163 protein-coding genes, 1 tRNA gene, 2 rRNA genes and 3 pseudogenes are annotated in these 183,461 nt (G+C 72.6%); 103 read left to right on the top strand and 66 right to left on the bottom strand.

What is annotated here, in order from left to right; genetic code table 11:
- The 4 genes from AB0P17_RS13465 to AB0P17_RS13450 form a co-directional block, all read left to right on the top strand.
- Window positions 1-74 (top strand): 23S ribosomal RNA (locus AB0P17_RS13465); the annotation flags it as partial.
- A gap of 136 nt (window positions 75-210) precedes the next feature.
- A 5S ribosomal RNA gene (gene rrf / locus AB0P17_RS13460) occupies window positions 211-327 on the top strand.
- Window positions 328-536: 209 nt separating this feature from the next.
- On the top strand, window positions 537-1,619 hold the full coding sequence (locus AB0P17_RS13455) for a hypothetical protein (RefSeq protein ID WP_365810478.1): 1,083 nt from the start codon (window positions 537-539) through the stop codon (window positions 1,617-1,619).
- Window positions 1,620-1,657: 38 nt separating this feature from the next.
- The gene (locus AB0P17_RS13450) at window positions 1,658-2,410 is read left to right on the top strand and encodes a hypothetical protein (RefSeq protein ID WP_365810521.1); all 753 of its coding nucleotides are present in this window, start codon (window positions 1,658-1,660) and stop codon (window positions 2,408-2,410) included.
- A 46-nt stretch (window positions 2,411-2,456) separates the two neighbouring features.
- Here AB0P17_RS13450 and AB0P17_RS13445 read toward each other — a convergent pair whose 3' ends face one another.
- Window positions 2,457-3,818 carry a DUF1015 domain-containing protein gene (locus AB0P17_RS13445; RefSeq protein WP_365810476.1) on the bottom strand — a complete coding sequence of 454 codons (1,362 nt, stop codon included), beginning with the start codon at window positions 3,816-3,818 and terminating at the stop codon, window positions 2,457-2,459.
- Between the two features lie 83 nt (window positions 3,819-3,901).
- On the opposite strand from AB0P17_RS13445, the gene AB0P17_RS13440 reads away from it, so the two are divergent.
- Window positions 3,902-4,930, top strand: a complete 1,029-nt coding sequence (locus AB0P17_RS13440; RefSeq protein WP_365810474.1) for an HAD-IIA family hydrolase — start codon at window positions 3,902-3,904, stop codon at window positions 4,928-4,930.
- Window positions 4,931-5,084: 154 nt separating this feature from the next.
- Here the strand turns inward: AB0P17_RS13440 and AB0P17_RS13435 are convergent, their stop codons facing one another.
- Window positions 5,085-5,972 carry a siderophore-interacting protein gene (locus AB0P17_RS13435; RefSeq protein WP_365810472.1) on the bottom strand — a complete coding sequence of 296 codons (888 nt, stop codon included), beginning with the start codon at window positions 5,970-5,972 and terminating at the stop codon, window positions 5,085-5,087.
- 286 nt (window positions 5,973-6,258) lie between these two features.
- Between AB0P17_RS13435 and AB0P17_RS13430 the strand changes: the two genes are divergently transcribed.
- Complete coding sequence (locus AB0P17_RS13430; protein WP_365810470.1) at window positions 6,259-7,134, top strand: ABC transporter ATP-binding protein; 876 nt, start codon at window positions 6,259-6,261, stop codon at window positions 7,132-7,134.
- On the opposite strand, the gene AB0P17_RS13425 is transcribed toward AB0P17_RS13430, so the two are convergent.
- Window positions 7,123-7,470: a sterol-binding protein gene (locus tag AB0P17_RS13425; RefSeq protein ID WP_365810468.1), complete on the bottom strand. Its 348-nt coding sequence runs from the start codon at window positions 7,468-7,470 to the stop codon at window positions 7,123-7,125. The genes AB0P17_RS13430 and AB0P17_RS13425 overlap by 12 nt on opposite strands.
- Window positions 7,471-7,576: 106 nt before the next feature.
- On the opposite strand from AB0P17_RS13425, the gene AB0P17_RS13420 reads away from it, so the two are divergent.
- The 8 genes from AB0P17_RS13420 (at window position 7,577) to AB0P17_RS13385 (ending at window position 17,775) form a co-directional block, all read left to right on the top strand.
- Window positions 7,577-7,837: a hypothetical protein gene (locus tag AB0P17_RS13420; protein ID WP_365810519.1), complete on the top strand. Its 261-nt coding sequence runs from the start codon at window positions 7,577-7,579 to the stop codon at window positions 7,835-7,837.
- A gap of 34 nt (window positions 7,838-7,871) precedes the next feature.
- The gene (locus tag AB0P17_RS13415; protein ID WP_365810466.1) at window positions 7,872-8,687 is read left to right on the top strand and encodes a TlyA family RNA methyltransferase; all 816 of its coding nucleotides are present in this window, start codon (window positions 7,872-7,874) and stop codon (window positions 8,685-8,687) included.
- 98 nt (window positions 8,688-8,785) lie between these two features.
- Window positions 8,786-9,703: an NAD kinase gene (locus AB0P17_RS13410; RefSeq protein WP_365810517.1), complete on the top strand. Its 918-nt coding sequence runs from the start codon at window positions 8,786-8,788 to the stop codon at window positions 9,701-9,703.
- A gap of 124 nt (window positions 9,704-9,827) precedes the next feature.
- The gene (gene recN, locus AB0P17_RS13405; RefSeq protein WP_365810465.1) at window positions 9,828-11,579 is read left to right on the top strand and encodes a DNA repair protein RecN; all 1,752 of its coding nucleotides are present in this window, start codon (window positions 9,828-9,830) and stop codon (window positions 11,577-11,579) included.
- A gap of 209 nt (window positions 11,580-11,788) precedes the next feature.
- On the top strand, window positions 11,789-12,538 hold the full coding sequence (locus AB0P17_RS13400) for a hypothetical protein (protein WP_365810464.1): 750 nt from the start codon (window positions 11,789-11,791) through the stop codon (window positions 12,536-12,538).
- Window positions 12,539-12,705: 167 nt separating this feature from the next.
- Window positions 12,706-13,797 (top strand): glycosyltransferase family 4 protein, encoded by a 1,092-nt coding sequence (locus tag AB0P17_RS13395; protein ID WP_365810463.1) that lies wholly within the window; start codon window positions 12,706-12,708, stop codon window positions 13,795-13,797.
- Window positions 13,798-13,857: 60 nt separating this feature from the next.
- Entirely contained in the window at window positions 13,858-15,945 is a 2,088-nt protein-coding gene (locus tag AB0P17_RS13390) for a tetratricopeptide repeat protein (protein WP_365810461.1), read from the top strand.
- A 126-nt stretch (window positions 15,946-16,071) separates the two neighbouring features.
- On the top strand, window positions 16,072-17,775 hold the full coding sequence (locus AB0P17_RS13385) for a hypothetical protein (RefSeq protein ID WP_365810459.1): 1,704 nt from the start codon (window positions 16,072-16,074) through the stop codon (window positions 17,773-17,775).
- Window positions 17,776-17,793: 18 nt separating this feature from the next.
- Here AB0P17_RS13385 and AB0P17_RS13380 read toward each other — a convergent pair whose 3' ends face one another.
- Window positions 17,794-19,458, bottom strand: coding sequence for a PucR family transcriptional regulator (locus tag AB0P17_RS13380; protein ID WP_365810457.1), 1,665 nt, complete (start codon window positions 19,456-19,458; stop codon window positions 17,794-17,796).
- Between the two features lie 147 nt (window positions 19,459-19,605).
- Window positions 19,606-21,414 (bottom strand): glycoside hydrolase family 15 protein, encoded by a 1,809-nt coding sequence (locus tag AB0P17_RS13375; RefSeq protein ID WP_365810516.1) that lies wholly within the window; start codon window positions 21,412-21,414, stop codon window positions 19,606-19,608.
- A gap of 431 nt (window positions 21,415-21,845) precedes the next feature.
- Between AB0P17_RS13375 and AB0P17_RS13370 the strand changes: the two genes are divergently transcribed.
- From AB0P17_RS13370 to AB0P17_RS13315, 12 genes are all read left to right on the top strand, one after another.
- Window positions 21,846-23,540 (top strand): CTP synthase, encoded by a 1,695-nt coding sequence (locus AB0P17_RS13370; RefSeq protein ID WP_365810456.1) that lies wholly within the window; start codon window positions 21,846-21,848, stop codon window positions 23,538-23,540.
- A 101-nt stretch (window positions 23,541-23,641) separates the two neighbouring features.
- A complete protein-coding gene (locus tag AB0P17_RS13365) occupies window positions 23,642-24,268 on the top strand; it encodes an NUDIX hydrolase (protein ID WP_365810453.1) in 627 nt (208 codons plus the stop codon).
- Between the two features lie 974 nt (window positions 24,269-25,242).
- Window positions 25,243-27,315, top strand: coding sequence for a tetratricopeptide repeat protein (locus AB0P17_RS13360; protein ID WP_365810514.1), 2,073 nt, complete (start codon window positions 25,243-25,245; stop codon window positions 27,313-27,315).
- 164 nt (window positions 27,316-27,479) lie between these two features.
- The gene (gene ald / locus AB0P17_RS13355; protein ID WP_365810451.1) at window positions 27,480-28,595 is read left to right on the top strand and encodes an alanine dehydrogenase; all 1,116 of its coding nucleotides are present in this window, start codon (window positions 27,480-27,482) and stop codon (window positions 28,593-28,595) included.
- A gap of 382 nt (window positions 28,596-28,977) precedes the next feature.
- The gene (locus AB0P17_RS13350; RefSeq protein WP_365810449.1) at window positions 28,978-30,099 is read left to right on the top strand and encodes a ParA family protein; all 1,122 of its coding nucleotides are present in this window, start codon (window positions 28,978-28,980) and stop codon (window positions 30,097-30,099) included.
- Window positions 30,084-30,716: a hypothetical protein gene (locus tag AB0P17_RS13345; protein WP_365810448.1), complete on the top strand. Its 633-nt coding sequence runs from the start codon at window positions 30,084-30,086 to the stop codon at window positions 30,714-30,716. The genes AB0P17_RS13350 and AB0P17_RS13345 overlap by 16 nt, the downstream gene beginning before the upstream one ends.
- 65 nt (window positions 30,717-30,781) lie before the next feature.
- A complete protein-coding gene (locus tag AB0P17_RS13340) occupies window positions 30,782-31,846 on the top strand; it encodes a segregation/condensation protein A (RefSeq protein WP_365810445.1) in 1,065 nt (354 codons plus the stop codon).
- Window positions 31,843-32,487, top strand: a complete 645-nt coding sequence (gene scpB / locus AB0P17_RS13335) for an SMC-Scp complex subunit ScpB (RefSeq protein WP_365810444.1) — start codon at window positions 31,843-31,845, stop codon at window positions 32,485-32,487. The genes AB0P17_RS13340 and scpB overlap by 4 nt, the downstream gene beginning before the upstream one ends.
- Window positions 32,487-33,704 (top strand): pseudouridine synthase, encoded by a 1,218-nt coding sequence (locus tag AB0P17_RS13330; RefSeq protein WP_365810442.1) that lies wholly within the window; start codon window positions 32,487-32,489, stop codon window positions 33,702-33,704. The genes scpB and AB0P17_RS13330 overlap by 1 nt, the downstream gene beginning before the upstream one ends.
- A 261-nt stretch (window positions 33,705-33,965) precedes the next feature.
- Window positions 33,966-34,739: an NUDIX domain-containing protein gene (locus tag AB0P17_RS13325; protein ID WP_365810440.1), complete on the top strand. Its 774-nt coding sequence runs from the start codon at window positions 33,966-33,968 to the stop codon at window positions 34,737-34,739.
- A complete protein-coding gene (locus AB0P17_RS13320; protein WP_365810438.1) occupies window positions 34,736-35,758 on the top strand; it encodes an ADP-ribosylglycohydrolase family protein in 1,023 nt (340 codons plus the stop codon). Before AB0P17_RS13325 ends, AB0P17_RS13320 begins: the two co-directional genes overlap by 4 nt.
- Before the next feature lie 3 nt (window positions 35,759-35,761).
- Window positions 35,762-36,604: a nucleotidyltransferase domain-containing protein gene (locus AB0P17_RS13315; protein WP_365810436.1), complete on the top strand. Its 843-nt coding sequence runs from the start codon at window positions 35,762-35,764 to the stop codon at window positions 36,602-36,604.
- Between the two features lie 43 nt (window positions 36,605-36,647).
- Here AB0P17_RS13315 and AB0P17_RS13310 read toward each other — a convergent pair whose 3' ends face one another.
- A complete protein-coding gene (locus tag AB0P17_RS13310; RefSeq protein WP_365810434.1) occupies window positions 36,648-37,370 on the bottom strand; it encodes a nucleotidyltransferase domain-containing protein in 723 nt (240 codons plus the stop codon).
- 87 nt (window positions 37,371-37,457) lie between these two features.
- On the opposite strand from AB0P17_RS13310, the gene aroH reads away from it, so the two are divergent.
- The 5 genes from aroH (at window position 37,458) to der (ending at window position 41,998) form a co-directional block, all read left to right on the top strand.
- Window positions 37,458-37,820, top strand: coding sequence for a chorismate mutase (gene aroH, locus AB0P17_RS13305; RefSeq protein WP_365810432.1), 363 nt, complete (start codon window positions 37,458-37,460; stop codon window positions 37,818-37,820).
- Window positions 37,817-38,902 (top strand): prephenate dehydrogenase, encoded by a 1,086-nt coding sequence (locus tag AB0P17_RS13300; RefSeq protein WP_365810430.1) that lies wholly within the window; start codon window positions 37,817-37,819, stop codon window positions 38,900-38,902. The genes aroH and AB0P17_RS13300 overlap by 4 nt, the downstream gene beginning before the upstream one ends.
- A gap of 151 nt (window positions 38,903-39,053) precedes the next feature.
- On the top strand, window positions 39,054-39,761 hold the full coding sequence (gene cmk / locus AB0P17_RS13295) for a (d)CMP kinase (protein ID WP_365810428.1): 708 nt from the start codon (window positions 39,054-39,056) through the stop codon (window positions 39,759-39,761).
- Window positions 39,758-40,465, top strand: coding sequence for a lysophospholipid acyltransferase family protein (locus AB0P17_RS13290; RefSeq protein WP_365810425.1), 708 nt, complete (start codon window positions 39,758-39,760; stop codon window positions 40,463-40,465). Before cmk ends, AB0P17_RS13290 begins: the two co-directional genes overlap by 4 nt.
- A gap of 72 nt (window positions 40,466-40,537) precedes the next feature.
- A complete protein-coding gene (gene der, locus AB0P17_RS13285) occupies window positions 40,538-41,998 on the top strand; it encodes a ribosome biogenesis GTPase Der (protein WP_365810423.1) in 1,461 nt (486 codons plus the stop codon).
- 337 nt (window positions 41,999-42,335) lie between these two features.
- On the opposite strand, the gene AB0P17_RS13280 is transcribed toward der, so the two are convergent.
- Window positions 42,336-42,791 carry a hypothetical protein gene (locus AB0P17_RS13280; RefSeq protein WP_365810420.1) on the bottom strand — a complete coding sequence of 152 codons (456 nt, stop codon included), beginning with the start codon at window positions 42,789-42,791 and terminating at the stop codon, window positions 42,336-42,338.
- Window positions 42,788-43,576, bottom strand: a complete 789-nt coding sequence (locus AB0P17_RS13275) for a hypothetical protein (protein ID WP_365810418.1) — start codon at window positions 43,574-43,576, stop codon at window positions 42,788-42,790. Before AB0P17_RS13275 ends, AB0P17_RS13280 begins: the two co-directional genes overlap by 4 nt.
- Before the next feature lie 418 nt (window positions 43,577-43,994).
- On the opposite strand from AB0P17_RS13275, the gene AB0P17_RS13270 reads away from it, so the two are divergent.
- A complete protein-coding gene (locus tag AB0P17_RS13270) occupies window positions 43,995-45,350 on the top strand; it encodes a glycosyltransferase family 4 protein (protein ID WP_365810415.1) in 1,356 nt (451 codons plus the stop codon).
- Window positions 45,351-45,632: 282 nt separating this feature from the next.
- A complete protein-coding gene (locus AB0P17_RS13265; protein WP_365810414.1) occupies window positions 45,633-45,848 on the top strand; it encodes an I78 family peptidase inhibitor in 216 nt (71 codons plus the stop codon).
- A gap of 97 nt (window positions 45,849-45,945) precedes the next feature.
- On the opposite strand, the gene AB0P17_RS13260 is transcribed toward AB0P17_RS13265, so the two are convergent.
- The gene (locus AB0P17_RS13260; RefSeq protein WP_365810412.1) at window positions 45,946-46,950 is read right to left on the bottom strand and encodes a phosphatase PAP2 family protein; all 1,005 of its coding nucleotides are present in this window, start codon (window positions 46,948-46,950) and stop codon (window positions 45,946-45,948) included.
- A 506-nt stretch (window positions 46,951-47,456) separates the two neighbouring features.
- On the opposite strand from AB0P17_RS13260, the gene AB0P17_RS13255 reads away from it, so the two are divergent.
- Window positions 47,457-49,235, top strand: coding sequence for an MFS transporter (locus tag AB0P17_RS13255; RefSeq protein WP_365810410.1), 1,779 nt, complete (start codon window positions 47,457-47,459; stop codon window positions 49,233-49,235).
- A 136-nt stretch (window positions 49,236-49,371) separates the two neighbouring features.
- Complete coding sequence (locus AB0P17_RS13250) at window positions 49,372-50,589, top strand: acyl-CoA dehydrogenase family protein (RefSeq protein WP_365810409.1); 1,218 nt, start codon at window positions 49,372-49,374, stop codon at window positions 50,587-50,589.
- A gap of 10 nt (window positions 50,590-50,599) precedes the next feature.
- Here the strand turns inward: AB0P17_RS13250 and sepF are convergent, their stop codons facing one another.
- Window positions 50,600-51,037 (bottom strand): cell division protein SepF, encoded by a 438-nt coding sequence (gene sepF, locus AB0P17_RS13245; RefSeq protein WP_365810408.1) that lies wholly within the window; start codon window positions 51,035-51,037, stop codon window positions 50,600-50,602.
- A gap of 276 nt (window positions 51,038-51,313) precedes the next feature.
- Here sepF and AB0P17_RS13240 point away from each other — a divergent pair, with 276 nt between their 5' ends.
- The 7 genes from AB0P17_RS13240 (at window position 51,314) to AB0P17_RS13210 (ending at window position 59,735) form a co-directional block, all read left to right on the top strand.
- Window positions 51,314-52,504 (top strand): DUF5685 family protein, encoded by a 1,191-nt coding sequence (locus AB0P17_RS13240; RefSeq protein ID WP_365810406.1) that lies wholly within the window; start codon window positions 51,314-51,316, stop codon window positions 52,502-52,504.
- A gap of 410 nt (window positions 52,505-52,914) precedes the next feature.
- Window positions 52,915-54,885, top strand: coding sequence for an FAD/NAD(P)-binding protein (locus tag AB0P17_RS13235; RefSeq protein WP_365810404.1), 1,971 nt, complete (start codon window positions 52,915-52,917; stop codon window positions 54,883-54,885).
- An 8-nt stretch (window positions 54,886-54,893) separates the two neighbouring features.
- Complete coding sequence (locus tag AB0P17_RS13230) at window positions 54,894-55,982, top strand: LLM class flavin-dependent oxidoreductase (protein ID WP_365810403.1); 1,089 nt, start codon at window positions 54,894-54,896, stop codon at window positions 55,980-55,982.
- The gene (locus AB0P17_RS13225) at window positions 55,979-57,091 is read left to right on the top strand and encodes an LLM class flavin-dependent oxidoreductase (RefSeq protein WP_365810401.1); all 1,113 of its coding nucleotides are present in this window, start codon (window positions 55,979-55,981) and stop codon (window positions 57,089-57,091) included. Before AB0P17_RS13230 ends, AB0P17_RS13225 begins: the two co-directional genes overlap by 4 nt.
- 13 nt (window positions 57,092-57,104) lie before the next feature.
- The gene (locus AB0P17_RS13220) at window positions 57,105-57,914 is read left to right on the top strand and encodes a DUF1684 domain-containing protein (RefSeq protein WP_365810399.1); all 810 of its coding nucleotides are present in this window, start codon (window positions 57,105-57,107) and stop codon (window positions 57,912-57,914) included.
- 297 nt (window positions 57,915-58,211) lie between these two features.
- Window positions 58,212-59,111 carry a S1 family peptidase gene (locus tag AB0P17_RS13215; protein ID WP_365810397.1) on the top strand — a complete coding sequence of 300 codons (900 nt, stop codon included), beginning with the start codon at window positions 58,212-58,214 and terminating at the stop codon, window positions 59,109-59,111.
- A gap of 144 nt (window positions 59,112-59,255) precedes the next feature.
- Window positions 59,256-59,735, top strand: a complete 480-nt coding sequence (locus tag AB0P17_RS13210; protein WP_365810395.1) for a hypothetical protein — start codon at window positions 59,256-59,258, stop codon at window positions 59,733-59,735.
- A 75-nt stretch (window positions 59,736-59,810) separates the two neighbouring features.
- On the opposite strand, the gene AB0P17_RS13205 is transcribed toward AB0P17_RS13210, so the two are convergent.
- Window positions 59,811-60,731 (bottom strand): DUF4231 domain-containing protein, encoded by a 921-nt coding sequence (locus AB0P17_RS13205; RefSeq protein WP_365810512.1) that lies wholly within the window; start codon window positions 60,729-60,731, stop codon window positions 59,811-59,813.
- A 231-nt stretch (window positions 60,732-60,962) separates the two neighbouring features.
- Between AB0P17_RS13205 and fxsA the strand changes: the two genes are divergently transcribed.
- Genes fxsA through fxsT form a run of 5 tightly spaced genes read left to right on the top strand, consistent with a single transcriptional unit; the run spans window position 60,963 to window position 69,742 of the window.
- Window positions 60,963-61,127 carry an FxSxx-COOH cyclophane-containing RiPP peptide gene (fxsA, locus tag AB0P17_RS13200; protein ID WP_365810394.1) on the top strand — a complete coding sequence of 55 codons (165 nt, stop codon included), beginning with the start codon at window positions 60,963-60,965 and terminating at the stop codon, window positions 61,125-61,127.
- Between the two features lie 53 nt (window positions 61,128-61,180).
- Complete coding sequence (gene fxsB, locus AB0P17_RS13195) at window positions 61,181-63,670, top strand: radical SAM/SPASM protein FxsB, inactivated metallohydrolase extension form (RefSeq protein WP_365810392.1); 2,490 nt, start codon at window positions 61,181-61,183, stop codon at window positions 63,668-63,670.
- Entirely contained in the window at window positions 63,654-64,436 is a 783-nt protein-coding gene (locus tag AB0P17_RS13190; RefSeq protein WP_365810389.1) for an AAC(3) family N-acetyltransferase, read from the top strand. Before fxsB ends, AB0P17_RS13190 begins: the two co-directional genes overlap by 17 nt.
- 34 nt (window positions 64,437-64,470) lie before the next feature.
- Window positions 64,471-65,802 (top strand): FxsC protein, encoded by a 1,332-nt coding sequence (gene fsxC / locus AB0P17_RS13185; protein ID WP_365810387.1) that lies wholly within the window; start codon window positions 64,471-64,473, stop codon window positions 65,800-65,802.
- A complete protein-coding gene (fxsT, locus tag AB0P17_RS13180; RefSeq protein ID WP_365810386.1) occupies window positions 65,786-69,742 on the top strand; it encodes an FxSxx-COOH system tetratricopeptide repeat protein in 3,957 nt (1,318 codons plus the stop codon). The genes fsxC and fxsT overlap by 17 nt, the downstream gene beginning before the upstream one ends.
- Window positions 69,743-69,819: 77 nt before the next feature.
- On the opposite strand, the gene AB0P17_RS13175 is transcribed toward fxsT, so the two are convergent.
- On the bottom strand, window positions 69,820-70,686 hold the full coding sequence (locus AB0P17_RS13175; protein WP_365810384.1) for an alpha/beta fold hydrolase: 867 nt from the start codon (window positions 70,684-70,686) through the stop codon (window positions 69,820-69,822).
- Window positions 70,687-71,045: 359 nt separating this feature from the next.
- Between AB0P17_RS13175 and AB0P17_RS13170 the strand changes: the two genes are divergently transcribed.
- On the top strand, window positions 71,046-72,161 hold the full coding sequence (locus AB0P17_RS13170) for a S1 family peptidase (RefSeq protein WP_365810381.1): 1,116 nt from the start codon (window positions 71,046-71,048) through the stop codon (window positions 72,159-72,161).
- Window positions 72,162-72,385: 224 nt separating this feature from the next.
- Here AB0P17_RS13170 and AB0P17_RS13165 read toward each other — a convergent pair.
- Window positions 72,386-72,721 (bottom strand): annotated as a pseudogene (locus AB0P17_RS13165) (DUF3533 domain-containing protein); the annotation flags it as partial.
- A 225-nt stretch (window positions 72,722-72,946) separates the two neighbouring features.
- On the opposite strand from AB0P17_RS13165, the gene AB0P17_RS13160 reads away from it, so the two are divergent.
- Window positions 72,947-73,828 carry an alpha/beta fold hydrolase gene (locus AB0P17_RS13160; RefSeq protein WP_365810380.1) on the top strand — a complete coding sequence of 294 codons (882 nt, stop codon included), beginning with the start codon at window positions 72,947-72,949 and terminating at the stop codon, window positions 73,826-73,828.
- Window positions 73,829-73,875: 47 nt separating this feature from the next.
- Here the strand turns inward: AB0P17_RS13160 and AB0P17_RS13155 are convergent, their stop codons facing one another.
- The gene (locus AB0P17_RS13155) at window positions 73,876-74,955 is read right to left on the bottom strand and encodes a lytic polysaccharide monooxygenase (protein WP_365810379.1); all 1,080 of its coding nucleotides are present in this window, start codon (window positions 74,953-74,955) and stop codon (window positions 73,876-73,878) included.
- A gap of 467 nt (window positions 74,956-75,422) precedes the next feature.
- Between AB0P17_RS13155 and AB0P17_RS13150 the strand changes: the two genes are divergently transcribed.
- Complete coding sequence (locus tag AB0P17_RS13150) at window positions 75,423-76,175, top strand: putative protein N(5)-glutamine methyltransferase (RefSeq protein WP_365810377.1); 753 nt, start codon at window positions 75,423-75,425, stop codon at window positions 76,173-76,175.
- A 63-nt stretch (window positions 76,176-76,238) separates the two neighbouring features.
- On the opposite strand, the gene AB0P17_RS13145 is transcribed toward AB0P17_RS13150, so the two are convergent.
- The 10 genes from AB0P17_RS13145 to AB0P17_RS13100 form a co-directional block, all read right to left on the bottom strand.
- On the bottom strand, window positions 76,239-77,594 hold the full coding sequence (locus tag AB0P17_RS13145) for a pectate lyase (protein ID WP_365810376.1): 1,356 nt from the start codon (window positions 77,592-77,594) through the stop codon (window positions 76,239-76,241).
- A 183-nt stretch (window positions 77,595-77,777) separates the two neighbouring features.
- Window positions 77,778-79,115: a sugar ABC transporter substrate-binding protein gene (locus AB0P17_RS13140; RefSeq protein ID WP_365810374.1), complete on the bottom strand. Its 1,338-nt coding sequence runs from the start codon at window positions 79,113-79,115 to the stop codon at window positions 77,778-77,780.
- Window positions 79,112-80,749, bottom strand: coding sequence for a glycoside hydrolase 43 family protein (locus AB0P17_RS13135; RefSeq protein ID WP_365810372.1), 1,638 nt, complete (start codon window positions 80,747-80,749; stop codon window positions 79,112-79,114). Before AB0P17_RS13135 ends, AB0P17_RS13140 begins: the two co-directional genes overlap by 4 nt.
- Window positions 80,746-81,636 carry a PmoA family protein gene (locus AB0P17_RS13130; protein WP_365810371.1) on the bottom strand — a complete coding sequence of 297 codons (891 nt, stop codon included), beginning with the start codon at window positions 81,634-81,636 and terminating at the stop codon, window positions 80,746-80,748. Before AB0P17_RS13130 ends, AB0P17_RS13135 begins: the two co-directional genes overlap by 4 nt.
- Entirely contained in the window at window positions 81,633-82,832 is a 1,200-nt protein-coding gene (locus AB0P17_RS13125; protein WP_365810369.1) for a Gfo/Idh/MocA family oxidoreductase, read from the bottom strand. Before AB0P17_RS13125 ends, AB0P17_RS13130 begins: the two co-directional genes overlap by 4 nt.
- Window positions 82,829-83,698: a carbohydrate ABC transporter permease gene (locus AB0P17_RS13120; protein WP_365810510.1), complete on the bottom strand. Its 870-nt coding sequence runs from the start codon at window positions 83,696-83,698 to the stop codon at window positions 82,829-82,831. The genes AB0P17_RS13125 and AB0P17_RS13120 overlap by 4 nt, the downstream gene beginning before the upstream one ends.
- A 32-nt stretch (window positions 83,699-83,730) precedes the next feature.
- Entirely contained in the window at window positions 83,731-84,684 is a 954-nt protein-coding gene (locus AB0P17_RS13115; protein WP_365810368.1) for a sugar ABC transporter permease, read from the bottom strand.
- 286 nt (window positions 84,685-84,970) lie between these two features.
- On the bottom strand, window positions 84,971-86,740 hold the full coding sequence (gene araD, locus AB0P17_RS13110) for an L-arabinonate dehydratase (protein ID WP_365810508.1): 1,770 nt from the start codon (window positions 86,738-86,740) through the stop codon (window positions 84,971-84,973).
- 5 nt (window positions 86,741-86,745) lie between these two features.
- Complete coding sequence (locus AB0P17_RS13105; protein ID WP_365810367.1) at window positions 86,746-87,657, bottom strand: dihydrodipicolinate synthase family protein; 912 nt, start codon at window positions 87,655-87,657, stop codon at window positions 86,746-86,748.
- On the bottom strand, window positions 87,644-88,300 hold the full coding sequence (locus tag AB0P17_RS13100) for a GntR family transcriptional regulator (protein ID WP_365810365.1): 657 nt from the start codon (window positions 88,298-88,300) through the stop codon (window positions 87,644-87,646). The genes AB0P17_RS13105 and AB0P17_RS13100 overlap by 14 nt, the downstream gene beginning before the upstream one ends.
- 214 nt (window positions 88,301-88,514) lie before the next feature.
- Here AB0P17_RS13100 and AB0P17_RS13095 point away from each other — a divergent pair, with 214 nt between their 5' ends.
- From AB0P17_RS13095 to AB0P17_RS13065, 7 genes are all read left to right on the top strand, one after another.
- Window positions 88,515-89,801, top strand: coding sequence for an extracellular solute-binding protein (locus AB0P17_RS13095; RefSeq protein WP_365810363.1), 1,287 nt, complete (start codon window positions 88,515-88,517; stop codon window positions 89,799-89,801).
- Window positions 89,801-90,799, top strand: a complete 999-nt coding sequence (locus AB0P17_RS13090) for a sugar ABC transporter permease (RefSeq protein WP_365810361.1) — start codon at window positions 89,801-89,803, stop codon at window positions 90,797-90,799. Before AB0P17_RS13095 ends, AB0P17_RS13090 begins: the two co-directional genes overlap by 1 nt.
- Window positions 90,796-91,737, top strand: coding sequence for a carbohydrate ABC transporter permease (locus tag AB0P17_RS13085; protein WP_365810360.1), 942 nt, complete (start codon window positions 90,796-90,798; stop codon window positions 91,735-91,737). The genes AB0P17_RS13090 and AB0P17_RS13085 overlap by 4 nt, the downstream gene beginning before the upstream one ends.
- Before the next feature lie 9 nt (window positions 91,738-91,746).
- Complete coding sequence (locus AB0P17_RS13080) at window positions 91,747-92,370, top strand: hypothetical protein (RefSeq protein ID WP_365810358.1); 624 nt, start codon at window positions 91,747-91,749, stop codon at window positions 92,368-92,370.
- 108 nt (window positions 92,371-92,478) lie between these two features.
- Window positions 92,479-95,235, top strand: coding sequence for a Tat pathway signal sequence domain protein (locus AB0P17_RS13075; protein WP_365810357.1), 2,757 nt, complete (start codon window positions 92,479-92,481; stop codon window positions 95,233-95,235).
- A 122-nt stretch (window positions 95,236-95,357) separates the two neighbouring features.
- Entirely contained in the window at window positions 95,358-96,353 is a 996-nt protein-coding gene (locus AB0P17_RS13070; RefSeq protein WP_365810506.1) for a rhamnogalacturonan acetylesterase, read from the top strand.
- A gap of 135 nt (window positions 96,354-96,488) precedes the next feature.
- Window positions 96,489-97,403 carry an SDR family oxidoreductase gene (locus AB0P17_RS13065; RefSeq protein WP_365810355.1) on the top strand — a complete coding sequence of 305 codons (915 nt, stop codon included), beginning with the start codon at window positions 96,489-96,491 and terminating at the stop codon, window positions 97,401-97,403.
- A 43-nt stretch (window positions 97,404-97,446) separates the two neighbouring features.
- Here the strand turns inward: AB0P17_RS13065 and AB0P17_RS13060 are convergent, their stop codons facing one another.
- Window positions 97,447-98,130 carry a response regulator gene (locus AB0P17_RS13060; RefSeq protein ID WP_365810504.1) on the bottom strand — a complete coding sequence of 228 codons (684 nt, stop codon included), beginning with the start codon at window positions 98,128-98,130 and terminating at the stop codon, window positions 97,447-97,449.
- Window positions 98,131-98,255: 125 nt separating this feature from the next.
- Here AB0P17_RS13060 and AB0P17_RS13055 point away from each other — a divergent pair, with 125 nt between their 5' ends.
- The 3 genes from AB0P17_RS13055 to AB0P17_RS13045 are packed head-to-tail and all read left to right on the top strand — an operon-like array spanning window position 98,256 to window position 101,311.
- Window positions 98,256-99,239: a tripartite tricarboxylate transporter substrate-binding protein gene (locus AB0P17_RS13055; protein WP_365810353.1), complete on the top strand. Its 984-nt coding sequence runs from the start codon at window positions 98,256-98,258 to the stop codon at window positions 99,237-99,239.
- Window positions 99,236-99,811, top strand: coding sequence for a tripartite tricarboxylate transporter TctB family protein (locus AB0P17_RS13050; RefSeq protein ID WP_365810352.1), 576 nt, complete (start codon window positions 99,236-99,238; stop codon window positions 99,809-99,811). The genes AB0P17_RS13055 and AB0P17_RS13050 overlap by 4 nt, the downstream gene beginning before the upstream one ends.
- A 3-nt stretch (window positions 99,812-99,814) precedes the next feature.
- Window positions 99,815-101,311, top strand: coding sequence for a tripartite tricarboxylate transporter permease (locus AB0P17_RS13045; RefSeq protein WP_365810351.1), 1,497 nt, complete (start codon window positions 99,815-99,817; stop codon window positions 101,309-101,311).
- Between the two features lie 105 nt (window positions 101,312-101,416).
- On the opposite strand, the gene AB0P17_RS13040 is transcribed toward AB0P17_RS13045, so the two are convergent.
- The 5 genes and pseudogenes from AB0P17_RS13040 to AB0P17_RS13020 all read right to left on the bottom strand — a co-directional run bounded on the left by AB0P17_RS13040 (window position 101,417) and on the right by AB0P17_RS13020 (window position 103,924).
- Window positions 101,417-102,001, bottom strand: coding sequence for an HD domain-containing protein (locus tag AB0P17_RS13040; protein ID WP_365810349.1), 585 nt, complete (start codon window positions 101,999-102,001; stop codon window positions 101,417-101,419).
- 13 nt (window positions 102,002-102,014) lie between these two features.
- Window positions 102,015-102,116 (bottom strand): annotated as a pseudogene (locus AB0P17_RS13035) (transcriptional regulator); the annotation flags it as partial.
- A gap of 20 nt (window positions 102,117-102,136) precedes the next feature.
- The gene (locus AB0P17_RS13030) at window positions 102,137-102,718 is read right to left on the bottom strand and encodes a GNAT family N-acetyltransferase (protein ID WP_365810346.1); all 582 of its coding nucleotides are present in this window, start codon (window positions 102,716-102,718) and stop codon (window positions 102,137-102,139) included.
- Window positions 102,715-103,122 carry a hypothetical protein gene (locus AB0P17_RS13025; protein ID WP_365810344.1) on the bottom strand — a complete coding sequence of 136 codons (408 nt, stop codon included), beginning with the start codon at window positions 103,120-103,122 and terminating at the stop codon, window positions 102,715-102,717. Before AB0P17_RS13025 ends, AB0P17_RS13030 begins: the two co-directional genes overlap by 4 nt.
- Window positions 103,123-103,249: 127 nt before the next feature.
- Entirely contained in the window at window positions 103,250-103,924 is a 675-nt protein-coding gene (locus tag AB0P17_RS13020; protein ID WP_365810342.1) for an HAD hydrolase-like protein, read from the bottom strand.
- Window positions 103,925-104,101: 177 nt separating this feature from the next.
- On the opposite strand from AB0P17_RS13020, the gene AB0P17_RS13015 reads away from it, so the two are divergent.
- The 4 genes from AB0P17_RS13015 to AB0P17_RS13000 all read left to right on the top strand — a co-directional run bounded on the left by AB0P17_RS13015 (window position 104,102) and on the right by AB0P17_RS13000 (window position 107,963).
- Window positions 104,102-104,725: a hypothetical protein gene (locus AB0P17_RS13015; RefSeq protein ID WP_365810339.1), complete on the top strand. Its 624-nt coding sequence runs from the start codon at window positions 104,102-104,104 to the stop codon at window positions 104,723-104,725.
- On the top strand, window positions 104,722-105,627 hold the full coding sequence (locus tag AB0P17_RS13010) for an NAD-binding protein (protein WP_365810337.1): 906 nt from the start codon (window positions 104,722-104,724) through the stop codon (window positions 105,625-105,627). The genes AB0P17_RS13015 and AB0P17_RS13010 overlap by 4 nt, the downstream gene beginning before the upstream one ends.
- On the top strand, window positions 105,624-106,757 hold the full coding sequence (locus AB0P17_RS13005; RefSeq protein ID WP_365810335.1) for a hypothetical protein: 1,134 nt from the start codon (window positions 105,624-105,626) through the stop codon (window positions 106,755-106,757). Before AB0P17_RS13010 ends, AB0P17_RS13005 begins: the two co-directional genes overlap by 4 nt.
- A gap of 114 nt (window positions 106,758-106,871) precedes the next feature.
- Complete coding sequence (locus AB0P17_RS13000; protein WP_365810333.1) at window positions 106,872-107,963, top strand: methyltransferase domain-containing protein; 1,092 nt, start codon at window positions 106,872-106,874, stop codon at window positions 107,961-107,963.
- A gap of 12 nt (window positions 107,964-107,975) precedes the next feature.
- Here the strand turns inward: AB0P17_RS13000 and AB0P17_RS12995 are convergent, their stop codons facing one another.
- A complete protein-coding gene (locus AB0P17_RS12995; protein ID WP_365810331.1) occupies window positions 107,976-108,899 on the bottom strand; it encodes a GNAT family N-acetyltransferase in 924 nt (307 codons plus the stop codon).
- A 116-nt stretch (window positions 108,900-109,015) separates the two neighbouring features.
- Here AB0P17_RS12995 and AB0P17_RS12990 point away from each other — a divergent pair, with 116 nt between their 5' ends.
- A complete protein-coding gene (locus AB0P17_RS12990) occupies window positions 109,016-109,390 on the top strand; it encodes a GntR family transcriptional regulator (protein ID WP_365810329.1) in 375 nt (124 codons plus the stop codon).
- 63 nt (window positions 109,391-109,453) lie between these two features.
- Here the strand turns inward: AB0P17_RS12990 and AB0P17_RS12985 are convergent, their stop codons facing one another.
- The 4 genes from AB0P17_RS12985 to AB0P17_RS12970 form a co-directional block, all read right to left on the bottom strand.
- The gene (locus tag AB0P17_RS12985) at window positions 109,454-110,563 is read right to left on the bottom strand and encodes a DUF5925 domain-containing protein (RefSeq protein ID WP_365810328.1); all 1,110 of its coding nucleotides are present in this window, start codon (window positions 110,561-110,563) and stop codon (window positions 109,454-109,456) included.
- Between the two features lie 132 nt (window positions 110,564-110,695).
- Window positions 110,696-111,505: a polysaccharide deacetylase family protein gene (locus tag AB0P17_RS12980; protein ID WP_365810503.1), complete on the bottom strand. Its 810-nt coding sequence runs from the start codon at window positions 111,503-111,505 to the stop codon at window positions 110,696-110,698.
- A gap of 107 nt (window positions 111,506-111,612) precedes the next feature.
- Window positions 111,613-112,692 (bottom strand): glycosyltransferase family 2 protein, encoded by a 1,080-nt coding sequence (locus tag AB0P17_RS12975; RefSeq protein WP_365810501.1) that lies wholly within the window; start codon window positions 112,690-112,692, stop codon window positions 111,613-111,615.
- Window positions 112,693-112,697: 5 nt separating this feature from the next.
- Complete coding sequence (locus AB0P17_RS12970) at window positions 112,698-113,510, bottom strand: glycosyltransferase family 2 protein (RefSeq protein ID WP_365810499.1); 813 nt, start codon at window positions 113,508-113,510, stop codon at window positions 112,698-112,700.
- 625 nt (window positions 113,511-114,135) lie between these two features.
- Between AB0P17_RS12970 and AB0P17_RS12965 the strand changes: the two genes are divergently transcribed.
- Both AB0P17_RS12965 and AB0P17_RS12960 read left to right on the top strand, forming a co-directional pair.
- A complete protein-coding gene (locus AB0P17_RS12965) occupies window positions 114,136-114,945 on the top strand; it encodes an SGNH/GDSL hydrolase family protein (protein ID WP_365810326.1) in 810 nt (269 codons plus the stop codon).
- A 253-nt stretch (window positions 114,946-115,198) separates the two neighbouring features.
- On the top strand, window positions 115,199-115,462 hold the full coding sequence (locus AB0P17_RS12960; RefSeq protein WP_365810325.1) for a hypothetical protein: 264 nt from the start codon (window positions 115,199-115,201) through the stop codon (window positions 115,460-115,462).
- Between the two features lie 192 nt (window positions 115,463-115,654).
- Here AB0P17_RS12960 and AB0P17_RS12955 read toward each other — a convergent pair whose 3' ends face one another.
- Window positions 115,655-116,437, bottom strand: a complete 783-nt coding sequence (locus AB0P17_RS12955; RefSeq protein ID WP_365810323.1) for an ABC transporter permease — start codon at window positions 116,435-116,437, stop codon at window positions 115,655-115,657.
- On the bottom strand, window positions 116,434-117,513 hold the full coding sequence (locus AB0P17_RS12950) for an ATP-binding cassette domain-containing protein (RefSeq protein ID WP_365810321.1): 1,080 nt from the start codon (window positions 117,511-117,513) through the stop codon (window positions 116,434-116,436). Before AB0P17_RS12950 ends, AB0P17_RS12955 begins: the two co-directional genes overlap by 4 nt.
- Window positions 117,514-117,577: 64 nt before the next feature.
- Here AB0P17_RS12950 and AB0P17_RS12945 point away from each other — a divergent pair, with 64 nt between their 5' ends.
- On the top strand, window positions 117,578-118,318 hold the full coding sequence (locus tag AB0P17_RS12945; protein ID WP_365810319.1) for a TetR/AcrR family transcriptional regulator: 741 nt from the start codon (window positions 117,578-117,580) through the stop codon (window positions 118,316-118,318).
- Window positions 118,319-118,359: 41 nt separating this feature from the next.
- On the opposite strand, the gene AB0P17_RS12940 is transcribed toward AB0P17_RS12945, so the two are convergent.
- The 3 genes from AB0P17_RS12940 to hmgA form a co-directional block, all read right to left on the bottom strand.
- Window positions 118,360-119,610, bottom strand: coding sequence for a type ISP restriction/modification enzyme (locus AB0P17_RS12940; protein ID WP_365810318.1), 1,251 nt, complete (start codon window positions 119,608-119,610; stop codon window positions 118,360-118,362).
- A gap of 73 nt (window positions 119,611-119,683) precedes the next feature.
- Window positions 119,684-120,463 (bottom strand): GntR family transcriptional regulator, encoded by a 780-nt coding sequence (locus AB0P17_RS12935; RefSeq protein WP_365810316.1) that lies wholly within the window; start codon window positions 120,461-120,463, stop codon window positions 119,684-119,686.
- Between the two features lie 18 nt (window positions 120,464-120,481).
- A complete protein-coding gene (gene hmgA, locus AB0P17_RS12930; protein ID WP_365810315.1) occupies window positions 120,482-121,807 on the bottom strand; it encodes a homogentisate 1,2-dioxygenase in 1,326 nt (441 codons plus the stop codon).
- A gap of 274 nt (window positions 121,808-122,081) precedes the next feature.
- Here hmgA and AB0P17_RS12925 point away from each other — a divergent pair, with 274 nt between their 5' ends.
- The 4 genes from AB0P17_RS12925 (at window position 122,082) to AB0P17_RS12910 (ending at window position 127,296) form a co-directional block, all read left to right on the top strand.
- A complete protein-coding gene (locus AB0P17_RS12925; RefSeq protein ID WP_365810497.1) occupies window positions 122,082-122,756 on the top strand; it encodes a TetR/AcrR family transcriptional regulator in 675 nt (224 codons plus the stop codon).
- Window positions 122,757-122,974: 218 nt separating this feature from the next.
- Window positions 122,975-124,474, top strand: a complete 1,500-nt coding sequence (locus AB0P17_RS12920) for a citrate:proton symporter (protein ID WP_365810314.1) — start codon at window positions 122,975-122,977, stop codon at window positions 124,472-124,474.
- Entirely contained in the window at window positions 124,474-125,838 is a 1,365-nt protein-coding gene (locus AB0P17_RS12915; RefSeq protein WP_365810313.1) for an MFS transporter, read from the top strand. Before AB0P17_RS12920 ends, AB0P17_RS12915 begins: the two co-directional genes overlap by 1 nt.
- Window positions 125,839-125,913: 75 nt before the next feature.
- Window positions 125,914-127,296, top strand: a complete 1,383-nt coding sequence (locus AB0P17_RS12910) for an ABC transporter ATP-binding protein (RefSeq protein WP_365810312.1) — start codon at window positions 125,914-125,916, stop codon at window positions 127,294-127,296.
- A gap of 99 nt (window positions 127,297-127,395) precedes the next feature.
- Here the strand turns inward: AB0P17_RS12910 and AB0P17_RS12905 are convergent, their stop codons facing one another.
- The gene (locus AB0P17_RS12905; protein WP_365810310.1) at window positions 127,396-128,415 is read right to left on the bottom strand and encodes a DMT family transporter; all 1,020 of its coding nucleotides are present in this window, start codon (window positions 128,413-128,415) and stop codon (window positions 127,396-127,398) included.
- Between the two features lie 141 nt (window positions 128,416-128,556).
- Here AB0P17_RS12905 and AB0P17_RS12900 point away from each other — a divergent pair, with 141 nt between their 5' ends.
- Window positions 128,557-128,844 (top strand): YiaA/YiaB family inner membrane protein, encoded by a 288-nt coding sequence (locus tag AB0P17_RS12900; protein ID WP_365810308.1) that lies wholly within the window; start codon window positions 128,557-128,559, stop codon window positions 128,842-128,844.
- Window positions 128,845-128,919: 75 nt separating this feature from the next.
- Window positions 128,920-129,573, top strand: coding sequence for a TetR/AcrR family transcriptional regulator (locus tag AB0P17_RS12895; RefSeq protein ID WP_365810306.1), 654 nt, complete (start codon window positions 128,920-128,922; stop codon window positions 129,571-129,573).
- Here the strand turns inward: AB0P17_RS12895 and AB0P17_RS12890 are convergent.
- Window positions 129,561-130,022, bottom strand: a complete 462-nt coding sequence (locus AB0P17_RS12890; RefSeq protein WP_365810304.1) for a MaoC family dehydratase — start codon at window positions 130,020-130,022, stop codon at window positions 129,561-129,563. The two genes, AB0P17_RS12895 and AB0P17_RS12890, sit on opposite strands and share 13 nt — an antisense overlap.
- Before the next feature lie 127 nt (window positions 130,023-130,149).
- Here AB0P17_RS12890 and soxR point away from each other — a divergent pair, with 127 nt between their 5' ends.
- Window positions 130,150-130,656: a redox-sensitive transcriptional activator SoxR gene (gene soxR, locus AB0P17_RS12885; protein ID WP_365810302.1), complete on the top strand. Its 507-nt coding sequence runs from the start codon at window positions 130,150-130,152 to the stop codon at window positions 130,654-130,656.
- Window positions 130,657-130,797: 141 nt separating this feature from the next.
- Here the strand turns inward: soxR and AB0P17_RS12880 are convergent, their stop codons facing one another.
- Window positions 130,798-131,409: a hypothetical protein gene (locus tag AB0P17_RS12880; protein WP_365810300.1), complete on the bottom strand. Its 612-nt coding sequence runs from the start codon at window positions 131,407-131,409 to the stop codon at window positions 130,798-130,800.
- A gap of 251 nt (window positions 131,410-131,660) precedes the next feature.
- On the opposite strand from AB0P17_RS12880, the gene AB0P17_RS12875 reads away from it, so the two are divergent.
- A complete protein-coding gene (locus AB0P17_RS12875; RefSeq protein ID WP_365810298.1) occupies window positions 131,661-134,492 on the top strand; it encodes a penicillin acylase family protein in 2,832 nt (943 codons plus the stop codon).
- Between the two features lie 279 nt (window positions 134,493-134,771).
- The gene (locus tag AB0P17_RS12870; protein WP_365810296.1) at window positions 134,772-135,854 is read left to right on the top strand and encodes a sugar phosphate isomerase/epimerase; all 1,083 of its coding nucleotides are present in this window, start codon (window positions 134,772-134,774) and stop codon (window positions 135,852-135,854) included.
- A 136-nt stretch (window positions 135,855-135,990) separates the two neighbouring features.
- On the opposite strand, the gene AB0P17_RS12865 is transcribed toward AB0P17_RS12870, so the two are convergent.
- Window positions 135,991-137,310 carry an MFS transporter gene (locus AB0P17_RS12865; RefSeq protein WP_365810495.1) on the bottom strand — a complete coding sequence of 440 codons (1,320 nt, stop codon included), beginning with the start codon at window positions 137,308-137,310 and terminating at the stop codon, window positions 135,991-135,993.
- A 170-nt stretch (window positions 137,311-137,480) separates the two neighbouring features.
- The gene (locus AB0P17_RS12860; RefSeq protein ID WP_365810294.1) at window positions 137,481-138,803 is read right to left on the bottom strand and encodes a DUF1343 domain-containing protein; all 1,323 of its coding nucleotides are present in this window, start codon (window positions 138,801-138,803) and stop codon (window positions 137,481-137,483) included.
- A gap of 237 nt (window positions 138,804-139,040) precedes the next feature.
- On the opposite strand from AB0P17_RS12860, the gene AB0P17_RS12855 reads away from it, so the two are divergent.
- The 5 genes from AB0P17_RS12855 (at window position 139,041) to AB0P17_RS12835 (ending at window position 143,844) form a co-directional block, all read left to right on the top strand.
- Window positions 139,041-139,805 carry an SDR family NAD(P)-dependent oxidoreductase gene (locus tag AB0P17_RS12855; RefSeq protein WP_365810293.1) on the top strand — a complete coding sequence of 255 codons (765 nt, stop codon included), beginning with the start codon at window positions 139,041-139,043 and terminating at the stop codon, window positions 139,803-139,805.
- Window positions 139,802-141,463, top strand: a complete 1,662-nt coding sequence (locus AB0P17_RS12850; RefSeq protein WP_365810292.1) for an AMP-binding protein — start codon at window positions 139,802-139,804, stop codon at window positions 141,461-141,463. The genes AB0P17_RS12855 and AB0P17_RS12850 overlap by 4 nt, the downstream gene beginning before the upstream one ends.
- Window positions 141,464-141,545: 82 nt before the next feature.
- On the top strand, window positions 141,546-142,139 hold the full coding sequence (locus AB0P17_RS12845; protein ID WP_365810290.1) for a TetR/AcrR family transcriptional regulator: 594 nt from the start codon (window positions 141,546-141,548) through the stop codon (window positions 142,137-142,139).
- Between the two features lie 172 nt (window positions 142,140-142,311).
- Window positions 142,312-142,881, top strand: a complete 570-nt coding sequence (locus tag AB0P17_RS12840; RefSeq protein WP_365810287.1) for a hypothetical protein — start codon at window positions 142,312-142,314, stop codon at window positions 142,879-142,881.
- Between the two features lie 108 nt (window positions 142,882-142,989).
- A complete protein-coding gene (locus AB0P17_RS12835) occupies window positions 142,990-143,844 on the top strand; it encodes a LuxR C-terminal-related transcriptional regulator (RefSeq protein WP_365810284.1) in 855 nt (284 codons plus the stop codon).
- A gap of 46 nt (window positions 143,845-143,890) precedes the next feature.
- On the opposite strand, the gene AB0P17_RS12830 is transcribed toward AB0P17_RS12835, so the two are convergent.
- The 3 genes from AB0P17_RS12830 to AB0P17_RS12820 all read right to left on the bottom strand — a co-directional run bounded on the left by AB0P17_RS12830 (window position 143,891) and on the right by AB0P17_RS12820 (window position 147,232).
- Window positions 143,891-145,123: an acyl-CoA dehydrogenase family protein gene (locus tag AB0P17_RS12830; protein ID WP_365810282.1), complete on the bottom strand. Its 1,233-nt coding sequence runs from the start codon at window positions 145,121-145,123 to the stop codon at window positions 143,891-143,893.
- A 9-nt stretch (window positions 145,124-145,132) separates the two neighbouring features.
- Window positions 145,133-146,155, bottom strand: a complete 1,023-nt coding sequence (locus AB0P17_RS12825) for a phosphotransferase family protein (RefSeq protein ID WP_365810280.1) — start codon at window positions 146,153-146,155, stop codon at window positions 145,133-145,135.
- Window positions 146,156-146,320: 165 nt separating this feature from the next.
- Window positions 146,321-147,232 carry an MBL fold metallo-hydrolase gene (locus tag AB0P17_RS12820; RefSeq protein ID WP_365810278.1) on the bottom strand — a complete coding sequence of 304 codons (912 nt, stop codon included), beginning with the start codon at window positions 147,230-147,232 and terminating at the stop codon, window positions 146,321-146,323.
- A gap of 196 nt (window positions 147,233-147,428) precedes the next feature.
- Here AB0P17_RS12820 and AB0P17_RS12815 point away from each other — a divergent pair, with 196 nt between their 5' ends.
- A complete protein-coding gene (locus tag AB0P17_RS12815; RefSeq protein ID WP_365810276.1) occupies window positions 147,429-148,355 on the top strand; it encodes an NADP-dependent oxidoreductase in 927 nt (308 codons plus the stop codon).
- Between the two features lie 99 nt (window positions 148,356-148,454).
- Here AB0P17_RS12815 and AB0P17_RS12810 read toward each other — a convergent pair whose 3' ends face one another.
- Genes AB0P17_RS12810 through AB0P17_RS12800 form a run of 3 tightly spaced genes read right to left on the bottom strand, consistent with a single transcriptional unit; the run spans window position 148,455 to window position 149,774 of the window.
- Window positions 148,455-148,778: a DUF202 domain-containing protein gene (locus AB0P17_RS12810; protein WP_365810274.1), complete on the bottom strand. Its 324-nt coding sequence runs from the start codon at window positions 148,776-148,778 to the stop codon at window positions 148,455-148,457.
- A complete protein-coding gene (locus AB0P17_RS12805) occupies window positions 148,775-149,167 on the bottom strand; it encodes a DUF202 domain-containing protein (RefSeq protein ID WP_365810272.1) in 393 nt (130 codons plus the stop codon). Before AB0P17_RS12805 ends, AB0P17_RS12810 begins: the two co-directional genes overlap by 4 nt.
- A gap of 10 nt (window positions 149,168-149,177) precedes the next feature.
- Window positions 149,178-149,774 (bottom strand): NUDIX domain-containing protein, encoded by a 597-nt coding sequence (locus AB0P17_RS12800; RefSeq protein ID WP_365810492.1) that lies wholly within the window; start codon window positions 149,772-149,774, stop codon window positions 149,178-149,180.
- A 102-nt stretch (window positions 149,775-149,876) separates the two neighbouring features.
- Between AB0P17_RS12800 and AB0P17_RS12795 the strand changes: the two genes are divergently transcribed.
- From AB0P17_RS12795 to AB0P17_RS12785, 3 genes are all read left to right on the top strand, one after another.
- A complete protein-coding gene (locus tag AB0P17_RS12795; protein WP_365810271.1) occupies window positions 149,877-151,532 on the top strand; it encodes an FAD-binding dehydrogenase in 1,656 nt (551 codons plus the stop codon).
- Window positions 151,533-151,781: 249 nt separating this feature from the next.
- Window positions 151,782-152,447, top strand: a complete 666-nt coding sequence (locus tag AB0P17_RS12790; protein WP_365810490.1) for a molybdopterin-dependent oxidoreductase — start codon at window positions 151,782-151,784, stop codon at window positions 152,445-152,447.
- Between the two features lie 4 nt (window positions 152,448-152,451).
- Window positions 152,452-153,114, top strand: a complete 663-nt coding sequence (locus AB0P17_RS12785) for a cytochrome b/b6 domain-containing protein (RefSeq protein WP_365810270.1) — start codon at window positions 152,452-152,454, stop codon at window positions 153,112-153,114.
- A gap of 87 nt (window positions 153,115-153,201) precedes the next feature.
- Here AB0P17_RS12785 and AB0P17_RS12780 read toward each other — a convergent pair whose 3' ends face one another.
- Both AB0P17_RS12780 and AB0P17_RS12775 read right to left on the bottom strand, forming a co-directional pair.
- Window positions 153,202-154,599, bottom strand: coding sequence for a gluconate:H+ symporter (locus tag AB0P17_RS12780; RefSeq protein WP_365810268.1), 1,398 nt, complete (start codon window positions 154,597-154,599; stop codon window positions 153,202-153,204).
- Between the two features lie 20 nt (window positions 154,600-154,619).
- Complete coding sequence (locus AB0P17_RS12775; RefSeq protein WP_365810265.1) at window positions 154,620-155,129, bottom strand: gluconokinase; 510 nt, start codon at window positions 155,127-155,129, stop codon at window positions 154,620-154,622.
- Between the two features lie 131 nt (window positions 155,130-155,260).
- Here AB0P17_RS12775 and AB0P17_RS12770 point away from each other — a divergent pair, with 131 nt between their 5' ends.
- The 3 genes from AB0P17_RS12770 (at window position 155,261) to AB0P17_RS12760 (ending at window position 157,832) form a co-directional block, all read left to right on the top strand.
- Complete coding sequence (locus AB0P17_RS12770) at window positions 155,261-155,962, top strand: FCD domain-containing protein (RefSeq protein ID WP_365810264.1); 702 nt, start codon at window positions 155,261-155,263, stop codon at window positions 155,960-155,962.
- Window positions 155,963-156,117: 155 nt separating this feature from the next.
- A complete protein-coding gene (locus AB0P17_RS12765; RefSeq protein WP_365810262.1) occupies window positions 156,118-157,203 on the top strand; it encodes an S-(hydroxymethyl)mycothiol dehydrogenase in 1,086 nt (361 codons plus the stop codon).
- A complete protein-coding gene (locus tag AB0P17_RS12760) occupies window positions 157,203-157,832 on the top strand; it encodes an MBL fold metallo-hydrolase (protein WP_365810260.1) in 630 nt (209 codons plus the stop codon). Before AB0P17_RS12765 ends, AB0P17_RS12760 begins: the two co-directional genes overlap by 1 nt.
- A gap of 55 nt (window positions 157,833-157,887) precedes the next feature.
- Here the strand turns inward: AB0P17_RS12760 and AB0P17_RS12755 are convergent, their stop codons facing one another.
- On the bottom strand, window positions 157,888-158,814 hold the full coding sequence (locus AB0P17_RS12755) for a pseudouridine synthase (protein ID WP_365810258.1): 927 nt from the start codon (window positions 158,812-158,814) through the stop codon (window positions 157,888-157,890).
- A gap of 117 nt (window positions 158,815-158,931) precedes the next feature.
- Between AB0P17_RS12755 and AB0P17_RS12750 the strand changes: the two genes are divergently transcribed.
- Window positions 158,932-159,801: a DMT family transporter gene (locus AB0P17_RS12750; RefSeq protein ID WP_365810256.1), complete on the top strand. Its 870-nt coding sequence runs from the start codon at window positions 158,932-158,934 to the stop codon at window positions 159,799-159,801.
- Window positions 159,802-159,858: 57 nt separating this feature from the next.
- Here the strand turns inward: AB0P17_RS12750 and ribA are convergent, their stop codons facing one another.
- Window positions 159,859-160,575, bottom strand: a complete 717-nt coding sequence (gene ribA / locus AB0P17_RS12745; protein WP_365810254.1) for a GTP cyclohydrolase II — start codon at window positions 160,573-160,575, stop codon at window positions 159,859-159,861.
- A 157-nt stretch (window positions 160,576-160,732) separates the two neighbouring features.
- Here ribA and AB0P17_RS12740 point away from each other — a divergent pair, with 157 nt between their 5' ends.
- Window positions 160,733-161,482 carry a creatininase family protein gene (locus tag AB0P17_RS12740; protein ID WP_365810252.1) on the top strand — a complete coding sequence of 250 codons (750 nt, stop codon included), beginning with the start codon at window positions 160,733-160,735 and terminating at the stop codon, window positions 161,480-161,482.
- Complete coding sequence (locus tag AB0P17_RS12735) at window positions 161,479-162,534, top strand: RibD family protein (protein ID WP_365810488.1); 1,056 nt, start codon at window positions 161,479-161,481, stop codon at window positions 162,532-162,534. The genes AB0P17_RS12740 and AB0P17_RS12735 overlap by 4 nt, the downstream gene beginning before the upstream one ends.
- Here AB0P17_RS12735 and AB0P17_RS12730 read toward each other — a convergent pair.
- From AB0P17_RS12730 to AB0P17_RS12710, 5 genes and pseudogenes are all read right to left on the bottom strand, one after another.
- Window positions 162,463-163,269: pseudogene (locus AB0P17_RS12730) on the bottom strand (lysylphosphatidylglycerol synthase transmembrane domain-containing protein); the annotation flags it as partial. The gene AB0P17_RS12735 and the pseudogene AB0P17_RS12730 overlap by 72 nt on opposite strands.
- A gap of 56 nt (window positions 163,270-163,325) precedes the next feature.
- Window positions 163,326-164,204: an SAM-dependent methyltransferase gene (locus AB0P17_RS12725; RefSeq protein WP_365810250.1), complete on the bottom strand. Its 879-nt coding sequence runs from the start codon at window positions 164,202-164,204 to the stop codon at window positions 163,326-163,328.
- A complete protein-coding gene (locus AB0P17_RS12720) occupies window positions 164,201-165,271 on the bottom strand; it encodes a glycosyltransferase family 4 protein (RefSeq protein ID WP_365810485.1) in 1,071 nt (356 codons plus the stop codon). The genes AB0P17_RS12725 and AB0P17_RS12720 overlap by 4 nt, the downstream gene beginning before the upstream one ends.
- 41 nt (window positions 165,272-165,312) lie before the next feature.
- A complete protein-coding gene (locus AB0P17_RS12715) occupies window positions 165,313-165,711 on the bottom strand; it encodes a 6-carboxytetrahydropterin synthase (RefSeq protein WP_365810248.1) in 399 nt (132 codons plus the stop codon).
- 158 nt (window positions 165,712-165,869) lie between these two features.
- A complete protein-coding gene (locus tag AB0P17_RS12710) occupies window positions 165,870-166,871 on the bottom strand; it encodes a zinc-binding alcohol dehydrogenase (RefSeq protein ID WP_365810246.1) in 1,002 nt (333 codons plus the stop codon).
- Between the two features lie 187 nt (window positions 166,872-167,058).
- Here AB0P17_RS12710 and AB0P17_RS12705 point away from each other — a divergent pair, with 187 nt between their 5' ends.
- Window positions 167,059-167,856 (top strand): CDP-alcohol phosphatidyltransferase family protein, encoded by a 798-nt coding sequence (locus tag AB0P17_RS12705; protein WP_365810482.1) that lies wholly within the window; start codon window positions 167,059-167,061, stop codon window positions 167,854-167,856.
- A gap of 17 nt (window positions 167,857-167,873) precedes the next feature.
- Here the strand turns inward: AB0P17_RS12705 and AB0P17_RS12700 are convergent, their stop codons facing one another.
- Window positions 167,874-168,893 carry a DUF5954 family protein gene (locus tag AB0P17_RS12700; protein WP_365810244.1) on the bottom strand — a complete coding sequence of 340 codons (1,020 nt, stop codon included), beginning with the start codon at window positions 168,891-168,893 and terminating at the stop codon, window positions 167,874-167,876.
- Between the two features lie 123 nt (window positions 168,894-169,016).
- Window positions 169,017-169,101, bottom strand: a tRNA-Leu gene (locus AB0P17_RS12695).
- Window positions 169,102-169,297: 196 nt separating this feature from the next.
- Here AB0P17_RS12695 and AB0P17_RS12690 point away from each other — a divergent pair.
- From AB0P17_RS12690 to AB0P17_RS12680, 3 genes are all read left to right on the top strand, one after another.
- A complete protein-coding gene (locus tag AB0P17_RS12690) occupies window positions 169,298-170,623 on the top strand; it encodes a M20/M25/M40 family metallo-hydrolase (RefSeq protein ID WP_365810242.1) in 1,326 nt (441 codons plus the stop codon).
- A 143-nt stretch (window positions 170,624-170,766) separates the two neighbouring features.
- The gene (locus AB0P17_RS12685) at window positions 170,767-171,000 is read left to right on the top strand and encodes a chaplin (RefSeq protein WP_365810240.1); all 234 of its coding nucleotides are present in this window, start codon (window positions 170,767-170,769) and stop codon (window positions 170,998-171,000) included.
- A 210-nt stretch (window positions 171,001-171,210) separates the two neighbouring features.
- On the top strand, window positions 171,211-172,059 hold the full coding sequence (locus AB0P17_RS12680) for a chaplin family protein (protein WP_365810238.1): 849 nt from the start codon (window positions 171,211-171,213) through the stop codon (window positions 172,057-172,059).
- A gap of 70 nt (window positions 172,060-172,129) precedes the next feature.
- On the opposite strand, the gene AB0P17_RS12675 is transcribed toward AB0P17_RS12680, so the two are convergent.
- Window positions 172,130-172,318 carry a DUF5703 family protein gene (locus tag AB0P17_RS12675; RefSeq protein ID WP_114625034.1) on the bottom strand — a complete coding sequence of 63 codons (189 nt, stop codon included), beginning with the start codon at window positions 172,316-172,318 and terminating at the stop codon, window positions 172,130-172,132.
- 47 nt (window positions 172,319-172,365) lie between these two features.
- On the opposite strand from AB0P17_RS12675, the gene AB0P17_RS12670 reads away from it, so the two are divergent.
- Complete coding sequence (locus AB0P17_RS12670) at window positions 172,366-173,022, top strand: hypothetical protein (protein ID WP_365810236.1); 657 nt, start codon at window positions 172,366-172,368, stop codon at window positions 173,020-173,022.
- 152 nt (window positions 173,023-173,174) lie between these two features.
- On the opposite strand, the gene AB0P17_RS12665 is transcribed toward AB0P17_RS12670, so the two are convergent.
- On the bottom strand, window positions 173,175-175,346 hold the full coding sequence (locus AB0P17_RS12665) for a helix-hairpin-helix domain-containing protein (protein WP_365810480.1): 2,172 nt from the start codon (window positions 175,344-175,346) through the stop codon (window positions 173,175-173,177).
- 38 nt (window positions 175,347-175,384) lie between these two features.
- On the bottom strand, window positions 175,385-176,368 hold the full coding sequence (locus AB0P17_RS12660) for an aldo/keto reductase (RefSeq protein WP_365810234.1): 984 nt from the start codon (window positions 176,366-176,368) through the stop codon (window positions 175,385-175,387).
- A 132-nt stretch (window positions 176,369-176,500) separates the two neighbouring features.
- Here AB0P17_RS12660 and AB0P17_RS12655 point away from each other — a divergent pair, with 132 nt between their 5' ends.
- Together AB0P17_RS12655 and AB0P17_RS12650 are read left to right on the top strand one after the other, a co-directional pair.
- Entirely contained in the window at window positions 176,501-177,553 is a 1,053-nt protein-coding gene (locus tag AB0P17_RS12655) for an LLM class F420-dependent oxidoreductase (protein WP_365810232.1), read from the top strand.
- 94 nt (window positions 177,554-177,647) lie between these two features.
- Window positions 177,648-178,433 carry a ferritin-like domain-containing protein gene (locus AB0P17_RS12650; protein WP_365810230.1) on the top strand — a complete coding sequence of 262 codons (786 nt, stop codon included), beginning with the start codon at window positions 177,648-177,650 and terminating at the stop codon, window positions 178,431-178,433.
- Window positions 178,434-178,475: 42 nt separating this feature from the next.
- Here AB0P17_RS12650 and AB0P17_RS12645 read toward each other — a convergent pair whose 3' ends face one another.
- Window positions 178,476-179,468 (bottom strand): magnesium and cobalt transport protein CorA, encoded by a 993-nt coding sequence (locus AB0P17_RS12645; RefSeq protein ID WP_365810228.1) that lies wholly within the window; start codon window positions 179,466-179,468, stop codon window positions 178,476-178,478.
- Between the two features lie 83 nt (window positions 179,469-179,551).
- Between AB0P17_RS12645 and AB0P17_RS12640 the strand changes: the two genes are divergently transcribed.
- The 4 genes from AB0P17_RS12640 (at window position 179,552) to mshC (ending at window position 183,251) form a co-directional block, all read left to right on the top strand.
- Window positions 179,552-180,238: a histidine phosphatase family protein gene (locus tag AB0P17_RS12640; protein WP_365810227.1), complete on the top strand. Its 687-nt coding sequence runs from the start codon at window positions 179,552-179,554 to the stop codon at window positions 180,236-180,238.
- A gap of 128 nt (window positions 180,239-180,366) precedes the next feature.
- Window positions 180,367-180,957 carry a DUF3090 domain-containing protein gene (locus tag AB0P17_RS12635; RefSeq protein WP_365810225.1) on the top strand — a complete coding sequence of 197 codons (591 nt, stop codon included), beginning with the start codon at window positions 180,367-180,369 and terminating at the stop codon, window positions 180,955-180,957.
- Window positions 180,921-181,883 carry an SCO1664 family protein gene (locus AB0P17_RS12630; protein ID WP_365810223.1) on the top strand — a complete coding sequence of 321 codons (963 nt, stop codon included), beginning with the start codon at window positions 180,921-180,923 and terminating at the stop codon, window positions 181,881-181,883. Before AB0P17_RS12635 ends, AB0P17_RS12630 begins: the two co-directional genes overlap by 37 nt.
- A 138-nt stretch (window positions 181,884-182,021) precedes the next feature.
- Window positions 182,022-183,251: a cysteine--1-D-myo-inosityl 2-amino-2-deoxy-alpha-D-glucopyranoside ligase gene (gene mshC, locus AB0P17_RS12625; protein WP_365810222.1), complete on the top strand. Its 1,230-nt coding sequence runs from the start codon at window positions 182,022-182,024 to the stop codon at window positions 183,249-183,251.
- The last annotated feature ends 210 nt before the right edge of the window (window positions 183,252-183,461 follow it).

Below are 183,461 nucleotides of genomic sequence, written 5' to 3'. Positions count from 1 at the left end.
GGTTGATAGGCCAGATGTGGAAGACCGGTAACGGTTGGAGCTGACTGGTACTAATAGGCCGAGGGCTTGTCCTCAGTTGCTCGCGTCCACTGTGTGGTTCCCGGGTTGCGAACAGTCGCACCGGTTGAACCAGTTGTACTCAATTGAAGAGTGTGCTTGTTCGCTAAGTGCCGATATCCCATATGTATGTGTGGGATGGCCCGATAGGGTTTCGGTGGTCATAGCGTGAGGGAAACGCCCGGTTACATTCCGAACCCGGAAGCTAAGCCTCACAGCGCCGATGGTACTGCAGGGGGGACCCTGTGGGAGAGTAGGACGCCGCCGAACAATCTTTCAAGGACCCGTGGTCCAGCGTTCACGCTGGGCTACGGGTCCTTTTTGTTTTGCCCTCTATTACCCGAAGCCACCGTCTCAGGCGCCCGTCGGTACCCCGACTGCGCGAGAATGGCTGCGGTACCCGAAGACAGGAGCCCAACCGATGTCCCCCAATTCCTCCGACGACCGTCCTGAGCGCGACCCGCGCCGCAGTGACAACGGTGACCGGGGCGGCTTCCGAGGCGGCCGTGACGATCGCGATCGTGGACCGCGTCGTGATGACCAGCGCGGTGGCGGGTTCCGTGGCGCGCGTGACGGTCGGCCCAGCGGTCCCCGACGCGATGACGACCGGGGTGGCCGCGCCGGCTCGGGTTCCCGCTTCGGCGGTGGCAGCAGCAGCGGTGGCGGGGGTGGCGGCGGCTACGGGCGCCGTGATGACCGGCCCAGCGGTCCGCGTCGTGACGACCGGGGCGGTGACCGGTCCGGTGGGTTCCGGCGGGATGACCGGCCTGCGTTCCGGCGGGACGACCGCCGCGACGAGCGGCCGAGTGGTCCGCGTCGTGACGACCGGGGTGGCGACCGCCGGGACGACCGGCGGGATGACCGGTCCGGTGGGTTCCGGCGTGACGACCGGCCTGCGTTCCGGCGGGATGACCGCCGCGATGAGCGGCCCGGCGGTCCGCGTCGGGACGACCGGGGTGGCGAGCGGCGGGATGAGCGGCCCGGCGGTCCCCGGCGCAGCGACGACCGTGGTGGTTTCCGGCGTGACGACCGGCGGGACGACCGCCGAGGTGACCGCCGTGACGACCGGCCGAGTGGTCCGCGTCGGGACGACCGGCGGGATGAGCGGCCCGGCGGTTTCCGGCGTGACGACCGGCCCGCGGGCCCGCGCCGCGACAACGACCGTGGCGACAGCCGTGGCGGGTTCCGCCGTGACGACAGCCGCGGCGGCGGGGGCGGTTACGGGCGCCGTGACGACCGGCCCGGCGGTCCGCGTCGTGACGACCGGGGTGGCGACCGCCGGGACGACCGGCGGGATGACCGGTCTGGTGGGTTCCGGCGTGACGACCGGCCCGGCTTCCGGCGTGATGACCGGGGCGGCCGGCCCGGTGGCCCGCGTCGTGACGAGCGGGGTGCCGACAGCCGTGGCGGCGGGGGTGGCTACGGGCGCCGTGACGACCGGCGCGACGACCGTGGCGGATACCGTGGCCGGGACGACAACCGCGGTGGCGGCTACGAGCGGCGTGACGACCGGGACCGTGACCGCGAGCCCATCAAGCGGCTGCCGATCCCGGACGACGTGACCGGCGACGAGATCGACAAGAGCGTGCGGCAGGAGCTGATGAGCCTGCCCAAGACGCTCGCGGAGGACGTCGCCCGTAACCTCGTCATGGTCGCCCAGCTCATCGACGAGGACCCCGAGCGGGCATACGCCTACTCGCGGATCGCTCTGCGGCTCGCCTCCCGTGTCGCCGCCGTGCGCGAGGCCGCCGGCTTCGCCGCGTACGCGACGCAGAAGTACTCCGAGGCGCTGGCCGAGTTCCGGGCGGCCCGGCGGATGACCGGCAGCGTGGAGCTGTGGCCCGTCATGGCCGACTGCGAGCGCGGTCTCGGCCGGCCCGAGCGGGCGATGGCCATGGCCGGCGAGCCCGAGGTGCAGAAGCTCGACAAGGCGGGGCAGGTCGAGATGCGGCTCGTCGCGGCCGGTGCGCGCAGGGACATGGGGCAGATCGACGCCGCCATCGTCACCCTGCAGAGCCCCGAGCTGGCGTCCAGCTCCGTACAGCCGTGGACCGCGCGGCTCCGCTACGCGTACGCCGACGCTCTGCTGTCGGCCGGGCGTGAGGACGAGGCGCGCGAGTGGTTCGGCAGGACCATCGAGGCGGACAAGGACGGCGCGACCGACGCGTCGGACCGGCTCGCCGAGTTGGACGGGGTCGAGTTCGTCGACGCCATGGACGAGGAGGAGGCGGAGGGGGACAACGGCGCCCCGGTCGGCAAGGACGCCGGCGCCGCCGTCCCGCCGGTGGGTGACGCGGACGCGGACGCCCTCGTCGACGAGGACATCGTGGTCGACGACGATGAGAAGCGCTGAGCGATGACAGAGGTGGGCGGTATCCCGGCAGGGGTGCCGCCCACCGTCAGTCGAAGGTGACGCTCCGCATGACCAGGCCCGTGGCCGGCTTCGGGCCGAACGACGTCGACTTGCGCGGCATGGTGACCCCTTGGCGTGCCAGCTCCCGTACGACGTCCTCGTGCACCGGGTGCATCAGGACCGCCGTGCCGCCGGTGCGCTCGGCCTGGGTGACGGCCGCCTCTGTGTCGTGGAGGTAGGAGATGTGTTCCGGGTCGTCCGGGATCCGCCAGACATGGTCCAGCAGTGTGGCGTGCAGGACCGTCGCGTCCAGCCGCTGCCAGGCGGTCGGTCGGTCGTTCCGTACCGTACGGGCCAGCAGCTCCTCGTCCGGGCGGTTCACGAGGTGGAAGCGGCCATCCCCGGCGAGCAGGAACGCGTTGCCCGTGGCCGCCGCGTCCCCCAGTGCGCCCAGCGCCTCGGGGAGCGGTCCGTCGATCGTACGGACCCGGAAGGAGCCCGCGAGCGCGTCGAGCGCCCGGCCCACCGGCAGTCCGCGCAGCAGACGGTGGATGGAACGGACCTGGAGGGGGTAGCGGGCGGTGTCGATCAGCAGGACCAGGCCGTACCCCCAGGGCCCCGCCGCCCCTGCCGGTCCCTCCGGTCCCGCCGTCGCCGCGTGTTCGTCGCGCAGCCGCAGATAGGTCGCCCAGCGGTGGTGGCCGTCGGCGATCAGGGCCTGGTGGCGGGCGAGGTCGTCGGAGACGTGTGCCAGATCCGTCGGGTCCGTGACCGCCCAGAGGCGGTGGGCGAAGCCGTCCTCCGTGGTGGTGGTGAGGAGCGGGGCCCGGCCGAGGGCGCGCTCGACGACACCCGCCGTACCGCCCGGGGGCGTCGCCGGTTCCCCGGACGGTTCCCCGGAGAGGGGGCCGGAGGGGGCGCCGTAGGTGTCGCCGCGGTACGTGAGCAGCAGCGGCTCCAGGTTCGCCGCCGTCGTCCGCAGCAGCGCCGCGCGGTCCTCCACGACGTCGGCCATCACGTCCTCGTGCGGCAGCACGATGCCGTCGGCGGGGGAGGAGAGCGCCAGGGCGCCGATGACGCCCCGCTGGAGCACCTCGCCCCTGCGCTGCTCGTACACGTAGAGCGCGGGCTCGGGGTCCGGCGCGAGGACGCCCTCCGCCAGCCACCGCTCCAGCGTCGCCGCCGCCTGGTGGTGCCGGTTCGCGGGGGTGGCGGCCTGCGGCAGGATGAGCCGGACGATGTTGTGCGGGTCCGCGGACTCCAGGTGGTGCAGTCCGTCGGGCCTGACGACGACGTCGTACGGTGGCGAGGTCACCGCGGACAGGCTGCCCACACGTTCCGGGACGTACCGGAGCCCACGGAACGGAATCAGTCGCAGACCCTTGTCCGCAGGACCTGTTGTGTTCATCCGAGCATCGTATGTGCATCGTATGGACGGGGTGGGCATGAGCGATGATCGGGTGAAAGTCCCGGACGAGGAGTGTAAGCGGCATGAGCGAGCAGAGCAGGACCAGGCCGAGCGGGAGTGCGACCGCGCTGAGCGAGGCGTACGACACGGCTCTGCTCGATCTCGACGGGGTGGTGTACGCCGGCGGGGAGGCCATCGCGCACGCCGTCGAGTCGCTGCGTACGGCCCGGGACGGGGGGATGCGGCTCGCGTACGTCACCAACAACGCGCTGCGCCCGCCGGACGCCGTCGCGGCCCATCTCACGGAGCTGGGCGTGCCCGCGGAGCCCGCTGATGTGATCACCTCGGCGCAGGCGGTCTCCCGGCTGATCGCCGAGCAGCTGCCCGCGGGGTCGAAGGTACTGGTCATCGGGGGTGACGGGCTGCGGATCGCGCTGCGCGAGCGGGGGCTGGAGCCGGTCGAGTCGGCCGAGGACGACCCGGCCGCGGTCGTACAGGGGTACGGCGGCCCCGATCTGGCGTGGGGGCGGTTCGCCGAGGCGTGCTACGCGATCAACCGGGGCGTGCCGTGGTACGCGTCCAACACCGACCTGACGATCCCCAGCGCGCGCGGGATCATGCCGGGCAACGGCGCGGCGGTGGAGGTCGTACGGATCGCCACGGGCGCCGAGCCGCAGGTCGCGGGGAAGCCGCTGCCCCCGATGCACCGGGAGACGATCCTGCGGACCGGGGCGAGGAAGGCGCTGGTCGTCGGGGACCGGCTGGACACCGACATCGAGGGGGCGTTCAACGGCGGGGTCGACTCGCTGCTCGTCCTGACCGGGGTGACGGACGGGGCGCGGCTGCTGGCCGCCGAGCCCAAGTACCGGCCGACGTATGTGGACGCCGATCTGCGCGGGCTGCTCACCGGCCAGCCCGAGGTGACGGCGGTGGGCGGCGGCTTCGGCTGCGGCGGCTGGACTGCCTCGGCCGGTACGGGCGTGCTGGTCCTGGACGGGGACGGTACGGCGCTGGACGGGCTGCGGGCGCTGTGCGCGGCGGCCTGGACGGACGCCGGTGACGGCGCGTGCGCGCTGGACGCGGGCAAGGCGCTGGCCCGGCTCGGGCTCTAGACGGGAATCCGGGGTGACAGGCGGGACTTCAGGCGGAACAGGCGGAACAGGCGGGACTTCGGGGTGACTCGTCCGGGCCGGGCTCGTGGCGGGGCTCGTGGTGGGGTGCGGGGGCCGGGCTCCGGGGCCTCGCTCGCCGGGCCGGAGGGCGGGGTCACGCCTCCTCGGCGGCCTGGAGCAGGTGGTCCTCGGAGGCGCCCCGGCGCCAGTAGCCGCTGAATTTCACCGCGCGCCGGTCGAAGCCGCGGTCCCCGACGAGGTGGCGGCGTACCGCCTTCACCGTCGCCGCCTCCCCGGCGACCCAGGCGTACGGGGTGCCGGCCGGGAGCGCGGCGGCGCGGATCGCCTCCGGGGCGGCGGGCGAGGCGTTGCGGACGAGCCAGGTGATGTCGGCGTCCGCCTTGGTGGGCAGTTCCTGACGCTCCGCCGGGTCGTGGACCTCGATCCAGACCCGGGCCGGGGTGCCCGGGGCCAGCGCGTCGAGGATGCCGGCGACGGCGGGGAGCGCGGACTCGTCGGCGGTCAGGAGGATCCAGTCGGTGTCCTCCGGCGGCCGGAAGTCGTATCCGCCGTTCTCCTCGTCGACCGGCGCCAGGACGCGGACGCGGTCGCCGGGCGCGGCGGTCCCGGCCCAGCGCGAGGCGGGCCCCGACGCGTCGCCGGAATCCGCGTGCAGCGCGAAGTCGATGACCAACTCGTCCGGTTCGCGGCGCAGTTCGCGGATCGTGTACGTACGCATGATGCCGCGCACCGCCGGGTCGAGCGCGCGCCACTCCGCGTACCAGTCGGCCACCCCCGGCTCCGGCATGACCGGCTCGGGCTGGCCGGGGTGGGGCAGGAAGAGCTTGACGCGCTGGTCCCGGCCGGCCGAGGCCATCCGCGCCAGGGCGGGGCCGCCGAGGACGATCCGTGCCATGGCGGGGGTGATCCGCTCCGCGCGGAGCACCTCCACGGTGAAGAACTGGAAGGGCGACGGGGGCGGGGGAGAGGCCGGGGAGGGGGACGGGGGCGGAGCGGTGGTGGACGGCGAAGCGTCGGTCATACGGGGAGCCTCTTCGACTTCTCGATGGCGGCGGCGAGTTGGTGCCGGAGCAGGGCGTACCCCGCGTGGCGGAGCTGTGTTCCGTCGGGCCGCGGGGCGCCCCGGCGGCCCATGCGGGGAGCCGTTCATGGTGAAGACGTCCCCGACCGAAGCATGATGCGAGGGTAGGCTAACCTAACCTCGTACTGGTCGACAGTCCCCCGGAACGGCGCGCGCAGGCTCGCCCCCTCACCCACAGCGGCAATCGGCATCGGTAATGAACCCCGCGGACACCAGGAGTACGACCATGCAGCGCCTCACCGCGGAATCGGTGACCCTCGGCTACGACCAGCGGGTCATCGCCCGCGATCTCTCCGTGGAGATTCCCGACCACTCCTTCACGGTGATCGTCGGCCCGAACGCCTGCGGCAAGTCGACCCTGCTCCGGGCCCTCTCGCGGATGCTCAAGCCGGCCGAGGGGCGCGTCCTGCTCGACGGCTCGGTCATCCATGCGATGCCCGCCAAGAAGGTCGCCAAGATCCTCGGGCTGCTCCCCCAGACGTCGATCGCGCCCGACGGCATCACCGTCGCCGACCTGGTGGCGCGCGGCCGCTACCCGCACCAGGGGCTGCTGCGCCAGTGGTCGCCGGAGGACGAGCGGATCGTCGGCGAGTCGATGGAGGCCACCGGCGTCGGTGAACTGGCCGACCGCTATGTCGACGAACTCTCCGGCGGCCAGCGCCAGCGCGTCTGGATCGCCATGGCCCTCGCGCAGCAGACGCCGCTGCTCCTGCTGGACGAGCCGACCACCTTCCTCGACATCCAGCACCAGATCGACGTACTCGACCTCTGCGCCGAACTGCACGAGAGCCAGGGCCGTACGCTCGTCGCCGTCCTGCACGACCTCAACCACGCCGCCCGGTACGCCACGCACCTCATCGCGATGCGCGACGGGCGGATCGTGGCGGAGGGCGCCCCGGCGGAGGTCGTGACGGCCGAGCGGGTGGAGGAGGTCTTCGGGCTGCGCTGCCAGGTCATCGACGACCCGGAGACGGGCACGCCGCTGGTGGTGCCGGCGGGGCGACGGGCACGGCGCAAGCCCTCGCAGGGGCCCGGGCAGCCGTACCCCGCCGGGGCGGCGGCGGAGGCGGGCCGGCAGGCCGGGGAACTGCTAGAGAAGTGACTTCAGGCGCAGCAGATCCCGGAAGCCGGCCTCCAGCCTGACCCGGCCCGCGCCCCACGCGCGGGCGAAGTTCAGTTCGCCGTCGACCAGCGCCACCAGATCGTTGCCCGTCATGGCCAGCCTGATCTGAGCGCGGTCGGGCGGCGGTCCCGGGACCGTGTCGGCCACCTCGATCCGGCCGTCCACCAGCCGCCCGGTGAACGTGATGTCCAGATCGGTGATGTGGCAGCTCAGAGAGCGGTCGAAGCCGACCGCCCGGCCGGCCTCGCCGTCGGTCCGCGCCAGATTGTCCGAGAGCTTGTCGAGTGCGCCGCGGCACTCCTCCTTCGTCGCCATCGGCACCGACGGTACCGCAGCCCTTCGCGGTAGCGTCGTGGGTATGAGTGACGTGACCGCGGACCCGGCCCCCGACCCGGCGGGCTCGACGGACCCTGCGGAGCCCATGGGCCCGGCGGGATCCGTCGGCCCCGCGGAGCCGGCCGGCCCGCCGGAACCCCGTCCCCTCGGGGTGGCCCGCACCCCGACGGGCGATGCCGGGGTGGACCGGGCGCTGGACCGGCTCGCCGACGCCGACCACCTCCCCGCCGACGGCCACATCGAGGTGTACGAGGATGTGCACGGGGGACTGCGCGACGCGCTGACCGCGCTCGACGCACGTCCCGGACCCCCCTCGCCTCCGGGGTCCCCGGGCCCGCCCCGGTGACCCCTCGCGTACGACCACAGGAGCTGAACCGAACGTGGCTGGACTGGCACGCCGCCGTCTCGATGCCGAGCTGGTACGCCGTAATCTCGCGCGGTCGCGCGAGCACGCGAGCCAGCTCATCGCCGCGGGCCGGGTGACCGTCGGCGGCACCACCGCAACCAAACCCGCCACGCAGGTGGAGACCAGCGCCGCCGTCGTCGTCAAGGCGGACGACAGCGACCCCGACTACGTCTCGCGCGGCGGCCACAAGCTCGCGGGCGCGCTCGCCGCCTTCGTACCGCTCGGCCTGGAGGTACGGGGCCGGCGCGCCCTCGACGCGGGCGCCTCCACCGGTGGGTTCACCGATGTGCTGCTGCGAGCCGGGGCCGCCCGGGTCGTCGCGGTGGACGTCGGATACGGACAACTCGCCTGGTCGCTGCGGAGCGATGAACGCGTCACCGTCAAGGACCGTACGAACGTACGTGAGTTGACGCTTGATGCGATCGAAGGGGAGCCCGTGGATCTGATCGTGGGGGATCTGTCGTTCATTCCGCTGGGGGTGGTGCTGCCGGCCCTGGTGGGCTGCGCCGCCCCCGACGCCGATCTCGTGATGATGGTCAAGCCGCAGTTCGAGGTGGGCAAGGAGCGCCTCGGCAGCGGCGGTGTGGTCCGCAGCCCCGAGCTGCGGGCCGAGGCCGTACGGAACGTGGCCCGGCGGGCGGGTGAACTCGGCCTCGGCGTACGGGGCGTCACCGCCAGTCCGCTGCCCGGCCCCTCCGGAAATGTCGAGTACTTTCTGTGGCTCCGCGCCGGGGCGCCCGAGCTGGACCCGGCGGATGTCGACCGTGCAGTGGCGGAGGGACCCCGGTGACGACGAACGCAGCCGAAGGACGCGGGGCGGCCACGGAAGGTACGGCGGCCGGGGAACGAGTGGCGGCCGGAGAGCGGCTGTGGGACGGGGAGAACGCGTTGGACGAGGAACGCGCGGCCAACGCCGACCGGACCGTCTTCCTGCTGGCCCACACCGGCCGGCCGGCGGCCATCCGCAGCGCCGAACTGGTCGTGAACGGGCTGGTGCGCAGCGGGATCGGGGTCCGGGTGCTGGACAGCGAGGCGGCCGATCTGCCGCTGCCCGACTCCGTCCAGACGGCGCCCGAGGCCATCCCCGACGCGCTGGAGGGGTGCGAGCTGCTGATCGTGCTCGGCGGGGACGGCACCCTGCTGCGCGGCGCCGCGTTCGCGCGCGCCTCAGGTGTGCCGATGCTCGGCGTCAACCTGGGCCGGGTCGGCTTCCTCGCCGAGGCGGAACGGGACGATCTGGACAAGGTCGTCGACCGGGTCGTCACTCGTGCGTATGAGGTCGAGGAGCGGATGACGATCGATGTCGTCGTCCACAGCAACGGCGATGTCGTCCACCAGGACTGGGCGCTCAACGAGGCGGCCGTCCAGAAGGTCTCGCCCGAGCGGATGCTCGAAGTCGTGCTGGAGATCGACGGCCGACCGGTCACCGGATTCGGCTGCGACGGCATCGTCTGCGCCACCCCGACCGGTTCGACCGCGTACGCCTTCTCGGCGGGCGGTCCGGTGGTCTGGCCGGAGGTCGAGGCGCTGCTGATGGTGCCGATCAGCGCCCACGCGCTCTTCGCGAAACCGCTGGTGACGTCGCCGACGACGGTGCTCGCGGTGGAGGTGCAGCAGGACACCCCGAACGGGGTGCTGTGGTGCGACGGCCGCCGGACGATCGAACTGCCCCCGGGGGCGCGGGTGGAGGTGCGGCGCGGCTCCGTCCCGGTGCGGCTGGCGCGGCTGCACCACGCCTCGTTCACCGACCGGCTGGTGGCCAAGTTCGCGCTGCCGGTCTCCGGGTGGCGCGGGGCGCCGCACTGATATCGGCCGCGTACGGTTCCGGGTGGTTCGGCCGCGTATGGGATGAATGGCGGACCACCCGGACATCGGTCCTCCAGAGAACTCGGGGGTGGGGTGCGTCGCGCACCATGTGCCGGGACCTCGTATGGTCGTCACCGTGTTGGAGGAGATGCGGATACGGTCGCTCGGGGTCATCGACGACGCGGTCGTCGAGCTGTCGCCCGGCTTCACGGCGGTGACCGGCGAGACCGGCGCGGGCAAGACCATGGTCGTCACCAGTCTGGGACTGCTGCTCGGCGGGCGCGCCGACCCCGCCCTGGTGCGGATCGGCGCGAAGTCGGCGGTGGTCGAGGGGCGGATCACGCTTGCCCCGGGCGCGCCGGCGATGCTGCGGGCCGAGGAGGCGGGCGCGGAGCTCGACGAGGGCGCGCTGCTCATCAGCAGGACCGTCTCGGCCGAGGGGCGCTCGCGCGCCCATCTCGGCGGACGCTCCGTGCCGGTGGGCATGCTGGGGGAGCTGGCGGACGACCTCGTCGCCGTGCACGGCCAGACCGACCAGCAGGGCCTGCTGCGCCCCGCGCGCCAGCGCAAGGCCCTGGACCGGTACGCGGGGGACGCGGTCGGCGCCCCGGGCGCCGCGTACGCCACCGCGTACCGCAGGCTGCGGGCCGTGGCGGCCGAGCTGGACGAGCTCACGACCCGGGCCAGGGAGCGCGCGCAGGAGGCCGATCTGCTGCGCTTCGGGCTGACCGAGATCGCGGCCGTCGAGCCCCTGGCGGGGGAGGACACCGAACTCGCCGCGGAGGCCGAGCGGCTGGGCCACGCGGAGGCCCTCGCCTCGGCCGCCTCCCTCGCCCACGCCGCGCTCGCGGGCAACCCCGAGGACCCGGAGGGTGTTGACGCGACGACCCTCGTCGGGGGTGCCGGGCGGGCCCTGGACGCGGTGAAGGCCCATGATCCGGTGCTGGCCGGGCTGGCCGACCGGATGGGGGAGATCGCGATCCTCCTGACGGACGTCGCGGGTGAACTCGCCGGATACGCGGACAATCTGGACGCCGATCCGCGCCGGCTGGCCGCCGTCGAGGAACGCCGCGCCGCGCTGACCGGGCTGACCAGGAAGTACGGCGCGGACATCGACGCCGTACTGGCCTGGTCCGAGGAGAGCGCCGCGCGGCTGACCGAGCTGGAGGGCGACGACGAGCGGATCGGCGAGCTGACGGCCGAGCGGGACGCGCTGCGCGCCGAACTCTCCGGTCTCGCCCAGGCGCTCACCGACGCCCGTACGGAGGCGGCGGCACGCTTCGCGGAGGCCGTCACCGCGGAGCTGGCCTCCCTGGCCATGCCGCACGCGCGGGTCTCGTTCGACATCCGGCAGACCGAGTCGCCGGACGAGAGCGCGGGCGTCGACGTCGGCGGGCGCTCCGTGGTCTACGGGCCGCACGGCGCCGACGAGGTCGAACTGCTGCTGGCCCCGCACCCCGGCGCCCAGCCCCGGCCGATCGCCAAGGGCGCGTCGGGCGGTGAGCTGTCGCGCGTGATGCTCGCCGTGGAGGTGGTCTTCGCCGGGTCCGACCCCGTACCGACGTATCTCTTCGACGAGGTCGACGCGGGTGTCGGCGGCAAGGCGGCGGTCGAGGTCGGCCGCAGGCTGGCGAAGCTCGCCCGGTCGGCACAGGTGGTGGTGGTCACCCACCTCCCCCAGGTCGCGGCCTTCGCGGACCGGCAGCTCCTGGTCGAGAAGACGGTCGACGGATCGGTGACGAGTTCCGGGGTGACGGTCCTGGAGGGCGAGGACCGGGTACGGGAGCTGTCGCGGATGCTCGCGGGCCAGGAGGACTCGGAGACGGCACGCGCCCACGCGGAGGAACTGCTGGCCACGGCCCGTTCGGACGCCTAGGGGCGGGCGGCCGTCGGAGCGGGTCGTCGGAGCGGACTCATGGAACGGACCGCTGGAACGGGTCGTCGGAACCGACTCATGGAACGGACCGCTGGAACGGGTCGTCGGAACCGACTCATGGAACGGGCCCTGCCGGGCGGATCCGGCAGGGCCCGTTCCGGGCAAGGCTCCCGGTCGGGGCGCGCGGCGCACGTTCTAGGGTGATCCGCATGGCCGCCAGGAAGAGCAGGACCGCCGCGTTCCTCACCGCGCTGGGCACCACCCGTGGCGTGTACGAAGTGCTCCGCTCCCGTGCGCCGGGGGAGCCCGCGCGCTGGCGGCGGAGCAACTACGCCGGGCGCACCGTGGACCTGTACGCCGGTCCCGCCACCGTCCTCGGAGCCGCCGCCGGGTCCGCGCCGGTCGGTGCGCGGGGCGCCGTCGCGCTCGCCGTCCTCGCCGCCGGTGCCTGCGGGGCGTACGACGACCGGGCCGGCGTGGGCGATCCGCGCAGGGGCTTCGCGGCGCACCTCGGCGCGTTGCGCCACGGTGAGGTGACCACCGGGGCCGTGAAGCTCCTCGGCATCGGGGCGGCGGCGCTCGCCGCGGGCGCGCTGCTCAAGGAGCGTGCCGTGGACCGGCTGCTGGCCGGTGTCGTGATCGCGGGCGGCGCGCACTGCGTCAACCTCCTCGACGTACGCCCCGGCAGGGCCTGTGTCGGGGTGCTCGCGCTCGGCGCACCCGGCCTGCTGCGCGAGGGCACCGCGGGGGCCCTGGCCGCCGTCCCCGTGGGTGCCGCCGCGGCGGTCGTCGGCGCCGACCTCGGGGAGCGGACAATGCTCGGCGACGCGGGCGCCCACGCGCTCGGCGCGGCCCTCGGCGCCGCGGTCGTCGCGGGCAACGGGCGGGCGGGGCTGGCCGTACACGCACTGGGAGTCATCGCCGGGACGGCGTACGGTGACAGGGTCGGCCGCCGGTGAGCGTGGCGCGGAACCGGGACGGCCGACCCGCGTCCTCACCCGTGTGAGTGATACCGGGCGCGGAGTTGAGGCGTCGGACACCGGAACGACGCCCCGGCGGTGCCGGAACGTGCGTACGGACTGGCATCCTTGACGCATACCCTCACCGATCCAGGAGCCTTGCCCACGTGACACAACTGCGTACGGTCCAGGTGCTGGGCGGTGGCAGCGCGGGCAGCAGCGCGCACGTCCGATCGCTGGCGGCGGGGCTGGTCGCCCGGGGCGTGCGCGTGACCGTGTGCGCCCCCGCCGAGCTCGACCGTGCCTACGATTTCAGCGGCGCCGGGGCGTACCACGTCCCGGTCGCCCGGCGCGGCGACCCGGCCTCGGTGGCGGCGCTCCGGGCGGCCTGCGCCGGAGCGGACGTGGTGCACGCGCACGGGCTGCACGCCGCCGTACGGACCGCGCTCGCCCTCGGCGGACTGAGGGTGCCGCTGGTCGTCACCTGGCACACCCGTACGGAGGCGGCGGGGCCTCGCGGCCGCCTGCTGCGGATGCTGGAACGGCGCGCGGTCAGGGCCGCCTCGGTGGTGCTCGGGGCGACCTCCGAACTGGTGGACGGGGCGCGTCGGCGGGGCGCGCGCGACGCCCGCCTCGCGCCCGTCGCGCTGCCCGCGCCCTGCCACCAGGCCGCGGGCGAGGAGAACAAGTCCCGCGCCGAACTCGGCGCGGTCGAACGCCCGTTGCTGATGGCCGTCGGCAGCCTCGTACCGGACCAGGGGTACGACACGCTCCTCGACGCCGTGGCCGGCTGGCGCCACCTGGACCCCGCCCCGCTGCTCACCATCGCGGGCGAGGGCCGGGAACGCGCCAGGCTCCAGCGCCGGATCGAGGACGACGACCTGCCCGTACAGCTCATCGGCCGCAGGGACGACATCAGCGAACTCCTCGCGACGGCGGACGTCGCCGTGCTCGCCAGCCGCTGGGAGGCCCGCTCGGTGCTGGCCCAGGAGGCGCTGCGGCTCGGCGTGCCGCTGGTCGCGACGGCGGTGGGCGCCATCCCCGAACTCGTCGGCGACGCCGCCGAACTCGTCCCGTACGGCGACGCGCCGGCCCTGGCGGAGGCGGTGACGCGCCTGCTGGCCGACCCGGAGCTGCGGGCCCGGCTCGCGACGGCGGGCCGGGCGCAGGCGGCCACCTGGCCGACGGAGGACGAGACGATCGCGCAGGTGCTGTGCGTGTACGACGAACTGACGGAGCGGGGACGCCCGGCACGCTGACCCGGCCAGGGCCTAGGGTAGGCAGCCGGAGTGGGCCGGAGCGGGCCGAGGGGAGAGCGTGTGGAGAGCCGCAGTGCCGCTGAGGGATCCGGCGGGACGGTGAGCAACACCGTCTCCGGGGACGCGGTGATCTCGGGGCCGCTGGTGCAGGCCGGATACATCGGTTCGATCACCTACCCGCCCCCGCCGCCCCCGGTGATTCCTCGCCAGCTTCCCGTCCCGCACAACGGTTTCGTCAACCGGGTCGATGAACTGACCATCCTCAAGGGAGTGCTCGCCGCCCCCGCGGGTTGCTGCGCCCAGGCGCTGGTGACCGGCCTCGGCGGGGTCGGCAAGACCGAGCTCGTGGCCCATTGGGCCAACGACCCCGAGGTGCAGGCCCGCTACCCGGGCGGACAGCTCTACGTCGACCTGGAGGACCTGCGGTACGGCGACGCCGTCGACATCGGCGGTGTCCTCGGTATCCTGCTCCGCTCGCTCAACGTGGACGAGAGCCGTATCCCGCCCACTCTCGGCGAGCGGTCCGCGCTGTTCCGCTCCGCCACCGCGCGGCGGCCGGTGCTCGTCGTGGTCGACAACGTACGCGCCGCCCCCGAGGTCAGACCGCTGCTGCCCGGCGTCGGACTCGCGGTCGTGCTCAGCCGTAGCCGGCTGGCGCCCCTGCTGCTCGACGGCGCGGTGGACGTGCCCGTCCCTCCGCTGGACAGCCGGGCCGGGGTCCGGCTCGTACGGCGCTGGCGGAGCACGGCGGCGGACGACGCGGCGGCCGAACTGGTCTCCCTCTGCGCCGGGCTGCCGCTCCTCATGCGCGCGGTCGGGGAGCGCCTGGTGGGGCAACCGCACAGGACACTGGAGGACGTGGTGCGTGAGCTGACGGACGGCACGGACGCCGGGAACGGGTCCGGCGACGGCGGGGCCGTGATGGACGCCGTCGTCGCGGGCTTCAGCGGCCCCACCCGGCGCCTCTACGACCTGCTCGGACTGCTCCCCGGCACCACCTTCACCGCGCCCCTCGCCCACGCGGCCGGCGCGGGGGAGGAGTTCGACGCCGCGCTCACCGACCTCCTCGCCGTACATCTCGTGGTCGCCATCGGCCCCCGGGGCCGCTACCGGATGCACGACGTGGTCCGCACGCACGCGCGGGCGCTCAGCAGCCGCCGGGAGGGCGCCGAGGAGCGCCGCCGCACCGTGCTGCGCGGCGTCGTGGACTTCTACGTCGCCGCCGCGGCCCGCGCCGACCGGCTGATCCTCGGCAACCGGTGGCGCCTTCAGGAGAGCCCCGCGGATCCCGGAGCCTCCGGCCCCGTACGGGACCGGCTCTTCACCACCTCCGCCGAGGCGGTGGACTGGCTGGACGACGAGCGGGACACGCTCCTCGCCGTGCTGCGCGCCGCGGACGGGGAACGGTGGTACGACGCCGTCTGGCGGCTCTGCGAGTCGCTGTGGGCACTCTTCGAGAGCCGCAAGCACTACGCCGACTGGATCGACTCGCACCGGCTGGGGATCGAGGCGGCGGCCCGGGAGGGCCGCTTCGACGCCGAGGTCAGGATGCGCAACCAACTCGCCCGCGCCCACTACGGACTGGGCGAGTACGACGACGCCAGGGACCAACTGGCCCGTGCGGAGCCCCTTCTGGAGACGCTGGCCGACCCGCGCCTCTCCGGCGCCGTACGGGAGTCGCAGGGGCTGCTGCAGCTCGCGGCCGGCGACCCGGACACCGCGGTCGAGCTGTTCCGCGGCGCGCTGGTGGCCAACGAGGGGGACACGCACGGCATCGTCGTGCAGAGCTACCACCTCGGGCAGGCGCTGATCGCCGCCGGACGGAACCAGGAGGCGGCCGACGTGCTGGCGCGGGCCGCCGCGACCGCGGCCGGGACCGGGGACGACGGGATGCGGTCGAAGACCGGCATTCAACTCGCCCGCGCGCAACGCGCCCTGGGAGACCCCGCGCTCGCCGTGCGGACGGTCACCGAGGCGGCGGTGTGGGCCGGACGGCACGGCCAGTACACCAAGCTCGACCAGGCGCTGGAACTCACGGCCGAGCTGGCCCGGGAGATCGGCGACGACCGGCTCGGACAGGAGAGCCTGGACAAACTCCGCGCACTGCGCGCCGACATGGACCTGTCCCGGCGGCCCGGCCCGGCCTGAGCCGCCCGGCCCCTCCGCCTCCGCCACCCGTCTCGTTCCGCGGCCCTCCCGTGCCCGTTCAGTACGATCACACTCGCATCCCTCTCCCCGCTCTGCACATGAGCGCAGGACCGAAACCGTCCGGAGGTGGCCGTGTTCCCGCCGCGCAGGAGCCGTGCCCGGCACGCCGGGACGCGCTGGGACACCTACGAGCCGCCCAAGGCCCAGGTCCTGGCCGTCGCCCGCACCCTGACCTCCGCGACCAGGCTGCGGGACGTGACCCGGCTGCTCCGTCCCGAGGACGGGATCGAGGTCTCGTACACCGTCAACCCCGGCTCCGCCTTCAGCGCGGGGCTGGCGGAGTACCTGGACGGGCTCGGCGTCACCGTCCTGAGCTGGCGTGAGGCCAGACGGCGGCGCTTCCACCTCGTCGTCGCCTGCGCCGTGCACCGCTCCATGTACCGCAGGGGCACCCCGCTCGTGGTGCTGCCGCACGGCGCGGGCTACAACCGGCTCGTCACCGAGTCCACCGGGGACACGTCCTCACCCGCCGGACTCTCGGCGCGCGAACTGACCCGGCGCGGCAAGGTCCTGCCGTCCTGCATCTGCGTCTCCCACGAGGAACAGATCGCCCGGCTCGCCGTCTCCTGCCCGCAGGCGGTGCCGTACGCCGTCGCCGTCGGCGACCAGTGCTTCGACCGGATCCGGGCCAGCGTGCCCCGGCGCGACATCTACCGGGAACGGCTCGGCGTCGTGGGCGGGCGGCGGCTCGTGGTCGTCCACTCGACCTGGAGCAGGCACTCCCTGCTCGGCCGCTGCCCCGATCTGCCGGAGCGGCTGCTCGCGGAGCTGCCCGCCGACGACTACGCGGTGGCGCTCGTCCTGCACCCCAACGTCTGGGCCCGCCACACCACCGACGGGGTCCTCGACCGGCTGGCCGGGGCGATGAACGCGGGGCTCCTGGTGATCCCTCCGCAGGAGGGCTGGCGGGCCACCGTGGTCGCCGGGGACTGGGTGATCGGCGACCACGGCTCCACGACCTTCTACAGCGCCGCCCTGCACCGGGTGACGCTGCTCGCCGCCACCGGGCTCGACGAACTGGACCCGGCCTCTCCCACGGCGGCCTTCGCCCGGCGGGCGCCCGCCCTCGACCCCGGCAGGCCCCTGCTCGAACAGCTGCTGAGCGCCGTGGACCGGCAGGTGCCCGGCGAGCTGGACGACGTCTTCGCCCTCCAGCTCGGCGCCAGGGGCGAGGGCGCGGAACGCACCAGGAGGAAGCTCTACTCCTTCCTCGAACACCGGGGCGTGCGCCTTCCGCCGGTGACGGAGCAGCCGGATCCGGTCCCCGACCCCCGCCCCGTCGAGCACACCGTCTCCGCCGTGTACGACATCGTCGGCGGCCGCCCGGCGGACGGGCTGGTGGAGCTGCGCCGCTGGCCGGTGATCCCCGGGCGGCACAGCACGGGCCGGGGCTTCTACGCGGCGCACGACCACGGCACGGACACCCGGTGGCGCGGATACGCCGAGGTCCTGGCGCGGACGACGGTGGAACCGGTGCAGCCCCCGGCCCGCTGGGCGGCGGCGCGGTTCGCCGCGCTCCCCGCGCTGAACGTCGCGGTCGCCGCCCTGGGCAGCCGGACGGCCCTGGTGGCGCTGCGCGACGGGACTCTCCTGGAGGCGTCCTCGGCGCGGCCGTGGGGCGAGCACCACGCGCCCCTCGACCCGGTGCTGCTGGGCGCCGCGGTGAACGTGCTGCTGGCGGACGGGTGTTCCCCGAAGGAGATCGCCGAGGGCGTGACCGTCCGTACCGGAACCCGTGATGTAAGGGTGGAGTTCACCGCCCCGGAGTGACCGGGCGGCCGGCCGCGCTCACCCGCCGGGCGTGTGGCGGCGGGCCCGGAGCGCCAGGCTCAGGGCCAGTACCGCCTGCGGATCGTCCAGGTCCGTGCCCAGCAACTCGGAGATCCGGCCCAGCCGGTTGTAGAGCGTCTGCCGGTTGAGATGCAGCTCCCGCGCCGTCTCCGCCTTGCGCCCCGCGTGCGCCAGGAAGACCTCCAGCGTCGGCAGCAACGCGGGCCTGGACGACCGGTCGTGGGCGCGCAGCGGGCCGATCGCACGGTCCACGAAGGCCGCCAGGTCCGGGTGTTCCCGCAGCCGCCACAGCAGCAGATCGATGTCGAGGCGGCGGGCGTCGTACCACGGCAGGTCCGGCAGCCCGCTCGCCGCCGCGGCCGTCTCCGCGGCGTGTCGCAGGCTCGCGCTCGCCGCGGCCCAGCCTCCCGCCACGCCCACCACGACCACCGGCGGCCGCGCGCCGGGCCGCTCCACGCCCGCGCGGGCCACGCCCGCCCGCAGTGCCGCCGCGACCCGGTCGGCCACCGCCGTACGTTCGGACTCCGCCCGCAGCCCCAGCAGCAGCGGAACCCGGCCCTCCACGGGCCGTACGCCCAGCAGCACCGGCACGCCCACCGCGGACAGCTCCTCCAGCACGGCCCCGGCCAGCACCGCCCAGTTCCCCGCCGGCGGCAGCTCGGCGCCCGGGTCCCGGTCCGCCGCCCGGTCCGGCCCCAGCCGCATCACCACCGGCAGCAACGGCCCGTCGCCCGGCCGGAAGCCCAGCACCCGCGCCCGCTCGGGGGCGTCCTCGGGGCGGATCCGGCCCTCCGCGAGATCGGTGAGGAAGTCACCGCGGCCGCGGGCCACCAGCTCCTCCTCCTGGCGCGCCTGCATCAGGACGACCGCGAGGGTGCCGGCCGCGCGCTCGGCCGCCAGCCGGTGCACCGGCAGTGCCGCCGCCGACACCGCGGGGATCACCAGCCGGGCCCGCACCGCCCCCGTACCGTGGCCGCGCCCCGCGACGTCCACCAGCACCGCGCCCGCCGGCGGCCCCGCCGCCCGGGCCGCGCGCCGGCCGCGCAGCCCCGCCCACACGTCCAGCGGATCGGCGGCCGCCGGGGCGGCGCCGGGGGCCGCCGCGTACAGGAGCCGGCCCTCCGCGGTCTCCAGGAAGACCGGATTGCCCGTGAAGTCCGCGAGGATCCGGAGCACCCGCTCCACCCCGCCCCCGTCCAGTACGGCCTCCGTGCACCGGCGGTGGACCTCCTCGGCCTGCCGCAGCAGCGCGTAGTGGCCGTTGACGATCTCGGTGTGGACCTCCTCGGTCACCGAGACGAACGGCACCTCGCGGTGGAGCTGCACCAGCGGCAGCCCGGCCGACCGCGCCGTGTCCACGAGCGCCGCCGGGAGCCGGTCGAACCGGGCGCCCAGCTCCACCACCAGGGCCGCGATGCCCCGCTCGGCGAGCCTGCGGACGAAGGCGCGCTGCTCGGCGGGTCTGCTGCCGAGGCCGAGACCGGTCGTCAGCAGCAGCTCGCCGCCCTTGAGGAGCGAGGCGATGTTCGGCGCCTCGCCCGCGTGCACCCAGCGCACCGTACGGTCCAGCGCCTCCTCGCAGGCGACCACCTCCGGCAGCCCGCCCCGGAGTCCGGGCAGCTCAAGAGCGCGCCGCACGGTGATGCCGCCCTGAGTCTCCATGGGCCGGAGGCTACTGGACGACACGCAGGTGGGGAGGGACGGACGTACGCGGAGGACCGGCGAGGACTCGGGCCCGGACGCGGGCGGGGCCCGGACGGAGGCGGCGTACACCGTCCCGTCCGGGCCCCGCCCCCTGGCGGTCGGCCGTCAGCCGCCGTACGCGCCCGACGCCGTCAGCCGCAGCGCTGTGTCGATCAGCGGCACATGGCTGAACGCCTGCGGGAAGTTGCCCACCTGCCGCTGGAGCCGGGAGTCCCACTCCTCGGCCAGCAGCCCGAGATCGTTCCGCAGCGACAGCAGCTTCTCGAAGAGCTTGCGCGCCTCGTCGACCCGCCCGATCATCGCCAGGTCGTCGGCGAGCCAGAACGAACAGGCCAGGAACGCGCCCTCGTCGCCCTCCAGACCGTCGACCCCCGCGTCCTCTCCCGACGTCGGGTAGCGCAGGACGAAACCGTCCTCCGTGGACAGCTCGCGCTGGATCGCCTCGATCGTGCCGATGACCCGCTTGTCGTCCGGCGGCAGGAAGCCCATCTGCGGGATGAGCAGCAGCGACGCGTCCAGCTCCTGGGAGCCGTACGACTGCGTGAAGGTGTTCCGCTCCTTGTCGTACCCCTTCTCGCAGACATCGCGGTGGATGTCGTCGCGCAGCTCGCGCCAGCGCTCCAGAGGCCCGTCCGCGTCGCCCGACTCGATCAGCTTGATCGTCCGGTCGACCGCGACCCACGCCATCACCTTCGAGTGCACGAAGTGCCGGCGCGGCCCGCGCACCTCCCAGATGCCCTCGTCCGGCTGGTCCCAGTGCTTCTCCAGGTAGCGGATCAGCTTGAGCTGGAGCACGGAGGCGTAGTCGTTGCGGGCCAGGCCCGTCATGTGCGCGAGATGCAGCGCCTCGGTGACCTCGCCGTACACGTCGAGCTGGAGCTGGTGCGCGGCGCCGTTGCCGACCCGGACCGGGCCGGAACGCTCGTACCCCGGCAGCCAGTCCAGCTCCGCCTCGCCGAGCTCACGCTCGCCCGCGATGCCGTACATGATCTGGAGGTTCTCCGGGTCGCCCGCCACGGCGCGCAGCAGCCACTCGCGCCAGGCGCGGGCCTCCTCGCGGTAGCCGGTGCGCAGCAGGGACGAGAGCGTGATCGCCGCGTCGCGCAGCCAGGTGTAGCGGTAGTCCCAGTTGCGGCTGCCGCCGATCTCCTCGGGCAGCGAGGTCGTCGGCGCGGCCACGATGCCGCCGGTCGGCGCGTACGTCAGCGCCTTGAGCGTGATCAGCGAACGGATCACGGCTTCCCGGTAGGGGCCGTGGTACGTGCAGTGCTCGACCCACTCGCGCCAGAACTCGGAGGTCGCCTCCAGGGAGCCCTCCGGGTCCGGCAGCGCCGGCGGCTGCCGGTGCGAGGGCTGCCAGCTGATCGTGAACGAGATCCGGTCACCGGGTGCCACGGTGAAGTCGGAGTACGTCGTCAGGTCCTTGCCGTGGGTCTCCGCCTCGGTGTCCAGCCAGACCGAGTCGGGTCCCGCGACCGCGACCGTACGATTGTCCACTTTGTGCACCCACGGCACGACGCGTCCGTAGCTGAAGCGCATCCGCAGCGCGGAGCGCATCGGCACCCGGCCGCTGACGCCCTCGACGATCCGGATGACCTGGGGAGCGCCGTCACGCGGCGGCATGAAGTCGGTCACTCTCACGGTGCCGCGCGGGGTGTCCCACTCCGACTCCAGGATCAGGGAGTCTCCGCGATAGCGGCGCCGCGTGGCCCGCGGCGGTACGGAGCCCGCGGGGTGCGCGGGTCCCAGTCGCCAGAAACCGTGCTCGTCGGTTCCCAGCAGAGCCGCGAACACGGCATGCGAGTCGAAGCGGGGCAGGCACAGCCAGTCGACTGTGCCGTCCCGGCAGACCAGGGCAGCGGTCTGCATATCTCCGATGAGTGCGTAATCCTCGATGCGCCCGGCCACGTGCATCTCCAGTCGAACGGCCACGTCCGCCCCGCGGGGCGCTTACTGCGGTCAAGGGTCGTTGACGAGCTGGTTTTCCGGGAAATCGGGCGGGGGTGGTGCCGTTTGCCGGCCGTACTCGGCAGCGAATGTTTGAGCAGGATACGACGCACCCGAGGGTTCCGCGTCACGCTCGGAAGAAGAGCGGGTCGCCGAACCTGTGGGTCTGAGGGGACGTGGGGGAAAAAGTGTGACGAGGGGGAAAGGAGGGGCGTCGACCGATGTCGCGTGGCCGGAAGCGGCCTCCCTATGTCGCTGTTACCCTGGTAGCCCGTGGACCGGTGGACTCCCTGCACAGCACAGAGACCCCGAAACCGCAGCGACGGCAGTCCCCTCACCTCTTGGCAGGGACTCCGGCACGCACACCGAACCGCGACCACGGGAGCCCCCTCTTGGCCATGCCGACACGATCCTCGACAGCCTCGACGACCAAGCACATCTTCGTCACCGGGGGTGTCGCCTCCTCCCTCGGCAAGGGCCTGACCGCCTCCAGCCTGGGCGCGCTGCTCAAGGCGCGTGGTCTGCGGGTCACGATGCAGAAGCTCGACCCGTACCTGAACGTCGACCCCGGCACGATGAATCCGTTCCAACACGGTGAGGTGTTCGTCACGAACGACGGCGCCGAGACCGACCTGGACATCGGCCACTACGAGCGCTTCCTCGACGTCGACCTCGACGGCTCGGCCAATGTCACCACCGGGCAGGTCTACTCGCAGGTCATCGCGAAGGAGCGGCGCGGCGAGTACCTGGGCGACACGGTCCAGGTCATCCCGCACATCACCAACGAGATCAAGCACCGCATCCGGCGGATGGCGGCCGGTGACGTCGACGTCGTCATCACGGAGGTGGGCGGCACGGTCGGCGACATCGAGTCGCTGCCGTTCCTGGAGACCGTCCGCCAGGTCCGCCACGAGGTGGGCCGCGACAACGTCTTCGTCGTGCACATCTCGCTGCTGCCGTACATCGGCCCGTCCGGCGAGCTGAAGACCAAGCCGACCCAGCACTCGGTGGCCGCCCTCCGGAACATCGGTATCCAGCCGGACGCGATCGTGCTGCGCGCCGACCGTGACGTGCCGCTCTCCATCAAGCGCAAGATCTCGCTGATGTGCGACGTGGACGAGGCGGCCGTGGTGGCCTGCGTGGACGCCAAGTCGATCTACGACATCCCCAAGGTGCTGCACACCGAGGGCCTGGACGCCTATGTCGTACGCAAGCTGGACCTGCCCTTCCGCGATGTGGACTGGACGGTCTGGGACGATCTGCTGGACCGCGTCCACAACCCCGACCACGAGGTCACCATCGCCCTGGTCGGCAAGTACATCGACCTCCCGGACGCGTACCTCTCCGTCACGGAGGCCATCCGCGCGGGCGGCTTCGCCAACAAGGCGCGCGTCACCGTGAAGTGGGTCACGTCGGACGACTGCAAGACGCCGGCCGGCGCCGCGAAGCAGCTCGCGGACGTCGACGGCATCCTGATCCCCGGCGGCTTCGGCGAGCGCGGCGTGACCGGCAAGGTCGGCGCGATCCAGTACGCCCGCGAGCACAAGGTGCCGCTGCTCGGCATCTGCCTCGGCCTCCAGTGCGTCGTCATCGACGCGGCGCGCAACCTGGCGGGCATCGCCGAGGCCAACTCCACCGAGTTCGACTCCGGCACCGCGCACCCGGTGATCTCCACCATGGAGGAGCAGCTCGCGTACGTGGAGGGCGCGGGGGACCTGGGCGGCACGATGCGGCTCGGTCTCTACCCGGCGAAGCTCGCCGAGGGCTCGATCGTCCGTGAGGTGTACGAGGACCAGCCGTACGTGGAGGAGCGCCACCGCCACCGCTACGAGGTGAACAACTCGTACCGCGCGGAGCTGGAGAAGAAGGCCGGTCTCGTCTTCTCGGGCACGTCCCCCGACAACAAGCTCGTCGAGTACGTCGAGTACCCGCGCACCACGCACCCCTACCTGGTCGCCACTCAGGCCCACCCGGAGCTGCGGTCCCGGCCGACGCGTCCGCACCCGCTCTTCGCGGGGCTGGTGAAGGCGGCGGTCGAGCGGCGTGAAGGGCTGCGTCAGGAGGCGGGCGAGCCGGTGGCCGCGCGGTCGTAGGCCGCGCCGCAGGCGATACGGTGGGAGCCGGGGTACGGGCCGCGTTCTGCGGGGTCCGTGCCTCGGTTTCCGCTTGTGTACCACCGTGGGAGGACGCTGCCATGACCGTCAAGGACACCCCTGAGGAATGGCGGGTCACCGCGACCACGACGCCCTTCCGCGGCAACAAGACCAGCGTCCGCACGGATGATGTGGTCATGCCCGACGGCACGGTCGTGAAGCGGGACTACCAGGTCCACCCCGGGTCCGTCGCGATCCTCGCCCTCGACGACGCGGGCCGGGTCCTGGTCCTGCGCCAGTACCGTCACCCCGTACGCCAGAAGCTCTGGGAGATCCCGGCCGGCCTGCTCGACGTGCCGGGGGAGAACCCGCTGCACGCGGCGCAGCGCGAGCTGTACGAGGAGGCGCACGTCAAGGCCGAGGACTGGCGGGTGCTCGCGGACGTCTACACGACGCCGGGCGGCTGCGACGAGGCGGTACGGGTCTTCCTCGCCCGGGAGCTGTCGGAGGCGGAGGGCGAGCGCTTCCAGGTCTCCGAGGAGGAGGCGGACATGGAGCTGGCCCGGGTGGAGCTGGCCGAGCTGGTACGGGGCGTGCTCGGCGGTGAACTGCACAACACCTGCCTCGCGGTGGGCGTCCTCTCGCTCACCGCCGCGCTGGCGGGGGACGGCATGGAGGCGCTGCGGCCCGCGGAGGCGCCGTGGCCGGCGCGGCCGTTCGAAGCCTGACGGCCGGTCGGCGGTCGTCGATCGCCCCACTGGTACATCCTCTGATCTGAAGAAAAGCTGATCCGATCGAGGGATGCACCGGCCACGCTCTCCCGATCCCGTCGCAGAGAGTGAACTACGCTCGAACCGTCCGTGCGGAGATCCGCCGGGCTCGGATCGTGCGCAGGCGGACGGGAGCGTGGCCCGTGACGGATCAGGCGGTGGACGTGAGCGGCCCCGGACGTGCGCGAGCGAAGACGCCCCAGGAACCGGGGAAGACCGCCGCCGGGCCGACGGAATCCGAGGCACCGCCGAAGAAGCGCCGCGGCCGGGCCACGTCCGCCGCGAAGAAGAAAGGTACGGCCCGGGTGAGCACCCCGGAGGGCCCCGAAGACGCGACGGACGGCGCGAGCGGTGCGGAGGGCGGCGGCCCCGCCCCGCGCCCGGCCGCCAGGACGCCCAGGACCACCCGCCCCCGGCGGAAGCCCGCCGCGCCGAAGGACGGCCAGGACCACCCCGAGCCGGTCGCACCCGCCGCGACCCGGCCGGAGCCGGAGGCAGAAGCGCGGGCCGAGGCCCGCCCCGAAGCCGAAGTCGAGCCCGAGCCGGGGGGCCCCGAGCCGGTGATGTCCTCCGTGTCCGAGCCCGAGCCGGAAGCCGAAGCCGAGCCGGAGCGTCCCGAGCCGGTCGTGCCCGATGCGCCTGACGTGCCTGACGTGCCTGCCGCGCCTCGGCCGCACCCCGCGGCCGAAGCCGAGCCGGAGCGTCCCGAGCCGGTCGTGCCTGCCGTGTCCGGGCCGGAGCCCGTGGCCGGAGTACCGGCGCAGGCCCGCCCCGAAGCCGAAACCGAAGCCGGAGCCGGAGTGGAAGCCGGGCCTGCTGGGCCGGCCGTGCCGGCTTCGCCGCCGGACCACGCACGGGACCAGGTCCACGACCAGGACCCGGGCCCGGCCGGGGACGAGCGCGTGCCCGGGGCCGTGGTCGGGGCGGGAGCTGTGGAGGGGCCGCCGGAGGGTGAACGTGCCGCGGCCGACGGGGAGTTCTTCGGGCGGCTGCGGGAACTCAAGGCACTGCACGCGGACATCGAGGGCGCCGGGCTCAACACCCTCTCCGGCCGGAAGGAACCCCGCGCGCGGGTGCTGCTGATCGCCGGGCGCCCCGGGTCCGGGCGCACCTCGCTCGCACGGGAGCTGGCCCGGCAGTTGCGGGACCGGTATCCCGACGGGATCGTACGGACCAGGCTCACCGAGTCCGGCGGCGCGCGGGTGCCCACCGAGCGGACCGCCCGCGAGATCCTCGGCGCGTTCGGCGTGGCCACGCCGCCCGGCGCGGGGGAGGACGAGCTGTCCGACATGGTGCGCGAGGCGTTGAGCGTCCGCCGGGTGCTGCTGCTCCTCGACGACGCCGCCGACGCCGGGCAGGTCGACCCGCTCGTCCCCGACAACCCGGACTGCCTGGTCGTCGCCGTCTCGCGGGGGCCGCTCACCGGGATCCCCGACGTGCGCCCCTGCACCCTCGGCGGGATGGACACCAAGGCCGCCATCGAACTGCTCACGCGGTTCACCGGCGCCGTACGGATCACCGTGGACCCACAGGCCGCGGAGTCCCTGGCGGAGGAGTGCGGCGGTCAGCCCGCCGCGCTCGTGCTGGCCGGCGGCTGGCTCGCGGCGCGTCCCATGGCGTCGGTCGCCGATGTGTCCAAGCGGCTGCGCGCCCTGCCGCACGACCCCGAGTGGCCCGTCGGGATCCGCCCGCTCGCCCGCGCCTTCCGGCTCGTGTACGAAAGCCTGCCGGGGCCCGCCGCCCGGATGCTCCGGCTGCTCGCCCTCGCGCCCGCCGGGATCACCGACGCGCACACCGCCTCGGCGCTGGCCGGCTGCTCCATGCCGGACGCCGCCGCCCTGCTGGACGACTTCGCCGTGCGGGGGCTGCTCCGTACCGCCGACGACCGGACCGCGCGGGGGACCGAGCGGCCGTACCGGTCCGACCCCGAGCGGGCCCCCCTCGATCAGTACGTCCTCCCCGGCTGCCTCGTCCCGCTGCTGCGCGTCCTGCTGGCCGAGGACCGCCCCGCCGAGGTGCAGCTCGCCCGCGCGCGGATGCTGGAGCGGACCGTACGGCTGCTCCAGTCCTGCCGTGCCGTCACCGACCCGGAGGGCTCCCCGGCCCGTACGCGGCTCGCCGGGCTGCCGCGCGCGCTGCGCTTCCCGCACACCGAGGCCGCGGCCGGGTGGCTGTACTCCCGGCAGCCCGCCCTGCTGGCCGCCGCGCGCCTCGCGGTCGCCGACGGGGAGCTCGACACCCTGGCCCGCCGGCTGGTCGCGGCCCTGGTCCGCGCGCTCGCCGCGCACCGGGGCACGGAGGCCGCCGCCCCCGAGCTGTACGGGCTCCACCAGCTCGTCCTCGACATCGCGGAGCGGCACGAGCTGTACCGGGAGCAGGCCGCCGCCCTGCTGAACATCGGCGATCTGGACGCCAGGACCGGCCGTACCCACGACGCGCTCGCGCGCTACCGCGCCGCGCTCGACGCCGGACGGGCCGCGGGCGACCTGTACGCCACCGGCCGTGCCATGGAGTCACTGGGCGGCGCCCACCAGGACCTGCGGGACTGGCAGCGGGCCGCCGACTGGTACGGGCGGGCCCTCTCCCAGCGGCTGAACCGGGGCGAGCGGGCCGACGAGGCGCGTCTGTACGGCCGACTCGGCACCGTCCACACGTACGCGGGCCGCTACGGCGAGGCCCTGCGCCACTGGCGCGCCGCCACCGCGATCCACCGCAGGCTGGGCGATCTGCCGGGCCAGGCGCGGTCGCTGAGCGAGGCGGCCCGGGTCCAGGAGTACGCGGGCCGGCCGCAGGAGTCGCTGCGTACCTGCCAGGAGGCGGTCGAGTGGGCGCGGCTCGCCGGGGACCTGCGGCTCCAGGCGGCGCTCCAGCTCCGGGTGGCGGACACGCTGGACCGGCTCGGGGATCCGGCGGCGGCCCGGCTGCACCGCGCCACCGCGGAACGCCTTCTCCTGGAAACGGAAGGAAACACCTACGAAATCCGTAGCGCTGTCGTCGAGGACTGATGCTTTGTAAGGCTAGACAGCAGGAAATCCTTCATTAGACTGGCTTTGCCGCATTCGTCAGCGGCGCCTTCCCGTGTGTCGCGTGTGTCGCGTGTACCCGGGTCTGTATGGGATTGCGTCCGGAGTCTCCGCGGAATCCCCCGAGCCAAGGACCGTGATCTGCCGTGTTGGTCGGTATCCCCCGCGAGGTCAAGAACAACGAGTTCCGGGTGGCCATCACACCCGCCGGTGTGCACGAGCTGGTGCGCCAGGGACATCAGGTCGTCGTGGAACAGGACGCCGGCACCGGCTCCTCGATCGCCGACGGCGAGTACACCGCCGCCGGCGCCCGGATCCTGCCCACCGCCGACGAGGTCTGGGCCACCGCCGACCTGCTGCTGAAGGTGAAGGAGCCGGTCGCCGAGGAGTACCACCGGCTGCGGAAGGACCAGACGCTCTTCACCTACCTGCACCTGGCCGCGTCCCGCGCCTGCACCGACGCCCTGCTGGAGTCCGGCACCACCGCCATCGCCTACGAGACGGTCGAGACCGCGAACCGCGCGCTGCCGCTGCTCGCCCCGATGTCCGAGGTCGCGGGGCGGCTGGCGCCGCAGGTGGGCGCGTACCACCTGATGCGTTCGGCCGGCGGGCGCGGTGTGCTGCCGGGCGGTGTGCCCGGTACGGCGGCGGGTCACGCCGTGGTCATCGGCGGCGGGGTCTCCGGCTGGAACGCCACCCAGATCGCCGTCGGGATGGGCTTCCACGTGACCCTGCTCGACCGGGACATCAACAAGCTGCGCGAGGCCGACCGGATCTTCGGCAGCAAGGTCCGGACCATCGTCTCCAACGCCTTCGAACTGGAGAAGGCGGTCACCGAGGCGGACCTCGTGATCGGGGCCGTGCTGATCCCGGGCGCGAAGGCGCCGAAGCTCGTCACCAACGAGCTCGTCGCCCGGATGAAGCCCGGAAGTGTACTTGTCGACATTGCGATTGATCAGGGCGGCTGCTTCGAGGACTCGCGCCCCACCACCCACGCCGAGCCGACCTTCCGGGTGCACGACTCGGTCTTCTACTGCGTGGCCAACATGCCGGGCGCCGTGCCGCACACCTCGACGTACGCCCTGACCAACGCCACCCTGCCGTACATCGTGGAGCTGGCGAACCACGGCTGGGCCGGCGCGCTGCGCCGGGACCCGGCGCTCGCCAAGGGGCTCAACATCCATGACGGCCAGGTTGTTTACCGCGAGGTGGCGGAGGCCCACGGTCTGGATCACGCCGAATTGGGAACAGTTCTCGCCTGAGACGCCAAGGTGCGTCGTCAACGTCACGCCGACGGCCGGATCTTGCCCGGCGAGGTCCGGCCGTACGTGTTCCCGCGGAGTGTGCCGCGCCCGGCCAACTCGCCTCGAACGTAACAATTTCAACCGTTTCGCAGGGTGGCGAATCCTCGCCGCCCTGCCTTGGTGAGAGGGTTGTGCGCCCTTGACAGAGGGGTGTTCGGTTGTCGACACATCGGGTCCGGTCCGGCGGATTGTGTTGCTGCGGAGTGGTGACACGCCATAGAGTCGCCAATCGTCGGCATGGTGCCACGCTGACCTATCGATAAGTTTCCTGGTCCCGTCCAAGGAGGTAAGACGACTTGTGAATGAGTCGACATTTACTCCCGGGGGTGGTCAACCAGGAATGCCGGTGAGGGGCTATGGCCCGTCGTCCGGGTTCGAGGCTGTCGGCTCCGTAGCTGTCCGCACCTTCGCCACCCACCAGCACATGACGACAGCCCACCAGATGATGGACGGCCAACACGTGAACGCCATGGCCGGCAACGAGGGTGGCCGAGAGTCCACTTCGTTCGCCGACTTCGACGAAGCGCCCGAGGGGCACTTCTACGACCCTGACGCCGAATACGAGCCGGACCCCGAATACGCGGCCACCCTCGCCCCCGACGCTGCCCGCCAGCGCCGCGAGCGGATCGGCCCGACCGGGCGCCCGCTGCCGTACTTCCCGATCCCCGGCCCGCTCACCGACCACGGCCCCGCGAAAATCATCGCGATGTGCAACCAGAAGGGCGGCGTCGGCAAGACCACGTCGACCATCAACCTGGGCGCCGCCCTCGCGGAATACGGCCGGCGTGTGCTGCTCGTCGACTTCGACCCGCAGGGAGCCCTGTCGGTCGGGCTCGGTGTGAATCCGATGGAGCTCGACCTCACCGTCTACAACCTGCTCATGGAGCGGGGCATGGCGGCCGACGAGGTGCTGCTGAAGACCGCCGTGCCCAACATGGACCTGCTGCCGAGCAACATCGACCTCTCGGCGGCCGAGGTGCAGCTCGTGAGCGAGGTCGCGCGCGAGTCCACGCTCCAGCGCGCGCTCAAGCCCCTGATGCTCGACTACGACTACATCGTGATCGACTGCCAGCCCTCGCTCGGTCTGCTGACCGTGAACGCGCTGACGGCCGCTCACAAGGTGATCGTGCCGCTGGAGTGCGAGTTCTTCGCGCTGCGCGGGGTCGCGCTGCTCACGGAGACCATCGAGAAGGTCCAGGAGCGGCTCAACCCGGAGCTGGAGCTCGACGGCATCCTCGCCACGATGTACGACTCGCGCACGGTGCACAGCCGTGAGGTGCTCGCGCGCGTCGTGGAGGCGTTCGACAATCACGTCTACCACACCGTGATCGGACGCACCGTGCGCTTCCCGGAGACCACCGTCGCCGGCGAACCCATCACCACGTACGCCTCGAACTCCGTCGGAGCCGCCGCCTATCGTCAACTCGCCAGGGAGGTGCTCGCCCGGTGTCACGCCGAGTGAGTCTGCCCGGCGCCGACGAACTGTTCCGTACGACCGGAGGCATGGCGCTGACGTCGTCGTCCCCGGCGGCGCAGCGGCGGGGCGCGAACGGCGAACCGCGGGTGCCCGCGCCGGCCGGGGAGAGCGATCCCGCCGGCGACCAGGCGGGCCCGGACGGGTCCGGGACGGCGTCCGGGGCGGCGGAGGAGCACTCCGGGCCGGACGCGGAGCCCGCCCCGGCCCAGCCGGCGCGCAGCCGCACCGCCGACGCGGAGCAGGCCGCGACCGCCGTGCAGGCCCGCAGGCCGCAGGAGGGCGGGCCCGCGGGGCCGGGCCCCGGCGGCGGTACGGGGCCGGGAACGGGGACGCAGGGCGCGCAGAACGCACAGCAGCGCCGGCAGCGGCGCGGCGCCAACCGGCGCCCCAGCGGGCGCGAACGGCACGACGAGAAGATCACGGTCTATGTCTCGGCCGAGGAACTGATGGACCTCGAACACGCCCGGCTGGTGCTGCGCGGCGAGCACGGACTCGCCGTGGACCGCGGGCGGATCGTCCGCGAGGCGGTCGCGGTCGTCCTCGCAGACCTCGAATCGCGCGGCGACGCGAGCATCCTCGTACGGCGGCTGCGCGGGCGCTGACGGTAGCCTGCGCGGGCCGCCCCACCGCTCACCGCCCCGCCGCCCCCGCCGCTCCCAGGACCGCGATGCCCCCGCCGCCCGATCCCGCCCGTCCGCCGCGCCGCCCGTTGGGCCGAGGCCCCGGCACCCCGGCGCCCGTCGCCCCCGGCCCTGAGCTGGTCGAACCGGTCGAGCCCGTCAAGCTCGTCGAGACGGTTGAGACGGTTGAGGTCCCTGAGGTCCCTGAGGCCTCCGCTGTTTCCGAGGCCGCCGAGGTCGCTGAGCCGTCGGCCGCGGACGGCGCTGACGGCGAGGACGGGGATGACGGCGGCGGGGACGAGCGGCGGTTCACCGTGCGGCTCGCCAACTTCGAGGGCCCCTTCGACCTGCTGCTCCAGCTCATCTCGAAGCACCGCATGGACGTGACCGAGGTCGCGCTCTCCCAGGTCACCGACGAGTTCATGGCCCACCTGCGGGCCATGGGCCCCGAGGGCGACCTCGACCAGACCACCGAGTTCCTGGTGGTCGCCGCGACCCTGCTCGACCTGAAGGCCGCCCGGCTGCTGCCCGCCGCCGAGATCGAGGACGAGGCGGATCTCGCGCTCCTGGAGGCGCGCGACCTGCTCTTCGCGCGGCTGCTCCAGTACCGCGCGTACAAGCGGGTCGCGGAGATCTTCGGCGAGCGGCTGGAGAGCGAGGCCCGGCGCCACCCCCGTACGGTCGGACTGGAACCGCACCACGCGGAGCTGCTGCCGGAGGTCGTCATCAGCGTCGGGGCAGAGGGGTTCGCCCGGCTCGCGGTGAAGGCGATGCAGCCGAAGCCGAGGCCGCGGGTGTACGTGGACCACATCCACGCGCCGCTGGTCTCCGTGCGGGAACAGGCCGGGATCGTCGTCGCACTGCTCCGCGAGCGCGGCGGGATGAGCTTCCGGGAACTCACCGAGGACATCTACGGCGCTGACGGCACTGGCGGCACTCTCACCGTCGTGGCACGCTTCCTGGCCCTCCTGGACCTGTACCGGGAGCGCGTCGTCGCCCTGGAGCAGGACGAGGCGCTGGGGCCGCTCATGGTCCGCTGGACAGGCGGGGACGACGGGGGCGACGGGGACAGCAGGGACAGTGAGGGCGACGACAGTGAGGAGACGGTGTGAGTGAGCGGCAGCCGCCGGGTACGGTCGCGGACCTGGAGCTCAAGCCCGCCCTGGAGGCGGTCCTCATGGTCGTCGACGAGCCCGCCACCGAGGAGCACCTCGCCAAGGTCCTCGACCGCCCCCGCGGCGCCGTCGCGGACGCGCTGCGCGCGCTGGCCGACGAGTACACCGCCCAGGGCCGCGGCTTCGAGCTGCGGCTGGTCGCCGGCGGCTGGCGCTTCTCCACGCGGCCCGAGTACACCGAGGCCGTCGAGAGCTTCGTACTCGACGGGCAGCACGCCCGGCTGACCCAGGCCGCGCTGGAGACCCTGGCGGTCGTCGCGTACCGCCAGCCGGTGAGCCGTTCGCGGGTCTCCGCCGTACGCGGAGTGAACTGTGACGGTGTCATGCGCACCCTCCTCCAGCGCGGGCTGGTGGAGGAGGCGGGCGCGGAACCCGAAACAGGTGCGATCCTGTACAGGACGACGAACTACTTTTTGGAGCGGATGGGCCTGCGCGGCCTGGACGAGCTGCCGGAGCTCGCGCCCTTCCTCCCCGAGGCGGAGGCGGTCGAGGCCGAGAGCCAGGAAGGCGTCCCGTCGTTCGATCCGGACGCGCCTGACGCCCCGGAAACCCACGCAGACGACAAGACGGAACTTTGATGCGAAGCAACGGCAGGAACAGCGGCGGCTCCGACCGGAACAGCGGAGGCGGGCGCGGCGGCGGCCGGGACGACCGGGACGGCCGGGACAACCGGGGGGCCGGCGGGCGCGACGACAGGCCCAAGCGGCCGTCCCGCCCGCGTCCCGAGGAGCGCCGTTACGACGTCGGCCGCACGGGTCCCACCGGCGGCTCCGGCGCGTCCGGCGCCCCCGGCGGCGCCCGCCGTTCCGGTGGCGCGGGAGGGGGCAGTGATTCCGGGGGGTCCGGCGGCGGCACGCGCCAGGGCGGCGGCGCCCGTGGCGCGGCGGCCAGGGGCGGCGCCAAGGGCGGCCCCAAGCCCGCGCAGGGCGGCGGCCGGGGCGGCAAGGGCGGTCCCCGGCGCGGCGCGTCCTCGCGCCCCCGTGAACTGGACGCCAAGATCGAGCAGCGCAACCGCGACCGGTACGCGGGCAAGCCCGCCATCACGACGCCCAGGACCAACCCGGGCGCCGAGCAGGAGGGCGAGCGGCTGCAGAAGGTCCTCGCCCGCGCCGGCATGGGCTCGCGCCGCGCCTGCGAGGAGCTGATCGAGCAGGCCCGCGTCGAGGTCAACGGCGAGATCGTCCTCGAACAGGGCATGCGCGTCGACCCGGAGCACGACGAGATCAAGGTCGACGGGCTGACCGTCGCCACCCAGTCGTACCTCTTCTTCGCGCTGAACAAGCCGGCCGGAGTCGTCTCCACGATGGGTGACCCCGACGGCCGGCAGAACCTCGGCGACTACGTCACCAACCGCGAGACCCGGCTCTTCCACGTCGGCCGGCTCGACACGGAGACCGAGGGCATCATCCTGCTCACCAACCACGGCGAGCTGGCCCACCGGCTGACGCACCCCAAGTACGGCGTCAAGAAGATCTACCTCGCCGCGATCCAGGGTCCGCTCCCGCGCGATCTCGGCAAGCGGCTCAAGGACGGCATCCAGCTGGAGGACGGCTACGCCAAGGCCGACCACTTCCGCGTCGTCGAGAACACCGGCAAGAACTACCTCGTGGAGGTCACCCTCCACGAGGGCCGCAAGCACATCGTCCGCCGGATGCTCGCCGAGGCCGGATTCCCGGTCGACCGTCTCGTCCGTACGTCCTTCGGCCCGATCCCGCTGGGCGACCAGAAGTCCGGCTGGCTGCGCCGCCTCACCAACACCGAGGTCGGCATGCTGATGAAGGAAGTCGGCCTCTGAGCCGTCCGGGACAGGTAGGTCTCTGTGACCACCGGTGTCCCTGACACCGGTGGTACGGAAGAGAAGCCCGCGGCCTCCATGGCCGCGGGCTTCTCCCATGGGCCGCGGGTCTCTCTCTTGTCGCGGCGGCCCGTCCCGCTTTATAGTCAACCTGACCATTAAGGAGGCGGGCGTGAGTCCACTGCTGCCCCCCACCGGTCACCGCCGGGGAACCTGGTCCCACGGGGGTGGACCAGGTTCCCCGGTTCCGCGAGGGCGACGATGAAGGCGCCCGAGCGGCGCGGCACCACGGCCGGGGACCCGCCCCCCTACGACGCGCCGCCGTACGACCCGTCCGCGTTCGAGCCCTTCGCCGTCACCGTCGACCTCGCCGTCTTCACCGTCCGCGACGGCCGGCTCCACGTCCTGCTCGTCGAGCGCGGCGAGGCCCCCTACCGGGGCGACTGGGCCCTGCCCGGCGGCTTCGTCCAGCCGAAGGAGTCCGCGGGGCAGGCCGCCCGCCGTGAACTCGCCGAGGAGACCGGCCTGTCGGAGGAGACCGCGGGCGCGCTCCACCTCGAACAGCTGCGCACCTACAGCGCCCCGGACCGCGATCCCCGGATGCGGGTCGTGTCCGTCGCGTACGCCGCCCTCGTGCCGGACCTGCCGGAGCCACGCGGCGGCGGGGACGCCGCCCGCGCCCGCTGGACCGAGTTCGGGGACCGGGGCTCCCTCGCCTTCGACCACGACGACATCCTCGCCGACGCCTACGACCGCATCGGCGCCAAGCTCGAATACACCTGTCTCGCCACGGCCTTCTGCCCGCCCGAGTTCACCCTGGGCGAGTTGCGGCAGGTCTACGAGACCGTCTGGGGCGTGGCACTCGACCGCCCCAACTTCCGGCGCAAGGTCCTCACCACGCCTGGCTTCGTCCAGGCGCTGGAAGGGCCGCCGCGCCGGACGGGTGGCCGCGGGAAACCCGCCGCGCTCTACCGCGCGGGCGCCGCCACCACGCTGCACCCACCTCTGCTGCGACCGGAAGGACGGACGGCATGATCATCGCGAGGACCCTCACCAAACAGGCCGCGACGGGCACCCTCATCGGGCTGGCGCTCGGCGACGCCCTCGGATTTCCCACCGAGTTCAGCGACGTCCCCTCGATCCTCGCCAAGTGCGGCCCCTGGCGCGAGATGGCACTGCCGAAGCCCGCCGTCGTCACGGACGACACCCAGATGACGCTCGCGTTCGCCCGCGGCATCAGGACCGCGATGGACCGCGGTGTCCTCGGACCGCTCCGCCTGGAGCGGCCCGTACGCGACGAGTTCGTCGACTGGTACCACTCCCCGGACAACAACCGCGCCCCCGGCGCCACCTGCATGAAGGCCTGCATGCTCCTCGACAGCGAGCGGCCCTGGCAGCGCGCCAGCCAGATCCACTCCAAGGGCTGCGGGGCCAACATGCGCGTCGCCCCGATCGGTCTGGTACCGGGGCTGAGTGACGAACAACGGGCGGGCGCCGCCCAGTTGCAGGCCGCCCTCACCCACGGCCACCCGACCGCCCTCGCCGCGTCCGACCTCACGGCACGCGCTGTCTACCTGCTCTCGCACGGCGGCGAGCCCGGGGCGCTGATGGGCCAGCTCCGCAGTTACGCGTACGAGAACCGCGAGCACTACCGCCAGCGCTGGCTCGGCGACCTGTGGACGTACGCCGACGACGCCTCGCCCGAGGAGTTCATCGCCCGCGGCTGGGACGACTGCCTGGAGGTCCTCGAACGCCTCCAGCAGGCCCTGCGCTTCCCCTCCCCGGAGACCGACCCCTGCCTGGCCACCGGGGACGGCTGGATCGCCGAGGAGGCCCTGGCCACCGGACTGCTCTGCTTCCTGCTCTTCCCGTCCGACCCCGTCACCGCGGTGCGCCGGGCCGCCTGCACGCGTGGCGACTCGGACTCCATCGCCTGTCTGACGGGCGCCTTCGCGGGCGCGTACCTGGGCGTGGGCGCCTGGCCCAAGGAATGGGCCGAACGCATTGAGTACCGCAGCGACCTGATGTCGCTGGGAGCCCTCTGGGACTCTTGACCCATGCGTACCGAAGAGCTGAGCGCGGACGAGCGGGACCACCCGGCGGGGCCGGACCACGCCGAGGAGCGGAGCCGTGCCGACCGCCTGCGCGCGGCCGGGCTGCCGGTCACCGACCTCGGCCCGGTCCTCGCCGCGGAGACCGACCGGCTGCTGTTCGCCACGGTCTCCGGGGCGCATCTGTACGGCTTCCCCTCCCGCGACTCGGACGTGGATGTCCGAGGTGCCCATCTGCTGCCCGTCGCCGCGCTGATCGGGCTCAGGGAGCCGGAGGAGACCCGGTCGCGGATGGCCGACCAGGACGGTGTGGAGACCGACCTCGTCACCCACGACCTGCGCAAGTTCGTCCGGCTGATGCTGCGCCGCAACGGCTACGTGCTGGAGCAGCTGCTCTCGCCGCTGGTGGTCCGTACGTCCGAGGCGCACCGGGAGCTGATCGCCCTCGCGCCCGCCGTGCTCACCAGTCACCACGCCCACCACTACGCGGGGTTCGCGCGGACGCAGTGGCGGCTGTTCGAGCGGACCGGTGAACTCAAGCCCCTGCTCTACACCTTCCGCGCGCTGCTCACCGGCGTGCATCTGATGCGGGGCGGCGGGATCCTGGCGCATCTGCCCACCCTGCTGGGGGAGGTGGCGGCGCCGGGCTATCTGCCCGAGCTGATCGCGGCCAAGGCCGAGGCCGAGCACGCCCCTGCCGCCGGGCCCGGCAGGGACCGGCTGGAACGGGACGTGGAGGCGCTGCGCGCCGTGCTGGACGAGGCGCGTTCGGCCACGGCCCTGCCGGACGGCGGCGCCGGGCACGAGGCGCTGCACGACTTCGTGGTCCGCGTCCGGCTCGCGGGCTGATCCGTACGCGTCCTCGCGGCTACGGGGCTACGGGGCCGCAGGGCTACGCGCCGGCCGAGGCGCGGCGCGTACGGATCAGGAAGTCCTCCACCCGGGCCCGGTCCGGCTCGGCCGGCAGCGGGGAGCGCCCGACCGCCTCCTCCGCCTCCGCGATCAGCCCGGCCACCCGGCGCGCCACCTCGGGCCAGGGCACCTCGCCGCGCTTGACCGCCAGCAGCGGCTCGCGCTCCGTACCGACGTCGATGACCAGTTCGCCGGTACGGAGCAGATCCCGACAGGAGGCGAGCAGCCGGAGCAGATGCATGGCGGGCTTCCAGCGCGGGGCGCCGCCGCGCCGGACGTCCGTCTCCAGCTTCCTGTGCTGGCTCTCCGCGTACCGGACGAAGGTCCCGTACGCCTGCCGCGAGAGGAACGCGTCGCGCAGCGCGAGCAGTTCGCGGCCCGTGGCGTCGACGTGCTCGACGAGCGGCGAGTGCAGGCACTCCAGGACGTTCGGGTTGGTGCGCAGCGCGAGGGAGCAGAAGCGTTCCAGCTCCCAGGAGAACTGCTCGGGCGCGGGCCCCTCGACATGGAGCGGTGGCTTCTCGAAGCCCCAGTACGACGGCGTCGGGGCGAGGAAGACCCCGCGCCGGTCGGTGTCGCTCTCCTCCGTCGCGAGCCCGAAGGCGCGCGAGCCCATGACGCACGCGTAGACGGTGTGGTCGCGGACGAGGGCCTCCGGCGAGAGGGAGGACGAGGGCGACAGGGAGGGGGAGGGCGAGGCCATGCGCGCGAGCGTACGGCCTGCGCGGGAGGCCGTCGGCCGGGAGGTCGTTAGTCTGGACGGAGCACTCGATCATTCAGGGAGAACGCGGTGGCGGTACGAGCGGTTCGCGGAGCCGTCCAGTTGGAGCGGGACGAGTCCGGGCACATGGACGAGCAGGTCAAAGCGCTCCTCACCGCCATCCTGGAGCGCAACGGGCTCACCGCCGACGACCTGATCAGCATCTGGTTCACGGCGACGCCCGACCTGCACAGCGACTTCCCGGCCGCCGCCGCGCGCGGCCTCGGCATCGTGGACGTACCGCTGATCTGCGCCCAGGAACTGGACATCGCCGGCGCCCTGCCGCGCGTCGTCCGCGTGCTCGCCCACATCGAGTCCGACCTGCCCAGGTCCGAGGTCGCGCATGTCTACCTCGGCGCCGCCGCCGCTCTGCGCAAGGACATCGCCCAGTGAGAACCGCCCTCGTCATCGGGACCGGCCTGATCGGCACCTCGGCCGCGCTGGCCCTGGCGGGCCGTGGTGTCACCGTCCACCTCAGCGACCACGACCCCTCCCGGGCCAGGACCGCCGCCGCCCTCGGCGCCGGTACGGACGAGCCGCCCGAGGGCCCCGTGGACCTGGCGATCGTCGCCGTACCGCCCCGGCACGTCGCCGCCACCCTCGCCGGGGCGATCCGCGCCGGCGTGGCCCGCGGCTACCTGGACGTCGCCAGCGTCAAGGACGGGCCCCGGCGCGAACTGGCGGCACTGGGCATCGACACCGCCGCGTACATCGGGACGCACCCCATGGCGGGCAAGGAGCGCTCGGGCCCGCTCGCCGGGACGGCCGACCTCTTCGAGGGGCGGCCCTGGGTGCTCACCCCGACCCGGGAGACCGACACCGAGGTGCTCAACCTCGCACTGGAACTGGTCTCGCTCTGCCGCGCCCTGCCCGTGGTCATGGACGCGGAGGCGCACGACCGGGCGGTGGCGCTGGTCTCGCACACCCCGCACCTCATCTCCTCGATGGTCGCGGCCCGTCTGGAGGCGGCCGACGAGAGCGCCGTACGCCTCTGCGGCCAGGGCATCCGCGACGTCACCAGGATCGCGGCCTCCGACCCCGCGATGTGGGTCGAGATCCTCTCCGCCAACGCGGGCCCGGTCGCGGAGGTGCTGGCCGCCGTCGCCGCCGACCTGGACGAGACCGTGGAGGCGCTGCGCGCGCTCCAGTCCGCCGACGAGGCGAAGCGGAGCGGCGGCGCCGCCGGCATCGAGGACGTCCTGCGGCGCGGCAACGCGGGCCGGGGCCGGGTCCCCGGCAAGCACGGCGCGGCCCCGACGGCGTACGAGGTCGTGGCGGTCCAGGTCAGCGACCGGCCGGGCGAGCTGGCCCGGATCTTCGCCGACGCCGGCCGGGCCGGGGTGAACGTCGAGGACGTACGCATCGAGCACGCGACCGGGCAGCAGGCCGGCCTGGTCCTGGTGATGGTCGAACCGGCGGCGGCGCCCGTGCTCGCCGCGGCCCTGCGCGAACGCGGCTGGTCCATCAGGCAGTGACGCCGGGACGACCCGCGGTGACCCCGGCGCGGACGCGGCGGGGTCCCGCCGAACGGGTGCGATCGGGGCCCTGAAGACTCGGTAACCTTGTGCGGGGGCGTGTGCGCGTCCCCGCACATCCCCCCGTGACTCAGGAAGGTGTCCGCCCCCCGTGGAAGCTACCCCCGCCCGGACCGCCCAGGCCGCTGTGATCGTCGCCATCGACGGGCCCTCGGGCACGGGCAAGTCGAGCACCTCCAAGGCCGTGGCCGCCCGGCTCGGGCTGAGCTACCTGGACACCGGCGCGCAGTACCGCGCGATGACCTGGTGGATGATCAGCAACGGCGTCGACGTCGAGGACACCGCCGCCGTCGCGACCGCCGCCGCCAAGCCCGTCCTGGTCTCCGGCACCGACCCGGCCGCCCCCACCATCACCGTCGACGGCGTGGACGCCGCGGGCCCGATCCGTACCCAGGAGGTCACCGCCCGGGTGAGCGCGGTCAGCGCCGTCCCGGAGGTGCGCACCCTCATCACCGCACTCCAGCGCGAGATCGCCGCCGCCGCGCCGCTCGGCATCGTGGTCGAGGGCCGCGACATCGGCACGACGGTCCTGCCGGACGCCGACCTCAAGATCTTCCTCACCGCGTCCCCGGAGGCCCGCGCGGCCCGCCGCAGCGGCGAGCTGACCGGCAAGGAGGCGACCGACGTCGCCACCACCAGGGACGCGCTGATCAAGCGGGACGCGGCCGATTCCGGGCGGAAGACGTCCCCGCTCGCCAAGGCCGCCGACGCGGTCGAGGTGGACACCACGGATCTCACACTCCAGCAGGTCATCGAGTGCGTCGTGACCCTGGTGGAGGAGAAGCGGGCCGCGCGGTGAGCCCGGCGGACGCGCCGCCCTCGAAGCGGGGCGCGGTGATCGGCAGAGGTATCGGCATCGGGCTGATGTACGGGCTGTGGAAGCCGCGGGTGCTGGGCGCCTGGCGGGTCCCGGCGAGCGGCCCCGTGATCCTCGCGGTCAACCACGCGCACAACGTCGACGGCCCGATGGTGATAGGCACCGCTCCCAGGCCGTCGCACTTCCTGGTCAAGAAGGAAGCGTTCATCGGCCCGCTCGCCCCCTGCATGCGCTTCCTCGGGCAGATCGAGGTGGACCGCTCGGTCGCCGACCGTGCCGCCATCACCGACGCGCTCCGGGTGCTCGCGGAGGGCGGGGTACTGGGGATCTTCCCCGAGGGCAGCAGGGGCGAGGGGGACTTCGCCTCGCTCCGTGCCGGGCTCGCGTATTTCGCCGTACGGTCGGGAGCACCGATCGTGCCGGTCGCGGTGCTCGGCTCCACGGAGCGCCCCGGCCGTCTGATACGGGGGCTGCCCGCGCTGCGCAGCCGCGTGGACGTCGTCTTCGGCGACGCCTTCGAGGCGGGGGACGGGAGCGGGCGCCGTACGCGCAAGGCGCTGGACGAGGCCACCGTACGGATCCAGGAGCGGCTGACCGTACACCTGGAGCACGCCCGCCGCTTCACCGGACGCACCGCGCCCGCCGAGGGCGCCGGGTCCACCGGGTCCGCCCGGACCGGGCCGTAGAAACACAGCACGACTTCAGTAGTGCGCCGCGAGACGCGGCACACCGATCACGATGAACGAGGTACGGACTTCATGAACGACCACATCGACTCCGGCGACGAGCACGGAGAGCTTGGCGACGCCGAGTACACGGACTTCATGGAGCTTGCCGCTCAGGAGGGCTTCGAGGCCGAGGAGGTGGAGGGCGCGCTGGACGAGGCCGGGCACGGCCCGCTGCCCGTCCTCGCCGTCGTCGGCCGCCCGAACGTCGGCAAGTCGACTCTCGTGAACCGGATCATCGGCCGCCGTGAGGCGGTCGTCGAGGACAAGCCGGGCGTCACCCGCGACCGGGTCACCTACGAGGCCGAGTGGGCCGGCCGCCGCTTCAAGATCGTCGACACCGGCGGCTGGGAGCAGGACGTCCTCGGCATCGACGCCTCCGTCGCCGCCCAGGCCGAGTACGCGATCGAGGCGGCCGACGCGGTGGTCTTCGTCGTGGACTCCACGGTCGGCGCCACCGACACCGACGAGGCCGTGGTACGGCTGCTGCGCAAGGCGGGCAAGCCCGTCGTGCTCTGCGCCAACAAGGTCGACGGGCAGAGCGGCGAGGCGGACGCCACCGCGCTCTGGTCGCTGGGCCTCGGCGAGCCCCACCCCGTCTCCTCGCTGCACGGCCGCGGCACCGGCGACATGCTCGACGCGGTGCTCGAAGCGCTGCCGGAGGCACCGGCGCAGACCTTCGGCACCGCGATCGGCGGCCCGCGCAGGATCGCCCTCATCGGCCGTCCGAACGTGGGCAAGTCGTCCCTGCTGAACAAGGTCGCGGGCGAGGACCGGGTCGTCGTCAACGAGATCGCGGGCACCACCCGGGACCCGGTCGACGAGCTGATCGAGCTGGGCGGCACGGTCTGGAAGTTCATCGACACCGCGGGCATCCGCCGCCGGGTCCACCTCCAGGCGGGCGCGGACTACTACGCGTCGCTGCGCACCGCCGCCGCGGTCGAGAAGGCCGAGGTCGCGGTCATCCTGATCGACACGAGCGAATCCATCAGCGTCCAGGACCAGCGCATCGTCACGATGGCGGTCGAGGCGGGCCGCGCCATCGTCGTCGCGTTCAACAAGTGGGACACCCTCGACGAGGAGCGCCGCTACTACCTGGAGCGGGAGATCGAGACGGAGCTGGGGCAGATCGCCTGGGCACCCCGGGTCAATGTCTCCGCCCGCACCGGACGGCACATGGAGAAGCTCGTCCCGGCGATCGAGACGGCCCTGGCGGGGTGGGAGACCCGCGTTCCGACCGGCCGGCTCAACGCCTTCCTCGGCGAGCTCGTCGCCGCGCATCCGCACCCGATCCGGGGCGGCAAGCAGCCCCGCATCCTGTTCGGCACCCAGGCGGGCACGAAGCCGCCGCGCTTCGTGTTCTTCGCCTCGGGCTTCATCGAGGCCGGGTACCGGCGTTTCGTGGAGCGCCGGCTGCGCGAGGAGTTCGGCTTCGAGGGCACCCCGATCCACATCTCCGTACGGGTACGGGAGAAGCGCGGGCGCAAGAAGTAGCCGTCCGCCGTCCGCGTCGGCGGCATGACGCGGTGGGGCCCGGCACGGACGATCCGTGCCGGGCCCCACCGCGTGACGGCCGTGACGGCGGCCGCTCCGGTGCCCTAGACGAGTCATTCCGAAGTAGCGTCGTCCGCCCCTTGGGGCGGGCCTGGAGGTGTCAGGTGCGTGCAGCCGCAAGGCGGAGGAAGGAAGCGACGCAGGAGCGGATGGGGTCTCCCCTGGTCGAGCGAAGCCGAGACCTTGGGGATGACTGACGACAACGCCGCGGATGTGCGTGCATGGCGCCTCCCCGCAGACGGGACTTCGGAATGACTCGTCTAGGCGGGCGGACGGGTCAGATCCCGCGGCGCGGGCCCGGCGGCAGCGCCAGCCGGTCGGGCCGTCCCATGTGCTGCTGGCGGGGATCCCGCTGCCAGGATCCCTGGTACTGCGGCTGCGTGTGGCCGAAGCCGCCGTGGCCGCCGTAGAGGTGGTGGGAGGTGCCCAGCCCGGTGCCGAACGCCGTGAAGCCGAGGTTCTCCTCGTTGGTCCGGTCGCCCGGCAGCGCTCTGAAGGACCTGCGGAACTCGGAGTAGAGCGCGTCGTAGATCGGGGTCGTCGAGAACCCGTCCGCTCCGTCCTGCGCCGGGCGCATCGAAGGGATATGGCTCTGGTACTGCGGGCGGGAGGGGTCGTATGAGTGCACGTACGTGCCAACGACCCCGTCGTCCGTCGGATGCGGGCTGCCCGGGGAATTCGCCTGCTGCGGGTGGGGACGCAGCCGGCGGGTGGGGCGCGTGGCCTCGGTCATGTGCCGGCCAGCGGCATCATGGCGGCGACCAGATTGCCGTTGGCCGCGGCCTTCTCCAGGGCGTCGCGCAGCAGGTCCTCACGGGGCTGCTGGCCGATGGAGCCGACCGGCGCGGCGAAGACCAGCACCCGCTGTGACTTGTTGGCCGCCGTCCGCCACCCCTCCGTGACCTGGAGCGGCTGGTGGGCCTGCCACCAGGCGGTCGGGGAGCCGCCGTCGGTGCCGGGCTGGAGCACGGCGTGCAGCTGGCCCATGGCGAGCAGCACCGACCAGCCCGGGTTCTGCGCGGGCACCGACCCCAGCGCGTTCACCGGCTGGAAGCCCTGCTCGACCAGGAGCGACAGGAACTCGTCGGTGGTGGAGTCGGAGCCGGGCCGGACGATGGGGGCCGTCGGCTCGACGACGAGGGCGGGGTGCAGATCCTCCTCCAGCAGCACCAGCCCGCTGGTGACACCGAGCACCGCCTGTCCGGGAGCCGCGGCGGGGGCCTGCGGCGGCGGGGGCTGCTCGCCGCCGGTGATCGACCGGACGGCGCCCTGGAGCTGGTCCTCGGCGACCTGGACGACCTGGGAGGGGATGCAGGTGGCGTGGGCGAAGGCGAGAACCGCGGTCTCCTCGCCCACGAACAGGACGGTGCTGGTCCGCTCCTGTTCGGAGTCGCCGGGGGTCCGGCAGGAGGTGCAGTCGTAACTGCCCGGGGAGTTCTCGCCGGCGAGCAGCCGGTCGGCTTCCTCGTCGCCGATCTCGGCGCGGACGTCCTCGCTGACATCGAGCATGCGCGGCACGGGTGGCTCCTCGAACTCGGTGCGTGGGCCGGGCTGTTCCCGGCTCGTACAGAGACAACGGGTGACCCGTGGCCCGGGTCACGCGCGGAAGCGCACAGAATCGAACCGTCCGGCCCGCCGCCCGGGCCGGTGGCCGGAACCCGTAGTGCCTGGTCAGCCCGTGGAACGCGTGCTTCCGTCGCTCCGGTGTGCCGCGCCCCAGGCCAGACGGTGGATGAGTCGACAAATCGCGATATCGGCGAGTCGCGCGGGTGGCTGGATCCAGTTGCTTCTTTCGGTGTCCTCCGTGTGCGAAACACGTCAGCGCGACCGATCATACGAATCTGTCCCCACCCGGCATGTTCCGGGCATTCCGCCGCCCGTCCAGGCGCCCGGAAGGCCCCCGCCGGGGCACCCGTACGAGAGAGACCGGCACCGTATGCACCTCGCCTTCCTGCTCCACAACGCGTACGGCATCGGCGGGACGATCCGCGCCACCTTCCACCTCGCCGGAGCCCTCGCCGTCCACCACGACGTCGAGATCGTCTCGGTATTCCGCCACCGGGACCGGCCACACCTCGGCGAGCCCGCCGGAGTGCGGCTGAGTCACCTTGTCGACCTGCGGCACGGCACCCCCGGCGACGAGAGCGGCCACCCCGACCACGCCCGCCCCGCCCGGATCTTCCCGCGCGGCGACGGCCGCCACCGCCAGTACAGCCGCCTCACCGACGCCCGGATCGGCGAGCGGCTCCGCTCCCTGGAGGCCGACGTCGTCATCGGCACCCGGCCGGGGCTCGTCGTCCACCTCGTCCGGCAGGGGCCCGGCGGCGGCCAGGTGCGGATCGGGCAGGAACACCTGACCCTGGACGGCCACGGCCACCGGCTGCGCCGCGAGATCGGCCACCGCTACCGGCTCCTCCACGCGGTCACCACCGTCACCGAGGCCGACGCCCGCTCCTACCGGACCCGGCTGCGGCTGCCCGGTGTACGGATCGAGGCCATCCCCAACGGCGTGCCCGCGCCCGCCGTCGCGCCCGCCGACTCCACGGGCCGCTGGGTCGTCGCCGCGGGCCGGCTCACCCGGGTCAAGCGGTACGACCTGCTGGTGCGGGCGTTCGGGCAGGTCGTGGCGGTACGCCCCGACTGGCGGCTGCGGATCTACGGCGCCGGGGAGACCACCGGCGACGAACGGGGCGCCCTCCGCGCGCTCATCGGGGAACTCGGCCTCCACGACCACGTCTTCCTCATGGGGCGCGCCGACCCGCTGGAGGCGGAGTGGGTGAAGGGCTCCGTCGCCGCCGTCACCTCCAGCCGCGAGTCCTTCGGCATGACCATCGTCGAGGCCATGCGCTGCGGGCTCCCGGTCGTCTCCACCGACTGCCCGCACGGCCCCGGCGAGATCATCGCCGACGGCGTCGACGGAATGCTCGTGCGCAACGGCGACGAGGACGCCGTCGCCGGGGCGCTGCTCCGGCTGATCCAGGACGACGCGCTGCGCCGCCGGATGGGCCGGGCGGCGCTGGTCTCCGCCGCCCGCTTCGACCCGGCGCGGATCGCCGAGCGCCACGCGGCGCTCTACGCGGAGCTGGCCCGCGGCTCCAGGCGCCCCGTCCGCGACGCGCTGCACCGGGGCTCCAGCGCGGTCCTGGGCGGCGCGTACGCCGCCCGCGACCGGGCCGCGGACCGGATCAGGGGGCGCGGGGTCCCCGAAGACGGACACGCGGCCGGACAGGCGGCCGGACGCGGCGACGGACGCGGCGACGGTTCGCGTGCGGGTTGTGCGGGGAAAGCGTGAATTCGGCCGTGACGTCAATTGTGTGGCCGAGGTTCACGCCGTAACCGTAAAGGAGAATTAAAGGAGCGGGAATTTATGTGATCTTCGGGGTCGTGGAATTATCGATGAGTCCGGTGTGAGTGCTCCGTAAGAGTGAAGCGGGTCGTGCTCGGGGAGTGTCGGAAGCTGTGACACAAGTGTGACCGCCGAGGGACGCGGGTGTTCCTCTCCCGGTATCGGATGGGCTTCCGATCGCCTCGGAATCGCTTCCTTCCGCGCTCCCCGGCGCCTACGGTGAGTGGCATGGCACCCCTACCGACTCCACCCCGACAGCCCGACGACGCGCCCGAGTCCTATGTCGGGCTCGACGCCGAGAGCGCCGAGCGGCAGGCTCGCGGACGCGGCTGGACCCATGTCAGAGCGCTGCCCCCGGGCTCGATCATCACGATGGAGTTCGTGATGGGCCGGCTCAACTTCGAGGTCGACGGAGGCCGGGTGATCCGCTGCTGGGTCGGCTGAGCGACGCCTCATGACGAAGCCCCGGCCGGAGCCGGGGCTTCGTCATGAGGCGAGGTGGCGGGGGAGAGGCTGTGCGTACCGCCCCCGCCGGGGTGTCTCAGCCGCCCGTCACGGGCCGGGAGCGGGGCGGCCGGCGGCTGCCGCCCGCCGGGGTCGCCGGGGTCCGCTCCGAGCGCACCGCGTGCTGCCGGGGCTGGGTGGTGAGCGCGGCGCTCCTGGCGCCCGCGCCCCGCCCGCCGTGCGGGGCGGGGCCGACGGCCTCGCAGGGCGTCCCCTCCACGGTCTGCTGGGCGCCCTGGGGCACCGTCTCGGGGCGCCTGGGCTCCGGCTCCGTCCCCTGCTCCGTCGCCGGGGCGGTGGGGGCCGGGCCGCGCCGCGCGCGCCACCGCTCCCGTACCGCGAAGACCGCCTGCTCGGCGCGGCCGATCAGCGGCTCCATCCAGGGCAGCCCCAGCAGGATCAGCAGCCCGGCGGCCCAGCCGAGCAGCACATCGCTCAGCCAGTGCGTACCGAGGTAGACGGTGGTCGCGCCGACCCCGAGCGCCACCAGGGACGACATGACCGAGAGATAGCGCCTGGCCCGTGGCGTGGTGGCCAGGTAGGAGAGGATTCCCCAGGTCACCACGGCGTTGGCGGTGTGGCCCGAAGGAAATATATCGCCGCCCGCGAAGAGCTCGGCCGAGCCGATCTGCGTCGCGTAGTGGGGGCCGAGCCGGCCGAGACCGAGCTTGACCGCGCCGACGGTCACGTTGAGCAGCAGCAGCGCGGCGCCGAGGGTCAGCAGCGGCCGCAGCGTGTGCTGGCGCCACGAGCGCCAGCCCAGCCAGGCCGCGATCATCACGGCGGTCGGGCCGCGCTGGCCGAGCACCACGAAGTAGTCCAGGTAGGGATGCAGGACCGGCCACTGCTGATAGGGCCGGAAGAGCATGACCTTCCAGTCGATGATCACCAGCGAGGACGAGACGAGCACGGCGACGACGATGGCGAGATAGAACGCCAAGGTCCCGCCGAAGAGAGCCTTACGGGTACGACTCATCCGCGGGATCTCTATCTTCGGCGGTTCCGGCTCCCGGTCCAGGCGGGCAAAGATGTCGGTACGCACGTAAAGGACGTTACAGCGAGTGAGGGAGTGAACCGGTCGATCCGGTCTCTTTGTGATGACGATGTGATGTGGACTATGTCTCGGATCACATTTCCGTTCGGGCCGTTCCGGAAATCTCCAGGGCCCTTCGACCCTATTAATCAGGGTCCCCTTCCGGGGAGTGTCTTTCTGTGGAACCGAATTAGTTCACCGAGGCGTCGCGCGGAATTTCCCTCGCGCTCGTGTCGCGCCTCGGCCCCGGTCCTGGCGCGGGCGGCGTGGCGTACGCCACACTCCCTGGTCAGAACGGTGAGAGGTGCACCACGCGATCCGCGGGAACACTCGCGTACGCTGTCGGCTCACTCGCCCGTCGATGCCGGGCCGCCCCGTGGGACCCGTGTCCCCGCTGGTCCGCCGAGTGCCAGGGCCTGTGCTGAGTTCCCCCGCCGCGGGCGCGGGCACCAGGGCACGTGACGCCGCGGGAGAACTCAGCACAGGCCCTGGGGGACGCATTGGGAGGTACGCAGATGTCCGGGACCACCACGGCCGGAGCACGGCTGCGCCCGGCCGCCGGACGTGCGAACCGCTGGGTCGTCCTGCTGGTCCTGTGCGTCAGCCTGCTGCTCGTCGCGCTGGACGCGACCGTGCTGCACGTCGCCGTACCGGCCGTCACCGCGGATCTCCGCCCCAGCGGGGTCGAGCTGCTGTGGATCGTCGACTCCTACCCGCTCGTCTGCGCGGCGCTGCTGATCCTCTTCGGCACCCTCGGCGACCGGGTCGGGCGGCGCAGGATCCTGCTGACCGGATACGCGCTCTTCGGGGCCGCCTCCGCCCTCGCCGCCTTCGCGGACGGCCCGCTCACGCTGATCGGGGCGCGCGCCCTGCTCGGGGTCGGCGGCGCGATGATCATGCCCGCGACCCTCTCCATCCTGCGCGCGGTCTTCCCCGACCGGCGCGAACGGGCCATGGCCATCGGCGTCTGGACGGCGGTCGCCGCGGTCGGGGCCGCGGTCGGCCCGGTGCTGGGCGGCTTCCTCGTCGAGCACTTCTGGTGGGGCTCCGTCTTCCTCGTCAACATCCCGCTGCTGGCCCTCCTGCTGCCGCTCGCCCGTTTCCTGGTGCCCGAGTCGAGGGGCGCCACCGACGGCCCCTGGGACGTCCTCGGCGCGCTGACGGCCGCGGCCGGGGTGCTCGGGGTGGTCTTCGGGGTGAAGCGCCTCGGCGCGGGGGAGGGGCCACTCGGCCCGATGACGCTCGCCCCGCTCTGTCTCGGGGTGGCGCTCCTCGTCCTCTTCGTGCGGCGGCAGCGGCGCAGGTCGCATCCGCTGATCGACGTCCGGATGTTCGCCAGGCCGACGTTCTCCACCTCCGTGGGGTGCATCGTCCTCGCCATGCTCGCCCTGGTCGGCCTCGAACTGATCGCCGTCCAGTACCTCCAGCTCGTGCTGGGGCTCAGCCCGTTGGAGACCGGGCTGCGGCTACTGCCGCTCACCTTCGCCGCCATGGCCGCCGGGGTCACCGGTTCCGCCACGCTGCGGCGGATGGGGCCGCGCCGGATGGTGGCCTGGGGCTTCGTCCTCACCGCGGCCGCCGTCCTGCTGCTGGTCATGATGGGCCAGCACGACCGGCCCGCGCTGCTGACCACCGGGTTCGTGCTGCTCGGCTTCGGGCTCCAGACCACGCTGTTCGGGGCGTACGAATCGATGCTCAGCGAGGCCCCGCCGGAACAGGCGGGCGGCGCCGCGGCGATCGGCGAGACCTCCTACCAACTCGGCGCGGGCATGGGCATCGCCCTCCTCGGCAGCGTGATGAACGCCGTGTACGCGCCCGCCATGGCCTCCCTGAAGGGCGTCCCGCCGGGGAGCAACTCGGCCGCGGCGGACTCCCTCGGCGAGGCGTACCAGGTCGCCGCCCGGCTCGGCGGGCCCGCGGGGCAGGCGCTGCGGACGGCCGCGCGGGACGCGTACGTCCACGGTCTCCATGTGACGCTCCTGGTCAGCGCGGGGCTGCTGCTGCTCGGCGCGGTGGCCGCGCTCCGGCTGCCCCGGGCCATGGAGTGCGCGGCGCCCGCCGACGCCGGGACGGCCACCGCCGACGCCGGTGCGGCCACCGTCGACGAAGCGGGAGAAGCGCCTGCGGCGCACGACCCGCGGCCGCCCACGCGCGGCAGCGAGGAGCGCCGGCCGGCCGATCACCGGCCGCCCCGCATGCGGAAAGCGCCGGAGCAGGGTGTCTCCGTCGAGGCGGCGGTACCCCTGGGCCGCGGATCCGCCGCACGGGCCGGGTCTGGACGGGCGCCGCGCTGAGCCGTAACGTCGGCGCGGATCTTCGGCCGGTGCGGCCGGCCGCGGTGACCGGCCGCGGTGACCGGCCCCACCCCGGCCGGCCGCACCGGCCCGTACCGGCCCCAGTCCGTTCCGCGCGAGCCGCCGGAGGCGTGTCATGTCCGTACCCCCAGCCGACGAGCTGCCGCCCTTCGACCCGGGCGACCCCCTCGGCCTCGACGATCTGCTCGACGCGGAGGAGCGGGCGATCCGGGACACCGTGCGCGCCTGGGCCACCGACCGGGTGCTGCCGGAGATCGCCGGGTGGTACGAACGCGGCGAGCTGCCCGGCATCCGTGAACTGGCCAGGGAACTCGGCTCCCTCGGCGCGCTCGGCATGTCCCTGACGGGGTACGGCTGCGCGGGGGCGAGCGCGGTCCAGTACGGACTGGCCTGTCTGGAGCTGGAGGCCGCCGACTCCGGCATCCGCTCCCTCGTCTCCGTACAGGGTTCGCTCGCCATGTACGCGATCCACCGGTACGGCTCCGAGGAGCAGAAGGAGCGCTGGCTGCCCGGGATGGCGGCGGGTACCACCATCGGCTGCTTCGGCCTCACCGAACCCGACCACGGCTCCGACCCGGCGGGCATGCGGACGCACGCCCGGCGGGACGGCACCGACTGGGTGCTCACCGGACGGAAGATGTGGATCACCAACGGCTCGGTGGCGGGCGTCGCCGTCGTCTGGGCGCGGACCGAGCGCGACGGCGGACCCGGGAGCGGGGGCGTGCGGGGGTTCCTCGTGCCGGCCGGCACCCCCGGTTTCTCCGCCCCCGAGATCCGTCACAAGTGGTCGCTGCGGGCCTCGGTCACCAGCGAGCTGATCCTGGACGAGGTGCGGCTGCCCGCCGACGCCGTGCTCCCCGGGGTCACCGGACTGCGCGGACCGCTGAGCTGTCTGAGCCACGCGCGCTACGGCATCGTCTGGGGTTCGATGGGCGCCGCGCGCGCCAGCTTCGAGGCGGCGCTCGGCTACGCGCGGACGCGGGAGCAGTTCGGCCGGCCGATCGGCGGCTTCCAGCTCACCCAGGCCAAACTCGCCGACATGGCGGTCGAACTGCACAAGGGGATCCTGCTCGCCCACCATCTGGGGCGGCGGATGGACGCGGGCCGGCTCCGTGCCGAACAGATCAGTTTCGGCAAGCTCAACAACGTGCGGGAGGCGATCGGGATCTGCCGGACCGCGCGGACGATTCTCGGCGCCAACGGGATCTCGCTCGAATACCCCGTGATGCGCCATGCGACGAACCTCGAATCGGTGCTCACGTACGAGGGCACCGTCGAGATGCATCAGCTCGTGCTGGGCAAGGCGCTCACCGGCCTCGACGCGTTCCGGTGAGCCGCCCTGCTCAGCTCTGGTTGAAGAAGCCGTCCTGCGGACGGCCCACGGCGTCCCCGCTGACGATCTCGGTGTCGGCCGGGCTGAGCAGGAAGACCCGGGTGGCGACCCGGTCGATCGAACCGCGCAGTCCGAAGATCAGTCCGGCGGCGAAGTCCACGACGCGCTTGGCGTCGGCGGGGTCCATGGACGTGAGGTTCATGATGACCGGGGTGCCGGCCCGGAAGAGCTCGCCGATGGCCCGGGCGTCCCGGAAGGACTCCGGCGAGACGGTGGCGATTCTGCGGTCCTGCTCCTGGGCGGGGGACTCGGGGGCGACCCGCATGCGCGGTTCGCTCCGCCAGGTCTCGCCGCTCTCCGCACCCTCGGCGTACTCGTCGTCGTAGTAACGCTCGTCGTTGTCCTCGACGAGGCCCAGCCAGGCACTCGCCTTGCGCACCGATCCCATGGACGCCTCCTTTCACCGCGGTCACTTGAAGTTCCCTATCCCTATCGTGGTCCATCATGCGGATCGTGCGCCAAGGGGATAGTCGGCGCGCAGGCGATTCGTGACGGTACTGGTGCAGAAGATGTGGTGGTTCGTCAAGATTCCTCCAGGATACGGGCCCTGGGATGGTGCAAAATAATACGTTCCGGCCAGATGGGTGATCCTGGGGTCGTCCGGGTGAATGAATCACTCGATACGATGCGTCGCGCACAGCGGTACGACTCTCGGGGGAACGTCGTGTTCGGAATCGTCAGACCATGCGCACATCGGCTCGGCAGCCGTCTCAAGGCGGAGTGGACGGCACATCTCTGCGGGCTCTGTCTGGCACTTCGCTCCGATCACGGGCAGCTCTCCCGGATCGTCACCAACTACGACGGCCTGATCGTCTCGGTCCTGACGGAGGCTCAGGGCCCCCGGACGCCCGCGCAGCGCCGCACGGCCGGGCCCTGCCCGCTGCGCGGCATGCGGACCGCGCCGGTCGCGCGCGGCGAGGGGGCGCGGCTCGCCGCCGCGGTCTCGCTCGTCCTGGCCTCGGCGAAGGTACGGGACCACGTCGCCGACGGGGACGGGCTGTTGCGGCGCCGTCCGCTCGCCGCCGCCGCGCGCCGGGTGGCCGGCGGCTGGGACCGGGCGGGCGCGCGGGCCGGTGCGGAACTGGGCTTCGACACCGCCGTCCTGGTCGACGCCGTCGACCGCCAGCCCGGCATCGAGGCGCTGGCCGGGCCCGGTACCCCGCTGCTCACCGTCACGGAGCCGACCGAGACCGCGACCGCCGCGGCCTTCGCGTACACCGCCGTACTGGCCGGGCGGCCGGGCAACGAGGCGCCGCTGGCCGAGGCGGGGCGGCTCTTCGGGCGGCTCGCGCACCTCCTGGACGCCGTGGAGGACCAGGAGACTGACGCGGCGTCAGGTTCCTGGAACCCGCTCACCGCGACGGGCACCTCACGGGCGGAGGCGCGCCGGCTCGCCGACGACGCGGTGCACGGCATCCGGCTGGCGCTGCGCGACGCCGAGTTCACCGACGGCCGACTGGCGCACGTGCTGCTCGCGCACGAGTTGCGTGCCTCGGTCGACCGCGCTTTCGGCCCGGCACGGTGCGCGCACAGCGACGGCGGCACTCCGTCGGGCACTCCGTCCGGTGCCCCGGGCGCGCTGCCGCCCGGCTTCCCCGAGGATCCGCGGAAGCCGCCGGAGAAGCGCGGGTTCCTGGCCGGCTGCGCGGTCTTCACCGGGCTCTTCTGCACCGGTCGGATGTGCTGTGCGAAGGAGTACGAGGGCCCCTGGTCGCGGCAGAAGCACGAAGGCGTCTGCCGCGACGGTGACTGCTGCGAGGGCTGCGGGGATTGCTGTGAGGGGTGTGGCAATTGCTGTAACTGCTGCGAGACCTGTGGCAACTGCTGCAGTTGCTGCGACTGCGGAGGTGTCTGACCGCACCCGAAGGCGCGCGTCGGACGATGGCGCGAGGGGAGGGGAGGAGCGTGGAGCGTTGCGTGTGAAGGCACGCGGGGAACGGCACGGGAGTACCGGGAAGAGCACGGGGTGGCGCAGGGCGTCAGCTCAACAGGAAGAGGACCACACGCGACCGAAGTCGATGTGGGAGCGCTTGACCAGCCACTGCTGTGCATACATGACCCAAGTGGAACAGGCATCCGTTTCCGCGTCAACCGGCCCCGCGTCGACGTGAGACGCGTGGCTCACAGTGTGGACAGGCTTGACAGCGGGCCGTACGCGCCGCTTAGCCTCTGTCCCGCAGGCGGACCCCGCTGAGGGGCTCGGTCCGCCCGCGTTCCGTGTGAAGGCACCTCCCGTGTTCGATCTCTGCATCCACGGAGCCTTCCATGTCCGCGTCACCGGATCCGGACCCCGTCCGCATACCCCCCGCCACCCCGTCCGTCGTGATCGTCGGCGCGGGCCCGCGCGGCACGGGCTTCCTCGAACGGATCGCCGCCAACGCGCCCTCCCTGTACGGCGGTCTGCCGCTGGACATCCATCTCGTCGACCCGTTCCCGCCCGGCGCCGGCCGGATCTGGCGCCGCGACCAGTCCCCGCTGCTCTGGATGAACTCCATGGCCGAGGACGTGACGATGTTCACCGACGACTCCGTCGTGCTGGAGGGACCCGTACGCCCCGGACCCGCGCTCGACGCCTGGGCCCGGGACGTCGCGGCGGGCCGCGCCCGCCCGGCCGCCGGGCCCGGGGCCGACGCCGACGGCGGGGCCGCGGCCGACCAGGCCGGGCTGCTCGCCGAGATCGCCGCCCTCACCGGGCAGAGCTTCCCCAGCCGCCGGGTCCAGAGCGCCTATCTCAGCTGGGTGTACGAGCGGACGGTGGCCGCCCTGCCACCCGGCGTCCGGGTCCACCTCCACCCCACCCACGCGCTGCGCGTCCACGGCCCGCGCGAGGGGCGCCAGCGCGTGGTGCTCGCCGGGCGGGCCGAACCGCTGGAGGCCGATCTCGTCGTACTGACCCTCGGCCACCTCGACGCCGAACCCGACCCGGAGCAGGTGGAGCTGGCCGGATTCGCCCGCCGGCACGGGCTGCTCCACCTGCCGCCCGACTTCACCGCCGACAGCGATCTGTCCGCCCTGCCCGCCGGCGAACCCGTCCTCGTGCGCGGGTTCGGGCTCGCCTTCGTCGACCTGATGGTGCTGCTCACCGAAGGGCGCGGCGGCCACTACACCGGGGGCGGGGGCCCCGGCGACGAGCTGGTCTACCACCCCTCGGGGCGCGAGCCCGTCCTCCACGTCGGCTCGCGGCGCGGCGTCCCGTACCACTCCAAGATCGGTTACGGGCTGACCGGCGAACGCCCCCCGCTGCCGCGCTTCCTCGGTCCCGCGCAGGTCGACGCGCTGCTGAGCGGAACCGAGCGGCCCGACTACGACCGCGACATCCGGCCGCTGGTCGAGAAGGAGCTCGGCTTCGCCCACTACCACCGGCTCTTCGCCGCCCACCCCGAACGCACCCGCGTCGACCGGGCCGACTTCGAGGAGAAGTACGCGGCGGCCGCCCCCGGGAGCCCCGAACTGGAGGCCCTGATCGGCTCGGCCGTCCCCGACCCCGCCGACCGGCTCGACCTCGCCGCGCTCGACCGGCCGCTCGACGGGGTGCGCTTCGCCTCGTACGACGCGCTCCAGGACGGTCTGCGCGCCTACATCACCGGCGACCTGGCCCGGCGCCACGACCCGGCCCACAGCGCGGACCTCGGGGTCTTCCTCGGGCTGCTCTCCGTCTACGGCCAGCTCGTCCGCCTCGGGGACCTCGGCGACCCCGGCGGCCGGTGGCACGGCTTCTTCAGCTACCTCGCCTCGGGGCCGCCGGGCCCCCGGCTGCGGCAGCTCCTCGCGCTCTCCCGGGCCGGTGTCGTCCGCTTCCTCGGCGCGGACACCACCGTCGAGGCCGACGAGCGCGGCGGTGTCTTCCGGGCCCGCGGCGCCTCCGTACCCGGGGCGTACGTCGAGGCCCGCGCCCTGGTCGAGGCCCGGCTCCCCGACCCCTCGCCGGAACGCACCCTCAGCCCGCTGCTGCGCGCCCTGTACGACGAGGGGGCGGCCACGGTCTCCGCCGCCGGGCTGGTCAGGGTCGACCCCGGGGACGGCCGGCTCGTGGAGCGCGACGGCCGCCCGCACCCGCGCCGCTTCTCCCTCGGCCCGTACACCACCGCCCGGTCGAGCGGGGCGTTCACCCGGCCGCGTACCGGCGGACCCGCCTTCCGTCAGAACGACGCCGCCGCGCGGAGCGCCCTCACCCTGCTCGCCAGGGCGGCCGCCCGTACGGTCCGGGCACCGTCCCCGTCCGAAGCCGGAAGGTAGGGCTCCCCGTGTCCGCCACCCGTACCCTCCACCTCGCCGCCGAGATCGGCGGCCCGCCCCGGTACGACGCCGCCTCCTACGTGGCGCTCGCCCGGCTCGCCGAGCACGGCGCCCTCGACTTCGTGACGCTCAGGGACTCCTTCGAACGCCCGGGACCCGACGCCCTCGCGGTGCTCGCCCGGGTCGCCCCCGCCACCGAACGCGTCGGCCTCGTCCCGACCGTCACCACCACCCACACCGAGCCGTTCCACCTCGCCGAGGCCGTCGCCACCCTGGACTGGGTGAGCCACGGCCGGGCCGGGTGGCTTGTCGACGTATCGACCACCACCGCGCAGGCCCGGCTCTTCGGCCGGCGCCCCGCCGCGCCCGCCTCCGCCCTCTGGCGGGAGGCGGGCGAGGTCGCCGACGTGGCCGCCCGGCTCTGGGACAGCCGGGAGGACGGCGCCGGGAACCGCAATACGACGTTATCGACAGGCCGCTTCATCGACCGGGACACCCTGCACCATGTCGACTTCCGGGGCGCCACCTTCGCCGTACGCGGCCCGTCCACCGTGCCCCGGCCACCGCAGGGTCACCCCGTCACCGTGGTCGACATCGTGACCGGACGCACCCCCGAACTCACCGAGACCGCCGCCCGGTACGCCGATGTCGTCCTGATCAGGGCGGGCCGGGCCGAGGAGGCCGCGGCCCTGCGCGGGCGGCTGCGCGCCCGCGCCGCCGAGACCGGCCGCGACCCCGGCACCCTGCGGGTGCTGGCCGCGCTCACCCTCGACTGTCACGACGGCGAACTCCCGCGGGAGCCCGGCCGGGTGTACGGGAGGCACACCGCCGCCGGCGCGGCGGGCGCGCACTACCGGGGCGGCCCGGTCGACCTCGCCGACCTCATCACGCGCTGGCACGGCGACGAGGCCGTCGACGGCTTCCACCTCACCCCCGTCGAGCCGCACCGGGACCTCGAACGCCTGGTCAACGGCACCGTCGCGGTCCTCCAGCACCGTGGCCTCTTCCGCACCTTCCACCCGGGCGGCACGCTCCGCGAACACCTGGGCCTGGCCCGCCCCGCCAACCGGTACACGACCGCGGGGGGAGCGTCATGACCGCGGCCGCAGGGCACGCCGGGGCCGCCGGGGCCGCGGCTCCGCGCGCCCGTAAACGGATCCATCTCGCCGCGCGCTTCCCCGGGGGCGACGGCACCGCCGGCCGAACCGACCCCCGCTCCCGCTCCCGGGCCGACTTCGCCTCCTTCGAGGCGCCGGCGAGGACGGCGGAACGCGGCACGTTCGACTTCTTCCTCCTCGCCGAGGAACCCCGGCCGCACGAGCACGTCGGGCACCCCGAGCCGCTCACCGTGCTCAGCGCCCTGGCCGCCGTCACCGACCGGCTCGGCCTCGCCGCCACCGCCGACACCACCTTCAACGAGCCGTTCGAACTGGCCCGCAGGTTCGCCACCCTCGACCACCTCAGCGCGGGCCGCGCCGCCTGGCACGTGGTCACCTCCTCCGGCGCCCGCACCGGGGAGAACTTCCGGCGCGGCGGCTTCCTCGACCGGGCCGGCCGGCGCACCCGGGCCGCCGAGTTCGTCCGTACCGCACGCGAACTGTGGGACTCCTGGACCCCGCCGGTGCCCGGCTCCCCGGACGGCGCGCCCCGGCCCTTCGCGCACTCCGGGCCGCAGTTCGAGATCGCGGGGGAGTTCACCGTCCCGCGCTCCCCGCAGGGCCACCCCGTGATCATCCTGGCCGGGGAGTGCGGCGAGGCCCGCGAGTCCGCCGCCCGCGCCGCCGACGTGCTCCTCACCCGGGGCGGCACCCTGGAGGCGGGCCGCGCCTTCTACGCCGACACCAAGGCGCGGCTGGCCGCGTACGGCAGGAAACCGGACGACCTCAAGATCATGCCGGGTGTCACCGTCGTCCTCGGCGACAGCGACAGCGACACCGCGGCGCGGGAGCACACCGCGTACGACCCGGACGGGCCACGGTTTTTCACCGGCACCCCGGAGACCGTCGCGGCGGAGATGGACGCCTTCGTCTCCGCCGGCGCGGCCGACGGGTTCCTCCTCCTGCCCCCTCCCACCCCGGGCGGGCTCGACGCCTTCGTCGACCGGGTCGTCCCCCTGCTCCGGGAGCGCGGCGCCCTCCGTACGGAATACGAAGGCACCACCCTGCGCTCCCACCTCGGGCTTCCCGATCCGGTGAACCCGGTATGAAAGGTTGAACAGCATGACAACGGACCCATCGCCCGTCCCCGCCCGGGAGTGGACGAGCTGGCACGAGCGCCGCACCGCCACGGTCTCCGCCCCGTACGGACCGCTCGCGCTCACCGGCACCCACTGGCTCGCCGACCACCCCGACGGAGTCCTCCCCGGGCTTCCGGGGGTGTGGCGGGAGCCCAGGGAGGACCCCGACGCGATCGTGCTGAGCGCCGCGGCCGGCGACGGGCTGACCGCCGACGGCGAACCGCTCACCGGCGGGATCAGGCTCACCGCCGACACCGGCCCCTTCGCGGAGTCCCGGATCGCGGCCGGCCCGCGCCGACTGGTCGTGCTGCGCCGCGAAGGGCTGTGGGCCGTACGGGACTTCGACCCGGACTCCGCCGCGCGGCGCGCCTTCCGCGCCATCGAGGCCACCCCGTACGACCCGGCCTGGACGCTGCCGGGCCGCTTCCGGCCGTACGACGAGAGCCGCACCGTTCAGGTCGCCAACGCCGACGGCCAGGAGCGCGGACTCGGCCTCGGCGGGGAGATCGCCTTCACCGTCGGCGGTACGGAGCACACCCTCCAGGTCGCGGTGGAGGCCGACGGCTCCCTGTGGGCGGTCTTCGCCGACACCACCAGCGGCCACGGCAGTTACCGCTTCCGCTTCCTGCGGCCTGCCGCCCCGGCCGCCGACGGGACGGTGACGGTCGACTTCAACCGGACGCTGCTCCCGCCGTGCGCCTTCGCGGACCACTTCATCTGCCCGTTCCCGCCGCCCGGCAACACCCTCCCGATCGCCGTCCCGGCGGGCGAGCGCACGGTCCGCACCGACTGACCCGGAACGGCTCCCGCCGGAGGCAGGGCCGGCCTCCGGCGGACGGCCGGTCGGCCGGCACCGACGGGCACCGGGCGCATCTCACGCGGCGCCTGGGCACCGTACGCCCCATCGGTGTCGCGGACGGCCAAAAGGCGCCCTTGCGGGGGCAGTTGAGGCCGCCAATACTCCCGTGCAGCGCCGGTCGGGGCGCGGCGCGGTCAGGGAGACCCCCATACCGCGCCGCGCCGCCGGCTGCGCCTCACGGGCCCAGGAACCCCACGAACGGGCCCCCGATCCCCCTCGGGAGGAACGACAGTGAGGATCAAGCGCACCAACCCCCTCAGCGGTGTCGCCAGACGCGTACGTCTGATCGCCGTCACCACCGGAATAGCCGCCGCGGCGGCCCTCGCGATACCCACCGCGAACGCCGCACCGGCCACCACGTTCAGCGCGAGCCAGCTCACCGCGGCGAGCGAAGCCGTCATGGCGGCCGATGTCGCGGGCACCGCCTGGGCCGTCGACCCGGCGACCGGGACGGTGGCCGTCCAGGCCGACTCCACGGTCACGCAGGACGGGATCGACGCGATCGAGCGGGCCGCGGGCGCCAACGCGGGCGCGCTCCGCGTCGAGCGGACCGAGGGCAAGCTCTCCAAGCTCATCTCGGGCGGCGACGCCGTCTACGCCACGAGCTGGCGCTGCTCGGCCGGGTTCAACGTCCGCAGCGGCTCCACGTACTACTTCCTGACGGCGGGCCACTGCACCGAGGGGCTGCCGCCCTGGTACACCAGCTCCGCGCACACCACGAGCATCGGCCCCTCGGCCGGCACCAGCTTCCCCGGCAACGACTACGGCCTCGTGCGGTACTCGAACACCTCGCTGGCCCACCCGGGCACCGTCGGCAGCGTCACGATCACGGGCGCGGCCAACGCCACCAACGGGATGTCCGTCACACGCCGCGGCTCCACGACCGGCATCCACAGCGGTTCGGTCACGGGCCTCAACTACACGGTGAACTACGGGAGCGGTGACGTCGTCAGCGGTCTGATCCGCACCAACGTCTGCGCCGAGCCGGGCGACAGCGGCGGGCCGCTCTACTCCGGCTCCACCGCCATCGGTCTGACCTCGGGCGGCAGCGGGAACTGCTCCTCGGGCGGTACGACGTACTTCCAGCCGGTGACGGAGGCCCTGAGCGCCTACGGGGTCACGCTCGTCTAGAAGGACGGGACGAACAGACGGGAAAGAGCGCTCCTGACCGGGCGCGGGGCGAGTCTCCGTCCGTACCGACGGGCGGGGACTCGCCGCCGTTCTCTGAGAAGATGTCAGCGTGTGCGCCGCAGAGGGAACGGGGGCCGTGGGGCAGTGAAACGCATCGGAGTGACCGGTCACCGGAACATCCCGGCCGAGGCGTACGCGCACATCAGAGCCGCCATCGCGGCCGTGCTCCACGGCCAGGGCGGGTCGATGGAGGCACTCTCCAGCCTCGCGGTGGGCGCGGACCAGCTCTTCGCCGTCCTCGCCCTGGACCACGGCGCGCAGCTGACCGTGGTCATCCCCAGTGGCGACTACGAGGACGACTTCAAGGGCCAGGACGAACTCGACGGCTACCGGCGGCTCAAGGAGCGGGCCACCCTGGAGGTGCGGATGGCCTATCCGCACTCCACCGACGAGGCGTACTACGCCGCGGGCACCTACATCGCCGACAACTGCGACCGGCTGCTCGCCGTCTGGGACGGCCGGCCGGCCCGCGGTCTCGGCGGTACGGGAGACATCGTGCGCTACGCGCGCGAGCGCGGGAAGCCGGTCACGGTGATCTGGTGCGAGGGCGTCGAGCGCGCCTGAGACGGCGCGCCCCACACCCGCGCCCCGGACGCGAGCGCGCGCCCCCGACGCGGGCCCGGCCGGTGAGCGGTCGGGTCAACTGCGGTGCCGTACCAGCCAGTCGGTGTGCTGCGGCGAGACGATGCGCTCGGTCTCGTACACCGCGTTCGCCCACTGCTGCTCGGTGACCATCGTCTCCATCGCCGTGTGCATCGCCGCCAGGTCCTCCTCCACCAACGAGTGGGCGGATATGAGGGGTTGGTGCCGGCGTATCTCGCTCCACGCCAGACAGGCCGCCGCCGACGCCGACAACAGCCCCAGCACCGCACCCGAGTCGGTGACCGAGAACGTCCGCAGCACGGCGAGGAGCAGCGCCAGCAGGGTGAGCAGCGCGATGGTGGCCGACCAGAGGGTGGTGGCCCGGCGGGAGACGACCGTCCTGCGGTGGTACCAGTTCCGCTGCTCGATCAGCCGGTCCCTGACATACGTCTCCTTCCGGGCGCCGAACGGCTTGTCCCGCAGCACCCGCATCGCGGGCGTGATCAGCTCGCCGGTGGCGCCCCGCCCCGGATCGGCTCCCTCGCCGGGATTCTCGCGCGGGTCCTCCCACCCCACCTTCCGCAACTCCGCGAGCCCCGCCTCCATCCGGGCGGCGAAGAGATCGGCGGCCCCGGCCACCCCGGAGTCGAAGGGCGCGCCGTGCACCGCGTAACGCCAGGACAGCGATTTGATGAACTCGGCTGCGGAGCGGTTGAGTTGCCAGTGTGACTTGGCTCGCTGGCCCGCCGAGCGGAACGTGACCAGAAGCACACCCGCGTACGCCAACGCGCCCAGGGCGCTGATGATTTGGAACGAGTCGCCCACCGTCCCGTGCCAGGGCAGCGAGGTCAGCAGCGCGCCCAGCACCAGCAACAGGAGCTGGCGGCGGGTGGCGTTGACCGCCTGGCGCTGCCGGCGGATGGCGACCCCGTCCGCGTGATGGAAGAGAACCGGCAGATCAGCGTTTCGGAAGACCATGCTGTGCAGTGGTCCGCGTACGTCGGCCATGCGCGCCCCCGTCTGCTGTTTTGTTGTCACTCGATCAGCGGAACGATCAGTCCCGCACCCGGTCGTGTGGTCCCCGGCGACGCTTTCGTCCCGTCCCCACGTGCCGAGTTGCCGCACGGGTTCATGAGAGTAAAGTCGAGCCGCTGACACTGCAACGGTGCGGTGTCTCCTGTACGACCGACATGATCAAGGACGGCCGCCGTGACCTCTCAGACTTCTGCCGCCTTCGCCACCGCGAAGAAGAACCGTGTCCCCCTCGCGGAGATCGACGTACGCGACGCCGGTGTCGCCAGGAAGCTCGGTCGTGTACTGCCCATGCCCAGTGGGCGCCCCGCACGGGTTTCGAGCTTCAACTCGGCGCTCTAGACCGGCGAAACATCGTTGCTCACCACTGGCGGAACGAGCTCTAGACTGTCGGAATGACAGGACCCCTGGTCCCCTTCCGTGAGATCGTTCTGAAGGTCCACAGCAGGTGCGATCTTGCGTGCGACCACTGCTACATCTATGAACACGCCGATCAGAGCTGGCGTACCCGCCCCAAAGCGATCTCTGACGAAGCGATTTCCCGGACAGCTCTGCGACTGGCCGAGCATGCCACCACCCACGCCCTGCCCTCCGTGTCAGTGATCCTGCACGGAGGGGAGCCACTGCTCGCCGGCCCCGCCCGGCTCCGGCGCGTGTGCGAGGAACTGACCACCGCCCTCGACGGCGTCGCCGAGCTGGACCTACGCATCCACACCAACGGGCTCCAGCTCTCCCCCCGCTACCTCGACCTCTTCGACGAGTTCGGCGTCCGGGTGGGCATCTCCCTCGACGGCGACCGCGCGGCCAACGACCGGCACCGCCGGTTCGCGGACGGCCGCAGCAGCCACCCCCTGGTCCTCAAGGCCGTCGAACTCCTCCGGCAGGACCGCTACCGCCATCTCGACCTCGGGCTGCTCTGCACGGTCGACGCCGCCAACGACCCCGTCGGCGTCTATGACGCGCTGGACGCGCTCGACCCGCCGCGCATCGACTTCCTGCTGCCGCACGCCACCTGGGACGAGCCGCCGCCGCGCCCGGACGGCTCGCCCACCGCGTACGCCGACTGGCTGCTCGCCGTCTTCGACCGATGGGACGCCCGGGGCAGGCCGATGCCCGTACGCCTCTTCGACTCGGTGCTCTCCACCCTCGCCGGCGGCCCGAGCCTCACCGAATCGCTCGGCCTCGCCCCCACCGATCTCGTCGTCGTGGAGACCGACGGCACCCTGGAGCAGGTCGACTCCCTCAAGAGCGCCTACGAGGGCGCCGCGGCCACCGGCTTCGACGTCTTCGCGCACGCCTTCGACGAGGTCGCCGCGCACCCCGGCGTACGGAGCCGGCAGCTCGGGCTCGCGGGGGTCGGCGAGGAGTGCCGGCGGTGCCCCGTCGTCCGCTCCTGCGGCGGCGGGCTCTACACCCACCGCTACCGCTCGGGACCGGGGACGGGCGGGACGAGTACGTCCGAGGCGCCGTCCCCGGGCGGCCCCGGCTCCTTCGACCACCCCTCGGTGTACTGCGCCGACCTGGCGGCCCTCATCCGCGGCATCGAGGACCGGACCCGCGCCGAGTCCACCCCGCCCGCCGTCGGCCACCCCGGTGAACTCCTCGTCGCCCAGCACGAACTGACCCGCTCGATGCTGGCCGAACTGCACGCCGCGCTCGACGGCCGGGGCGGCGAGGCCTGGCAGGAGGCGTGGGAGCTGGCGGCCGCCGTCGAACGGGGCTCCGACGGGCTCGACGCCGTCTTCGCCCACCCCTACACCCGTACCTGGCTCGCCGAGGCGATCGCCGCCGCCCGCGCGGACCGCCCGGACACGCGGGACCTCGCGGAGCGGGTGGGGGCGTACCTCGCCGCCGCCGTCCTGCGCGGGGGGCTCGACACACCCGTACGCGTCCGCCACCGGGGCGGTGTGCTGGTGCTGCCCACGCTCGGCGCGCTGCGGCTCGGCCCGCCCGGCGAGGCGGAGGTGCGCCTCGCCGAGAAGGGGTTCGTGGTGCGTACCGGCGCCACGGAGCTGCGGGTCGTCCGCGCCGACGAGGCCGCCGGGCCGTGGCGCCCCGTGCGCCGCCTCGGCCGGGACGGCGCCCCCGACTTCGCCCTGGACGACGTCGACCCGTACCGGGACCGCTTCGACGCCCCCGCCCACCCCGGGCTCGGCCGGGACGAGGCCGCCGACTGGAGCGGCCGGCTCGCGGCGGCCTGGGCGCTGCTGCGCGAGGCCGTCCCCGACCAGGCCGCCGAGGCCGCCGCCACGCTCTCCACACTGACACCGCTGGACGAGTCGCCCCGAAGCCCCGTGGCGGCCCCGCCGGGCCCCGCCGGACACGAGGACGGCCCTGGGGCGTGTTTCGAAAGTCCCGCCTGGCTCGCGACGCCTGGCACGCACGCTCGCCGCGTTGTCGGAGTCGTCCACGTACGTCCAGGCCATCGAGGGCGCCGATCCTCCGCCTTGCGATCGCACGCACCGGACGCCGCGAGCCCCGCCCTGCGGGCGGACGGCGCTCCTTTCGAAACACGCCCCAGGGGCCCGGTGTACGGATACGGGGCGCTCGGCATCCCCGTACAGGGCTCCCCCGAGGTCCTGGCGCCCGCGCTGCTGCGCGGCTACCGCCGGGCCACCCTGCGGGCGCTCACCGAGGTCACCGATCTCTACGCGCTGGACGGCGCGTGGCTCCGCCCCGCGCCCTGGCGGGAGAGACCGGTGCCGTTCTCCGAACTGCTGGCGGGGGCCCACGAGCGGGTGGGCCTCGCCGCGTACGACCGCCGCCACCTGGACCACGCCCTGCGGGCGCTGGACACCCTGGAGGACGCGGCCGAACTCACCGTCGGCGGGAAGAGCCTGCTGACCACCCTGCGCGCGGAGGCCGACCGTGTCCGACACCCCTGACCCCCCAGCCGCGGAACTCGCCCGCGAGCTGACCGCCCTGGGTGTCACCCCCGGGTCGGTCCTGCTCGTCCACGCCGCCCTGCGCGGCACCGGACTCGGCGCCGACACCCTGCGCACCGCCCTGCTGACGGCGCTGGGCGAGGACGGCACCCTCGTCGTGCCGGCCTTCACCGAGGAGAACTCCGACACCTCCGCCGCCCACCGCGCCAGGATCTCCGGGCTGACCCGCCGCCAGGCCGCCGCGTACCGCTCCCACATGCCCGCCTTCGACGCGCGCACCACGCCCTGCCTCGCGATGGGCCGGCTGGCCGAGTCCGTACGCACCGCCGAGGGCGCCGTACGGAGCAGTCATCCGCAGACCTCGTTCGCCGCGCTCGGCGCGCGCGCCGCCGAACTGATGGCCGACCATCCGCTGCACAGCCATCTCGGCCCGGACTCCCCGCTCGGCGCGCTGGCCGAGGCCGACGCGCGGGTGCTGCTGGTCAATGTGGGACACGGCGCGTGCAGCGCGTTCCATCTCGCCGAATACCGGCCCGGCGCGACCACACGTTCTTATCACTGTGTGGTCAAAGCGCCGGACGGATCACCGCGCTGGGTGGAATATGAGGATGTGAACCTCGACGACAGTGATTTCGCGGCGATTGGAGCCGCGTTCCCTTGGGGACTTGAGCAGAGGGGGCAACTGGGAGGGGCGGCCGGGCGGCTTTTCCCGATCAAGGACGCGGTGGCACACGCCACGGTGTGGATGGCCGAGAAACGGCGTTGAACAACGTGGATGTCCACCACAGGACGGGGGTCGTGTGCACGCGTCACCGCAGCAGCGAGCGGCCGACCATCGGCCGTACTTCTTCCTGAGCTACGCGCACACACCCCGGGACGGCGCCTCCGGGGCCGACCCGGACATGTGGGTGCAGAAGCTCTTCCGGGATCTGTCCGAGCACGTGATGGCGATGACGGATCTGCCGGCCGGCGCCCAGGCCGGCTTCATCGACCGGGAGATGCGCTCGGGCGAGGGCTGGTCGGAGCGGCTCGCCGACGTGCTCGCGACCTGCCGGGTGTTCGTGCCGCTGTTCTCACCGCGCTACTTCGCCAGTGAGATGTGCGGCAAGGAGTGGTACGCCTTCGCCCAGCGGGTCATCTACGAGCAGGCCAAGAACAACACCACGGCCGAGGCGATCGTCCCGGCCCTGTGGGTGCCCGTACCGGCGCGGCAACTGCCGGGCCCCGCCGAGCGGTTGCAGTTCAACCACCGGGATTTCGGGGACCGCTACGTCACCGACGGCCTCTACGGGCTGATCAAACTCCGGATCTTCGAGGACGAGTACCAGCGGGCCGTCTACGAACTCGCCAAACGCATCGTCAGCGTCGCCGACACCGCGGCGATAGGCCCCGGGCGCCCCGTCGACTACCGCAGCGCGCCCAGCGCCTTCGGCACCAGCGGCGGCCCCCGCCCGATGCAGGTCACCGTGGCCGCGCCCACCCGGCACGGGCTCCCGGAGGGCCGCCGGGCCGACTACTACGGGGGCATGGCCCAGGACTGGAACCCGTACCACCCGGACTCGGCCCGGCCATTGGCGTACGTCGCCCGGGACCTGGTCCGCTCCCTCAACTACCAGGCGGACATCGTCTCCTTCGACGAGGTGTCCGTACCCCACGAAGGCAAACAGGCCCCCGTCCGGCCGGAGATACTGCTGGTCGACCGGTGGGCCCTCAACGACGAGGAACAGCGCGAGCGGCTCGCCGCGTTCGACGCCGAACACCGCCCCTGGGTGAGCGTCGTCGTCCCGTGGAACCGCGAGGACGAGCAGAGCCGGGCGGCCCAGGCCGAGTTGAGCGAGAAACTCGAACGGACCATGCCCAAGAAGATGGGGCAGGGCCGCGCCGCCTGCCGGGCCGCCGCCAAGGGCGTGCCCAGCATGGAGGCGTTCGGCCAGATCCTGCCCCAGGTCGTCGAAGCGGCGGCCCAGCAGTACCTGAGACACGCGGAGGTCTATCCGCCGGCCGGCGGCAGCCACACCGAACGGCCGCGGCTGCGCGGCCCGATGGCCGCCGAGTACGCCACGACGCACTACGTTCCCCAGACGCACGACCTGGCGCCCGATGCGGAGGACACGGATGACAGCACGTCGTGACGGACGCATCGTCACCTTCTACTCGTACAAAGGCGGCACCGGCCGCACCATGGCCCTCGCCAACACGGCCTGGATACTGGCCGCCAACGGAAAACGCGTCCTCGCGGTCGACTGGGACCTGGAGGCGCCCGGCCTGCACCGCTTCTTCCACCCCTTCCTCGACCCCTCGACCCTCGGCGCCACCACCGGCGTGATCGACGTGATCACCGAGTACGCGTGGGCCGCGACCAGCCCCGTGGAGCGCCCCGACGACTGGCACCGCGACTACGCGCGGATCCAGCCGCACGCCGTCTCGCTCACCCCGGAACACCTCGGCTGGGAGTTCCCCGACGGCGGCACCCTCGACTTCGTCTCCGCGGGACGGCAGAACCGCGAGTACTCCGCGACCGTCTCCACCTTCGACTGGGACAACTTCTACGACCGGCTCGGCGGCGGCCACTTCTTCGACGCGCTGCGCGAGGACATGAAGGCCCACTACGACTACGTCCTCATCGACAGCCGCACCGGCCTCAGCGACATCGCCGACATCTGCACCGTCCACCTGCCCGACGTCCTCGTCGACTGCTTCACCCTCAGCGACCAGTCCATCGACGGCGCCGCCGCCGTGGCCCGCCAGATCGACGAGCGGTACGGCGGCCGGGGCATCAAGATCTTCCCCGTGCCGATGCGCATCGACGAGGGCGAGAAGGAGAAGGCGGACGCCGGACGGGCCCTCGCCCGGCTCAAGTTCGACCGGTTCCCCGCCGGGCTCACCGGGGAGCGCCTCACCGCCTACTGGGGCGCCGTGGAGATCCCGTACCGCCCCTACTACGCGTACGAGGAGACCCTGGCGACCTTCGGCGACGAGGCGGGGCTCTCCAACTCCCTGCTCTCCGCCTTCGAACGGCTCACCACCTACGTCACCGAGGGCGCCATCACCGCGATGCCGCCCGTCGGCGACGAGGCCAGGCTGCGGATCAGGGACGCCTTCACCCGGCGCAGGCCCGCGCTCCCCGCCGACCTCCACCTCAGCTACGTGGCGGAGAACCGGATGTGGGCCGACTGGATCGAATCCGTCCTCACCCGGGCCGGGTTCCGCGTCGTGCCGCGCGACGTCTCCGCCGAGCCGCCCGCCGGACCCACCGGGGGCGACACCGGCTCGCTCATGATCCACCAGGACAGCGCCACCCGTACGGTCGTGCTGCTCTCCGCCGCCTACCTCAAGTCCACGCGGGCCGTGGAGGTCTGGTCGCGCTCCGCCTCCGAGGACCCCGGCGGCACCCGGCGCCAGCTCCTGCCCGTGCGCGTCGGCGACGTACGGCTCACCGCCCCCTACATCGACCGCAACCCGGTCGACCTCTTCCGGCTGGACGAGGCGCACGCCACCAGCGCGCTGCTGCGCGCCCTGGAACGGCCCGCCCAGCTCGCCGACGCCGTCGCGCCGGGACCGCGCTTCCCCGGCACCGTCCCCAAGATCTGGAACGCGCCGGCCCGCAACCCCGGCTTCACCGGGCGCTCCGCCGTGCTGGAGCGGATGCGCGACCAGCTCGGCGGCGGCATGGCCGTCGTACTGCCGCAGCCGCAGACCCTGTACGGGCTCGGCGGCATCGGCAAGACCCAGGTGGCGCTGGAGTACGTGCACCGCTTCATGGCCGACTACGACCTGGTCTGGTGGATCTCCTCGGAGCAGACCGCCGACGTGGTCGCCTCCCTCGCCGAGCTGGCCGTGCGGCTCGGCGCGCGCGGCGGCGACGACATGTCCGCCGCCTCGATGGAGGCCGTCGACCTGCTGCGGCGCGGGGTGCCGTCCACCCGCTGGCTGCTGGTCTTCGACAACGCGGACGACCCCGAACTGGTGCAGCGGTACTTCCCGCCCGGCGGGCCCGGCCACGTCCTGGTCACCTCCCGCAACCAGACCTGGTCGAGTTACGGCGACGCGCTGCCCGTCGATGTCTTCCTGCGGGAGGAGTCCGTCGAACACCTCCAGCGGCGCGCCCCCGGGCTGAGCCTCGTGGACGCCGACAAGGTGGCCACCGCCGTCGGTGACCTGCCGCTCGCCGTCGAACAGGCCGCCGCCTGGATCGCGGAGACCGCCACACCCGTATCCGAGTACCTGGACCAGCTCGGCCAGCAGGCCGCCGGGGTGCTGGCGCTCAACCAGCCCGCCGGATACCCGGAACCGGTCGCCGCGACGTGGAACATCTCCATCGACCGGCTCAAGGAGCGGTCACCGGCCGCGGTGCGGCTGCTCCAGCTCTGCGCCTTCTTCGCCCCCGAGCCGATCTCCGCCAACCTCCTCTACAGCAAGGAGATGATCGAGGCCCTCAAGCCGTACGACGTCTCGCTCCAGGAGACGCTCGTCCTGGGCCGGGTCATCCGGGAGATCGGCCGGTTCGCGCTGGCCAAGGTGGACCAGGTCGGCAACAGCATCCAGGTGCACCGGCTGGTCCAGGCGATCATCCGGGCCCAGCTCACCGAGGAGGAACAGCGGGACGCCCGGCACGCCGTCCACCGGATCCTCGCGGGCGCCAGGCCCGACGGCGACGAGCCGATCGACAACCCCGGCACCTGGGACCGGTTCAACACGATCTGGCCGCATCTCATCACCTCGGAGGCGAGCCTGTGCCGGCGCCCCGAGACCCGCCGGCTGCTCATCGACCGGGTCCGCTACCTGTGGAAGCGCGGCGACCTGCCCGCCGCCACCGAACTCGCCGGGGAACTGCGCGACCTCTGGCGCGAGACCCTCGGCAACGATGACCCGCAGTATCTGTACCTGCGCTTCCACCTCTCCAACATCTTCCGCTCGCAGGGCCGTTACGTGGAGGCACGGGAGCTGGACGAGGAGACCCTGATCCGGCAGCGCCGGGTGCTCGGGCCGACCCACCCGCACACGTACATGACCACCAGCGGGCTCGCGATGGACCTCGGCACGCTCGGCGAGTACGCCAAGGCGATGGAGCTGGCGACCGAGGCGCACGAGGGGTTCAGCGGGATCTTCCACGACTCCCACCCGAGGACACTCGCCGCCGCCAACAACCGGGCGCTGAACCTGCGCATGGTCGGCCGGTACGCCCAGGCGCGCGAGATGGACCAGGAGGTCTTCGACCGGCGGACGGAGGTGCTCGGCCCCGAGCACCCGTACACGCTCTCGTCCGCCGCCAGCCTCGGGCGGGACCTGCGGGAGATCGGCCGGTACGAGGACTCGGTCGCCCTGCTCAGCCGGACGTACGCCCTCTACAAGGAGCGCATGGGGCGCGCGTTCCCCGGCACCCTCGCGGCGGGCAAGAACCTGGCCGTCTCGCTGCGCAGGGCCGGGCTGCTGGAGGACGCGCGGCGGCTCACCACCGCCACCAGGAACCGCTACCGGGCCAAGTACGGCGCGGACATCAACCCGGACACCCTCGCCTGCGATCTCAACCTGGCGGCCGACCACTTCGCCTCCGGGGAGCCGGTGGCGGCCAGGGACCTGGCCCAGGAGGTCGTCGACCAGTACCTGCGGGTGCCGGGCGCCCGGCACCCGTACACCCTCGCCGCCATCAACAACCTCGGGGTCTTCCACTGGGGTTGCGGGGCACCGGAGCTGGCGGAGCAGCTGCTCCAGGGGGCCCTGCGGACGATGCGGGAGGTGCTGGGCGACGAGCATCCGCACACACTCTTCTGCACCGTCGGCCTCGCCAACGCCAAGGCGGATCTGGGGGAGCTGGACGAGGCGCTGGTGACCGAGCGGAGCGCCGTCGCGGGGCTGCGGGTCTCGCTGGGCGCGCGCCATCCGGAGACACTGGCCGTCACGTCCAACATGTGCGTGACGCTGGGGGCGCTGGGCCGCAAGGGCGAGGCGGCGCAGCTCCGGGTGGAGACCGTGGAGGAACTGGTCTCGCTGTTCGGCGAGGAGCACGCGCTGACCCGGTTCGCCAGGGACGACCGGCGGGTCTACCGGGACCTGGAGCCGCTGGCGGTGTGAGACACCCGAGGGGTACGGTGCCGGGTCCGCGCCCGGCACCGTACCTCTGGGCCTTTCACCTTGCGCCGTTCCGTCGGTCAGTCGTCCAGGAGCCAGGTGAGGCTTCTGGGCAGGGCGTGCAGGGAGGCGAAGTGCGCCGCGGCCGGCTCCAGGACCACCGTCGCGTTGGGGATGCGCTCCCCGAGCCAGCGGGCGTGGCCGACCGGCGAGAAGACGTCCTGCACGCCGTGCCACAGCAGCACCGGGGCACGGATGTCGGCGGGGTCGAACCCCCACGGGCTGGCGAAGGCCACCGCGTCGTCGATCCAGCCGTACGCCGAATCGCTCAGCCCCTCCTGGTAGTTGCGCAGCAGCATCATTCTGAGCCCGGCGTCCGAGACCACCATCCGGTCGGAGTCGGTCAGCTCCCTGCGCAGATCGTCCAGCAGCCGCACCGGGTTCTTCCTGATCGCCTCCGCGCGCGGGATGAGCCGGGCCGCCACGCCCGCCGGGTCCCGCGCCGCGGTGGAGTACTCGGCGACATTGGACGGGGCCATGCCCTCGAACCAGTCGAGGCCGTCCGCGTCCCACGGCGCGAGCGGCACCAGCGCCGCCGCGCGGGTCACCCGGTCCGGCATCAGCGCCGCGCACGCCAGGGCGTGCGGGGCACCGCCGGAGCGGCCCGCCACGGCGAACCGGTCGAGGCCGAGGGCGTCGGCGATCGTCGCCACGTCCTGGGCCACATCTCCCACACTGCGCCCTTCGAGCCGGTCCGAACCGCCGTACCCCGGCCGGTCGAAGGCGATGAGCTGCATGCCCCGCTGGTACAGCACCATGCCGCGCGGCGCGGGTCCCAGCCTGCTGCCCGGCGTGCCGTGCAGCAGGAAGACCGGTCTGCCCCGCGGGTCCCCCAGACGCTCCACCATCAGATGCCGCCCGTCCGCCGCGCGCACCCGACGTCGCAACCCCCGCCCCTTTCATCCTGTGTGCTCCGGTTACGTGCCCCATGCAGGCACCGTGACCCTGCATTCCCCGCCGCCGCGGTCCTTATCCCTCGGTGCTCATGACCGGCTCGAATACCCCGTAGGAGAGCCCGGTTCAGGTCGATTGTCCCGGCTCGGGGCCGTCCGCGTAAGGGCGCCGTGGCGGGCCCCGGCCGCCTCGGATGTTCGCGAAACGGAACGGAAGGTGTCGTCCTTCGGCCGCAGCCGAATGCAGGGGCGCGCGATGTGTTGGTCATGTGCGCGTCCTCAAGTCGACCTTGTGTGCGACTGGTGGCGCTCGGAATAGTGGGCGCCTCGTCCTCCGTGCCAGGACACCCCACATGAACCGGCACGGTCCCCACAGGAGGTTGACGTTGAACCATCGGCGCGTGTCGAAGAAGCGCACCACCATCGCGGGTGGCGCGGCGATCGCTCTGGTCGCCGCCGGTTTCACCTTGCAGAATGCGAACGCCAGTGAGGAGGCACCGCAGTTCACCGTGAAGGAACTGACGGCGAAGGCGGCCGGAACCCTCGGTTCGGCCCTCGGTCGGGACCTCGGTGACGCCGCGGCCGGCTCGTACTACGACGCGAAGACCAAGGCGCTCGTGGTGAATGTCGTCGACGAGAAGGCCGCCGAGGGCGTCCGGGAGGCGGGCGGCAGGGCGAGACTGGTCCAGCACACCCTCGCCGAGCTGACGAGCGCTCGGAAGACCCTCGCCACCGACGCGTCCGTCCCGGGCACGTCGTGGGCCGTCGACCCGGTCACCAACAAGGTGGTCGTCACGGCCGACCGTACGGTCGAGGGCGCGTCCTGGGACAAGATCAGCGGCGTGGTGAAGAAGCTCGGGTCCAAGGCCGAACTGCGGAAGACGGCGGGGGAGTTCAAGACCTTCGTCGCGGGCGGCGACGCCATCACCGGCAGCGGCTCGCGCTGCTCGCTCGGCTTCAACGTGGTCAAGGACGGCGAGCCGTACTTCCTGACCGCCGGGCACTGCACGGAGTCCGTCGCGACCTGGTCCGACACCCAGGGCCGGCAGATAGGGACGACCGAGGGCTCCACGTTCCCGGGCAGCGACTTCGGTCTGGTCAAGTACACCGCCGACGTGGACCACCCGAGCGAGGTGAACCTGTACGACGGCGGCAGCCAGGAGATCACGCAGGCGGGCGAGGCGACGGTCGGCCAGCAGGTCGTCCGCAGCGGCTCCACCACCCAGGTGCACGACGGCGAGGTCACCGGGCTGGACGCCACCGTGAACTACGGCAACGGCGACATCGTCAACGGGCTCATCCAGACCACGGTCTGCGCCGAGCCGGGTGACAGCGGCGGCTCCCTCTTCGCGGGGGACACCGCGCTCGGACTGACCTCGGGCGGCAGCGGTGACTGCGCCTCGGGCGGCGAGACGTTCTTCCAGCCGGTGACGGCGGCGCTCGACGAGTACGGCGCCGAGATCGGCTGACCGTACGCCCCGGTCCGCGGGACCGGGGGAGGGCCCGGCACATGAGGGTGTGCCGGGCCCTCCTGAGTGGGCCTTCCTTGGCGGGCCTTCCGGCCAGGCCTTCCCGGGGGACGGTCAGGCGGGCGGAGGCCCCGCGGAAGCCGCACCACCGGTGCCGGTGCCGGTGCCGGTCTCCGTACTCGTGCCCGTGTCCGTGTCCGAGGGAGTGCCGGTTCCGAGGGGTACGGCCGGGCGGTCCCGGCGCTGACCGCGAGCGCGGCGGCGCACAGATAACCGCCGACGCACCAGCCGATCACGGTTCGTGATCTGCCGCTGCGCGGTGTTCTCGTCGGGCAGCGTCCGCGGGTCCAGCGGCCGGCCGGGCAGCCGCTTCAGCGCGGCGGTGAGCTGCGCGGCGCTGTGGCCGGGGCGACGACGGCGACCTTCACCTCTGAGGGCCTCGGGCTGTGCAGGGCGCCCATGTAGGACGCGATGAACAGGAGTTGCAGTGCGAGCACGGCGAGGACGAGCAGCGCGGACCGTACGGTGACGGCGTTCTTCACCTCGTCGACGAACGTCATGCCCCCACGCTCCGGGGCCACCGGTGCCCGCGCAGGCGGGAGGGGGCTGAATGGCCGAGGGCCGTCCCGTGGGGTGCCGTGCTACCGCCCCCACTTTTTACTGACGCGTAACTTCCTTCTTCACCTTACTCCTGCGTAACTTGACGGTAGTTCACCCTTCAATGTGGTCCGGGCCGCAGGGCTGACAGTCATCGCCATTCCCTTGAGCCGCAAGGAGATCGCACGATGCTGCCCTGGAAACGCGTACTCGGACCGCTGGCCACGCTGCTGCTGGCCGCGACCGTCACGGTCACCCCCGCCGCGGCCGCCCCCACTGCCGCTCCCTCCACCGTCTCCGCCACCGCCGCGAGCCGCGGCTGGAACGACTTCTCCTGCAAGCCGTCCGCCGCCCATCCCCGCCCCGTCGTGCTCGTCCACGGCACCCTCGCGAACTCCGTCGACAACTGGCTCGGGCTCGCCCCGTACCTGGTGAACCGCGGATACTGCGTCTTCTCGCTCGACTACGGTCAACTCCCGGGCGTCCCGCTGTTCAACGGGCTCGGCCCCATCGACGCCTCGGCCGCGCAACTCGCCACGTACGTCGACCGGGTGCTCGCCGCCACCGGCGCCCCCAAGGCCGATCTCGTGGGCCACTCCCAGGGCGGCATGATGCCGCGCTACTACCTGAAGTTCCTGGGCGGGGCGGCGAAGGTCAACGCCCTGGTCGGGATAGCACCCTCCAACCGAGGCACCACCCTGCTCGGGCTGACCGGGCTGCTGGAGTACTTCCCCGGCGCGAAGGACCTGCTGACGGAGAAGACCCCGGCGCTCGCCGACCAGATCGCCGGATCGCCCTTCCTCACCAAACTCAACGCGGGCGGCGACACGGTGCCCGGGGTCCGGTACACCGTCATCGCCACCCGCTACGACGAGATCGTCACGCCGTACCGGTCACAGTTCCTGACCGGTCCCGACGTACGCAACGTGCTGATCCAGGACCTGTGTGCGGCCGATGTGTCCGAGCACGCGACGATCGGGCTGCTCGACCGCATCGCCTTCCACGAGGTGGCCAACGCACTGGACCCGGCCCGGGCGACCCCGACCACCTGCGCCTCGGTCATCGGCTGACCCGGTAACTCCCGTACCGCCGTGGGCGGTACGGGGCCGGCTCGGCGTCAGCGGCTGTGGCGTCCGGTCGTGGCCGTCCGGCGCCGCACCGTACCGAACGTCACCGCCGCGCCGAGGGCGAGGGCCGCCGCCCCGGCGACCGCGAGATACGGGGTGGCGGTGCTGCCCCCGGTCTCGGCGAGGTTCTCCCGGCCGCCCGCCGGCTGTGCGGCCGGCTGGGTGGCCGGAGCGTCGGCGGCCTTCACCTCGGGCCCGTCGGTGGCGTCAGCGTCGTTGTCGGTGGCCTTCCGGCCGTCTTCGGCGGGCGGCTCGGCGGCGTCCTCGGCGGGCGTCCGCTCGGGGGCGGTGCTGTGGCCCGCGTCCCCGCCATGGCCGTTGTGGTCGACGGAGGACTTGTCCGTGCCCTCCTCGATGGTCCGGTCCGTCGGCGCGGACGCGGCGGGCGCGGCGGTGGGCGCGCTGCCCGCCCCGCTGCCCGGCGCCCCGCCGTTGTCCTGGCCGAAGACCACGTCCGAGCAGGTGTAGAACGCCTCCGGGCTGTCCGAGCGCTGCCAGATGGAGTAGAGGAGGTGCCGGCCCGAGCGGTTCGGCACCACCCCGTCGAAGACGTACGCGCCGCCCTCCAGCTTCGGGTCGACGACCTTCAGGAAGGGCTTCTCCTCCAGGTCGGACCACTTCAGCGGCTGCGACGGGTCGTAACCGTCCTTGGTGAGGTACAGCTCGAAGGAGCCCCGGTGTGGTGCGGTGGCCTTGTAACGGAAGGTCCGGTTGCCCGCGTTCATCGGCGACGACGGCCAGTCGGCGCGGGCCAGGTCGAGCCCCTTGTACTTGTCCCGGCCCGCGCCGCACAGCGCTCCGTCCGGGATGATCTGCCGGTGGTTCCCGGCGGCGTCGGGGATGTTGACCTCGTTCCAGTCGTAGAACGCCTGCGTCCCGCTGGCCGCGATCGCCGCCTTGCACGCTGCCGACTTCGGACTCTCGGGCCCCTCGGCGAAGCACGCGGCGACCCGGCTGACCGGGTCCGTCATCGAACCGTGGGCGGCGGCGGGCGCGGCGGTCAGACCGGCCAGCGCGAGCGGGGCGAGGCCGAGGGTGACGATCCCGGTGGCCGTGCGTCGAGCGGTCATTGAATGGATCTCCTTCGGAGGGGAACGTGCGCGAGACCGCCGGAGCGGCAGGCGGCCTCCCCGCCCCCGTGCCGCCCCAGCGATCAGCAAGCTAGCCGTTCGAAACCCCGGAATCGGCTGTCGGGAGGGGCCGGGGCTGATCCTTATGCCGCCGTTAAGGTGCGGCTAAGAGGGGCCTGAGAAAGGGCCGTCCCGCAACCCCCGCGCGCCCCGGGGTTCCCTCGGGTAGGGTGACCGACGCACACAGTGACCTACCCACCGGCCACCGAAGGAGGCGAGACCCATCACCGCTGTACCAGGTCGGGCGCTCCTCTCCCACGGCCGTGCGGTCCATCAGGCATAGGTGACCGCCCGGGAGTGCCCCTCGGCATCCCGAAAGGCTCCCCGTGTCCTCTGCTTCTTCCTCTTCTCCTTCTTCTTATCCGTCCTCGCCTCCCGCCGCGTCCGACGCGCCGCCGTCCGATGTCGTGGCCAGACTCCGGGCCGCCGGCTGTGTCTTCGCCGAGGACGAGGCGCGTCTGCTCGTCTCCGCCGCCCGCACCCCGGACGAGCTCGCCGCGATGGTCGGCCGCCGGGCCGGCGGGCTGCCGCTGGAACACGTCCTCGGCTGGGCGGAGTTCCACGGGCTGCGGGTCGCCGTCGACCCCGGGGTCTTCGTGCCCCGCCGCCGTACCGAGTTCCTCGTCGACCGGGCCGCCGCGCTCGCCCCGCCCCGCGCGGTCGTCGTGGACCTGTGCTGCGGCTCCGGCGCCCTCGGCGCGGCGCTGGCCGCCGCGCTCGACGGGGCCGAGCTGTACGCCGCCGACATCGACCCCGCCGCCGTACGGTGCGCCCGGCGCAACGTCCCCGCCGGGGCCCGGGTCTACGAGGGCGACCTTTACGCGCCGCTGCCCGCCGCGCTGCGCGGCCGCGTCGACATCCTGCTCGCCAATGTGCCGTACGTCCCCACCGAGGAGGTCGGGCTGCTGCCCCCCGAGGCCCGGATCCACGAGGCGCGCGGCGCCCTCGACGGCGGCGCCGACGGGCTCGACGTGCTGCGCCGGGTCACGGCGGAGGCGCCCGGATGGCTGGCCCCGGGCGGCTCCCTGCTCGTCGAGACGAGTGAGCGGCAGGCGGCGGGGGCGGCCGCGACCTTCGCCGCGAACGGGCTGGTCCCGCGCGTGTGCTCCTCGGACGAGCTGTACGCCACCGTCGTCATCGGGACGCCGCGGCACGGCTGAGCGGCGGGCCCGGGGGAGGCCGCCCGCCCCCGGACCCGCCGCTCACCGCGGTGGGCGCCGCGCTCAGCGCAGCTTTCCGGCGCCCGCCCCCGCGTCGACCACGCGCGGCACCGCGCGCGGCGGGTCCACGGCGGTACGCAGGGTGGGCGTCCACCCCGCGTCGGGGCGCAGGGTCTCCTCGGGGATCTCCGCGTTGTGGACGGCGAGCAGGTCCACGGGACGTCCGTTGACGTAGTTGTCCGCGGTGGTGACCGGCGCGTCCTTCCACTTCTTCAGGATCGTCGCCGGACGCACGTCCGCCCCCAGGGTGAACGCGTTCTTCTCGGCGACCAGTTGGGACTCGATACCGATGCCGAAGGAGTAGCCGAAGTTCTCCGGCCGCTCCGCCACGTAGTGGTTGTTGTACGTGTCCACCTGGCCGAAGCGGACGCGGGGCGCCCGCTCCTTGACGTTCCTGAACTGGTTGTGGTGCAGGGTGACCTTGAGCTTGCCCCGGTCGTCGGCCGCCGCGCTGTCGCTGTTGCCGATCAGCATGGTCTTGTCGTGGTCGGCGAAGACGTTCCACGAGACGGTGACCAGATCGGCGCCCCGGACGATGTCCAGCAGCCCGTCGTGCTGCTGGTACAGCCGGCCGAAGTAGCGCGGCTGCGCGCTGTCCGGGCGGCGGCCGTCGGTGAACGTGTTGTGATCCACCCAGACATGGGTCGTGCCGTACACCACCAGGTTGTCGTACTCGGAGTTCCACTCGCCGACGTCGCCGTCGGTCGGGTCCCACTGCGGGAAGCAGTCGTAGGCGTCCTCGAAGGTGAGGTTGCGGACGATGACGTTGTCGACGTTCCTGACCTGGAGGCTGCCGCCGAGGATCCGGGCGTCCCGGCCGACGCCGACGACGGTCGTGTTCGCCGGGACGTACGCCATGATCTGCGCGGCCTGCCGCTCGGCGGAGGCGGCCCGCAGATCCTCCTGTTCGCCGCTCACCGGGTTCTCGTACCCCCACACCGCCGGGTCGTAGTCGGCGAGGTACTGCTCGAAGGAGTAGCCGGGGGCCGCGTAGTCGGCGCAGGTACGGGAGTTGCCCCGCTCGTCCGAGAGCGCGTCGAGGGTGCCCTTGACCCGGATGATCGACGGGGCGTCGGCGGCCTTCGTCAGCGCCGCTCTGAACTCCGCCCACGTGGTGACGGTGTAGACGTGCCCGGCGTCGGCGGCCCGGCCACCGGTGGTGCCGGTGCCGGCGGAGCCCCACCCGTCGCCCGGGGCGAGGGCCGCGCGCTCGGCGGAGCGGCCCGCCGTGCCCGTACTCGCGCCGCCGCCCGCACCCGTGCCGGCCTGCGCCGGCGCGGCGAGCGTGGCCAGGGCCAGGGTGGTGCCGCACACCACCGCTGTGGCGGTGAGCCGTGCGTGACGTCCAAAGGTGCGCATGACTGCTTCTCCTCGGTCGGTCGGGTCATCTCAGGTCGGTGGTGGGGCGGTCGCTCGGTCTTCGAGCCGGCTGAGCCAGGACTCGGGGATCTCCGCGTGGAGAGGGGAGGCGGTCGGCGGCGGGGCCGGTGGGTGTCGGGGTCCCGCCGCCGGACCGGTCGTCGGCTCTCGGCCGGGGCGCGCTCAGCTCTTGGCCTGTTCCTTCCACTCCGCCTGCGCGTCGTTCAGCTCCTTGGCGAGCTTGTCCGCGAACGCCTTCGGGGTCATGTCACCGAGCAGCACCTTCTGGAAGTTCGGCTCGTTGCCGCTCTTGCTGATGGTGTTCCAGTCGGGCAGGTAGTACGGCAGGTTGACGAGCTTGGTCGAGCCGTCGCTGAGCGCCTTCATCGCGGTGGCCGTCGGCACGGCGTCCTTGATCCAGGCGTCACCGGCCGCGTCGGTGTTGGCCGGGATGGAGCCCGCCGACGCGTTCCACGCGCTGTTGGACTTGTGGGAGGCGGCGAACTCGATGAACTTCCAGCCCGCCGCCTTGTTCTTGCTGTTCTTGAACAGCCCGAGCCCGTCGACCGGGTTGGAGACCTGCACGCGGGTGCCGTCCTCCTGCGCCGGGTAGGGCAGGCCCTTGAACTTCTCGTTGCCGAGCGCCTTCACATGGTCCTGGTACGAGGCCAGGTTGTGGGTCAGCATCCCGATCGAGCCGTTGTCCCACTGCGCGACCATCTTGATGAAGTCGTTGTTGACGTCGGCCGACGGCGTCACCTTCTTGTACAGGGCGACGTACTTCTCCAGCGCGGCCACGTTCTTCGGGTCGTTGACCGTGGTCTTGTCACCGTCCCAGAAGGACGTGATGCCGGACTGCCCGTACATCGCGTCCATCGCCGGCGCGATGGACCCCGCGCCGCCCCGGATCGTGTAGCCGAACTCGTTCTTCCCCGCGTCGGTCAGCTTCTCCGCCGCCGCGTAGAACTTCGACCAGGTGGTGGGCGGTTCGAGACCGGCGGCCGAGAACAGGTCCGTGCGGTACCAGAGAGTGCCGTTGTTGGTGGACGTCGGCACGGAGTACATGCCCTCCCGGCCGCCCGCCGCCTTGACGCTGTCGACCATCGCGGGGACGAGCTTGCCCTTGAGCGAACCGGCGTCGATACGCTGGTCGACCCGGTCCAGGACGTCCCGTACCACCAGGTTGGAGAGGTACGCGGTACCCACACCGCCGACGTCCGGCAGCCCGCCGCCGTCGATCGCCGTGTCGTACTTCGCCTGGACCTGGTCGATCGGGAGCCCGACGTACTTGACCTTGATGTCCGGGTTCTGCGTCTCGAAGTCCTTGATGATCTGCGCCCAGATCTCCCGGCGCTCGCCGGTGTTGTTGTCCCAGAGGGTGATCTCGCCCTTGCCGGAGCCCTCGTCGCCGCTGCCGCTGCCGTCGTCACCGCACGCGGTCGCCGTCAGGGCGAGCACAGCGGTCAGGGCGACGGCGGCGGAGCCGCGTCCTCTGCCGCCGGATGCCGTGGGGATTCTCATGTCAGGCTCTTCTCTCTCGTCGTTGAGTGGAGGGGTCGGGTGAGTGGGGTGCGGCAGTGGAACGCGGAGAAGGCGGCGGTCCCGGCCGTCCCCTCCCCGTCGGCCGGCGCCGTGGCGAACAGCCCGAGCAGCGCGCCGACCCAGCGCCAGGGCGTGGCCGCGAAGACCTGGCCCGAGGGGCGGAATCCGTCCCCCGTGTCGGCGGAGAACCGGCAGCGTGCGCCGGGGTCCACCTCGATCCGGAGCACGGCGCGTCCACGGGGCGCCGGGCGCGGGACCGCGGCGTCCCGTTCGCGGGGCGCGCCGGTCTCCGCGAAGCGGTGCACGAGCGCGACCGCGCCGTCCGCGCCGCGTTCGAGACCGATCCAGGAGAAGGCGTCCCCGAGGACGGCGAGCCCGGCCTTCGTACCGGGCTCGCCACCGCCCGTACGCGCCCCGTCGGCCGGGCTGTCCAGGGAGAGCGTGACGGTGACGGTGAACGTCTCGGCGGGCAGCCGCTGCACCAGCACACTGGGCAGCAGGCGCAGATCGTGCGCGTCCGGCGTCCGCCGGGCGGCCAGCCGCAGCCCGTCGCCGGGGTGCGGGAGCGTCCAGCCGGGCTCCGGGTTCGCGGTCCACTGCCACTGCGGTCCGAAATGGCCGCCGGGGAAGTCGTCGTCGGTGGCGGGCGCGGTGACCGGCGGCGCCGGGAGCCGGGTGGGGACGGCGGGCTTCGGGTGGGTGAGGACGGGTTCGCCGCCGGCGCCGATGACCGGCCAGCCGTCGTTCTCGCCGGTGGTCCAGCGCATCGGCTGGAGGTGCACGACCCGGCCGTACGCGCCGCGCTCCTGGAAGTGCAGGAACCAGTCGCCGCCCTCTCCGGCCCCCGCCTCCGTCACCCAGGCGCCCTGGTGCGGCCCGTTGATCTCCGTACGCCCCTGCGCGAGCACCACCCGCTCCTCGTACGGACCGAAGAACTCCCGTGCGCGGAAGGCCCCTTGCCAGCCGGTGGCGACACTTCCGGCGGGCGCGAAGATCCAGAACCAGCCGTCGCGCTGGTAGAGCTTGGGTCCCTCCAGGGTGAACCAGCCGGGCAGCCGGTCCCCGTCCACCACGGTCCTGCCGGTGTCGAGCAGTTCCCGTCCGTCCGGGCTCATCCGGTGTCCGGTCAGCCGGTTCTTCACCCCCGACCGGGACTTGGCCCAGGCGTGCACGAGATACGCCTCGCCGGTCTCCGCGTCCCACAGCGGGCAGGCGTCGATCAGTCCCTTGCCCACCTTGAGGAGATGCGGCCTGCTCCAAGGCCCCTTGATGTCGGCCGAGTTGATCTGGAAGACGCCGTGGTCGGGGTCGCCCCAGAAGATCCAGAACCGGCCGCCGTGATACCGGAGCGCGGGCGCCCACACCCCGCAGTCGTGCCGGGGCGAGGCGAACGCGTCGGCGGGCTCCAGCCGCTCCAGCGCGTGGCCGATCAGGGTCCAGTTGACGAGATCGCGGGAGTGCAGCAGCGGCAGCCCGGGCACCCGGCCGAAGCTGGAGGCGGTGAGGTAGTAGTCGTCCCCGACCCGGATCGCGTCCGGGTCCGACCAGTCGGCGGCCAGCACCGGGTTGCGGTACGTACCGTCGCCGAGGTCGGCGGTCCACGGCAGGCTCACGCCGTCACCGCCTTACGGGCCAGGGCCGCCGCGGCCGGGCGGTCGAGGCGGCCGTCCGCGACGACCGTCACGATCCGCCGCGACAGGCTGCCGCCCGCGGCCAGTGGCAGCCGCCGCCCCCAGGCCAGCGCGGAGCCCACCCCCGGGTACTGGCCGGTGCGGACGAACCAGGGGTCCTGCCGGGTCTCCTCGTTGGCCCCGGCGAAGACCAGCGTCCACTCCCGTCCCGCGAGCGCCAGCCACTCGGCGGTGGTGCCGTGCACCGCGTCCTCGCCGCTCGCCGTCCCGGTGAACACGTCGGGCGACGGATCCGCCGCGTCCTCCTTCGGCGCCCGCCAGAAGAAGCCGCCGTACCCCGCCCCCGGCCGCCCGTTGGTGGCCGGGCTGCCGAAGGAGAGGTCCCCGCCGGACACATTGGTCAGCGCCGAGGTGAAGTCGAGCGCCCAGGCGTCGGCGGAGAGCGCGAGCACACTGATCGTGCGCCGCTCCTTGAGGAGTTCGCGGCCCTCCCGGGTCCAGGACAGCTCCTGCACACAGCCGTCCGGGTCCCGCAGCAGCCAGCCGGTGTGTTCCTGCGCGCCGTGGTTGTCGAGCGCCACCGGGCCTTGGTCGCGTACGTACGTACGACCGCCCCAGAAGTTGACCGCCGGGAGCCCGGTGCCCGACACGTCCGGTACGGCCATCGACACCCCGAGGTGGTGCGCGTGGTCCGCGGGGCGCAGTTCGGTGACGGTGACGCCGCCGAGGGTCCGTACGGGGTGCAGGTACGGGCGTGGCGCGGCCGTCGCGGGGAGCCGCGGCGGCCGGTGGTGGTAGCCGGCCACCGGGCGGGCGTCACAGCGCAGCATCGTGACCGCCGGGGCTCGGGATACCTGTGGCTCGCTCATCGGGGGTGCACCTCCGTCGGTGGCGCGGCCCAGCCCGCGCCCAGTTCGGAAAAGGTGGAGAGGGTGTCCGCGCTCGCCGCGACCAGTGCGTCGATGCCCCGGACGACCCGGCGCGGCGCCTTCTCGCCCGGCACGGTGTGCCAGGCCCCGGCGGGCAGCGGGGTGGGCGGCGGGCCGGTCCTGATGGCCTCGACGATCCGCATGAACGCGCCGGTGCGCGGGGCCGGTACGAGCAGTTCCGTGCCGTCGCGCAGATGCGCGACCAGGTTCTCCAGCAGGTCCGTGCGCCCGTGCACGGTGCCCGCCGGATCCGTACCGGACGGAGCGCCGTCGGCGCGTTCCACGAGCACCCGGTCCTGCTTGTACCAGAAGGTGATCCGGCCCCGGCTGCCGTGGACGACGACGTACGGTTCCCCGGCCCGCTCCGCGCAGAGCGTGACGGCGACCGTGATCCGGGTCCCCCTGGCCGTGCGTACCCGCAGACAGCTGGTGTCGTCGGCCTCGATGTCGTTGGCCCGGAACTGCTCCAGCTCGATCCCGGCGATGTCCTCGGCCCGTTCGCTGCCGTCGAGGCGGAGCGCGGTCGCGACGGCGTGCGCGAGCGGGTTGGTGAGCACCCCGTCCGCGACGTCCCGCCCGTTCAGGGAGCGTCGCCCGGCCCACGGCACCCGGCGGTAGTACGCGTCGTCGCGGGCCCAGGCCCCGGCCGCGCCGATCCCGCGTACGGATCCGATCGCGCCGTCCGCGACCAGCCGCCCGATGGCGTCGACGGCGTCCGAGCCGAGCGACTGGAAGCCGACCTGGCAGGCGGTGCCCCGCTCGGCCAGCCCGGCGAGCAGCCGCTCGAACTCCCCGTACGACGGTGTGGTCGGCTTCTCCAGCAGGGTGTGCACCCCGTGGTCGGCGGCGACGAGCGCGAGTTCGGTGTGCGTGTGGATGGGGGTGCACACCACGGCGACCCGTGCCCCCGTGCGCTTCAGCAGACCGGCGAAGTCGTCGGACTGCTCGGGGGCGCCGAAGCCGGCCAGTTCCTCCGCGCTCAGCGGGGTCAGCTCGCAGATGCCCACGAGCCGTACCAGACCGGCCTGTTCGAGCCGGTGGATGTTGACCAGATGCGTACGGCCGTGGCCGCGCGCACCGGCCAGCACCACGGGCAGCGGACCGTCGGGCAGGGGCGGGGGGACCGGCCGGCTCATCCCTTCACCGCCCCCGCGCTGAAGCCGCTGATCAGCCACTTCTGGATGAAGGCGAAGACGATGACCACCGGCACCGCGGAGATCACACCGCCCGCCGCCAGCGCGCCGAAGTCCACACTGTCCGAGCCGATGAGGGTGGAGAGCCCGACCGGGATCGTCTGCTTGTCCTGTTCCATCAGGAACATCAGCGCGAACAGGAAGTGGTTCCAGCTGTGCACGAAGGCGAAGGAACCCACGGCGATCAGCCCCGGCCGCAGCATCGGCAGCACCACGATCCGGAACGCCTGGAGACGTGAGCAGCCGTCCACCCAGGCCGCCTCCTCCAGGGAGTACGGGACGTTCTTGATGAAGCCGCTGATCAGGATGATCGAGAGCGGGAGCTGGAAGACGGTCTCCGCGATGACCACGCTCACCGGGGAGTTGATGAGCTGGAGGTTCTTGAAGATCTGGAAGAGCGGCACCAGCATCAGCGCGCCCGGGATGAACTGCGAGCACAGCAGCGCCAGCATGAAGGCCTGCTTGATACGGAAGTCGAAGCGGGCCAGGGCGTAGCCGCCGGCCAGCGCGACCCCCGTCGTGAAGATCAGGGTGAAGACGCCGATCAGCGCGCTGTTCTGGAAGAAGACGGAGAAGCTGCGCTCGTTCCACACCTTCTCGAAGTGGTCGAAGGTCATCGGCCACGGCACCAGCGAGGTGGATCCGGCGGGCCGCAGCGAGAACAGCACCATCCAGTAGAACGGTATGAGGGTGAAGAGGAGATAGAGCCCGAGCGGCACGTAGATCTGCCAGCGGGGGACCTCGTCGAACCGGCGCCCGCGGCGCCGGCGGCGGGTGGGCGGAGGCACCGGGCCGCCGGTCGCGGACACGTCGCTCAGGCCCTTCTCGGCGATGGCGGTGGTCACTTGTGGTCGCCTCCGAACTTGCTCAGGCGCAGATAGAGAATCGAGCAGAAGAGGAGGATCATGAAGGCGACGGTGGTCAGCGCGGTGGCATAGCCGAAGTCGTGTGCCTCGAACCCGGTGACCGCGACATACAGCGGCAGTGTGGTGGTGACACCGGCGGGCCCGCCCTTGGTGAGGGTGAGCAGCAGGTCGACGTTGTTGAACTCCCACACCGCCCTGAGCAGGGTGGAGAGGATGATCGCGTCCCTGAGGTGGGGCAGTGTGATGTGGAAGAACTGCTGGAACCGGTTGGCGCCGTCGACCGAGGCGGCCTCGTACAGATCACCCGGGATGGACTGCAGGTCCGCCAGGATGAGAATGGCGAAGAATGGTACGCCGCGCCAGAGTTCGGCGAGTACCGCCGCCCAGAAGACGGTGCCGGTGTCGGAGAGCACGGACGAGCCGTACTCGCCGATGCCCGCGTCCGCGAGGTAACGCCCCACGCCCGTCGAGGGGTTGTAGAGCAGCAGCCAGATCGTGGTGGTCAGGACGCCCGAGACCGCCCACGGCGAGAAGACCAGCGAGCGGGCCAGGGCCCGGCCCAGGAACGTCTGGTTGACCAGCAGGGCCAGGATCAGGCCGAAGGCCAGCTGGAGGCTGACCTCCGTGAACACCCACTTGGCGCTGAAGATCAGGCTGTCGTAGAACAGCGGGTCGTCGGTGAAGATCCGCCGGAAGTTGTCCAGGCCCGCGAAACCGTTCCGCCAGGGCTTGGTGGCGTTGTAGTTCTGGAGGCTGTAGTAGAAGACGCTGAGCATCGGATAGGCGATGAAGCCCAGCATCAGCAGTACGGCGGGGGCGATCAGCAGATACGGGAGGCGGCGCGGTGCCACTCCGGTACGGCGCCCCGGTTTCCTGGGCCGGGGGGCCTGGGGCGGAGCCCCTGAGTCCTGCGCCACAGCAGAGGCCATGACTTGCTTCTCCGTTCGGTGGGTGAAGCCTTTCGCAGACCGGGTCCGACGGATCGGACCCGGTGGTGTGCGGGGGCGTCGGGTGCGGGGGCGGTCCCCAGTGGGGGCGGGGACACACGGTGACCGGCTGTCGTCCGGTGTACGGGCCGGCTCGGCCGGTGTACGGGCCGGTTCGGCGGGTGTACGGATCTGCGGCTCGGCCGGTGTGCGGGTCGGTTCGGCGGGTGTACGGGTCCGGCTCGGTCGGTGGCCGGCTCGGTGGCGCCCGGCTCAGCCGACGGACGGCTCAGCCGACGTACGGGTCCGGCACCTCGCCGGGGCGGGCGAGGAAGGTGAAGTCGCAGCCGGTGTCGGCCTGCGTGATCTGCTCGTCGTAGAGGGCGCCGTACCCGCGCTGGAACCGGGGCTCCGGCGCGGTCCACCCGGCCCGCCGGCTCGCCAGCTCCTCGTCCGTCACGTGCAGATGAAGGCTGCGGGCCTCGACGTCCAGGGTGATGGAGTCGCCGGTGCGGACCAGCGCGAGCGGCCCGCCGACGTACGACTCGGGCGCGATGTGCAGGACGCACGCGCCGTAACTCGTGCCGCTCATCCGGGCGTCGGAGAGCCGCACCATGTCCCGTACACCCTGCTTGAGCAGGTAGTCGGGGATCGGCAGCATCCCGTACTCCGGCATCCCCGGGCCGCCCTTGGGTCCGGAGTTCCGCAGCACCAGCACATGGTCGGGGGTGATCGCGAGCGCCGGGTCGTTGATGGTCCGCTGCATCGTCCGGTAGTCGTCGAAGACCACCGCGGGACCGGTGTGCCGCAGGAGCGCGGGGGTCGCGGCGATGTGTTTGATGACCGCGCCGTCCGGGCAGAGATTCCCGCGCAGCACCGCCACCCCGCCCTCGTCCGCGAGCGGCTTCTCCCGCGGGCGGATCACCTCCGGGTTGTGCACGAGCGCGCCGGCGAGCTGCTCCCGCAGGGTGGCGTGGGCGACGGTCGGCCGGTCCAGGTGCAGGATGTCGGTGAGCCGGCTCAGGAAGCCGGGCAGCCCGCCCGCGAAGTAGAAGTCCTCCATCAGGTACTGGCCGCCGGGCCGGAGGTTGGCGAGCACCGGTACGGTCCTGGCGATCCGGTCGAAGTCGTCGAGGGTGAGCCGCAGTCCGGACCGGCCCGCCATCGCGATGAGATGGATCACCGCGTTGGTGGAGCCGCCCAGTGCGAGCACGGTGGCGACGGCGTCCTCGTACGCCTCCCTGGTCAGCAGGTGCGACAGGCGCAGACCGCTGCGGACCAGCTCGACGATCCGCCGTCCGGAGGCGGCCGCCATCCGGTCGTGCCCGGCGTCGACCGCCGGGATCGACGACGCTCCCGGCAGTGTCACACCGAGCGCCTCGGCGGCGGCGGTGAGCGTGGAGGCGGTGCCCATCGTCATACAGGTGCCGGGGGAGCGGGCGAGACCGTTCTCCAGCTCGGCCATCTCGGTGTCACCGATCAGCCCGGCCCGCTTGTCGTCCCAGTACTTCCACATGTCGGTGCCCGAGCCGAGGACCTCGTTGCGCCAGTGCCCCGGCAGCATCGGCCCCGCCGGGACGAAGACGGCGGGCAGGTCCACACTCGCCGCGCCCATCAGCAGCGCGGGCGTCGACTTGTCGCAGCCGCCGAGGAGCACCGCGCCGTCGACGGGGTACGAGCGCAGCAGCTCCTCCGTCTCCATCGCCAGCATGTTGCGGTAGAGCATCGGCGTCGGCTTCTGGAACGTCTCGGAGAGCGTCGAGACGGGGAACTCCAGCGGGAAGCCGCCGGCCTGCCACACTCCGCGCTTCACCGCCTGGGCGCGGTCCCGCAGATGGACATGGCACGGGTTGATGTCGGACCAGGTGTTGAGGATCGCGACGACCGGCTTGCCGAGGTGCTCCTCGGGGAGGTAGCCGAGCTGGCGAGTGCGGGCCCGGTGGCTGAACGAGCGCAGCCCGTCCGTCCCCCACCACTGGTGGCTGCGCAGCTCCTCGGGGCGCACGAGGGCCCCCTCGGCGGCCTCCGCGGCCGGGGTGTGTCCGGGGCTCGATGTCATCTCGCTCATATCGCCCACCCCGCGACCAGGGAAGCGACGGCCGCGCGCCGCTCCTCGGGCAGCGCCCGGCTCGGCGGGCGGATGTCGCGCCGGCAGAGCCCGAGCGCGGCCAGCGCCTCCTTGACGACCGTGACGTTGTCGGCGGACTGGTGCGCGGCCCGCAGGTCCTCGAAGGGCCTGATCTGCTCCCAGACCTTCATGGCGCCCGCGTAGTCCCCGGCGCGCAGCGCCTCCAGCATCCCCAGCGAGACCGCGGGGGCGACATTGACGAGCCCCGAGGTGAAGCCGGTCGCGCCGCCCGCGAAGTACGAGGGGGCGTACAGCTCGGCGAGGCCCGCGACCCACACGAAGCGTTCGAGACCCGCGTCGCGGGCGAAGGCGGCGAACCGCGCGGCGTCCGGCACGGCGTACTTCGCGCCGATGACATTGGGGCACAACTCCCCGAGCCGGGCCAGGGTCTCACCGGCGAGCTGCGGGTTGCGGATGTACGGTACGACGCCCAGCTCCGGCACGGCCTCGGCGATCGCGCGGTGGTAGTCGACCCAGCCGTCCTGCGAGACGTAGGGGTGCACGGGCTGGTGGACCATCACCATCCCGGCGCCCGCGGCGCGCGCGTGCTCGGCGGCGGCCACCGCGGTCGGCACGTCGAGGCCGATCCCGACGAGGATCGCGGCCCCGCCCGCGGCCTCCTCGATCGTCAGCTCCGTGACCGCGCGCCGCTCGTCGGGGCTGAGCGCGTAGTACTCGCCGGTGTTGCCGTTCGGGGTGAGGGTGCGGACGCCACCGTCGAGCAGCCGGCGGAGCAGCGCCCGGTGGGCCGCGGTGTCGACGGTGTCGTCGGCGGTGAACGGTGTCACGGGGATCGCCACGACATCGGCGAGCGCGTCCCGCGACGATGTGAGATCAGGGCTCTTCATGCGTGGTCTCTCCTTCGGGGAACGCCCGGTGCAGAAACGAGGCGATGTGATCGTGGAGGGCGCCGGCCGCGCCGTCGGTGTCACCGGCCAGGGCGAGGCGCAGGATCTCCCGGTGCTCGCCCGCCTCCCGCTCCCAGGACGGGACGGCGGCCCAGGCCACGGTCGAGACGAGGGCCGCCTGGTCGCGTACCTCGTCGAGCATCCTGGCCAGCAGCGGATTGCCGCAGGGCAGGTAGAGCGAGCGGTGGAAGTCCCGGTTGGCCAGCGAGCGTTCGGCCCGGTCGGCCGCCTCGTCGGCGCGCAGCAGGGCTTCCCTGGCGGGTTCCAGGGAGGCGCCGCGGCTCAGCGAGCGGCGCAGCGCCGCCGGTTCCAGCAGCAGCCGTACGTCGTAGACCTCGTGGGCCATCGCGGCGTCGACCGTGCGGACGGTGGCGCCCTTGTACTGGCTCATGACGACCAGGCCGGTGCCGGCCAGGGTCTTGAGCGCTTCCCGCACCGGTGTCTTCGACACCCCGAACTGCGCGGCCAGTTCGGTCTCGACCAGGGCCTGGCCGGGACTGAGCCCGCCGGTCAGGATGGCGTGCTTGATCGCCTCCTGGACGTACTGGGTTCGGGAGGGGATCGGACTCGGTGCGAAGGCCATGGGCGCTCTCAGATCTCGCGTCTCATATATGACGTACGAAGTACGACGCGATGAAGCTAGGTCCGCGCCCATGGTTCGTCAATGCTTCTGACGGAAGTAGTAAGCGCTTCGACAGATGTCGTCCGAACCATTGACGTACGGCTTCCAGATCCTTAATTTCTTGCGGCAAGCGCTTACCTAAAACGATTCAATTTTTCGGAGTGAGGGGCGAGCTATGCCTACGTCGGGGAGCGTCGACAGACGCGGCCTGCTCAAGATCGCGGGTGGCTCACTGGCCGCACTCGGCCTGACCGCGGCGGGCTGCGGTTCCGGTTCCGGAAGTGGATCGGGCGGCGACGTCACTCTCCGGTACGCCTGGTGGGGTTCCGAGGACCGGGCGAAGCGGATCAACCGGACGATCGCCCTCTTCGAGGAACAGCACCCGAAGATCAAGATCAAGACCGAGTTCCAGCCCTATCTGGACTTCTGGAAGAAGTTCAACACCCAGGCGTCCGGCGGCAATCCGCCGGACGTGTTCCAGAACGCCGTCGGCTTCCTGCGCAAATACGACCGGAAGAATGTGCTGCTCGACCTGAAGCAGCAGGTGAGCGCGGGCAACCTCAGCATGGACGGATTCCGGGCCGGGCTCGCGACCTTCGGCGAGGTGGACGGCAAGCTGCTCGGGGTGCCGGTCGGCAGCAACTCCATGGCGCTGGTCATCGACGAGAAGGTGTACGAGAAGGCGGGCATCGCGCCGAAGCCGGGGTGGACCTGGGACGAGTTCGACGCCGCGATGCGCACGATCCGCGACACCCAGGGGGTGGCGGGCGACAGCGGGATGTACGGCGTCATGTACCTCTACGACCTCTACCTCCGCCAGAACGGCAAGGCGTTCTTCACCGCGGACGGGCTCGGCTTCACCGAGGCCGACCTCACCCAGTGGTGGACCAAGGCGGAGGCCGGGGTGAAGTCCGGCATCTACGCGGAAGCGAGCAAGGTCGCGCAGGTCAGGCCCAAGTCCGCGGTGGCCGCCGAACTGGCCGCCGGCGAGTTCACCTGGGACAACTTCACCGTCCGCTACACCGCCGAGGGCAAGAGCAGCTACGGCCTCGCCCCGATCCCCACGACCGACGGCAAGAAGACGGGCCAGTATCTCGGCTCGCTCATGCTGAGCGGCTCCCGGCGGACGAAACACCCCAAGGAAGTAGCCCAGTTCATCAACTTCATGGTGCACGACCCCGAGGTCGCCAAGATCATGGGCTACGACCGGGGCGTCCCCACCACCACCGCCCAGTACGAGGCGTTCAAGCCCACCGACGAGGTCAACAAGCAGATCGCCGCGTACGAGCAGCAGCTCGTCGACACCGGGGTGCTGGAGCAGATCACCCCGCACCCGGCGGGCGCGGACGTCGCCGAGGCGGCGTTCCTGCGGATCGCCGAGGAACTCGGACTGGGCAAGCGGTCGGTGGACAGCGCGGTGAAGCAGTTCTTCACCGAGTCGAAGACTGCGCTCGGCTCCTGATGGGACCCACGGTGGTGAGTGCAGCGGCCGCCGCGTCGGAGCCCCGCGCCGGGGGCGCGGCCCCACGGGCCGGCCAGGACCGCCCCGGACCCCCCGCCGCCGGACGGCGGGGCCGCCGGGAGAACCTGGCCGGCCTGCTCTTCATGTCGCCCTGGATCGCGGGCTTCCTGATCCTCACGGCGGGGCCGATGGCCGCCTCGCTCTACTTCGCCTTCACCGACTACAACCTCTTCGACGCCCCGCGGTGGATCGGGTTCGACAACTTCACCGAGATGTTCGGGGATGCCCGCTGGCGCCACTCGGTCTCCCTGACGCTCTGGTACGTGGTCGTCGGCACCCCGCTCAAGCTGGCGGCGGCGCTCGGGGTGGCCCTGCTGCTCAGCCAGAAACGCCGCGGACAGGGCTTCTACCGGGCCGCGTTCTACGCCCCGTCGCTGATCGGGGCGAGCGTCTCCATCGCCATCGTCTGGAAGGCGATCTTCTCCGACGACGCCGTGGTCGACCGTACGCAGCGGCTGTTCGGCCTCCCCGCGGGCGGCTGGGTCGGCGACCCGGACCTGATCGTCTACAGCCTGGTGGCGCTCACCGTCTGGCAGTTCGGCGCGCCCATGGTGATCTTCCTCGCCGGGCTGAAGCAGGTGCCGGTCTCCCTCTACGAGGCGGCCGAGGTCGACGGCGCGGGTCCGCTGCGCCGGTTCTGGAACATCACGCTCCCGATGATCTCCCCGGTGCTCTTCTTCAACGTCCTGCTGGAGACCATCCATTCGTTCCAGATCTTCGGCTCGGCCTACATCCTGGGCGGCGCGGGCGGCACCTGCGGCCCGGCCGACGGCACGCTCGTCTACACCTGTTACCTCTACGTCCAGGGCTTCGAGAACAGCCGGATGGGGATGGCCTCGGCGATGGCCTGGATGCTGCTGCTCGCGGTCGGGCTGGTGACCGCGGTGCTGTTCTGGTCCCAGAAACGCTGGGTGCACTACGAGGAGGCGGTCCGATGAGCACGGAGCGTACGCGTTTGTCGCCGCGCCCGGCGGCCGGGCCGCCCGTGACCTCACCGGGGCGGCGTCCGGACCCCGCCGAGGCGGTGCGGACAGCCCTGCGCCGCCGGAGCGCCGGCTCGCTGGCCTGGCACCTCGGCTCGCTCGCCGTCCTCGCGGTCGTCCTCTACCCGGTGGTCTGGGTGATCGGCGGATCGTTCAAGCCGAACGACCAGATCGTGGGCAGCCTGGACCTCTTCCCGGTCTCGCCCATCACCGAGAACTACACCCGGCTCGCCGACGGCATCGCGGATATCCCGATCGCCACGTTCTTCGTCAACTCCACCGTGCTGGCGCTGGGTTCGGTCGCCGGGGTGCTGATCTCGTGCTCGCTCGCGGCCTACGCCTTCGCCCGGATCCGGTTCGCCGGGCGCAATCTGCTCTTCACGCTCATGATCGGGACGCTGCTGCTCCCGTACCACGTCCTGCTGATCCCGCAGTACGTGCTCTTCCAGAAGCTCGAACTCATCAACACCTACACGCCGTTGCTGCTGGGCAAGTATCTGGCCACGGACGCCTTCTTCGTCTTCCTGATGATGCAGTTCATGCGGAACCTGCCGAAGGAACTGGACGAGGCGGCGCGGCTGGACGGCTGCGGGCACGGGCGGATCTACTGGTCGATCGTGCTGCCGCTGTGCCGGCCCGCCCTGATCACCAGCGCGATCTTCACCTTCATCAACGCGTGGAACGACTTCATGGGCCCGCTGATCTATCTCAACGAGCCCGAGAAGTACACCGTCTCCCTCGGTCTGAAGATGTTCGTCGACCAGGACGGGGTGGCCAACTACGGCGGCATGATCGCGATGTCGCTCATCGCCCTGCTGCCCGTGCTGCTCTTCTTCCTCGCGTTCCAGCGCTATCTGATCGACGGCATGGCGACCTCCGGACTGAAGGGCTGAGCCGTTCCGATGAGCCGGACCGTCAACCCCGCCGAGCAGGACCGGGCCGAGCGGCGGCGCGTGGCCCGGCAGGACTCGCTGTTCCTGCGGGCGTTCGCCGTCTTCGCCGAGGCGCTGCTCACCGGCGTGTGGATCGCGCTCGGCTCGCTGCCCCTGCTCACCTTCCCCGCCGCGTTCGCCGCCGGGGCGGGACATCTGCGCCGGGTGCTGGCCCACGAGGTGGCCACCCGGCGGGAGTTCCTGGCGGATCTGCGCTCCGCCGCCCGGCGCGGCTGGCTCGTCGGGGCGGCCGGCTGGGCGGCGCTCTGGCTGCTCTGGGCGGACCTGACCGTCGTACGGGCCGGGCTGCCCGGCGGTGCCCTCGTGGGCACCGTCGGCGTGCTCGCCTTCCTCGGCCTGTGGGTCGCCGGGCTGCGCGCCGCCGCGTGCTGGCGGCCCGGGGCGTCCTGGCGGGTCCTGCTGCGCGCGGCGGCCCGCCGGACGCTCCGGGACCCCGCCCGGTCGCTGCTGCTGATCTGCGGCCTCGCCCTCGTACCGGCCTCGGCGTGGTTCGCCACCCCGCTGGCGGCGCCCGCGCTCGGTGTGGTCACGGCCGCGGCGCTGGCGGTGGAGCGACGCCGGCGCGGCGACTGATCCGGCTGTCGCACCCGCGCCCCACCGCCGCCTCGAAGCCGGTCCGCGTGCTCCCCTCTTATGTCATGTGCATGTAATTCCCGTGTCACCACCGAGGAAGGATTGCCGATGTCACCGATCCCCCGCAGGTCCCTGCTCAAGGCCGCCGCCGTCGCCGGCGCCGCCGGCCAGTTCAGCTGGGCGCTCGGCCGCGACCAGGCCCGCGCGGCGGACGCCCCCGCCGCCACGGCCGACGCCCCCGTCACGGTCCGCTGGCTGGAGGACGAGGGGCCCGGAGCGGCCGCCGGCTCCACCTTCGGGGTGCCGTGGCCGCGCGGCGCCCACCCCGCCGGCACGGCGTTCGCCCTGGCCACCGCGGGCGGCGAGGCCGTCCCCGTACAGAGCTGGCCGACCGCCTACTGGCCCGACGGCTCCCTCAAGTGGACGGCCCACGCCGTCGGCACCGAGGGCGGCCGCGCCGTCGCCGCGGCCGAGCGCCTCACCCTCGCCGCCGGAGCGCCCGCCGCCCCCGCCAAGAAGGTCACCGTCACCGCGACCCGGCGGAAGATCACCGTCGACACCGGTGTCGTCCGGGCCGTCATCCGCAGGGACGGCGACCGGCTCGTCGAGTCCCTGACCCGCGGCACCACCACGATCGCGACCGACGGCCGGCTGGTCCTGCTGCGCCAGGGCGAGCTGGACGAAGATGACGCCGGCAGCGCCAAGTGGGAGCGTTTCGACGGCGAGATCTCCGGTGCCGAGGTCGAACAGGACGGCCCCGTCCGGGCGGTGGTCCGCATCGACGGCAAACACCGCCGCGGCGGCCGCAGTTGGCTGCCCTTCAGCGTCCGCCTCTACTTCTACGCGGGCGCCGATTCCTTCCGTATGGTCCACACCATCACCTACGACGGCGAACAGACCGCCGGCCGCACGAAGGGCGACTTCATCCGCGGGCTCGGCGTCCGCTTCTCCGTACCGATGCGCGACGCCGCGTACGACCGGCACATCCGGATCGCCGGCGAGGGCAAGGGCTTCCTCACCGAGGCCGTCCAGGGCATCACCGGACTGCGCCGCGACCCGGGCGCCGCCGTCCGGGCCGCGCAGGTCAAGGGCGAGAAACTGGCCGACCCCACCACCTGGGACCAGCGGGTCACCACCCGCCTCCCGTACATCCCCACCTGGGGCGACTACACCCTCTCGCAGCTCTCCGCCGACGGCTTCACCCTGCGCAAGCGCACCAAGCAGGGCCACGGCTGGATCACGGCGGGCGGCGGCGGCCGGGCCTCCGGCTTCGGCTATGTCGGCGGGGCGAGCGGCGGACTCTCCTTCGGGCTGCGCGACTTCTGGCAGAAGCACCCCGCGCAGCTCGACATCCGGGGTGCGGCGGGCGACGAGGCCGAGGTCACCCTCTGGCTCTGGTCCCCCGAGGCCCGCCCCATGGACCTGCGCTTCTATCACGACGGCATGGGCCAGGACACCTACCCCGAACAGATCGAGGGCCTCAACATCACGTACGAGGACTACGAGCCCGGGTTCGGCACCCCGTACGGCATCGCCCGCACCAGCGAGCTGATGTTCTGGGCCAACGCGGCCACCCCCACCGCCGCCGAACTCGTCGCCCAGTCCCAGGCCGTCCGCACCCCGCCGCAACTCGCCGCGAGCGCCGAGGACCTCAGCCGGGCGGGCGTGTTCGGCGGCCTGTTCGCCCCCGTCGACCGCTCCGTGCCCGCCAAGGCGAAGATCGAGGACCAACTCGACTTCCTCTTCACCTACTACCAGGAGCAGGTCGAGCAGCGCCGCTGGTACGGCTTCTGGGACTACGGCGACTTCATGCACAGCTACGACGAGAACCGCCACCAGTGGCGGTACGACGTCGGCGGCTACGCCTGGGACAACTCCGAACTCTCGCCCGACCTCTGGCTCTGGTACGCCTATCTGCGCTCCGGCCGCTCCGACATCTTCCGCTTCGCCGAGGCGCTCACCCGGCACACCGGCGAGGTCGACGTCTACCACCTCGGCCAGTGGGCCGGACTCGGCACCCGCCACGGCGTACAGCACTACGCGGACAGCGCCAAGCAGCAGCGCATCTCCACCGCCGTCTACCGCCGCCCGTACTACTACCTCACGGCGGACGAACGGGTCGGCGACCTGATGCGCGCCCAGGTCGACTCCGACGAGACCTTCCTCGTCCTCGACCCCATCCGCAAGATCCGCACCGAGCCGTACGAGCCCGACCGCAACGCCCTGTCGATCGGCTTCGGCACCGACTGGAGCGGCCTCGCGGCGGGCTGGCTCACGGAGTGGGAGCGCCGGGGCCCGCAGGCGGCCAAGGCGGAGGCGCGGCTGCGCTCCACCATGGCGACGATCGCCGCGCAGCCCAACGGCTTCGTCCAGGGCTCCGGGCTGTACGACCTGGACACCGGGAAGTTCGCGGTCGCCGAAAAGCCCCTGGTCAGCGTCTCCCACCTCTCCGCGATGTTCGGCCTGGTCGAGATGTGCGCGGAGCTGATCGACCTCATCGACCTGCCCGCGTTCGAGGCGGCCTGGCTGGACTACTGCCGCTACTTCAACGCGACCAAGGCCGAGCAGCGCGAACGGTACGGCTCCGACTTCGGCAGCCTGCTCCTCTTCCAGGGCCACTCACGCCAGGACGCCTACGCGGCCGCCCGGTCGGGCGACGAGAAGCTGGCGGAGCGCGCCTGGCAGAAGTTCTACGACAGCGACGCGTACACCTCGGCGATGGTCTGGGACCGGAAGCGCGTCGAGGGCCCCGACGTGCTCGAACCGGGCTGGGAGAACCTGCGGATCAACACCAACGAGACGGCGCTCTTCGGGCTGGCGGCGATCCAGAACCTGGCGCTGGTGGGCGACCGGATCCCGAAGTAGGGGAGGGGAGGACCGTGAAACACACCAGGGAACACACCATCGGACGCGCGCGAGCCGGGAGAGGGGCCTCGGTCCGGGGCGCCGGGGCGGTGCTGCTGGCCGCCCTCACCGCGGCGACGGCCCTGTCGTCCCCCGCGCGGGCCGGGGCACCCGAGCGCGCACCGGGCCTGCCCGCCGGGTGCGCGGGGACCTCCCCGGTGGTCTGCCACTTCGCCGTGGCGCCGGGGACGTACGAGGTGACGGCCCTGCTCGGCGGGGCCACCGCGGGCTCCACCGGCGTCTCGGCCGAGACCCGCCGTACGATGCTCGCCGAGACGGCGACCGCGGCCGGCCGGACGGTACGGCGCGGCTTCACCGTGAACGTACGCGAGCCCGAGGGGGAACCCACGGGACCGGCCGGCAGCCCCGGCCTCGACCTGCGCTTCGACGGCGCGGCGCCGCTCCTGGCGGGGCTCCGGGTCACCCCCGCGCCCCGTACTCCCCAGCTCTTCCTGGCCGGTGACTCGACGGTCTGCGACCAGGCGGGCGCACCGTACACGGGGTGGGGGCAGCAGCTCCCGCAGTACCTCCGTGCCGGGATCTCGGTCGCCAACTACGCCGATTCGGGGGAGGGGTCGCAATCCTTCCTGGACACGCCCGCGCTCTTCCCCGCCGTCGAGTCCCGGGTGCGCCCCGGCGACCCGGTCCTCGTCCAACTCGCCCACAACGACAAACAGACCCCCGCCGACGTCTACCGCGCCAACCTCACGGAGATGACCGACCGGGTACGGGCCAGGGGCGGCCGTCCGGTCCTGGTCACCCCGATCGTCCGCCGCTGGTTCAACACCGACGGGACGCTCGACAACGGCACCGCCCTCAACGTGAACGGCCTGGGCGTCGACCTCCCCGCCGAGATGCGCGCGCTCGCCGGGGACCAGGGCATCCCCCTCGTCGACCTCACGGCACTCACCAAGCGCCGGGTGGAGGAGCTGGGTCCCGAGGCGTCCAAAGCGCTCTTCCTGTACGACGAGAAACGGGACAACACGCACACCTCGGTCCGGGGCGCGACGGAGTTCGCCGCCCTGGTCCTCGGGGAACTGCGCGCGCAACGGCTGATCCCGGGGCGGCTGGTGCGCTGACCAACGGTGTCCCGGTCCACCGGTCCGTGCGGATACCCGACAGAAGATGTCGGGTATCCGCGCCATGATCGTGTCGACGCCGCTCGCCGAGGCGTCGGTACGACGACGGCGGCGGACAGACACGGAAGGACACACATGTCAGCAACGCTGGACGGCAGGGTCGCGCTCGTCGCGGGAGCGACCCGGGGGGCCGGCCGGGGCATCGCGATGGAACTCGGCGCGGCAGGCGCCACGGTCTACGTGACCGGTCGCAGCACCCGGAAGAAGCGCTCCGAGTACGACCGCCCCGAGACGATCGAGGACACCGCCGACCTCGTCACGGAGGCGGGCGGCCGGGGCATCGCGGTCCCCACCGACCACCTGGACCCCGCCCAGGTCCGTGCCCTGGTGGACCGTATCGCCGCCGAACAGGGCCGTCTCGATGTGCTCGTCAACGACATCTGGGGCGGGGAGAACCTCTTCGATTGGGAGGCTCCCGTATGGGAACACGACCTCGACAAGGGGCTCCGGCTGCTCCGGCTCGCCGTGGAGACCCACGCGATCACCAGCCACCACGCGCTGCCCCTCCTCCTGCGCAACAAGGGCGGACTCGTCGTCGAGATGACCGACGGCACCGCCGAGTACAACCGGGACACCTACCGGAACTCGTTCTTCTACGATCTCGCCAAGTCCGCGGTCCTCCGGATGGCCTTCTCGCTCGGCCACGAACTGGGATCGCGCGGTGGTACGGCGGTGGCCCTGACGCCCGGGTGGATGCGTTCGGAGATCATGCTGGACCACTTCGGCGTGACAGAGGAGTCGTGGCGTGACGCCCTGGAGAGTGAGCCGCACTTCGGCATCTCGGAGAGCACGCGCTACGTCGGGCGGGCCGTGACCGCCCTGGCCGCCGACCCCCGGGTGAGCCGGTGGAACGGACAGTCGCTGTCGGGCGGACAACTGGCCCAGGTCTACGGCTTCACGGACCTTGACGGCAGCCGGCCGGACGCCTGGCGCTACATCGTCGAGGTACAGGACGCCGGCAAGCCCGCCGACACGGCCGGCTACCGCTGACCGAACCCCCCGGGGCGCCCTGATCAGGCGCCCCGGGGAGATCTCACCCCGTCCAGCGGTAGCGGCGCTCCGGGCGCCCCGTACCGCCGTACCGGAGGGAGATCTCCGCGCGGCCCGTGGTCGCGAAGTACTCCAGGTAACGGCGGGCGCTCACCCGGGACAGGGCTCCCGCCGCGGCGCACTCCGTGGCGGAGAGCCCCGCCGCGTTCTCCCGCAGGATCCGCTCCACCAGCTCCGCCGTGTGGGCCGCCAGCCCCTTCGGGAGCCCGCGGCTGCCCGGCGGCCGGGTGCCGAAGATACGGTCGACGTCCTCCTGGCGCGCCTCGCCCAGACCGGCCAGCCGGCTCCGCAGCGACGCCACGTGCTGGAGCTGCTCCTGGAGCGCCGTCCGGTGGAACGGCTTGATCAGATAGTGCAGCGCACCCGCCCGCAGCGCCGCCCGGATCAGCTCCGCGTCCCGCGCCGCCGTGATGAACAGCGCGTCGACGCTGGTGTTCCGGCCGTCCCGCTCCTCCGCCGCGCGCAGCTCGCGCAGCACCGCGATGCCGTCCATGTCGGGCAGGTAGATGTCGAGCAGCACCAGGTCCGGCCGGAGCCGTTCGGCCGCGCGCAACGCCTCGGCGCCGCTGTGCGCCACGCCGACGACCGTGAAGCCGTTCATCGCGGACACATAGCGGCTGTGCAGCTTGGCGACCATGAAGTCGTCGTCCACCACCAGCACTCTCATCACGGCGACACGCTAAGCCGCGACCACAACGACCACAACGTCCGTTGATTCCGGAAGAGAGACAGCTTGTTAACGCACAGGCAACATGTGGCCCACTTCACACCACTTCCCGAAGGGCGGCACACGTGCGATTGCGCACCCCTCTGGCCCTGCTCGGGTCGGCACTCCTGGTGCTGGTGGGGCCGCCGCTGCTCACCTCGGGCAGTGGCACCGACACCGGTACGCAGATACCCGGCCTGCGCTTCATGGTCCCCAACACCCCCGGCGGCGGTTACGACATCACGGCCCGCACCCTGGCCAAGAACGCCGAGGACGCCGAACTCACCCACAACATCGAGGTGTTCAACCTCCCCGGTGCGGGTGGCACCGTAGGACTGACCCGGCTCGTCGGGGAACACGGCAACGGCAAGCTCGCCATGTCCATGGGCCTCGGGGTCGTCGGCGCCGTCCACACCAACAAGTCGCCCAAGACCCTCGCCGACACCACGCCGATCGCCCGGATCACCGAGGAGTCGGACATCGTCGTCGTCGCCAAGGACTCCCCGTACCGGACCATCGACGACCTGGTCACGGCCTGGAAGGCCAACCCGGCCAAGGTCCCGGTCGGCGGCGGCTCCTCGCCCGGCGGGCCCGACCACCTCGCCCCCATGCTGATGGCGAAGGCCGCCGGCATCCCGCCGAAGACCGTCAACTACGTGCCCTTCGACGGCGGCGGCGAACTCCTCGCCTCGATCCTCGGCAACAAGGTCGCCTTCGGGGTCTCCGGCGTCGGCGAGTACCTCGACCAGATCGAGTCCGGGGAGCTGCGGCTCCTCGCCGTCACCGGCCCGAAGCGGCTGCCCGGCCTCGACGCCCCCACCCTGCGCGAGTCCGGCCTCGACACCGACTTCACCAACTGGCGGGGCATCGTCGCACCGCCCGGCATCTCGGACGCCGAACGCGCCAAGCTGCTGGCCTTCGTCGAGAAGCTGCACGACTCGCCGCAGTGGCGGGAGTCGCTCAAGAAGAACGGCTGGGCCGACGCCTTCCTCACCGGCGAGGAGTTCGGTGACTTCCTCGCGAAGGAAGACCGGCGCGTCGACTCCGTTCTCAAGGAGCTGGGACTGTGACACCGCCGACCGACACCCCTGACACCCCCGGCACCCCGGGCACCCCCGACGTCCCGGCCCCGGCAGGACCGCGCGACGCCCGCTCGTGGCTCCGCGAACACTCCGAGATCGGCGTCGGCGTGCTGCTGCTCGCCCTCGGCGTCCTCGTCCTGACCGACGCGCTCACCATGACCGTCGACCTCACCCAGCGCGGCCCCGTCGGCCCGAAGACCGTCCCCGTCGTCGTCGGCACCGGACTGCTCGTCGTCGCCGTACTCCTCACCCTCGACGTGCTGCGCGGCGGCCGGGGCGAGGCCGAGGGCGGCGAGGACATCGACCTCGCCGAGCCCAGCGACTGGCGGACGGTCCTGCTGCTCGCCGGGGTCTTCCTCGCCAACGCCGTCCTCATCGGCCCGCTCGGCTTCCCGATCTCCGGCGCCCTGCTCTTCTGGGGCTCGGCCTACGCGCTCGGCAGCCGGCACCTCGACCGGGACCCGCTGATCGCCGCCGGCCTCTCGCTCCTCACCTACTTCGTCTTCAACAACCTGCTCGGTGTCCCCCTCCCCGGCGGCCCGCTGATGGGGGTGCTGTAACCGATGGACTCCCTCAACTCCCTCCTCGACGGCTTCGGTACGGCTCTGACGCCGATGAACCTGCTCTGGGCCGCGATCGGCGTGCTGCTCGGCACCGCGATCGGCGTCCTGCCCGGCATCGGGCCCGCCATGGCGGTCGCGCTGCTGCTCCCCGTGACGTACGGACTCGACCCGACCGGCGCGTTCATCATGTTCGCCGGGATCTACTACGGGGCGATGTTCGGCGGCTCCACCACCTCGATCCTGCTCAACACCCCGGGGGAGAGCGCGGCCGTCGTGGCGGCGATCGAGGGCAACCCGATGGCCAAGGCGGGACGCGGCGCCCAGGCGCTCGCCGCGGCAGCCGGCGGACACTTCGCCGGCGGCATGATCGGCACGATCCTGCTGGTCGTCCTCGCCCCGACCGTCGCCGCGCTCGCCGTCGACATCGGCGCCCCCGACTACTTCGCCATCATGGTGCTCGCCTTCATCGCCGTGACCTCCGTCCTCGGCTCCTCCCGGATCCGCGGCCTCGCCTCCCTCCTCATCGGCCTCACCATCGGACTGGTCGGGCTCGACCAGATGACCGGCCAGCAGCGGCTCACCTTCGGCACGCTCCAACTCGCCGACGGCATCGACGTGGTGATCGTCGCGGTCGGCCTCTTCGCGATCGGCGAGGCCCTGTGGGTCGCCGCCCACCTGCGCCGCACCACGGGCGAGGCGATCCCGGTCGGCCGCCCCTGGCTCGCGAGGAAGGACCTCCGCCGCACCTGGCGGCCCTGGCTGCGCGGCCCGCTCATCGGCTTCCCGTTCGGGGCGATCCCGGCCGGCGGCGCGGAGATCCCCACCTTCCTCTCCTACGTCACCGAGAAGCGGCTCTCCCGGCACAAGGACGAGTTCGGCAAGGGCGCCATCGAGGGCGTGGCGGGCCCCGAGTCGGCCGCCTCCGCGTCGGCGGCCGGCACGCTGGTCTCGATGCTCACCCTCGGACTGCCCACGACGGCCGTCGCCGCCGTGATGCTCGCCGCCTTCCAGCAGTACGGCATCCAGCCGGGCCCGCTCCTCTTCGAACGCGAACCCGAGCTGGTCTGGGGGCTGATCGCCTCCCTCTTCGTCGGCATGGTGCTGCTGCTCGCCCTCAACCTCCCGCTGGCACCGGTCTGGGCCAAGCTCCTGCGCGTCCCGCGTCCCTACCTCTACGCGGGGATCCTCTTCTTCGCGGCGGTCGGCGCCTACGCGGTCGGCGGCGAGGCGCTCGACCTGGTCATCCTGCTGATCATCGGGCTGATCGGCTTCGGGATGCGCCGCTACGGGCTGCCCGTGCTGCCCGCGGTCATCGGCGTCATCCTCGGCCCGGCCGCCGAACAGCAGTTGCGGCGCGCGCTCCAGATCAGCGACGGCAGCGTGACCGGGCTGGTCAACACCCCGTTCTCGGTGACGGTCTACGCGGTGATCGTGCTGCTGCTGGCCTGGCCGGCGATCCGGAAGCTGATCGCGTCGCGCCGGGGGGCCGCGTCGTAACGCGGCCTTGCGACTCCCGTCGTCCGTGACCCGCCGGTGGAGTGCCCGGGTCCGACGGAACCGCCCGCCCCCACGACTCCGGGGCGGGCGGTTCTTCCTCCGGGATCAGAGCTCTTCGCCGAGGGCCGACCGCAGCCAGTCGAGTGATCCGGTCGCCAGTACGGCATCGGCGATCGCCTGGCCGGACTTCGTGGTGATGCGGCCGCGGCTGTTGTCGATCCAGCGCTGAACGTTGATGTAACCCTGGGCCCGGTACTCGATTCCCTGGATCATGCACTCCAGTTTGTCGGCGTCGCGGGCACAGACCGCCTCGGGGGACTCCTTCGCCTCGTACTCCGCGACGAGGTCCCTGACCGTCGCCGCCAGGACCTCGGGCATGTCGGCGACCTGGTCGGCGGTGATGTCGCGGGGATCGGCCTCGCCGCCCTTGCTGTACTTCTCGCCGAGGTGGTTGACGTCCCCGGTACGGGTCTCCTGCGAGTCGTGCCAGACAGCGAGCAGTGCGGCCTGGGCCGGGTCCGCGCCCTCCAGCTTCGCGATGACGGAGGCGAGGAGGGCGGTTCGCCAGGAATGATCGGCGACCGACTCGGGGTCCTTGACACCGGCCAGCCACCAGCCGCTGCGCTTGGTGGACTTCAGCGTTCCCGCCTCGTACAGGAATCGGGCCACGGCAGTCAGGTCTTCGGACACCGTCGGGCTCCTCTCACGCCTCGGCGAGGCGGATCGCGTACCGGATGTTCTCCATCTCCCGTCGCCCGCGCGCCGAGAGTTCACGACTGTCCAACATCAGCGGGAGCCGTTCGCGGCGAGGGCGGGACGGTCGGGTCAGGCGGACGCCTGGGAGAGATCGAGCACCATCGCCGTGCAGAAAGGGGCCTCGTCCCATGGATGCGACAGTCCGACCTCGTGGTATCCCCACTTCGCGTACGCCGCCTGCGCGGCCTTCGCTTCCGGCTCGGGCCGGACGGTCAGGGTGACACGCTCGATGTCCAGGCCGTCGAGGAGCAGGGCGTGCAGGGTGGTGGCGATGCCGAGTCGGCGCCACGCTTTCCGCACGGCGAGTTCGAGGACGACCCAGGTCCGGGCGCCGTCTTCCCGGGTGAAGTCCTCAGGCAGGTCCTCTTGGACGTTGGCCCACCACTGGCTGTCCGCCGGGAGGAGGTAGCCGTAGGTGAAGCCGACGACCTGGTGGGCGTCGCGCGCGATGACCAGACGCATCCCGGCCCGCCGCACATGCGCCTGGTAGTGCTCGATGAACTCGGCGATGTCGCTGGGGCCTTCGCGGTACGGCGGCTCGGCGTACACCTCTTCGTACGCCGCGATGAAGTCGTCGAGCCGCTGGGCGACCTCCTTGCCCTCGTACCGTTCGTAGACCACTTCGGACGCCGTTACGCCGCTCCCTGTCACGCCGCTCCCTTCGCCTGGATGTACTCGGTCAGTTCCTCGACGGCCCGACGTGCGGAGACGGCGTCGCTGCGGCGAAGTCGGCCCGTCACCTCGCTGAGCTTCCTTGTGACGCGGCCGGACTCCACCTCTTCGAGGTGCTCCAGGCTTTCTACGGCACGAGCAGCACCCTCGTCGACGTCACCAGCCAGGACGAGGCTCCTGGCGAGGGTGAGCCGGTAGAGGGCACGGTTGCGGCCGAAGGTTCGGTCCTGGTCATCGAGTGCCGCCCGAAGGAACTGCACGGCGGAATGGTGGTGGCCGAGTTCGGTGTAGAGCAGCCCTTGCGCGTAGTCGAGTTCGGCAGGACCGTGGAATGCCGCCCACTCCGGAGCCGGGCGGCCCCGACCGGTGTTGCTCCGGTCCACCAGGTGCATGGCCTCGGCGAGCCGTCGCCGGGTGCTGCGGCCGTCGTGGAGAAGGGACAGCGCCCGGGCCTCACGGGCGGCGATGATCGACCGGAATCTGGTCAGGCTCCTTCATCCATGTTCCGCGCTACATGCGGCCCGTGACCAGCTTGAGGAGAAGGTCGACATCGGTCAGGTCGGCAAGGACGATATCGGCGCCCGCCTCGCGCAGACCGGACGTGGAGCTTCGGCCTGTTGCGACGGCGATGATCCGGACGCCGTTCTCTCGCCCGCCTTGGACGTCCGCCGGGGTGTCGCCGATCAGTACCGTGTCCGCCGCCGTGGCGGATGAGCGGGCGAGAGCGAGGCGGACGAGAGCGGGCCGGAGATCCGCGTCCTCTCCGTAAGCGCCGGCGTCCCAGTCGATGTGTGTGTCGAGGCCGAAGATGTTCAGCTTGATCTCGGCGACCGCGCGGATGTTGCCCGTCACTACGGTCTGCCGGACGTTCGCCGCCGCGAGGGCGTCAAGAGCGGCTGCTGCACCGGCGAGAGCGGAACCACGCTCCCTCAACTCCGCGGCGTGCTGCAGGTGCTGCTCGGTGAGAGCTTGCGCGAACCGCTCGAAGTCGCCGCGGTTCGTCGTGAGACCGTGCATCATCGCGGTCTCACGGAAGATCACGGCCTCCGTGATGCCGTCGATCTTTGCTTGGTCCCTCATGGGCTGACCGGTCACCTGCTCGAAAGCCGCAGCGGACAGTTCATGTCCGACGCCGCGTGACTCGATGAGCGTGTGGTCGATGTCCCACAAGACCAGATGAGGCATATGTGCTGCTCCTCACAAAATTTGAATCACAATAAGTCCCACGATAGCGAGCTTCTGGACGCGACCCTCCTCGCTCTCGGTGATCTGCATGGGCCGGTTGGCGCGGAGTGCCTGCGCGGAGCGGCACCGATCGGCGAACGGTCCGTCGCAGCCGTCTTCCGCAGGAGGTTCAACGGCTTGAGCGCCGATGCCTACCTTCGGGAGCTCGGCCGGGATCGCGGGCTCCCGGAGCAGGAGCGCAAAGAAGTCGTGGAACTGGTCCGGAGCGCGGTGTGGCGACTGCACCGGATGGCCAGCGCGATCTCGTTTCGCCGTAGCACCACGGTGTTCGGTGACCTCAAACCGGAGCATGTCTATCTTGATGGCCCACGCCTGCGTTTCATTGACCCGGCGGTGCACTTTGCTGCCGGTCCCGAACCGGATGTCGCGAAGCTCACGGGCCGGACGGTGCTTCTCGCCATCGGGCATTCCGAGCAGCGCGCCGCTCGGGAGATCGTGCGAGGAGTCGCGTCGACGCTCGCCCGTTACGCCGCGGCGCTGCCTGCGCACGATCGAGCGGCACGAGTCCGCGAGGTCATGGTCCTGTGGCTCATGGACATCGTGAGCATCTTGAGCACGTGTCTCAGCGCCCCTCGGGACCTCCCGCTCGCTCCCCATCAGCAGTCTCTCGTGGCGCACGCTCGTACGGCGGCGGGCATAGTGGACCGGCTGAGTGCACTCCTTGTGGGGGCGATCACCGGTCATCGGCTCCTGGACGCGGTCTTCTCCGAGGTGGACCACGCCGCTGGGGGAGCTCGGTGAGCGGTCCGATGGTGGGGATCGTCGGGGCGGGGGCCGTCGGGCAGACTCTCGCAGCCGCCCTCGCCGCGACCGCGCTGCCCGGACGGCTCCTCATGGTGTCCCGGCAGCCCGACCAACTCCGCGGCTTGACCGCCGACCTCCAGGACCTCGCGCACGCAACCGGATCACGTACGAAGGCCGAGGTTGGCGAAGTCGCCGACCTCCGCGGCTGTGACGCGGTGGTGATCGCCCTCCGCGCCGACTTCGAGAACACCGCCGAGCGGGACATCCGGCGCGGCGGCGCAGTGGAGAATGTCCCTGCTCTCGACGCCCTCGCACAAGGCTTGCGCGGATACGGCGGCCTCGTCATCGTCGTGACGAACCCTGTCGACCTGATGGCGCGAAGGTTCGCCGAGGTGTCCGGCTGCCCCCGGGTCTTCGGAATCGGGTCGAACCTCGACTCCGCCCGGTACCGGCTCCTGCTGGCCCGGTACACCCGGGTCTCCCCGGATCTCGTGCGCGGCCACGTGCTCGGCGAGCACGGCGACCGCGCGGTCGTGTGCGTATCCACGACCACCGTCGCCGGTCGCCCGGTCTCGGTCGCGGTACACGCGGTCATAGGGGAACTCCAACGACGACCGGCACTGATTCGCAGGGGCATCGGCCGTACCCGCTGCGGGCCCGCAGGCGCCGTGCTGTCCACGCTCCGTAAGGCCCTCGGACTGGTCGACGGCGTCGAGGAGTTGTCCGTTCCGTACGGGGACGTCCGGCTCGGAATTCCGATGAGCTTCACCGACGGTCAGGCCGTGCCGTGCCTGCCCCCGCTCACCCGCTCCGAGCGTCTCTGTCTGGATTCGGCAGCCAGCAGTCTCCGTGACGCCTACACCCATCTCCCTGCCTACACCGAGAGGATCATTCCGTGATCAGTGCTGCCCGAGTTGAGGCCGCCGCGGCGGTCGTGACCGTACTCAGCGACCGGCCGGAGGTGACCAACTGGGCCCTGCGCTACTTCGGACCATGGTGGAACGCCACCTCGGTGGACGCGTCCGGCGTGCCCGAAGACGCCGTGGTGACCGCACGCCTCGACCGCGCCGGCTACGAAGCGATCACCCGTATCGTCCGCGACGGCCGACCCCCGGAGGCCGTGGAGTACGCGAAGTTCCCGCTGCTGGTGGCGCGCGACGGTGAGGACATCATCGCGACATCGCCGGACGAGGCCATCGCGTACCGCAGTACTCCGACCACCGGCCACGTCGTCCTCGTGGGCGCGGAGGTGCAGTCTCTTGCTCTGGCCGCCGCGCGCCTCGCGCGGGAGACGATCCGTGGTCAGCTCCTGCGGGACGGCTGGGCCGTGCTCCACTCCTCCGCGGTCGTGCGGCCGGACGACGGGGCGACGCTTCTCACCTGCGGTGGCAAGGGGGCGGGGAAGACGACCACGGCCCTGTTGCTCGCCTCGCACGGCTGGCGGCTCCTCGCCAACGACCGGGTCCTGGTCCGGCCGACCGGCGAGCGGGACGTCGAGGTCGTTCCCTGGCCGTCCGCCGCCGCGCTCGGCCTCGGTCTTCTCCACTCACTGGGCTGGGACGCCGTCGCTCGCGAACACCTTCGGGCCGGGGGCACATTCCACCCGACTCAGCACCCGGCGGTAACGGAGGCGCTGCTCACCAGGGAGCACACGCCGTTGTGGGACAGCAGAGGGAAGGAGCGGAAGGTCCAGGTGTTCCCGGACCAGTTCCCGGACCTGTTCGACGTGCCTCTGGCCACGAGCGGCCGGGCGGCGGGTCTCCTCTTCCCTCAGATCGACGTCGGCTCGGCGCCCGACATCGTCGATGTCGCCCGCACGCTGGAGGAGGCCGACTTCATGTCGGGCGCGACGGAGGACCGCTACCCGGACGTCTTCGGGCTGGCGCAGGGCGTGGACGGCGGCGGCCACGTGAGCGCTCGTGCCGAGGTGGCGTCGCGTCTCGCCGCGCTGCCGCACCGCGCGGTCCGGCTCAGCCACGATGTCCCGGCCGGCGCCGCTGTACTGTGCAAGGTCGCCGAGACGGTCTGAACGCGGACCGTGATGATCGTCAGCCGCCCTGCCATGCGCCCCGCCACCAGGTGGACTCGGGGTGGCGGGTGGTGACGGGGGACCGTTGTCAGTGGTGACCGGCATCATCGGAACATGACCACGACCGACTGGGACGCCACCGCCGACACCTTCGACCAGGAGCCCGACCACGGGCTTCTGGACCCCGCCGTGCGCGCCGCCTGGGCGGCCAGGATGGCGGGGTGGCTGCCCGCCACGCCGTCCCGGGTGCTCGACCTCGGGTGCGGTACGGGGAGCCTCGCCCTGCTCGCCGCCGAGCGGGGGCACCGGGTGACGGCCGTCGATCTTTCTCCGCGGATGACGGCCCTCGCCCGGGCCAAGCTGGCAGGCACCGACGCCGAGGTCCTCATCGGCGACGCGGCCCGGCCGCCGGTGGGGGAGCGGCGCTTCGATGTGGTGCTGGCCCGTCATGTGCTCTGGCTGCTGCCCGACCCGGAGGAGACGTTGCGTCACTGGACGGCGTTGCTGCGGCCCGGCGGCCGGCTGGTCCTCGTCGAAGGGGTTTGGTCCGGGACGGGCCTGCCCGCGTCACGGCTGACCACGGCCCTGGCCCCGCTCACCGAACGCGTCCAGTACGACCGGCTCTCCGCGGACCCCGCGCTCTGGGGTCGCCCCGTCGACGACGAGCGGTACGCGCTGATCGCGACCCCGGCCCCGCCCCGGCGCCACCGGGAAGTGGTCGACGTCCATCTCGTCCTGCGCCGGGGCGACGAGGTGCTGCTCGCCCGCAGAGCCGGGACGGGGTACGGCGACGGGCTGCTCAACTGCCCTTCGGGGCACGTGGAATCCGGCGAGGACGTTCGTACGGCCGTGATCCGGGAGGCGGCCGAGGAGATCGGCGTCGCGCTGACCCCCGCTGATCTGCGGGTCGCCCTGGTCATGCAGCACCGCGGTCCGTCCGGCAGCCCCCGGATCGGGTGGTTCTTCGAGGCGGAGTACGGGGCGGGCGGTGAGCCGTACAACCGGGAGCCGGAGAAGTGCTCGGGCCTGTCCTGGCACCCGCTGTCCGGGCTCCCGGACGACCTGGTCGCGTACTGCCGGGCCGGGCTCGATGCCTACCGCGCCGGTGAGCGCTTCCTGCTGCACTGGCACGAGGACGACGACCCGATCGCCCACTCCCCGGGCACCGACCGGTCCACGGCCCTGCCCGCCACGCGCGGAGAATAGCCGTACCGGAGGTCAGCTCAGCTCGCGGACATGGCGTACTTCGGACGCGCAGATCTCGTAGCCGAACCACCGGTTGACGGCCAGCATCGGGCCGTTGTCCGCGTCGTTCGACGTGAACGCCTCCTGGTAACCCGCCGCTCTGGCCCGGAGGAGGGAGTCCGTCTTGGCGAGCTTCGCCAGACCGCGGCCCCGGAAAGCGCGGCGCGTCCCCGTCATACCGGTCGCGTAGCGGGTGGCGCCGTCGGTTTGGGCCGAGGTGAAGGCCGCCACCTGTCCGTCCACCTCCACCACCGTGGTCAGCCCGCGGTCCAGACACGGGTGGTTCCAGGTGTGGTTCAGCCAGTCCTCGTAGTCGTCCAGGGCCGTCGCGATATCGCCCGGCTCGTCCGAGGACACCTCCGCGTCCGCCTCGAACAGCGGGCGCGGGTCGGCCGCGTACGCGTCGCCCGTACGGAGCACCACCCCCGCCGGGAGCACCGAGGGAAGCTCCGGCAGCGCGTCACCGGCCAGGCCGAGGCGCTGGAAGCGGGCGGAGCGCGTGGGGCGGTAGCCGTGGCGGGCGGCGAAGGCGAGGCTGCCCGGCTCCTCCAGCGCCCAGGCGTAGACGCTCGTCGCCCCGTGCGCCGCCAGATGCTCCTCGGCGGTCCTCAGGATCAGCGACCCGGCGCCCCGCCCGCGCCGCCCGGGCAGGACATGCGGAGTGACCGAGGACTGGCCGGGATCCTCGCTGTCGTAGGCGATGCCCACATGCGCCGTACCGATCACCTCACCCGCCTCCTCGGCCACCAGGAGGCGGTACTTCTTGGCTGGATTCGCGTTCGCCACCTCGAACAGGAGGGCCTTCTCCGTCACGACGACGAACGGCAGGCAGGCACGGCGCAGCGCGACAACGGCGGAGGCGTCCTCGGTGCGGAAATCACGCACAGTCACAGTCATGGAGCGTGACCCTACGTGTGTCCGCTCCCGGTCCGCCTCTTCTTTTTCCCGTCGCGTTCCGGCCAGCTCCGGCGCCCGTCCCCCGGCACCGGCGCCCCGTGGGGGAGAATCTCACCGTGACGTTGAAGATCGTGATCGACCCGGCCGCCGTGACCGCTCCGTACGAGCAACTGCGTACCCAGATCTCCGCGAAGGCCCGCTCCGGTGCCCTGCCGGTCGGGTACAAACTCCCCACCGTACGGGGGCTCGCCGAGGAGCTGGGACTGGCCGCCAACACCGTCGCCAAGGCGTACCGCGCCCTGGAGACGGACGGGGTCATCGAGACCAGGGGCAGGAACGGTACGTTCGTCGCCGCCGCCGGCGAGGCCGCCGACCGCGAGGCCGCCTCGGCCGCCCGCGCCTACGCGGAGCGTGCCCGACGCCTCGGGCTCGGCAGGGCCGCCGCGCTCGCCGCGGCGGAGGAAGCGGTACGGGCTGTGTACGCGAAGTGACCGCGCCCGACCGCCGGGCCGTCTACACGAAGTGACCTTGCCCGACGGCGTCCAGGAACCGTCTCACAGATACATGCCCGCCTCCGGGGTGTGCTGTGCCGGGACCGACGCCGGTCCCGTTCCCCGGCGCAGCGCGTACAGCTCCGCCAGCGTCGCGCCGTCCCGGCCCACCGCGGCCGCCTCCTTGTCGCCGTCCTCCCGGCCCAGCCAGGAGATCGCCTCCGCGCGGGTCAGCGAGCCGACCTCGATCCTGGCCAGGCAGCGGCCGGGACGGACCACCGCCGGATGCAGCCGCTCCAGATCCTCGTTGGTCGTCACCCCCACCAGGACGTTCCTGCCCTGCCCGAGCAGACCGTCCGTCAGGTTGAGCAGCCGCGACAGCGCCTGGCCCGCCGTGTGCTTGGCCTCACCGCGGATCAGCTCGTCGCAGTCCTCCAAAAGCAGCAGCCGCCACCGGCCCTTGGCCGAGCCGTCGTCCTCGCCGATCGCGATGTCCATCAGATAGCCGACGTCGCCGAAGAGCCGTTCCGGGTCCAGCACACAGTCCACCTGGCACCAGTCGCGCCACGAACGGGCCAGCGTGCGCAGCGCCGAGGTCTTGCCGGTGCCCGGCGGCCCGTGCAACAGCAGCAGCCGGCCCGCGATGTCGTCCGGGGTCACCTTCATCAGCCGGTCCATCGCCTCGGCCACCGGTGCGGTGTAGTTGGGCCTGACCTCGTCCCACGTGCCGGCGGTGATCTGCCGTGTCGTACGGTGCGGGCCGCGCCGCGGCGAGACGTACCAGAACCCCATCGTCACGTTCTCGGGCTGCGGCTCCGGATCGTCCCGGGCGCCGTCCGTGGCCTGCCGGTGGATCTTCTCCGCCAGTTCGGTGCTGACGGCCGTCACCGTCACATCGGCGCCGCGGTTCCAGCGGGACACCAGCAGCGTCCAGCCGTCGCCCTCGGCCAGGGTCGCGCTCCGGTCGTCGTCGCGGGCGGAGCGCAGCACGGTGGCACCGGGTGGCAGCAGGCCCGCGCCCGGCTTGACCCGGTCGATCGTGGAGCTGTGGGAGTAGGGCTGCTCGCCCGTCGTGAAGCGGCCGAGGAAGAGCGCGTCGACCACATCCGAGGGCGAGTCGCTGTCGTCGACGGTGAGCCGGATCGGCAGGGCGTCCTGAGGGTTGGGGGACATGTCGCCCATGATCCGGCACGGGGACGGCCGATGCACGGTGTTTTGGCCCCTGGCGGGGGAGCGTGCCGCCGGTGCCCCGCGAACCGGCGCGCCGCGCCGCCCCCACCACCGCCGTCACGCTCCCGGCCTCCGTCACTCCGTCAGGCCGCCCCGCCGTGCGCCGGGCGCGGCGGCGCGGGCCAAGGCCGCCGCCCGGCGGGCCCGCCGTACCAGCGCGTACCCCTTGGTCAGCGCCCGGTCCCCGGCGAACGCACGGCCGAGCGCCCGGCCCTCGACGAGCCGGCCGAACTCCTCGATCCCGGTGGTGCGCCGCACGGTCACCCGCTCCAGCGCGTACGGGCCCTGGCTCCGGCGCGCCAGCGCGTTGCCCACGGCCAGCGACTGGGTGAACCCGGCCGCGCGGACGGCGTGGCGCACCCGCCGGCTGGAGTAGCCGTACGGATAGGCGAAGGAGACGGGCTCCGCGCCCAGCTCCTCGGTGAGGATCTCCCGGCAGCGCCCGGTCTCGAAGCGCAGCCGCCGGTCATCGGTCTGGTCGAGCTGCGGATGGGTGTGGCTGTGGCCGCCGATCTCCGTGCCGGCGGCGGCCAGTTCCCGTACCTGGTCCCAGTCGAGCATGGTGTCCGGGGCGCCGCCCGCCCGGCGATCGGAGGACCCGCCGCGCAGCCACGCCGTCGACACGAAGAGCGTCGCGGCGAAGGAGTGCTCCGCGAGAACGGGGAGCGCGTACCGGTGCACCCCCTCGTAACCGTCGTCGAACGTGATCAGCACCGGGCGCTCCGGCAGCGGCTTCCCGGTGCGCCAGGCGTCGGCGAGCCGTGCCGTGGTGACCGGGGTGAAGCCGCGCGCGCCGAGCAGCGCCATCTGCGCGGCGAACGCCCGGGGCGGGACGGAGAGCGCGCGGGTGGCGGGTGCGGGCCGGTCCGTGACGGCGTGGTACATGAGGATCGGTACGCCGCCCGCGGAGCCCGGGGCGCCGGGGTCCGGCGCGGACGCGGGGCCGGAGGGGCCCGGCGCGCGGCGCGGCGCGGGGCCCCTCCTCCCCATGGTCATACGGCCGCCTCCCACCGGCCGCGCAGCTCCTCGGCGGCGCCGGGCCCCCTCCGTTCGATGGGCCCCGACGTGAACGCCACGGACCCGCCCCGGGTGCGGTAGCGGCCCACCAGATAGCCGGCCGCCGTGGTGGCCACCCCCGCCACGATCGCCCCGGCGCGGCCCAGACCGCCGGGCCGCCCCCGCACCGTGTCGCGCAGACCGCGCGCGATGCCCGCCGGAAGCACGCGGGTGGTGTAGCGGCGCTCCGACGCGAGCCCCTTGCCCGCCCCCACGCTCCTGGCGACCAGTGCCTTGGACAGTCCTTCGGCGTACGTCCGCGTACGGAAGTAGCCGAACCGCTCGCGGGCCGCGGGGACCCGGTGGTGGATGACGGCGCGGTCGTCGATCAGCAGCACCGCGTCCGGTACCGCCTCGGTGAGCCGGATGCACAGCTCCGTCTCCTCGCAGCCGAGCGGGCGCCGGTCGCCGTCGCGCCCGATGCCCGTCGCGAAGCCGCCCGCCGTGTCGAACGCGCTGCGCCGGAACGACGCGTTGCCGCCGAGGACGTTGCGTACCCGGACCACACCCTCCGGCAGCCCCCGGTACGTACAGCCGACGACCCAGTCGAACTCCTCGGGGAACCAGGCGGGCCTGCGCCCCGAGGCCCACGCGGGCATCGTCCGCCCGCCCACGGCCAGGATCCGCGGATCGTCCCCGTACGCCTCGTCGAAGCGGCGCAGCCAGTCCCGTTCGGCCACGGCGTCGTCGTCGAGGAACGCCACGAACGCGCCGCGGGCCACCGCGATCCCGGTGTTGCGGCCCGCCGAGAGGCCGCGCGGCCCCGCGTTGGCGAGCACCCGCACCTCGCCGCGCGCGGCCCGCTCGGCGTAGTGCGCGGTGAGCCGCGCCAGCAGGGCCGGGTTGTGGTCGACGACGAGCAATGTCTCCAGGGCCGGCAGCGACTGCCCCGCCACCGAGTCGACCGCCGCGAGGATGTCCTGCCAGCGGTCCTCGGTGTAGACGCAGACGACCACCGTGAACGGCCGGTGCCGCGAGGCCGCCGCACCACCGCCGTGCGCCGGGTCTTCGGTCACGACGCTCACGACGCCTCCCCGCGCGGCGCCGCGGGGACGCTGATCCGCAGGGCGACCGGGCGGCGGCGGTTCGAGCGGGGCACGCCCCGCTCGCGGAGTATCACCCTCAGGACGCGCAGGCCGTCCCGGACGGCTCTCAGATTGCTGACCCCGTGGATCCGGTCGTACTCGTGGCTCGGGATCTCCTGCACCTTCAGTCCGGCCTTGACGACCCGGATGTTCATCAGGGTCTCGACCTCGAAGCCGGTGCAGTCCAGGGTGATCTCGTCCAGGCAGTGGCGCCAGAAGGCGTTGTAGCCGTAGCAGAGATCGGTGTAGCGGGCGCCGAACTTGGCGTTGACGACGGCGCAGAGCACCCGGTTGCCGAGCTTGCGGATCGCCGTCATGTCGTCCGTGCCGCCGCCGTTGGCGAACCGCGAGCCCTTGGCGAAGTCGGCGCCGGAGACCAGGGCCGAGACGTAGGAGACGATCTCCTGGCCGTCGGCCGAGCCGTCCGCGTCGACCATCACGATGATGTCGCCGGTGCATGCGGCGAAGCCGCTGATCAGGGCGTCCCCCTTGCCCTTGCCGCGCTGGGCGACGACCTTGACGTCCGGCCGTAACGCGCGGGCCACCTCGATCGTGCCGTCGGTGGAGTCACCGTCCACCAGGACGACTTCGTGGATCCACTCGGGCAGGGTCTTGAAGACGTACGGAAGGTTCTCCGCCTCGTTCATGGCCGGTATGACGACGCTCACCGGTGGAGTGATCGCGAGATGCGAGGAGATCGGCCGGTACGCGAGCCGGTCCTTCCGCTCGCCCTGCTGTTCGATCTGGATATGCCCCTCGGCCTGGCTCCGCTGTTCGACCGGGAGCCGGGCCGGAATGTCCAACGGATCGTCACCCGGTATCGCCGGGCGCAGAAACGCGCTCACAAGACTTTCCCTCTCGTCCGGTGGACCGCCCACCCCCGGGCGGTCCCGCTGTGTTTCCGGTTCGAAAGGGGGGTTCTCACCCCGCCATGACGGCATGGCGCATGGCACTCCGTGCTGGACGGGTGAGCTGTGGAACTGGTCGCGCGGCCCGCGACTCGGCAGCGCGGAGCGCGGTCACCGAGCGCGGCACCCCCCTACCGCGCCCCGCACCGGGAGCCATCGCGACGCTTGAAGCCCTCCCCAGGAGCCGCTTGCATGATGGACCGATGCGGGTGGATGTACGACGGTATTGATGATTGGGACTGTATGGCAAGAGCTGGAACCTCGGCACGGGTTTTTGCTTCTTTGGCCGTACTTCGCCGGTCACACCCGGAACATCCCTGATCGGTTCCGCTCAATTCTGCATGCTCCGTGTACTCATAACGATCCAAGGGAAACTCTCACCGTGCGTTCTTGGCATGGACACTTCCAGTGAAGTGTCGCTGCTGGTACGACAGTTGTGGCAGAAATCCTGCTAAGGAGAGGTTCTATGAAACTGGCCCGAATCACGGCATTCTCATCCTCGCTCCTCCTCGGTGCCGTCCTCGCCCTCACCGGGGCATCGGCGGCCTCGGCCGCCGAGTCGGCCGCCGCCGTCGACTACGTGGCGCTCGGCGACTCGTACTCCTCGGGGGTCGGCTCCGGCGGGTACGACAGCGCCAGTGGCGCCTGCAAGCGCACCCCCAGGGCCTATCCGGCCCTCTGGGCCGCCGCGAACTCACCCGCCTCGTTCGCCTTCACCGCGTGCTCGGGCGCCCGTACGAGCGATGTGACCGCCAGTCAGCTCGGGCCGCTCAACTCCTCCACCGACCTCGTCAGCATCAGTGCCGGCGGCAACGACGCCGGATTCTCCGACGTCATGACGGTCTGTGTCCTCCAGTCGGAGAGCGCCTGCCTCAACCGGATCGCGCAGGCCCGCGCGTTCGTCGACTCCACGCTCCCCGGCAACCTCGACACGGTCTACACGGCGATCAGATCCAAGGCCCCGTCGGCGAGAGTCGTGGTCCTCGGCTATCCCCGCTTCTACCAGCTCAAGGGGACCTGTATCGCGGGGCTGAGCGAGGCGAAGCGGGCCGCGATCAACAGCGCGGCCGACTATCTGAACGCCGCGACCGAGAAGCGCGCCGCCGACCACGGCTTCTCCTACGCCAGTGTCTCCACGGCCTTCACCGGCCACGAGATCTGCTCCAGCGCCTCGTGGCTGAACAGCCTGAACGTGCTGGACATCGGCGAGTCCTACCACCCCACGGCCGCCGGCCAGTCCATGGGCTACCTGCCGGTCTTCACCTCGGCCGCGTGAGCCCTTCCCGTACATCCCTTCTGTTGAGCCCCTTCCGCAAGGCCCTCGGGGAGGCCCCGGCACGGGTCCCTCGCACGGGTCGCTCGCGACCGGGCGAACTGTCCAACTCGCCCTGAATTAAGACGGATCGGGCCGTGTCCATTCCTCCCCGTACGAGTGTGGTTCTGCCCGAAGGCGGGATACACGGGTGTCCTGAAGGGACGATAGGGTTAACCTGCCCGGACCGGGTGCCCTCGTACGGGTGGGGAGTGGAATGAAACAGATAACGGTGCACAGCAGGGCACGAATCCCTGCGATCACCTGCGGGAGCAGCGCGAGCAGTTCGCGCCTCGACCGCCATCTCGCGGTGCTCGGCGGTCCCGCCGTGCCACAGCGGGAGACGGTCGAGGCGACGCTGCTGATGCGGGAGCTGACCGCACGGGACAGGTCGGAGACACACACGAGGAAGGGCGCGCGGGTCTCGCTCTTCGCGCCGCTGCGGCGGCTGCGCCGCACGCTCTTCGGCAGCCGCCGCTGACCTTCACGGTTCAGGCTGCTCGCGGTACCCCCGCGCTCGGACCACCCGCGACCGTTCGGTGGGCCGGCCGAGTGCAGGCTGCCGCCTTCCTGTCTCCTCCTCCGTCCCCTCCGCGGCGGCCCGGCCGGTGAGTCCACTCCCCGACACCGGCCCTGGCCGGCCGCGGTCCCGAAGGCGGCTCGTGCCGCCGCCTCACTCCCCGCCCCTCGCGTAGCGCCGTACCACCAGCGGTACGAACAGGGCCAGCAGCACCAGTGACCACAGCAAGGATCCGGCCACCGGATGCGCGGCGGGCCAGGCGGCGTCCGGCACCGGGGCGGCGTTGCCGCACAGATCCCTGACCGCCGCCGCGACCGCGCTGATCGGGTTCCACTCGGCGACCGTACGCAGCCAGCCGGGCAGCCCCTCCGCCGGGATGTACGCGTTCGACAGCAGCGGCAGCACGAACGTCGCGGCGCCGAGCTGCCCCGCGATCTCCTCGTTGCGGACGAGCAGCCCGATGTACGTGCCGATCCACGCGGTCGCGAACCGGAAGAGCAGCAGCAGCCCCACCGCGCCGAGCGCGCCCGTGGCGCCGCCCTCGATCCGCCACCCCACCGCCAGCCCCACCAGCAGCAGCGGCACCATTCCGGCGAGCGTGGTCAGCAGATCCGCCAGGGTCTGGCCCAGCGGTACCGCGACCCGGCTCATCGGCAGCGTCAGGAAGCGGTCCGTGACGCCGCGCTGGGCGTCGTACGACGCCTGGAACATGCCCGTCATCAAGCCGCCCGCGGCCGTCGCCGCGAGCAGTCCGGGCACGAGGTACGCGCGGTACTCCTCGCCCGGCATCGCCAGCGCGCTGCCGAAGACGTAGCCGAAGAAGAGCAGCATGTTGACGGGCATGGTCTGGGTGAGGATCACCACGCCCGGGGCGTGCCTGATCCGCTGGAGGTGGCGGCCCAGGACGGCGCCGCTGTCGTAGGCGAGCGTGCTCATGCGGCGTGCTCCTTCGGGACGGACGTGCCGGACGCGTCGGACGTGCCGGACGCGGGGCGCGTGGGGGGTGCGGGGCGCGTGGGGGGTGCGACGGAATCGCGGCTGCGGTCGGTCAGGCGGAGGAAGACCTGGTCCAGCGTGGGCGGCCGCAGGCTCACGTCGACCACCGGCACGCCCGCCGCGTCCAGTTCCCGGACGATCCGGGGCACGGTCAGCGCGGGGTTCATGGCCACGGCGCCGACCGTACGGCGCTCCCGGTCGAGGACGGGCTCGGCGCCGGTGAGCTGGTCGAGCACCCTCGCCGCGGCGACCAGCGCCGCGTCCCCCGCGTCTCCGGTGGCGGCCGCCGTCGGCTGCGCGAGGACGACCTCCGCGTACGAGCCGATGCTCGCCTTCAGTTCGGCGGGTGTGCCGTGGTGGGCGGCCCTGCCCCGGTCGATCAGCACGACGCGGTCGGCGAGTTGGTCGGCCTCCTCCAGATACTGCGTGGTCAGCAGGACGGTGGTGCCCTCGGCGGCGAGCGCGCGCACGGCGGCCCAGATCTGGTTGCGGCTGTGCGGGTCGAGCCCGGTGGTCGGCTCGTCGAGGAAGAGCACCCGGGGACGGGTCAGCAGGCTCACCGCCAGGTCGAGGCGGCGCCGCATCCCGCCGGAGTAGGTCCGTGCGACCCGGGCGGCGGCGTCCGTCAGCTCGAAGCGCTCCAGCAGTTCGTCGGCGCGCGCCCGGCCCGCCGCGCCCCTGATGCCGAGCAGCTTGGCGAAGAGCCGGAGGTTCTCCCGGCCCGTCAGCTCGCCGTCGACACTGGCGTACTGACCGGTCACCCCGATCGCGCGGCGCACCGCGCCCGGCTCGCGCACGACATCGTGCCCCGCCACCCGTGCGCTCCCCGCGTCCGGCGTGGTGAGTGTGGTCAGCACCCGCACAGCGGTCGTCTTGCCCGCGCCGTTCGGCCCGAGCACCCCGCAGACGGTGCCCTCGGCGACCGCCAGATCCAGCCCGCGCAGGGCGGGCACGCCACCGGCGCCGCCGTAGCGCTTCTCCAGACCCTCACTAAGTACAGCGTACGTAGTTGTCATGCGGCTCACCATAGCGCACTACGTACGGTGTACGTAACTAGGATGGTGGGCGAGGTGATGATCCATGGCGGGGCGACCTGCTGAACCCGAAGTGATCTGGGCCCGCCCCGAGCGGGCCGGGCGCGGGCCGAAGGCGGCCTACAGCCGCGCCGACATCGCGTCCGCCGCCGTCCGGATCGCCGACGTCGGCGGCATCGGTGCCGTGACCATGCGGCACGTGGCGGCCGAGCTGGGCTGCGGCACGATGTCGCTCTACAACTACATCCCGCGCAAGGAGGACCTGCACGAGCTGATGGTCGACGCGGTCGCGGGCGCGTACCCCCTGCCCGAGGAGCCGTCCGGCGACTGGCGCGCCGACCTCACCCACCTCGCGTACCGCGCGCGCACGATGATGCGGGACCACCCCTGGATGGCGGGGCTGATGTCGAGCGCCTACGGATTCAGTCCGAACGTGATCAGCTTCCTGGAGTACAGCCTGCGCTGCCTGGACGGGCTCGACCTCTTGTACGGCGAGAAGATGGAGCTGGTCGCGATGGTCAACGGGGTGGTGACCACCTACGTGGCCAACGAGCTGCACACGGCGGAGCGGGTGCGGGCGCTGCCCTGGTCCGCGGAGCGCGAACACGAGATCCGGATCGCGTACATGGTGAGCGAGCTGTCCTCGGGCCGTTACCCGCGGCTGTCGGCGGCGCTGGCCGAGGACTCGGGCCCCATCGACCTGGACGCGGTCTTCGACCGGGCGCTGAGCCGGGTGCTCGACTCCTTCGCACCGGCGGCGGAGCGGAAGGGCGGCCGACGGTCCTGAGGGCGTGAGGGCGTGAGGGCTTGAGGTCCCGACGAGGGACCCTAGACGAGGGCGAACTGCCCGTCCGGGCCCTCCTCGTGGTGGTCGAGCACCGATGCCGGGCGGCGGGCCGCCGCCCGGACCGGCAGGACACCGGCCGCCCGCAGTTCGGCCCGCCCGATGGCCGCTCCGGCTCCGGCCTCGGCCTCGGCTTCGGCGAGCAACCTCCGCCGGAGCGGCCGGACTTCCGCGAGCAGCGCCAGGACCGTGATCAGCTCCAGCAGCTCCGAGGTCCACTCCTGGGGCCAGCCGGCCGGCCCGATCGCCTCCAGCGTGCCCGGCACCGGCGGATCCGTGTGCCGGGCACGGCGCTCGAACCACAGCTCCAGCACCCGCGCCCCGCCGACCGTGAAGTCCCAGGCCCCGGCCGGTACGGGCGAGATGCGGCCGGTGGCGCCGACGCACAGCGCCTCGTCCACCGCGTCGTACGTCAGCGAGTCGGGCCGGTCCGGCACGGCTGCGCGTACGTACGGGCGGCGCCCGCCGGGCAGCCGGGGGCGTTCGCCGCCCCGCGCCCCGCGGAGCTGGATCCCGGTCATCCGCCGCCCCAGCTCCACCCCGGAGTCCCAGACACCGGGGTCGGCCGTGAGCGGCACCACGCACCCGGCGGGCGAGGGGACGGCGGTGGCCACGGCCCACGCCAGCACGTCCTCGGCACCGGCCGCCCGGCCGAGACGCGCCGCCAGCAGCTCCGTCAGCCCGGGGGCGAGATTGGGCTCCCCGCCGCCGGGGCGCCGGTAGAGCGGCCGGATCCGGCCCGGCCGCCCCGCGGGGGAGTGGCCGTCCGGGAGGACCGCGCTGACCAGCAGCGCCGGTCCCGGGTCGCCCTGGGGGACGTACCCCTGCTCCACCGCGAAGAGCTGCCGGGCGTCGGCGACGCGCCACAGCTCGGGGCGCGCCGCGTCGATCAGCCGGTGGTCGGGGATCAGCCACTGCTCGTCGAACGGTCCGTGGGCCACCCGCAGCGGCTCCGGGCAGCGCCCCGTCTCCCGCGCGAACCGCCCGGTGCCGGTGGCCTGCCCGGGCAGCGCGGCCACCGCGCTCTGCGGTGTACGGGCCCGGGTCACCCCGAACAGCGCCTCCCGCTCGGCGCCCTCGGCCCGTACGAGCCGGTCCCAGCGGGCCGTCAGCGAACCGGAGTCCGGCGCGAGCACCCACGGCCGCCCCAGCCGCAACGGCGGCGTCGACCACGGCATCAGCTCGCCGAGCAGCGGGGCATCCCCGAACGCCGCGTCGGCCCGCGTCGCAGCCATCCCCGGACCCTCCCCGTCGCCTCTCTCCCGTGTGCCGTCCGCGAAAGCGTAACCGCCGCCGGTGCCGACCGGATCAGCGCGCCGGAGGTTCACCCGCAGGACCGGTGTCCGTCTCCACGGTGACCGAGAAGGAGAACCGGTCGCCCCGGTAGCGGATCCTGGCGACGTCCACCACCCGGCCGCCCTCGTCGTACGTCACCCCCGTGTAGTGCAGGATCGGGCTCAGCAGCGGCACCCCCAGCAGCTCCGCCGTGACCGGGTCCGCCAGCCGGGCCTCGACCGTGTCGGTGATCCGGCTGATCCGTATCCCCCGGGTGTCGCGGAGCACCTTCGTCATCGGCCAGCGCTCCAGGTCCGCGACGTCGAGCCGTGCCGCGACCTCCGGACGCACCGCGTTCTCCGCCCAGTTGACCGGCTCCCCGCTCTCGCCGTCGCGGCGCAGCCTGCGGTACGTGACCACCTCGTCCAGCCCGGGGAAGTACTCGGCGAGTTCACCCGGCACCGGGACCGGGCCGTGGTCCAGGACCGTGGTCAGCTCGCCCGACTGCTGCGCCACGATCGCGTCGACCGAACCGAGGAGCCGGCGCGGGGCGCCCCGCCGCGCGCCCGGCTCGATGAAGGTGCCGCGCCGCCGGTGCCGGCTGATCAGCCCCTCCTCCTCCAGCTCCTTCAGCGCCTGGCGCATCGTCAGCACACTGACCCCGTAGTGCGCGGCGAGCTGCTCCTCCGTGGGCAGCCGCAGCGGATCGTGCGGACGGCGGCCCAGTATGGAGGCGCGCAGGGACTGCGAGACCTGGTACCACAGCGGCAGCTTGCGGTTCAGGACCAGTGAGTCGGGGGCGAAGGCGGTCACCGGTGAACTCCCAGCGGGTCAGGGCCTGAAGTGGCGCTCAAGACCCTGCCACACCTCGTCGTAACCCCGCTGGAGATGCGCGGCCCGCGCCGCCTGCCCGGCCAGCGTCACCGGCCAGCGCGTCTCGAACATGAACGCCAGTCCGTCGATCCTCTGCGGCCGCAGCTCGGCGGCGCTCGCCCGGTCGAAGGTCTCCCGGTCCGGGCCGTGCGCCGACATCATGTTGTGCAGCGAGCCGCCGCCCGGCACGAACCCGCCCTCGCCGGCCGTCTTCGCGTCGTACGCGCCCTCGATCAGGCCCATGTACTCGCTCATCACGTTGCGGTGGAAGTACGGCGGCCGGAACGTGTCCTCCCCGACCAGCCAGCGCGGCGCGAAGACCACGAAGTCGACGCCCGCGAGCCCCGGGGTGTCGGACGGCGAGGTCAGCACGGTGAAGATCGAGGGGTCGGGGTGGTCGTAGCTGATGGAGCCGATCACGTTGAAGCGCCGCAGGTCGTAGACGTACGGCACATGGTTGCCGTGCCAGGCGACGACATCGAGCGGTGAGTGGTCGTAGGTGGCCGACCACAGGTTGCCGCAGTACTTGCTGATCACCTGGGTCGGCCGCTCGATGTCCTCGTACGCGGCGACGGGTGCGTGGAAGTCCCGTGCGTTGGCCAGGCCGTTGGCCCCGATCGGGCCGAGGTCGGGCAGGACGAACGGCCGCCCGTAGTTCTCGCAGACGTACCCGCGCACCACGTCGTCCAGCGGCTCGACCCGGAACCGCACCCCGCGCGGGATCAGCGCCACCTCGCCGGGGCGGGCGGCGAGCAGGCCCAGTTCCGTACGGATCAGCAGCCCGCCGCGCTCGGGGACGATCAGCAGTTCGCCGTCCGCGTCGCTGAACACCCGGTCCGTCATGGGCGCGTTGGCGTGGTAGAGGTGCACCGCCATGCCCGAGCGCTGCGCCGCGTCCCCGTTGCCGCCCAGCGTCCAGAGGCCGGCCAGGAAGTCGGTGCCGGGCGGCGGCTCCGGCAGCGGGTTCCAGCGCAGCCGGTTGGGGTCGGGGACGGACTCGGTGAACGGGGCGCCGCGCACCGCGCCGTTGTCGATCCGCACGAACGGCGGATGCGCCGCCGAGGGGCGGATGCGGTACAGCCACGAGCGGCGGTTGTGGCTCCGGGGCTCGGTGAAGGCGCTGCCGCTGAGCTGCTCCGCGTAGAGCCCGAGCGGCGCGCGCTGCGGTGAGTTGTGGCCGTGCGGCAGCGCGCCGGGCACCGCCTCCGAGCTGTGCTCGTTGCCGAAGCCGGGGGAGTGGCCGAGGTCCGTGGCCGCCTTCCGTGTCTGTTCGATGCCGCTCATCGTCCGCTCCCTGGTCGAGGGGGTTCCCGTTGGTCCGGCGGGACCGGGCCCGGGTGGGGCTCCGGTCCAATCCTATGGACAACCGTAGGATTGAGCGACCGGCACGTCAACGGGGCCGCGCGGCATCATGGACCCCGTGTCACACGACCGTACGAACGAACAGTCCGCCGTCCCCTCCGCCTTAGCGGGCGCCCCGGGTCATCCGAGCGCCCCGGGTGCTCCGAACGTCCCGGGATCCGCGCCCGCCGCGGCCGCCGCGGGCGCCGCGGCCGCCGTGCCGCCCGCCGCCCCGCCGCGGCGGGGCCCGGCACAGACCCTGCGCAGGGTCCCCGTCCAGCGCCGCAGCACGGAGCGGCTCGCCCGGATCCTCGACGCCTGTGCCGTACTCCTCGACGAGACGGGGTACGAAGAGCTCACCACCCGCGCCGTCGCCGCCCGCGCGGGGGTCCCCATCGGCTCCGTCTACCGCTTCTTCGGCAACAAGCGCGCCATGGCGGACGCCCTCGCCGTCCGGAACCTGGACCGCTACGCCGCGCAGGTCACGGACCGGCTCGGCCGGCTCGACGCGCGGGACTGGCGCGGCGCGGTCGACGCGCTGCTGGACGAGTACCTGGCCATGAAGCGCACCGTGCCCGGCTTCTCCCTCGTCGACTTCGGCGCCCAGCTCCCGCTCGGTGCCGGCCGCCGCGCGCCCGTCCGGGATGCCGCCGCGGATGGCGCGCCGGACGACGATCCCAACCACCGCGTCGCGCGCCGCCTCACCGGACTGCTCGCGGGACACCTCGGCCGGACCCCGGACGCGGCGCTGCACCGTACGGTGCTGGTCGCCGTCGAGGCCACCGACGCGCTCCTCCAGCTCGCCTTCCGCGCGGACGCCGCGGGCGAGCCGGGGATCGTCGCGGAGACCAGGGAACTGCTGCGCGGCTATCTCGCGAAGTCGCTCGACTGAACCGCCGACCCGCGCCGGCGCACCGCCCCACCCGGCCCGACGCACCATCCTGTCCGGCCCGATGCGCCGCTCCGTCCGCCCCGGCACCGCTGTGACCTGGGGTTTTGCTCGTATTGCTCGCATGTCAACATCTTGTTAACGCGTGGAACGCCGCCTTAACGTCATCCGCACCGCCGCCCCCGGCGGCAGTTCAAAGGTGAACGTGAGGGGCCTTTCCCATGCTGACCATCCTCGGCTTCGTCATGATCGCCACCTTCCTGGTGCTGATCATGATGAAGAAGATGTCGCCGATCGCGGCACTGGTGCTCATACCCGCACTCTTCTGCGTCATTGTCGGACAGGGCGCACAGTTGGGCGACTACGTCATCAAGGGCGTCGGCGACCTCGCGCCCACCGCCGCGATGCTGATGTTCGCCATCGTCTACTTCGGTGTGATGATCGATGTCGGACTCTTCGACCCGATCGTCCGGGGCATCCTGCGCTTCTGCAAGGCGGACCCGATGCGGATCGTGGTCGGCACGGCGGTGCTCGCCTCGATCGTCTCGCTGGACGGCGACGGCTCCACCACCTTCATGATCACCGTCTCCGCGATGTACCCGCTGTACAAGCGGCTCGGGATGAGCCGGGTCGTCATGACCGGCGTCGCCGCCACCGCCAACGGCGTGATGAACACCCTGCCGTGGGGCGGCCCGACCGCCCGGGCCGCCACCGCGCTCAAGGTGGACGCGGGCGAGGTGTTCGTCCCGATGATCCCGGCGCTCGCCGTCGGACTGCTCTGCGTGCTGATCCTCGCTTACGTGCTCGGCATCCGGGAGCGCAAGCGGCTCGGCGTGCTGACGCTGGACGAGGCGCTGAAGACGGAGACGGTCACCGAGACGGAGCCGGGATCGTCCGGGGCGTCCGGGGCGTCCGGCTCGTCCGCGACGAAGATCGAGCAGCTTCTCGTGAAGGCCGGAGGCGGCGCGGGCACCGGCGCCGGCGCGGGCACCGGTACGGCCGCCACCGCCACGGCGGACGGCCCCGGCCACGCGGGCGACTCCGCCCATGACGGTGCCGACGCCGACGACGACGAGGGCTTCCAGGGGCTCGACCCCAACCGTCCCACCCTGCGCCCCCGCCTCTACTGGTTCAACGCCGGGCTGACCGTCGCGCTCCTCACCGCCATGATCATGGAACTGATGCCGATCCCGGTGCTCTTCCTCCTCGGCGCGGCCCTCGCCCTCACCGTCAACTACCCCAACATGGCCGAGCAGAAGGCCCGTATCGCCGCCCACGCCGACAACGTCCTCAACGTCTCGGGCATGGTCTTCGCCGCCGCCGTCTTCACGGGGGTCCTCACCGGCACCGGGATGGTCCAGCACATGGCCGACTGGCTCGTGGGCGCCATCCCGGACGGCATGGGCCCGCACATGGCGATCGTCACCGGTCTGCTGAGCGTGCCGCTCACGTACTTCATGTCCAACGACGGCTTCTACTTCGGCGTCCTGCCGGTCCTCGCCGAGGCCGGCGCCGCGCACGGTGTCTCCCCGCTGGAGATCGCCCGCGCCTCCCTCGTCGGCCAGCCGCTCCACATGTCGTCCCCCCTCGTCCCCGCCGTCTACGTCCTCGTCGGCATGGCGAAGGTCGAGTTCGGCGACCACACCCGCTTCACCGTCAAATGGGCCGCGCTCACCGCGCTCGTCGTTCTCGCCGCCGGGGTAGTCTTCGGCATTATCTGATGAACGAAACCCCAGGACACGATGTGCCGCCCGGTGGGAGAAGCTGGCTCCTGCGCCTCGTCATCGCCTTCGGGTTCGCCCAGGGCGCGGTGTCGATGGCGCGGCCGGCGGTCTCCTACCGGGCGCTCTCGGTCGGCGCCGACGAGCGTGCCATCGGCGTGATCACCGCCGTGTACGCGCTGTTGCCGCTCTTCGCGGCCGTACCGCTCGGCCGCAGGACCGACCACGGACGCTGTGTCCCCCTGCTCGTCACCGGCGTCGTCCTCATCTCCGCGGGCTGCGCCCTCAGCGGCCTCGCCGGCTCTCTCGTCGAACTCGCCGCCTGGAGCGGGGTGATGGGACTCGGCCACCTCTGCTTCGTCATCGGCGCCCAGTCGATCGTGGCCCGCCGCAGCGCACCCGCCGAACAGGACCGCAACTTCGGCCACTTCACCATCGGTGCCTCGCTCGGCCAGCTCGCGGGCCCCGCCGCGGCCGGTCTGGTCGTCTCCGGTCAGGGCGGCGCGATGGCCCGTACGAGCGCGCTCGCCCTGCTCGTCGCCGCCACCGTCGCAGCGGTCTCCTTCACCGCGCTGTGGCGTGTCGAGCCCCGTACCTCCGTCGCCGCCCGGGACCGGAGTTCGGGACGGGTCCCCGTCCACCGCATCCTGCGTACCCGGGGTGTGCCCGCCGGGATCCTCATCAGCCTGGCCGTGCTCTCCACCACCGACATCCTCACCGCCTATCTGCCGGTCGTCGGCGAGGAACGGGGCATCGCGCCCGCCGTGATCGGCGCGCTGCTCAGCCTGCGCGCCGCCGCCACCATCGCCTGCCGTCTGGTGATGACCCCGATGCTCCGCCTGGTCGGCCGTACGGTCCTGCTCACCGCGACCTGTCTGCTCGGCGGGCTGCTGTGCGCGGGCATCGCCCTGCCCGTACCGGTCTGGGGGCTCGCGCTGATGCTCGCCGCGCTCGGCTTCTGCCTCGGCGTCGGCCAGCCGCTGTCGATGACGACCGTCGTACGGGCCGCCCCCGACGGGGCGCGCTCCACCGCGCTCGCGCTGCGCCTCACCGGTAACCGCCTCGGGCAGGTCGCCGCCCCGGCCTCCGCCGGTCTGGTCGCGGGCGTCGCGGGCACGGGTGCGCCGTTCCTGATGCTCGGCGCGCTGCTGGTGGGCGCGGCCGCCCTCGGGCCCCGGAAGCCGGGCGCGACGCACGACGGGAGCACAGGCGGCGGCACGAACGGGCGCGCGAGCGGGAGTACAGGCGGGGTTACGGGCGGGGTTACGGGCGCAGGCGCGAGCGGGGGTACGGACGGGGGCACGGGCAGGGGGAGTGCGAGCGGAGTGGAAGCTTCGCGCGAATCATTCCCTGACCGCGCGTAGTCGGCTAACTTCAGGCGTTCGCGGCCGCTCCACCCTCGCACCCGCTCCACCCTCCTCTTCCGGGCGGAACCATTCATGACTCGCGCCATATCCCTGCACAGCGTCAGCAAGGCATACGGACGGTCGGCCCGCGCGGTCGACCGGTTCTCGCTCGATATCGCACCCGGTGAATTCCTGGTGCTCCTCGGCCCGTCGGGGTGCGGGAAATCGACCGTACTCCGCATGATCGCGGGTCTGGAGGACATCACCGAGGGAGATCTCTTCCTCGACGGTGAATATGCCAACAACATGCCGCCGCGGGAACGCGAAATGGCCATGGTGTTCCAGAACTTCGCGCTCTATCCGTCCATGACCAATCGAGAGAACATCGGTTTTCCGCTCAAGCTGGAGAATCCGCGCGAGGACCGCACCGAGCGCGTCGAGGCCACCGCGAGGATGCTCGGCATCGAGAGCGTCCTCGACCGCTATCCGAATCAGCTCTCCGGCGGCGAGCGCCAGCGCGTCGCGATGGGGCGGGCCATCTCCCGGCGCCCCTCGGCCTTCCTGATGGACGAACCGCTCTCCAACCTCGACGCCAAGCTCCGCAGCCATCTGCGCGCCGAGATCGCCCACCTCACCGCCGAACTCGGCGTCACCACCGTCTATGTGACGCACGACCAGGCGGAGGCGATGTCTCTCGGCGACCGGGTCGCGGTGATGCGCGGCGGGGTCCTCCAGCAGGTCAGCGCGCCGCGCGAGGTCTACGCCCTGCCGGAGAACGTGTTCGTCGCCGCGTTCATCGGCACCCCGCGCATCAACCTGCTCCAGGCCGTCGTCCACGCGCCGCTCGACGGCCTGATGTCGATCGACCTCGGCCGCCAGCGGCTGCGGCTGCCCGAACCCCTCAGCTCCGACCACCAGTTGCTCCGGATCCAGCAGGGCCGGCAGATCATCGTCGGCCTGCGTTCGGAGGCGGCCAGGATCGCCCCGCCCAGCCAGGCCCGTTCGGGCGAGGTGGCGCTGAGCGGCATCGTCGAGCACATGGAGTACCAGGGACACGAGGCGCTCGTCCATCTGAACATCGGCTCCCGGCCCGCGGTGGTGGCCGATCTTGAATCGCCCCGCCCGAAGTCCGCCGTACGCCGCCGCAAGAACGGCCCCGGTCTCCTGGACCGGCTGCGCGGCCGGCCGGCCGCGCGGGGCGCCAACGGCCCCGGCGCCAACGGCTCCGGCGTCAACGGCTCCGCTCCCGGTGTGGCCGTCGACGAGCCGCTGACGCGCCAGGAGCCCGCCGCCCACAGCCCCGAACGCGCCGCCATCGCCGCGAGCGACCTGGTGGTCCGCACCGGCCCCGACATGCGGCTGCGGACGGGCGCGCAGGTGCCGCTCCTGGTCGATCTGGCACACCTCTACGTCTTCGACGACTTCGGCCGGCGGATCTGCCCCGCACCGAGGGACCAGCCCGGACTCGACGCCTGACGCGTCCGGACCCGGCGGAGGACGCCGTCAGGAGCCCGGAGAGGGGCCCGGGGGAGCCGAGGACGCGGGGGCGCGGAGGCGGGACGCGGACGGTCGCGCTCAGGCCGGCCTCTGTCCCTCGGGCGTTCCGGCGTTCCGGTGCTCCGCCACTTCGGCGCTCCCCGGGACGACGGCGGTACGGGAGCGCGGCCGCGAGCGCGACACCGCTACCCCGGCGAGACAGAGCGCGCCGCCGCCCAGGGTGAGCAGCCCCGGGATCTCGTCCAGCACGAGCCAGGCCATCAGCACGACCAGCGCGGGCACCGCGTACGTCGTCGCCCCCATCCGCCCCGCCGTCGTACGGGCCAGTGCGTACGCCCAGGTCGTGAACGCCAGGGCGGTCGGGAACACGCCCAGATAGACCATGTTGAGCGTCGCGGTGAGCGGCGCCCCCGCCGCGTCGTGGACGAGCTGCCCCGCGAAGGGCAGACAGGCGACCGCGCCCGTCAGACAGCCGAAGGTGGTCACCTGGAGCGCGCTCCCGTACGCCAGCGCAGGCTTCTGGGCCACCACCCCGCCCGCGTACGCGACCGCCGCCAGCACACACAGCGCCACCCCGAGCACCGAGGCATCGCCCTCGCCCGACATCGACAGACCCACGGCCACCGCGCCCGCGAACGAGACGGCCATGCCGGCGAGCAGCCGGGGCGGCAGGCTCTCGCCGAGCAGCCGGCCGCCGAGCAGCGCGATGAGAACGGGTCCGGTGTTCACCACCATCGCGGCCGTCCCCGCGTCGACCTCCTGCTCTCCCCAGTTGAGCACCACCATGTAGACGCCGAACCAGAGCAGCCCGGAGACGGCGATCCCGGGCCAGGCGGCCCGCGGCGGCAGGCCCTCGCGCCGGACGAGGCAGACCAGGCCCAGCACGAGCGCCCCGGCCAGCAGCCGGCCGAGCGCCAGCGACCCCGGCGCGTACGCCGCGCCCGCGCTGCGGATCGAGACGAAGGCGGAGGCCCAGAGAACGACCGTCACCCCGGCCGCGGCCGGCGCCAGCCAGGGCAGCCGGGAGGGGGGAGGGACCGGCGAGGTGGCGGAGCCGGAGGAACCGGAAGAACGGGGGGAGCCGGTCGCAGACGTCATGAGGGGAACGTACGCCGACCGTGCCGCCGCTCCCACCGCAATATCGAGACCGACGGAGGGGCGCGGACGCGTCCCTCCCTGAGTACGCCCTGAGTACGCGTACGGATGTGGCCTCCGCCACAGCGGCGGAGGCTGTCCCGCATGACCGACACACCCGTCAAGCAGCAGATCACCCCGGCCTACTACGCGCAGGCCGTCGCCTCCTTCGGCCTCGCCCTCGTGGCGATGACCGTCGGCATCGTCAAGCTCGACGCCAGCGCCTGGGTACGGGGCTTCCTCGGTATCTCCGTCCTCTACCTCACGACCTCGGCGTTCACCCTCGCCAAGGTGATCAGGGACCGCCAGGAAGCCGGCCAGATCACCAGCCGGGTGGACCAGGCCAGGCTGGAGAAGATCCTGGCCGAGCACGACCCCTTCCAGAAGCTCTAGACCCTAAGCGCTTGCTCACCGCCGGGGTATGGTGTGCGTCCTGTCGAATGGACGACCGAACGGAAGGGGCGCGCGATGCGCACGGCGGAGCAGGCGGCCGACGGTGAGCACACGCCGTGGGGTGAGGTCACCCCGGAGGCGGCCAGGAAGCTGCTGGTCGCCGCCGTCGAGGCGTTCGCCGAGCGCGGCTATCACGCCACCACCACCCGGGACATCGCGGGACGCGCGGGGATGAGCCCGGCGGCGCTCTACATCCACTACAAGACGAAGGAAGAGCTGCTCCACCGCATCAGCCGGATCGGCCACGGCAGCGCCCTGGCGCTGCTGACGGCCGCCGCGGACGGCGGGGGCACGGCGGCGGAGCGGCTCTCCGGCGCCGTACGCGGCTTCGTCCGCTGGCACGCGGAGCGGCACACCACGGCGCGGGTCGTCCAGTACGAACTGGACGCGCTCGGCGCCGAGCACCGCGCGGAGATCGTCGAGCTGCGGCGCGGCTGCAGCGCGGCGATCCGCCGGATCCTCGTCGACGGCGTACGGGACGGGGAGTTCGACGTCCCCGACGTGCCGGGGACGACGCTCGCGGTGCTCTCCCTCTGTATCGACGTGGCGCGCTGGTTCAACGCGGCGGGCCCCCGGACGCCCGACGAGGTCGGCGCGCTCTACGCCGATCTCGTCCTGCGCATGGTGGCCGCGCCGAGGACCGAGGGCCCCGCCGGTCAGAAGAAGTAGCGCGACACCGACTCCGCCACGCAGGCCGGCTTGTCGCCGCCCTCGCGTTCGATCGTGACGAGGGTGGTGATCTGGACACCGCCGCCCGCCTCCGTGACGTCCTTCAGGACGGCGGTCGCGCGCAGCCGCGAGCCGACCGGCACGGGAGAGGGGAAACGGACCTTGTTCGTGCCGTAGTTGATGCCCATCTTCACGTTCTCGACGCGCACGACCTCCGGTACCAGCGCGGGCAGCAGCGACAGCGTCAGATAGCCGTGCGCGATCGTCGTCCCGAAGGGGCCCCGCGCGGCGCGCTCGGGGTCCACGTGGATCCACTGGTGATCGCCGGTGGCCTCGGCGAAGAGGTCGATCCGCTTCTGGTCGACCTCCAGCCAGTCGCTGTGTCCCAGCTGCTCGCCGATCCCGGCGCGCAGCTCCTCGGCTGAAGTGAAGATCCTCGGCTCGGCCATGTCCCTGGTGCCGCCTCTCCGTTGTCCGTCCGTGCTGTCGGTCCGCCCGCATCTGTCCAAGCGCTTGCTCAGCACGAGCATGTTGCGCAAGTGCTCGGATGTCAACGAGGGCAGTAGGCTCCGGGGGGTGCCACAGATTCCGGAGACCATCAGCGAACTCACGGTCGGACAGTTGTCGGCGCGCAGCGGCGCCGCCGTCTCGGCCCTGCACTTCTACGAGTCCAAAGGGCTGATCACCAGCCGCAGGACGAGTGGCAACCAGCGCCGCTACTCCCGTGACGCGCTGCGCCGGGTGGCCTTCGTACGGGCGGCGCAGCGGGTCGGCATCCCGCTGGCGACGATCAGGAACGCCCTGGCGGAACTCCCCGAGGAGCGCACGCCGACGCGGGACGACTGGGCCAGGCTGTCCGAGGCGTGGCGCGCGGAGCTGGACGAGCGCATCAAGCAGCTCGGCCGGCTGCGCGACCATCTCACGGACTGCATCGGCTGCGGCTGTCTCTCGCTGGAGACCTGTGTCCTGTCCAACCCCGACGACATCTTCGGCGACCGCCTGACGGGCTCGCGCCTGCTGCCGGAGCGCCGTGCTCCCCAGGAACGGCCGTCAGCGAAGGACCCCGCCCCGGGCCCGCGTTGATCCCGGGCGCACCGGGCGCACCGGGCGCATCAGGCGCATCAGGCGCATCAGGCGCCCTGGGCGTCCTGAGCGCGCCGTCATCCGGCCCGCGGCCCTGACTCCGTGGGGGCGTGCCGTCTTCCGGACTCGCCCCCACAGGTCCTACGCCACCGACGCCAGATCCTTCATCCGCATCCGCTTCGCCCGGGCCAGCGCCTCGGACGTGAGGAGGGGCGGCGGTACGACGATGCCGCAGCCCGTGCAGACCGGTCCCGACCACGGCTCGCCCGACAGGTCGGGCCGCCAGACGAACCCGCGCTCCGCGCAGACGGGGCAGGCGGCGCCGGGGCCGCTCTTCAGCCCCGAGACCAGCCGGCGCAGCACCTCGGCCAGCGACTCCGACGGATGGACCGCCGGATCGTCGCACCGCGCGACGCCGTTGCCTCCCCAGGCCCGCCGGTGCCAGTCGTCGCAGCTCCCGGGCTGCCTCAGCCCGTCGTGCTTCTCGCGCCTGCGCCGCTCGGCGAACTCCGTCTCGTACGCGAGCCAGACGGCCCGCGCCTCTTCCAGTTCTTCCAGCGCGGCCGTCAGCCGCGCCGGGTCGGGCGCCCTGTCCTCCGGCTCCATGCTGTGCCTCGCGCACAGATGGTCCCAGGTAGCCCGGTGTCCGTAAGGAGCGAACCGCTCCAGGCACTTGCGCAGGGAATACCGTCGCAAGGCCAGGTCGCACCGCGGATCGCGCACCTGTCTCGCGAGACTCCGGAATCCGGCCATCGCCTGCCACCTCCGTCGCTGTTCGGCGTTGAGGAATGGACGTACGCCTGCCCCGTTCGGCTCCATCAAAAAACAGATGGCAGCCATGGATCCTGGCATTCCGGTTCATATCGAGCAGTTTTCGAACCCGATTCACAGGAACCGCGCGGAGTTCGGGTGTGGGGATCCGGAAAAGGTGACTGATGTTCACCTTACCGGCGAGTCATACCGCCGGTAACCTCCGGCGCACCGGCCTCCCCGAGGAGCACCCCATGCGACGACGCACCGGAAGACCCCACCGCGCCACCCTCACCGCCGCCGCGGTGTTCGCGCTGGGCGCGGCCCTGCTGACCCCCCATGCGCAGGCCGCCGTCCCCGCCGCACCCCCCGCACCGGCCGCCGCCGCGGCCGACCCCGACTACTGCCAGGGCCAGTGCGCAGACATCCTGCCGCCGGGCCAGAACGGCAACGCCACCCTCGCCGACATCCTCGGCAACCGGCTGTTCGGGACGTTCCCCGCCCACGCCTCCGACCAGCTGAGCCGCTACGACTCCCTGGTGGCCGGACAGGACGGTCTCACCGACGCCAAGGTCACCGACTTCTTCAACGACGCCTCCTTCGGCGTACCGTCCGACCAGGTCGAGTCCGTCACCTCGCCCCGCTCCGACGTCACGATCACCCGCGACAAGAAGACCGGCGTCCCCCACATCAAAGGCACCACCCGCTACGGCACCGAGTTCGGCGCCGGGTATGCCGCGGGCCAGGACCGGCTCTGGATGATGGACCTCTTCCGCCACATCGGCCGCGGCGAGCTGACCTCCTTCGCCGGCGGCGCCCTCGCCAACCAGGGTCTTGAACAGCAGTTCTGGCCCGCGGCCCCGTACACCGAGGCCGAGTACGAGGCCCAGATCGAGCGGATCAGGTCCACCGAGGGCGCGCGCGGCGAGCAGGCCATGGCGGACGCGCAGGCGTATGTCGACGGCATCAACGCCTACCGCCAGAAGGCCAAGGACGGCCGCTACTTCCCCGGCGAGTACGTCCTCACCGGGAAGATCGACTCGATCACCAACGTCGGGGAGATCCAGCCCTTCAAGCTCACCGACCTGATCTCCATCGCCTCGGTCGTCGGCGGCCAGTTCGGCGGCGGAGGCGGCGGCGAGGTGCAGGCGGCGCTCTCCCTCCTCGCGGCCCAGCAGAAGTATGGCGTGGCCGAGGGCACGGCGGTCTGGGAGGCCTTCCGGCAGCGCAACGACCCCGAGGCCGTCCTCACCGTCCACGACGGCACCAGCTTCCCGTACGCCCAGAAGCCCGACCAGCCGCGCGGCACCGCCCTGCCCGACGCGGGCTCCGTCACCGCCGAACCCCTCGTCTACGACAGGACCGGCTCGGCCGTCACCCGCGCCACGGCTCCCGTCGACACCCCCGAGGAACTCAAGCCGCTCCAGGGCATCTTCGACGACGGCGTCGTCCCGGCCGGGTCCCTCTCCGCCAAGCGCGGCATGTCCAACGCCCTGCTGGTCTCCGGCGCGCACACGAGGAGCGGGAACCCGGTCGCGGTCTTCGGCCCGCAGACCGGCTACTTCGCGCCACAGCTGATGATGCTCCAGGAGCTCCAGGGTCCCGGCATCAGCGCCCGGGGCGTCTCTTTCGCGGGCGTCGGCATGTACGTGCAGATGGGGCGCGGCCAGGACTACGCGTGGAGCGCGACCTCCTCGCAGCAGGACATCACCGACACCTACGCGGTCGAGCTCTGCGAGCCGAACGGCTCTGCCCCGACCAAGGCGTCGACCTCGTACCTCTTCCGCTCCGTCTGCACCCCGATGGAGAAGATGGAGCGCAAGAACGCCTGGAAGCCCACCACCGCCGACTCCACCGCCGAGGGCTCGTACCGGCTCCAGGTCTGGCGCACCAAGTACGGGATGGTCACGCACCGCGCGACCGTCGGCGGCAAACCCGTCGCGTACACCTCGCTGCGCACCACGTACCGCCACGAGGCCGACTCGATCATCGGCTTCCAGATGTTCAACGACCCGGCGTTCATGACGGGCGCGGCGGCCTTCCAGCAGGCCGCGCACAAGGTCGGCTACGCCTTCAACTGGTTCTACGCGGACGCCCGCACCGCCGCCTACTACAACAGCGGCCTCAACCCGGTGCGGGCGTCCGGCGTGGACGCGTCGCTGCCGGTGAAGGCGGAGCGGGCGTACGAGTGGCAGGGCTTCGACCCGGTGTACAACGAGTCCGCGTACACCCCCTTCGCCCAGCACCCGCAGTCCGTCGGGCAGGACTACTACATCTCCTGGAACAACCGGCAGGCCAAGGACTACGACGCGGCCGGATTCGGCTACGGCGCCGTGCACCGGGGCGATCTGCTCGACGACCGGGTGAAGAAACTGGTCCAGGCGGGCGGCGTCACCCGCGCCTCGCTCACCCGCGCGATGGCGAACGCCGCCCTGGCGGACCTCAGGGGCGAACAGGTCCTGCCCGGCCTGCTGAAGGTGATCCGCTCGGCGCCCGTCACCGACTCCGCGCTGAACACGGTCGTCCAGCAGCTGGAGACCTGGCAGGCGGCCGGCGCGCTCCGCAAGGAGACCGCGCGGGGCTCGCACACGTACGCCAACGCGGCGGCGGTCCGCACCATGGACGCGTGGTGGCCACGGCTGGTGGAAGCGCAGTTCAAGCCGGGACTCGGGGAGGGTCTCTACAGCGCGCTCACCGCCTCGCTGCCGATCGACGAGTCCCCGGCCTCCAGCCACGGCCCGACCGGCGCGCACAGCGGTTCGTCGTTCCAGTACGGCTGGTGGGGCTATGTCGACAAGGACCTCAGGCAGGTCCTCGGCGAGCCGGTCCAGAGCGCCTCGCCGAAGACCTACTGCGGCGGCGGCTCGCTCGGCGCCTGCCGTGACGTCCTGCTGACGACGCTGAAGACGGCGGCGGCGGTCCCGGCGAACACGGTCTACCCCGGGGACGACAACTGCTCGGCGGGCGACCAGTGGTGCACGGACACGATCATCCACCGGGCGCTCGGAGGTATCACCCACCCGAAGGTCAACTGGCAGAACAGGCCGACGTACCAGCAGGTGGTGGAGTTCCCCTCGCACCGCTGAGAGCGGGGACACCTATCGCTCGGAGTGATCTGTGGGCCGGACCCGAGATCGGGTCCGGCCCACAGCCGTGCGGGCCCCGGACGTGCTCATGACCGCCGCCCAACTGCTCAAGAGAAGACAAAGTTCTGTCGGTAACGATAAAAGTTCTGTCGAACTGAGTCTTTCCATTGATGCTGGCGAGACTTAGGCTCCAGCCGGACATTCAGCACCCCCTGGCACCGAGCACGGGCCCAGGCGAGCCGGGCATCGCGATGCCCCCTGGGCAAGGAGGACACTGACATGAACGGCAGACACACGAACCCACGGATCCCTCTGATGACCTCCCGGCGGGGACTCCTCGGCGCGGCCGGCGGAGCCGCGGTGGCCGGCGCCCTCGGCCCGATGTCCGGCGTCGCGGCGGCCGACTCCGCCCGTCACCCCCAGGGCGGCCGGAACGAGGACTACGGGTTCGGCAGGGGCGGCGACCTCCCGCTCGACCGCATCGGCATCCAGCTCTTCACCGTCCGCGACCTGCTCGCCGACAACGAGCTCGACATGTCCCGTACGTTCGAGATGCTCGCCGACGCCGGCTACGCCGAGTTCGAGATCGGCGGCGACTACGACGGACGCACCCCGGCCCAGCTCCGCAAGCTGGCCGACGCCCACGGCCTCAAGGTCGCGGGCAACCACTTCGGCCCCCGGGGCATGGTCGAGAACATCTGGTACGACCCCAAGGAACGCGCCCGGATCTACGAGGAGGCGCACATACTCGGGCTCAAGGCGGTCGGTACCGGTCACTCGTACACCGCGCCGCGCACGGTCGACGGCTACAAGAGGATGGCCGCGGCCTTCAACGTGTGGGGCAGGGAGGCCGTCCGCAACGGCTTCGACTACTTCTACTTCCACAACCACGACGTGGAGTTCACGCTGGTCAACGGCGTGCCCCTGTACGACATCCTGCTGGAGGAGACCGACCCGCGGTACGTGAAGTTCGAGCTGGACCTCGGATGGATCGAGATCTCGGGCCAGAGCGCGTACGAGTACATCAGCCGCGACCCGGAGCGCTTCCCGCTCTTCCACGTCAAGGACATCCGCTGGGACCCCAACGGCAACCGCGAGGCGCAGCCCGGCACCGCCAACGCCGGAAAGCGGTTCTTCTTCACCGACCCCGGCAAGGGCGACGTCGACTATCCGAGGATCTTCTCGGCGCTGAAGAACCCCGCCCACCACCACTTCCTCGTCGAGCACGACGACGCGGGCAACGACGAGACCCCCGACGAGAACTCGCCCCGCCCGATCAACCCCGCGGGCTCGGCCAACACGGCCTGGACCGGCCGCAAGTACCTCGCCAACCTGGAGATCCCGCGGCGCAAGCGGCACTGACGCACCACCGGAGGAGTCGTTCAGCGGCCCCGTCCGGAGGCCCCGTAACTCCCGGCAGGTCCCCGGGGGTTACGGGGCCCAGGCTTGTCCGCTCTCAGCTGTCCGCTGTCCGCTGTCCGCTGTCCGCACTCTGCTCTCAGCCCAACTCCCGCTCCCGCGTCTCCGGCAGGGCCCGGACGCACAGCAGCGACACCACGGCCATCGCGCTGACGTACCAGCCCACCGACGCCGAACCGAAGGCGGGCTGGAGGCGCGGGACGACCAGCGGGGAGACCGCGCCGCCCAGGACACCGCCCAGGTTGTACGCGAGGGACGCGCCCGAGTAGCGGACGCGGGCGGGGAACAGTTCGGAGAGGTACGCGCCCATCGACCCCGACGCCACGCCCACGCAGAGCATGGCGCCCCCGAGGCCCAGAGCCATCAGCACCGGCCGCCCCGTGTCGAGCAGCGGGAACAGGAACTGCCCCCAGATCGCGGCGAGTCCGCAGCCCAGGAGCGCCGGACGGCGCCGGCCCGCCGTGTCGGAGCGGGTGGCGGCGAGCCAGATGCCGGCCGCGAGGAAGAGGCACGTGATCAGGGAGAGGGCGAGCATGGTGTCGCGCGGTACCCCCAGGGTCGACGTGGCGTACGCCAGGCTGTAGGTCATCGACGTGTAGAAGAGGGCGTACACGACGGCCATCGCGCCCGCCCCGAGCAGCAGGTCCCGGGTGTGGCGCCGCAGCAGCTCCACCATGGGTGCCCGGCTCGCCTCCTGACGGGCCACGGCCCGGGTGAACACCGGGGTTTCGCTGATCTTCAGCCGTACCACCAGCCCGACCGCGACCAGCACGAAGGACAGCAGGAACGGAATGCGCCAGCCCCAGCTCGCGAAGGCCGCCTCGTCGAGTGTCGCGGACACCAGCCAGAAGACGCCGGTGGCGGCGGAGAAGCCGACGGGCGGGCCGAGTTGGGGGAACGCCGCGTACAGCCCGCGTCGGCCGTGCGGCGCGTGCTCCACGGCGAGCAGCACCGCACCGCCCCATTCCCCGCCGATTCCGATGCCCTGGAGGAAGCGCAGCAGGACCAGCAGCAGGGGCGCCCAGACCCCCAGGGTGGCGTACCCGGGCAGCAGCCCCACCAGCGCGGTCGACAGCCCCATCAGCAGCAGCGAGGCCACCAGCACGGTCTTGCGGCCGACCCGGTCGCCGAAATGGCCGAAGACGATTGAGCCGATCGGGCGGGCCAGAAAGGCGACCGCGTACGTGGAGAAGGAGGCGAGAGTGGCGTTGAGGGGGGAGAGGTTGGGGAAGAAGGCGTCGTCGAGGACGAGCGCCGCCGCCATGCCGTAGATGAAGAAGTCGTAGAGCTCGATGGTGTTGCCGATGAAGCTGGCGAGGGCCACCCGGCGCGAACTCTCCGGGCTCTCCGGCGAGTCCGCGGCCGGTTCCGCGGGTGTGGGGGAGGACGTGGGGGACAGTGTCTCGTCGATCACGACAGGCACTCTCACGGCCGGTGAACGACGCGGTCAACGCCGCCTGCCGGACACGCTCGGATACCGGTGGGTCACCGACTGTTATCAGCCGGTTCGTTGTCGGACGGTGTGTTGTCGGCCGGACGGGCCCGTGGCCGGCGCGCGCCGGCCGGGCCTCAGCGGTAGGTCAGATACCTCCGCCGCACGGCACGGAACGCGGCCAGGTCGTCCCGCCAGGCGGCGGCCACCTCGTCGGGCTCCGCGCCCGCGTCGATCATGGTCCGGACCGCCGTCGACCCCGTGAGCTTGTCGATCCAGTGATCGGGGCGCCAGGCGAACCCGCTCCACGACCGTTTCGCCGTCACCAGCAGCCCGATCCCGGTGCGTACCGGATCGAACGACGCGCGGTCGTGGACGTGGAGCTGGACACCGCCGACCGTCTTCCCCTGGAACTTGGAGAACGTCGGCGCGAAGTACGCCTCGCGGAAGCGCACCCCCGGCAGCTCCAGCGCGTTCGCCGCCTCGGCCCAGCTCCGGTCGGCGCCCTCCGCGCCCAGCAGTTCGAAGGGGCGTGTGGTGCCGCGGCCCTCCGACAGGTTCGTGCCCTCGAAGAGGCAGGTCCCCGCGTACACCAGGGCCGTGTCGGGCGTGGGCATGTTGGGGCTCGGCGGCACCCATGGCAGCCCCGTCGCGTCGAAGAAGTCGTCCCTCGCCCACCCCGACATCCGTACGGTCTCCAGCGGTACGGGCCGCTCCAGGAACTCGCCGTTGAAGAGCCGCGCCAGCTCCGTGACCGTCATGCCGTGCGCCTGCGCGATCGGCCGGCGCCCGACGAACGTCGCGAACTCCGGGTGCAGGACCGGGCCGAGGGCCGCGCGGCCGGTGACCGGGTTGGGCCGGTCCAGCACGACGAACCGCTTGCCCGCGAGCGCCGCCGCCTCCATGCAGTCGTACAGCGTCCAGATGTACGTGTAGAAGCGGGCGCCCGCGTCCTGGATGTCGAAGACGACGGTGTCGACCCCGGAGGCGGTGAAGACATCCGCCAGCGGCTGCCCGCTCTTGAGGTAGGTGTCGTAGACCGGCAGCCCGGTCGCCGGGTCGTCGTACCGCCCCTCGGAGCCGCCCGCCTGCGCCGTGCCCCGGAAGCCGTGCTCCGGTCCGAAGACGGCGGTCAGCCGCACCCGGTCGTCCGCGTGCATCACGTCGACGATGTGGCGTGCGTCCGCCGTGATCCCGGTCGGGTTGGTGACGACGCCGACCTTCTGGCCGGCGAGCGGCCGGTAGCCGTCGGCGGCCAGCCGGTCGAAGCCGGTGCGTACGCGCGTACGGCTCCGGCCGCTCCCGCTCGCGCTGTCGCTCCCGTTCTCGCTCCCGCCGGCGCCTTCGGACCGCGCCGCGGCGGCCGGCGGGAGGGCACCGGCGGCGCCGGCCGTTCCGACCGCGCCCGTGGCACCGACCGCGCCCGTGGCGGCCAGCAGTCCCCGTCTGGACAGGCTCATCGCGCTACCTCCGTGATCGGCCGGCGGTCCGCGGCGGGTGCGCCGCCGGCTGCCGTCTGTCATGGCCACGCACGCTAGCGCCCCGGGCCCGCCGGGGGAACGAGGCCGTCCCGGCCCGTCCCCGAGGTTTTCCGCTCCACTTCCCCCTGACATACCGACTGGTTAGTCTGTTAGAGGGAAGTCAGGGAAGTCAGGGAAGTCCATGACGGAAACCGGAACGCCCGAAAGGCAGGCCCGATGAGCGCGGTGCACGGTGCGGGGGTAGTGGTCACAGGGGCCGGCGGCGGCATCGGCGCCGCCCTCGCCCGCAGGTTCGCCGCCGAGGGTGCCCGCGTGGTGGTCAACGACCTCGACGCGGCGAAGGCCACCGCCGTCGCCGACGAGATCGGCGCCACCGCTCTGCCCGGCGACGCCTCCCATGTCGTGGCCGAGGCCCGCGCCGCCCTCGGCGGCCACGTCGACATCTACTGCGCCAACGCGGGCGTCGGCACCGGCGGCGACGCGTTCGCCGAGGAGGACGCATGGTCGTCCGCCTGGGACGTCAACGTCATGGCGCACGTCCGGGCGAGCCGCGCCCTGCTCCCCGACTGGCTGGAGCGCGGCGCGGGCCGGTTCGTCTCCACGGTCTCCGCCGCCGGACTGCTCACCATGATCGGCGCGGCCCCGTACAGCGTCACCAAGCACGGCGCGCTCGCCTACGCCGAGTGGCTCTCGCTGACCTACCGCCACCGCGGGCTCCAGGTCCACGCCATCTGCCCGCAGGGCGTCCGTACGGACATGCTCGCCGCCACCGGGAGCGCCGGCGAGCTCGTCCTCACCCCCACCGCGATCGAACCGGAGGCGGTCGCCGACGCGCTCTTCGACGCCATGGCGGAGGACCGTTTCCTCGTACTCCCGCACCCCGAGGTGGCGGGCTACTACCAGGCCCGCGCCGGTGACCCCGACCGCTGGCTCTCCACCATGAACCACATCCAGCAGAAGTGGGAGAGAGGCACCGGGTGACCGCCGTGTCCATCTACTCCGCCCAACCCTGGCTCGGCCGGCTCAACGAGGCCCAGCGGGCCCCTGTCGACCCGGCCGTCTCGCTCGTGCACGCCCTGCGCACCGCCGTCGCGCGCGCCCCGGAGCGCACCGCGCTCGCCTATTTCGACGGCCGCCTCGACTACCGCGAGACCGACGCGCTGTCCGACGCGGTCGCCGGCCATCTCGCCGCCCGGGGCCTGGCGCGCGGCGACCGGGTCGCGCTGATGCTCCAGAACACCCCGCACTTCGTCCTGGCGCTGCTCGGCGCCTGGAAGGCGGGTGCGACCGTCGTACCGCTCAACCCCGTGTACAAGTCCGCCGAGGTCGCCCACATCCTCGCGGACGCCCAGGTCACGGCGGTGATCTGCGCCGACAGCACCTGGGAGGCATACCTGCGCGAGACCGTCGAGGCCTCGGCCGTACGGATCGTCCTCACCGCCTGCGACTTCGACTTCCAGAGCCGCGACGACCCCCGGGTCCTCGGCCTCACCCGGCAGCCGCCACCCGACGGCGACGCCGCCGACCTGCTGGCCGTGGCCCGCGGCGGACTCGCCGCGCCGGCCGGCCGCGACCCGGCCGCCGGCGACACCGCGCTGATCAGCTACACCTCCGGCACCTGCGGCCGCCCGAAGGGCGCCATGAACTCCCACGCCAACATCATGGTGATCGCCGAGCGGCAGCGCGCCGGCCAGCCCATCGCCGAGGGCGCCTGCTACTTCGCGCTCGCCCCGCTCTTCCACATCACCGGCATGGTCTGCGAACTCGCGGCGTGCGTCGCCAACGCGGGCACCCTGGCCCTCGCCCACCACTTCCAGTCCGGCGTCGTCCTCGACGCTTTCACCGAGCACCGGCCCGCGTACACCGTCGGCCCCGCCCCCGCCTTCATGACCCTCGCCGCCCACCCCGACGTGACCCCCGACCACTTCAGCTCCTTCCGGATGATCTCCTCGGGCGGCGCGCCGCTGCCGCCCGCGCTGGTCGAGAAGTTCCGCGCGCGGCTCGGACCGTACCTCTGCAACGGCTACGGCCTCACGGAGTCCACCGCTGGCTGCGCCTCCGTACCGCCCCAGACGGAGGCTCCGGTGGACCCGGTCTCCGGGACGCTCTCGGTCGGGGTGCCCGGCCCCGACACGGTCGTACGGATAGTTGACGAGAAGGGCGGGGAACTGCCCTTCGGGGAGCACGGGGAGATCGCCGTACGCGGCCCCCAGATCGCCGCCGGGTACTGGAACGACCCGGTGGCGACCGAGGAGACGTTCCCGGACGGCGAGCTGCGCACCGGCGACATCGGCTTCATGGACCCGGACGGCTGGCTCTATGTCGTCGACCGGAAGAAGGACATGATCAACGTGTCGGGCCTCAAGGTCTGGCCGCGCGAGGTCGAGGACGTGCTCTACACCCATCCGGCGGTGCGCGAGGCGGCGGTGATCGGTGTCCCCGACGCCTACCGGGGCGAGAGCGTCAAGGCGTATGTGAGCGCCCGGCCCGGTGTCACGGTGGAGCCCGCCGAGCTGACCGCGTACTGCCGGGAGCGGCTCGCCACGTACAAGTGCCCGCGCGAGGCCGAGATCCTGCCCGAGCTGCCCAAGACCACGAGTGGGAAGATCCTCAGGCGGGAACTGCGTTCCCGCTCATGAGCGTCCCAGGCGGGGACAGTCCCCCACCGGACCCGTAGGGGTTCCCCGGGGGTGACACGGAGCGGAAGGCGGGTGGCGGCAGATGGCCAGGACGACGGACGGACGCGGCGAGCCCGTCCCGCAGCGGCTGCTGGCCGCCGCCACCCGGCTCTTCGCCGTGCACGGCTACGACCGGACGTCCGTCCAGGAGATCGTGGAGGCCGCGGGCGTCACCAAGGGCGCGCTGTACCACTACTTCGGCTCCAAGGAGGACCTTCTCCACGAGGTCTACGCCCGGGTGCTCCGCCTCCAGCAGGAACGGCTCGACGGCTTCGCGGACGCCGGGGGGCCGGTCGAGCGCCGGCTGCGGGACGCCGCCGCCGATGTCGTGGTGACGACCATCGAGAACCTCGACGACGCCGCGATCTTCTTCCGCTCCATGCACCACCTCAGTCCGGAGAAGAACAGACAGGTGCGGACCGAACGGCGCCGCTACCACGAACGCTTCCGCGCGCTGATCGAGGAGGGCCAGCGCACCGGAGTCTTCTCCACCGCCACCCCGGCCGACCTGGTGGTCGACTACCACTTCGGCTCGGTCCACCACCTCTCCACGTGGTACCGGCCCGAGGGCCCGCTCACCCCGCAGCAGGTCGCGGACCACCTGGCCGACCTGCTGCTGCGGGCGCTGCGCCCCTGACCGGCCGGCGCCGCGCGCCGCGCCCCCTTCTTCAGGCACACCCTGCACCACCGGTCACGCCTTCGCCATACGTACTTGTACGCATTGCGGCCCGCCGAGCGCGTTCGTCACGATGAGTTGTGTTGGCGCTACGGAACGTCAGGGTTCCGGGCAGGGAAAACAAGGGGGATCGATGAACAGGATCCGTGCGTTCATGCTGAAGGCCACGGTCGGGGCGGTTGCCGTGGGGGCGCTCGCCATGAGTGCGATGACGGCGCCGGCGGGGGCGCAGACCGCCCCGGACCAGACCCGTCAGACCTATGCGGCCCAGACCGACCGGGCCGGACTGACCTCTGATCAGGCCGCCGGTCTCCAGGAGCGGGTGGAGGGTTATCTGAGCGAGCTGGCGGGCAGCAGGCAGGTCTCCGCCAACAGGATCACCATGCCGGGCGGTGATGTCACGGTCGCGGCGCCAGGCCAGCGGTCCGCCCGTGACCTCGCCCTGCCACCGGTGAGCAGCCGGCTGCCCGCCGCCTGCGGTTCCGGGCATCTCTGTCTGTACCGGGGCGGGGACACGCTCGACTACTACCGGTGTGGCACCTACAACCTGTCGTGGACCGGCGACGGCACCTTCAACAACAACCAGACCAGGGGGACGAGGGCGCGCTTCCTGAACTCCAACCGCTCGGAGCGCTGGAGCAATGTGGCGCCCGACACCGGCACCGCGAGCTGGAGTCCGGTCTACTACGTGGTGCCCTGCTGACGGCCCCCGGTCGCGAGGGGTGAGGAGTGGGGGTCGGCGTGTGGGGGCGGAGAGTAGTGGAAAGGGTACGTACGGTCATTGTCGGTCGTACGGGCACGGGGGATATCGATGGGCACCGCCCTGTGGCATGAGTACGCGCAGATGCTGAGCCTGGCCGTCGCCGTGCTGGAGCGCGCCGATCCGGAGCCGCCCTGGCCGCTGGTCCTGGCGGAGCTCACCCGGGAGCTGCACTCCCCGGCCGCTTCCCTCGCCCAGGCGCGCTACGCGGAGCGGACGGGCCGGGTGGAGGCGTGGCGGACGGCGCGTCCGGTCTCCCCTGGCCTGCTCGACTCGCTGATGGCTCGCCAACTGCGGGCGGGCAACCCGCTGGTGGCGCACTACGCGTCCACCCCCGACCGCACACCCCGTACCGCGAGCGAGCTGATGGGGGAGCGCTCCTGGTTGCGCAGCAGGAGCCATCGGCTGGCCCGGGGGACGCTCGGTGCCCATATGCTCGCCATCCCGCTGCCCGCCCCCGCCGGAGTCGCCCGCGGTTTCGTCCTCCACCACGAGCGCGACGACTTCACGCCGGAGGAGCGCGCGTACGCGGCCCGGGTGCAGCCACTCCTCGTCGGCATCGACTGCCACTACCGCGCCCTGGCCCGCTGGCGGGCGGCCCCGGGGCCGCCCGCGGAGCCGGCTCCCGTACCCGCCGGCACCGGGGGCGGGGCCGGGGTCAGGGTCGCGTCGACCGAGCGGGCGGTGGAGGCGGGGCTCACGCCGCGTCAGCACGCCGTGCTCACCCTGCTCGCCAAGGCCCTCCCCGCCACCGCCATCGCCCACCGGCTCCACATCTCACCGCGCACCGCCCACAAACACATCGAGGGCATCTACCGCAGGCTGGGGACCTGCGACCGGCTCTCGACCGTCATGCGCGCCCAGTCCATGGGCCTGCTGCCCCTACCGGAACCCGTCGAGCAGTGAACGTCGAGCAGGGAAAGGTCGAGCAGGGAAGGAGGAAAGGGAGGGCTCAGCGATACTTCTTCAGCTCCCGCCGGGCCAGTGAACGCTGGTGCACCTCGTCGGGACCGTCCGCCAGCCGCAGGGTCCGCGCCGAGGCCCACAGCTCCGCCAGCGGGAAGTCCTGGCTGATGCCGCCCGCGCCGTACAACTGGACGGCCGAGTCAATGATGTCCACGACCGCGCGCGGTGTGGCGATCTTGATGGCCTGAATCTCCGTGTGCGCCCCGCGGTTGCCGACGGTGTCCATCAGCCAGGCCGTCTTGAGCACGAGGAGCCGCAGCTGTTCGACCGTCACCCGGGCGTCCGCGATCCAGTTCTGCACGACGCCCTGCTCGGCGAGCGGCTTCCCGAACGTCGTACGCCCCGCGGCCCGGCGGCACATCAGCTCGATGGCCCGCTCGGCCATCCCGATCAGCCGCATGCAGTGGTGGATCCGGCCGGGACCCAGCCGGGCCTGGGCGATGGCGAACCCACCGCCCTCCTCACCGATGAGATGCGAGGCGGGCACCCGTACGTTGTCGAAGACGACCTCGGCATGGCCCCCGTGGGAGTGGTCCTCGTAGCCGTACACCCGCATCGCGCGGCGCACCTCGACACCCGGGGTGTCGCGGGGGACCAGGATCATCGACTGCTGGCGGCGCGGGTCGGCGCCGTCCGGGTCGGTCTTGCCCATCACGATGAAGACGGTGCACGCCGGATTCATCGCACCGGAGATGTACCACTTACGGCCGTTGATGACGTACTCGTCGCCCTCGCGCCGGATGCTGGTCCGGATGTTCGTCGCGTCGGACGAGGCGACCTCCGGCTCCGTCATCGCGAACGCCGACCGGATCTCCCCCGCGAGCAGCGGTTCCAGCCACTGCTTGCGCTGCTCCTCCGAGCCGAACTGGGCGAGCACCTCCATGTTTCCGGTGTCGGGGGCCGCGCAGTTCAGCGCGGTGGGGGCCAGCTCCGGGGAGCGGCCGGTGAGCTCGGCGAGCGGCGCGTACTGCAGATTGGTCAGCCCGGCCCCGTATCCGCCACCGGGGAGGCCGGGGTCGTCCACGAAGAACAGGTTCCACAGGCCCTGCCTGCGCGCCTCGGCCTTCAGCTCCTCGACCACCGCCGGGGTGCCCCACGGGTCGGCCAGCAGGGAGCGCTGCTCGCGGGCGACCTCCTCGGACGGATAGATGTGCTCGTCCATGAAGGTGAGCAGCCTGGCCCGCAGCTCTTCGGTGCGGGCGTCGAATGCGAAGTCCATCAGGGGTACTCAGCCTTCCTGGAGGGTGGTGAGGCCGTGCTCGATGAAGACGGGGACGAGGGCGCCGATCCGGTCGAAGCCCGGCCCCACGGTCTGGTTGAGGGTGTAGCGGTAGTGGATGCCCTCCAGGATCACGGCGAGTTTGAACCAGGCGAACGCCGTGTACCAGGAGATGCCGGTGGTGTCCCGCCCCGAGCCCGCCGCGTACCGCTCGATCAGCTCGCCCGGCGTGGGATGGCCGGCCGCCCCGGCCGTCGTACTGATCGGTGAGCCGGTCACCTCCAGGGGCGCGCTGTACATCGCGAGCAGCCCCAGGTCGGTGAGAGGGTCGCCGAGTGTCGACATCTCCCAGTCGAGCACGGCGTTGATCCGGTCGTCCGCGCCGAGCAGGACGTTGTCCAGCCGGTAGTCGCCGTGGATCACGGTGGGTGCGGGGGAGACGGGCAGGGACCGGCCGAGCCCCGCCTGGAGTTCGTCGATGCCGGGCAGTTCACGGTTCCGGGAGGCGTCGAGCTGCTTGCCCCAGCGGCGGAGCTGCCGGTCGAGAAAGCCTTCGGGCCGGCCGAAGTCCCCGAGACCGACGGCCCCGGGATCGACGGCGTGCAGCTCCACCAGGGTGTCGACCAGGGAGAACACGGCGGCGCGGGTGCGCTCGGGACCGAGCGGGGCGAGCTGTTCGGCGGTGCGGTACGGCGTGCCCGCCACCTGCTCCATGACGTAGAACGGGGCGCCGAGCACCGACTCGTCCTCGCAGAGCAGCAGCGCTTCGGGGACGGGCACGGCGGTCGGGTGCAGCGCCGCGATCACCCGGTACTCACGCTTCATGTCGTGCGCGGTGGCCAGCACATGGCCCAGCGGCGGTCTGCGGACCACCCAGCGGCCGGTGCCGTCGGTGACGGTGTACGTCAGGTTCGACCGGCCGCCCTCGATGAGCCGCGCTTCGAGCGGTCCGCCCACCAGGCCGGGGAGCGCGCGGTCGAGATGGTCACGGAGCCGCTCGGGATCGAGTCCTGGCGTGGGGGCTGGGCTCATCGGGCGTACCTCCGTGGACGTGCGGACGGACAGGCGGACGGTCGTTCCCATGATGCCGACCAGTCGGTATGTCGTCCAGTGCCCGGCGCTCCCGGACCGGCCCGGAGCCCCCCAGCCCCAGGCCACCCCGGGGCCACCCCGGAGATCGGAGCGGCACCGGGCGGGTCAGGCGTGGCAGGCCACCGGCACACCGCCGTTCATCGTCGCCATGTCGGACAGGACGGCGGGCAGATCCAGCGGCGAGCCCTCCGGTTCCCCGGCCAGCTCGGCGTAGGCGCGGTGCAGATTGGCCACCAGCCGCTCACTCTCGCGCAGCTCCCCGAACTCCCCGAGATCGGCCTTCTGCGCCGCCTCCAGCGGTGTGAGTCCCTCGGCGCGGCTCGTCCCGGCCAGTTCGGCGACGTACCGGAGGTAGCGCTCCGTCGCGTCGTACGCCGTCGGGTCGGTGAGCGGCCCGTGGCCCGGTACGACGACGGACGCGTCCAGCGAGCGCAGCAGCTCCAGCGCCCGCAGGGAGCCGCGCAGCGAGCCCATCGCGAGGAACGGCGTGCCGCCCTGGAAGACCAGGTCCCCGGTGAAGACGACGCCGTGCTCCGGCAGATGCACGACCGAGTCCCCGACGGTGTGCGCCACGCCCGGGTGGATCACCCGGACCTCGGTCCCGCCCACGTGCACAGTGAGCCGGTCGCTGTAGGTCACGCTCGGGGCGATGATGCTGATGTCCCCGAAGTCGGTCTCCGGCCAGATCAGATGGAGCTGATGGCCCGCCGCGAGCTGCTCGCTGCGGCAGGCCTCGTGACCGACCACCGTCGCCTCCGGCAGGAACACCCCGTTGCCGTAGGTGTGATCGCCGTGGTGGTGCGTGGTGACGATGGTGCGGGGCAGCTCCACCCCGGCCAGCAGAATCGCCTCGCGCAGCAGCCGGGCCCGGCGCTCGGTGGCCGTGGTGTCGACGAGAAGCGTCGTGCCGCCGTCACTGATGAACCCGGCGTTGTTCAGACACCAGCCGCCGTCGGGCTGGACATAGGCGTGCACGCCGGGGGCGAGGCGGACGGTGTACGGGTCGGTGGCGGGCATCGGAACTCCTCTGTGTGGGGGGCGAAAGCTCTCCCAGAGCCTGCCAGTTGACGGAGCACCCGGAAAAGCGGCCCTGCCCGGCCGCGGGTGCCCGGCCGTCCGACGCCCGGACGCCGCCGTGCTTCCCCCGTCCGCCGTTACGGCAACAGGCCCGTCCGGCTTGCGCGGGGCGTGGGCGGGGCGGAGGCTGCGGATCATGAAGGCCATCAGCTACCGCCGCCACGGCGGACCCGGCGTCCTGGAGTACGGCGACCGTCCCGAGCCGAAGGTCGGCCCCGACTCCGTACTGGTCGAGGTGCGGGCCGCGGCCGTGAACCCCGTCGACTGGAAGTGCCGCGAGGGCTATCTCGACGGAATGCTCGACACCGTCTTCCCGGTGATCCCCGGGTGGGACGTCGCCGGAGTCGTGCTCCGGCCCGGCGCGGCGGTCACCGAGTTCGCCGCCGGGGACGAGGTCATCGGGTACGTCCGCGAGGACTTCCTCTCCCGGGGCACCTTCGCGCAGTACGTGGCCGCCCCGGTCAGGACCCTCGCGCACAAGCCCCGCTCGCTCGGTTTCCCCGAGGCGGCCGGGCTGCCGCTGGCCGGCCTCACCGCGCACCAGGTGCTCCACCGGGTGCTGCGGGTGCGGCCCCGCGAGACCGTGCTCGTCCACGCGGCGGCGGGCGCGGTCGGCTCCCTCGCCGTCCAGCTCGCCCGCCACCTCGGGGCCCGTGTCATCGGCGCCGCCCGCGCGTCCGGCCAGGAACACATCCGGGCGCTGGGCGGCGAGGCGGTCACGTACGGGGACGATCTGGCGGCTCAGGTACGGGCGCTGGCCCCCGACGGGGTGGACGCGGCGCTCGACAGCATCGGCGGCGACATCCTCCGCATGACGCCCGGACTCCTCGCCCCCGGCGGCCGGCTGGCCTCGATCGCCGACAGCGCGGTCGGTGAACTGGGCGGCGCGTACGGCTTCGCCCGCGCCGACGCCGCCGACCTGACGGAGCTCGCGGGCCTCGCGGAGCAGGGCGTGCTGACCGTGGGGGTGGCGCGGACGTACCCCCTGGAACAGGCCGCGGACGCGTTCCAGCTCGCGGAGGCGGGCGGAACGGGCGGCAAGGTGGTCGTCACCATGGGGTGAGCCGTCGCCCCCCGACCGCGGATCCCGTCACACGGCCCGTGGCGTCACACGGCCGGTGCTGTCACACGGGGGCACCTGCGTCGGTCACACCTGCGTCAGTCACACCAGCACCGTCACCGCGAACGCCGCCAGCAGCAGCGTGCAGGCCGTCGCCGTCAGCGCGGCCCGTTCCGAGAGGCGTGGCGGTCTCGCCGCTTCCAGGGATCTCAGACGCCGGTGCGCCACGCCCAGGAAGGCGAGCCAGACCAGCGCGCTCAGGGCCGCGCCGGTCAGGCCCGCCGCCGTGGCGCCGCCGTGGACGGCCTGGCGGGCGGCGAGGATCGCGACCACCGTGCAGGAGAGCGTCGTACGGCGCCAGGCCAGCCGGGTGCGTTCCGGCTGGAGCCCCGGGTCCCGCTCCCCGGCGGACGCCGGGGCGGTCATCCGGCCCGGCCCGTGAGGACGATCACCAGCATCGCCACCGCGACCAGCCCCACCGCCAGGCTCAGCAGCGTCGGGAAGCCGGAGACCGGCAGGTCCTCGCCGCGCCGCATCGCCCGTTCGCACCGCACCCAGTGGTTGACCGCCCGCAGCGCGCACAGCGCCCCCGCGGCGAGCAGCGCCACGGCGAGCCCGGCCCGTACACCCCACCGCAGGTCGGGAAGGAACTGGTCCACCGCGAACCCGCCGCCGACCAGCGCCAGCGCCGTCCGGATCCAGGCCAGGAACGTCCGCTCGTTGGCCAGCGAGAAGCGGTAGTCCGGGGTCGTGCCCTCCTCGTCGATCCGCCGGGGCGAGAACCACAGCCGGAGGCTCCGTGCAAAGTCGATCACGTGCCGCACCCTACGCGCGCGGCCCGGCCCCCGCGTGCCCGGCACCGGCCTCGCCCGCCTCGCCCGCCCGGTCCGCCGCACGGAGCGCCTTGAGCCGTTCGTACGCCGCGCGCCCGTCCGGCACCCACTCCCACGCGCCGGGCCCGCCGGGTTCCTCGGCCAGCCGCCGCTCCAGCTCCTCCTCCGGGACGAAGGCGTGCCAGGCGATCTCCTCCTCCTGAGGGTTCACCGGGAGCCCGCAGACCACCTCGTACACCCGTGACCACCAGCGGTTTCCGCCGTCCTGGGACGTGTAGAGGAAGGAGAAGAGCGGCACGGGCCGGTCGAGCCCCGAAACCCCCAGTTCCTCCTCGGCCTCCCGCAGCGCCGCCTCGTCGTACCCCTCGCCCGCGCCGACGACCCCGCCCACGAACATGTCGTACAGCGACGGAAAGGCCAGCTTGAGCGGTGTTCTGCGATGCACGAACACCCGACCCTCCGGGTCGCGCACGAGCACGTGGGCACACCGGTGGATCAGGCCCTTCACGTACACCTCGCCGCGCGGGGCCTGCCCGATCACGTGGTTGTTCTCGTCGACGATGTCGAGTATCTCGTCCGCGGCTCTCATGCTGTCCATCCAACCAGTTGACTCGTTACTCGCGCGTACGGAAGATCGGTCGGACAACTCACCCGCCCCGCCCGTGAAGAAGCCTGCGAAGGATGGACACCCATGGCGTACGACGCCGATGTGATCGTGATCGGGGCCGGGCTCGCGGGCCTGGTCGCCGCCGCCGAACTGGTCGACGCGGGCCGCTCCGTGATCGTGCTCGACCAGGAACCCGAGCGGTCCATCGGCGGACAGGCCCACTGGTCCTTCGGTGGACTGTTCCTCGTCGACTCGCCCGAACAGCGCCGGCTCCGCGTCAAGGACAGCCACGACCTCGCCCTCCAGGACTGGCTTGGCACGGCCGGGTTCGACCGCCCCGAGGACCACTGGCCGCGCAAGTGGGCCGAGGCGTACGTCGACTTCGCGGCGGGCGAGAAGCGCGCCTGGCTGCACGGCCAGGGCATACGGTTCTTCCCGGTGGTCGGCTGGGCGGAGCGCGGCGGGTACGACGCGAACGGCCACGGCAACTCCGTGCCGCGCTTCCACATCACCTGGGGCACCGGACCCGGCGTCGTGGCCCCCTTCGAGCGACGGGTGCGCGAAGGCGTCGCCAAGGGCCTGGTGACCTTCCGCTTCCGCCACCGCGTCACCGGACTCGGCGCCACGGCCGGCGCCGTGGACACCGTGACCGGCGAGACCCTGGAGCCGAGCGACGCGGCACGCGGCACCGCCAGCAGCCGTACGGTCACCGGCTCCTTCGAGCTGCGGGCCCAGGCCGTGATCGTCACCTCGGGCGGCATCGGCGGCAACCACGACCTGGTCCGCGCCCAGTGGCCGGAGCGGCTCGGCACCCCGCCGCGGAAGATGCTCTCCGGGGTGCCCGCCCACGTCGACGGGCTGATGCTCGGCATCGCGGAGGCGGCGGGCGCCCACCACATCAACCGCGACCGGATGTGGCACTACACCGAGGGCATCGAGAACTGGAACCCGGTCTGGGCCCGGCACGGCATCCGGATCCTCCCGGGCCCCTCCTCGCTCTGGCTGGACGCGCGCGGCAGGCGGCTGCCCGTACCGCTCTTCCCCGGCTTCGACACGCTCGGCACGCTGGAGCACATCATGCGCTCCGGCCACGACCACACGTGGTTCGTGCTCGACCGGCGCATCATCGGCAAGGAGTTCGCGCTCTCCGGCTCCGAGCAGAACCCGGACCTCACCGGAAAGTCGGTCCGCGACGTGCTCGGGCGGGCCCGCGCCGACGTACCGGGCCCGGTCCAGGCGTTCATGGACCGGGGCGTCGACTTCGTCGTCGAGAAGGACCTGGGCGCCCTGGTGCGCGGCATGAACGCGCTCACCGAGGAGCCGCTGATCGACGAGGCCGCGCTGCGCCGGGAGATCACGGCGCGCGACCGCGGGATCGTGAACCCGTTCACCAAGGACCTCCAGGTCATGGCGGTCCGGGGGGCCCGGAAGTACCTCGGCGACAAGCTGATCCGCACGGCCGCCCCGCACCGCATCCTCGACCCCGCGGCGGGCCCGCTGATCGCCGTACGGCTGAACATCCTGACCCGCAAGTCGCTCGGCGGCCTGGAGACCGACCTGTCCTCGCGCGTGCTCACCGCGGGCGGCGATCCGCTCCCCGGCGTCTACGCGGCGGGCGAGGCGGCCGGCTTCGGCGGGGGCGGGGTGCACGGCTACCGCTCGCTGGAAGGCACCTTCCTCGGCGGCTGCATCTTCTCCGGGCGTACGGCGGGCCGGGCGGCGGCCCGCGCGGTCGGCTGAACCAACCGTTTCTCCACCGCGGTCAGCTGAACCAACCGCCTCTCCACCGTGGACAGTTGACTTCGCTACGTAACAAACGGAGTCGCCCCGCTCCCCGCGGCCCCTACGGGGCCCACAAGATCCGGACGAAAAGTGTGACGAACGCCCGCGGCCCTGGTTTCCCGGGGCCGCGGGTGGTCTCCTCGGAGGGTGACCGAACAACCGCACACACCGGAGGGCACGCCGGTCGGCCGGCGTCTGGTGCTCTCCATGCTCGGCCTGGGCGCCGCCGGACTCGTCACCGCGCCCTACCTCCAGCGCGGCCTCGAATCGTTCCTCGGCGCCGCCTCCGGCAAGGACCCGACCGGGCTGACCGGACTGCTGCCCAACGGCGGCGGCTTCCGCTACTACTCCGTCACGGCCTCCGTTCCCCGCAAGGGCCCGGACACCTACCGGCTGACGGTCGACGGACTGGTCGACCGGCCCGGCACGTACACCCTCGACGGGCTGCGCGCGCTGCCGCAGACCCGCATCGTCCGGGACGTGCAGTGCGTCACCGGCTGGCGGGTCCCGCACACCCCGTTCGGCGGCGTACGGCTCGCGCACCTCCTCGACGCGGCCGGGGTGCGCCCCGAGGCCAGGGCGGTCCGCTTCACCTGCTTCGACGGCGCGTACAGCGAGAGTCTGACGCTCCAGCAGGCCCGCCGCGCCGATGTGCTGGTCGCCCTCTCGATGCGGGACGAGCCGATCGGGCACGCGCACGGCGGCCCGGTCCGGCTCTATGTGGCGCCGATGTACTTCTACAAGTCGGCGAAATGGCTCTCCGGGATCTCCGTCACCTCCGACGTCCGGCCCGGCTACTGGGAGGAGCGCGGCTATGACGTCGACGCCTGGGTCGGCCGGTCGAACGGCCGCGACGACACCCCCACCGTCTGAACCCGTGACCGCGCCCCCGCCGTCCGAATCCGTGACCGCGCCCCCGCCGTCCGGACCCGGCGGTCCCACGGGGCCGGACCGGCGGCGCTTCACCCCGGCCGAACGCTGGGTGCATCGCACCACCGGCGCGCTGATGCTGGTGTGCGTGGCGACCGCGGCCTGTCTCTACGTACCGCAGCTCGCCGAACTCGTCGGCCGGCGGCTGCTCGTGGTCACCCTCCACGAGTGGTCAGGGCTGCTGCTCCCGGTGCCCGTACTCCTCGGCCTCGTCTCCCGGGCCCTGCGCGCCGACCTGAGCCGGCTGGGCCGTTTCCTGCCGTACGACACGGAGTGGCTGCGCGCGGTACGGCGCCGCGACGCGCGCCCCGGGGCGCGCCCGGCGGGCAAGTTCAACGCCGGGCAGAAGCTCTACGCGGGGTGGCTCGCGGGCGCCGTGCTGGTGATGCTCGGCACGGGGCTGCTCATGTGGAACACCGGGCTCGTCCCGCTCGTGTGGCGGACGAGCGCCACCTTCGTCCACGACTGGCTGGCCCTGGCCGTCGGCGCCGTGCTCGTCGGGCACATCGTGATGGCGTACGGGGATCCGGAGGCCCGGCGCGGCATGCGCACCGGGTCGGTGGAACGCCGGTGGGCGGAGCGGGAACACCCCCACTGGAAAGAGGAGTGACCCGCCCCGCCCGTACGGAGCCGCCTGCCGCGCCGCCCGACGCGAGCGGAGATCCCGGCCGCGTCGGGCGGCGGCTTCCGGCAACGGCTAGAGGATCAGCGACAGCAGCAGCACCGACCCGAGACCGACCACGGAGATGATGGTCTCCATCACCGACCACGTCTTCAGCGTCTGTCCCACGCTCATCCCGAAGTACTCCTTCACCAGCCAGAACCCGGCGTCGTTCACATGGCTGAAGAAGAGCGAGCCCGCGCCGATCGCCAGCACCAGGAGCGCCGCGTGCGTGGTGGACATGTCCGCGGCCAGCGGCGCCACCAGGCCCGCGGCCGAGATCGTCGCCACCGTCGCCGAGCCGGTGGCCAGCCGGATCACCACGGCGATCAGCCAGGCCAGCAGCAGCGCCGGGATCGACCAGTCCTTGGAGATGTCCAGGACCATCTGGCCCACCCCGGAGTCGATCAGCGTCTGCTTGAAGCCGCCGCCCGCGCCGACGATCAGCAGCACGCCCGCGATCGGGGCGAGCGACTTCTCCACCGTGGTGGAGATCCGGTCCTTGGTGAAACCGGCCGCGCGGCCCAGTGTGAAGAGCCCCACCAGCACGGCGGTCAGCAGCGCGATCAGCGGGGAGCCGACCACGTCCGCGATCCGCTGGACGGTGTTCTCCGGGTCGTCCACGACGATGTCGACGAGCGCCTTGGCCAGCATCATCACCACGGGCAGCAGCACGGTGGTGACGGTCGCGCCGAAGCTGGGCCGCTTCGCCAGATCGTCCGAGGTGCGCTGCGGCACCATCGCCTCGGGCGCCGGAAGGTCCACCCAGCGCGCCGCGTACCGGGAGAAGAGCGGGCCCGCGATGATCACGGTCGGGATCGAGACGACCACACCCAGCGCCAGCGTGACCCCGAGGTCGGCGCCGATCGCGTCGATCGCGACCAGCGGCCCCGGGTGCGGCGGGATCAGCCCGTGCATCACGGAGAGCCCGGCCAGCGCGGGGATGCCGATCCGCATCAGGGAGTAGTTGCCCCGCTTGGCGACGAGCAGCACCACCGGGATCAGCAGCACGATGCCGACCTCGAAGAAGAGCGGCAGCCCGATCACCGAGGCGATCAGCACCATCGCCCACGGCATGGCGCGCCCGCTCGCCCGGGCGAGGATCGTGTCGACGATCTGGTCCGCGCCACCGGAGTCCGCGAGCAGCTTGCCGAGGATCGCGCCGAGCGCGATCAGCACGCCCACCCCGGCGACCGTGGAGCCGAGACCGGCGGAGAAGCTGGTGATGACCTTGTCCAGCGGCGCGCCCGCGAAGGCGCCGAGCGCCAGTGAGCCGATGGTCAGGGCCAGGAACGCGTGGAGTTTGAAGAGGGTGATGAGCAGGACGATGACGGCTATGCCGGCGAGGACGGCTATGCCCAACTGTGCGTTGCCCGCCGAGGTGATCGGCTCTGCGGCATCCGCTGCCAGCGTCTCGACACTGAGACTGGTCACGGGGATCACGGGAACTTCCTTCAGCTTTCGAGCCGGCGCAGCGCGGCGACGGCCCGTTCGGTGATTTCCTCGGGGGTGCCCGACACGTCGACGGTGACACCCGTCTCGTCGGCCCCCAGCTTCTCCAGCGCCGCGTACTGCGAGTCGAGCAGGGCGGTGGGCATGTAGTGACCCTTGCGTTCCGACATCCGCCGTTCGACGAGCTCGCGCTCACCGTCCAGGTGGAGGAAGAGGGCGCCGGGCGCGGCGGCCCGCAGCCGGTCGCGGTAGGCGCGCTTGAGCGCGGAGCTGCTGACCACCCCGCCGAGGCCGTTCCGGCGGTGGGCCCACTCCCCGATGGCGTCCAGCCAGGGCCACCGGTCGGCGTCCTCCAGCGGGATGCCGGCGGACATCTTGGCGATGTTCTCCGGCGAGTGGAACTCGTCGCCCTCGGCGTACGGGACGCCCAGTTCGGCGGCGAGCAGGGGGCCGACCGTGGTCTTGCCGGTCCCTGCCACGCCCATCACCACGACGACGTGGGGGGTCTTCATCTCATGCCTCGCTGTCTTCTTCGACATGGGTCTGTCGCGCTACTGAAACCCATTAGGTACGACTTATTCAAGAGGCTGTGATGTAAACGTCGTACTTTTTACCGTCGCCCCGCGCCCCGTAGGCTTGCCCCATGACCACAGAAGGCCGGGGCCTGCATACCCGTGTGCTGGACACCCTCGGTCTCGCGATCACGGCGGGCGAGTACCCCGAGGGCGCCGTCGTCCGTACGGACGAGGTCGCCCAGCGCTTCGACGTCTCGCGCACCGTCGTCCGCGAAGTGGTCCGCGTCCTCGAATCCATGCACCTCGTGGAGTCCCGGCGCCGGGTCGGCGTGACCGTACGGCCCACCGAGGAGTGGAACGTCTACGATCCGCGGGTCATCCGCTGGCGCCTCGCCGGCCCCGACCGCCCGCGCCAGCTCCGCTCCCTGACCACGCTGCGCTCCGCGATCGAACCGGTCGCCGCCGGTCTCGCCGCCCGGCACGCCACGGCCGAGCAGTGCGCGGCCCTCACCGAGCAGGCGCTCGGCATGGTCGCCACCTCACGCGGCGGCCGGCTGGAGGAGTACCTCGTCCACGACATCGCCTTCCACCGGGTGGTGCTCAACGCGTCGGGCAACGAGATGTTCGCCCGGCTCGGCGACGTGGTCGCCGAGGTCCTCACCGGACGCACCCACCACCAGGTGATGTTCGACGACCCCGACCCGGCCGCCGTCACCCTGCACGTACGGGTCGCGCAGGCCGTACGGGAGGGCGACTTCGCCCGCGCCGAGGAGCTGACCAGGGAGATCGCCGTCGGCGCCCTGGAGGAACTGGACGTTCTGGCGCCCTGACGGGCCACAACGGGCCCTGCCGTCACGCGGACGGGCCGTCACACGAGATAGTGGGGAGGAACGGGGTACACCCGGGACGTCTCCGCTCACCCGGATCCCCCGGGCGGTCAATTTCCCAGGTATGTCATCAGGTATGACGAAAGGCAGGTCCTGGCATGGCACAGCAGGTGCAAGGGGTCATCGCCCCCGGCAAGAACGAGCCGGTACGGGTCGAGACGATCGTCGTACCCGACCCCGGCCCCGGCGAGGCCGTGGTGAAGGTGCAGGCGTGCGGTGTCTGTCACACCGACCTGCACTACAAGCAGGGCGGGATCAACGACGAGTTCCCCTTCCTCCTCGGCCACGAGGCCGCGGGCGTGGTGGAGTCGGTCGGCGACGGTGTCACGGAGGTCGCCCCCGGTGACTTCGTGATCCTCAACTGGCGCGCGGTGTGCGGCACCTGCCGGGCGTGCCGGCGCGGCCGCCCCCAGTACTGCTTCGACACGCACAACGCCCGGCAGAAGATGACGCTGACCGACGGCACGGAGCTCTCCCCGGCCCTCGGCATCGGCGCCTTCGCCGAGAAGACGCTGGTCGCGGCCGGCCAGTGCACCAAGGTCGACCCGGCCGTCTCCCCGGCCGTCGCGGGCCTCCTCGGCTGCGGTGTGATGGCGGGCATCGGCGCGGCGATCAACACCGGGCAGGTCGGGCGCGGCGACTCCGTCGCCGTCATCGGCTGCGGCGGCGTCGGTGACGCGGCGATCGTCGGCGCGCGGCTCGCGGGCGCGGCCCGGATCATCGCCGTCGACATCGACGACCGCAAGCTGGCGACGGCGGCCTCGATGGGCGCCACCCACACCGTCAACTCCCGCTCCCGCGACGCCGTCGAGGCGATCCGCGAGCTGACCGGCGGCAACGGCGCGGATGTCGTCATCGAGGCGGTCGGCCGCCCGGAGACCTACCGGCAGGCGTTCTACGCCCGTGACCTGGCCGGCACCGTCGTCCTGGTCGGCGTCCCCACCCCGGAGATGAAGCTGGAACTGCCGCTGCTCGACGTGTTCGGCCGCGGCGGCGCCCTCAAGTCGTCCTGGTACGGCGACTGCCTGCCGTCCCGCGACTTCCCGATGCTCGTCGACCTCCACCAGCAGGGCCGGATCGACCTTGGCGCGTTCGTCACCGAGACCATCGGTCTCGCCGACGTGGAGAAGGCGTTCGAGCGGATGCACGAGGGTGACGTCCTGCGCTCGGTGGTGGTCTTCTGATGGCCGTACGCGTGGACCATCTCGTCACCTCCGGCACCTTCTCGCTCGACGGCGGCACGTGGGACGTCGACAACAACGTCTGGATCGTCGGCGACGACTCCGAGGCGATCGTCATCGACGCCGCCCACGACGCCGCCGCCATCGAGGCCGCGCTGAACGGCCGTACCCTGCGCGCGATCGTCTGCACCCACGCGCACAACGACCACATCGACGCGGCCCCCGCGCTCGCCGCCGCCACCGGCGCGCCCGTCCTGCTGCACCCCGACGACCTGCCGCTGTGGAAGCAGACCCACCCCGAGCGGCTGCCGGACGGCGAGCTGACCGACGGCGGGACGGTCACCGTCGCCGGCACCACCCTGACCGTGCTCCACACCCCCGGGCACGCGCCGGGCGCGGTCTGCCTGTACGCCCCCGAGCTGGCGACGGTCTTCACCGGCGACACGCTCTTCCAGGGCGGACCGGGCGCCACCGGACGGTCGTTCTCGCACTTCCCGACCATCATCGACTCGATCCGCGACCGGCTCCTCGCCCTGCCGCCGGAGACGGTGGTACGGACGGGCCACGGCGACCCCACGACCATCGGCGCCGAATCGCCCCACCTGGCCGAGTGGATCCGGCGCGGCCACTGAGACGAGTAAGTCCGAAGCAGCGTCGTCCGGACCGGGCCGGACCAGGAGTCCGCGCTCAGAGCGGGCGCAGCCCCAGCCGGCTCTCGAACCGGTACGGCTCGCCCGTCACCGGATCGGTGAACTCCAGCACCCTGGCGAGGAGTTGCAGCGGCCGGCCGTAGTCGTCGGCGGCCGGCTCCTGGACGACCGGATAGACCGGGTCATCCAGGAGCGGCAGCCCGAGGCCGCACATGTGGACCCGGAGCTGATGGGTCCGGCCGGTGACCGGCACCAGCCGGTAGCGGCCGTACCCGCCCCGGTGCTCCAGCAGCTCGATCCGGCTCTCGGCGTTGGGCTCGCCCGGCACCCGCCGCGCGGCGATCTCCCCGCGCTCCTTCTCGATCCGGTCCCGCACCGTGACGGGCAGCGCCACCGCGGGATCGTACGGCGCCACCGCCTCGTACTCCTTGCGCACCAGCCGGTCCCGGAACAGCGTCTGGTACGCGCCCCGGTCCCCGGGCCGTACGACGAGGAGCACCAGCCCCGCCGTCAGCCGGTCGAGACGGTGCGCGGGCTGGAGCTCCGGCAGCTCCAGCTCCCGCCGCAGCCGTGCCTGGGCGGTCTCGGTGACATGGCTTCCGCGCGGTGTGGTGGCCAGGAAGTGCGGCTTGTCCGCGACGACGATCCGCTCGTCCCGGTGGACGATCCCGACCTCGAACGGCGCCCGTTCCTCGGGGGCGAGATCCCGGTGGAACCAGACATACCGCCCCGCGGTGTACGGCTCGTCGGCCCCGACCGCGCCGTCCTCCCCGGCGAACCGCCCCGCCCGCACCATCTCCTCGACCCGCGCCGCGCCGACGGCGTTCCCGTACCGCGCCACGAGATGGTCCCGTACGGTCGCCCACCGCCCCCGCGGATCCGGCGGCAGCCGCAGCCGTACGGGGTCGACGCCGTCCCGCTGAGGGAGGGGCGAGGGCGGCGGGGCGGGATGTCTGCGGGGCACGGGCCGACAGCGTACCGGGGCCGGCGGCGCGGCGGTGTCCCTCGTTCGGCCCCCGGACCTGCGGATCGGCGCCGGGATGAGAACGGTTCCGGCGGGCGGCGCCCGCATGATGGGCCGGTGATCAGTGTCCTGTTCGCCGTGCTGACCGCGCTCAGCAACGGCTCCGCCTCGGTGCTCCAGCGCCGCGCCGCGGCCACCGTCCCCGACTCCCAGGCGATGCGTCTGTCACTGATCGGCCGGCTGCTGGGCAAGCCGGTCTGGCTGGCGGGGATCGGGCTGGTGCTGGTCGCCGCCGTCTGCCAGGCGGTGGCGCTCGCGACCGGCCCGATCGCCGTGGTCCAGCCGATTTTCGTGATCGAACTGCCCGCCACCCTGCTGATCGCCGGCCGGCTCTTCAAGGTCCGGCTGCCGCGCTCCGTCTGGCGCGGGGCCGCCGCGGTCACCGGCGGTCTGGCCCTGGGTCTGGCCTCCGCGGACCCCGGTGGCGGTTCCGAGACCGTCCACGGAACCGCCTGGATCCTGGCGCTGCCGCTCACCGGCCTCTTCGAGGCGCTGGTGATCCTCTGGGCGCTGCGGCTGCGCGGCAATCCGCGCGCCGCGCTGCTCGGGCTCGCCGCCGCCTGCGGCTACGCGCTGACCGCGGCCCTGATGAAGGACGCCGTGGCGCGCCTCGACAGCGGCGGCGCGGGCGCGCTCTTCACCTCCTGGCAGCTCTACGGCATGGCCGTCGCCGGGGTGGGCGCGCTGTTCCTGCTCCAGAACGCCCTGCAGGCGGGCTCGCTCGCCGCCTCCCAGCCGATGCTCACGCTCGGCGACGCGCTGATCTCCATCGCGTACGGCGTCACCCTCTTCGGCGAGAGCGTGCGCACCGGCTGGTGGCTGCTGCCCGAGCTGGCCGCGATCGGACTGATCGCGGCGGGCTGCGTCGTACTGGCCCGCTCCCCGCTGGCCGGGGGAGCGCCGCCGCCCCCGCGCCGCGTCCGCTGAGGCGGACGGGGACGGTGGTGCGGGGGCGGCGGGGAGGCTGTGCGCGGACGGTGCCGCTCAACCGGACACATCGGCCGCGGCGTTCACGGCAGTCACGGAGTTCGCCGCCTCGACCGGGACCCCCTCGCGCATGAGGCCGTCCAGATGCGGCAGATGATGGTCCATCCGCTCCCGCTTGGTCCGCAGATACGAGAGGTTCTCCTCACACGGCGGGATCAGCAGCGGAACCTGCTCGGCGACCTTGATGCCGTGCCGCAGCAACGCCTCGGTCTTGCGCGGGTTGTTCGAGAGCAGCCGTACCGAGAGCACCCCCAGGTCGTGCAGCATGTCCGCCGCCACCTGGTAGTCCCGGGCGTCGGCCGGCAGCCCGAGGGCGAGGTTCGCCTCCACGGTGTCCAGGCCCTCCGACTGGAGCTGCATCGCCCGCAACTTCGCCAACAGGCCGATCCCGCGCCCCTCGTGGCCCTGGAGATAGAGGAGAACGCCCCGCCCCTCGCGCACGATGGCGTCCAGCGCCGCACCGAGCTGTTCCCCGCACTCGCAGTGCTTGGAGCCGAAGGCGTCCCCGGTCAGACACTCCGAATGCACACGGGTGAGGGCTCCGTCCCCCGCGACATCGCCGTATATCAGGGCTATTTGTTCATCCCCGCGTTTACGGTCCAGGTAGCCGACTGCGAGAAAGTCTCCGTGCACGGTGGACAGCCGTACTTTCGCCGCTCGTTCGACACCTGATGAACGAGTACTTTCGAGGCACACGCCATCACTGTCTGTCATGCCCCAATCATATCCGCTGAACGGCTCGCCGGGTACGGGAAGAAAGGTAAAAGGGCATCAACCGACGGTCGCCTTCATCACGTTCGGACGATCACCGAGCCATTGCCGCGTAGTCTGCTCCCGACGATACGCACACGGAAAGAGAGGGCCGGAAAACATGAACGGTTCGGGAACGCCACCGGTGACGGCCGGTCTGCTGCCCCGGGAGACCACGGAGGACGTACGGGCCGCGCGCCCCGCGGTCGCCGTCCTTCCCGTCGGCAGCTTCGAGCAACACGGCGCGTATCTCCCGCTGGTGACCGATACGGTCGTGGCGTGCGCCATCGCCCGGGAGATAGCCGCCGCGCATCCCGTGCACGCGCTCCCGCCGATCACCGTCTCCTGCTCGCACGAACACGCCGACTGGCCCGGGACCGTGAGCATTTCCGCCGCCACGCTCCACGCCGTCGTCCGTGACATTGCGGGATCCCTCCACCGGTCCGGAATAAAATCCCTGATTCTGGTGAACGCGCACGGCGGAAATTACGTACTGCGCAACGTCGTTCAGGAATCCGCCGGCAGCGGAACGCGCATGGCGCTTTTCCCCGGATCGGCCGACTGGGACGCGGCAAGGACCAGAGCGGGAGTCGAGACGTCTTCGCACAGCGATATGCACGCGGGTGAAGTCGAGACATCCATCCTCTTGCACGCCAGTCCCGAACTCGTACGGCCCGGCTATGAGACCTCCGATTGCGTCGCCGACGACCGGAAGCATCTCCTCACACTCGGCATGGCCGCCTATACGGAGTCCGGCGTCATAGGCCGCCCTTCGCGGGCGTCCGCCGCGAAGGGAAAGGAACTGCTGGCCGCACTGGTCGATTCCTTCGGCGACTATCTCTCCCTCCTCACCCGCCAGGAGTCCCGATGACCGGCCCCCGTCGCACCGAGCCGTCCGCACCGCCGCCGTTCCCGGCGGAGTTGGACACCGACGAGGCGTGGGAACTGCTCCGTACCGTCAGGACCGGGGCGGACGCCGAGGCGGTCGGCCTCGTCGAGGACACCGACGGCGCCCGGCGCTGGAACCGGGACACCACGCCCGGCGCGCGCGAACTGGCCGACCGCTACCTGCCGCTGTGCCTGGCCGGACCGCGCCTCACCTTCGCCCAGCTCGGCCAGAGCCTCGACGGGTTCATCGCGACCCGCACGGGAGACGCCGACTACGTCACCGGCGAGGAGGACCGCCGTCATCTCCACCGCCTGCGCGCGCTCGCCGACGCGGTGGTCGTCGGAGCGGGGACGGCCGTCGCGGACGACCCCCAGCTCACCGTGCGCGCCTGCACCGGGGCCCACCCCGTACGGGTCGTCCTCGATCCGCACCGCCGGGTGCCTGCGCGTCGCAAGGTGTTCACCGACGGGTCAGCCCCCACCCTGTGGGTGGTGTGCGCCGGCGGCGAGCGCGGGCACACCCCCGCGGACGACGGCCTCGACACCCACGGCCCCGGAGCGGAGGTGCTGACCCTTCCCGACCTCGCCGCGTTCGCCCCCGGCAACCTGGTGCGCGTACTGGCGCGCCGGGGCCTGGGCCGGGTGCTGGTCGAGGGCGGCGGCGTCACCGTCTCCCGCTTCCTGAGCGAACGGGCGCTGCACCGGCTCTACGTCACCGTCGCGCCGGTGCTGCTCGGCGACGGCGTCCCCGGGCTCCGCTTCGCCGGTACGCCGGTGATGCGCGACGCGCTGCGCCCCCCGGTCCGGCGCGCCGCCCTCGGCGAGGACACCCTCTTCGAACTCGACCTGGGGACGCCGCACCCCGGCCCACCACTGGGCGGCGAGCACCCCGAGGCCGGGCAGGCTCGCGGCGAGCGAGAGGATCCCGTACACCACGGCGACGGCCAGCCCCTGGGCGGCACCGAGCCCGGCGGCGCCGAAGGCCCAGGCGGTGGCGCCCTCCCGGGGACCCCAGCCGCCGACGTTCAGCGGTAGCGCCATCGCCAGCAGCGCCAGCACCATCAGAGGCAGCAGCTCGGCCGCGGGCGCCGTCACCCCCGCGGCCCGGGCGGCCAGCAGAAACGTGGCGAGGAACCCTGCCGGCACCACGACCGACGCCAGCGCCACCCCCGGCCAGCTCCGCCGCGCCAGCAGCCCCAGCCGCACCTCGGCGAGCGCCGTCCGCGCCGCGCGGCGCCGCCGGGAGACCGCGGGCGCCGCGCGCAGCCGCCCGGCGGCCACCGCCACCAGCGCGGCGACCGCGAGCAGCACCGTCAGGGCGCCGGGCGTCGCGAGTGCCTCCAGGACGGCCCGGCGGGCCGCCGCCGGGGCCTCGGACGGCCACACCAGCAGCAGTGTCACACCGACCGTGACCAGCACGACCTGGCCCGCGATCCGTTCGAGGACGACCGCGCGGACGCCCCGGCCGACATCGCCGGTGCTCCGCCCGTGCCGTACCGCACGGTGCACATCGCCGAGGATCCCGCCGGGCAGCGCCGCGTTCAGGAACAGCGCCCGGTAGTAGTCCGCGACGGCCTGGCGCAGCGGCAGCCTGATCCCCAGACCACGGGCGACCAGACACCAGCGCCAGGCACTGAACACGGTGGTGAGCAGGCCGAGGCCGAGCGCCGCGAGCAGCGTCGGCCCGTCGATGCCGCGCACCCCGTCCAGCAGCGGACCGGTGCCGAGCTGCCAGACCAGCACCCCGAGGATGGCCGCCCCGGCGACCATGCCCAGGCTCCGCCCCGCCCCGCCGCGCCGGCCGTCCCGCGCCGGCGCGGGCGCCGTCACGCGGCGCCGCCCGTCCGGGGGAGAGCCAGCAGATCGCTGTGGTGCACGATCACCCGCAACGCGCCCGCCTCGCACTGCTCCAGACGGCGCCGCAGATACTCCTCGGCACGCGGCGCGAGCTCCGGCCGCTGCTCACAGGCCGCGCCGACCCAGCCCCGCAGCCACTCGGCCGTCAGCGCCCGGTCGGCGGCGCCGAGCCGCCACGGGCTGGCGTGCACCCGTACGGTCGCCCCGACCCGCGCGAAGGCCGCCGCGGCCACCGCGACGGCGTCCGGCCCCAGCAGGCTCCGGCCGTGATCCGCCCGCCGCTGGTGGGCGTTGAACGCCTCGGCCAGCTCCGTGTCGAGCGGCTCGGCCGGGCTCAGCTCGACCCGCCCCACCACGGAGAGCGCGAACAGCGCCGGACAGCCGGCCCCGGCACACGCGGCGGCGAGCGCGTCCACCTCCTCGCGCGTCAGCACGTCCAGCAGCGCCGACGCCGTCACCAGCGAGGCCCCCGCCAGCCCGTCCGCCGTCAGCTCCGCGAGGTCGCGGCGCTCGGTGGCGACCGTCACCCGGCTCCCGTCGGCGGAGGTACGGGGTGTCCGGACGGCGGCCAGCTCCAGCAGGTCCGGGTCGTGGTCGTGCAGGACCCAGTGCTGCGGTCCGGCCAGCCGGGGGGCCAGCCAGCGCCCCATGGAGCCGGTACCGCACCCCAGGTCATGGACGACCAGGGGCCTTTCACCGTCGTCCGAGGACACGGCGGCGGCCAGCCGGCCGCGCAGCACGTCGAGGAGTTCCGTCGCGCGCGCGGCCCCGTCGGGTCCCTCGCGCAACTCCAGCCACGCGGGGGCGTAGCGGGTCGCTTCCGAACGCGGAGCTTCTGAGGTGGTCACGCGGCCCTCCCGGTTTCCTGACGGAGCTGTTCCAGCGCACCGGCCAGCCTCCGTGATGTCGTCCCCCACCCGTCCAGGGCGGTGCGCCGCCCCCGCGCGGCGGCCGTCAGCGCCCGCCGCGTGCCCGGCTCCCCGAGCCAGCCGCGCAGCGCCGCCGTGAGCGCCGCCGGGTCGTCCGGCGGCACCAGCACGCCGGGAACGGTGCCGTCCGGCGCCCGCCCGACGGCCTCGGGGAGCCCGCCCACGTCCGTCGCCAGTACGGGCACACCGCGCGCCAGTGCCTCGGTCACCGCCATGCCGTACGTCTCGGCGTCCGAGGCGAGCACCAGCAGATCGGCGGCGGCGTACCGCCCGGCCAGTTCCCCGCCGGCCAGCGGCCCGGCCAGACGCACCCGGTCGCCCAGCCCGCGCTCCGCGATCAGCTCCCGCAGCCCGGTGACATACCCGGGGTCCTGGTCGAGGCCGCCCGCACAGACACAGCTCCACGGCAGGTCGGCGAGGGCCGCCAGGGCCTCCACCAGCCGGTGCTGCCCCTTGCGCGGGGTGACCGCGGCCACGCACAGCAGCCGCGAGCCGTCCTTGGACCCGGTCGCCAGGGGCGCGATGTCGGCGCCCGGCGCGGCGACATGGACCCGCTCGGGTGCGAGCCCGTGGTGACGCACCAGCCGCCGCGCGGCCCAGTCGCTGGTGGCCACGACCGCGGGCACGGCGCGCAGTGTCCGGCGCTCGCGGTCGTCCAGCTCCGCGGCCACGGCGGGCGCGAGCCCCGTCTCGTCGGCCAGCGGCAGATGCACCAGCACCGCCAGCCGCAGCCGCGCGGCCTCCGGGGCGACGACCCCGGGCACCCCGCACGCGACGATCCCGTCGAGCAGGACGACCGCGCCGTCCGCGAACGTCGCCAGCAGCCGGGCCAGTTCGGTACGGGCCGTCCCGTCGGGCCGCGGCCAGCCGCCCGCGACGGTGTGTTCGTGGACCCGCCAGCCCGTGCCGGGCAGCTCCCGGCAGAGCCGGCGGTCGTAGGTGTTGCCGCCGCTCGGCGCGGCCGGGTCGTCGACGCCGCCGGGCATGACGAGATGCACGGCCCGCGCGGACGGGGCGGCGGCGCCGCTCACAGGGCGCGCTCGTAACTCGCCCACGCGACATGCGACTCGTGCAGCGTGACCTGGATGGCGGCCAGCCCGCGGGCCCCCTCGCCGAGCGCCCCGGCGTGCACCCGGTCCGCGAGCCGGTCCGCGATGATCTTCGCCAGGACCTCGGTGGAGGTGTTGATCCCGGCCAGGTCGGGCTCCTCGTCGAGGTTGCGGTAGGTCAGCTCCCCGACCACACCGCCCAGTTCCCGGGTGGCCAGGCCGATGTCGACGACGATGCTGTCGGCGTCGAGCTCGGGGCGGCGGAAGGTGGCGTCCACGAGGAACGTCGCCCCGTGCAGGCGCTGCGCGGGTCCGAAGACCTCCCCGCGCAGGCTGTGGGCGATCATGATGTGGTCGCGGACGGTGATGCTGAACAACGGATGACCCTCCAGATACGGCGCGTCTGGCCTTGTCCCCGGCGCATGAGGCCGGGGGCATGTTGTGTAGTACGGCCGATCCGCTCGTCCTGTTCAGACGAATTCAAGCCACCCCCGCCCCTGCGTACGGCCACATCCGGCCACCCGGGGCCGCCCCGTCAGCGGCTCACCGCGTCCGCCGTGTCCGGCTCGTACACCACCCGGTGGCAGAGCCCCGGCAGTTCGCCGGCGGCGATCCCCGGCAGCACCCGCGGCAGTTCCTCGAAGCCGCACTCACCGGTGATCAGCGCGTCGAAGGCGGGCTCCGCCAGCAGTCCCAGGGCGAGCGCGAGCCGGTCGGCGAAGCTCCGGCGGGCGCTGCGCGCCGGCGACACCGTGCCGACCTGGCTGCCGCGCAGGGTCAGCCGCCGCGAGTGGAACGCCTCGCCCAGCGGCAGCGTGACCCCCCGGTCGCCGTACCAGCTCAGCTCCACGACCGTGCCCTCCGGGGCGAGCAGTTCCAGCGAGCGCGCGAGCCCCGCCTCGGTGGCGCTCGCGTGGACGACCAGATCGCAGTCGCCCAGCGCCTCCCCGGGGAGCGCGAAACCGGCCCCGAGTGCCTCGGCGATCCCCGCCCGCGCGGGCTCCGCGTCGACCAACTGGACGCGGACGCCCGGGTAACGGGCGAGCAGCGCGGCGACGGAGCAGCCGATCATCCCGCCGCCGACCACGGCGATCCGGTCCCCGATCAGCGGCGCCGCGTCCCACAGGGCGTTCACCGCGGTCTCCACCGTCCCGGCGAGAATGGCCCGCCCGGCGGGCACGCCGTCCGGGACCGGGGTCACCGCGCTCGCCGGGACGACGTACCGCGTCTGGTGCGGGTAGAGGCAGAAGACCGTACGTCCCAGCAGCTCGGGCGGGCCCTCCTCGACCAGACCCACGTTGAGATAGCCGTACTTGACGGGCCCGGGGAACTCGCCGTCCTGGAACGGCGCCCGCATCGCGGTGTGCTGACTGTGCGGCACTCCGCCGCGGAAGACCAGGGTCTCCGTACCCCGGCTCACCCCGGAGCAGAGCGTACGCACCAGGACGTCGCCCTCGCCGGGCTCCGGCAGGGCGACCTCCCGTATCTCGCCGTGGCCGGGTGAGCGGAGCCAGAAGGCGCGTGCGACGCGCTTCATCGATGTCCTCCTGAACGCTGGGGTGACGGATCACGTTCTTAGTTCACGAGGCCGCGCACGGTACGCGGCGCCAATCGACTCTGTCACACGGCCGGAGGGTGCAACGGTGGCCCTGAACGACACGTACCACCTGACCAAGTACCACCTGAACCACACGTACGACCTGTACGACCTGAACGAGACCCGCATCACCCGGCTGGTGCGCCGCACGGGGCTGCTCCGGCAGGAGACGGCCGCGGGCGCGGCCGCCCAGATCGTCCTGCTGGCCCTGCTCGGCGCGGTGACCGGGCTCGGCGCGGCCGGCTGGCTGGCGGGGCTGGTGTTCACGGCGGGCACCTGGGCCGCGCTCACCCACGCGCTCTCCCGGACCCGGCCGGCGGCCTTCGGCCCGGCCAACGGCGTCACCCTCGCGCGGGCGACGCTGGTCGGCGGTGTGACCGCGCTGGTCGCGGACTCCTTCACCCGCCCGGTCCCCGTCACGCTCCTCGCCGCGCTCACCACGGTGGCGCTGGTCCTGGACGCGGTCGACGGCCAGGTGGCCCGGCGCACCGGCTGCGTCTCCTCCCTCGGGGCGCGCTTCGACATGGAGGTCGACGCCTTCCTGATCCTGGTGCTCAGCGCCTACGTCGCCCTCTCGCTGGGCCCGTGGGTGCTGCTGATCGGCGCGATGCGGTACGTCTTCGTCGCGGCGGCCCGGGTCCTGCCGTGGCTGAGCGGCGCGCTCCCGCCCAGCATGGCCCGCAAGACGGTGGCCGCGCTCCAGGGCGTCGCCCTCCTGGTGGCGACCGCCGGAGTCCTTCCGCATCTGGCCGAACTCGCCGTGGTCCTGCTCGCGCTGGCGCTGCTGACCTGGTCCTTCGCCCGTGACATCCACTGGCTGCGGCGGACCGGCCGGGACCACCGCCCCACGGCTGCCCGGCCCGCCGCCGCGCCGCGTGCCCTGGTGGCCGCCGCCCGGGTCACCCGGCCCGCGCCGAGGAACTGACAACTGTCCTTGCCCGGTCAGTCGTCGTAGTGCAGTGTTCCGTCCTCGTCCATGGTCGGGTGCATCTTCATCGGCCCGTAGGCGTCCTGGTCCGAAGGGCGGGGCGGCTCCGGCCCGTCGGGGCCGGTGCGCAGCAGACGCTCGATCCGGCAGACGCGGAAGAGCAGTTCGCCCACGCGCGCCTCGTTGGCGCGGCCGGCGGCCCTGAACTCCTCGGCGGCCCGCGCGTACGTGGCCTTCTCGTCGTCGTCGAACCCGTAGGCGTCGGGCCAGCTCCTGACCATGCCGCCGTACAGCGCCCGCCGCGCGTCGTGCGGGGTGGGCATGAGGCCGCCCCGGGGCCGCCAGCCGTTCTCGCCCTGCTCGGTCACCCCGAAGCCGACGGGCAGCAGGACGACTCCCGGGTGCGTGGTGACCGCGCGCTCCGAATGCCCGCGTACGTCCTTTGGGAAGCGCGCACCGGAGTACGCGAACTGCCCCAGCCCCAGCCGCAGGGCGGCCGCCGCCGGACCGGTGTCGGCGTGCCCGGGGTCCAGGACGAAGCCGGGGTCCGGCGACGGGGTGGTGGGCGCGCCGGTCCAGGACAGCTCGGCCGGCTCCCGGTCGGTGGGCCGCGGCGGCTCCAGCCCGTCCTCCCCGCTCCGGGCGAACTCGTCGCCCCGTACGACCCGGTAGCGCACCCCCAGGACCTCCAGCTCGTCGACCGGCTCGCGTTCGAGCACCGCGACCGCGGCCAGTAACTCGCGGCGCGCGGCCCGGTCGTCGGTGTCGTCCTTGGCCTTGAACCAGAGATGGGAGTGGAGCCCGTCCCGCGCCTGCTGCGGTGTCGCGTCGGTCACCCGCAGCAGCAGCCGCCAGTGGGGCCCGCTCCCGGGATCACACGCCGCCACCCCGAAGACAGGCCCGCGGACCGCGAGATACGGGTACCGGAGGGACGCGTCGATGGCGTCGGCCTCGGCCACCCAGGCGGCGGGATCGTCGCGCTCCACCAGTCCCGCGTGGAGCCGGTCCAACTGTCGCTTCCAGTCATCAGGCATGCACACATTGTTGTGGCTCGGAAGGGGGCGCCGGACCGGAACCGTTCAACTCCCCGGGTTCCGCCGGACGGGAACGTTCCGGAAAACGCGGAAGACCCCTGACGTATCAGGGGTCTTCGCCGGTGTCCGAGGGGGGACTTGAACCCCCACGCCCGATAAAGGGCACTAGCACCTCAAGCTAGCGCGTCTGCCATTCCGCCACCCGGACAAGGTGTCCGCCGGTCGGCTCTGGGCCGTTCCGACGTGGAAAACCATAGCAAACATTCAGGGGTGCCCGATCACGCCCCGATCCGTATGACGGGCGTGTGACAGGCGGGGCCCGCCCTTGGGCGAGGGGGTCCGGCGCGGCAGGATGGGAGGACCACCAGCGAGTACCACCAGCAACGACCGTGGGAGTGAGCAGCGTGAGCGAGCCGAACGCGGGCAGGACCGTATCGGGCGAGGACGAGGTCGTCGACCTCTGCCGGGATCTGATCCGGATCGACACCAGCAACTACGGGGACCACTCGGGTCCGGGGGAGCGGGCCGCCGCCGAGTACGTCGCGGAGAAGCTCGCCGAAGTGGGGCTCGAACCGAAGATCTTCGAGTCCCACCCGGGCCGCGCCTCCACCGTGGCCAGGATCGAGGGCGAGGACCCCTCCCGGCCCGCCCTGCTCATCCACGGCCACACCGACGTCGTGCCGGCCAACGCCGAGGACTGGACGTACGACCCGTTCGCGGGCGAGATCGCGGACGGCTGTGTGTGGGGCCGGGGCGCCGTCGACATGAAGGACATGGACGCGATGACCCTCGCGGTCGTCCGCGACCGGATGCGCAGCGGGCGCAAGCCCCCGCGCGACATCGTGCTGGCCTTCCTCGCCGACGAGGAGGCCGGTGGCACGTACGGCGCGCGGTATCTCGTCGACCACCACCCCGGCCTCTTCGAGGGCGTCACGGAGGCGATCAGCGAGGTCGGCGGCTTCTCCTTCACCGTCAACGAGAACCTGCGCCTCTACCTCGTCGAGACGGCCCAGAAGGGCATGCACTGGATGCGGCTGACCGTCGACGGCACCGCGGGCCACGGCTCGATGACCAACAACGACAACGCGATCACCGAGCTGTGCGAGGCCGTGGGCCGGCTCGGCAACCACCAGTGGCCGGTACGGGTGACCAAGACCGTACGGTCCTTCCTGGACGAGCTGTCCGACGCGCTCGGCACCCCGCTCGACCCGGAGGACATGGACGCCACGCTCGCCAAGCTCGGCGGCATCGCGAAGATGATCGGCGCCACGCTGCGCAACTCCGCGGCCCCCACCATGCTCGGCGCCGGCTACAAGGTGAACGTCATTCCCGGTCAGGCCACCGCCCATGTCGACGGCCGGTTCCTGCCCGGGTACGAGGAGGAGTTCCTGGCGGACATCGACCGGATCCTCGGCCCGCGCGTCCGGCGCGAGGACGTGCACGGTGACAAGGCGCTGGAGACCAGCTTCGACGGCCGGCTGGTGGACGCCATGCAGACCGCGCTCTCGGCGGAGGACCCGATCGCGCGGGCCGTCCCGTACATGCTCTCCGGCGGCACCGACGCGAAGTCCTTCGACGACCTCGGGATCCGCGGCTTCGGCTTCGCGCCGCTCAAGCTGCCGCCGGAGCTGGACTTCGCCGGGATGTTCCACGGGGTGGACGAGCGGGTACCGGTGGACGGTCTGAAATTCGGTGTGCGCGTCCTCGACCGGTTCATCGACGAGAGCTGACCGGCCGTACCGGGAATCGGCCACACGTGCGGCACTGACTGAGAAGAGTGAATGCGCTCATAGGCTCGTAGCCTCATTACTTCCCCTTCGTTACAGGTGTGCGGTCCGCGGCTGGGACCGCGTTTTGCCAACAAGGAGGAAGAATGATCAAGAAGGTCGTCGCTGCTGCGGCAGTCACTGGTGGTCTGGTGCTCGCGGGTGCGGGCGTGGCCGTCGCCGACGCGGGCGCGCAGGGTGCCGCCATCGGATCCCCCGGTGTGCTCTCGGGCAACGTCGTGCAGGTTCCGATCCACCTTCCGGTGAACGTGTGCGGTAACACGGTCAACGTGGTCGGGCTGCTGAACCCCACCTTCGGCAACACCTGCATCAACAAGTGACGTCGTCACTCTCACCCGTGAGGGTCTGAGCCCGAGGCCCTGCGGGAGAAGCAGCGCCGCCCGCCCCCCCAGGGGGAGCCGGGCGGGACTCCTCCCGCACGGCCGAGCGGCCCCGGGGCGCGTGCCATGCGCTCCGGGGCCGCTGGGCATCCTGCCCCGGCACCGATGCCCAGGGGCAGTCCCGGTAGGCAGAAGACAGGGAACGAAGCTATGAGACAGGTCACGCGCAAGGGCCTGATCACCGTGGCGGCGGCGGGCGGCGTGCTCGCGCTCGGCGGTGGCTACGCGCAGGCGGACGCGGGGGCCGGCGGCACCGCCGCCAACTCCCCGGGCGTGCTGTCGGGGAACAACGTCCAGGTTCCGGTGCATGTGCCGGTCAACGTCTGCGGCAACACCGTGGATGTCGTCGGGGTGCTCAATCCGGCCTTCGGCAACAGATGCGGCAACTTCTCGGGCAAACCGGCCGGCGGCCACGGCGGCGGGCACGACGGCGGGGGCGCCCACGCGGGCGGATCACACCCCGGGTCCTCCCACACCGGGCCGTCCGGCGGCTCGCACGCCGAAGGCGGCGCGGTCAACTCTCCCGGGGTCGGCTCGGGCAACTCCGTCGAGGTGCCGGTCGACGTCCCCGTGAACGTGTGCGGGAACAGCGCCGACCTCGTCGGGGTGCTCAATCCGGCCTTCGGCAACGACTGCGGCAACGGCTCCATGCCCACCCCGCCGGGTCCCGCCGAGCGCCCCGAGGAGCCGGGTAACCCGGTCACTCCGGGCACGCCCGGTACGCCGAGCAACCCGGGCAACCCGAGCAACCCGGGCAACCCAAGTACGCCTGGTAACCCGGGCACGCCCGGTACGCCGGGCAAGCCGACCGAGGTACGCGCGATCTCCACCAACCCGGGGACGCACGGGACGGAAGCGGCCGCGAGCGCCGAGCAGGCCGAGGGCACCGACGTCCTCGCGTCGACCGGTGCCGGCGGGCTCGGGATCGCACTCCCGGCGGGCGCCGGGCTGCTGCTCGCGGGCACGATCCTCTACCGTCGGGCCCGCTCCGCCGCGTAGTCACGCGGCCGGACCCGGGTCGGGGCAAGCCGGGGCGGGCCTCGCAGCAGCGGGGCCCGCTCCGTCGCGTTCACCAGGTGGCGCGGACCTGACGGATGATGCGCCGGCGCAGCCGCACCCTGCGGCTGCCGTCCCGGTGCAGGCTCAGTCGGTCCAGCTCCCAGTGCCCGTACTCGGCATGATCGGTGAGCAGACGGGCCGCATCCTTGCGGGAGACCCCGCGCGGCACGTACACGTCGACAAATTCGTATTCCGGCATCGCATCTATTGTGCGGGCAGAGCCCCGGTACGGATAGCGTCTGCACTATGTCTGATGCTGCGCAGCCCACCGCTGCCGAGGTACGCGCCGCCGCCGAGGCGGTGAAGGTCGCCCTGGACCGCCACCTCGCGGCGGTCGAACATCGCACGGGTGAGGATGACCCGGCCGTCTCCGAAGCGTTCAACGCCCTCGCCGTCGCCGCCGAGGTCTACGACGAGCGGCTCTACCACCGGTACGACGAGGTCACCCCGTTCGAGATCCCGGACCCGGACGACTCCCTGCCCCCGTACAACGGCCCCGAGGAGCCGAACGCCCTCAGCGTGCTGATCCGGCGCGACTACGCGGTGGTGGAGCCGCAGCGGCTGCTCGCACAGTCACAGCGCATCGCCGACGCCGAGGGCGACGCCGGCATCGGCACCGGAGGGGTCGTGGGCAGCAGTGTGCACGCGGCGCTCGGGGTGCTCTTCGGCGAGTACGAACCCGACGAGATCGCCTCCCGGCACAAGGAGTTCGGTCTGGAGGAGGGCGACTCCACCCTGTGGGTGTCGGCCGCGGACGATCTCCCGGAACCGGGGGAGTGGCTCTCCGCCCCCTTCGACCAGGCCGACCCCCAGCAGGTGGTCTGCCGCTTCGACGTCAGCGCGGTCTTCGACGAGGACGATCTGGACGCGGACCTGGACGACCTGGAGGAACAGGACGCCTGAGCCGCCGCCCCCGACCCGGTCCGCCCCGGCCCGCCGCCGTCCCCGCCGACCGCTGCCCCTGCCGACCGCCGCCCGTGCCACCGCGCGGCGGCAGGGGCGGACGGTACGGGCGGCGGGAGGGCCAGGGCTGACCGTCGGCGCGCCTACGGGCGTCAGCCCGGCTGTGACGCCGGCGCCAGGAGCGATTCCAGCTGGCCGCGCAGCCGGGTGGTGCGGTCCTGGGAGGGGATGTCCGACACCGCCCTCTGGAGCGCCTGGTCGACACCGTGGACCACGGAGAGATGACGGTCCCCGCGGCTGAAGGCCGTGTAGACCCAGGGGCGGCTCAGCCCCCGCGCCGCGTCGCCGGGGAGCACCACGACCACCGCGGGCCAGCGCATCCCCGCCGCCTGGTGCGCGGTGAGCGCCCAGCCGTGGCGGACCGCCTGCTCCACCCGGTCCCTGGGCACGACGACCGCGCTCCCCCCGCACTCCAGCCGCAGCCCCTCGGCATCGGCGGAGACCACCGTGCCCTGGAGCGTCCTGCCGGGGGAGGGGACGTACGCGACGCGGTCCCCCGGGTCGAAGCCGCCGAACCGGCCGGGGCCCGGGTTGAGGCGCTCCTTGAGCGCCGCGTTCAGCGCGCGGGTGCCCGCCGAGCCGCCGTGGCCCACCGTGATCACCTGGGTCTGCCCCGCCTCCGTGCCGAAGGCGCGCGGCACGGACTCCGCGACGAGCTGGACCGTACGGTGCACCGCCTCGCCCGCGTCCCGCACGGGCACGATCACGACCTCCTTGCCGGGCGCCGCCACCTGGTTCAGCTCGCCGATGCCGATCCCCGAGACCAGCTCGCCGATCGGTCCCGGATCAGGCGTACGGGAGCTGATCCGCGGGCACACCCCGGCCGCCAGCAGATCGGCGAAGACCCGGCCCGCGCCGGCCGACCCGAGCACGCCCGGATCACCGCTGAGCACCAGACGCCCGCCGTCCGCCAGCGACTCCACCAGCATCGCGGCCGTCTCCACGTCGAGCTGCGGGGCGTCGAGGACCACCAGGAGATCGAGCGCGAACAACCCGTCCGTGTCCCGCCCCGGGCCTTCCGTACCGGAGAGCAGCCCGGCCACGGTGACCGCGTCGGTGTCCGCCGTGCCGTCGGTCCTGAGCCGGTCGCGGCCGTTCTCGCTGTGGACCGCGACCACCGCGCGCACCCCGAGCGCACGGGCCGCCCCGGCCAGCGCGACCGGCTCGGCGCGCGCCGCCTCCCCGCCCGCGTGGAGGACCAGCCCATGTCCCGCCACCGCGCGGATCAGCTCGGCCGCCGACGGCGACGGGGCGCCCGCAGCGGCCTCCTCCCACGAGGCGGGCACCGCGGTCTTCACCAGCCTGGCGAGCCCGTCGGCGAGGCTCTCCTCGGCCAGTGCGTACCGGTCGAGCCCCAGCAGCACGGGGGCGGTCTCCGCGACCGGCTCCCCGCCGTCCCCGGCCCCGCTCTCCGCCGCCTCCTCGGAATCCGCGGAGTCGGCGGAACTCATTGGCTCGTCCATGCCTTCCTGGAACTCCAGCACCACGGACTCCTCCACCGCGTGCCGTACCGCGCCCTCGGGGTCGGGGACGGAGTGCCCGGCGAGCGCGCTCACCACCGCCGACGCCTCCAGTGCGGTGTGGCCCTGGAGCGCGGCCCGCTCCAGCAGCCAGCTCACCAGCGCGGTGGCCCGGCGCCCGTCACCGGGGCCGCAGCCGGACCCCAGGAGCGCCCGCGCGAATCCGTCGGCCTGCTCCGGCCGCACCCCGGGCACGGCGAGCAACTGCCAGGGGTTCTCCCGCAGCAGCGCGGGCGCCCGCTCCCCGAGCCCCTCGGCGACCTGCCCCGCCAGCGTCTCCGGCGCGCCGCCCGCCACGAGCACCGCCCGGGCGCCGGACACGGTCTCCGGAGCCGCGGACCGCGCCGCCGCGGGCCCTGGCCCGGCCGGGGGCCGCTGCGGCTGTACCGTCGCAGCGGCCCGGTCCCGGTCCCGGTCGGGGGAGAGGGAGGGGGAGGGGCTCGCGGGACGGAGCAGCGCCGGGTCGACCGGCTCGCCGCTCTCCATGGCCCGTACGGCCGCGAGCAGGTCCGCGGTCTGCCCGCTCAGCTTCGTCCCCGCGGCGATGGGCCCGGCCTTCTCCGCCTTCCGCTGCTCGATCCGCTCCCGCAGCTCCCGCTGGGCGGCCAGCTCGGCCTGTGCCTCGGAGAGCTCGGGCGCCTCCCCGGCGGTGCCGGTCCCGGTCGTGGCGTCGGCTCCCGTACCGTCCTCGGCGGCCTCGCCCTCCGGGGCCGTGGCACCCTCGGCGGCAGCGGTGTCGGCCATGGGCCCGGCCTCCTCGGCGGCGGGGTCGCGCTCCGTACTCACAGCGTGCTCCAGTCCTGGTCGGGATAGCGGTGCACGGGCGCCGACACGTCGTCGAGCGCCTGGCAGATCTCGTCAGGAAGACTAAGGCTCTCCACTGACAGAGCCGCCGTGAGCTGCTGCGCGTTGCGCGCGCCGATGATCGGCGCCACCACGCCGGGACGGTCCCTGACCCACGCCAGCGCCACCTCCAGTGTCGTCGTCGCGAGCCCTTCCGCGGCCGTCGCGACCGCGTCCACGATCCGGCTCGCCGCCTCGTCGAGATAGGGCTCGACGAACGGCGCCATCTGCTCGGAGGCGCCCCGCGAATCGCCCGGCGTGCCGTGCCGGTACTTGCCCGTGAGCACCCCGCGGCCGAGCGGCGACGAGGGCAGCAGTCCCACCCCCAGGTCGACCGCCGCGGGCAGCACCTCGCGCTCCACGCCGCGCTGGAGCAGTGAGTACTCCATCTGGGTGCTGGCCAGCCTGGTCCGCGTCGCGGGCGAGGCGATCTGCCAGGTGGCGGCCTTGGCGAGCTGCCAGCCGCAGAAGTTCGACACCCCCGCGTACCGCGCGCGGCCCGTGCTGACGGCGATGTCCAGCGCGTGCAGGGTCTCCTCCAGCGGGGTGTCGCTGTCGAAGGCGTGGATCTGCCAGAGATCCACGTAGTCCGTGCCGAGCCGCTCCAGCGACGCGTCCAGCGCGGCGAGCAGATGCCCCCGCGAGCCGTCGAAGCGGCGGTACGGATCGGGCACGCTGCCGGCCTTCGTCGCGATGATCAGATCCCGGCGCGGCACCAGTCGCTCGACGAGCTGCCCCAGCAGATACTCGGCCTCCCCGCCGCCGTACACGTCCGCCGTGTCGATCAGCGTCCCGCCCGCCTCCCAGAAGACCTTCAACTGATCGGCGGCGTCATGCTCGTCGGTGTCCCGGCCCCAGGTCAGGGTGCCGAGCCCGATCCGGGACACACGCAGGCCGGTACGGCCGAGATGCCTCTGCTCCATGCGGCTTGAGATTACTGGCCATGGCCCCACGCGGAGAGAGCCTGTGGACAACCCGCCCCCTGACGGATCCCCGTGTCGCGCGCTAGAGTCCCCGGCACAGGAACGTTACTCATCGGTAGTCAAGGAGTGGTCATGCGGCTCGGCATCAACCTCGGGTACTGGGGCGCGGGGATGGACGGCGACAACCTCGCGGTCGCGCAGGAGGCCGACCGGCTCGGCTACGACGTCTGCTGGGCCGCCGAGGCGTACGGATCCGACGCCCCGACCGTGCTGAGCTGGGTCGCCGCGCAGACGGAGTCCATCGACGTCGGCTCTGCCATCCTCCAGATCCCCGCGCGGCAGCCCGCGATGACCGCCATGACGGCGGCCACCCTCGACTCCCTCTCCGGGGGCCGGTTCCGGCTCGGCCTCGGCGTGTCGGGGCCGCAGGTCTCCGAGGGCTGGTACGGCGTCACGTTCGACAAGCCGCTCGCCCGCACCCGGGAGTACGTCGAGATCGTCCGCAGGGCCATGACCCGCGAACGGCTGGTGTACGAGGGCGAGCACTGGACGCTGCCGCTGCCCGGCGGCCCCGGCAAGCCCCTCAAGCTGACCGTCCACCCGGAGCGTGAGCACATCCCGCTCTACATCGCCGCGATCGGCCCGAGGAACCTGGAGCAGACCGGCGAGATCGCCGACGGCGCGCTGCTGATCTTCCCCTCCGCCGAGCACCTGGAGGACACGGCGATCCGCCCGCTCCGGGCGGGCCGCGAGAAGGCCGGTCTCACCATGGACGGCTTCGACGTCTGCCCCACCGTGCCCATCGCGGTCGGCGACGATGTCGGCGCCCTGGCCGACACCTTCCGCCCGTACACCGCCCTGTACGTGGGCGGCATGGGCAGCCGGAAGCAGAACTTCTACAACCAGCTCGCCCGGCGCATGGGGTACGAGAAGGCGGCCGCCGAGATCCAGGACAAGTACCTCTCCGGCGACAAGGACGGCGCGGCGGCGTCCGTACCGCACGAGCTGATCGACTCGACCACACTGCTCGGCCGCGCCGAGCGGATCGCCGACCGGATGAGCGCCTACGCCGCCGCGGGCGTCACCACCCTGACCCTCGCCCCGGCCGGCTTCACCCTCGACGAGCGGATCACGGCGCTGCGGGTCGGCTCCGAGGCCCTGGAACGCGCCGGTCTCGTCTCGTAGACCCCTTTCGGCTCAGCGGAGTGCCGCTGCTGTTGCCGCGTGCCGTCCGCGCCCGTTGACTCGTTGCGCGGACGACTGCAAGGAGGTGGCAGTGATGCTCTCGGCCCGAAGCCTGTTCCAGGAGATCCTGGACGACGACCGATCCTTCCGGCTGTTCTGTTCCATCGCGGCCAGCGGCGAGGCCCAGGGCGGCTGGGAGAACGGCCGGATCGCCGCCCTGGTGCCCGAGTCCCTGCGGTACCTCGCCCCGAAGATCACCCGCCACGGCGCCGACGAGGACAAGCACGGGAGGATCTTCCGCGCCCTCCTGCGCAAGCGCGGCCTCGAACCGGCAGAGGTCCCGCCCGAGGCCGACTACACCATGCTCCTGGAGCGTCGCGGCATCGGACTCACCCACACCAAACTGCGCCGCGACGAGACGCTGACCGAGGACGACATCCTCGTGTACCTCGTCCACAGCCGGATCACCGAACAGCGGGCCGCGGACCAGATGGAGATGCTGGTCAGGTACTTCGGCGACCACCCCGAGGTCGGCAAGGCCATCAGGATGATCAGCGCCGACGAGGACAACCATCTCGCCTACTGCCACGAGGAACTGCTCCTGCTGGCCCGGCGGGGCCACGGCCGCACCGTCCAGCGCGCCCTGCGCGAGTGCGCCCTGGCGGAGATCCAGGTCTACCGCGAGGTGAGTCTCGCGGTGATGGACCGGATGGGACGGCTGCTCGGCTGGCCGGCGCCGAAGGCCGCGCTGCTCGCGGCGGGCATCCACGCGGTGTACGGGTACGAACGGCTCGCCGGCTGGCACCGGATGGTCGGTCTCACGATGCCCGAGCGCCGGGACCCGCTGGGCGGCCCCGCGACCCCCGCGCCCGCCCTCTGAGCGACTCACGGGCCCGTACGGCCCCCGGCCGCGGGTTCAGGGTCAGAGCCAGCCGCGCCGCTTGAACTGCCGGTGCAGCCCGAACACCGTCACCGCCATCAGGGCGATCACGGCGGGGTAGGCCCACACGTACGTCAGCTCGGGCATGTGGCGGAAGTTCATGCCGTAGATGCCCGCGACCATCGTCGGTACGGCCGCCATCGCCGCCCACGCCGAGATCTTCCGCATGTCGTCGTTCTGCCGTACGCCCATCTGCGCGAGATGCGCGGACAGGATGTCGGTGAGCAGCCGGTCCAACCCCTCCACCTGCTCGTTGACGTGCAGCAGATGGTCGTTGACGTCCCGGAAGAACGGCTGCGCGTGCTCGTGCACGAACGGCACGCCCGCGCCCGCCAGCCGCGCCATGGGGGCCGCCAGCGGCCCGGTGGCCCGGCGGAACTCCAGGACCTGCCGCTTGAAGTCGTAGATCCGCGCCGCGGTCGGCGTCGAGGAGCCCGCGTCCGGGGAGAAGACCTCCTCCTCCAGCTCCTCCAGGTCCAGCTGGAGTTCGTCGGCGACCTCGACGTAATGGTCGACGATCGCGTCGCTCACCGCGTACAGCACCGAGGTGGGGCCGTGTGCGAGGACCTCCGGCTCGGCTTCGAGCCGCCTGCGTACGGCCGACAGCGGAGCGCCCTCGCCGTGCCGGACGGTCACCACGAAGGAGTCGCCTATGAAGACCATCAGTTCACCGGTGGAGACGGTGTCCCCCCGCGGCTCGTACGTCACCGGCTTGAGCACCACGAAGAGCGAGTCGTCGTAGACCTCCAGCTTGGGGCGCTGATGGGCGTGGAGCGCGTCCTCCACGGCCAGCGGATGCAGCCCGAACTCGCTGCTCACCAGCGCGAACTCGTGCTCCGTGGCCTCGTGCAGCCCGAGCCAGAGGAACGCGTCCCCTTCGGCACGCGCCGCGGCGAGGGCGTCGGAGAAGTCGGCGGGCCCGTCGGTGCGGCGCCCGCCGCGGTAGATGGCGCAGTCCACGATCACGGCGGGCATTCTTCCCTTTCCCGGCGCCGGCCGCATCCCCCGGCCGTCCCGCGCCCGGTGCGCACTCCTGCCGAGCGCCTACTCTTGCGGGCATGGCCACGTTGATCCTCGTACGTCATGGGCGGTCCACCGCCAACACCGCGGGGCTGCTCGCCGGCTGGACGCCCGGTATCGCCCTGGACGAGCGGGGCGCCGCGCAGGCCGCCGCGCTGCCCGGGCGGCTCGCGGACATCCCGCTCGCCGCCGTCGTCAGCAGCCCGCTGCAACGGTGCCGGGAGACGCTCCAGCCGCTGCTGGACGCCCGTCCCGGGCTCGCCGTCCAGACCGACGACCGGATCGGCGAGTGCCATTACGGCGACTGGTCGGGGCGCAAACTGGCCGAACTGGCCGACGAGCCGCTGATGAAGGTCGTGCAGCAGCACCCTTCGGCCGCCGTGTTCCCCGGCGGCGAGTCGATGGCCGCGATGCAGGCGCGCGCCGTCGAGGCGGTCCGCGAGTGGAACGCGCGGATCGACGCGGAGCACGGCGAGGACGCCGTCGTTCTGATGTGCTCGCACGGGGACATCATCAAGGCGCTCGTCGCGGACGCCCTCGGCATGCACCTCGACCTCTTCCAGCGGATCCATGTGGACCCGTGCTCGCTCACCGCTGTCCGCTACACGCGGCTGCGCCCGTTCGTGCTGCGCCTCGGCGACACCGGCGATCTCGCCGGACTGGCGCCGCGCGAGAGCGCCGGCGGCGGCGACGGCGTCGTGGGAGGCGGCGCGGGAGCACCGTGATCGATCCGCGCAGTAGGGTGGACGCGCCGTCCGCGTGACCGGGCGGCCAGCCCGGACCTCGGGTCCGCTCCATGCCTTTCCGCATGACCTTTCCGATGTTCCACGACGATTTCCAAGGGAGACAGGACGTGTCCCGTCAGGTGTTCCTCTACGACCCGCCGGACCGCTTCGTGGCCGGTACGGTCGGGCTGCCTGGGCGCCGTACGTTCTTCCTCCAGGCGTCCGCCGCGGGGCGTGTGACCAGCGTCGCCCTGGAGAAGACACAGGTGGCCGCGCTCGCCGAGCGGATCGACGAACTGCTGGACGAGGTGGTCCGCCGTACCGGCGGCAACGCCCCCGTACCGGCCATGGCGCCCTCGGAGATCACCGACTCCGCCCCGCTCGACGCCCCCGTCGAGGAGGAGTTCCGGGTCGGCACGATGGCGCTGGCCTGGGACGGCGACGAACAGCGCATGATCGTCGAGGCCCAGGCGCTCGTCGAGCTGGACGCCGACACCGACGAGGATCTGGCCGAGGCCGAGGAGCGGCTGCTCCAGGACGAGGAGAACGGCCCGCCGATGCTCCGGGTCCGGCTCTCCGGCGCCCAGGCCAGGGCCTTCGCCAAGCGCGCCCTGGACGTGGTCAACGCGGGCCGGCCGCCGTGTCCGCTGTGCAGCCTGCCGCTCGACCCGGAAGGACACGTATGCCCGCGCCAGAACGGATACCGGCGGGGCGCGTGACCACGCCCACGGCCGGTCCGGCCGCCCAGGGACCGGCCGACGGGGTCCGGACCGACGCGGGCCCCGATGCCAGGGAACTGATCACCCACGGCGAGCTGACCGTGCGCGGCCGGATCCGCGAGGCGTCCAACGCCGTGCTGTACTGCTCCGTCTCCTACGACGGGCATACGGCGCACTGCGTCTACAAGCCCGTCGCGGGGGAGCGGCCCCTGTGGGACTTCCCCGACGGGACGCTCGCACAGCGCGAGGTGGCGGCGTACGAGGTCTCCGAGGCGACCGGGTGGGGGCTCGTCCCGCCCACGGTGCTGCGCGAGGGACCGTACGGCGAGGGCATGTGCCAGCTCTGGATCGAGCCGGCGGAGCCTGCCGGGAGCGCCGGTGAGGACGGTGATGACGCTGAGGACAGCGCCGCGGCCACCGCCGATGACGACACCCCCGCGGTGACCCCGCTGCTCGCCCTCGTCGAGGACGACGAGCCCGGCGACGGCTGGAAGGCCGTCGGGTTCGCCGAGGTGGGGGACGGCAGGACCGCCCTGCTGGTGCACGCCGACGACGCACGGCTGCGACGCCTCGCCGTGCTCGACGCGGTCATCAACAACGGCGACCGCAAGGGCGGCCATCTGCTGCCCGCGCCCGGCGGCCGGCTCTACGCCATCGACCACGGCGTCACCTTCAACGTCGACGACAAACTGCGCACCCTGCTGTGGGGCTGGGCCGGTGAGCCGCTGACCGAGGAGGCGCTCGACGTGCTGGCCCGGCTGGAGGACGCCCTCGTGGAGGGCGCGCCCCTCGCCACCCGACTGGCCGAGCTCATCACCCCGGCCGAGACCGACGCCGTACGCTCCCGGGTCCGTGACCTCCGCCACACGGGCCGTCACCCCGAGCCATCGGGACAGTGGCCCGCGATCCCCTGGCCGCCCGTGTGACACCGGGGAGGGTTCACCGGGGAGGGCCCGCGCCCTCCCCGGTGGAGCACCCGAGGACGGATCGCGCAAGAGCGCCCAACCGGCCAATGGCGCGTATCCGGTTCGTATCCGGAAGTTCCGTCCGGTTACGCTCATGACATGCATGCCTGGCCCGCTTCCGAGGTCCCCGCCCTGCCTGGCAAGGGCCGCGACCTCAGGATCCATGACACGTCGACCGATGGCCGAGTGACCCTCGCGCCCGGTCCCGTCGCCCGTATCTACGTCTGCGGCATCACGCCGTACGACGCGACCCACATGGGTCACGCGGCGACCTACAACGCGTTCGACCTCGTGCAGCGCGTGTGGCTCGACACGAAGCGGCAGGTCCACTACGTCCAGAACGTGACCGATGTCGACGATCCGCTGCTGGAGCGGGCGGAGCGCGACGGGGAGGACTGGGTCGGGCTCGCGGAGCGCGAGACGGCGCTCTTCCGGGAGGACATGACCGCCCTGCGGATGCTGCCGCCCCAGCACTACATCGGCGCCGTCGAGGCGATACCCGGCATCGTGCCGCTGGTGGAACGGCTGCGCGACGCCGGTGCCGCGTACGAACTCGAGGGCGACATCTACTTCTCCGTGGCGGCCGATCCGCACTTCGGAGAGGTCTCCCGGCTGGACGCCGAGGCGATGCGGCTGCTTTCGGCCGAGCGCGGCGGCGACCCGGACCGGCCGGGCAAGAAGAACCCCCTCGACCCGATCCTCTGGCTGGCGGCCCGCCCCGGCGAGCCGAGCTGGGACGGCGGCTCGCTGGGCCGCGGCCGGCCCGGCTGGCACATCGAGTGCGTGGCCATCGCCCTCGACCACCTCGGCATGGGCTTCGACGTCCAGGGCGGCGGCAGCGATCTCGCCTTCCCGCACCACGAGATGGGCGCCTCGCACGCACAGGCCCTCACCGGCGAGCACCCGTTCGCCCGGGCCTATGTGCACGCCGGCATGGTCGCCCTCGACGGCGAGAAGATGTCCAAGTCGAAGGGGAACCTGGTCTTCGTCTCGGCGCTGCGCCGCGACGGCGTGGACCCGGCGGCGATCCGGCTCGCGCTGCTCGCGCACCACTACCGCTCCGACTGGGAGTGGACGGACCAGGTCCTCCAGGACGCGGTGGACCGCCTGGCGCGCTGGCGGGCCGCGGTGTCGCGGCCCGACGGACCGCCGGCGGAGGGGCTGGTCGAGGAGGTCCGCGAGGCGCTCGCCGACGACCTCGACGCCCCCGCGGCGCTCGCGGCCGTCGACCGCTGGGCGGCGCTCCAGGACAGCGCGGGCGGCACGGACGAGGGGGCGCCCGGCGTGGTGTCCCGTACGGTCGACGCGCTGCTCGGTGTCGCGCTCTGACACGTATGACGGACGTCTGACACGGCGTACGGACGTCTGACACGGCGTACGGACGTCTGACACGGCGTACGACTGCCGCACGGCGCGCATAGCCGTACGGCAGTCGTACGGAAGGACGGAGGGGCGGCGCCGGTCGGCGCCCCCCCCCCCGGGGCCACCCCCCGCCCCCCGCCGGTTACGCGGGCCCCCACCCTACACCGCCCCCGAACC

Source organism: Streptomyces sp. NPDC088124, from assembly GCF_040685895.1.
Taxonomy (GTDB): domain Bacteria; phylum Actinomycetota; class Actinomycetes; order Streptomycetales; family Streptomycetaceae; genus Streptomyces.
Note: the sequence above shows the minus strand (reverse complement) of the source record. Positions and strands in the feature narration are given on the sequence as shown.

Coding starts and splice junctions, on each gene's coding strand:
- AB0P17_RS13280 (WP_365810420.1), bottom strand. CDS start 42,791: ATGACCGAGGCCACGCGCCCCACCCGCCGGCTGCGTCCCCACCCGCAG.
- AB0P17_RS12835 (WP_365810284.1), top strand. CDS start 142,990: ATGGGCACCGCCCTGTGGCATGAGTACGCGCAGATGCTGAGCCTGGCC.
- sepF (WP_365810408.1), bottom strand. CDS start 51,037: ATGGGATCGGTGCGCAAGGCGAGTGCCTGGCTGGGCCTCGTCGAGGAC.
- AB0P17_RS13425 (WP_365810468.1), bottom strand. CDS start 7,470: ATGGCGACGAAGGAGGAGTGCCGCGGCGCACTCGACAAGCTCTCGGAC.
- AB0P17_RS12775 (WP_365810265.1), bottom strand. CDS start 155,129: ATGAAGACCCCCCACGTCGTCGTGGTGATGGGCGTGGCAGGGACCGGC.
- AB0P17_RS13325 (WP_365810440.1), top strand. CDS start 33,966: ATGAAGGCGCCCGAGCGGCGCGGCACCACGGCCGGGGACCCGCCCCCC.
- AB0P17_RS12770 (WP_365810264.1), top strand. CDS start 155,261: ATGACCACAGAAGGCCGGGGCCTGCATACCCGTGTGCTGGACACCCTC.
- AB0P17_RS12815 (WP_365810276.1), top strand. CDS start 147,429: ATGAAGGCCATCAGCTACCGCCGCCACGGCGGACCCGGCGTCCTGGAG.
- AB0P17_RS13125 (WP_365810369.1), bottom strand. CDS start 82,832: ATGAGCCGGCCGGTCCCCCCGCCCCTGCCCGACGGTCCGCTGCCCGTG.
- AB0P17_RS13365 (WP_365810453.1), top strand. CDS start 23,642: ATGACCGTCAAGGACACCCCTGAGGAATGGCGGGTCACCGCGACCACG.
- recN (WP_365810465.1), top strand. CDS start 9,828: ATGGTCGTCACCGTGTTGGAGGAGATGCGGATACGGTCGCTCGGGGTC.
- AB0P17_RS12735 (WP_365810488.1), top strand. CDS start 161,479: ATGACCGGCCCCCGTCGCACCGAGCCGTCCGCACCGCCGCCGTTCCCG.
- AB0P17_RS13400 (WP_365810464.1), top strand. CDS start 11,789: ATGGCCGCCAGGAAGAGCAGGACCGCCGCGTTCCTCACCGCGCTGGGC.
- AB0P17_RS12675 (WP_114625034.1), bottom strand. CDS start 172,318: ATGCCGGAATACGAATTTGTCGACGTGTACGTGCCGCGCGGGGTCTCC.
- AB0P17_RS13380 (WP_365810457.1), bottom strand. CDS start 19,458: ATGGAGACTCAGGGCGGCATCACCGTGCGGCGCGCTCTTGAGCTGCCC.
- AB0P17_RS12840 (WP_365810287.1), top strand. CDS start 142,312: ATGAACAGGATCCGTGCGTTCATGCTGAAGGCCACGGTCGGGGCGGTT.
- AB0P17_RS12765 (WP_365810262.1), top strand. CDS start 156,118: ATGGCACAGCAGGTGCAAGGGGTCATCGCCCCCGGCAAGAACGAGCCG.
- AB0P17_RS12880 (WP_365810300.1), bottom strand. CDS start 131,409: ATGGCCGGATTCCGGAGTCTCGCGAGACAGGTGCGCGATCCGCGGTGC.
- der (WP_365810423.1), top strand. CDS start 40,538: ATGAACGACCACATCGACTCCGGCGACGAGCACGGAGAGCTTGGCGAC.
- AB0P17_RS13450 (WP_365810521.1), top strand. CDS start 1,658: ATGAGCCTGCCCAAGACGCTCGCGGAGGACGTCGCCCGTAACCTCGTC.
- AB0P17_RS12845 (WP_365810290.1), top strand. CDS start 141,546: ATGGCCAGGACGACGGACGGACGCGGCGAGCCCGTCCCGCAGCGGCTG.
- AB0P17_RS13115 (WP_365810368.1), bottom strand. CDS start 84,684: ATGGCCTCTGCTGTGGCGCAGGACTCAGGGGCTCCGCCCCAGGCCCCC.
- AB0P17_RS12945 (WP_365810319.1), top strand. CDS start 117,578: ATGGCGGGGCGACCTGCTGAACCCGAAGTGATCTGGGCCCGCCCCGAG.
- araD (WP_365810508.1), bottom strand. CDS start 86,740: ATGACATCGAGCCCCGGACACACCCCGGCCGCGGAGGCCGCCGAGGGG.
- AB0P17_RS12875 (WP_365810298.1), top strand. CDS start 131,661: ATGCGACGACGCACCGGAAGACCCCACCGCGCCACCCTCACCGCCGCC.
- AB0P17_RS12830 (WP_365810282.1), bottom strand. CDS start 145,123: ATGGACTTCGCATTCGACGCCCGCACCGAAGAGCTGCGGGCCAGGCTG.
- AB0P17_RS12995 (WP_365810331.1), bottom strand. CDS start 108,899: ATGACTGTGACTGTGCGTGATTTCCGCACCGAGGACGCCTCCGCCGTT.
- AB0P17_RS13340 (WP_365810445.1), top strand. CDS start 30,782: ATGCCCCCGCCGCCCGATCCCGCCCGTCCGCCGCGCCGCCCGTTGGGC.
- AB0P17_RS12660 (WP_365810234.1), bottom strand. CDS start 176,368: ATGGAGCAGAGGCATCTCGGCCGTACCGGCCTGCGTGTGTCCCGGATC.
- AB0P17_RS13430 (WP_365810470.1), top strand. CDS start 6,259: ATGCAGCGCCTCACCGCGGAATCGGTGACCCTCGGCTACGACCAGCGG.
- AB0P17_RS13320 (WP_365810438.1), top strand. CDS start 34,736: ATGATCATCGCGAGGACCCTCACCAAACAGGCCGCGACGGGCACCCTC.
- AB0P17_RS13370 (WP_365810456.1), top strand. CDS start 21,846: ATGCCGACACGATCCTCGACAGCCTCGACGACCAAGCACATCTTCGTC.
- AB0P17_RS12630 (WP_365810223.1), top strand. CDS start 180,921: ATGCCCGCGCCAGAACGGATACCGGCGGGGCGCGTGACCACGCCCACG.
- AB0P17_RS12965 (WP_365810326.1), top strand. CDS start 114,136: ATGAAACTGGCCCGAATCACGGCATTCTCATCCTCGCTCCTCCTCGGT.
- AB0P17_RS13265 (WP_365810414.1), top strand. CDS start 45,633: ATGGCACCCCTACCGACTCCACCCCGACAGCCCGACGACGCGCCCGAG.
- AB0P17_RS12985 (WP_365810328.1), bottom strand. CDS start 110,563: ATGTCCCCCAACCCTCAGGACGCCCTGCCGATCCGGCTCACCGTCGAC.
- AB0P17_RS13075 (WP_365810357.1), top strand. CDS start 92,479: ATGTCACCGATCCCCCGCAGGTCCCTGCTCAAGGCCGCCGCCGTCGCC.
- AB0P17_RS12910 (WP_365810312.1), top strand. CDS start 125,914: ATGACTCGCGCCATATCCCTGCACAGCGTCAGCAAGGCATACGGACGG.
- AB0P17_RS13080 (WP_365810358.1), top strand. CDS start 91,747: ATGAGCCGGACCGTCAACCCCGCCGAGCAGGACCGGGCCGAGCGGCGG.
- AB0P17_RS13085 (WP_365810360.1), top strand. CDS start 90,796: ATGAGCACGGAGCGTACGCGTTTGTCGCCGCGCCCGGCGGCCGGGCCG.
- AB0P17_RS13445 (WP_365810476.1), bottom strand. CDS start 3,818: ATGAACACAACAGGTCCTGCGGACAAGGGTCTGCGACTGATTCCGTTC.
- AB0P17_RS12860 (WP_365810294.1), bottom strand. CDS start 138,803: ATGAGCCTGTCCAGACGGGGACTGCTGGCCGCCACGGGCGCGGTCGGT.
- AB0P17_RS13170 (WP_365810381.1), top strand. CDS start 71,046: ATGAACCGGCACGGTCCCCACAGGAGGTTGACGTTGAACCATCGGCGC.
- AB0P17_RS13330 (WP_365810442.1), top strand. CDS start 32,487: ATGCGAAGCAACGGCAGGAACAGCGGCGGCTCCGACCGGAACAGCGGA.
- AB0P17_RS13140 (WP_365810374.1), bottom strand. CDS start 79,115: ATGAGAATCCCCACGGCATCCGGCGGCAGAGGACGCGGCTCCGCCGCC.
- AB0P17_RS12790 (WP_365810490.1), top strand. CDS start 151,782: ATGCTCGGCCTGGGCGCCGCCGGACTCGTCACCGCGCCCTACCTCCAG.
- AB0P17_RS13270 (WP_365810415.1), top strand. CDS start 43,995: ATGCACCTCGCCTTCCTGCTCCACAACGCGTACGGCATCGGCGGGACG.
- hmgA (WP_365810315.1), bottom strand. CDS start 121,807: ATGAGCGGCATCGAACAGACACGGAAGGCGGCCACGGACCTCGGCCAC.
- AB0P17_RS12915 (WP_365810313.1), top strand. CDS start 124,474: ATGAACGAAACCCCAGGACACGATGTGCCGCCCGGTGGGAGAAGCTGG.
- AB0P17_RS12680 (WP_365810238.1), top strand. CDS start 171,211: ATGAGACAGGTCACGCGCAAGGGCCTGATCACCGTGGCGGCGGCGGGC.
- AB0P17_RS12825 (WP_365810280.1), bottom strand. CDS start 146,155: ATGAGCCCAGCCCCCACGCCAGGACTCGATCCCGAGCGGCTCCGTGAC.
- AB0P17_RS13100 (WP_365810365.1), bottom strand. CDS start 88,300: ATGGCCTTCGCACCGAGTCCGATCCCCTCCCGAACCCAGTACGTCCAG.
- AB0P17_RS12855 (WP_365810293.1), top strand. CDS start 139,041: ATGAGCGCGGTGCACGGTGCGGGGGTAGTGGTCACAGGGGCCGGCGGC.
- AB0P17_RS13000 (WP_365810333.1), top strand. CDS start 106,872: ATGACCACGACCGACTGGGACGCCACCGCCGACACCTTCGACCAGGAG.
- AB0P17_RS13235 (WP_365810404.1), top strand. CDS start 52,915: ATGTCCGCGTCACCGGATCCGGACCCCGTCCGCATACCCCCCGCCACC.
- AB0P17_RS12870 (WP_365810296.1), top strand. CDS start 134,772: ATGAACGGCAGACACACGAACCCACGGATCCCTCTGATGACCTCCCGG.
- AB0P17_RS13160 (WP_365810380.1), top strand. CDS start 72,947: ATGCTGCCCTGGAAACGCGTACTCGGACCGCTGGCCACGCTGCTGCTG.
- AB0P17_RS12980 (WP_365810503.1), bottom strand. CDS start 111,505: ATGTACCACGCCGTCACGGACCGGCCCGCACCCGCCACCCGCGCGCTC.
- AB0P17_RS12710 (WP_365810246.1), bottom strand. CDS start 166,871: ATGAAGCGCGTCGCACGCGCCTTCTGGCTCCGCTCACCCGGCCACGGC.
- AB0P17_RS12890 (WP_365810304.1), bottom strand. CDS start 130,022: ATGGCCGAGCCGAGGATCTTCACTTCAGCCGAGGAGCTGCGCGCCGGG.
- AB0P17_RS13420 (WP_365810519.1), top strand. CDS start 7,577: ATGGGCCCGGCGGGATCCGTCGGCCCCGCGGAGCCGGCCGGCCCGCCG.
- AB0P17_RS12640 (WP_365810227.1), top strand. CDS start 179,552: ATGGCCACGTTGATCCTCGTACGTCATGGGCGGTCCACCGCCAACACC.
- AB0P17_RS12740 (WP_365810252.1), top strand. CDS start 160,733: ATGAACGGTTCGGGAACGCCACCGGTGACGGCCGGTCTGCTGCCCCGG.
- AB0P17_RS12760 (WP_365810260.1), top strand. CDS start 157,203: ATGGCCGTACGCGTGGACCATCTCGTCACCTCCGGCACCTTCTCGCTC.
- AB0P17_RS13020 (WP_365810342.1), bottom strand. CDS start 103,924: ATGCCTCATCTGGTCTTGTGGGACATCGACCACACGCTCATCGAGTCA.
- fxsB (WP_365810392.1), top strand. CDS start 61,181: ATGACAGGACCCCTGGTCCCCTTCCGTGAGATCGTTCTGAAGGTCCAC.
- AB0P17_RS13060 (WP_365810504.1), bottom strand. CDS start 98,130: ATGAGAGTGCTGGTGGTGGACGACGACTTCATGGTCGCCAAGCTGCAC.
- AB0P17_RS13435 (WP_365810472.1), bottom strand. CDS start 5,972: ATGACCGACGCTTCGCCGTCCACCACCGCTCCGCCCCCGTCCCCCTCC.
- AB0P17_RS12940 (WP_365810318.1), bottom strand. CDS start 119,610: ATGGCTGCGACGCGGGCCGACGCGGCGTTCGGGGATGCCCCGCTGCTC.
- AB0P17_RS13250 (WP_365810409.1), top strand. CDS start 49,372: ATGTCCGTACCCCCAGCCGACGAGCTGCCGCCCTTCGACCCGGGCGAC.
- AB0P17_RS13220 (WP_365810399.1), top strand. CDS start 57,105: ATGACAACGGACCCATCGCCCGTCCCCGCCCGGGAGTGGACGAGCTGG.
- AB0P17_RS13315 (WP_365810436.1), top strand. CDS start 35,762: ATGCGTACCGAAGAGCTGAGCGCGGACGAGCGGGACCACCCGGCGGGG.
- AB0P17_RS12955 (WP_365810323.1), bottom strand. CDS start 116,437: ATGAGCACGCTCGCCTACGACAGCGGCGCCGTCCTGGGCCGCCACCTC.
- AB0P17_RS12960 (WP_365810325.1), top strand. CDS start 115,199: ATGAAACAGATAACGGTGCACAGCAGGGCACGAATCCCTGCGATCACC.
- AB0P17_RS13105 (WP_365810367.1), bottom strand. CDS start 87,657: ATGAAGAGCCCTGATCTCACATCGTCGCGGGACGCGCTCGCCGATGTC.
- AB0P17_RS12800 (WP_365810492.1), bottom strand. CDS start 149,774: ATGAGAGCCGCGGACGAGATACTCGACATCGTCGACGAGAACAACCAC.
- AB0P17_RS12895 (WP_365810306.1), top strand. CDS start 128,920: ATGCGCACGGCGGAGCAGGCGGCCGACGGTGAGCACACGCCGTGGGGT.
- AB0P17_RS12645 (WP_365810228.1), bottom strand. CDS start 179,468: ATGCCCGCCGTGATCGTGGACTGCGCCATCTACCGCGGCGGGCGCCGC.
- mshC (WP_365810222.1), top strand. CDS start 182,022: ATGCATGCCTGGCCCGCTTCCGAGGTCCCCGCCCTGCCTGGCAAGGGC.
- AB0P17_RS12820 (WP_365810278.1), bottom strand. CDS start 147,232: ATGCCCGCCACCGACCCGTACACCGTCCGCCTCGCCCCCGGCGTGCAC.
- AB0P17_RS12795 (WP_365810271.1), top strand. CDS start 149,877: ATGGCGTACGACGCCGATGTGATCGTGATCGGGGCCGGGCTCGCGGGC.
- AB0P17_RS12920 (WP_365810314.1), top strand. CDS start 122,975: ATGCTGACCATCCTCGGCTTCGTCATGATCGCCACCTTCCTGGTGCTG.
- AB0P17_RS13375 (WP_365810516.1), bottom strand. CDS start 21,414: ATGCACGTGGCCGGGCGCATCGAGGATTACGCACTCATCGGAGATATG.
- AB0P17_RS13130 (WP_365810371.1), bottom strand. CDS start 81,636: ATGAGCGAGCCACAGGTATCCCGAGCCCCGGCGGTCACGATGCTGCGC.
- AB0P17_RS12700 (WP_365810244.1), bottom strand. CDS start 168,893: ATGCCTGATGACTGGAAGCGACAGTTGGACCGGCTCCACGCGGGACTG.
- AB0P17_RS13155 (WP_365810379.1), bottom strand. CDS start 74,955: ATGACCGCTCGACGCACGGCCACCGGGATCGTCACCCTCGGCCTCGCC.
- AB0P17_RS12685 (WP_365810240.1), top strand. CDS start 170,767: ATGATCAAGAAGGTCGTCGCTGCTGCGGCAGTCACTGGTGGTCTGGTG.
- AB0P17_RS13095 (WP_365810363.1), top strand. CDS start 88,515: ATGCCTACGTCGGGGAGCGTCGACAGACGCGGCCTGCTCAAGATCGCG.
- AB0P17_RS12810 (WP_365810274.1), bottom strand. CDS start 148,778: ATGACCGCCCCGGCGTCCGCCGGGGAGCGGGACCCGGGGCTCCAGCCG.
- AB0P17_RS13205 (WP_365810512.1), bottom strand. CDS start 60,731: ATGGTCTTCCGAAACGCTGATCTGCCGGTTCTCTTCCATCACGCGGAC.
- AB0P17_RS13255 (WP_365810410.1), top strand. CDS start 47,457: ATGTCCGGGACCACCACGGCCGGAGCACGGCTGCGCCCGGCCGCCGGA.
- AB0P17_RS13440 (WP_365810474.1), top strand. CDS start 3,902: ATGAGCGAGCAGAGCAGGACCAGGCCGAGCGGGAGTGCGACCGCGCTG.
- AB0P17_RS12655 (WP_365810232.1), top strand. CDS start 176,501: ATGCGGCTCGGCATCAACCTCGGGTACTGGGGCGCGGGGATGGACGGC.
- AB0P17_RS13045 (WP_365810351.1), top strand. CDS start 99,815: ATGGACTCCCTCAACTCCCTCCTCGACGGCTTCGGTACGGCTCTGACG.
- AB0P17_RS13145 (WP_365810376.1), bottom strand. CDS start 77,594: ATGCGCACCTTTGGACGTCACGCACGGCTCACCGCCACAGCGGTGGTG.
- AB0P17_RS13350 (WP_365810449.1), top strand. CDS start 28,978: ATGCCGGTGAGGGGCTATGGCCCGTCGTCCGGGTTCGAGGCTGTCGGC.
- AB0P17_RS12665 (WP_365810480.1), bottom strand. CDS start 175,346: ATGGCCGACACCGCTGCCGCCGAGGGTGCCACGGCCCCGGAGGGCGAG.
- AB0P17_RS12905 (WP_365810310.1), bottom strand. CDS start 128,415: ATGACGTCTGCGACCGGCTCCCCCCGTTCTTCCGGTTCCTCCGGCTCC.
- AB0P17_RS12950 (WP_365810321.1), bottom strand. CDS start 117,513: ATGACAACTACGTACGCTGTACTTAGTGAGGGTCTGGAGAAGCGCTAC.
- AB0P17_RS12650 (WP_365810230.1), top strand. CDS start 177,648: ATGCTCTCGGCCCGAAGCCTGTTCCAGGAGATCCTGGACGACGACCGA.
- fxsT (WP_365810386.1), top strand. CDS start 65,786: ATGACAGCACGTCGTGACGGACGCATCGTCACCTTCTACTCGTACAAA.
- AB0P17_RS12670 (WP_365810236.1), top strand. CDS start 172,366: ATGTCTGATGCTGCGCAGCCCACCGCTGCCGAGGTACGCGCCGCCGCC.
- AB0P17_RS12900 (WP_365810308.1), top strand. CDS start 128,557: ATGACCGACACACCCGTCAAGCAGCAGATCACCCCGGCCTACTACGCG.
- AB0P17_RS13065 (WP_365810355.1), top strand. CDS start 96,489: ATGTCAGCAACGCTGGACGGCAGGGTCGCGCTCGTCGCGGGAGCGACC.
- ribA (WP_365810254.1), bottom strand. CDS start 160,575: ATGACAGACAGTGATGGCGTGTGCCTCGAAAGTACTCGTTCATCAGGT.
- AB0P17_RS13310 (WP_365810434.1), bottom strand. CDS start 37,370: ATGGCCTCGCCCTCCCCCTCCCTGTCGCCCTCGTCCTCCCTCTCGCCG.
- AB0P17_RS13225 (WP_365810401.1), top strand. CDS start 55,979: ATGACCGCGGCCGCAGGGCACGCCGGGGCCGCCGGGGCCGCGGCTCCG.
- AB0P17_RS13090 (WP_365810361.1), top strand. CDS start 89,801: ATGGGACCCACGGTGGTGAGTGCAGCGGCCGCCGCGTCGGAGCCCCGC.
- AB0P17_RS12720 (WP_365810485.1), bottom strand. CDS start 165,271: ATGCCCGGCGGCGTCGACGACCCGGCCGCGCCGAGCGGCGGCAACACC.